195 protein-coding genes, 5 tRNA genes, 4 rRNA genes and 6 pseudogenes (2 of these 210 only partly in view) are annotated in these 227,121 nt (G+C 63.5%); 103 read left to right on the top strand and 107 right to left on the bottom strand.

The genetic code is table 11. From position 1 onward, the window contains the following. Both E6B08_RS01920 and E6B08_RS01915 read left to right on the top strand, forming a co-directional pair. Positions 1 to 360, top strand: partial view of a thioesterase family protein gene (locus E6B08_RS01920; protein WP_136912535.1) — the 3' portion only. Its footprint begins 117 nt before the window's first position; 360 of the gene's 477 nt are visible here — the last part of the coding sequence; the start codon falls outside the window, past its left edge; it ends in the stop codon at positions 358 to 360. 254 nt (positions 361 to 614) lie between these two features. Further along, positions 615 to 872, top strand: coding sequence for a hypothetical protein (locus E6B08_RS01915; RefSeq protein WP_136912534.1), 258 nt, complete (start codon positions 615 to 617; stop codon positions 870 to 872). Positions 873 to 972: 100 nt separating this feature from the next. On the opposite strand, the gene E6B08_RS01910 is transcribed toward E6B08_RS01915, so the two are convergent. Then, the gene (locus tag E6B08_RS01910) at positions 973 to 2,079 is read right to left on the bottom strand and encodes a GlxA family transcriptional regulator (RefSeq protein WP_136912533.1); all 1,107 of its coding nucleotides are present in this window, start codon (positions 2,077 to 2,079) and stop codon (positions 973 to 975) included. Positions 2,080 to 2,593: 514 nt separating this feature from the next. Continuing rightward, entirely contained in the window at positions 2,594 to 3,970 is a 1,377-nt protein-coding gene (locus E6B08_RS01905) for an L-serine ammonia-lyase (protein ID WP_136912532.1), read from the bottom strand. A 443-nt stretch (positions 3,971 to 4,413) separates the two neighbouring features. Between E6B08_RS01905 and E6B08_RS01900 the strand changes: the two genes are divergently transcribed. The 3 genes from E6B08_RS01900 to choV all read left to right on the top strand — a co-directional run bounded on the left by E6B08_RS01900 (position 4,414) and on the right by choV (position 7,466). Continuing rightward, positions 4,414 to 5,361: a choline ABC transporter substrate-binding protein gene (locus tag E6B08_RS01900; protein WP_136912531.1), complete on the top strand. Its 948-nt coding sequence runs from the start codon at positions 4,414 to 4,416 to the stop codon at positions 5,359 to 5,361. An 81-nt stretch (positions 5,362 to 5,442) separates the two neighbouring features. Then, on the top strand, positions 5,443 to 6,291 hold the full coding sequence (gene choW / locus E6B08_RS01895; protein ID WP_192938672.1) for a choline ABC transporter permease subunit: 849 nt from the start codon (positions 5,443 to 5,445) through the stop codon (positions 6,289 to 6,291). Next, on the top strand, positions 6,288 to 7,466 hold the full coding sequence (gene choV / locus E6B08_RS01890; protein ID WP_136912529.1) for a choline ABC transporter ATP-binding protein: 1,179 nt from the start codon (positions 6,288 to 6,290) through the stop codon (positions 7,464 to 7,466). The genes choW and choV overlap by 4 nt, the downstream gene beginning before the upstream one ends. A 139-nt stretch (positions 7,467 to 7,605) precedes the next feature. Here the strand turns inward: choV and hisF are convergent, their stop codons facing one another. From hisF to E6B08_RS01860, 6 genes are all read right to left on the bottom strand, one after another. Next, positions 7,606 to 8,376, bottom strand: a complete 771-nt coding sequence (gene hisF, locus E6B08_RS01885) for an imidazole glycerol phosphate synthase subunit HisF (protein WP_011536177.1) — start codon at positions 8,374 to 8,376, stop codon at positions 7,606 to 7,608. 10 nt (positions 8,377 to 8,386) lie between these two features. Then, positions 8,387 to 9,124 (bottom strand): 1-(5-phosphoribosyl)-5-[(5-phosphoribosylamino)methylideneamino]imidazole-4-carboxamide isomerase, encoded by a 738-nt coding sequence (gene hisA / locus E6B08_RS01880; RefSeq protein ID WP_023382794.1) that lies wholly within the window; start codon positions 9,122 to 9,124, stop codon positions 8,387 to 8,389. Between the two features lie 27 nt (positions 9,125 to 9,151). Next, positions 9,152 to 9,412, bottom strand: coding sequence for a DUF2164 domain-containing protein (locus E6B08_RS01875; protein WP_054903416.1), 261 nt, complete (start codon positions 9,410 to 9,412; stop codon positions 9,152 to 9,154). Then, on the bottom strand, positions 9,413 to 10,051 hold the full coding sequence (gene hisH / locus E6B08_RS01870) for an imidazole glycerol phosphate synthase subunit HisH (protein ID WP_136912528.1): 639 nt from the start codon (positions 10,049 to 10,051) through the stop codon (positions 9,413 to 9,415). After that, positions 10,052 to 10,645: an imidazoleglycerol-phosphate dehydratase HisB gene (gene hisB / locus E6B08_RS01865; protein ID WP_133327498.1), complete on the bottom strand. Its 594-nt coding sequence runs from the start codon at positions 10,643 to 10,645 to the stop codon at positions 10,052 to 10,054. Positions 10,646 to 10,908: 263 nt separating this feature from the next. Next, entirely contained in the window at positions 10,909 to 12,570 is a 1,662-nt protein-coding gene (locus E6B08_RS01860; RefSeq protein ID WP_136912527.1) for an OFA family MFS transporter, read from the bottom strand. A 449-nt stretch (positions 12,571 to 13,019) separates the two neighbouring features. Between E6B08_RS01860 and E6B08_RS01855 the strand changes: the two genes are divergently transcribed. The 4 genes from E6B08_RS01855 to E6B08_RS01840 all read left to right on the top strand — a co-directional run bounded on the left by E6B08_RS01855 (position 13,020) and on the right by E6B08_RS01840 (position 16,750). Continuing rightward, positions 13,020 to 15,251, top strand: a complete 2,232-nt coding sequence (locus E6B08_RS01855; RefSeq protein ID WP_136912526.1) for an AsmA family protein — start codon at positions 13,020 to 13,022, stop codon at positions 15,249 to 15,251. Next, a complete protein-coding gene (gene mutY / locus E6B08_RS01850) occupies positions 15,248 to 16,315 on the top strand; it encodes an A/G-specific adenine glycosylase (protein ID WP_136912525.1) in 1,068 nt (355 codons plus the stop codon). Before E6B08_RS01855 ends, mutY begins: the two co-directional genes overlap by 4 nt. Further along, on the top strand, positions 16,312 to 16,584 hold the full coding sequence (locus tag E6B08_RS01845; protein WP_133327505.1) for an oxidative damage protection protein: 273 nt from the start codon (positions 16,312 to 16,314) through the stop codon (positions 16,582 to 16,584). The genes mutY and E6B08_RS01845 overlap by 4 nt, the downstream gene beginning before the upstream one ends. A 90-nt stretch (positions 16,585 to 16,674) precedes the next feature. Beyond that, positions 16,675 to 16,750: transfer RNA gene (locus E6B08_RS01840), tRNA-Phe, on the top strand. Between the two features lie 112 nt (positions 16,751 to 16,862). On the opposite strand, the gene E6B08_RS01835 is transcribed toward E6B08_RS01840, so the two are convergent. Together E6B08_RS01835 and E6B08_RS01830 are read right to left on the bottom strand one after the other, a co-directional pair. Next, positions 16,863 to 17,168, bottom strand: a complete 306-nt coding sequence (locus tag E6B08_RS01835) for an addiction module antidote protein (RefSeq protein ID WP_136912524.1) — start codon at positions 17,166 to 17,168, stop codon at positions 16,863 to 16,865. Positions 17,169 to 17,177: 9 nt separating this feature from the next. After that, on the bottom strand, positions 17,178 to 17,468 hold the full coding sequence (locus E6B08_RS01830) for a type II toxin-antitoxin system RelE/ParE family toxin (RefSeq protein ID WP_136912523.1): 291 nt from the start codon (positions 17,466 to 17,468) through the stop codon (positions 17,178 to 17,180). A gap of 174 nt (positions 17,469 to 17,642) precedes the next feature. Here E6B08_RS01830 and E6B08_RS01825 point away from each other — a divergent pair, with 174 nt between their 5' ends. Continuing rightward, positions 17,643 to 18,086 (top strand): hypothetical protein, encoded by a 444-nt coding sequence (locus E6B08_RS01825; RefSeq protein WP_136912522.1) that lies wholly within the window; start codon positions 17,643 to 17,645, stop codon positions 18,084 to 18,086. Positions 18,087 to 18,285: 199 nt separating this feature from the next. Here the strand turns inward: E6B08_RS01825 and gabP are convergent, their stop codons facing one another. Beyond that, entirely contained in the window at positions 18,286 to 19,671 is a 1,386-nt protein-coding gene (gene gabP, locus E6B08_RS01820) for a GABA permease (RefSeq protein ID WP_136917314.1), read from the bottom strand. Between the two features lie 618 nt (positions 19,672 to 20,289). Between gabP and E6B08_RS01810 the strand changes: the two genes are divergently transcribed. The 5 genes from E6B08_RS01810 (at position 20,290) to E6B08_RS01790 (ending at position 24,615) form a co-directional block, all read left to right on the top strand. Then, on the top strand, positions 20,290 to 21,063 hold the full coding sequence (locus E6B08_RS01810; protein ID WP_136912521.1) for an ABC transporter ATP-binding protein: 774 nt from the start codon (positions 20,290 to 20,292) through the stop codon (positions 21,061 to 21,063). 11 nt (positions 21,064 to 21,074) lie between these two features. Continuing rightward, positions 21,075 to 21,830: an ABC transporter substrate-binding protein gene (locus E6B08_RS01805; RefSeq protein WP_136912520.1), complete on the top strand. Its 756-nt coding sequence runs from the start codon at positions 21,075 to 21,077 to the stop codon at positions 21,828 to 21,830. Between the two features lie 54 nt (positions 21,831 to 21,884). After that, a complete protein-coding gene (locus tag E6B08_RS01800; RefSeq protein WP_136912519.1) occupies positions 21,885 to 22,580 on the top strand; it encodes an ABC transporter permease in 696 nt (231 codons plus the stop codon). After that, positions 22,577 to 23,266 carry an ABC transporter permease gene (locus E6B08_RS01795; protein WP_136912518.1) on the top strand — a complete coding sequence of 230 codons (690 nt, stop codon included), beginning with the start codon at positions 22,577 to 22,579 and terminating at the stop codon, positions 23,264 to 23,266. Before E6B08_RS01800 ends, E6B08_RS01795 begins: the two co-directional genes overlap by 4 nt. Before the next feature lie 143 nt (positions 23,267 to 23,409). Next, entirely contained in the window at positions 23,410 to 24,615 is a 1,206-nt protein-coding gene (locus E6B08_RS01790; protein ID WP_136912517.1) for a methyltransferase, read from the top strand. A 306-nt stretch (positions 24,616 to 24,921) separates the two neighbouring features. Here E6B08_RS01790 and E6B08_RS01785 read toward each other — a convergent pair whose 3' ends face one another. Further along, positions 24,922 to 25,194, bottom strand: coding sequence for a DUF3077 domain-containing protein (locus E6B08_RS01785; protein ID WP_136912516.1), 273 nt, complete (start codon positions 25,192 to 25,194; stop codon positions 24,922 to 24,924). Further along, a complete protein-coding gene (locus E6B08_RS01780; RefSeq protein WP_136912515.1) occupies positions 25,187 to 25,468 on the bottom strand; it encodes a hypothetical protein in 282 nt (93 codons plus the stop codon). The genes E6B08_RS01785 and E6B08_RS01780 overlap by 8 nt, the downstream gene beginning before the upstream one ends. Positions 25,469 to 25,996: 528 nt before the next feature. Between E6B08_RS01780 and E6B08_RS01775 the strand changes: the two genes are divergently transcribed. The 3 genes from E6B08_RS01775 (at position 25,997) to E6B08_RS01765 (ending at position 27,025) form a co-directional block, all read left to right on the top strand. Further along, positions 25,997 to 26,245 (top strand): hypothetical protein, encoded by a 249-nt coding sequence (locus E6B08_RS01775; RefSeq protein ID WP_136912514.1) that lies wholly within the window; start codon positions 25,997 to 25,999, stop codon positions 26,243 to 26,245. 98 nt (positions 26,246 to 26,343) lie between these two features. Then, a tRNA-Thr gene (locus E6B08_RS01770) sits at positions 26,344 to 26,419 on the top strand. A gap of 282 nt (positions 26,420 to 26,701) precedes the next feature. Beyond that, positions 26,702 to 27,025 (top strand): helix-turn-helix domain-containing protein, encoded by a 324-nt coding sequence (locus tag E6B08_RS01765; protein WP_136912513.1) that lies wholly within the window; start codon positions 26,702 to 26,704, stop codon positions 27,023 to 27,025. Here E6B08_RS01765 and E6B08_RS01760 read toward each other — a convergent pair. Next, the gene (locus E6B08_RS01760) at positions 27,022 to 27,372 is read right to left on the bottom strand and encodes a type II toxin-antitoxin system RelE/ParE family toxin (protein WP_136912512.1); all 351 of its coding nucleotides are present in this window, start codon (positions 27,370 to 27,372) and stop codon (positions 27,022 to 27,024) included. The genes E6B08_RS01765 and E6B08_RS01760 overlap by 4 nt on opposite strands. Before the next feature lie 211 nt (positions 27,373 to 27,583). Between E6B08_RS01760 and E6B08_RS01755 the strand changes: the two are divergent. The 3 genes and pseudogenes from E6B08_RS01755 to E6B08_RS01740 form a co-directional block, all read left to right on the top strand. Then, a pseudogene (locus E6B08_RS01755) lies at positions 27,584 to 27,847 on the top strand (integrase); the annotation flags it as partial. A 930-nt stretch (positions 27,848 to 28,777) separates the two neighbouring features. Beyond that, entirely contained in the window at positions 28,778 to 29,758 is a 981-nt protein-coding gene (locus E6B08_RS01745; RefSeq protein ID WP_136912511.1) for an integrase domain-containing protein, read from the top strand. Continuing rightward, a complete protein-coding gene (locus tag E6B08_RS01740) occupies positions 29,755 to 30,030 on the top strand; it encodes a hypothetical protein (RefSeq protein ID WP_136912510.1) in 276 nt (91 codons plus the stop codon). Before E6B08_RS01745 ends, E6B08_RS01740 begins: the two co-directional genes overlap by 4 nt. 910 nt (positions 30,031 to 30,940) lie before the next feature. On the opposite strand, the gene E6B08_RS01730 is transcribed toward E6B08_RS01740, so the two are convergent. The 3 genes from E6B08_RS01730 to E6B08_RS01720 are packed head-to-tail and all read right to left on the bottom strand — an operon-like array spanning position 30,941 to position 33,225. Then, positions 30,941 to 31,696 (bottom strand): hypothetical protein, encoded by a 756-nt coding sequence (locus tag E6B08_RS01730; RefSeq protein ID WP_238349278.1) that lies wholly within the window; start codon positions 31,694 to 31,696, stop codon positions 30,941 to 30,943. A gap of 11 nt (positions 31,697 to 31,707) precedes the next feature. Further along, on the bottom strand, positions 31,708 to 32,388 hold the full coding sequence (locus E6B08_RS01725) for a Cro/Cl family transcriptional regulator (protein ID WP_136912509.1): 681 nt from the start codon (positions 32,386 to 32,388) through the stop codon (positions 31,708 to 31,710). 3 nt (positions 32,389 to 32,391) lie between these two features. Continuing rightward, entirely contained in the window at positions 32,392 to 33,225 is an 834-nt protein-coding gene (locus E6B08_RS01720) for a TIGR04255 family protein (protein WP_136912508.1), read from the bottom strand. Between the two features lie 954 nt (positions 33,226 to 34,179). On the opposite strand from E6B08_RS01720, the gene E6B08_RS01715 reads away from it, so the two are divergent. Beyond that, positions 34,180 to 34,392 (top strand): hypothetical protein, encoded by a 213-nt coding sequence (locus E6B08_RS01715; protein WP_136912507.1) that lies wholly within the window; start codon positions 34,180 to 34,182, stop codon positions 34,390 to 34,392. Between the two features lie 42 nt (positions 34,393 to 34,434). Here the strand turns inward: E6B08_RS01715 and E6B08_RS01710 are convergent. Further along, positions 34,435 to 34,732: pseudogene (locus tag E6B08_RS01710) on the bottom strand (GTP 3',8-cyclase MoaA); the annotation flags it as partial. Positions 34,733 to 34,876: 144 nt separating this feature from the next. On the opposite strand from E6B08_RS01710, the gene E6B08_RS01705 reads away from it, so the two are divergent. From E6B08_RS01705 to E6B08_RS01695, 3 genes are all read left to right on the top strand, one after another. After that, positions 34,877 to 35,083, top strand: coding sequence for a DUF3079 domain-containing protein (locus tag E6B08_RS01705; RefSeq protein ID WP_136912506.1), 207 nt, complete (start codon positions 34,877 to 34,879; stop codon positions 35,081 to 35,083). A 105-nt stretch (positions 35,084 to 35,188) separates the two neighbouring features. Continuing rightward, entirely contained in the window at positions 35,189 to 35,770 is a 582-nt protein-coding gene (locus tag E6B08_RS01700; RefSeq protein WP_136912505.1) for a DUF6036 family nucleotidyltransferase, read from the top strand. Further along, positions 35,745 to 36,383 carry a hypothetical protein gene (locus tag E6B08_RS01695; RefSeq protein WP_238349277.1) on the top strand — a complete coding sequence of 213 codons (639 nt, stop codon included), beginning with the start codon at positions 35,745 to 35,747 and terminating at the stop codon, positions 36,381 to 36,383. Before E6B08_RS01700 ends, E6B08_RS01695 begins: the two co-directional genes overlap by 26 nt. Positions 36,384 to 36,431: 48 nt before the next feature. Here the strand turns inward: E6B08_RS01695 and E6B08_RS01690 are convergent, their stop codons facing one another. Beyond that, a complete protein-coding gene (locus E6B08_RS01690) occupies positions 36,432 to 38,729 on the bottom strand; it encodes a TonB-dependent siderophore receptor (protein ID WP_136912504.1) in 2,298 nt (765 codons plus the stop codon). Between the two features lie 140 nt (positions 38,730 to 38,869). On the opposite strand from E6B08_RS01690, the gene E6B08_RS01685 reads away from it, so the two are divergent. The 3 genes from E6B08_RS01685 (at position 38,870) to E6B08_RS01675 (ending at position 42,762) form a co-directional block, all read left to right on the top strand. Further along, on the top strand, positions 38,870 to 39,589 hold the full coding sequence (locus E6B08_RS01685; protein WP_136912503.1) for a response regulator: 720 nt from the start codon (positions 38,870 to 38,872) through the stop codon (positions 39,587 to 39,589). Position 39,590: 1 nt separating this feature from the next. Next, on the top strand, positions 39,591 to 40,958 hold the full coding sequence (locus E6B08_RS01680) for an ATP-binding protein (protein ID WP_136912502.1): 1,368 nt from the start codon (positions 39,591 to 39,593) through the stop codon (positions 40,956 to 40,958). A 139-nt stretch (positions 40,959 to 41,097) separates the two neighbouring features. Beyond that, a complete protein-coding gene (locus E6B08_RS01675) occupies positions 41,098 to 42,762 on the top strand; it encodes an FMN-binding glutamate synthase family protein (RefSeq protein WP_136912501.1) in 1,665 nt (554 codons plus the stop codon). Positions 42,763 to 43,001: 239 nt separating this feature from the next. Here E6B08_RS01675 and E6B08_RS01670 read toward each other — a convergent pair whose 3' ends face one another. From E6B08_RS01670 to E6B08_RS01655, 3 genes are all read right to left on the bottom strand, one after another. Next, the gene (locus tag E6B08_RS01670) at positions 43,002 to 44,291 is read right to left on the bottom strand and encodes an OprD family porin (RefSeq protein ID WP_136912500.1); all 1,290 of its coding nucleotides are present in this window, start codon (positions 44,289 to 44,291) and stop codon (positions 43,002 to 43,004) included. Between the two features lie 758 nt (positions 44,292 to 45,049). Further along, the gene (gene aguA / locus E6B08_RS01660) at positions 45,050 to 46,156 is read right to left on the bottom strand and encodes an agmatine deiminase (RefSeq protein ID WP_136912498.1); all 1,107 of its coding nucleotides are present in this window, start codon (positions 46,154 to 46,156) and stop codon (positions 45,050 to 45,052) included. A 215-nt stretch (positions 46,157 to 46,371) separates the two neighbouring features. After that, entirely contained in the window at positions 46,372 to 49,272 is a 2,901-nt protein-coding gene (locus E6B08_RS01655; RefSeq protein ID WP_136912497.1) for an aminotransferase, read from the bottom strand. A 175-nt stretch (positions 49,273 to 49,447) separates the two neighbouring features. Here E6B08_RS01655 and rfbB point away from each other — a divergent pair, with 175 nt between their 5' ends. Genes rfbB through E6B08_RS01620 form a run of 7 tightly spaced genes read left to right on the top strand, consistent with a single transcriptional unit; the run spans position 49,448 to position 56,513 of the window. Next, positions 49,448 to 50,530, top strand: coding sequence for a dTDP-glucose 4,6-dehydratase (gene rfbB / locus E6B08_RS01650; RefSeq protein ID WP_136912496.1), 1,083 nt, complete (start codon positions 49,448 to 49,450; stop codon positions 50,528 to 50,530). After that, positions 50,527 to 51,402 carry a glucose-1-phosphate thymidylyltransferase RfbA gene (gene rfbA, locus E6B08_RS01645; protein WP_136912495.1) on the top strand — a complete coding sequence of 292 codons (876 nt, stop codon included), beginning with the start codon at positions 50,527 to 50,529 and terminating at the stop codon, positions 51,400 to 51,402. Before rfbB ends, rfbA begins: the two co-directional genes overlap by 4 nt. Beyond that, positions 51,399 to 51,944 (top strand): dTDP-4-dehydrorhamnose 3,5-epimerase, encoded by a 546-nt coding sequence (gene rfbC, locus E6B08_RS01640; protein WP_136912494.1) that lies wholly within the window; start codon positions 51,399 to 51,401, stop codon positions 51,942 to 51,944. The genes rfbA and rfbC overlap by 4 nt, the downstream gene beginning before the upstream one ends. Beyond that, positions 51,941 to 52,801 (top strand): dTDP-4-dehydrorhamnose reductase, encoded by an 861-nt coding sequence (gene rfbD / locus E6B08_RS01635; RefSeq protein ID WP_136912493.1) that lies wholly within the window; start codon positions 51,941 to 51,943, stop codon positions 52,799 to 52,801. The genes rfbC and rfbD overlap by 4 nt, the downstream gene beginning before the upstream one ends. Positions 52,802 to 52,840: 39 nt before the next feature. Next, positions 52,841 to 54,655: a sensor histidine kinase gene (locus E6B08_RS01630; RefSeq protein ID WP_136912492.1), complete on the top strand. Its 1,815-nt coding sequence runs from the start codon at positions 52,841 to 52,843 to the stop codon at positions 54,653 to 54,655. Continuing rightward, the gene (locus E6B08_RS01625; protein ID WP_136912491.1) at positions 54,652 to 56,061 is read left to right on the top strand and encodes a sigma-54-dependent transcriptional regulator; all 1,410 of its coding nucleotides are present in this window, start codon (positions 54,652 to 54,654) and stop codon (positions 56,059 to 56,061) included. The genes E6B08_RS01630 and E6B08_RS01625 overlap by 4 nt, the downstream gene beginning before the upstream one ends. After that, complete coding sequence (locus E6B08_RS01620; protein WP_136912490.1) at positions 56,058 to 56,513, top strand: YiiD C-terminal domain-containing protein; 456 nt, start codon at positions 56,058 to 56,060, stop codon at positions 56,511 to 56,513. The genes E6B08_RS01625 and E6B08_RS01620 overlap by 4 nt, the downstream gene beginning before the upstream one ends. A gap of 40 nt (positions 56,514 to 56,553) precedes the next feature. Here E6B08_RS01620 and cysQ read toward each other — a convergent pair whose 3' ends face one another. Further along, complete coding sequence (gene cysQ, locus E6B08_RS01615; protein WP_136912489.1) at positions 56,554 to 57,429, bottom strand: 3'(2'),5'-bisphosphate nucleotidase CysQ; 876 nt, start codon at positions 57,427 to 57,429, stop codon at positions 56,554 to 56,556. Then, positions 57,426 to 57,992: an ADP compounds hydrolase NudE gene (gene nudE, locus E6B08_RS01610; RefSeq protein WP_016394173.1), complete on the bottom strand. Its 567-nt coding sequence runs from the start codon at positions 57,990 to 57,992 to the stop codon at positions 57,426 to 57,428. Before nudE ends, cysQ begins: the two co-directional genes overlap by 4 nt. A gap of 64 nt (positions 57,993 to 58,056) precedes the next feature. Here nudE and yrfG point away from each other — a divergent pair, with 64 nt between their 5' ends. Continuing rightward, a complete protein-coding gene (gene yrfG, locus E6B08_RS01605) occupies positions 58,057 to 58,719 on the top strand; it encodes a GMP/IMP nucleotidase (RefSeq protein WP_136912488.1) in 663 nt (220 codons plus the stop codon). A 107-nt stretch (positions 58,720 to 58,826) separates the two neighbouring features. Here yrfG and lysM read toward each other — a convergent pair whose 3' ends face one another. Next, positions 58,827 to 59,279, bottom strand: coding sequence for a peptidoglycan-binding protein LysM (gene lysM, locus E6B08_RS01600; protein ID WP_136912487.1), 453 nt, complete (start codon positions 59,277 to 59,279; stop codon positions 58,827 to 58,829). A gap of 174 nt (positions 59,280 to 59,453) precedes the next feature. Here lysM and fdhD point away from each other — a divergent pair, with 174 nt between their 5' ends. From fdhD to E6B08_RS01585, 3 genes are all read left to right on the top strand, one after another. Then, complete coding sequence (gene fdhD / locus E6B08_RS01595; RefSeq protein ID WP_136912486.1) at positions 59,454 to 60,293, top strand: formate dehydrogenase accessory sulfurtransferase FdhD; 840 nt, start codon at positions 59,454 to 59,456, stop codon at positions 60,291 to 60,293. Beyond that, positions 60,290 to 62,635, top strand: coding sequence for an FdhF/YdeP family oxidoreductase (locus E6B08_RS01590; RefSeq protein ID WP_136912485.1), 2,346 nt, complete (start codon positions 60,290 to 60,292; stop codon positions 62,633 to 62,635). Before fdhD ends, E6B08_RS01590 begins: the two co-directional genes overlap by 4 nt. Before the next feature lie 224 nt (positions 62,636 to 62,859). Then, positions 62,860 to 63,342, top strand: a complete 483-nt coding sequence (locus tag E6B08_RS01585) for a glycine zipper domain-containing protein (RefSeq protein WP_136912484.1) — start codon at positions 62,860 to 62,862, stop codon at positions 63,340 to 63,342. Positions 63,343 to 63,399: 57 nt separating this feature from the next. On the opposite strand, the gene E6B08_RS01580 is transcribed toward E6B08_RS01585, so the two are convergent. Next, a complete protein-coding gene (locus tag E6B08_RS01580) occupies positions 63,400 to 63,840 on the bottom strand; it encodes an acyl-CoA thioesterase (RefSeq protein ID WP_136912483.1) in 441 nt (146 codons plus the stop codon). Positions 63,841 to 63,941: 101 nt separating this feature from the next. On the opposite strand from E6B08_RS01580, the gene E6B08_RS01575 reads away from it, so the two are divergent. Both E6B08_RS01575 and E6B08_RS01570 read left to right on the top strand, forming a co-directional pair. After that, a complete protein-coding gene (locus E6B08_RS01575) occupies positions 63,942 to 64,406 on the top strand; it encodes a hypothetical protein (RefSeq protein ID WP_238349276.1) in 465 nt (154 codons plus the stop codon). Beyond that, a complete protein-coding gene (locus tag E6B08_RS01570) occupies positions 64,406 to 64,678 on the top strand; it encodes a type II toxin-antitoxin system RelE/ParE family toxin (RefSeq protein WP_136912482.1) in 273 nt (90 codons plus the stop codon). The genes E6B08_RS01575 and E6B08_RS01570 overlap by 1 nt, the downstream gene beginning before the upstream one ends. A gap of 58 nt (positions 64,679 to 64,736) precedes the next feature. Here the strand turns inward: E6B08_RS01570 and E6B08_RS01565 are convergent, their stop codons facing one another. Both E6B08_RS01565 and hslO read right to left on the bottom strand, forming a co-directional pair. Then, positions 64,737 to 66,278, bottom strand: a complete 1,542-nt coding sequence (locus E6B08_RS01565; protein WP_136912481.1) for a phosphoenolpyruvate carboxykinase — start codon at positions 66,276 to 66,278, stop codon at positions 64,737 to 64,739. A gap of 179 nt (positions 66,279 to 66,457) precedes the next feature. Further along, positions 66,458 to 67,357, bottom strand: coding sequence for an Hsp33 family molecular chaperone HslO (gene hslO, locus E6B08_RS01560; RefSeq protein WP_136912480.1), 900 nt, complete (start codon positions 67,355 to 67,357; stop codon positions 66,458 to 66,460). Positions 67,358 to 67,476: 119 nt separating this feature from the next. On the opposite strand from hslO, the gene E6B08_RS01555 reads away from it, so the two are divergent. Further along, positions 67,477 to 68,271 carry a phosphatase PAP2 family protein gene (locus tag E6B08_RS01555; protein ID WP_136912479.1) on the top strand — a complete coding sequence of 265 codons (795 nt, stop codon included), beginning with the start codon at positions 67,477 to 67,479 and terminating at the stop codon, positions 68,269 to 68,271. 92 nt (positions 68,272 to 68,363) lie between these two features. Here E6B08_RS01555 and E6B08_RS01550 read toward each other — a convergent pair whose 3' ends face one another. Further along, entirely contained in the window at positions 68,364 to 68,765 is a 402-nt protein-coding gene (locus E6B08_RS01550) for an RNA-binding S4 domain-containing protein (protein WP_136912478.1), read from the bottom strand. A 132-nt stretch (positions 68,766 to 68,897) separates the two neighbouring features. Here E6B08_RS01550 and E6B08_RS01545 point away from each other — a divergent pair, with 132 nt between their 5' ends. Next, the gene (locus E6B08_RS01545; RefSeq protein WP_416194385.1) at positions 68,898 to 69,356 is read left to right on the top strand and encodes an ATP-dependent zinc protease; all 459 of its coding nucleotides are present in this window, start codon (positions 68,898 to 68,900) and stop codon (positions 69,354 to 69,356) included. Next, positions 69,353 to 70,257 (top strand): annotated as a pseudogene (rimK, locus tag E6B08_RS01540) (30S ribosomal protein S6--L-glutamate ligase). Before E6B08_RS01545 ends, rimK begins: the two are co-directional and overlap by 4 nt. Before the next feature lie 39 nt (positions 70,258 to 70,296). Here rimK and E6B08_RS01535 read toward each other — a convergent pair. Continuing rightward, positions 70,297 to 71,609: pseudogene (locus E6B08_RS01535) on the bottom strand (ATP-binding protein). A gap of 16 nt (positions 71,610 to 71,625) precedes the next feature. Then, positions 71,626 to 72,366, bottom strand: coding sequence for a two-component system response regulator OmpR (gene ompR, locus E6B08_RS01530; protein ID WP_136912476.1), 741 nt, complete (start codon positions 72,364 to 72,366; stop codon positions 71,626 to 71,628). A gap of 226 nt (positions 72,367 to 72,592) precedes the next feature. On the opposite strand from ompR, the gene E6B08_RS01525 reads away from it, so the two are divergent. The 5 genes from E6B08_RS01525 to E6B08_RS01505 all read left to right on the top strand — a co-directional run bounded on the left by E6B08_RS01525 (position 72,593) and on the right by E6B08_RS01505 (position 83,222). After that, entirely contained in the window at positions 72,593 to 74,917 is a 2,325-nt protein-coding gene (locus tag E6B08_RS01525; RefSeq protein WP_136912475.1) for a Tex family protein, read from the top strand. Then, positions 74,917 to 75,300 carry a PaaI family thioesterase gene (locus tag E6B08_RS01520; RefSeq protein WP_136917311.1) on the top strand — a complete coding sequence of 128 codons (384 nt, stop codon included), beginning with the start codon at positions 74,917 to 74,919 and terminating at the stop codon, positions 75,298 to 75,300. The genes E6B08_RS01525 and E6B08_RS01520 overlap by 1 nt, the downstream gene beginning before the upstream one ends. A gap of 139 nt (positions 75,301 to 75,439) precedes the next feature. After that, positions 75,440 to 77,032: a glutamate--cysteine ligase gene (gshA, locus tag E6B08_RS01515; protein WP_136912474.1), complete on the top strand. Its 1,593-nt coding sequence runs from the start codon at positions 75,440 to 75,442 to the stop codon at positions 77,030 to 77,032. Next, positions 77,032 to 77,667: a TetR/AcrR family transcriptional regulator gene (locus E6B08_RS01510; RefSeq protein ID WP_136912473.1), complete on the top strand. Its 636-nt coding sequence runs from the start codon at positions 77,032 to 77,034 to the stop codon at positions 77,665 to 77,667. Before gshA ends, E6B08_RS01510 begins: the two co-directional genes overlap by 1 nt. Before the next feature lie 86 nt (positions 77,668 to 77,753). Next, the gene (locus tag E6B08_RS01505; RefSeq protein ID WP_136912472.1) at positions 77,754 to 83,222 is read left to right on the top strand and encodes a dermonecrotic toxin domain-containing protein; all 5,469 of its coding nucleotides are present in this window, start codon (positions 77,754 to 77,756) and stop codon (positions 83,220 to 83,222) included. 39 nt (positions 83,223 to 83,261) lie between these two features. Here the strand turns inward: E6B08_RS01505 and E6B08_RS01500 are convergent, their stop codons facing one another. The 8 genes from E6B08_RS01500 to E6B08_RS01465 all read right to left on the bottom strand — a co-directional run bounded on the left by E6B08_RS01500 (position 83,262) and on the right by E6B08_RS01465 (position 90,330). Next, the gene (locus E6B08_RS01500) at positions 83,262 to 83,477 is read right to left on the bottom strand and encodes a TOBE domain-containing protein (protein WP_003255829.1); all 216 of its coding nucleotides are present in this window, start codon (positions 83,475 to 83,477) and stop codon (positions 83,262 to 83,264) included. A 47-nt stretch (positions 83,478 to 83,524) separates the two neighbouring features. Continuing rightward, on the bottom strand, positions 83,525 to 84,337 hold the full coding sequence (gene ssuB / locus E6B08_RS01495) for an aliphatic sulfonates ABC transporter ATP-binding protein (protein WP_136912471.1): 813 nt from the start codon (positions 84,335 to 84,337) through the stop codon (positions 83,525 to 83,527). Further along, positions 84,334 to 85,131, bottom strand: a complete 798-nt coding sequence (ssuC, locus tag E6B08_RS01490; RefSeq protein ID WP_136912470.1) for an aliphatic sulfonate ABC transporter permease SsuC — start codon at positions 85,129 to 85,131, stop codon at positions 84,334 to 84,336. Before ssuC ends, ssuB begins: the two co-directional genes overlap by 4 nt. An 11-nt stretch (positions 85,132 to 85,142) precedes the next feature. Continuing rightward, entirely contained in the window at positions 85,143 to 86,291 is a 1,149-nt protein-coding gene (ssuD, locus tag E6B08_RS01485; protein ID WP_136912469.1) for an FMNH2-dependent alkanesulfonate monooxygenase, read from the bottom strand. 61 nt (positions 86,292 to 86,352) lie between these two features. Further along, positions 86,353 to 87,318, bottom strand: coding sequence for a sulfonate ABC transporter substrate-binding protein (locus E6B08_RS01480; RefSeq protein ID WP_136912468.1), 966 nt, complete (start codon positions 87,316 to 87,318; stop codon positions 86,353 to 86,355). Between the two features lie 94 nt (positions 87,319 to 87,412). After that, the gene (gene ssuE, locus E6B08_RS01475; protein ID WP_136912467.1) at positions 87,413 to 88,006 is read right to left on the bottom strand and encodes an NADPH-dependent FMN reductase; all 594 of its coding nucleotides are present in this window, start codon (positions 88,004 to 88,006) and stop codon (positions 87,413 to 87,415) included. Between the two features lie 189 nt (positions 88,007 to 88,195). Then, positions 88,196 to 88,834 carry a peroxiredoxin gene (locus tag E6B08_RS01470; protein ID WP_136912466.1) on the bottom strand — a complete coding sequence of 213 codons (639 nt, stop codon included), beginning with the start codon at positions 88,832 to 88,834 and terminating at the stop codon, positions 88,196 to 88,198. Between the two features lie 164 nt (positions 88,835 to 88,998). After that, entirely contained in the window at positions 88,999 to 90,330 is a 1,332-nt protein-coding gene (locus tag E6B08_RS01465; protein WP_136912465.1) for an OprD family outer membrane porin, read from the bottom strand. Positions 90,331 to 90,830: 500 nt separating this feature from the next. Here E6B08_RS01465 and tauA point away from each other — a divergent pair, with 500 nt between their 5' ends. The 4 genes from tauA (at position 90,831) to tauD (ending at position 94,354) form a co-directional block, all read left to right on the top strand. Continuing rightward, positions 90,831 to 91,802 carry a taurine ABC transporter substrate-binding protein gene (tauA, locus tag E6B08_RS01460; protein ID WP_136912464.1) on the top strand — a complete coding sequence of 324 codons (972 nt, stop codon included), beginning with the start codon at positions 90,831 to 90,833 and terminating at the stop codon, positions 91,800 to 91,802. A 24-nt stretch (positions 91,803 to 91,826) separates the two neighbouring features. Further along, the gene (tauB, locus tag E6B08_RS01455; RefSeq protein ID WP_136912463.1) at positions 91,827 to 92,621 is read left to right on the top strand and encodes a taurine ABC transporter ATP-binding subunit; all 795 of its coding nucleotides are present in this window, start codon (positions 91,827 to 91,829) and stop codon (positions 92,619 to 92,621) included. After that, positions 92,618 to 93,457: a taurine ABC transporter permease TauC gene (gene tauC, locus E6B08_RS01450; RefSeq protein ID WP_136912462.1), complete on the top strand. Its 840-nt coding sequence runs from the start codon at positions 92,618 to 92,620 to the stop codon at positions 93,455 to 93,457. The genes tauB and tauC overlap by 4 nt, the downstream gene beginning before the upstream one ends. A gap of 63 nt (positions 93,458 to 93,520) precedes the next feature. Then, complete coding sequence (tauD, locus tag E6B08_RS01445; protein ID WP_136912461.1) at positions 93,521 to 94,354, top strand: taurine dioxygenase; 834 nt, start codon at positions 93,521 to 93,523, stop codon at positions 94,352 to 94,354. Between the two features lie 125 nt (positions 94,355 to 94,479). Here tauD and betT read toward each other — a convergent pair whose 3' ends face one another. Together betT and epsC are read right to left on the bottom strand one after the other, a co-directional pair. Beyond that, positions 94,480 to 96,441 (bottom strand): choline transporter BetT, encoded by a 1,962-nt coding sequence (gene betT, locus E6B08_RS01440; RefSeq protein WP_192938671.1) that lies wholly within the window; start codon positions 96,439 to 96,441, stop codon positions 94,480 to 94,482. Between the two features lie 342 nt (positions 96,442 to 96,783). Beyond that, positions 96,784 to 97,716: a serine O-acetyltransferase EpsC gene (gene epsC, locus E6B08_RS01435; RefSeq protein ID WP_136912459.1), complete on the bottom strand. Its 933-nt coding sequence runs from the start codon at positions 97,714 to 97,716 to the stop codon at positions 96,784 to 96,786. A 120-nt stretch (positions 97,717 to 97,836) separates the two neighbouring features. On the opposite strand from epsC, the gene tcyJ reads away from it, so the two are divergent. The 3 genes from tcyJ to tcyN are packed head-to-tail and all read left to right on the top strand — an operon-like array spanning position 97,837 to position 100,057. Further along, complete coding sequence (tcyJ, locus tag E6B08_RS01430; RefSeq protein WP_136912458.1) at positions 97,837 to 98,631, top strand: cystine ABC transporter substrate-binding protein; 795 nt, start codon at positions 97,837 to 97,839, stop codon at positions 98,629 to 98,631. Next, the gene (gene tcyL, locus E6B08_RS01425) at positions 98,628 to 99,296 is read left to right on the top strand and encodes a cystine ABC transporter permease (protein ID WP_136912457.1); all 669 of its coding nucleotides are present in this window, start codon (positions 98,628 to 98,630) and stop codon (positions 99,294 to 99,296) included. The genes tcyJ and tcyL overlap by 4 nt, the downstream gene beginning before the upstream one ends. A 2-nt stretch (positions 99,297 to 99,298) precedes the next feature. Beyond that, on the top strand, positions 99,299 to 100,057 hold the full coding sequence (gene tcyN, locus E6B08_RS01420; RefSeq protein ID WP_136912456.1) for an L-cystine ABC transporter ATP-binding protein TcyN: 759 nt from the start codon (positions 99,299 to 99,301) through the stop codon (positions 100,055 to 100,057). Positions 100,058 to 100,151: 94 nt separating this feature from the next. On the opposite strand, the gene E6B08_RS01415 is transcribed toward tcyN, so the two are convergent. After that, positions 100,152 to 101,105: an IS110 family transposase gene (locus tag E6B08_RS01415; RefSeq protein ID WP_136912455.1), complete on the bottom strand. Its 954-nt coding sequence runs from the start codon at positions 101,103 to 101,105 to the stop codon at positions 100,152 to 100,154. Positions 101,106 to 101,558: 453 nt separating this feature from the next. On the opposite strand from E6B08_RS01415, the gene E6B08_RS01405 reads away from it, so the two are divergent. The 6 genes from E6B08_RS01405 to E6B08_RS01380 all read left to right on the top strand — a co-directional run bounded on the left by E6B08_RS01405 (position 101,559) and on the right by E6B08_RS01380 (position 108,058). Beyond that, positions 101,559 to 102,800, top strand: a complete 1,242-nt coding sequence (locus E6B08_RS01405) for an SfnB family sulfur acquisition oxidoreductase (protein ID WP_136912453.1) — start codon at positions 101,559 to 101,561, stop codon at positions 102,798 to 102,800. A gap of 150 nt (positions 102,801 to 102,950) precedes the next feature. Continuing rightward, positions 102,951 to 104,132, top strand: coding sequence for an SfnB family sulfur acquisition oxidoreductase (locus E6B08_RS01400; RefSeq protein ID WP_136912452.1), 1,182 nt, complete (start codon positions 102,951 to 102,953; stop codon positions 104,130 to 104,132). Continuing rightward, positions 104,132 to 105,520, top strand: a complete 1,389-nt coding sequence (locus tag E6B08_RS01395) for an LLM class flavin-dependent oxidoreductase (RefSeq protein WP_136912451.1) — start codon at positions 104,132 to 104,134, stop codon at positions 105,518 to 105,520. The genes E6B08_RS01400 and E6B08_RS01395 overlap by 1 nt, the downstream gene beginning before the upstream one ends. Next, entirely contained in the window at positions 105,513 to 106,313 is an 801-nt protein-coding gene (locus tag E6B08_RS01390) for a MetQ/NlpA family ABC transporter substrate-binding protein (protein ID WP_136912450.1), read from the top strand. The genes E6B08_RS01395 and E6B08_RS01390 overlap by 8 nt, the downstream gene beginning before the upstream one ends. A 1-nt stretch (position 106,314) precedes the next feature. Then, positions 106,315 to 107,424 carry a methionine ABC transporter ATP-binding protein gene (locus E6B08_RS01385; protein WP_136912449.1) on the top strand — a complete coding sequence of 370 codons (1,110 nt, stop codon included), beginning with the start codon at positions 106,315 to 106,317 and terminating at the stop codon, positions 107,422 to 107,424. After that, positions 107,414 to 108,058, top strand: coding sequence for a methionine ABC transporter permease (locus E6B08_RS01380; RefSeq protein ID WP_136912448.1), 645 nt, complete (start codon positions 107,414 to 107,416; stop codon positions 108,056 to 108,058). Before E6B08_RS01385 ends, E6B08_RS01380 begins: the two co-directional genes overlap by 11 nt. Positions 108,059 to 108,123: 65 nt before the next feature. Here the strand turns inward: E6B08_RS01380 and dibA are convergent. Continuing rightward, positions 108,124 to 110,018: pseudogene (gene dibA, locus E6B08_RS01375) on the bottom strand (phosphodiesterase DibA). 146 nt (positions 110,019 to 110,164) lie between these two features. On the opposite strand from dibA, the gene desA reads away from it, so the two are divergent. Beyond that, the gene (gene desA, locus E6B08_RS01370) at positions 110,165 to 111,349 is read left to right on the top strand and encodes a delta-9 fatty acid desaturase DesA (RefSeq protein WP_136912447.1); all 1,185 of its coding nucleotides are present in this window, start codon (positions 110,165 to 110,167) and stop codon (positions 111,347 to 111,349) included. 100 nt (positions 111,350 to 111,449) lie between these two features. Next, complete coding sequence (locus tag E6B08_RS01365; protein WP_136912446.1) at positions 111,450 to 112,475, top strand: sensor domain-containing diguanylate cyclase; 1,026 nt, start codon at positions 111,450 to 111,452, stop codon at positions 112,473 to 112,475. Positions 112,476 to 112,659: 184 nt separating this feature from the next. Here the strand turns inward: E6B08_RS01365 and E6B08_RS01360 are convergent, their stop codons facing one another. The 5 genes from E6B08_RS01360 to E6B08_RS01340 form a co-directional block, all read right to left on the bottom strand. Beyond that, on the bottom strand, positions 112,660 to 113,868 hold the full coding sequence (locus E6B08_RS01360) for a response regulator (protein ID WP_136912445.1): 1,209 nt from the start codon (positions 113,866 to 113,868) through the stop codon (positions 112,660 to 112,662). Between the two features lie 137 nt (positions 113,869 to 114,005). Next, positions 114,006 to 115,283, bottom strand: a complete 1,278-nt coding sequence (gene gabT / locus E6B08_RS01355) for a 4-aminobutyrate--2-oxoglutarate transaminase (RefSeq protein WP_136912444.1) — start codon at positions 115,281 to 115,283, stop codon at positions 114,006 to 114,008. 182 nt (positions 115,284 to 115,465) lie between these two features. Continuing rightward, positions 115,466 to 116,908, bottom strand: coding sequence for an NADP-dependent succinate-semialdehyde dehydrogenase (gene gabD / locus E6B08_RS01350; protein ID WP_136912443.1), 1,443 nt, complete (start codon positions 116,906 to 116,908; stop codon positions 115,466 to 115,468). 239 nt (positions 116,909 to 117,147) lie between these two features. Then, positions 117,148 to 118,824 (bottom strand): aryl-sulfate sulfotransferase, encoded by a 1,677-nt coding sequence (locus E6B08_RS01345; protein ID WP_136912442.1) that lies wholly within the window; start codon positions 118,822 to 118,824, stop codon positions 117,148 to 117,150. A gap of 17 nt (positions 118,825 to 118,841) precedes the next feature. Then, a complete protein-coding gene (locus E6B08_RS01340; protein ID WP_136912441.1) occupies positions 118,842 to 121,178 on the bottom strand; it encodes a TonB-dependent receptor in 2,337 nt (778 codons plus the stop codon). 192 nt (positions 121,179 to 121,370) lie between these two features. Between E6B08_RS01340 and E6B08_RS01335 the strand changes: the two genes are divergently transcribed. Continuing rightward, positions 121,371 to 122,285 (top strand): LysR family transcriptional regulator, encoded by a 915-nt coding sequence (locus tag E6B08_RS01335; protein WP_136912440.1) that lies wholly within the window; start codon positions 121,371 to 121,373, stop codon positions 122,283 to 122,285. A gap of 34 nt (positions 122,286 to 122,319) precedes the next feature. Here the strand turns inward: E6B08_RS01335 and E6B08_RS01330 are convergent, their stop codons facing one another. Together E6B08_RS01330 and E6B08_RS01325 are read right to left on the bottom strand one after the other, a co-directional pair. Beyond that, entirely contained in the window at positions 122,320 to 123,225 is a 906-nt protein-coding gene (locus E6B08_RS01330; protein ID WP_136912439.1) for a TauD/TfdA dioxygenase family protein, read from the bottom strand. Between the two features lie 34 nt (positions 123,226 to 123,259). Then, entirely contained in the window at positions 123,260 to 124,306 is a 1,047-nt protein-coding gene (locus E6B08_RS01325; RefSeq protein ID WP_136912438.1) for an ABC transporter substrate-binding protein, read from the bottom strand. Between the two features lie 296 nt (positions 124,307 to 124,602). On the opposite strand from E6B08_RS01325, the gene E6B08_RS01320 reads away from it, so the two are divergent. Together E6B08_RS01320 and E6B08_RS01315 are read left to right on the top strand one after the other, a co-directional pair. Next, positions 124,603 to 126,210, top strand: coding sequence for an ABC transporter permease (locus E6B08_RS01320; protein WP_136912437.1), 1,608 nt, complete (start codon positions 124,603 to 124,605; stop codon positions 126,208 to 126,210). Beyond that, on the top strand, positions 126,207 to 127,070 hold the full coding sequence (locus E6B08_RS01315) for an ABC transporter ATP-binding protein (RefSeq protein ID WP_136912436.1): 864 nt from the start codon (positions 126,207 to 126,209) through the stop codon (positions 127,068 to 127,070). Before E6B08_RS01320 ends, E6B08_RS01315 begins: the two co-directional genes overlap by 4 nt. Positions 127,071 to 127,096: 26 nt before the next feature. Here E6B08_RS01315 and E6B08_RS01310 read toward each other — a convergent pair whose 3' ends face one another. The 8 genes from E6B08_RS01310 to E6B08_RS01275 form a co-directional block, all read right to left on the bottom strand. Next, on the bottom strand, positions 127,097 to 127,372 hold the full coding sequence (locus E6B08_RS01310) for a DUF971 domain-containing protein (protein WP_136912435.1): 276 nt from the start codon (positions 127,370 to 127,372) through the stop codon (positions 127,097 to 127,099). After that, the gene (locus tag E6B08_RS01305; protein WP_136912434.1) at positions 127,372 to 128,337 is read right to left on the bottom strand and encodes a HEAT repeat domain-containing protein; all 966 of its coding nucleotides are present in this window, start codon (positions 128,335 to 128,337) and stop codon (positions 127,372 to 127,374) included. The genes E6B08_RS01310 and E6B08_RS01305 overlap by 1 nt, the downstream gene beginning before the upstream one ends. Continuing rightward, entirely contained in the window at positions 128,334 to 129,191 is an 858-nt protein-coding gene (locus tag E6B08_RS01300; protein ID WP_136912433.1) for an ABC transporter ATP-binding protein, read from the bottom strand. Before E6B08_RS01300 ends, E6B08_RS01305 begins: the two co-directional genes overlap by 4 nt. Then, the gene (locus E6B08_RS01295; RefSeq protein ID WP_136912432.1) at positions 129,191 to 129,973 is read right to left on the bottom strand and encodes an ABC transporter permease; all 783 of its coding nucleotides are present in this window, start codon (positions 129,971 to 129,973) and stop codon (positions 129,191 to 129,193) included. The genes E6B08_RS01300 and E6B08_RS01295 overlap by 1 nt, the downstream gene beginning before the upstream one ends. 15 nt (positions 129,974 to 129,988) lie before the next feature. Further along, entirely contained in the window at positions 129,989 to 131,395 is a 1,407-nt protein-coding gene (locus E6B08_RS01290; protein ID WP_136912431.1) for an ABC transporter substrate-binding protein, read from the bottom strand. A 120-nt stretch (positions 131,396 to 131,515) separates the two neighbouring features. Beyond that, entirely contained in the window at positions 131,516 to 131,761 is a 246-nt protein-coding gene (locus tag E6B08_RS01285) for a 4Fe-4S dicluster domain-containing protein (RefSeq protein WP_008096634.1), read from the bottom strand. 63 nt (positions 131,762 to 131,824) lie between these two features. Continuing rightward, a complete protein-coding gene (locus E6B08_RS01280) occupies positions 131,825 to 133,549 on the bottom strand; it encodes a fumarate reductase/succinate dehydrogenase flavoprotein subunit (RefSeq protein WP_136912430.1) in 1,725 nt (574 codons plus the stop codon). Continuing rightward, positions 133,546 to 134,295 carry a GntR family transcriptional regulator gene (locus tag E6B08_RS01275; protein WP_136912429.1) on the bottom strand — a complete coding sequence of 250 codons (750 nt, stop codon included), beginning with the start codon at positions 134,293 to 134,295 and terminating at the stop codon, positions 133,546 to 133,548. Before E6B08_RS01275 ends, E6B08_RS01280 begins: the two co-directional genes overlap by 4 nt. A gap of 197 nt (positions 134,296 to 134,492) precedes the next feature. Here E6B08_RS01275 and E6B08_RS01270 point away from each other — a divergent pair. After that, positions 134,493 to 134,569: transfer RNA gene (locus E6B08_RS01270), tRNA-Arg, on the top strand. Between the two features lie 400 nt (positions 134,570 to 134,969). Then, positions 134,970 to 135,407 (top strand): CBS domain-containing protein, encoded by a 438-nt coding sequence (locus E6B08_RS30765; RefSeq protein ID WP_192938608.1) that lies wholly within the window; start codon positions 134,970 to 134,972, stop codon positions 135,405 to 135,407. A 19-nt stretch (positions 135,408 to 135,426) separates the two neighbouring features. On the opposite strand, the gene E6B08_RS01260 is transcribed toward E6B08_RS30765, so the two are convergent. The 3 genes from E6B08_RS01260 to E6B08_RS01250 all read right to left on the bottom strand — a co-directional run bounded on the left by E6B08_RS01260 (position 135,427) and on the right by E6B08_RS01250 (position 136,893). Next, positions 135,427 to 136,065: an NADH:ubiquinone oxidoreductase subunit N gene (locus tag E6B08_RS01260; protein ID WP_136912427.1), complete on the bottom strand. Its 639-nt coding sequence runs from the start codon at positions 136,063 to 136,065 to the stop codon at positions 135,427 to 135,429. Positions 136,066 to 136,131: 66 nt separating this feature from the next. Then, on the bottom strand, positions 136,132 to 136,374 hold the full coding sequence (locus E6B08_RS01255) for a DUF2789 domain-containing protein (RefSeq protein ID WP_136912426.1): 243 nt from the start codon (positions 136,372 to 136,374) through the stop codon (positions 136,132 to 136,134). A 60-nt stretch (positions 136,375 to 136,434) separates the two neighbouring features. After that, the gene (locus E6B08_RS01250) at positions 136,435 to 136,893 is read right to left on the bottom strand and encodes an aminoacyl-tRNA deacylase (RefSeq protein WP_136912425.1); all 459 of its coding nucleotides are present in this window, start codon (positions 136,891 to 136,893) and stop codon (positions 136,435 to 136,437) included. 131 nt (positions 136,894 to 137,024) lie between these two features. Here E6B08_RS01250 and E6B08_RS01245 point away from each other — a divergent pair, with 131 nt between their 5' ends. Both E6B08_RS01245 and E6B08_RS01240 read left to right on the top strand, forming a co-directional pair. Further along, positions 137,025 to 138,350 (top strand): NfeD family protein, encoded by a 1,326-nt coding sequence (locus E6B08_RS01245; RefSeq protein WP_136917310.1) that lies wholly within the window; start codon positions 137,025 to 137,027, stop codon positions 138,348 to 138,350. Between the two features lie 2 nt (positions 138,351 to 138,352). Then, entirely contained in the window at positions 138,353 to 139,105 is a 753-nt protein-coding gene (locus E6B08_RS01240; protein WP_136912424.1) for a slipin family protein, read from the top strand. 30 nt (positions 139,106 to 139,135) lie between these two features. Here E6B08_RS01240 and E6B08_RS01235 read toward each other — a convergent pair whose 3' ends face one another. Then, positions 139,136 to 139,768: a LysE family transporter gene (locus tag E6B08_RS01235; RefSeq protein WP_136912423.1), complete on the bottom strand. Its 633-nt coding sequence runs from the start codon at positions 139,766 to 139,768 to the stop codon at positions 139,136 to 139,138. A 219-nt stretch (positions 139,769 to 139,987) separates the two neighbouring features. Then, a complete protein-coding gene (locus tag E6B08_RS01230; protein ID WP_136912422.1) occupies positions 139,988 to 141,898 on the bottom strand; it encodes an ATP-binding cassette domain-containing protein in 1,911 nt (636 codons plus the stop codon). A 50-nt stretch (positions 141,899 to 141,948) separates the two neighbouring features. Between E6B08_RS01230 and E6B08_RS01225 the strand changes: the two genes are divergently transcribed. Next, complete coding sequence (locus E6B08_RS01225; protein ID WP_136917309.1) at positions 141,949 to 142,431, top strand: TIGR02444 family protein; 483 nt, start codon at positions 141,949 to 141,951, stop codon at positions 142,429 to 142,431. Here E6B08_RS01225 and E6B08_RS01220 read toward each other — a convergent pair. Then, complete coding sequence (locus tag E6B08_RS01220; protein WP_136912421.1) at positions 142,407 to 143,606, bottom strand: AlgP family protein; 1,200 nt, start codon at positions 143,604 to 143,606, stop codon at positions 142,407 to 142,409. The genes E6B08_RS01225 and E6B08_RS01220 overlap by 25 nt on opposite strands. 213 nt (positions 143,607 to 143,819) lie before the next feature. Between E6B08_RS01220 and E6B08_RS01215 the strand changes: the two genes are divergently transcribed. Continuing rightward, positions 143,820 to 144,485 carry an FKBP-type peptidyl-prolyl cis-trans isomerase gene (locus E6B08_RS01215; RefSeq protein ID WP_136912420.1) on the top strand — a complete coding sequence of 222 codons (666 nt, stop codon included), beginning with the start codon at positions 143,820 to 143,822 and terminating at the stop codon, positions 144,483 to 144,485. Here the strand turns inward: E6B08_RS01215 and rsd are convergent. From rsd to E6B08_RS01180, 7 genes are all read right to left on the bottom strand, one after another. Next, on the bottom strand, positions 144,482 to 144,964 hold the full coding sequence (gene rsd / locus E6B08_RS01210) for a sigma D regulator (RefSeq protein ID WP_136912419.1): 483 nt from the start codon (positions 144,962 to 144,964) through the stop codon (positions 144,482 to 144,484). The genes E6B08_RS01215 and rsd overlap by 4 nt on opposite strands. 230 nt (positions 144,965 to 145,194) lie before the next feature. Then, positions 145,195 to 145,695 carry a disulfide bond formation protein B gene (locus E6B08_RS01205; protein WP_136912418.1) on the bottom strand — a complete coding sequence of 167 codons (501 nt, stop codon included), beginning with the start codon at positions 145,693 to 145,695 and terminating at the stop codon, positions 145,195 to 145,197. A 220-nt stretch (positions 145,696 to 145,915) separates the two neighbouring features. Then, positions 145,916 to 147,154, bottom strand: a complete 1,239-nt coding sequence (locus E6B08_RS01200; RefSeq protein ID WP_136912417.1) for a heme biosynthesis protein HemY — start codon at positions 147,152 to 147,154, stop codon at positions 145,916 to 145,918. Beyond that, positions 147,151 to 148,251 carry a uroporphyrinogen-III C-methyltransferase gene (locus tag E6B08_RS01195; protein ID WP_136912416.1) on the bottom strand — a complete coding sequence of 367 codons (1,101 nt, stop codon included), beginning with the start codon at positions 148,249 to 148,251 and terminating at the stop codon, positions 147,151 to 147,153. The genes E6B08_RS01200 and E6B08_RS01195 overlap by 4 nt, the downstream gene beginning before the upstream one ends. A 45-nt stretch (positions 148,252 to 148,296) precedes the next feature. Further along, complete coding sequence (locus E6B08_RS01190) at positions 148,297 to 149,064, bottom strand: uroporphyrinogen-III synthase (protein ID WP_136912415.1); 768 nt, start codon at positions 149,062 to 149,064, stop codon at positions 148,297 to 148,299. Further along, the gene (gene hemC, locus E6B08_RS01185; protein ID WP_136912414.1) at positions 149,061 to 150,002 is read right to left on the bottom strand and encodes a hydroxymethylbilane synthase; all 942 of its coding nucleotides are present in this window, start codon (positions 150,000 to 150,002) and stop codon (positions 149,061 to 149,063) included. Before hemC ends, E6B08_RS01190 begins: the two co-directional genes overlap by 4 nt. A 136-nt stretch (positions 150,003 to 150,138) precedes the next feature. Beyond that, positions 150,139 to 150,882 (bottom strand): LytR/AlgR family response regulator transcription factor, encoded by a 744-nt coding sequence (locus tag E6B08_RS01180; protein WP_136912413.1) that lies wholly within the window; start codon positions 150,880 to 150,882, stop codon positions 150,139 to 150,141. A gap of 308 nt (positions 150,883 to 151,190) precedes the next feature. On the opposite strand from E6B08_RS01180, the gene argH reads away from it, so the two are divergent. Continuing rightward, positions 151,191 to 152,585 (top strand): argininosuccinate lyase, encoded by a 1,395-nt coding sequence (gene argH / locus E6B08_RS01175; protein WP_136912412.1) that lies wholly within the window; start codon positions 151,191 to 151,193, stop codon positions 152,583 to 152,585. 175 nt (positions 152,586 to 152,760) lie between these two features. Continuing rightward, a pseudogene (locus tag E6B08_RS01170) lies at positions 152,761 to 153,217 on the top strand (REP-associated tyrosine transposase). 61 nt (positions 153,218 to 153,278) lie between these two features. Here E6B08_RS01170 and E6B08_RS01165 read toward each other — a convergent pair. The 6 genes from E6B08_RS01165 to E6B08_RS01140 all read right to left on the bottom strand — a co-directional run bounded on the left by E6B08_RS01165 (position 153,279) and on the right by E6B08_RS01140 (position 159,241). After that, complete coding sequence (locus E6B08_RS01165) at positions 153,279 to 154,697, bottom strand: efflux transporter outer membrane subunit (protein WP_136912411.1); 1,419 nt, start codon at positions 154,695 to 154,697, stop codon at positions 153,279 to 153,281. After that, positions 154,694 to 155,569 carry an HlyD family secretion protein gene (locus tag E6B08_RS01160; RefSeq protein WP_136912410.1) on the bottom strand — a complete coding sequence of 292 codons (876 nt, stop codon included), beginning with the start codon at positions 155,567 to 155,569 and terminating at the stop codon, positions 154,694 to 154,696. The genes E6B08_RS01165 and E6B08_RS01160 overlap by 4 nt, the downstream gene beginning before the upstream one ends. Beyond that, positions 155,566 to 155,778: a DUF1656 domain-containing protein gene (locus E6B08_RS01155; protein WP_136912409.1), complete on the bottom strand. Its 213-nt coding sequence runs from the start codon at positions 155,776 to 155,778 to the stop codon at positions 155,566 to 155,568. The genes E6B08_RS01160 and E6B08_RS01155 overlap by 4 nt, the downstream gene beginning before the upstream one ends. Further along, positions 155,775 to 157,862, bottom strand: a complete 2,088-nt coding sequence (locus tag E6B08_RS01150) for an FUSC family protein (RefSeq protein WP_136912408.1) — start codon at positions 157,860 to 157,862, stop codon at positions 155,775 to 155,777. The genes E6B08_RS01155 and E6B08_RS01150 overlap by 4 nt, the downstream gene beginning before the upstream one ends. Next, a complete protein-coding gene (locus E6B08_RS01145; RefSeq protein WP_136912407.1) occupies positions 157,859 to 158,311 on the bottom strand; it encodes a MarR family winged helix-turn-helix transcriptional regulator in 453 nt (150 codons plus the stop codon). Before E6B08_RS01145 ends, E6B08_RS01150 begins: the two co-directional genes overlap by 4 nt. A 135-nt stretch (positions 158,312 to 158,446) precedes the next feature. Further along, positions 158,447 to 159,241: a tetratricopeptide repeat protein gene (locus E6B08_RS01140; RefSeq protein ID WP_136912406.1), complete on the bottom strand. Its 795-nt coding sequence runs from the start codon at positions 159,239 to 159,241 to the stop codon at positions 158,447 to 158,449. A gap of 206 nt (positions 159,242 to 159,447) precedes the next feature. Here E6B08_RS01140 and E6B08_RS01135 point away from each other — a divergent pair, with 206 nt between their 5' ends. Continuing rightward, positions 159,448 to 160,005, top strand: a complete 558-nt coding sequence (locus E6B08_RS01135; protein ID WP_136912405.1) for a WYL domain-containing protein — start codon at positions 159,448 to 159,450, stop codon at positions 160,003 to 160,005. A 120-nt stretch (positions 160,006 to 160,125) separates the two neighbouring features. Here E6B08_RS01135 and E6B08_RS01130 read toward each other — a convergent pair whose 3' ends face one another. The 13 genes from E6B08_RS01130 to bcsP form a co-directional block, all read right to left on the bottom strand. After that, positions 160,126 to 160,989: an ABC transporter permease gene (locus E6B08_RS01130; protein ID WP_136912404.1), complete on the bottom strand. Its 864-nt coding sequence runs from the start codon at positions 160,987 to 160,989 to the stop codon at positions 160,126 to 160,128. 13 nt (positions 160,990 to 161,002) lie between these two features. Then, entirely contained in the window at positions 161,003 to 161,866 is an 864-nt protein-coding gene (locus E6B08_RS01125) for an ABC transporter ATP-binding protein (RefSeq protein ID WP_136912403.1), read from the bottom strand. A gap of 6 nt (positions 161,867 to 161,872) precedes the next feature. Then, positions 161,873 to 162,892: an ABC transporter substrate-binding protein gene (locus E6B08_RS01120; RefSeq protein ID WP_136912402.1), complete on the bottom strand. Its 1,020-nt coding sequence runs from the start codon at positions 162,890 to 162,892 to the stop codon at positions 161,873 to 161,875. Positions 162,893 to 162,910: 18 nt separating this feature from the next. After that, positions 162,911 to 163,810 (bottom strand): TauD/TfdA dioxygenase family protein, encoded by a 900-nt coding sequence (locus tag E6B08_RS01115; protein WP_136912401.1) that lies wholly within the window; start codon positions 163,808 to 163,810, stop codon positions 162,911 to 162,913. 195 nt (positions 163,811 to 164,005) lie between these two features. Beyond that, positions 164,006 to 165,142, bottom strand: coding sequence for an alginate O-acetyltransferase AlgX-related protein (locus E6B08_RS01110; RefSeq protein ID WP_136912400.1), 1,137 nt, complete (start codon positions 165,140 to 165,142; stop codon positions 164,006 to 164,008). A 9-nt stretch (positions 165,143 to 165,151) separates the two neighbouring features. Next, positions 165,152 to 166,567 carry an MBOAT family O-acyltransferase gene (locus E6B08_RS01105; RefSeq protein WP_136912399.1) on the bottom strand — a complete coding sequence of 472 codons (1,416 nt, stop codon included), beginning with the start codon at positions 166,565 to 166,567 and terminating at the stop codon, positions 165,152 to 165,154. A 37-nt stretch (positions 166,568 to 166,604) separates the two neighbouring features. After that, positions 166,605 to 167,261, bottom strand: coding sequence for an alginate O-acetyltransferase AlgF (locus tag E6B08_RS01100; protein ID WP_192938670.1), 657 nt, complete (start codon positions 167,259 to 167,261; stop codon positions 166,605 to 166,607). Next, positions 167,261 to 167,920 (bottom strand): SGNH/GDSL hydrolase family protein, encoded by a 660-nt coding sequence (locus E6B08_RS01095; RefSeq protein ID WP_136912397.1) that lies wholly within the window; start codon positions 167,918 to 167,920, stop codon positions 167,261 to 167,263. Before E6B08_RS01095 ends, E6B08_RS01100 begins: the two co-directional genes overlap by 1 nt. A gap of 20 nt (positions 167,921 to 167,940) precedes the next feature. Then, complete coding sequence (locus E6B08_RS01090; protein ID WP_136912396.1) at positions 167,941 to 171,741, bottom strand: cellulose biosynthesis protein BcsC; 3,801 nt, start codon at positions 171,739 to 171,741, stop codon at positions 167,941 to 167,943. Then, positions 171,720 to 172,907 (bottom strand): cellulose synthase complex periplasmic endoglucanase BcsZ, encoded by a 1,188-nt coding sequence (bcsZ, locus tag E6B08_RS01085; protein WP_136912395.1) that lies wholly within the window; start codon positions 172,905 to 172,907, stop codon positions 171,720 to 171,722. The genes E6B08_RS01090 and bcsZ overlap by 22 nt, the downstream gene beginning before the upstream one ends. Before the next feature lie 2 nt (positions 172,908 to 172,909). Next, positions 172,910 to 175,171, bottom strand: coding sequence for a cellulose biosynthesis cyclic di-GMP-binding regulatory protein BcsB (gene bcsB / locus E6B08_RS01080; protein ID WP_136912394.1), 2,262 nt, complete (start codon positions 175,169 to 175,171; stop codon positions 172,910 to 172,912). After that, positions 175,168 to 177,336, bottom strand: a complete 2,169-nt coding sequence (bcsA, locus tag E6B08_RS01075; RefSeq protein ID WP_136912393.1) for a UDP-forming cellulose synthase catalytic subunit — start codon at positions 177,334 to 177,336, stop codon at positions 175,168 to 175,170. Before bcsA ends, bcsB begins: the two co-directional genes overlap by 4 nt. After that, positions 177,333 to 178,502: a cellulose biosynthesis protein BcsP gene (gene bcsP / locus E6B08_RS01070; RefSeq protein WP_202877485.1), complete on the bottom strand. Its 1,170-nt coding sequence runs from the start codon at positions 178,500 to 178,502 to the stop codon at positions 177,333 to 177,335. The genes bcsA and bcsP overlap by 4 nt, the downstream gene beginning before the upstream one ends. Positions 178,503 to 178,848: 346 nt before the next feature. Between bcsP and E6B08_RS01065 the strand changes: the two genes are divergently transcribed. After that, a complete protein-coding gene (locus E6B08_RS01065) occupies positions 178,849 to 179,190 on the top strand; it encodes a tryptophan synthase subunit beta (protein ID WP_136912392.1) in 342 nt (113 codons plus the stop codon). 44 nt (positions 179,191 to 179,234) lie between these two features. Here the strand turns inward: E6B08_RS01065 and lapD are convergent, their stop codons facing one another. After that, positions 179,235 to 181,187 carry a cyclic di-GMP receptor LapD gene (gene lapD / locus E6B08_RS01060; protein ID WP_136912391.1) on the bottom strand — a complete coding sequence of 651 codons (1,953 nt, stop codon included), beginning with the start codon at positions 181,185 to 181,187 and terminating at the stop codon, positions 179,235 to 179,237. A gap of 10 nt (positions 181,188 to 181,197) precedes the next feature. Beyond that, positions 181,198 to 181,917, bottom strand: coding sequence for a cysteine protease LapG (lapG, locus tag E6B08_RS01055; RefSeq protein WP_416194384.1), 720 nt, complete (start codon positions 181,915 to 181,917; stop codon positions 181,198 to 181,200). Positions 181,918 to 182,179: 262 nt separating this feature from the next. Here lapG and E6B08_RS01050 point away from each other — a divergent pair, with 262 nt between their 5' ends. From E6B08_RS01050 to E6B08_RS01030, 5 genes are all read left to right on the top strand, one after another. Continuing rightward, the gene (locus tag E6B08_RS01050; RefSeq protein ID WP_136912390.1) at positions 182,180 to 182,875 is read left to right on the top strand and encodes a GntR family transcriptional regulator; all 696 of its coding nucleotides are present in this window, start codon (positions 182,180 to 182,182) and stop codon (positions 182,873 to 182,875) included. Positions 182,876 to 182,965: 90 nt separating this feature from the next. Beyond that, positions 182,966 to 183,469 (top strand): sigma-70 family RNA polymerase sigma factor, encoded by a 504-nt coding sequence (locus tag E6B08_RS01045; protein WP_136912389.1) that lies wholly within the window; start codon positions 182,966 to 182,968, stop codon positions 183,467 to 183,469. Between the two features lie 4 nt (positions 183,470 to 183,473). Next, complete coding sequence (locus tag E6B08_RS01040; protein ID WP_136912388.1) at positions 183,474 to 184,439, top strand: FecR domain-containing protein; 966 nt, start codon at positions 183,474 to 183,476, stop codon at positions 184,437 to 184,439. 172 nt (positions 184,440 to 184,611) lie between these two features. Then, positions 184,612 to 187,026, top strand: a complete 2,415-nt coding sequence (locus E6B08_RS01035; RefSeq protein ID WP_136917306.1) for a TonB-dependent siderophore receptor — start codon at positions 184,612 to 184,614, stop codon at positions 187,024 to 187,026. An 83-nt stretch (positions 187,027 to 187,109) separates the two neighbouring features. After that, on the top strand, positions 187,110 to 188,294 hold the full coding sequence (locus E6B08_RS01030; protein ID WP_136912387.1) for a PepSY-associated TM helix domain-containing protein: 1,185 nt from the start codon (positions 187,110 to 187,112) through the stop codon (positions 188,292 to 188,294). Positions 188,295 to 188,347: 53 nt separating this feature from the next. Here E6B08_RS01030 and rrf (E6B08_RS01025) read toward each other — a convergent pair. From rrf (E6B08_RS01025) to E6B08_RS00990, 8 genes are all read right to left on the bottom strand, one after another. After that, a 5S ribosomal RNA gene (rrf, locus tag E6B08_RS01025) occupies positions 188,348 to 188,463 on the bottom strand. A gap of 108 nt (positions 188,464 to 188,571) precedes the next feature. Continuing rightward, positions 188,572 to 188,687, bottom strand: a 5S ribosomal RNA gene (gene rrf, locus E6B08_RS01020). A gap of 147 nt (positions 188,688 to 188,834) precedes the next feature. Continuing rightward, positions 188,835 to 191,727 (bottom strand): 23S ribosomal RNA (locus E6B08_RS01015). A gap of 247 nt (positions 191,728 to 191,974) precedes the next feature. Further along, positions 191,975 to 192,050 (bottom strand) — tRNA-Ala (locus E6B08_RS01010). Positions 192,051 to 192,073: 23 nt separating this feature from the next. Beyond that, a tRNA-Ile gene (locus E6B08_RS01005) sits at positions 192,074 to 192,150 on the bottom strand. 86 nt (positions 192,151 to 192,236) lie between these two features. Further along, a 16S ribosomal RNA gene (locus E6B08_RS01000) occupies positions 192,237 to 193,773 on the bottom strand. Together the 16S, 23S and 5S rRNA genes with 2 tRNA genes alongside form the textbook arrangement of a ribosomal RNA operon. A gap of 904 nt (positions 193,774 to 194,677) precedes the next feature. Next, a complete protein-coding gene (locus E6B08_RS00995) occupies positions 194,678 to 195,898 on the bottom strand; it encodes a CaiB/BaiF CoA transferase family protein (RefSeq protein WP_136912386.1) in 1,221 nt (406 codons plus the stop codon). 14 nt (positions 195,899 to 195,912) lie between these two features. Continuing rightward, on the bottom strand, positions 195,913 to 197,094 hold the full coding sequence (locus E6B08_RS00990; RefSeq protein WP_136912385.1) for an acyl-CoA dehydrogenase: 1,182 nt from the start codon (positions 197,092 to 197,094) through the stop codon (positions 195,913 to 195,915). A gap of 160 nt (positions 197,095 to 197,254) precedes the next feature. Between E6B08_RS00990 and E6B08_RS00985 the strand changes: the two genes are divergently transcribed. From E6B08_RS00985 to E6B08_RS00940, 10 genes are all read left to right on the top strand, one after another. Further along, on the top strand, positions 197,255 to 198,172 hold the full coding sequence (locus E6B08_RS00985; RefSeq protein ID WP_136912384.1) for a LysR family transcriptional regulator: 918 nt from the start codon (positions 197,255 to 197,257) through the stop codon (positions 198,170 to 198,172). A gap of 420 nt (positions 198,173 to 198,592) precedes the next feature. After that, a complete protein-coding gene (locus E6B08_RS00980; RefSeq protein WP_136912383.1) occupies positions 198,593 to 199,714 on the top strand; it encodes a Re/Si-specific NAD(P)(+) transhydrogenase subunit alpha in 1,122 nt (373 codons plus the stop codon). Positions 199,715 to 199,725: 11 nt separating this feature from the next. After that, positions 199,726 to 200,040, top strand: coding sequence for an NAD(P) transhydrogenase subunit alpha (locus tag E6B08_RS00975; RefSeq protein WP_008097413.1), 315 nt, complete (start codon positions 199,726 to 199,728; stop codon positions 200,038 to 200,040). Positions 200,041 to 200,042: 2 nt separating this feature from the next. After that, positions 200,043 to 201,479 (top strand): NAD(P)(+) transhydrogenase (Re/Si-specific) subunit beta, encoded by a 1,437-nt coding sequence (locus tag E6B08_RS00970; protein ID WP_136912382.1) that lies wholly within the window; start codon positions 200,043 to 200,045, stop codon positions 201,477 to 201,479. Positions 201,480 to 201,662: 183 nt separating this feature from the next. Further along, positions 201,663 to 203,156 (top strand): acetyl-CoA hydrolase/transferase family protein, encoded by a 1,494-nt coding sequence (locus E6B08_RS00965; RefSeq protein WP_136912381.1) that lies wholly within the window; start codon positions 201,663 to 201,665, stop codon positions 203,154 to 203,156. 346 nt (positions 203,157 to 203,502) lie between these two features. Beyond that, positions 203,503 to 203,718, top strand: coding sequence for a DUF1127 domain-containing protein (locus E6B08_RS00960; RefSeq protein ID WP_136912380.1), 216 nt, complete (start codon positions 203,503 to 203,505; stop codon positions 203,716 to 203,718). 301 nt (positions 203,719 to 204,019) lie between these two features. After that, a complete protein-coding gene (locus E6B08_RS00955; protein ID WP_136912379.1) occupies positions 204,020 to 204,337 on the top strand; it encodes a DUF2388 domain-containing protein in 318 nt (105 codons plus the stop codon). Between the two features lie 84 nt (positions 204,338 to 204,421). Beyond that, entirely contained in the window at positions 204,422 to 204,715 is a 294-nt protein-coding gene (locus tag E6B08_RS00950) for a DUF2388 domain-containing protein (RefSeq protein WP_136912378.1), read from the top strand. A 37-nt stretch (positions 204,716 to 204,752) separates the two neighbouring features. Beyond that, positions 204,753 to 205,073 carry a DUF2388 domain-containing protein gene (locus E6B08_RS00945; protein ID WP_136912377.1) on the top strand — a complete coding sequence of 107 codons (321 nt, stop codon included), beginning with the start codon at positions 204,753 to 204,755 and terminating at the stop codon, positions 205,071 to 205,073. Next, positions 205,070 to 207,028 (top strand): DUF4105 domain-containing protein, encoded by a 1,959-nt coding sequence (locus tag E6B08_RS00940; RefSeq protein ID WP_136912376.1) that lies wholly within the window; start codon positions 205,070 to 205,072, stop codon positions 207,026 to 207,028. The genes E6B08_RS00945 and E6B08_RS00940 overlap by 4 nt, the downstream gene beginning before the upstream one ends. Positions 207,029 to 207,088: 60 nt before the next feature. On the opposite strand, the gene E6B08_RS00935 is transcribed toward E6B08_RS00940, so the two are convergent. Next, complete coding sequence (locus tag E6B08_RS00935) at positions 207,089 to 207,490, bottom strand: GFA family protein (protein ID WP_136912375.1); 402 nt, start codon at positions 207,488 to 207,490, stop codon at positions 207,089 to 207,091. Between the two features lie 266 nt (positions 207,491 to 207,756). On the opposite strand from E6B08_RS00935, the gene E6B08_RS00930 reads away from it, so the two are divergent. The 9 genes from E6B08_RS00930 (at position 207,757) to E6B08_RS00890 (ending at position 217,933) form a co-directional block, all read left to right on the top strand. Next, on the top strand, positions 207,757 to 209,064 hold the full coding sequence (locus E6B08_RS00930) for a CitMHS family transporter (protein ID WP_136912374.1): 1,308 nt from the start codon (positions 207,757 to 207,759) through the stop codon (positions 209,062 to 209,064). A 72-nt stretch (positions 209,065 to 209,136) separates the two neighbouring features. Beyond that, positions 209,137 to 209,907 carry a TerC family protein gene (locus tag E6B08_RS00925; RefSeq protein WP_136912373.1) on the top strand — a complete coding sequence of 257 codons (771 nt, stop codon included), beginning with the start codon at positions 209,137 to 209,139 and terminating at the stop codon, positions 209,905 to 209,907. Positions 209,908 to 210,068: 161 nt separating this feature from the next. After that, entirely contained in the window at positions 210,069 to 211,727 is a 1,659-nt protein-coding gene (locus E6B08_RS00920; RefSeq protein WP_136912372.1) for a Na/Pi cotransporter family protein, read from the top strand. Between the two features lie 30 nt (positions 211,728 to 211,757). Then, on the top strand, positions 211,758 to 213,164 hold the full coding sequence (locus E6B08_RS00915) for a M16 family metallopeptidase (RefSeq protein ID WP_136912371.1): 1,407 nt from the start codon (positions 211,758 to 211,760) through the stop codon (positions 213,162 to 213,164). Positions 213,165 to 213,317: 153 nt separating this feature from the next. Further along, complete coding sequence (locus E6B08_RS00910; RefSeq protein WP_136912370.1) at positions 213,318 to 214,340, top strand: DUF5924 family protein; 1,023 nt, start codon at positions 213,318 to 213,320, stop codon at positions 214,338 to 214,340. A gap of 103 nt (positions 214,341 to 214,443) precedes the next feature. Beyond that, the gene (locus E6B08_RS00905; protein ID WP_136912369.1) at positions 214,444 to 215,577 is read left to right on the top strand and encodes an ABC transporter permease; all 1,134 of its coding nucleotides are present in this window, start codon (positions 214,444 to 214,446) and stop codon (positions 215,575 to 215,577) included. Continuing rightward, a complete protein-coding gene (locus E6B08_RS00900; RefSeq protein ID WP_136912368.1) occupies positions 215,574 to 216,365 on the top strand; it encodes an ABC transporter ATP-binding protein in 792 nt (263 codons plus the stop codon). The genes E6B08_RS00905 and E6B08_RS00900 overlap by 4 nt, the downstream gene beginning before the upstream one ends. A 3-nt stretch (positions 216,366 to 216,368) precedes the next feature. Then, positions 216,369 to 217,307 carry an MlaD family protein gene (locus E6B08_RS00895; RefSeq protein WP_136912367.1) on the top strand — a complete coding sequence of 313 codons (939 nt, stop codon included), beginning with the start codon at positions 216,369 to 216,371 and terminating at the stop codon, positions 217,305 to 217,307. Continuing rightward, positions 217,304 to 217,933, top strand: coding sequence for an ABC-type transport auxiliary lipoprotein family protein (locus E6B08_RS00890; RefSeq protein WP_136912366.1), 630 nt, complete (start codon positions 217,304 to 217,306; stop codon positions 217,931 to 217,933). Before E6B08_RS00895 ends, E6B08_RS00890 begins: the two co-directional genes overlap by 4 nt. On the opposite strand, the gene E6B08_RS00885 is transcribed toward E6B08_RS00890, so the two are convergent. The 6 genes from E6B08_RS00885 to E6B08_RS00825 all read right to left on the bottom strand — a co-directional run bounded on the left by E6B08_RS00885 (position 217,915) and on the right by E6B08_RS00825 (position 224,650). Beyond that, positions 217,915 to 219,144, bottom strand: coding sequence for a nucleoside recognition domain-containing protein (locus E6B08_RS00885; protein WP_136912365.1), 1,230 nt, complete (start codon positions 219,142 to 219,144; stop codon positions 217,915 to 217,917). The two genes, E6B08_RS00890 and E6B08_RS00885, sit on opposite strands and share 19 nt — an antisense overlap. A 1,452-nt stretch (positions 219,145 to 220,596) precedes the next feature. Next, entirely contained in the window at positions 220,597 to 221,925 is a 1,329-nt protein-coding gene (gene gltP, locus E6B08_RS00845) for a glutamate/aspartate:proton symporter GltP (RefSeq protein WP_136912359.1), read from the bottom strand. Between the two features lie 739 nt (positions 221,926 to 222,664). Then, positions 222,665 to 223,132: an inhibitor of vertebrate lysozyme family protein gene (locus E6B08_RS00840; protein WP_136912358.1), complete on the bottom strand. Its 468-nt coding sequence runs from the start codon at positions 223,130 to 223,132 to the stop codon at positions 222,665 to 222,667. 2 nt (positions 223,133 to 223,134) lie between these two features. Further along, entirely contained in the window at positions 223,135 to 223,296 is a 162-nt protein-coding gene (locus E6B08_RS00835) for a DUF1328 domain-containing protein (protein ID WP_003252966.1), read from the bottom strand. A gap of 60 nt (positions 223,297 to 223,356) precedes the next feature. Beyond that, positions 223,357 to 223,659: a hypothetical protein gene (locus E6B08_RS00830; protein ID WP_136912357.1), complete on the bottom strand. Its 303-nt coding sequence runs from the start codon at positions 223,657 to 223,659 to the stop codon at positions 223,357 to 223,359. Positions 223,660 to 223,834: 175 nt separating this feature from the next. Beyond that, complete coding sequence (locus tag E6B08_RS00825; protein ID WP_136912356.1) at positions 223,835 to 224,650, bottom strand: BON domain-containing protein; 816 nt, start codon at positions 224,648 to 224,650, stop codon at positions 223,835 to 223,837. 211 nt (positions 224,651 to 224,861) lie between these two features. Here E6B08_RS00825 and algB point away from each other — a divergent pair, with 211 nt between their 5' ends. Both algB and E6B08_RS00815 read left to right on the top strand, forming a co-directional pair. Beyond that, positions 224,862 to 226,208 (top strand): sigma-54-dependent response regulator transcription factor AlgB, encoded by a 1,347-nt coding sequence (gene algB / locus E6B08_RS00820; RefSeq protein ID WP_136912355.1) that lies wholly within the window; start codon positions 224,862 to 224,864, stop codon positions 226,206 to 226,208. A gap of 8 nt (positions 226,209 to 226,216) precedes the next feature. Further along, positions 226,217 to 227,121, top strand: partial view of a KinB sensor domain-containing domain gene (locus E6B08_RS00815; protein ID WP_136912354.1) — the 5' portion only. The gene runs 862 nt beyond the window's last position; only the first 905 of its 1,767 coding nucleotides appear in the window; it begins with the start codon at positions 226,217 to 226,219; its stop codon lies beyond the right edge, outside the window.

Genomic DNA, 227,121 nt, shown 5'->3' with positions numbered 1-227,121 from the left:
GAGCGCATCGGCCTGGATGCCGACAGCCGAGGGCAAAGCGGCCACTCGCTGTTCACCCTGGAGGCGCACATCAATTACCTGCATGAGGTGAAGTTGGGTACCGAAGTGTGGGTACAGACGCAGATCATCGGCTTCGACCGCAAGCGCCTGCACCTGTACCACAGCCTGCACCGGTCAGGGTTCGACGAGGCGCTGTCGGCCAGTGAGCAGATGTTGCTGCATGTGGATCTGGCGGGGCCACGGTCGACCCCGTTTGGCGAGCACAGCATCGCGCTACTCCAGGGTTTGCTGGATGAACAGCAGGGCTTGCCGGAGCCTGCGTTGGTTGGCCGGGTGATGGGACTGGAGGCAAAAAAATAGCCCCGGAAAGCCGTGAGCATCCGGGGCCAAGAGCGAGCAACATCCACTGTGCACGAGCGAGGGTGACCAAACCCTCCGTTGCGGTAGATGGCTTGAGTGTGCGTACTTCCGGCACGGTCGATTTAGCCCGGAACGACCTGTTCTTAGTCAAAGCAGCCATTGCGACATTCTGTCCTTGCCGGCCTCTCGCCCGCGTCACAGAATCGGTCGACAATCACAGCAGCACTCTCTTAGCGATAAAAGGGACAACAGCCATGATGCATGCGGATTTGATTGACCAGGACGATCTGTTGGGCCACCTGCGGGCGCGGGGGTTCGAGATTCCTGCAGGGGCCAGCGCCGAGCAGGCCTGCGAGGCGGTGGTGCGGGGGCTGACCGAGCCCAATGCACGGGCGCTCAAGGGGATGGTCGAGCAGATGTACACCGGGAGCGCGACGATCTTGCCGGCAGTGCGCCAGGCGATAGAAAAGCAGCTGTTGCCGGCGTTGGCGCAGTTCAACCAGCGCGCCTGAGAGGTGTGTCTGAACGGGCCTCTTCGCGGGTAAACCCGCTCCTACAGGACAGCGGTCATCCTGTAGGAGCGGGCTTGCCCGCGAAGAGGCCCGCGTCGTTCTAAAGCCTTACACTGGCAAACGTCGATTCGTTTCGCGCCTGGCTCAGGGCAGCCATCGGCCCACTGTGCGGCGACAGGGTCATGGCCTGTGGAATCGGCATCATCGCCACCTGCTGCGCGGTATTGGACCCCACACGTTCATCACGCGGCGGAATGCCGAAGTACTCGCGGTAGCACTTGGAGAAGTGCGGCGTGGAGACGAAGCCGCAGACCGACGCCACTTCGATGATCGACATCGGCGTCTGCTTGAGCAACTGCCGCGCGCGGATCAGGCGCAGCTTCAGGTAGTAACGCGATGGCGAGCAATGCAGGTATTTCTGGAACAGCCGCTCGAGCTGCCGGCGCGACACCGACACGTACACCGCCAGCTCGTCGAGGTCGATCGGCTCTTCGAGGTTGGCTTCCATCAGCGCGACGATTTCCTGCAGCTTCGGCTGGTTGGTGCCGAGCATGTGCTTGAGCGGCACGCGCTGGTGATCCTGTTCGTTGCGGATGCGCTCGTAGACGAACATCTCGGAGATCGCCGCCGACAACTCGCGGCCATGATCGCGGCTGATCAGGTGTAGCATCATGTCCAGCGGCGCGGTGCCGCCGGAGCTTGTGAAGCGGTTGCGGTCGAGGGTGAACAGGCGGGTGCTCATGTTGACCCGTGGGAAGGCCTCCTGCATGGCTGCCAGGCATTCCCAGTGCACGCTGCAATCGAAGCCATCGAGCAGGCCGGCACAGGCCAATGCCCAACTGCCGGTGCAGACTGCGCCAAGCCTGCGCGACTGACGGGCCTGGGCCTGCAACCAGGTGACGTGCTCGCGGGTGACGCTGCGCTGGATACCGACGCCGCCACAGACGATCACGGTGTCGATGGGCGGCGCGTTGTGCATCGCCGCGTCAGGGGTGATCTGCAGGCCGTCGCTGGCCCACACCTGGCCGCCATCGGCGGTCAGCGTGTGCCAGCGGTACAGCTCGCGACCGGACAGCTGGTTGGCCATGCGCAGCGGCTCGACGGCCGATGCCAGGGAAATCAGGGTGAAGTTGTCCAATAGAAGAAACCCGATGGACTGGGGTGCTGTGCGGTTCTGGGTTGGATTCCCGGAGGTGTACGACGTCATCGCGATTTCTCCTCACACAAATGCTGGGGTGTGCCTCAGGCGAGCACTGATTCTTGTTATGGCCCCGGATTGATGTACCGGAGCTTGGTGGCCAATCTCAACGCAAACGCCGTGCCTGAAATTGAACGGCTATCCAAAAAAACCTGAAAACGACGCCTGCATCAGGCAAATCAGGTACTTCGCTGAGCGTTGGTCAATCTTCGCAAACCTGCGTGCTAGCGCGTTGCGGGTAACGGCTGAGCAATTTGGTGACACGCGCAGTGTAGGTTGCCCAGAAACGACACTCTTGAGTGTCACCGACAATGCCCATGCTGATTACGACAGCCGACGATTGGTCGGGATGAGTGGTGCACCAGAAGGGGGCGCTGAATGGGGCGCAGGTGCACTGGGAGATCGACGGTGGCCTCTTCGCGGGTAAACCCGCTCCTACAGATACCCCGCAACTCTCGAAGATTGCGCAGTCCCTGTAGGAGCGGGTTTACCCGCGAAGAGGCCAGTGAAGCCAACTAATGATTCAACACTCGATGGCGCTGACCGCCAGGCCACCGCGCGAGGTCTCTTTGTACTTGTCGTGCATGTCGGCACCGGTGTCGCGCATGGTACGGATCACCTGGTCGAGGGAGATGAAGTGTTCGCCATCGCCACGCAAGGCCATCTGGACGGCGTTGATGGCTTTCACCGCAGCGATGGCGTTGCGCTCGATGCACGGCACCTGGACCAAGCCGCCGACCGGGTCGCAGGTGAGCCCGAGGTTATGTTCCAGGGCGATCTCGGCGGCGTTCTCCACCTGCGGCGGCGTGGCGCCCAACACTTCGGCGAGGCCCGCCGCAGCCATGGCGCAGGCCGAACCGACCTCGCCCTGGCAACCGACCTCGGCGCCGGAGATCGAGGCGTTCTTCTTGCACAGGATGCCCACTGCGGCGGCACCGAGGAAGAAGTCGACCACGCTGGACTCGTCCACCGCATCGCTGAAGCGCATGTAGTAGTGCAGCACCGCCGGGATGATGCCGGCCGCGCCATTGGTGGGCGCGGTGACCATGCGCCCGCCAGCGGCATTTTCTTCGTTGACCGCCAGGGCGAACAGGTTGACCCACTCCATCGCGCTCATGGTCGAGCCGATGACGTTGGGCTTGCCGATCTCCTGCAGGCTGCGGTGCAGCTTGGCAGCGCGGCGGCGCACGTTGAGCCCGCCGGGCAGCGTGCCTTCGTACTTGAGGCCGTTGGCGACGCACTCCTGCATGGCGTCCCAGAGCTTGTAGAGACCTGCGCGGATCTCTTCTTCGCTGCGCCAGACCTTCTCGTTGGCCATCATCAATTGCGACACGCTGAGGTCGTTTTGCTTGCACAGGCGCAGTAACTCGGCAGCGCTGTCGAAGTCGTACGGCAGCACCGTCTGATCGGCGTCCAACACCCCGCTGGCGGCCTGCGCCGCGTCGACCACGAAGCCGCCACCGACCGAGTAGTAGGTGTCGCGGTGCAGCTCGCCCTGCTCGCCCTCGGCGACCAGGGTCATGGCATTGGGGTGATACGGCAGGTTCTCGTCCAGCAGCAGCATGTCGCGGGCCCAGACGAACTCGATGGGCAAGCGGTTATCCAGCAGCAGGGTGTCGGTTTCACGCAGGTCGGCGATACGCGGGACGATCTGCGTGGGGTCGATGGCGTCGGGCCATTCGCCCATCAGGCCCATGATAGTGGCGTTGTCGGTCCCGTGACCGACGCCGGTGGCCGACAGCGAGCCATACAGGCGCACCTCGATCCGCTTGACCCGTTCCAGCTCGCCGCGCTCGCGCAGCCCCTGGACGAACATCGCCCCGGCCCGCATGGGCCCCACGGTGTGCGAGCTGGAAGGCCCCACACCGATCTTGAACAGGTCGAACACGCTGATGGCCATTGTCGAATCACCTCTTGCTGGGCTTGTCTCTGCGCGCCATGCGCAGGGCGGGGCAACTGCTAGGCTGATAGCTGCGAGCCGCCAGGAATGCACGCATCATCGGGCTTTTGCCTACCCCCTCGCCGTCTGCAACCGACGTACTTTTGTCCAGCTGCGCCGCGGCCTTCGCGGCCACCCGGGCGCCGCTTTCCAGCGGCCGGGTGACGCAAAAACGCGGCTGCAGGGGTGGAAAAACCCATAAACGACATTGCCCGTACTGGATGCGACCCGTTGCGTACTGGTTACGACCCCACCAGTAGGCGATTGCCCGGCGCTGGAGGATTATCGAAAGCGACTCGTAAAGCACGGCCACGCAACCTGCCCTCTGCAGGCCTGGTCGACCGGACCCTGAGAACGCCCGGCGACCCATGCGAACCCGAAGAAAAAATCACAGGAGTCCATCCATGAAAGGTTCACCCTCGCTGTTGCTGGTTGCGTTGCTTAGCGCTCCGCTGCTGGCCCAGGCCGCCGAACCCGAGCAGTGCCAGACGGTACGCTTCTCCGATGTCGGCTGGACCGACATCACCGTCACCACGGCCACTACCAGCGTCGTGCTCGAAGCCCTGGGCTACAAGACCCACACCACGATGATCTCGGTGCCGGTGACCTACAAGTCGCTGGCCACCGGCAAGGACCTGGACGTGTTTCTCGGCAACTGGATGCCGACCATGGAGAACGACATCAAGCAATACCGCGACGCCGGCACCGTAGAAACCGTGCGCGCCAACCTGGAGAACGCCAAGTACACCCTGGCCGTGCCCCAGGCGCTGTATGACAAGGGGCTGAAGGATTTCAGCGACATTCCCAAGTTCAAGAAGGAACTGGACGGCAAGATCTACGGCATCGAGCCCGGCAACGATGGCAACCGCACCATCCAGAGCATGATCGACAAGAACGCCTTCGGCCTGAAGGACGCCGGGTTCAAGATCGTCCAGTCCAGCGAGGCCGGCATGCTGTCCCAGGTCGACCGCGCGCAGAAACGGGGCGAGGCGATCGTGTTCCTGGGCTGGGAGCCACACCCGATGAACACCCGCTTCAAGATGCAGTACCTCACCGGCGGGGACGAGTTCTTCGGGCCGGACTTCGGCAAGGCCACCGTGCTCACCAATACCCGCAAGGGCTACGTGGAGGAATGCAGCAACGTCGGCCAACTGCTGAAGAACCTGTCGTTCGAGCTCAAGGATGAAAGCACCATGATGGGCTATGTCCTGGACGACAAGATGAAGCCCGACGCCGCCGCCAAGAAGTGGCTCAAGGACAACCCCGGCAAGCTCGATACCTGGCTCGCTGGCGTTACCACCGTGGACGGCAAACCCGGCCTTGAGGCGGCCAAGGCCAAGCTCGCGCAATAACGCAGTACGCAATAGCGCTACCTCGGGGCGGGACCGTGCCCGCCCCGGACTGATTTCAATCTTTGCAGGTGGAAGCTCGCTATCATGCTCATCGATCAAAAAATACCCCTGGGCCAGTACATCGCGTCGTTCGTCGAATGGCTGACCCAGAACGGCGCCGATTATTTCGACGCCATTGCGCAAGGCCTGGAGTTCATGATCCATGGCGTCACCAGTGCCCTGACCTGGTTCAATCCCTACGTCCTCGTCGCCCTGTTCGCCGCCCTGGCGCACCTCATTCAGCGCAAGTGGGCGCTGACCGTGTTCGTCGCCCTGTCCTTCCTCCTGATCCTCAACCTGGGTTACTGGCAGGAAACCATGGAAACCCTGGCGCAAGTCACCTTCGCCACGGTGGTCTGCGTGGCCATCGGCGTGCCGCTGGGCATCGTCGCCGCGCACAAGCCGATGTTCTATACCGCCATGCGTCCGGTGCTCGACCTGATGCAGACGGTGCCGACCTTCGTCTACCTGATCCCGACCCTGACCCTGTTCGGCCTGGGCGTGGTACCCGGGCTGATCTCCACGGTGGTGTTCGCCATCGCCGCGCCCATCCGCCTCACTTACCTGGGCATCTGCGACGTGCCGCAGGAGCTGCTCGACGCCGGCAAGGCCTTCGGCTGCTCGCGGCGCCAGCTGCTGACCCGCATCGAACTGCCGCACGCGATGCCGAGCATCGCCGCTGGCGTCACCCAGTGCATCATGCTGTCGCTGTCGATGGTGGTGATCGCCGCCCTGGTAGGTGCCGACGGCCTGGGCAAACCTGTGGTCAACGCACTGAACACCGCCGATATCTCCCTGGGCTTCGAAGCAGGCCTGGCGATCGTACTGCTGGCAATCATGCTCGACCGTATCTGCAAGCAACCGGAGCTGCCGGTAAGGGGTGAAGCATGAGCATCATTCGATTCGAAGACGTCGACGTCATCTTCTCCAACAAGCCGCGCGAGGCCCTGGCGCTGCTCGACAAGGGCCAGACCCGCGAGCAGATCCTCAAGCAGACCGGCCTGGTGGTCGGCGTCGAAAAGGCCAATTTGGATATCAACAAGGGCGAGATCTGCGTGCTGATGGGCCTGTCGGGCTCGGGCAAGTCGAGCCTGCTGCGCTGCATCAACGGCCTCAACACCGTGAGCCGCGGCAAGCTGTTCGTCGAGCACGAAGGCAAGCACATCGACATCGCCCACTGCACTCCAGCCGAGTTGAAGATGATGCGCACCAAGCGCATCGCCATGGTGTTCCAGAAATTTGCCCTGATGCCCTGGCTGACGGTGCGCGAGAACATCAGCTTTGGCCTGGAAATGCAGGGTCGCCCGGAGAAGGAACGGCGCAAGCTGGTCGACGAGAAGCTCGAGCTGGTCGGCCTGACCCAGTGGCGCAACAAGAAGCCGGACGAGCTCTCCGGCGGCATGCAGCAACGCGTGGGCCTGGCCCGGGCGCTGGCGATGGACGCCGACATCCTGCTGATGGACGAGCCGTTCTCGGCGCTCGATCCGCTGATTCGCCAGGGCCTGCAGGACGAGTTGCTGGAGCTGCAGCGCAAGCTGAGCAAGACCATCGTGTTCGTCAGCCACGACCTGGACGAAGCCCTGAAACTGGGCAGCCGCATCGCCATCATGAAGGACGGGCGGATCATCCAGTACAGCAAGCCCGAAGAAATCGTCCTCAACCCGGCCGATGAATACGTGCGCACCTTCGTTGCCCACACCAACCCGCTGAACGTGCTGTGCGGGCGCAGCCTGATGCGCAGCCTGGACAACTGCAAGCGGGTCAATGGCTCGGTGTGCCTGGATCCGGGTGGCGATTCGTGGCTGGACCTGGGTGAAGGCAATTCGATCAAGCGCGCACGCCAGGGGCAGAATGGCCTGGACATGCAGAACTGGGCGCCAGGGCAGGCGGTGGAGGGGCTGGGGCGCAAGCCGACGCTGGTGCATGCCGACATCGGCATGCGCGAGGCGCTGCAGATTCGTTACCAGACCGGCAACAAGCTGGTGCTGCAGGAGGATGACAAGGTGGTGGGGATTCTCGGGGATACCGAGCTTTATCACGCGTTGCTTGGCAAGAATCACGGGTGAGGCCGTTGGGGCCGCTTTGCGGCCCTTCGCGGCACAAGGCCGCTCCTACAGGGCTTGCGCAATATGCCAGCGCTGCGCTGTACCTGTGTAGGAGCGGCCTTGTGCCGCGATGGGCTGCAAAGCAGCCCCAATCAATGCTTCAGCGAACGACGATCCCGCGCGAAGCCATGTAGGCCTTGGCCTCAGGCACCGTGTACTCGCCGAAGTGGAAGATACTGGCCGCCAGCACCGCGCTGGCATGCCCTTCCAGGATGCCATCGGCCAGGTGCTGCAGGTTGCCCACCCCACCCGAAGCGATCACCGGAATCCCCAGCGCGTCGCTGATGGCGCGGGTGACGCCCAGGTCGAAGCCATTCTTCATGCCGTCCTGGTCCATGCTGGTCAGCAGGATCTCGCCCGCACCCAGGCCTTCCATCTTCTTCGCCCACTCCACGGCATCCAGACCGGTCGGCTTGCGCCCGCCATGGGTGAAGATCTCCCAGCGCGGCGCCTCACCCGGGCCCGATACCTTCTTGGCATCGATCGCCACGACGATGCACTGCGAACCGAAACGGTCCGCGGCCTCGCCGACGAACTCGGGGTTGAACACCGCTGCGGTGTTGATCGACACCTTGTCGGCACCGGCATTGAGCAGGTTGCGGATGTCCTGCACGGTACGCACGCCACCGCCCACCGTCAGCGGGATGAACACCTGGCTGGCCATGCGCTCGACCGTATGCAGGGTGGTGTCGCGGCCATCGACGCTGGCGGTGATGTCGAGGAAGGTGATTTCGTCGGCACCCTGCTCGTTGTAGCGACGGGCGATTTCCACCGGGTCACCGGCGTCACGGATGTTCTCGAACTTGACGCCCTTGACCACCCGGCCGTTGTCCACGTCCAGGCAAGGGATGATGCGCTTGGCCAGTGCCATGGTTCAGTCCTCAGCCTTGGTAGTTGTCGCAGAAGGCCTGGGCCTCGGCGACGTCGAGGGTGCCTTCGTAGATGGCACGGCCGGTGATGGCGCCGATGATGCCAGGGGCCTTGGCATCCAGCAGGGCCTTGATGTCACCCAGGTTGTGGATGCCGCCCGAGGCGATCACCGGGATCGACGTGGCTTCGGCCAGCGCCTTGGTGAAGGGCACGTTGCAACCCTGCATCATGCCGTCCTTGGCGATGTCGGTGTAGACGATCGCCGAGACGCCATCGGCCTCGAAACGCTTGGCCAGGTCAATGACTTGCACCGAACTGACCTCGGCCCAGCCGTCGGTGGCGACGAAGCCGTCCTTGGCGTCCAGGCCGACGATGACCTTGCCCGGGAAGGCCTTGCACGCTTCGGCGACGAACTCCGGTTGCTTGACCGCCTTGGTGCCGATGATCACGTAGCTGACGCCAGCCTTGACGTAGTGTTCGATGGTTTCCAACGAGCGGATACCACCGCCGATCTGGATCGGCAGGTTCGGGTAGCGCTTGGCGATGGCGGTGACCACCTCACCGTTGACTGGCTGGCCTTCGAAGGCGCCGTTGAGGTCGACCAGGTGCAGGCGGCGGCAGCCACCCTCGACCCACTTGGCGGCCATACTCACCGGGTCGTCGGAAAACACCGTGGAGTCTTCCATGCGGCCCTGGCGCAGGCGCACGCAGGCACCGTCCTTCAGATCGATAGCGGGGATAATCAGCATCTTGGGAACCTGTCTGTTCTTAGGGTTTCAGGGCTTTTCGAGCGCCCACAGATCGCTTTCGATGCTCTCGAACCGCTCCTTGAGGTGCAGCTGAACATCGGCAATCGCCCTGTTGTAGTAATGGGGTGCAATTTCTTTGCTGAACAACTCGAGGACCTCGGCCACCTCGAACGACCCGAGCTGCAGCTCGAAGCGGTCTTCGAGGAAGCGCTTCAAGGTGTCGAGCGCCTCGCGCTCCTGCTCGGGGGCAAGGGTGATGATCGGGGCCTTGGTCTTCGACCTGCTCATTTACCAGCGCCCGTCCCAGGCGACGAAGTTCTGCAGCAGCTGCAGGCCATGGGTATGGCTCTTCTCCGGGTGGAACTGCACGGCAAAGCGCGAACCGTCGGCCAGCGCGGCGGCGAAGTCGACGCCATAGTGGCCACGACCGACCACTTGGCCAGGCTTGCCGGCATTGATGTAGTAGCTGTGTACGAAATAGAAGCGCGCGCGGTCGGGAATGTCGTGCCACAGCGGGTGGTCGATGGTCTGGCTGACTTCGTTCCAGCCCATGTGCGGCACCTTCAGGTGCTCGCCGTCTTCTTCCAGACCCTTGCCGAAGAAGCGCACCTGGCCGGGGAACAGGCCGATGCAGTCGACGCCGTCGTTTTCCTCGCTGTGTTCGAGCAGCGCTTGCATGCCGACGCAGATGCCGAGGAAGGGGCGGTCCTGGCTGACTTCGCGGACCAGGCTGTCGAAGCCCAGGCGGCGGATCTCGGCCATGCAGTCGCGAATCGCGCCGACGCCTGGGAACACCACGCGGTCGGCCTCGCGGATCACCGCGGCGTCGCTGGTGACCAGCACCTTGCCGGCGCCGACGTGTTCGAGCGCCTTGGACACCGAGTGCAGGTTACCCATGCCATAGTCGATTACGGCTACCGTCTGCATTTACAGGCACCCTTTGGTCGACGGCATCTGGCCGGCCATGCGCTCGTCGAGGGTCACGGCCATGCGCAGTGCGCGGCCGAAGGCCTTGAACACGGTTTCGATCTGGTGGTGGGTGTTGTGACCACGCAGGTTGTCGATGTGCAAGGTCACCAGGGCGTGGTTGACGAAGCCCTGGAAGAACTCCTGGAACAGGTCGACATCGAAACCGCCGACGCTGGCGCGGGTGTACGGCACATGCATCTGCAGGCCCGGACGGCCGGAGAAGTCGATGACCACGCGCGACAGCGCTTCGTCCAGCGGCACGTAGGCGTGGCCGTAGCGGAAGATGCCTTTCTTGTCGCCGATGGCCTGGGCGAATGCCTGGCCGAGGGTGATACCGACGTCTTCGACGGTATGGTGATCGTCGATATGCAGGTCGCCCTTGCACTCGATATCCAGGTCGATCAGCCCGTGGCGAGCGATCTGGTCAAGCATGTGTTCAAGGAACGGCACGCCGATATCGAATCGGGCCTTGCCACTGCCATCGAGGTTGATCGAGCACTTGACCTGGGTTTCCAGGGTATTGCGCTCGACGGAAGCCTTACGTTCGACCATCACCAGCTCCGCAAAATCATTGGGCGAAAAGGGCTCCATTATAGGCCCAGAACGCTCAAGCTTGAAACGCGGATGACATATGGCAAGGGAATGAATTGCGGGGGTGCAGCGCGATACAGGTCTATACAACCGGGTATCGGGGGCTGCTTTGCAGCCCATCGCGGCGCAAGGCCGCTCCTACAATGGATCGCGCGGTCTGTGTAGGAGCGACCTTGCGCCGCGATGGGGCGCAACGCGCCCCCATTGGCCACAAAAGGCCTACATCAATGGAACAACACAGCCGTTTTCTGCAGGGTAATCCACACCCCCCAGGCCAGCGGAATCACCACCACGGCCCAGGCGACCAGCACCAGCGGCAGGCTACCCGGCGCGGCATGCCACTCCAGCGAACGCGCGCCATCGGCGCCCTTGTCGTGGCTCAGGGCACGCTCGGCAGCAAGCTCGGCATCGCTCATGAAGTGCTTGTCGGCCACCGGACGGATCAGCAGGTTGCAGACGAAGCCCAGCACCAGCAGCCCCGAGAGGATGTACAGGGTCATGTCATAGGCCGCTGCACGCTCCACGCCTGCCGCCAGTTGGTACTCGCGCAGGTAGGTGATCAGCACCGGGCCAAGCACGCCGGCAGCCGCCCAGGCGGTCAGCAGGCGACCATGGATGGCACCGACCATCTGCGTGCCGAACAGGTCGGCCAGGTACGCAGGCACGGTGGAGAAACCACCGCCATACATCGACAGGATGATGCAGAACGCTGCCACGAACACCGCGACGTTGCCCAGGTGACCCATGTTCGGGATCAGGCCGTAGAGGCACACGCCCAGGGCGAAGAAGGCGAAGTAGGTGTTCTTGCGGCCAATGTAGTCGGAGAACGAGGCCCAGAAGAACCGCCCACCGATGTTGAACAGGCTCAAAAGGCCAGTGAAACCAGCGGCGATCGCGGCGATCTGCGCCAGTTGCGCGGCGTCCAGCTCGCTGAAGCTCAGCTCGTTGCCCAGCAGCTTGCCGCCGAACACTTCCTGCAGCAGCGGCGAAGCCATGCCGAGGATGCCGATACCGGCCGAAACGTTCAGGCACAGCACCAGCCAGACCAGCGCGAACTGCGGGGTTTTCCAGGCGACGCTGACGTGCACGTGGCGGTCGGTGACCATGCCGTTGCCGGCTTTTTTCGCCGGCGCGGTCCAGCCTTCGGGCTTCCAGCCGGTCGGCGGGATGCGGTAGGCCAGGGCGCCAGCGGTCATGAACACGAAGTAGATCGCGGCCATCACCACGAAGCTCTGCCATACGCCGACTTCATGCTCGTTGCCGAAGTGGCCCATCAATGCAGTGGCCAGCGGTGCGCCGACCATCGCGCCGCCACCGAAACCCATGATCGCCATGCCGGTGGCCATGCCGCGCTTGTCCGGGAACCACTTGATCAGGGTCGACACCGGCGAGATGTAGCCCAGGCCCAGGCCGATGCCACCGATCACGCCAGAGCCCAGCCACATCAGCCAGAGTTGATGGGTTTTCACGCCGATCGCCGAGATCAGCATGCCGCCGCACCAGCACAGCGCCGAGACCAGGCCGGCCTTGCGCGGACCGGCGTGCTCCAGCCAACCGCCCAGCACGGCAGCCGAGCAACCGAGGAAGACGAAGAACAGGGTGTAGATCCAGCTCAGCATCGAGATCGGCCAGTCGCACTCGGCGCTGAACAGGCGGGCGATGAAGCCCATGTCGGCGGAACAGGCGACCGGCGCGGTGATGCCGATGGCTTGCGACAGCGGCAACCAGAACACCGAGAAGCCATAGGCCATGCCGATGCACAGGTGAATGGCCAGGGCCGCCGGCGGCACCAGCCAGCGGTTGAAGCCCGGGCGGGCGATGATGCGCTCCTTCGACAGGAAGCCCGGCGCGCTGGCCCGGCCTTCTATCGTGATAGTACTGCTCATGGATTTGATCCTTTTGTAGGTAGACAGTGCTGGCGGATTGAGTCCCGGGCTCTTGTCGTTGCACGCAGGCAAGCTGGCCTTATCCTTGGGTGACGAGCCGCGACAATGCGTCGCGGCCGCTCCGAAAGCGGCGCAAGGGTACCAGTTCCCCGGCTGCATGAAAGCAATCTGATATCGTTATTTTTTGCGCGGCTGAAACGGTATTGCCCTGCAGTTTGTCTGCGCCGGCCCTTTCGCGGGTAAACCCGCTCCTACAAGAGCGGCGCAGTACCTGTAGGAGCGGGCTTGCCCGCGAAAGGGCCGGCGCAGACCAACCCTGAACCGAATCACCAAAACCCGATCCATTCGTATGAAATGCCCTGTATCTCTTGTCGAATACTCAGGGCCCACACCTGCGGCGCTATACTCTGCCGCTCGAAATTCTTAAAACGGACTACAAGGACTCGCCCATGAAAGCGTTCGGCAAAATCCTGGGGCTGGGCCTACTCGGGCTGTTGCTGATCATCGTGGCGCTGGGCTTCGCCCTGACCCACCTGTTCGATCCCAACGACTACAAAGACGAAATCCGCCAACTCGCCCGCGACAAGGCCCACGTCGAGCTGACCCTCAACGGCGACATCGGCTGGAGCCTGTTCCCCTGGTTGGGCCTGGAGCTGCACGAAGCCAGCATCGCCACGCTGACCAACCCCAAGGTGCCGTTCGCCGATCTGCAGATGCTCGGCCTGTCGGTCCGCGTGCTGCCGCTGCTGCGCCGCGAAGTGCAGATGAGCGATGTACGCGTCGAAGGCTTGAACCTGACCCTGGCCCGCGACGAGCACGGCCATGGCAACTGGGAAGACATCGGCAAGCCGCTGCCAGCCGACACCGCCGCCACGCCGGGCGCTCCAGCACCGACGCCGGGCGAGCAGCCGGCACCGACCCCGGAAAGCAACAGCGAGCGTTCGGTGAAGCTCGACATCGACAGCCTCACGGTCAACAACGCCCGCGTGCAGTACACCGACGAGCAGACCGGCAAGCGCTACAGCGCCGAAAGCATCCAGCTGAGCACCGGCCCCGTGCACGAAGGCTCGAACATCTCGCTCAAGGCCAGCGCGTTCCTCAGTGCCAACCAGCCGAACGTCAAGGCCCGCACGGAGCTTGCCGGCGAGTTGCGCTTCGACCGCAAGCTCAAGCGCTACAACTTCGAAGACATGCGCCTGTCGGGTGAAACCTCGGGCGAGCCGCTGGCCGGCAAGACCCTGAGCTTCTCCGCCCAAGGCCAACTGCTGGTCGACTTGGCTGCCAACGTGGCTTCGTGGACCGGCCTGAAGGTCTCGGCCAACCAGTTGCGCGCCCTGGGCGAGCTGAACCTGCGCGACCTGGACAAGACCCCGCAGCTGAGCGGCGGCCTGTCCATTGCGCAATTCGACCTGCGCACCTTCCTCGACGGCATCGGCCAACCGCTGCCGGCCACCACCGACCCGGCCGTCTTCGCCAAGCTGGAACTGGTCAGCCGCCTGCAAGGCTCGCCCAACAGCCTGGCGCTGGAAGACCTGGCCGTGAAACTCGACGACAGCAGCTTCAGCGGCCGCGTCGCCATCGAAGATTTCGCCAAACAGGCCCTGCGCGTGCAGCTCAAGGGCGACAACTTCAACGCCGACCGCTACCTGCCAGCCAAGAGCGAGGAAGCCAAGGGCGCCACCGCCGCCCGCCAGGCCGAGGTCGAGCAACAACAGGCCAGTGCCGGGGCCGCCACCACACCGCTGCCCAACGCACCGACCCAGGTCGCCTGGAGCAATGACAAGCTGCTGCCGGTGGACCGCCTGCGCGCCCTCGACCTGCAGGCCGACCTGGCGTTCGGCGCGCTGACCCTGGACCAACTGCCGATCACCGATGCCCAACTGCAGGTCACAGGCCTTGGCGGCCTGGTCACCCTGCAAACCCTGCGTGGCGGCCTCTACGACGGCAGCTTCGAAGCCAAGGGCACGGTCGACGTGCGCCCGGCTGTGCCACAGCTCGGCATCAACACCAAGATCAACCGGGTGCCGGTGGAGCACTTCATCAAGCCGCATGGCAAGGACCAGACCCCACCGGTCAAAGGCCTGCTCACCCTGAGCAGCGACCTCACCGCCAGCGGAAACAGCCAGAAGGCACTGGTCGACACCCTCAATGGCAGCGCACACTTCACCATTGCCGACGGCGTGCTGGTCAATGCCAACCTCGAGCAGCAGCTGTGCCAGGCCATCGCCACGCTCAACCGCAAGACCCTGAGCAGCGAACCACGCGGCAAGGACACGCCGTTCCAGGAACTGCGCGGCAGCCTGACGGTACGCAACGGCGTGGCCAGCAACCCGGACCTCAAGGCCCGTATCCCCGGCCTGACCGTCAACGGCCATGGCGACCTCGACCTGCGCGTGCTGGGCATGGACTACAACGTCGGCGTGGTGGTCGAGGGCGACCAGCGCGCCATGCCCGACCCGGCCTGTCAGGTCAACGAACGCTACGTCGGTGTCGAAGTGCCGCTGCGCTGCCGCGGCCCGCTGGAACTGGGCGCCAAGGCGTGTCGCCTGGACCAGGACGGCCTGGGCAAGGTTGCCGCCAAGCTGGCCGGCAACCGCCTGAAAGACAAGATCGATGAAAAACTCGGAGATAAAGTGAGCCCAGAATTGAAAGACGCGCTCAAGGGGCTGTTCAAGCGATGAGCCCCGAGCAGTTCTCCAGCGCCGTGCTGGAATGGTACGACCAGCACGGCCGACACGACCTGCCCTGGCAACAGGGCATCACCCCCTACCGAGTGTGGGTGTCGGAAATCATGCTGCAGCAGACCCAGGTCAGCACCGTGCTCAACTACTTCGACCGCTTCATGCAGGCCCTGCCGACCGTGCAGGCGCTGGCCGAGGCGCCGGAGGACGAAGTCCTGCACCTGTGGACCGGGCTTGGCTACTACACCCGCGCACGCAACCTGCAGAAGGCGGCGAAGATCGTCGTCGAGCGGCACGGCGGCGAATTCCCGCGCAGCGTCGAGCAGCTCACCGAGCTGCCTGGCATCGGCCGCTCCACGGCTGGCGCCATCGCCAGCATCAGCATGGGCATCCGCGCACCGATCCTCGACGGCAACGTCAAACGCGTGCTGGCCCGCTACACCGCCCAGGCCGGTTACCCCGGCGAGCCGAAGGTGGCCAATCAGTTGTGGGCCACCGCCGAGCGCTTCACGCCGCATTCGCGAGCCAACCACTACACCCAGGCGATGATGGACATGGGCGCCACGCTGTGTACCCGCAGCAAGCCCAGTTGCCTGATTTGCCCGCTGCAACGCGGCTGCGAGGCGCACCTGCACGGCGAGGAAACCCGCTACCCCGAGCCCAAGCCGCGCAAGGTCTTGCCCCAGCGCCGCACGCTGATGCCGCTGATGGCCAACCACGAAGGCGCCATCCTGCTTTATCGCCGGCCATCAACCGGCCTGTGGGGCGGGTTGTGGAGCCTGCCCGAGCTGGACGATCTCGAACAGCTCGACGACCTCGCCTACCAGCACGGCCTGCGCCTGGCCGAAAGCCGCGCGCTGGACGGCCTGACCCACACCTTCAGCCATTTCCAGCTGGCCATCGAGCCCTGGCTGGTGCGCGTCGACCCGGTCGGCGAGCACGTGGCCGAGGCCGACTGGCTCTGGTATAACCTCGCCACCCCGCCGCGCCTGGGCCTCGCCGCCCCGGTGAAGAAGCTGTTGAAACGCGCGGCCGACGAACTGATTGCAGGAGAAGCCCGATGACCCGCACCGTGATGTGCCGCAAGTACAACGAAGAACTACCCGGTCTGGATCGCCCGCCCTACCCCGGCGCCAAGGGCCAGGACATCTTCGAGCACATCTCGCAGAAGGCCTGGGCCGACTGGCAGAAGCACCAGACCATGCTGATCAACGAGAAGCGCCTGAACATGATGAACGCCGAGGACCGCAAATTCCTCCAGGCCGAGATGGACAAGTTCTTCGCCGGCGAGGAGTACGCCCAGGCCGAAGGCTACGTTCCCCCCTCCGAATGACCCCACGGATCGTAAGCGACGGAATTAATTTAAAATTTTTTCAAAAAGTCGTTGACGGGTCCTCAGGAAATCTATTTAATTCACCCCGTCGCCCAGATAGCTCAGTCGGTAGAGCAGAGGATTGAAAATCCTCGTGTCGGCGGTTCGACTCCGTCTCTGGGCACCACCTTCAGCTTCTGGTGGTTGCAAAGTTACCCGAAGCGACACAAGAAACCCGCCTAGTGCGGGTTTTTTGTTGCCTGCGATTTTTTGCTTTTTCCCTCTTCCACCGCTTTCGATTAGCCCACTGCTCGACGCGGCAGCACCTCAGCGTGCAGCCTCACGCCCAACGCCGCCATTACCTTCATGATGGTCGCCAGGCTCGGATTACCCTCCGCTGACAACGCCTTGTACAACCCCTCGCGAGTCAACCCAGTGTCACGCGCCAACTGAGCCATACCTCGTGCGCGTGCGATATCGCCCAATGCAGCAGCGAGCAATGCCGGGTCGTTCTCTTCAAGACAGGCCTCCAGGTAAAACGCCATGTCTTCCCCGGTTTTCAAGTAATCTGCAGCATCCCACTTGGTGAGCTTCGTATTTGTCATGGCAGCCTCCTATAGATCACGTGCCAACTTGAGTGCGGATTTAATGTCTCTGGCCTGGCTGGACTTGTCGCCACCTGCCAACAGAATGATCACCTCCTGGCCTCGCTGAACGAAGTACACCCGATAACCTGGACCATGATCGACCCTCAGCTCGGACACGCCTTCACCAACGGGCTTGCAGTCTCCCATCACCCCAAGCTCAATCCGACGCAGGCGCACATTAATGCGGGCTTGTGCTCGCGCATCCTTGAGTCCTGCGAACCACTTTTTGTACGTGTCGGTCTGTAATAGTGTGCGCATGAATGGAGTGTGAACCACAGTTCACATTACAACAATTCGCATCTGTTTCAAACCATTTGAGCAACCGCGGCGCACCCCTCCCGAGGCACTTGTTGCCGAGCGCCAACGCTTGGGTTTCTCCCGCAACTACGCTTCAATACGCCCACTTTTTCGCCACCCCCAAGGATCCACCCCATGGCCTCCAATACCAAGCAACAGAAACGCGCCAAACGTGCCGCCAGCAAGGCCAAGCAGAATCGCATGGTGCGCAGCGGCCAGGCGGTCAAGGCCAGTGCTGGCGACAGCGCCAGCGTCGAGCAGGTCTATAACAAGGCCATGGAGTCGGGCAGCTACGACGCGCTGTTCAAGAAGATGAAGGAAGCCCAGGAGAACGGCCTGGTGGCGATGATCTCGGTGTTCCTGGTCGACCCACTGCTGACCCTGGTACTCAAGGGGCACAAGGAAGAACACGCCACCGACTACATCGTGCTGGTCTTCACCGCCTACCGCAAATGGCTCGATGGCGCCGACGAGGACACCACCATGGCCTGGCTGGAGAGCGACGAGTTCCAGGACGCCTACGTGGCGGCCTCGGAGGTCGTGGCCAAGCAGCAGCAACAGCAGAAGCAGTTTGGCTGATACCCTGCGATAAGGCCTGGGGCTGCTCTGCAGCCCTTTCGCGACACAAGGCCGCTCCCACAGGGGCTGGCTCACCACAATCCTGTGGGAGCGGCCTTGCGTCGCGAAAGGGCCGCAGAGCGGCCCCAGCATTCGCCCAGACAAACAAAAAGGCCGCGCCCTGCACAGGACGCGGCCTTTTCATCGTCTGCAGCGCGGATCAGTTATCCAGCGCCACCCGCCCGGCAGCTTCACGCTTGCGGTGCACCAGCAAGCCCGCCGCCACCACGCCAATGCTCAGCAGCGCGGTCGCGATGATCTCGGCCCGGTGATCCTCACGCAGCGCCATCACCACCAGCACCGCCACGATGAAGGCAATGGTCGCCCAGGTCAGCCCAGGGAACAGCCACATCTTGAAGGCGATCTTCTCGCCACGGGCTTCACGCTGGCTGCGCATGCGCAGTTGCGACACGGCAATCACCAGGTACACCAGCAGCGCGATGGCGCCGGAGCTGGCCAGCAGGAACTCGAACACCTGCGCCGGTGCCACGTAGTTGGCGAACACGCAGAGGAACGCCGCCGCAGTCGACAACAGCACGGCCACATGCGGGGTCGCCGCCTTGGTGGTGCGCTGGGCGATGGCGGGAGCGTCGCCACGCTTGCTCAGCGAGAACAGCATGCGCGACGAGGTGTACAGCGCCGAGTTCAGGCAGCTGGTCACGGCGACCAACACCACGATATCCACGATCAGCTTGGCATTCGGCACGCCGATGCGGCTCAGCACGGTCTGGTAGGAACCGGTTTCGGCCAGCGCCGGATCGTTCCACGGCACCAGGGCCACGACCAGGAAAATCGACACCAGGTAGAACAGGCAGATACGCCAGATCACCGAGTTGGTGGCGCGGCTGATTTGCTTGCCCGGGTCTTTCGATTCGGCGGCAGCGATGGTGACGATCTCGGTCCCCATGAACGAGAACATGGTGGTCAACATGGCGGCCAGCACGGCGCCCAGGCCATTGGGCATGAAGCCCTGGGTATCGAACAGGTGGCTGACACCACTGACCTGGCTGCCCGGCGCCAGACCGAACATGGCCACGCAACCCACCACGATGAAGCCGATGATCGCCAGCACCTTGAGCAGGGCGAACCAGAACTCGAATTCACCGTAGTTCTTCACGCTGCACAGGTTGGTCAGGGTCAGCGCCAGGGTGATCAGCAGCGAGAAGGCCCAGAGGTCCACCGCAGGGAACCAGGCGTGCAGGATGGCCGCGGCGGCATTGGCCTCCAGCGGAATCACCAACACCCAGAACCACCAGTACAGCCAACCGATGGTGAAACCGGCCCAGCGGCCAATAGCGCGGTCGGCGTAGGTGGAGAAGGAACCGGTATCCGGCGAGGCGATGGCCATTTCGCCGAGCATGCGCATCACCAATACCACCAGCGTACCGGCAGCGGCGTAGGCCAGCAGCACGGCGGGGCCGGCGGCAGCGATGGCGTGGCCGGAGCCGACGAACAGACCGGCGCCGATGACGCCAGCAATGGACAGCATGGTGACATGCCGTTGTTTGAGCCCCTGAGCGAGGTCGTTGGAATTGTTACCGCTCATAAAACTACCTTTGTAAGGAGTGGACCACTCCGACTGCTATACGAAGCGCGCCTTGGGTTAATTTAGGCGTCACTGCAATCGGCGGTTTCCTGCTGGCAATAAGCGAGCCAGGTGCTGAATTGTTTCGTCAGATGACTATCGCGAGCCAACAACGACGCGGCTTGCAGGGCATTCGGCCAACCCTTGACCGAATGGTCGTCAAATAACCCTGCCAGGTTCGGATTACTGAAATACCCACTTACAAACGCACCAAAGGTGCCCCTCGGTAACACCTTTGCACCAACGCAATGCAAAAAGGTGCAACCCACAGGCGCAACCGGCTTTTGTGTCTTTGACGCAAGCGAAGCGGCCGCCAGACCTGCGAATGGTCTAAAACCGCTTCCAACAGCGGGTCAAAGGTGGCACCATCGCGCCTTTTTTCATCAAGGCTATGGCGCTGGGCCGGACCTTGGCGGACATCTGCGCGACGTTGCGCTGCGTTGATGCGACAAACTGCCCCGGCATTGCCCCAAGCCCCCTGCAACCCAGTTGGCCGCCATATTGCCGCTATGCTAGCTTGGCGCTCGCCAGGAAGGCCGCCAACAGCTGGGAACGCACCCGTACACATGAGGACCGCACATGGCCCAGGCCACGCCCGCGCTGGAAATCCGCAACCTGCACAAACGCTACGGCGAGCAGGAGATTCTCAAGGGCATTTCGCTGACTGCGCGCGACGGCGACGTGATCTCCATCCTGGGGTCGTCCGGCTCCGGCAAGTCCACCTTGCTGCGCTGCATCAACCTGCTGGAAAACCCGCACCAGGGTGAAATCCTCGTGGCTGGCGAAGCCCTCAAGCTCAAGGCCGCCAAGAACGGCGACCTGGTGGCTGCGGACAACCGCCAGATCAACCGCCTGCGCAGCGAGATCGGCTTCGTCTTCCAGAATTTCAACCTGTGGCCGCACATGTCGATCCTCGACAACATCATCGAGGCGCCACGCCGCGTGCTCGGCCAGAGCAAGGCCGAGGCCGTCGAAGCTGCCGAAGCGCTGCTGAACAAGGTCGGCATCTTCGACAAGCGCCACAGCTACCCCGCCCAGCTTTCCGGTGGCCAGCAACAGCGAGCCGCCATCGCCCGCACCCTGGCCATGAAACCCAAGGTCATCCTGTTCGACGAGCCCACTTCGGCGCTCGACCCGGAAATGGTCCAGGAAGTGCTTAACGTCATCCGCGCACTGGCCGAAGAAGGCCGAACCATGCTGCTGGTGACCCACGAAATGAACTTTGCCCGCCAGGTGTCCAGCGAAGTGGTCTTCCTGCACCAGGGCCTGGTCGAAGAGCAAGGATCGCCGCAGCAGGTGTTCGAGAACCCGACCTCGGCGCGTTGCAAGCAATTCATGTCCAGCCACCGCTAACGGAGCAACACATGCAGACCTACAAGAAATTCCTCCTGGCCGCTGCCGCCACGCTGGTGTTTTCGGCCAACGCCCTGGCCGCGGAAAAACTGCGCATGGGTATCGAGGCGGCCTACCCGCCGTTCAACAACAAGGATGCCAGCGGTAACGTGGTCGGCTTCGACAAGGACATCGGCGACGCCCTGTGCGCCAAGATGAAGGTCGAGTGCTCGGTCGTCACCTCCGACTGGGACGGCATCATCCCGGCCCTGAACGCCAAGAAGTTCGACTTCCTGGTGTCGTCGCTGTCGATCACCGACGAGCGCAAGCAGGCGGTTGATTTCACCGATCCGTACTACTCCAACAAGCTGCAGTTCATCGCGCCGAAGAACGTCGACTTCAAGACCGACGCGTCCTACCTCAAAGGCAAGACCATCGGCACCCAGCGCGCGACACTGGCCGGCACCTGGCTGGAAGACACCTACGGTGACGACATCACCATCAAGCTGTACGACACTCAGGAAAACGCATATCTCGACCTGACCTCGGGCCGCGTAGACGCCATCCTGGCTGATAAGTACGTGCAGTTCGACTGGCTCAATACCGACGCCGGCAAACCCTACGAGTTCAAGGGTGAGCCTGTGGTCGAGAGCGACAAGATCGGCATCGCCGTGCGCAAGGGTGACACCAAGCTGCGCGACGACCTGAACAAGGCCCTGGCCGAAATCAAGGCCGACGGCACGTACAAGAAGATCAACGACAAGTACTTCCCGTTCAGCATCGAATGATCCGCCCCGACCGGCGCGCCCTGGTGGCGCGCCTGTCCCTAGAATGACCTGCCCATGAATATCGACCTGCACGGATTCGGTCCGGCCATGATGGCCGGCACCTTGATGACCGTAAAACTGGCGCTCTGCGCCCTGCTGCTGGGGCTGGTCCTGGGCCTGCTCGGCGCCTTGGCCAAGACCTCGTCGGTCAAGCCCTTGCAGTGGCTTGGCGGCTTCTACTCGACCCTGGTTCGCGGCGTGCCCGAACTGCTCTGGGTCCTGCTCATCTACTTCGGCACCGTCGGGCTGATGAACAGCCTCGGCGAAGCCCTGAACCTGCCCGGCCTCGAGCTCAGCGCTTTCTCCGCTGGCGTCATCGCCCTGGGCCTGTGCTTCGGCGCCTATGCCACTGAAGTGTTCCGCGGCGCGATCCTGGCGATCCCCAAGGGGCACCGTGAAGCCGGCCTGGCCCTGGGCCTGTCCAAAGGGCGCATCCTCTCGCGGATCATCCTGCCGCAGATGTGGCGCATCGCCCTGCCGGGCCTTGGCAACCTGTTCATGATCCTGATGAAGGACACCGCGCTGGTGTCGGTGATCGGCCTGGAAGAAATCATGCGCCACGCGCAGATCGGCGTGACCGTGACCAAGGAGCCGTTCACCTTCTACATGGTCGCGGCCTGTATCTACCTGAGCCTGACCGTCATCGCCATGACCGGCATGCACTTCATGGAAAAACGCGCCGCTCGCGGCTTTGCGAGGGCCGAACAATGAATTGGGAAGTCATCATCAAGTGGCTGCCACGCCTGGCCCAGGGTGCGACCCTGACCCTGGAGCTGGTGGCCATCGCGGTGATCGCCGGGCTGATCCTGGCCATCCCGCTGGGCATCGCCCGCTCGTCCCGCCACTGGTACGTGCGCGCCTTGCCGTTCAGCTATATTTTCTTCTTCCGTGGCACGCCACTGCTGGTGCAACTGTTCCTGGTCTACTACGGCCTGGCCCAGTTCGACGCGGTGCGCACCAGTAGCCTGTGGCCGTACCTGCGCGATCCGTTCTGGTGCACGGTGCTGACCATGACCCTGCACACGGCGGCCTACATCGCCGAGATCCTGCGGGGCGCGCTGCAGTCGATCCCCAAGGGCGAGATCGAGGCGGCGCGAGCCCTGGGTATGTCGCGGGGCAAGACGCTGTGGTACATCATGCTGCCACGTGCGTCGCGGATCGGCCTGCCGGCCTACAGCAACGAAGTGATCCTGATGCTCAAGGCCAGCGCCCTGGCCAGTACCGTGACCCTGCTGGAACTGACCGGCATGGCCCGCACGATCATTGCCCGGACCTACCTGCCGGTGGAGATCTTCTTCGCTGCCGGGTTGTTCTACCTGCTGATCTCGTTCGTGCTGGTGCAAGGCTTCAAGTTGCTGGAGCGCTGGCTGCGCGTTGACGCAAGCCAGGGCCGCTAGCCCCTGAGGCTGCTTGCAGCCTTTTGCGGGACAAGCCCGCTCCCACAGGTTTTCCGCTGCATGTGCAGCCGGTAAGGATTCTGTGGGAGCGGGCTTGTCCCGCGAAAGGGCCCTCGAAAACATCCCACATCTGTAAAACCACCATGCCCTCCATCCTCCACAGCCACCACCTACACGCTCGCTTCCAGGCCCTCGACCAATTCCTGACCGAGCACCAACCGCTGTGGAAACCCAGGCCCTTCACCGCCCTGCGCCTGGACTGGGAAACCACCCACCCCGAACTGGCAGAACACCTGCGCCAGTGTTCCCTGGCCGATGCCGAAGCCGACCTCGCCCCGCAAAACCTGCCCGCGCCCTTCCCGCAACTGGCGGCCCGGGCCCTGCAACTCTCAGCGGTGGGCGAGCTGCCCGACATCGGCCTACCCCCTGCCGGACACCGCCTCGACGTCAACGTGCCTGGCCGCAAATGGCAACAGATCGAGGCCTTCAGCCGGCGCCTGGGCTTTCGCCAGCAGACCCGGCACTGGCTCGACTGGTGTTCGGGCAAGGGCCACCTCGGCCGCCGCCTGCTGCAGCCCGGCCAGCAGCTGACCTGCCTGGAATATGACCTGACGCTAGTGGAAGCCGGCCAGGCCCTGAGCGACCACCATCACCTGCCCGCCACGCACGTTCACCAGGACGTGATGGCTCCCGGCAGCGCCGAGCACCTGGACGCGGACAAGAGCGTGGTGGCCCTGCATGCCTGCGGCGAACTCCACGTACAGCTGCTGCGCCTGGCCAGCCAGCGCGGTTGCCGCCACGTCGCCGTGGCGCCTTGCTGCTACAACCGCATCCTGGGCGAGCACTACCAGCCGTTATCCACAGCCGCGCAGTGCTCGTCCTTGGCCCTGAACCTGACCGACCTCGGCCTGCCCCTGAGCGAGGCCGTCACCGCGAGCGCCCGCATCCGCCGCCAGCGCGACTGCTCGATGGCCAGGCGCCTGGGCTTCGACCTGCTGCAACGCGAGCAGCGTCGGTGCGACGAGTATTTGTCCACACCTTCGTTGCCAGTCGCCTGGCTGGACAAGCCGTTCGAACAGTACTGCCGCGAGCTGGCCGCGCTACGCCAGGTCGACCTGCAGGGCAACCCGGACTGGGCAGCGTTGGAGGCTGCCGGCTGGCAGCGCCTGGCCGAGGTACGCAACCTCGAACGCGTGCGCAACCTGTTCCGGCGCCCGCTGGAGCTCTGGCTGGTGCTCGACCGCGCCCTGTTTCTCGAGGAACAGGGCTATCGCATCAACCTGGGTACGTTCTGCGACTACCCACTCACACCGCGTAACCTGTTGCTACTGGCCGAACGGGACGCTTAGCCACAGCACAACCTGTGGATAACTCTGTGCACAAGCTTTTGATGACTGGTTGGATCCAAGCGCTATTTAAAGGGTTTGGCTTATTCCGAGGTGTCACGCAAGGCCAATGAAAACAGGCGTTTGCGCAAAGACCGGTGGTTATGTCAACTGGCATGCCTTGCGCGCAACGGGCTGATGCCTCTTGTGCATAAACCTTTGATGTGCTTGTTGACGCACCGCTGATATTCGCGTTTTCACGGCTTTGTAGGGTGTTTTTCGAGCTGTTCTGTACCTATCGCCGGGTGGCCGACGATAGGTCACCGTCGCTCAACGCGATCTGTTCTTGGCGATCTCGATATCGTCCATCACGGCCTTGGCCATGTTCGCGAGGTAGTCCGCTGCTCCCAGCAGCTTGTGGTCGTCTTCCATATCGCCCTCACGGAGCAGGTGTTTGACGTATCCGAGCAGCACCGAGACTTGTTCGTAGGCATCGTCGATCGGGATGCCGGGTTGTACCCGCAGCAGGTCGACTGGCGACGCACCTACGCGCAGAAAGGTTTCGACGCCGGCGGTTAGCGTGGGTTTGCTTGCATCACTCATGACCTCCCTCCCCCTCACGTTCCTGGCTGAGCAGCAGGAATGCATGTTCGGCGAGCAGATGGGCCGAGTTGGCAGCTTGTGCGATGTCGACCAGCAGGTGGTGCTTTTCTCCTTTGGGATGGAGATCGCGATAAGCGTGGAGGCTTGCCATTATGCCGCGGGTGAGGACTTCGACATTGGCGATGGCGTCGAGCGGGGTGATGTAGTTATGGGCGAAGAGGTAGGGGGTTTTTGGAAGGGGGAATGGTGGGTCGGGTACGATTTTCTTTTTCATGGCAATCTTCCGGATTCGAGCCTCAGAAGCCGCCACACCGACCTTTCTCACGGATTGGGGTGGCAGCGGTGCGCGAGGTGAGAAACCGAGCGAATCCAGAAACTCTCGGCCAGACATAGTCTGCCCGCGCACAGCCGCCATGAAGGATGCTGACGTTGGATTCGTGTTCAGGTTCTCACACCCGGCCGCCCTGCTAGGCGGCTCGAAAACGTTATCCCTGGGCCACTTCCCCGCCAACAGCGATACCTCGCCAGCGGCCGTAGGATACGTCCGATTCACCCCAATCTCGAAGCATCCAGTTTCAGATTCAGATATCCCCTACACCCGATAGTCCAGCCGCGATCCCCTGTGGGAGCGGGCTTGCCCGCGAACACGGGCGAAGCCCGTGCCATCCCCCGCCAAACCCGCCCCCAACGGTGTATCATCCCCACCCCAAATCACTAAAAAGCGAAGTCGCGCGCTGCCCGCCAGCCCCGCGACCGTCTGGCGTTGCGCCAGACCGACAATGGACTAACGGACCTAGACATCGTGCCCCAAGCCAAAGCCCTTGCCCTGTTGACCTTCACCCTGGCCCTGACCGCCTGCGCCAGCAGCACCCCAGCCCCCCACAGCAACAGCCTCGACTGGAACACCCCTGGCATGCAGCTGGGCGGCGACAACGGCCTACCGATGCGCCACGAAAGCCCCTGCCGCAAGCGTGGCTGCGACAACGACAAGCTGTTCTTCAACCCAGGCAAGACCGAGCCAAACGTCAATACGATCCACCGCGGCTGGTAGGAAAAATCTCCTTTTAGGCCGGTGACTTAGGTCGTTTGCACACAATCACAAGGAAGTGGTTTACAGCCGGCCCCTGATCGCTATAATGACGCCCCATTGCCGGTATAGCTCAGATGGTAGAGCAACTGACTTGTAATCAGTAGGTCCCGGGTTCGATTCCTGGTGCCGGCACCATACGCAGTATCAAAAAAGGCTCACCGAAAGGTGGGCCTTTTTTGTTTGCGTCGCAAACCCTCATCCCCCAGGGTCGTGCCGAAAAAAATACCTAGCTGCCGACGCGATCGGTGTAGGAGCTGGCTTGCCTGCGATGGGCCGCGCAGCGGCCCCGGCAATCTCAAATATCCCGCATTCTATGACCTACAAGACACGCCCCCACACACAAACGCTTTGACTTGCCAATCGAGCCCAGTTACGATTTTTATCGTAAATTTTAGATATCTCTTCTGAGGCAAGCCAATGGCGCTTCAATTTCACGAAAGCCCCTTCCACGCCACCCACGATGCAGAGACGGCCAGCAAAATGGCGTTGAAGATGGACCTGTCCATTTTCATCACGGACTGCATCAAAAAAATGGGCCTCAAGCAGCATGATGCTGCAGCCAGGCTGAACGTGGCCCAATCGCGCATCTCCGAGCTGGCCAATGGCAAGATCGAGAAATTTACGCTGGACGCCATGATGGACATGCTCGACAAGCTCGGCTTTCGCACGAGCCTGGTCCTGCCCTCGAACGATGCCGGCTCCCCTCCCCAGATCGTTATCTCTCAAGCGCCTGGCAGCTAGACCCTATACCCCATCTTGCGAAGCTCGTGCTTGAACTCCTTCATGCGCTCTTCAGCAACCTGCATCGCGTGCCGGTCGGACCTGTTGGTCGTCTTCACGAACGAATGCAGCACAACGACCATATCCGCAAACTTGGCCACGTAGACGCATCGGAATGCAGGGCTGCCGTTGATGATGAGTTCTATCGCACCCGCGCCGACCGACTCCGACAGCGACTTGATCGGCCGATCAGGGTCCTGGCCATACTGGATACGACGCAGGTCCTTGCCGAAGTCGTCCTGAACATCCAGTGGCAGGTCCTTGTACTCACGCTCCGCGGCTGCACTCACAAACGCAAACTTTCTCAACGTTCTACCCACAAAGGAAATACGGGAACAGGGAACGGCGGGATGCCGAAGAGTGGGGAATTTATCGCAGTTGCTTGCAGACAACAGTGATAGAGCTATTTCGGGATGTAGCGTGATGTATCCAGTTTTTACCCGTGCGTTACAGGAGCTGATCTGCTTGTTGCCAACATACCTCGTCCTCCCATAGCTACTGTATGCATGTGGTGCTGACCGAGCCATTGCGTGCAGTGCGCTGGTCGAGTCCGGGCTGTGGTCGGAGACGGCTATCGAGCGACAGATGAGCCACAAGGAACGCAACAACGTACGGGCCGCTTATACCCACAAGGCCGAGTTCCTCGAAGAGCGCCGGATGATCATGACCTGGTGGAGCCGGTTTCTAGATGCAAACCGCGAGGACCATGTGACGCCGCACGAGTTTGCCAAGCAGACGGGCGAGAACGTCACGCGCCTTCGCAGTGCCAAGAGGACCGAGTAACCCGCCGCACCACCACCTCAAACTTGCTGTGAAGTTACCCACAGCACCGCATGAAGCTCCTCCGCGCGGGCCCTTTCAAACGGGGCTGCAAAGCCGCCCCGTTTGAAAGGGCCCTACCTAAGAAAAAAACCGCTGGCACAGCTCACGTCTGTGGAAAACCACTGATGTCCACTGGGGGACAGTTTTATCCACAGGTGCTAAATCCCTAAAATCGCTTTGCTTGACGAACATTGTCCACAGGCGTAGACCGGGAGTTGCAAACGCTGTCGATGACAGCAACCCAGGTGACCCGAACCTTAAAGGTCACGCCGCTCCCGCGGTGGTTCTCCCCAAGGGCGATTCGCATCCGGCAGCTCGCCCGGTCACTACCCATGTGATGGATGCTCTTACACATAAAGCGCTCGTGCGCCAGATGCTCCGTACCTCGCTGCCCTGCAGCAACCTATCCGCTTGGCCGAATACTGCGCCAACCTGTGCCCGTCTCTTTTCCTGAAAAGAGACGGGCACTTCTACCACTGCTGCAGCCTTGATCGCACAAGGCTTTGCAGCATTCCCCCTCGTGACAATCGCCGTGACAAACGCCGATGTCACTAGCAACAGCGATGTAGATGATGATGCCGCAGACCAAGGAATGGACTGCACCTGACTGACAGTCAGGCATGCCCCAGTCATCGCTTTGCTGCTTGCACCAGGCTCAGGATCTTCAGGCACTGGTCTCGTCAGCCAATGCTGCCTCCACCCGCCCACCGGTAACGGTGCTCAGGAGGCCAGATCATGAGATGCCCTTGCTCTTGGTCGTAGAGAGCCGCCAGTCCCGCGTTAGAGGACATCCCCACAGGCCGCAGGGGCCTTGATCCCTGATAACACTCAACATTCTTGGCGGGATGACGTGGGGCGAGGATCGGAGACCAGGCGATGAGGTGATTCGACATGGCATTGGTGGGTAGACGCGATGGCCGTAATTTCGGCTACGGCAGGCAACTGAGCTATGCAGGGCCGCAGGCGTTGAAAGACATGTTCGGCGGCGGCCACTACGGCACGGTGAAGGCACACTGTGATCGGTGGCAGGCATTCGTCAGATGGTGCCGCTCCGAACAAGGACCCGGTATCAATGATGCGCGGCAGATTGATCGGAAGGTATTGGCGGACTATGCGGCGTACCTGCGCGACCTGGTTAGGCGCGGTGACCTCGCGGTCAGCACCGCGCAAAATCGGCTATCCAGCGTTAACAGGACCATGGCGGCGCTGCGCGGTGATCAGTGTGTGAAATTGCCCAGTCCGAGCAAGGCGTTGGGGATGCAGCGCAGCGGGATTCGCCTCTCGGTACCGCAGGGCCAAGACCGCGAACAGGTTAAGCAGATCGTCGATGCGCTTTGTCGCGATCATCAGCAACGGGCCGCAGCGACTGTTCTGTTGGCGCGAGCCACCGGCATGCGCCTGCGTGAGTCCATCTTGGCTGACCTGCCACGGCTAAGCCGCGAGGCTAACGACCTAGGTAGGATCAACATCCAGGATGGCACCAAAGGCGGCCGCGCCGGCGCCTCAGCGCCACGATGGATTGCGGTGAACCACCATATTCAAGACGCACTTGGGTTTGCACGGCAGGTGTCGCCTACGAGTAGCCACAACCTGATTGCGCCAGACGAAAGCTATCTAAATGTTCTGCAGCAAATCATCCGCCCAGCGCGGGACGTCCTGCATGCATACAAGCTCAAAGGCTTCCATGAGCTACGAGCGGCGTACGCATGTGAACGCTATGAGCAAATCACCCAACACCCGGCGCCTATCAACGGCGGCCAATGTTGCCAGGCAGATAGGAACCTAGATCGTGAGGCCCGAAGGCAAATCAGCTATGAGTTGGGGCATGGTCGGATCGATGTGGTCGCGGCCTACATTGGAGGGCGGAGATGAGCAGGCCATTCGATATGGAGTTGTTCTTGGCTGCCGTGCTGACCGGATCGCACTCGACGCGGCAACGCCATTTACGGCAAGCAAAGACTATCCAAGCTGAGATTGCAAAACGCTGGCAGCGAGAAACGCCTTGGGCTTGGCAGCGAAAGCATTTGGTTTGGTTTCTTGAACATTGCCTCGATGAAAGCAATGAGGCGACACGTTACTACTACCTGCTTACTGTCCGGCTGCTCGCTCGGCGCTTAGAGGCACCTTGGGCTTTCACTATCTGAAAGGGATCTGGTAGCAATAGCCTCCAGCGACAGCAACCGATTCAAAGCTACCCATGGGGAGCCTTCAACATTTTGCGAGCGCCCTCGATAGCACCCTCAGCGGTGTGATGCCTAGCGCAAATGAACGTTGCTTATCATGCAGCGGCGATGTCGGCCGTTACAGAGCCTGGGCTAAACCTGGAACTTTCTCTGAAGCACACGATAAAGATGCTCTGACACCAGAACGGCCAGCTGCAAGAATGAAATGCACAAAGAAGCCCGGCAAGCTCATGCTTACCGGGCTTTTGCTACATCAGTGAGGCTGGGATGGTACGTCATCATCCTCAAGGTCAAGCGTACCTTGCTCACCGACTCCTTCAGGTGGCTTAGCCTTCCGAACTTCATCTACCTCAAAGCAGAACGCGGTTTTACCAACCTCGTGTGCGAAAAGGCGCTTGCCATTGCGGAGGGTAATGAAGGGTCTGCAAATCATGGTCATACGGGATCTCCTAATGAGAGAACCCGGAGATACCTGCGGCACTGCAAATGCCGCTAGTCAAGCAGGTGTTGTAAAGAGATAAAGATGTACGTAGAATCTCTCTCCGAGTGTGGAAACCTGACCTCCGGGTTTGATTTCTAATTGTGCTTTGGAGTTCTGCAAAAACATCCATTGCACGGTTCAAAGGGCCTGCCAATGCTGCAAACATTGGTGGGCTTTTTGTCGACAGAAATAACTATCGGCAATTATAAGTATCTCGTCATATCATTCTGGTGTCAACCTCTCCCCCCTAGTTTTTTCTTTGTTTTTCAGGCTCTTGCCCGAAAAATCGAGTAGCTGTGGCTCAATCGTCAAGAATTGGCTGTTCCGGGTCGCTTCTCAGGCTCACATAGTCAGCCTGCCAGCGTGTCAGATTGAGCGATTGACTGTATGTCAGCGCTTCATCTGAGATCCAATCCACTTCCATGTCTTGCCTTCCCCTGTTCTGCACCGGCTCTCGAAAAGCTCCTCGATAGCTTTCACTGCGGCTTGAGCTGCCTCTTCAGCAATCTCAGGGTCTTCATCAGTCTTGTAGAGAACCAAGATCGAGAGCTCGTAGAGATCATCTGATCCATCTCTAGCCCTCTCCATTCCTTGATCGACGTCGAAGAATACGGCCGGGATGTGGTTGCCGGTGTCTTTGAAGAGTTTGGCGAGGCGCTCAGCTACCTTGGTGTCTCTCAGGCGGCGATCAAATTCGTCTGGGAATGAAGAACGGCGATACCTTGCAGCCAGCCAGCGCTGGAAGATGCTTCGCTCCTGTCCGCTCATCAAAAAGGTGCGAGCCGGCTCATAGGAAATAAAGGCTTTGGAGGGATCCTGGTGTTCCTTGGGGATCCGAACCCGTTTGCTCGCATCGAACTCACAGAGGAGGCGCTGATCTGTTCCAGTCAGCTCCAGATGCAGCCGCCTAGCGGTTTTACAGTGCGTGTAATTGCCATCCAGCTTCTCAGCCAGGATTGTTCCTAGGATCAATTCGACTTCCGGCTCGCCTGCAGCCACCTGTGCAAGGTCACAATCGTGTGTTGCAACAACAGCGATGACTTTTTGCTGGCCATCCCCGTCGATGATGATGCCGAGCTGGGCGAGCGTCTCGCTATCGACAATGTATCCTTGTCGCCACGGGGTAGATCGACTCCAGCTCACCATCAACAGCTACCTCATACTCTGTCTTTCAAATGCGGCGATCCGACCGACGCGAGGTCTACGGCAGCCCGATTTCGGTTCTTCAGTCTCGACTCCATGACTGCGCGCTGTGCGCCTTCCTTTTCAGCCATGGCAATGAGTTTTCCTGCTGCCTCTACACCCGACATGCCGCCGGCAACGGCTTCAAGTAGAGACGTACCACCTGGAAGCTTCCGCTTGGCATTCACTTGTCCTGCGAGCGGGTGGGCCACGATACGGTCGGCAGCCGCAGCCAGCTCGTAGAGCAGAGCTTGGTTACCCTCTGAGATGTGCTCACCGGCTTGCCAGTTGTAGATAGCCTGCCTCGAAACTCCGAAGATCGATGCCAATTCAGTCACCGCTGGCTTCAAAGTGGTGCGCACATAAGACAACGCTTCTGCAGCTGTCCTCGGAGCAACTGCGGAATCAAGCTTGGCGATACCTTGAACTGATGCTCTGTATTCCCTGCTTTCACGGCTCTCACGAGGCTGAGGTTGTGGTGCCAAGGTGCCAATGCACAGAGCGAAGGCAACGGTCAGTCCATATCCCCAAGCTAGCGCAGTACTGCCTGTGGAGCTCTTGGCTTTCTCGCGCTCAGCTTCGAGATGCCGACTCGCGGCATTGAAGGATCGGTCTGCCAGACCCGAGCTTGGGGATGGTGCATACATCGTGTTCATAGGTTAACTCCATGCTGTCCGTGCGTGGTCCGTCACGGTCGCGTTAAAGAACAACTTAACGAGGTCGTGAAGGTGTTGGAACCTATCTCTAATTTCAGCCGAATCGTATTTTCGGCGCTCGGAAAAACTGGCGTCGACGTCGACGGTTGCATGCTGTCCATTGAGCTCACTGAAGCGCTGACCAATCTTGAGCGGGGCGGGCAACAGATCTGGCGGGAAGCGGAGCTCGCTGTTTTGGACAATCACCCGCGACACCACCTGTCCAATGTTAGGAATGGTGGCCGACGACTCGGCAAACGAATGGTTATACGTCAGTGGCTGTCCTTCGAACTGGTATACCTGTCCTAGGTCGAGTGAGGCAGGAGTGCCCCAAACCTCACGAGCAAGATACTGCTGCAAGGTTTCCCCTTCTGCAGGTACAACCGCATCAAGGTATCTCAGGCCTAAACGCTCAAAATAAGCTAGGCCATCGACCGCTTCCTCCAAGATCTTCAGGCCTCGTTCCAGCTCGGCATAGAATTCCGGGAAGGTCTCGTATTCGGTGCAGCGGAACGAAAGCGCACTAGGTTCCAGCAGGAAGCCTTGGGTGCCTTCGAGATTGGAGAACGTATAGCTCTCGATCTGCTGAGCGCCAGGCTTGAAAGGTTGCGTGTCATCGCCACCGGTAACTGCGCCAAAAGAGAACTGCATCTGCTGAGCGCTGCTGAAGTCCGGATAACCGGCCTTTCGCATGCGCTCCTGGATCGCCGGAAGGTAGGACTTCAGCGACAGCAGGGGGTTGTGACGCACCTGGCCGATGGTGAAGTAGACCGGGGCGTTTGCGTATTTCGTTCCCATCTCGATTACTCAGCTTGACACTTTGATTGACAGTTTACAGCTAGGTTTACACGCTAGCAAACGCTGGGTTGGGTTGTATCTGGATTGAACCTACCCCGAGCTAGGCTCACAGCAACTGATTCGGCCGGCAAACCACAGCTGACCTGGGTCTAGGATGAGACTACCGTTCGTCGCCTCATGAGCCTCGCGCGAGAACCTGACCCCGGAGTTGGCTGGAGGACCACATGCACCAAGATATGTTGAGAGCTGTAGAGATACCCCACCCGAAATGAAAATCGGCTAACCGGTCTAGAGAGGACTGCCCACCGGCGTTCGTTCTCAGCATTCTATAAGCCGGGGCGGGTGGATCGCGCAGCGTGGACCGAGTAGAACTCCTCCAGCCCCCCTGAACTGAGAGCGACTCCCATATCTGATACCACCGCTCAGCCTTGAATGGATTTGCGGCTGGGATGGATGAGTACAAGCTTTAATCAAGAATTAGGCTGGCAAGCCCTTCCCCAAGGATACTTTTAGAGATAGAGGCCTACATTTACATGAAAAAATATATTTTAAATCATTGAGTTACGATATTTTTCGACTCCTGGTGCCGCACCATACGCAGTATCAAAGAAGGCTCACCGAAAGGTGGGCCTTTTTTGTTTGCGTCGCAAAACCCTCATCACCCAGGGTCGTGCCGAAACAAATACCTTGCTGCCGACGCGATCGGTGTAGGAGCTGGCTTGCCTGCGATGGGCCGCGCAGCGGCCCCAATCCCGACGATGTAGAGCTTGAGCGAACACGAGGCGCACCTTCTTCACCGCCACGCTCGGCTGCACACCGCCCCTCCCGACCGTTTACCCGACAACCCCCTGAACACGATGAGCGGTCAGTCTCGCGCCCCACCGGGCCGGCATAATGGCATCGCCTTTTTCCAGCGATCCGCCTCTTCATTCCGCCACTGCGAGCCTTTCTGCAATGCAAACCGAAACACGGTACTCGATCATCCTCGAACACAACGCCGAGGTGCTGCTTGAGAACGCCTCCATGGCGCAAGTGGAAGCCTTCTGGGATGCCAACGACACCCGCTACTTTGGCTTGCGCATGGAAGACCAGGACAGCACGGATGTACGGGTGCTGGTTTCGGATGAAATGGCGAAGGAAGACGAGCCAGAGCTGTTCGCCCGGTAACCTCTAATCGCCATCTCCAACTGGCTGGAAAGAAGCCCGGTTCTAGCCACCACTGGCATTCATCAATGCGCAGCACCTGCACCTCATCGCTGCCCAAGAAATGCCGTGCTGGCTTGCGTAGCAGGGCATCGAGCACCGGGGCGTCTTCACCCGAATAACGGCGCAGCAGCCCACGCAAGTCCAGCGAGTGCTCGTGGCCCAGGCACAGCAGCAGGCGCCCTTCGGCGGTCGTGCGCACGCGGCTGCAGGTGTCGCAAAAATGCTGGCTGATCGGCGAGATGAAACCGATGCGCGTGTCGGGATGGCCGCTGACGCGCACGTAGCGGGCCGGCCCGCCGTTCTAGTCGGCGCGGCCCACATCGCCGAGCGGCACTCCTCGAAGGAGGTATCACCTGGGTAGTTCCAGCGAACGTTGATTTCGATCAAGGCTGGCAGGGGTGCCGGACATAGGCTTAAGCCACGAGGCAACTGCTGGAGGCGTACCATGGCCAAGAAATTCCCAAGCAAACCAAGTCACCCCGAGCGTATCTGCTGGGGCTGCAACTTGTATTGCCCGGCCAAGGCACTGGCTTGCGGCAACGGGGCGGAGCGGACGATGCATCCGCTGGAGTTGTTTGGGGAGGATTGGGAAAGTTTCGAGAGCCGGTTGGAAGCAACTTCAGACAGAAAGCACGCCCACGAGAAACGCTAGGTGCAGGCCTCTTGGAAAGGCATATTACAAGGCAATGTTTCATCGAAACAGTTTCGCGACCTTGCTTGGATAGACTGAGTGCTATCAAGCCCAAGGAGCTGCCTGATGCTGCATCTCGACACCCCCCTGGCCCTAGCAGTACGCACCCTTTTCGACCGTGCCCTGCCGTTGCTGAAAAGCCGTCCTCCAGGGACCGTGAAAATCTATGTGTTTGGAGGATGTGCCTTGCACATACTGACAAACGCCCGGGGCAGCGCTGATGTTGATGCGGAAGTGAAAGCCAGCGAGAAACTGCTCAGAGACGAGATCCGGGCGGTTTACACCGCGCCTGAAGATTACGAACAGAACGGTCTTGATCTGTCCGTTGTGTTCAACCAACAGTTCAACAATTCACTATGCCCCTTGCATGAGGATTATGAGGACCGGGCTATCCCCCTTGCGGATCATCAAGCCTCTCCAATGCAGGTTTTCATTGCTCACCCAATCGATCTCGCCATCTCCAAACTTGGAAGATTCACCCAACGCGATCAGGAAGACATCCATCTACTCATCGGCGCAGGCAATCTTGACCTTGCTGAATTTGATAGCCTTGCGAGAGAAGCAATTGACTACTACCCCTGTGACAAAGGCACCGTAACCAGTTGCCTGAGGTTGGTTCTCGATGAAGCACGAGAAAAAAAAAGCTGACAAGCCCGCCCACCGTCTGGCTGCGGATGTAAATCAAGCACCAGGCAAAGAGGAATTGGGTGCTCAATTCGACGCCCGGCTGACCAAGCTATGGGCGCTCGTATCGCCTGACGCCTGTGTTTATGACGAACACGTGCGCCAAGCGCTCGACTATCTGGTCGTGCAGGCAACCAAAATGCCCTTGGGAAAAGTGGACAAGACAGTTGCCGAAACCTTTGCGCTGTTGTTCTGGTACAGAAACGAGGACATGCGCGAATCGTTGGAACATCGCCTGAGTTCCCCCGGTGTCGCGCCGGTCAGAAAACGCAGATTGATGTACCTGGTCGATCGACTTCGCCGATTCCCCTGCATGAGGCCAGAGCAAGCTGAGCAAATGAAAATGCTGGTTACAAAATGGCAAGATTTGACCCGCAACTTGAATGACAGGCTGGTTCAGCGCGCCAAGGCACTTAATGAATACGATAAAGTTGCAGTGACCTGGGGCGTCGCTGAACCCGTAGGCCATGTGATGGGAATGGTGCTCGAATTGCAGACCCGTCATTTTGCAGACGCCCATCACCTCCCCAGTGGATATCCCGAGCTTTCGACGCAGCGTGACGTCGGCCACCGCTGATGATCCAGCCATCGATACAAAGGCCCGCAAAGCGAGCCTTTGTAGCATTCAGAACGCCGTGCTCACGGTCAGCGACATGTTCCTCGGATCGCCATAGATCGCCCCCGCATAGAACCCGTACTGGGTGTAGTAGTGCTTGTCGAACAGGTTGTCGACATTCAGGCTCACCGCCGTGTCGTCCGTCAGCTGGTACTTGGCCATGGCGTTCCAGATCGCGTAGCCCGACCAGTTCACGTCCGTAGCCCCCGCACTCACCCCATTGACCGGTTGCCCAGCAGGGCTGGAAATCGCGCGGATATTGCTCTGCGCCTTGACGCCCGCCCCCAGGGTCAGGCGATCGAGCGGGCCGGACAGGCGGTAGGTGGTCGAGGCCTTGAACAGGTGCGACGGGTCGCTGCGGCCGTCGCTGTCCACGCGGCGGAAGTGCAGGTAGGTGTAGCCGGCGTAGACGTTCCAGTTCGGGGTCAGCGCACCGGCGATCTCCAGGTCGATACCATCGGTTTCCTGACCGGTGCCGGCCTTGTAGGCATCGCCACCGGTCGGGGTGGTCAGGCCGTCGTCGAGTACCGCCTTGTTCTCCTGCTTGGTGCGGAAGTACGCCGCCGATGCATTCAGCCGCCCGTCCAGCCACGCCCCCTTGATACCGGTTTCGTAGCTTTGGCCACGGATCGGCTCGACCTTGGTACCGCTGGCGGTCTCGGCGGTTTGCGGATTGAAGATGTCGGTGTAGCTGGCGTACAGCGAGTAGGTGTCGTTGAGGTCATACACCGCGCCCAGGTACGGGGTGACGATGCCGCTGTTCTGCTGGTTGCTGCGCACGCCACTGACGTTGCGGGTGGTCGCGGAGTAATCAGTGGTGCGCATGCCGACGATCACCGAGAACGGGTCGGTGATGCTCAGGCGGGTGGCGGCATACATGCCTTGCAGGCGCGTGGTGGTCTTGCTGTGGCGGCCGGTGCGCGAGGCGAGGATGTCGTAGTCGCTGTCCACGCCGTTGTGCCAGTTGGTCAACGGGAAGCCGTTGTTGGCGCGGAACTGACAACCTACCGACGGCGCGCTGACGCTGTCGGCGCTGACCATGGTGCAGCTGTACTCCGGCGACCAGGCCACGGTACGGCTGTCGTTGTAGCCGACCATCGCCTGGTGGGTGCGGCCGAACAGCTGGAACGGGCCAGAGAGGTCGATCTGCGCGGACTGCTGGGTGGTGTCGGTGGAGCTGTGCAAGCCGTTGAGCACTGCGCCGCTGCCATCCTGATCCCAGTAGCCGCCGTAGCTGCCACGGCCCGCCGAGTTGACCTTGGCCAGGCCACGATGGTTGAGGACTTCGGCAGTGCTTTGCGCGGCCTTGAGGTCGAGGGTCCAGTCGTTGTCGAAGCGATGCTCCAGCGAGCCGAAGGCGGTGCGCGTGGTGTATTCGCCAAAGCTCCAACTCGGCACCAGGTTGGTGCTGCGCGGCAGGTCGGTCTTGCTGCCATCGCGGTACCAGATGGGGATGTTGGCGCCCCAGCCGCCACCGACCACCTTGTTGTATTCGTACTGGTAGCCGGCACCCAGCGTGGTGGCATCGTCCAGGTCGAACTCGAAGTTGGCCAGGGCCGCGCGCGAACGCTCGGACTGGTTGTCGCGGAACGAGTTGGCGTCCTGCTGGGTCATCACGAAGCGTGAGCGCAGGCGGCCATCCTCGGACAGCGGCAGGTTGAGATCGGCGCCCAGACGGCGTTTGTCCCAGCTGCCGTAGGTGGCATAGGCGCTGCCACCGAAGGTTCTGGTCGGGGCCTTGCGGATCAGGTTGACGGTGGCCGATGGGTCGCCGGTGCCCCCGAGCAGGCCGTTGGCGCCACGCACGATGTCGATGCGCTCGTACAGGTCCATGTTCAGCGCATTGCCGCCACCGCTGAAGTCGGAACCGCCCTGGAACTGCAGGCCGTCGACCTTCCAGTTGCTGATCGAATAGCCACGGGCGCGGAAGTCGGTGCGCCCGCCCACTTCCGACTTGCTGCTGCTCACGCCGGGGGTGGTATCGAGCGCCTGCTCGATGGTGCGCACGTCGCGGTCGTCCATCTGCTGGCGGGTGATGGTGGTGATCGACTGCGGGGTCTGCCGAGGCGTCAGCGTGAGGCCGGTGGAACTGCGGCTGTTCTCGACCGTGTAGCCGAGCTGGCCGGCATCGTCTGCGGGCAGCAAGGCGCTGTCCTCGATCTGTGTGGCGTCGAGTTCCAGCGGTTGGCCATCTGCAGCCATGGCGCCAGCGCTCAGGGTCAGTGCGATGCACAAGGCAAGTGGGTTGAGACGGCTGGCGCCGCAGGTGTGGAGCTGAGCGTGGTGAAGGATGCTTTGAGGTTTCATTTGGGAAGACTTCGTATTCGCAGATGATTTTTTGTTACGATTCTAGGGATTGGCCCCTTGGGCTCCATGCCCGGCTTGTACGGGGATGTAACTGAACGTAATGAGCGCCGCCGGCCCTCCCCGAACAGGTGTTTTTCCCCATGAGCACTACCCTGCTGGTCGTCGACGATGACGACGAGATTCGCGAACTTCTCTGCGATTACCTGACCGATGCCGGCTACGCCGTGCTGGCAGCGGCCGATGGCGATGGCATGCGTGAGCAACTGGCGCGGCACAAGGTCGACCTGGTGGTGCTCGACCTCATGCTGCCCGGCGAGGATGGCCTCAGCCTGTGCCGGCACTTGCAGGCGATGCCTGGGCTGGCGGTGATCATGCTGTCGGCCAAGGGCAGCACCTTCGACCGCATCATCGGCCTTGAGGTGGGCGCCGACGATTACCTGGCCAAACCCTTCGAGCCACGCGAGTTGATTGCCCGGATCAAGGCCGTGCTGCGACGTCCGCAACGCCTGGAGGCGGCCTCGCCAGAAGCTGCGGGGCAGGCGCTGGAGTTCGCCGGTTTTCGCCTCGACCCGGTCAAGCGTCTGCTGACCTGCCCGGATGCCACGGTCCACACCCTGCCCCGCTCCGATTTTCGCGTGTTGCACGAGTTGCTCGAAGCCAATGAACGCGTGGTGTCCCGCGACCTGCTGACGCGCAGCGCCTTTGGCCGCGATCACCTCCCCGACGACCGCTCGGTGGACATGTGCATCAGCCGCCTGCGCCAGCACCTGCGCCGCGCCCCGGCAGCCAGCGCGCAGATCCTCACCATCCGCAACGAAGGCTACCTGCTGACCCTCGGCCAGGCCGAGGCGCACGCCTGAAATGCGCTTGCTGCGGCGGTTGTGGCCGCGCACGCTGTTCGGCCAGTTGCTGCTGATCATGGTCAGCGGCACCCTGGTCATCCAGCTGATGTCGAGCAGCATCTGGTTCGATGTGCGTTTCGCCCAGGTGCTGGAGGCTCCGGTGCGGCTGATCGCGGCGCGCAGTGCGCCGTTGATCGCCAAGGCCGATTGCCACGCCGGCAGCCTGCAGATTCCAGCGCACTATCGGCTGCGCTGCGCCGAGGCCCTGCCGGCGGTCGAGCACGACGAGCGGCGCGGGCGGCGCCGGGTCGAACTGCTGCTGCGCCAAGCGCTCGACTACGAGTTGGGGCATGAGCAACCCGTGCGCCTGCTGAACGTGCAACTGACCGATGAGCTAGGACAGCCAATCGTCTGGCGGAGCCTGTTCGGCCTGCGCACCGCCCAGGCCCATATCGCGTTCGCCGTGCCCCTGGCCGATGGTCACTGGCTGACCATCGACGGTCAGGAGCTGCAAGGCTGGAGCGGCGAATCGGCCTGGGTGCTGATCAGCGATTACCTGTTGCGGGTGTACGCGCTGCGCATCGTCGCGGTGCTACTGGTCTGCCTGGTGGCGGTACGCCTGTGCCTGCGCCCGCTACGGCGCCTGGCCGATGCCGCACGCGGCCTGGGCAGCAACCTCGAACAACCGCCGCTGGCCCTGGATGGCCCACAGGAAGTTCGCCAGGCAGCCATGGCCTTCAACGCCATGCAGCAACGCCTGATCGCCATGGTCAACGACAAGGCCTACTTCCTCGCCGCGGTATCCCACGATCTGCGCACGCCGCTGACACGCATGCGCCTGCGACTGGAGCGCCTGCAGGACGACGAGCAGCGCGAACGGCTGCGACAGAACATCACGCAGATGGACGACATGATCGGCCAGGTGCTGGACTACCTGCGCGCCGGCGAGCAGCAGAACCTGCAACAGGTCAACCTCGATCGCCTGGTGGCGCGGCTGTGCGCCGACCTGGCCGGCGTCGACGAGCCGCTGCCGATCCATGGCCAGGTCGGCAGCCTGCAGGCCGACGCCCTGTTGCTGCAACGCTGCCTGCAGAACCTGCTGGTCAATGCCTTGCGCTATGCCAGGGAGGTCTCGGTCAGCCTGGAAAAGACCGCCACGGCGGTGCTGATCCATGTCGATGATCGCGGCCCCGGCATTGCGCCGGCGATGTTGGCGACCATTACCGACCCGTTCGTGCGCGGCGAAGGTTCGCGCAACCAGACCTCCGGCGGCTATGGGCTGGGGCTGAGCATCGCCCTGCGCATCGCTACCAGCCATGGCGGTGAACTGGTACTGCTGAACCGCGAAGGCGGTGGGTTGCGCGCCAGCGTGCTGTTGCCCTTGTAGGGGCTCGCTTGCCAGCGATGGGGCCACCGCACACACGCCCTCCCCCCTGAACAGGTAACAGTCTTTTACCGTTTGCCCGGGTTTTCCGCTCGTCGCCTTTGCCTATCCTAGGCCCGGTCATACAGACCGTGATGAACCTATGAAGCATTCCCTACCCAGCCGCTACGCCTGCCTGGCCACCTGCCTGATCTTCACCTTCGCCAGCCTGCCGCTGCTACCCCTGCACCCCTGGCTCTGGCCATTCACCCTGGCCACCGCCCTGCTCAGCCTGGTCGGCCTCAATGACCTGCGCCAAAGCCACCATGCGGTACGCCGCAACTACCCGATCCTGGGCAATATCCGCTACTTGATCGAGACCATTCGCCCGGAAATCCGCCAGTACCTGATCGAAGGCGACGATGAAAAGCTGCCGTTCTCCCGCTCGCAACGCTCGCTGGTGTATGCCCGGGCCAAGAACGAAAGCGCCGAGAAGGCCTTCGGCACGCTCAACGATGCCTACAAGCCCGGGTTCGAATTCATCAGCCACTCGATGCTGCCGGCACCCACCCCCGACCCCGCCTCGTTTCGCATCACCATTGGCGGGCCGCAGTGCCGCCACCCTTACTCGGCGTCGATCTTCAACATCTCGGCGATGAGCTTCGGCGCCCTCAGCGCCAATGCCATCGCCGCGCTGAACCAGGGCGCACGCCTGGGCCGCTTCGCCCACGACACCGGCGAAGGCAGCATCAGCCCCTACCACCGCGAGCATGGCGGCGACCTGATCTGGGAGATCGGCAGCGGCTACTTCGGCTGCCGTGACGATGATGGCGGCTTCGACCCGCAGCGCTTTGCCGAACAAGCCCAGGCGGCTCAGGTGAAGATGATCGAGATCAAGCTCAGCCAGGGCGCCAAGCCCGGTCACGGCGGCATCTTGCCGGCGCACAAGGTCAGCCCGGAAATCGCCGCCACCCGCGGGGTGCGGGTAGGCGAGGACTGTATCTCGCCGGCCGCGCACAGTGCCTTCCGTACACCCGTCGAGCTGCTCAAATTCGTCGCCAGGCTGCGCGAACTGTCCGGCGGCAAGCCCGTGGGGTTCAAGTTCTGCCTGGGTCACCCGTGGGAGTTCATGGGCATCGCCAAGGCCATGCTGGCCACCGGCATCACCCCGGACTTCATCGTCGTCGATGGCAAGGAAGGCGGCACCGGCGCCGCACCCCGCGAGTTCAGCGACAACATGGGCGTGCCGATGCGCGAAGGCCTGATGTTCGTGCACAACACCCTGGTCGGCCTGAACCTGCGCCAGCACATTCGCATCGGTGCGGCGGGCAAGCTGGTCAGTGCCTTCGACATCGCCAGCGCGCTGGCCATCGGTGCCGACTGGGTCAACTCGGCGCGCGGCTTCATGTTCGCCATCGGCTGCATCCAATCGCAGAGCTGCCATACCAACAAATGCCCGACCGGCGTGGCGACGCAAGACCCACTGCGCCAGCGGGCGCTGGTGGTACCGGACAAGGCCGAGCGCGTGGCGAGCTTCCACCGCAACACTTTGCATGCCCTGGCCGAGATGCTCGCGGCTGCCGGCCTGGAGCATCCGTCGGAGCTCAAGCCCAAGCACCTGGCGCGGCGCATCAGCAGCAGCGAGATCCGCCAGTTCTGCGACCTGCACCAGTTCCTCAAGCCGGGTGAACTGCTCAGCGGCTCGATCGAAAGCGAGTTCTATGCACGGATGTGGCGGATGGCGCGCAGCGACAGCTTCGCTCCGGAAACCGGTGAGGTGGCGCAGGCGGTGGCCGTGATACGCCGGAAAGAAACAGCCCCGGCATAGGCCGTAATGCTGTTCACTTAAGCTCTGCATCGCCGGCATTGGGGCCGCCTTGCGGCCCATCCGACCGGTCCGGCGCTCCGGCAAGGCCGCTCCCACATTGTCCGTGTTTGCCCTGTAGATGGGGGCTTTCACGGTCATTGTGGGAGCGGCCTTGTGTCGCGATGGGCTGCGCAGCAGCCCCGGCATTCTTAAGTAAACAGCCCCGGCATAGGCCGGGGCTGTTGCAGACGCCGATTCGATCAGAAAAAGCTGATCGGGTATTCGACGAACACGCGAACTTCGTTACCGTCGTCGAAGTAGCCGTTCTGGCGAACGCTCTCCGAGGTACGCAGCCACGAGCCACGCAGTTTGACCGACAGGTCCTTGGCCGGGCCGTCTTGAACCACGTATTGCAGCTGGTTGAAGATCTCGCGCTCGGTACCTTCGCCGAAGCCGTGGGTGTTGATGTTGTCACCCCGCACGTAGGCGATCTTGTAGCTCAGGCCCGGTACGCCGTAGGCGCCGAAGTCCAGGCGGTAGGCGATCTGCCAGGAGCGCTCGTCCTCGGCGTTGAAGTCGGACCAGTAGGAGTTGGCCAGGTAGATGGTCGAACCACCGTCACCCACGCCGCCGCGGTCCTGGTACCAGCCGTACTGGTAGCCGGTACTGCCGGTGCTGCGCTGGTGGGCGATGGTCACCGAGTGCGGGCCGAAGGCGTAGGTGGCCGCCAGGCTCCAGATGGTGTTGTCGTCGCCGGTCAGGTCGGCACGGTCGACGTACTTCTTGTCGATGTCCGACTTGTAGCCGTTGAAGTCCAGGGTCAGGGACTGGTCTGCCGAGATCGGGTAGACGTAGTTCAGGCCCAGGTAGTGCTTCTTCATGACGTCCTGGACATCGGACGTGTACAGGGAAGCGGTGAAGTTATCGGTGAACTTGTAGCTACCGCCGAAGACGTCGATCGACTTCAGGTGGCCGCTGTCACGACCTTCGGCGCTCTTGCGCGCTTGCTGGGTGAAGTGACCGGCGTTCACCACCAGGCCTTCGATCTCCTTGGAGGTGATGAAGGTACCGGTGTAGCTCTCAGGCAGCAGGCGGCTGTCGTCGTACTGCAGCACTGGCAGCTCGGGCATCATGTCGCCGTACTTGAGCACCGTGTTGGAAACACGGAACTTGATGGCGGCGCCGCCACGGGCCAGGTTGTGCGGGGAGTTGGCCGGATCGGTATCGCTGGCCTTGAAGAAGTCGATGCCGGCAGCGCCGTTACGGCCCTTGCCACCATCCAGACGCAGTGCATACAGGCCGAAGGCGTCGACGCCCACGCCGACGGTGCCCTGGGTGAAGCCGGACTCGAACTTGCCGATGAAGGCCTGGCCCCACTCGCTCTGGTCGTTGGTGCCGTGCTTCTTGTCGCGGTTCATGTACGCGTTGCGCAGCAACAGGTTGGCATGGCTGTCTTCGATGAAGCCCTTGCTTTCGGCCTGGTCGTTGGCCTGTGCCTGGGTCGCGGCGATCATCGCCAGAGCGACCAGGCTGATCCTGGTTTTCAACATTTTTTTTCCTTATTTCGTAATCAAAAACGCGCTGCAAAATGACGCCGGGAACCAACGCCCCTTTCGTAGGCTTCGACGCTATGCGGATCCGAACTGAAAAGCCCGCTGGAACGTGCGCAGCGGGCCTTGAACAGCAGCATGGCCAAGTGTTGGCCAGCAGGCGTTGGCCGAATCCTAGCCGCGTGTGATTACAAATGTCAAAAACTCGTGAAATGCAGGTTGATATAACCAAATTTTCGCTTTAGGTCGGTGCATTTTGTCGCATGTTTCCGACAGGCCCAGAGCATTTTGTCCTACAACAGGGCAGGCCCTGGAAAAGCCTTGAGCCACAAACGAAAACGCCACCGCTTGGGCGGTGGCGTTTGTGCGTCGGCAGCGGCTGGAATCAGCGCCAGACTGCCTGCAGGGCCTCGAGCTCAGCATCGCTGAGCAGACCTTGCGGGTAACGCCCGTCAAGCAGACGTCGGGGGTCGGTCGTCCTGACCCGTTTGCATCCATGGTGCTTCAACCACTGCGTCAAGATTTTGAGCGATTGAGGATTCATTGCCGATGGGGGCAAAACCGACTCACTTGCGGCGTTCATCTCTACACGTACTCCCTGGGCCGTGAGCGGCTAACTTACGTCGTCATTGTTACAGTACGGGGTGCCGTATCTGCTTGAAAAAACAATACAAAACGTATGCCATCCTGGTATACCAGATGTCGCCCAAACAAAAAGGCCCGTCCATGGACGGGCCTTTTTCGCGGCAGGGAGGCCGTCAGCGCTTGGCCGGTGCCGGCTGCTGCTGGGTCAGGCAGTGAATGTTGCCACCCCCGAGCAGCAGCTCACGACCGGGGATCATCACCACTTCATGGTTAGGGAAGATCCTCGCCAGAATCGCTCTGGCTTCGGCGTCCGCCGGGTCATCGAAGCTCGGCGCGATGATGCCGCCATTGACGATCAGGAAGTTGACGTAGGAGCCGGCCAGACGCACCGATGGGTCGCGTTCCTGGCTGCCTTGCACCTGGTCGACGCCCGCGCACTCCTCTTCGGTGGCGTACAAGGGGCCTGGAATCGGCATCTTGTGCACCACGAACTCACGGCCCTTGGCATCGCGGGTGTTTTTCAACACCTCGTAGGCTGCGTGGCAGCGCGCGTAGTTGGGGTCGTTGGAATCATCGGTCCAGGCCAGTAACACTTCGCCTGGCGCTACGTAACAGCAGAAGTTGTCGACGTGGCCGTCGGTCTCGTCGTTGTACAGGCCGTCGGGCAGCCAGACGATGGTGTCGACGGCCAGATGGTCACGCAGGATGGCTTCGATCTGCTCGCGATCGAGGTGCGGGTTGCGGTTGCGGTTGAGCAGGCATTCCTCGGTGGTGATCAGCGTGCCCTCGCCGTCGACGTGGATCGAGCCGCCTTCGAGCACGAAGCCCTCGGTGTGGTAGCGCTGGCAGCGTTCCATTTCCAGCACCTTGGCAGCCAGTTCCTCGTCACGGTTCCACGGCGCATACAGCCCGCCGTCGAAACCACCCCAGGCGTTGAATGCCCAGTCCACGCCGCGTACCTCGCCGTGGTCGTTGATGACGAAGGTCGGGCCGGTATCGCGTACCCAGGCGTCGTCGTTGCTGATCTCGACCACACGGATATTGGGCAGGTCGAGTTGGCGACGGGCGTTTTCGTATTGGCCTGCGGACACCGCCACGGTCACCGGCTCGAAGCGGGCGATGGCCTTGGCCAGGGTCAGGTGCGCCGCTTGGGCCGGCTTGCCACCCAGGCGCCAGTTGTCCGAACGCTCAGGCCAGACCATCCAGACCTGGCTCTGCGGTGCCCACTCGGCGGGCATGTGGAAGCCATCGGCACGGGGCGTGGAATTGAGGGTTTTCATCGATAAACCTCTGCGAAGGCCCGGTGTCGATCCGCACCAGGTCGTTGGTCGATTGGATAGCAGCGCAGTGCGTCAGTTCTGCCGGCGCGACAAGCGCCTCAGGATAAGCCCTTTATATCCGATATATATCGATATTTGAAGCAAATTGATTGATTATTTATCTATAAAAATAGCCGCATATACCGATAACAATCGGCATATGCGGCGATAGAAGGTTAGAGACCTTCTGACAGGACGCGGTCTACGCTGTCGACGAAATGATCCACGCTAGTGCGGGTGGTGCACATCGGCGGCTTGATCTTGAGGATGTTCAGGTAGTCGCCAGTCGGCTGCATGAAGATGCCCAGGTCGCGTAGGCGGTTGCACAGCAATTGGGTTTCCTGCGTGGCCGGCTCCAGGGTCTGGCGGTCGCGCACCAGTTCCAGGCCCAGGTAGAACCCCGAGCCGTGGGCTGCACCGGCAAGCGGATGTTTATCGACCAAGGCCTGCAGGCGAGCCTTGAAGTAGGCCCCGGTTTCCCGCGTGTTCTGCCACAGCCCCTCCTCCTGCATGACATCCAGCACGGCGATGCCGATCCGGCAGCTCACCGGGCTGCCGCCAGCCGACGAGAAGAAGTAACCCTCGGCCTCCAGCGCCTCGGCGATCTCGCGGCGAGTGATCACCGCACCCAGCGGCTGGCCGTTACCCATGCCCTTGGCCATGGTGATGATATCGGGCACCACGCCTTGTTCCTCGAAGCCCCAGAAGTACTCGCCGAGGCGGCCGTAGCCCACCTGAACCTCATCGGCGATGCACACGCCACCCCGTGCTCGCACCTGGGCGTAGGCCTCACGCAGGTAACCGGCGGGCAGCGAGATGCCACCGGCGTTGCCGTATACCGGCTCGCAGATCATCCCTGCCAGCTGGCGGCCTCGGGCGTCGAGGTCGGCGAGCTTGGCCTCGACATCGCGCAGGTACTCGGCGGCGCTGTCGGCACCGCGGTAGCGACCACGGAAGGTATTGGGTGCCTCTACCGGATGCACCCAGTCCGGCCTCGTCTCCAGGGCCTGCGGGTTGTCGGCGATCGACGTGGAGATGGCGTCGGTGGCCACCGACCAGCCGTGGTAGGCCTCCAGCACGCTGAGCAGGTCACGCCCGCCGCTGAAGGCCCAGGCCAGGCGAATGGCCAGGTCGTTGGCCTCGGTGCCACTGTTGACCAGGAACACCCGGTCGAAGCCGGGCGGTGCCAGGGCCAGCAGGCGCTCGGAGAACTCGGCGATGGCCGCGTAGTGGAAGCGCGAATTGGTGTTGAGCAGCGACCACTGCCGCGCCGATTCGGCGGCCATGCGCGGGTGACCATGGCCGAGTACCGCGACGTTGTTGAGCATGTCGAGGTACGAGCGGCCCTGCATGTCGATCAGGTAGTTGCGCCAACCGCGCTCGATGTGCGGCGGCTGGGCGTAGTAGTGCTTCTGCGAGCGAGCGAAGCTGGCATCGCGGCGCGCCAGCAATTGCGCCGGGTCTTGCAGTGGCTCGGCGTCGCAATCGAAGCCCAGCAATGCGGCTGGCGATGGACACAGGGCCAGCCAAGCGGCGGCATGCGACGGCTTGGCGAAGGAAGGTGGCTGCACCTGCGGCGCTCCGCACAGCTGCACGCCGAGAATGGCCGAGGCGCTGCCCAATGACTGGCCCCGGGTAATCGCCGCGCCGTCTTCCGGAGCCTGCTCCAGGCCGCTCAGCCACAGGCTCCAGCCGGCGCTGCGCAGGCAACCACGGCCTTCGCCGGTACGCTGCCAGGTGCCGTCCTGTGGCGCTTGCAGCGCCGTGCCGGGTTGCACGTGCAACTCCACGCCCAAAGCGCAGGTGGCCGGTTCGTCCGGGCGGTCGACATGGGTTTGCGAGAGGCGGTATTGGCCATGCAGGGTGCACGCCGGCGCGGGCTGCGCCAGCAGCAGGTGCCGGTCGAACCCGGGTTGCTCCCAGTTGCCAGCCTCGTAGTGTGGGCTGAGCACACCCAGGTCGAGCCGCGCCACGGGCTGGCCGGCCAACGCTGGGAGCAAGGGCAGGCAATCGAGCAAGGCAGGAGATTCGGCGGTGAACCCGGCAACCTGCAGGATGGCCGCTTCCATCAACGCGCAAGGCACTGCCGTGGCGGTGTCGAATATTTCCCATTCATGGGCGATGTTGTCGAGGATGTACTGGTTGCCAGGCTCCACCGCCAGTTGCTGCTCGCTGCTCAGTACCAGCACTGCGGCGCGGTTCAGCACCAGCGGCCACAAGGCACGCAGCTCGGCCTCGGTGAGCGGGTTGCAGGCGTGATAGGCGGCCACGGCAGGCAGGATGCGCAGCGGATCGCCCTCGGCGTGGTGCAGCAGCGCCGCGCAGGTCACCGATAGGTCGGCGACGCGCCAGGTGCGCAGCAGGTCGCCGAAATCGATCACCCCCTGCAGTTGCCACTGGCGTTCGCTATCGCGGGCCCACACGGCGTTGTCATCGGTGATGTCCAGGTGCACGGCCTGGCTAGGCAGTTGCGCGGCCAGCGGCGCCAGGCGCTCGGCTGCGATCTGCGTCGCCTGCAAGACGCGGCTGCGCTTGGTCGCGTCCTGCAAACCTGGAAGCAGGTGGGCGATCAGCGCCTGGGCATGTTGCGGGTCCCACTGCAGCGTACGCACCAGGCCTGGATGATCGAAGCCTGCCAGGGCCTTGTCGACCCGGGCGCACAGCTCGCCGAGTTCGGCCATCAGCCGTGACGGCATGTGCGTGAGGCGGGTCAGCGACTGGCCGTCGATGTAGTCGAGCAGCCGCGCACGCAGGGCCTGGCCGTCCACCTCCACGGCCAGCAGCGCCTGGCCGTCGCGTGCACTGCGCACCGCCGGCACCGGCAGGCCCTGGGCACGCAGGTAGGCCAGTGCGGCGTGCTGCGCCTCGAGTTCGACCTGGGCATAGCTTGCGTGGCAGACCTTGAGCACGAACCGACCCTGGTCGCTGTCGAGCTTGAAGTTGAGGTCCTGCTGGCTGCCCAGTGACTGCAAGCTACCCGCCAGATCGTAATGCGCCCGCAGCAGGGCATGCGCCTGGGCCTCGCTGAGCGAAGGACTGGGCTGGCTGGAACGCTGGATCAGGGTGTGGAGCGGCATGAACGGGGGACCTCGGTCTTTTTTCCGCATATATCGCCATTAGCGAGGCCAATAAACAAGTGGAGGTTTGCAACCAGGCGTCGGACACACGGTGCAGCAATAACTTGCCTAGGGGATCCGCAGCCGACAAGCTAGGCTGGTTAAGCACAAACCTCTTGGCCAAAGGCAATTGCACATGCGCATCCTCGTTACCGGGGGAGCCGGCTTCATCGGTTCGGCCCTGATTCGTCATCTGATCGAGCACACCGAGCATGAGGTGCTCAACCTCGACAAACTGACCTACGCGGGCAACCTCGAATCACTGCAGCGCATTGCGGGCAACAGTCGCTACGAATTCGTAAAGGCGGATATATCCGATCAGAGCACCGTCGCAGCGTTGCTGGAGCGCTTCCAGCCAGATGCGATCATGCATTTGGCGGCCGAGTCGCATGTCGACCGTTCAATCGATGGCCCGGCAGCGTTCATCCAGACCAACATCGTCGGTACCTACGCCCTGCTCGAAGCCACTCGCGCCTGGTGGAATCGTCAGCCTGCGGACAAGCGCCAGGCCTTTCGCTTCCACCATATCTCCACCGACGAGGTGTATGGCGACCTGCACGGCGTCGACGACCTGTTCACCGAGACCACCCCCTACGCGCCGAGCTCGCCGTATTCGGCCAGCAAGGCGGCATCCGACCATCTGGTCCGTGCCTGGCACCGCACCTACGACCTACCGGTGCTACTGACCAACTGCTCGAACAACTACGGCCCGTTCCAGTTCCCGGAAAAGCTCATCCCGCTGATCATCCTCAACGCCCTGGCGGGCAAGCCCCTGCCCGTTTACGGCAACGGCCTGCAAGTGCGCGATTGGCTGTTCGTCGAAGACCACGCCCAGGCCCTACTAAGCGTGGTCACCAAGGGCAAGGTTGGCGAGACGTACAATATCGGGGGCCACAACGAACAGCAGAACATCGATGTAGTCCGCAGCATCTGCACGCTGCTCGAGGAGCTGGCACCCGTGCGCCCAGCCGGTGTGGCAAACTATGCCGACCTGATCACCTTCGTCCAGGACCGCCCCGGCCACGACCTACGCTACGCCATCGATGCGAGCAAGATCGAACGCGAACTGGGCTGGACGCCTGAAGAAACCTTCGAGACCGGCCTGCGCAAGACCGTGCAGTGGTACCTCGAAAACCTCGAATGGTGCAGGCATGTCCAGGATGGCCGCTACCAAGGGGCCCCCTTGGCCAACTCCGACTTAAACGATCTGATCGCATGACCAAAGGCATCGTCCTGGCGGGCGGCTCCGGCACCCGTCTTCACCCCATCACTCTCGGTGTTTCCAAGCAACTGCTGCCGATCTACGACAAACCGATGATCTATTACCCGATCTCGGTGCTGATGCTGGCCGGTATCCGTGACATCTTGCTCATCTCTACCCCTCGAGACCTGCCCCAGTACCGCCAGTTGTTCGGTGACGGTAATCAATTCGGCCTCAACGTCAGCTACGCCGAACAACCCTCTCCAGACGGCTTGGCCCAGGCCTTCCTGATCGGAGAAACATTCATCGGTAACGACTCGGTATGCCTGATCCTTGGTGACAACATTTTCCATGGCCAAGGTTTCAGCGAGCAGCTTTTGCGGGCTGTGCGCCAACCTTCCGGAGCCACCATCTTCGGTTACTGGATCAAGGACCCCGAGCGCTTCGGCGTGGTGGAGTTCGACGACCAGGGCACTGCCCTGTCGATCGAGGAAAAACCGCTCGAGCCGAAGTCCAGCTACGCCGTCACCGGCCTGTACTTCTACGACAACGACGTGGTCCAGATCGCCAAGGGCATCAAGCCGTCGCCACGCGGCGAGCTGGAGATCACCGACGTCAACAATGCCTACCTGCAGCGCGGCGACCTGCGCGTCGAGCGCTTCGGCCGTGGCTTCGCCTGGCTCGACACCGGCACCCACGACAGCCTGCTGGAAGCGTCGCAGTACGTGCAGACCATCGAGCACCGCCAGGGCCTTAAAGTGGCCTGCCTGGAAGAAATCGCCTTCCAGAAGGGCTGGATCAGCCGCGAACAGCTGCTGGCCAAGGCCGAAGACCTGAAGAAGACCGGTTACGGTCAGTACCTCCACACCCTGGCGAAAGAGCACGCATGAACACCATCAAGACCGCCATTGCCGATGTCGTGATCATCGAACCCAAGGTGTTCGGCGACAGCCGCGGCTTCTTCTTCGAAAGCTTCAACGCCCGCGCCTTCGCCGAACAGACCGGCGTCGACGTGGAATTCGTCCAGGACAACCACTCGCGCTCGCAGAAAGGCGTGCTGCGCGGCCTGCACTACCAACTGCAAAACGCCCAGGGCAAGCTGGTGCGCGTGGTCCAGGGCGAAGTGCTGGACGTCGCCGTGGACATCCGCAAGAGCTCGCCGACCTTCGGCCAGTGGGTCGCCGTACGCCTGTCCGCCGACAACCACCGGCAACTTTGGGTGCCGGCAGGTTTCGCCCACGGTTTCGTGGTGCTGAGCGAGTCGGCCGAATTCCTGTACAAGACCACCGACTACTACAACCCGGCTGCCGAACGCTGCATCCGTTGGGATGACCCGACCCTGGCAATCGACTGGGAGCTGGCCGAGCAACCGCAGCTGTCGGCCAAGGACCAGGCCGGCGTGTTGTTCAAGGACGCGGAGCTGTTCCCATGAAGATCCTCGTGTGTGGCCGCAACGGCCAGGTCGCCCAGGCCCTGCAAGCGGAACTGGCCAGCCTCGGTGAGCTGCACGTGCTCGGTCGCGACCAACTCGACCTGGCCCAGCCGCAGGTCCTGCGTGAGCCGCTGCGGGCACTGGCTCCGGACCTGATCATCAACGCTGCCGCGCACACGGCGGTGGACCAGGCCGAGAGCGAGCCGGAGCTTGCCTTCGCGATCAACGCCCAAAGCCCCCAAGTACTGGCCGAGGAAGCCGCCCGCCTGGGCGTGCCGCTGATCCACTACTCCACCGACTATGTGTTCGACGGCGACAAGCCAGCCCCGTACACCGAGGACGACGCACCGAATCCGTTGGGGGTATATGGCCGCAGCAAGCTGGCCGGTGAACAGGCCATCGCTGCCGTGGGTGGCGAGCACCTGATCCTGCGCACCAGCTGGGTCTATTCGCTGCATGGCCGTAACTTCCTGCTGACCATGCAGCGCCTGCTGCAGGAGAAGCCCGAGTTGCGTGTGGTCAGCGACCAGATCGGCGCACCGACCTGGGCCAGCACCATCGCAGCCAGCACCCGTGCCCTGATCGAGCGCTGGCAGGGCGGCCAGGCCGGCGCCTGGGGTACCTACCACCTCACCGCCCAAGGCGAAACATCGTGGTTCGGCTTCGCCCAGGCCATCGGCGAGCAACTCAAGGCCCGCGGCCTGCCGTGCGCCGAGCTGCTGCCGATCCCGTCCAGCGAGTACCCGACGCCTGCGCGCCGGCCGTTCAACTCCCGACTGGACTGCTCTCGCCTGGCGCGTGAGTGGGCTGTCAGCCAACCTCACTGGCAGCAGGCGCTGATCGACTGCCTGAAGTAGCGCATAATTGCGCCAGACCCTTCTGGCGCATTCCACCCGATGATTGCAAAGCCCACGCCTCCCCGTCGCCCACGCTGGCGCAGCCTTGCCCTCCTGGCCCTGTGCCTGGCCCCAGTGCTCTGGCCGGTGCACCATCTGGCCGAGCGCTATTACCAGGATCAGCTGGCCTCGCAGAACCGCCAGACCCTCGACCTGTACGTCGCCAACCTGCTCGGCACCCTGCACCGCTACGAGACCCTGCCGCAGATTCTCGGCGACCTGCCGGCGCTGCGGGGCGTGCTGGCCGACCCGTTCCGCCTCGAGGCGGTGACCAACGCCAACCGCCTGCTCAAGGACATCGCCCACCAGACCGGCGCCGAGGTGATGTACCTGATGGACGTCAGCGGCAACACCCTGGCCGCCTCCAACTGGGACAAGCACGACAGTTTCGTCGGGCGCAACTTCGCCTTCCGCCCCTATTTCAACGAGGCCATGGCCGGGCACCTGGGCCGCTTCTTCGGCCAAGGCACCACCTCGGCCAAGCGCGGCTATTTCTTCGCCGCTGCGGTCCGCGATCGTGAGCGGGTGATCGGCGTGCTGGTGGTCAAGGTCGATCTCGACCACACCGAAACCCTCTGGGGTCGCACACCAGAGCAACTGCTGCTGACCGACAACAACGGCGTGGTCGTGCTCACCTCGCGGCCCGAGTGGCGTTTCCGTGCCACCCGCCCACTGACCGAGGCCGAGCGCCAGGCGATCATTGCCATCCAGCCCTACCCGACCCAGGCGCCGCAACCGCTGCAGCTCAACCCTGACGCCTGGATCTCGCAGAGCCGCGACATCAAGGAAACCGGCTGGCAGGTGAGCATCCTGGCACCGCGCATGTTGGTCGACCGCTCGGTACAGACGGTGATGGCCATCGGCGGTGCCACGCTGCTGGTGCTGATGCTGCTGGCCGGCCTGCTGATGCAGCGGCGTCGCCACTACATCGATCGCATCGATTTCGAAGCCAAGGGCCGCCAGGAGCTGGAAAAACGCGTGGCCGCGCGCACCGCCGATCTCGAAGGGCTCAATACACGCCTGAAAAGCGCCGTGCTCGAACGCGAGAGCGCCCAGCAGGATCTGGTGCGCGCCCAGGACGAACTGGTCCAGGCCGGCAAGCTGTCGGTGCTGGGCACCATGTCGGCGAGCATCAGCCACGAACTCAACCAGCCCCTGGCGGCAATCCGCAGCTATGCGGAAAACGCCGAGATCCTGCTCGACCACCAACGCACCGAGGACGTGCGCGGCAACCTCAAGCTGATCGGCGAGCTGACCGGACGCATGGCCTCGATCATCGCCCATCTGCGCGCCTTCGCCCGTCGCGATCGCCATGCGCCGGAGAGCGTGGCGCTGCAACCGGCACTGGACGACGCCCTGGCCCTGCTCGCCAAGCGCCGGCGCGCGATGGCCGTCGAGCTGATCCGCGACCTGCCCGAAGCGACCCTGTGGGTGCAGGCCGGCGAGACCCGCCTGCGCCAGGTGCTGGGCAACCTGCTGGCCAACGCCCTCGACGCCCTGACCGAAAAGGCCAACCCGCGCAGGCTCTGGCTGAGTGCCGAAAAACGCGAAGACGACGTCTACCTGTACATCCGTGACAATGGCCCCGGCTTCAGCCGCCAGGCCCTGGAGCACGCCAAGGAGCCGTTCTTCACCACCAAGACCCGCACCCAGGGCCTGGGCCTGGGGCTGGCCATCTGCGAGAGCCTGATGCTGGCCTTGGGCGGCGAACTGCTGATGGGCAACCACCCGGAAGGCGGCGCCTTGCTCACCCTGCGCCTGCGCGTGGCCAAGCCCGGTGCCAACCTGCAATCTTCGGAGGATACGTCGGCATGACGACCGAGCCACTGATCGACAGTCACGCCCAGGTGATCCTGGTCGACGACGATCCCCACCTGCGCCAGGCCCTGAGCCAGACCCTGGACCTGGCCGGGCTCAAGGTGCTCGCCCTGGCAGACGCCCAGGGCCTGGCCGAACGCATCGAGCCGGACTGGCCCGGCGTGGTGGTCAGCGATATCCGCATGCCGGGCATCGATGGCTTGCAGCTGCTCGAGCAACTGCACGGTCGCGACAGCGAACTGCCGGTGCTACTGATTACCGGCCATGGCGACGTGCCCCTGGCGGTGCAGGCGATGCGCGCCGGAGCCTACGATTTTCTGGAAAAACCCTTTGCCAGTGATGCCCTGCTCGACAGCGTGCGCCGTGCCCTGGCCCTGCGCCGCCTGGTGCTGGACAACCGCAGCCTGCGCCTGGCCCTGAGCGATCGCCAGCAACTGGCCACGCGCCTGGTCGGCCACTCGCCGGCCATGCAGCGCCTGCGCGAGCAGATCGGCGCCCTGGCCGGGACCCGCGCCGACGTGCTGATCCTTGGCGAGACCGGTGCTGGCAAGGAAGTGGTGGCGCGCGCACTGCACGACCTGTCCAGCCGCCGCGACGGCCCCTTCGTCGCCATCAACGCCGGCGCCCTGGCCGAATCGGTGGTCGAGAGCGAGCTGTTCGGGCATGAGCCCGGCGCCTTCACGGGCGCGCAGAAGCGCCGCATCGGCAAGTTCGAATTCGCCAACGGCGGTACGCTTTTCCTCGACGAGATCGAGAGCATGAGCCTGGACGTACAGGTGAAGCTGCTGCGCCTGCTGCAAGAGCGCGTGGTCGAGCGCCTGGGCGGCAACCAGTTGATCCCACTGGACATCCGCATCATCGCCGCGACCAAGGAAGACCTGCGCCAGTCTGCCGACCAGGGACGCTTTCGCGCCGACCTCTATTACCGCCTCAACGTGGCGCCGCTGCGCATTCCAGCGCTGCGCGAGCGCGGCGATGACATCCTGGTGCTGTTCCAGCACTTCGCCGATGCCGCCAGCGAGCGCCACGGCCTGACGCCTCACAGCCTGCAGCCGGGCCACCGTGCCATGCTGCTGCGTCACGAATGGCCAGGCAACGTCCGCGAGCTGCAGAACGCCGCGGAACGTTTCGCCCTGGGCCTGGAACTGGCACTCGACGGCCAGGTACCACCGCCGCCGGCCACTGCCACCACGGTCGTGGTCGGCAACCTCAGCGAACAGGTCGAGCAGTTCGAGCGCTCGCTGATCGCCGCCGAACTGGGTCGGCCACATGGCTCCATGCGCAGCCTGGCCGAAGCCCTGGGTATTCCGCGCAAGACACTGCACGACAAGCTGCGCAAGCATGGCCTCCACTTCGAGGGCGGCAGCAGCGGGCACGACGACCAGGAGGACAACCGCCCATGAGCACCGACGCCCAGTACCTGCAAACGGTCCTGCACAGCGACATTCCCCTGACCCGCGAGATGGGCTTGGAAGTTATCGATTGGCAAGGTCACTGCCTGCGCCTGCAGCTACCGCTGGCAGCCAACGTCAACCACAAGAGCACCATGTTCGGTGGCAGCCTGTACTGCGCTGCCGTGCTGGTGGGTTGGGGCTGGTTGCACCTGCGCCTGCGCGAGCAGGGCATCGACGACGGCCATATCGTCATCCAGGAAGGCCTGATCAACTACCCACTGCCGGTGACCGGCACTGCGGTGGCGCGCTGCGCGGCGCCGGACGAAAAGACCTGGGAGCGCTTCCTGACGATGTACCAGCGCCGCGGTCGGGCACGCCTGACGCTGCTGACCACGGTGAGCAACGCCGGCAGCGATGAGCCCGCCGTGACCTTCAGCGGGCAGTACGTCTTGCACCGCTGATAGGCTGACTTCACTGGCCCTGTCGCCGGCAAGCCGGCTCCTACAGGCTGGGCGTATCCGGTAGGAGCCGGCTCGCCGGCGATGAGGCCTGACCTGCAATGTGCTGCTCGATGAACGCCTGGCGCCAGGCGGCCGCAGCAGGCATTGCCAGGAAGAAGGGATTGAGCAGCGATTCGCGCGCCGGATAGCGAAACGGCTGGCCATCCACTTCGATCACTTCGCCGCCAGCCCCCTCCAATACACCTTGCGCCGCAGCCGTGTCCCACTGCGAGGTCGGTGCCAGACGCGGATAGCAGTCGGCACTGCCTTCGGCCAGCAGGCAGAACTTCAACGAGCTGCCGATATTGGCCAACTCCAGCTCCCCCACCACAGCCCCCAGCCCGGCCAGCAAGGCCTCCTGTTCGGGGCTGGAGTGACGGCGGCTGGCTACCACGGTGAAGCGGCCATCGGCCGGCGGGGTGTCGCGCACCTGGATCGCCACGGCCTGACCATCGGCCTCGGCGCGCCAGGCGCCCAGGCCGCGTCCACCGAAGTAAGCGCGCCCGTTGGTTGGCATGGTCACCACGCCGAACACCACCTCACCGTTCTCGATCAGCGCGATATTGACGGTGAATTCCTCGCTGCCGGCGATGAATTCCTTGGTCCCGTCCAAGGGATCGACCAGCCACCAGCGCTGCCAGCCCTGACGTTCGGCCAGGGGGATATTGCAATCTTCCTCGGACAGTACCGGGATCTGCGGCGCCAGCGCCTGCAAACCGTCGACAATGACCTGATGCGCGGCCAGGTCGGCAGCGGTCACCGGGGAGTCGTCGGCCTTGCTCTGCACGGCAACGTCGGCGCGCCAGTAAGGCAGGATCGCATGGCCGGCCAAAAGGGCGAGCTTGACCACTTCATGCATCAGTCGCTGGTCGCTCATGCCTCGAACAACCCCCGCTGAATCAGCAGGTCACGGGCCAGGTACAACGCCGCCAGGGCACGCCCTTCGGTGAACTGCGGGTGCATGGCCAGGGCCGAAAGCTCGCGCAGGTTGACCTTGTCGACGCGCATCGGCTCCGGCTCGTCGCCCTCCAGGCGCTCTTCGTACAGATCGCTGGCCAGTACCACCTGGATTTTCTGGCTCATGTAGCCCGGCGACAGCGACAGTTCGGTCAGGTGCTCCAGCTGGCGTGCGCCAAAGCCGGCTTCTTCCTTGAGCTCACGGTCGGCCGCCGCCAGCACGTCCTCTCCCGGCTCGATCAGGCCCTTGGGCAGCGACAGCTCGTATTCGTCGGTTCCGCCGCAGTACTCTTCCACCAGCACCGCGTGCTCGGCGTCGAGCATGGCCACGATCATCACCGCGCCATAGCCATTGCCGCGGCCGACCAGCCGTTCGTAGGTGCGCTCGTTGCCATTGCTGAAGCGCAATTGCACGGCCTCGACGCGGAACAGGCGGCTGCTGGCGACGATTTCGCGACTGAGGACGGTGGGTTTCTGGCGCATGGGGCGGCTCCTTGGCGTGAACGGGTTACTATACCGTGGCTTGCCGACTGATCGAGAGTTTCCCATGCCTGTTCTTCCCTGGTCCGCCATCGATACCGTCCTGCTGGACATGGACGGCACCCTGCTCGACCTGCACTACGACAACCGCTTCTGGCTCGACCACCTGCCACAACGCTACGCCGAGCTGCATGGGGTGAGCCGGGCGCTGGCGGAAATGGAGCTGCAGCCGCTGTTCGAGCGCAACGCCGGCACCCTCAACTGGTACTGCCTGGACTTCTGGAGCCGCGAGCTGAAGCTGCCGATCCGCGAACTCAAGCGCGAGATCGCCGACCTGATCGCCCTGCGCCCGGATGCCGACACCTTCCTTGCGGCGATCCGCCAGGCTGGCAAGCGCGTGGTGCTGATCACCAATGCCCACCGCGATTCGCTGTCGCTGAAACTGGAGCGGGTGGAGCTGGCGCCTTACTTCGAGCGGCTGATCAGCTCGCACGATTATGGTTATCCGAAGGAAAGTCCGCAGTTCTGGGATGCGTTGCAGGCCGATATCGGCTTCGAGCCGCAGCGCAGTCTGTTCATCGACGATACCCTCGCGATCTTGCGCAGTGCCCGCCGATTCGGCATAGGACACCTGCTAGCGGTGCGCCAGCCCGATAGCCAGGCACAGCCTCGCGATACCGAGGAGTTCGCGGCGGTGGAGGATTACCGGGAGTTACTGGTTGGCCTGTGAGGGCCTCTTCGCGGGCAAGCCCGCTCCCACAGGATCTCCACAGGTCCGAACATTGTGGGTTACTTGTGGGCGGGCTTGCCCGCGAAAGGGCCGTTACAGCCTGATGATCATTCCTTGGGCGGAATACGCAGTACCTGCCCCACATAGATCTTGTCCGCGCTTTTCAGCAAGGGCTTGTTAGCCTCGAAGATCTTGTTGTACTGGTTGGCGTTGCCATAAACGCGCAGCGAAATTGCACTCAGCGTTTCACCCTTCTGCACCGTTACGAACTGGGCCTGGGTAACGACCGTCGCTCCCGCCACGGTCAGACCATCAGCATCGACCTTGGCCACGCCTTCGATATTGCCCGCCGCCAGGATGATCTTCTCCTTTTCCTCCTGGCTAGCCACTTCACCCTTGAGCACGACCTTGTCGCCGTCTACAGTGGCACTGATGTTCGGGTTGCCCAAACCGACGTTTTTCACGTGTTCCTTGATCTGCGTCTCGGCATTGGCATTACCGGGGGTCAGCAGGTCGACTACCTTCTCACCTACGTTCTTCACGAAATCGATCAGACTCATAACGTTCTCCTTGTCGACGAAACCTCGAACCCTGAAGTCTAGGCCACGATTGCCGACCCTGCCCAAATGCGACCAATCGACGCGGTCTATCAAGGCATAGACCCTAGCGATTAGACGTCACCGGCACACAAGCCTAGGCTTGTGCTATCAGATAGCCGCCGGTAATCCACGCCGATGCATAGCAAACCTCCGGTCTGCGCGGCGTCATCGTCCTTGACCATGCCCGCCGCCAGCAATACCTACGACTACGTCCAGCTCGACGACAGCGCGCAGGCCAGCACGCCGCTGGCCGAAGAAGTCGCCCTGGCGATCGTCTACAACGGCCTGAACCAGGCGGTGATGCTGGTCAGCCCCACCGACCTCGAGGACTTCGCGGTCGGCTTCAGCGTGGGCAGTGGCATCGTCGAAGGCACCGCAGAAATCTACGACCTCAAGCTCTCCGGCAGCGGCTCGGCGATGTACGCCGACCTGGAAATCTCCAGCCGCGCATTCTGGAACCTGAAGAATCAGCGCCGGCAATTGGCCGGCACCAGCGGCTGTGGCCTGTGCGGGGTCGAGGCCCTGGAGCAGGCGCTGCCGGAACTGGCCGTGCTGCCGGGCGCCCCGTTGCCTCCAGCGCACTGGCTGGCTGGTCTGCGCCAGCGCATCGACGCTTTCCAGCCTCTCGGCCAACACTGCGGCGCGGTGCATGCGGCGCTGTTCATGAACGATCAGGGCGAACTGCTGCTGGGCCGTGAAGACATCGGCCGGCACAACGCCCTGGACAAGCTGATTGGCGCGCTGCTGCGCCAAGGCATCGACGCCACGGGCGGCCTGGCCATCGTCACCAGCCGCTGCAGCCTGGAGCTGATCCAGAAAGTCCTGCGCGCCGGCATCCAGACCCTGGTCAGCCTGTCGGCGCCCACGGGCCTGGCCCTGCAATGGGCACGCAAGCACAACCTAAACCTCATCCATCTGCCCAAACACAGCGCACCGCGGGTCTACAGCCCTGCGGCGGAGTCTCAACAGCCGTGACCTCGTACCAGCACCTCCCAGACAACGCCCCCGCCTCTTCCCCACGCTACAAGCCCTACGATGGCCCCGCCGGTGGCTGGGGAGCCTTGCGCAGCGTGGCCAAAGCCTGGGTCGGCAGCGACAACGCGCTGAAGAACATCCGCGCCCTGCTCAAGACCAACCAGAACGGCGGTTTCGACTGCCCTGGCTGCGCCTGGGGCGACTCGCCCGAAAGCGGCATGGTCAAGTTTTGCGAGAACGGCGCCAAGGCGGTCAACTGGGAAGCCACCAAGCGCCGTGTCGATGCCGGCTTCTTCGCTCGCTACAGCGTCAGCGCGCTGCTGGCGCAGAGCGACTACTGGCTCGAATACCAGGGTCGGCTGACCGAGCCGATGGTCTATGACCCGCAAAGCGATCGCTACCAGCCCATTGAATGGGACGCCGCCTTCGCCCTGATCGCCCGCCACCTGAACGGCCTGACCACACCGGACCAGGCCGAGTTCTACACCTCGGGCCGCGCCAGCAACGAAGCGGCGTACCTGTACCAGCTGTTCGTGCGCGCCTACGGCACCAACAATTTCCCCGACTGCTCGAACATGTGCCACGAGGCCAGCGGCGTGGCCCTGGGGCAGAGCGTCGGCGTCGGCAAGGGCACCGTGACCTTCGACGACTTCGAGCATGCCGATGCGATCTTCGTCTGGGGCCAGAACCCCGGCACCAATCACCCGCGCATGCTCGACCCGTTGCGCGACGCAGTGAACCGCGGCGCCCAGGTGGTGTGCATCAACCCGCTAAAGGAACGCGGCCTGGAACGCTTCCAGCACCCGCAGAACCCGCTGGAAATGCTCACAAACAGCGACCGCCCGACCAATACCGCATTCTTCCGCCCGGCCCTGGGTGGCGACATGGCGATGCTGCGCGGCATGGCCAAGTTCCTCCTGCAGTGGGAGCGCGAGGCCCAGGCCAAGGGCGAGCCCGCCGTGTTCGACCACGTGTTCATCGCCGAGCATGGCCATGGCGTCGACGAATACCTGGCCGTGGTCGACAGCACCTCCTGGGAGCACATCCAGGCCCAGTCGGGCCTGGAGCTGGCCGACATCGAACTGGCCGCGCGCATGTACTGCCGTGGCAAACGCGTGATCATGTGCTGGGCGATGGGCATCACCCAGCACCGCCATTCGGTGCCGACCATCCAGGAGATCGTCAACCTGCAGATGCTGCGCGGCAACGTCGGCGTGCCCGGCGCCGGCCTGTGCCCGGTGCGCGGCCACAGCAACGTGCAGGGCGACCGCACCATGGGCATCAACGAACGCCCACCGGTCGCGCTGCTCGACGCCATCGAACGACGCTTCAATTTCCCGGTGCCGCGCCATAACGGCCACAACACCGTCGAAGCCATCCACGCCATGCTCGACGGCCGGGCCAAGGTGTTCATCGGCCTGGGCGGCAACTTCGCCCAGGCGACCCCGGATACCGAGCGCACCGCCCAGGCATTGCGCAACTGCGAGCTGACCGTGCACATCAGCACCAAGCTCAACCGCAGCCACCTGGTCCACGGCAAGCAGGCACTGATCCTGCCATGCCTGGGGCGCACCGACATCGACCTGCAGGCCGACGGCCCGCAGGCGGTCACCGTGGAAGACTCGTTCAGCATGGTTCACGCCTCCAACGGCCAACTGAAACCCCTGTCCACCCAGATGCGCTCCGAGCCTGCGGTGATCGCCGGCATCGCGGCCGCCACGCTGGGCAAGAAACCGGTGGACTGGCATTGGTTGGTGGCCGACTACGACCGCATCCGCGACCTGATCGGCGACACCATCGCCGGTTTTGCCGGCTTCAACGAGCGCCTGCGCCATCCGGGCGGCTTCTACCTGGGCAACAGCGCGGGCAGCCGTGAATGGAAAACCAGCACCGGTCGCGCCAACTTCAAGGCCAACCTGCTGCCGGACACCCTGCTCGATGAACGAGTGCGCGCCAGCGGCCAGGTGCCGGACCTGATCATGCAGTCGATGCGCTCGCACGATCAGTACAACACCACCATCTACGGCCTGGACGACCGTTATCGTGGCGTACGCGGCCAGCGTGACGTACTGTTCGTCAATGAAGCCGACATCGTGCGACTGGGCTTCCAGCCGGGGCAGAAGGTGGACATCGTCTCGCTGTGGGGCGATGCGCACGTGCGCCGGGTACGTGGCTTCACCCTGCTGGCGTTCGATATTCCTGCCGGGCAGGCGGCGGCGTACTATCCGGAGGTGAACCCGTTGATTCCGCTGGAGAGCATTGGCGACGGCAGCCATACGCCGACGTCGAAGTTCGTCGCCATCAAGCTTGAGCGAGCCCAGGACAACGGACGCATCCTCTAAAAGCCGCCTCGGCGGCCAGAGGTGCCAGAAACGAAAAAAGCCCTGTTCCGTAACGGTTCAGGGCTTTGTCATAAATACCTCAGACAAGCAAAAATCAGGAAAGTTTCACCCGAAAAACAATAACTTAGATAATTGTGTACAACTCGTGCTACTCGTCGGATTTGCGTTGCCAGGCGCCCTCAAGAGCCTCACATTCGCCTCGTCATCCCTATGAGGCTCTCTTGATGAAGAAGTACTCCTCGATTCTGTTGTTGTCTTTCAGCTTGCTCAGCGGCGTTGCCATGGCAGGCGGCAATACCGAGGCTGGCATTGGCGGCGCATTGGGTGGGGTACTCGGCTCCGTGGTGGGCAACTCCATCGGTGGTAGCACCGGCGGCGCCATTGGTGCGGGTCTCGGCGGTGCAGCCGGCGGTGCCCTGGGTGCCGACAAACGCCAGCGTGGCGAGGCCGCCATCGGTGGCGCACTGGGCGCCGCAGGCGGCAACGTGGTCGGTCGTTCGGTCGGCGGTACCACCGGCAGCTACATCGGTGCAGCTGCAGGCGGCGGTGCCGGTGGCGCCCTGGGTAACTACCTGGGCAACAAGGCCGACGACGACGACCGTCATGATGGGCGCCGCTACCGTCGCGGCTATGACGACGATCGCCGCCACTGGGACCGTGGCCACCATTACGGCCACCGCAAGCACAAGCGCCACTGGCGCGACTGATACCTGGGGCACAGCCTAGGTAGCCAGAAGAGCCCCGCCCTTACCGGCGGGGCTTTTTCATGCCTGCCGGTCGAGCGCCAGGCCGGCCAGGATGGCCTGCAGCGTCTCTGGCAAGGCCAACGGACGGCCACTGTAGCGCTCGACGAACACCTGTACCACCGTGCCCGCCGCGCAGGCCTCCGGCTCTCCCGGACGGAACAGCGCCAGGCGGTATTCCACCGTGCTGCCCACCAGCCGCGTGACACCCAGCCCCACCTCAAGCACGTCCGGGAAGCCGGGCAGTGCATAGAAGTCCGCCGCGGAACTGACCACGAACGCCGCCAGCTCGCCTTCGCGCAGGTCCAGTTCGGCCTGCTCGACCAGGAAGGCCTGGATCGCGGTTTCGAAGAAACCGTGGACGGTGGCGCCGGCGATATGGCCGTTGAGGTCGTTGTCCTGGGGGCGGGTGAGGATCGGGTGGAAGTGAGAGAAGGAGGTGCGGCCTGGGGATTCGTTCATGACAGGTCCAGTGTGACTGCATTAGGGAGACGCTTCCCACAGCAATATAGGAAGCCTATAGTCGGCAATCATTTATAGATTGCATAGCATGGTGGACCCCGATGAACGCGAGAAATACACCAGTGCCTACTCATCAGCTCGATCATGCCCACCTCAGCCAAATGGTGGCATCCGGCAGCATCAATGCGACTCACATTGTAAGTCAGCCCGGCGGCTGGTCCATCCAAGTGGACGTCAACCAATTGGAGCATGTTCTCATCGCCCAACGAAGCGGCAACGTCCGATTGTTCAAGAAGTTCGAGACCCTGGTCAGCTATCTGCTGGGTCTAGGTATCGACCACTTTCAGGTTGACGCTTCTACGTTTGACCCGAAGCAGTTGGCTACCTACCAGCGGCCAGACCGTGCCCAAGCGCTCAAACGCGCCCATCAAGCAGCCGCCTACGAAGCTTGGTTTCACCAACAGGTGGAGGTAAGCCTGAACGACAATGCTGCCGTCATCGATGACGAAGACGCCGAGCGGATGTTTGCAGATCACCACGCCAAACTCAAAGCCAAACGCTGCTGATGCGCCTGGTTTGGCGAGACATGGCGCTCAAGGACCGTTTGCGCATCATGGAGCGCGTTGCAGCAGACAATCCTGAAGCCGCCATTTTGCTAGATGAAAGCTTCAGAGACAAAGCCAGGCGCGCCGCTCAAACACCTCGGCTGTACAAACTAGGACGATATCCGAGTACACGAGAAATCGTCGGGAGGCCGAACTACGTGATGGTGTATCGCATTTTGGACGAGCGCGTTGAAATTATCCGCATACTGCATGCACGTCAGCAATGGCCTTGATACTAGAAACCAAAAAGCCGCCCCGAGGGGCGGCTTTCTCATTCCAACCAGCGACAGCTTACAGCTGAGGACCGGCAGCCTTGATGGCCTCGGACACGTCGAACTTCTTGAAGTTCTCGGTGAACAGCTTGGCCAGGCCCAGGGCAGCAGCGTCGTAGGCAGCTTTGTCAGCCCAGGTGTTGCGCGGGTTGAGCAGCTCGGTGTCGACGCCTGGAACGGCCTTCGGCACGTCCAGGTTGATGATGTCCAGGTGCTCGGTTTCGGCGCCGACCAGAGCACCGCTCTGAATGGCAGCGATCACGCCACGGGTGGTCGGGATGCTGAAGCGCTTGCCGACACCGTAGCCACCGCCGGTCCAGCCGGTGTTGACCAGGTAGACCTTGGAGCCGAACGCGTTGATGCGCTTGATCAGCAGCTCGGCGTATTCACCCGCCGGGCGCGGGAAAAACGGCGCGCCGAAGCAGGTGGAGAAGGTCGATTTGATGCCGCCGCCCGAACCCATCTCGGTCGAACCGACCAGCGCGGTGTAGCCGGACAGGAAGTGATAGGCAGCCTGTTCGTTGTTCAGGATCGATACCGGAGGCAGAACACCGGTCAGGTCGCAGGTCAGGAAGATCACTGCGTTCGGCTCGCCGCCCAGGTTGGCCTCGGCACGCTTGGCCACGTGCTCCAGCGGGTAGGCGGCGCGGCTGTTCTGGGTCAGGCTGACATCGGCGTAGTCGGCGTGCTTGTTGGCATCGAGAACCACGTTCTCCAGCACTGCGCCATGCTTGATGGCTTTCCAGATGACCGGCTCGTTCTTCTCGGACAGGTCGATGCACTTGGCGTAGCAGCCACCTTCCATGTTGAAGACGACGCCTTCGCCCCAGCCGTGCTCGTCGTCACCGATCAGGTAACGGCTCTCGTCGGCCGACAGGGTGGTCTTGCCGGTGCCGGACAGGCCGAAGAACAGGGTCACGTCGCCCTCTTCACCGATGTTCGCCGCGCAGTGCATCGGCAGTACGTCGGCGGCCGGCAGCAGGAAGTTTTGCACCGAGAACATGGCTTTCTTCATTTCGCCGGCGTAGCGCATGCCCGCAATCAGCACTTTCTTGGCCGCGAAGTTGATGATCACGCAGCCATCGGAGTTGGTGCCGTCACGCTCAGGCTCGCAGACGAAGTTGGCGACGTTGAGGATCTGCCACTGGTCGCGGCCAGCCGGGTTGAACTGCTCCGGATTGATGAACAGGCAACGACCGAACAGGTTCTGCCAGGCAGTCTGGGTGGTCATCTTCACCGGCAGGTAGTGTTCGGCTGCCGCCCCTACGTGAACGTAGGAAACGAAGTGATCCTGGGCGTTGTTGAATGCCTCGACGCGGTCCCACAGCGCATCGAACTTGTCGGCCGGGAACTTGCGGTTGATCGGGCCCCAGGCGATGGCGTCCTGGGTGGAAGGTTCTTCTACGATGAAACGGTCGGCCGGCGAACGGCCGGTACGGTGGCCGGTCTCGACTACCAGTGCGCCAGTATCGGCCAGCACGCCTTCACCGCGTTGCAGCGCTTCTTTTACCAGTTCATCGACGCTCAGGTCGGTGTACACGGTGTTGTTGGCTTGCGTCATGAGATACCCCATCCGGCCCGAGGCCGAGTGCTCCAAACGTTTTGTAGTTGTCTCGAAAAAACTACTACAGCGAAAAAAGTGGCCGGATTATGCCAGAAACGCCCAAAAAAAGTAGGCCCCTCCTGTCAGAACCGCTCTTTTGCGCAATTCGACAGGAGATTCCCCTGAACTTAAACGTTTCAGTGACGAGTGTCTGACGCCAGGTCAGTGCCGCCTCCGGCAAACAGTTGCGCGACGTCGCTGGCATCGAAGAAGTAGCGTTCGTTGCAGAACTGGCAGTCAATTTCCACTTTTCCGCCGCATTCTTCCACCAGCTGCTTGGCGTCGTGCTCGCCAAGACTGACCAGCGCATTGCCGGATCGTTCGCGAGAGCAACTGCATTTGAAGCGCAGCGGGTGGATATCGAACAGGCGCACGGCATCCTCGTGGTACAGGCGATGCAGCAGCGTTTCGTTGTCCAGGCTCCACTCCTCGGGCTTGAGGGTGCTGGCCAGGGCCACCACGTGCTGCCAGCTTTCCTCACGCTCTTCATCGTCCGGTTGGCGGTCGCGCGGAAGCTGCTGGAGCAACAGGCCGCGGGCCTTGCCGGTGGAAGTGTCGAGCCAGAAGCGGGTGTTGAGCTGCTGCGACTGAACGAAATAGTTGGTGAAGCACTCCGACAAATTGGCGCCGTCGAGGTCCACGGTACCCTGGTAGCGCTGGCCCTTGACCGGGTCGATGGTCAGGGTCAGGTGGCCATCGGGCATCAGTTGCGCCAGGGTCGCGTCGGCCGGGATCTGGTCCGCTTCGTAGCGGGCCATGCCGCGGATGTCGCGCTCACCCGAGCACTCGACCATCAGCAGTGGAATCGGCCCTGGCGAGCGCGCCTGCAGAATCAGCAGCCCGTCGAACTTGAGCGCGCCCACCAGCAGTGCAGTGGCGGCCATCAGCTCGCCGAGCAGGGTCTGCACGGGCGCGGGGTACTGGTGACGCGCCAGCACCGCGGCGTAGCTGTCCTCGAGCTCCACCCACTCGCCGCGCACATCGCGGTCGTCGAAGATGAAACGTTGGGTGAAATCGGTATCTGGCAAGTCGCTCATAGGTTTTGGCTATCTGAAAATGATGACAAAATGGTTACACGGGATGTCGCGAATCTGCACAAGCCCATGACAGAGCGCTCACGAGGCGCTCCGATTACTGTTTGCAATAGAGGCATTTTATGGACAATCGACCCCTGTTCCAAGCAAGGTGGTCTTGGGGGCCCCTGGTAGCCTGTACCCTGCTACCCATCGCTCTACTGTGTTTCTGGTTATGGCCGTTTGGCCAGATCCTCTGCCTGACTTTCGACGAGTGGCTGTTCCACAGCCTCAATGCACCCCTGGCAGACAACACCACCTGGCGCTACATCTGGACCGTTGGCAGCCTGCGGCCCTTCGATATCGTAGTCGGCCTGATCCTGCTGGCCGTGCTGATCCGCGGCAACTTCGTGTTCAAGGCACCGCAGGTACGCGAAGCCTTTTTCGGTTTTCTCGTCACGCTGATCCTATTAGTGGTGATTCGCGCACTGTTTTCCAAGTGGGTGGATGCAATGGGTTGGCAACATGACAGCCCGTCGATGGTGTTCGACAACGTCGTGCACCTGAGCGACTACTACCCGAAGCTGGAAAAGGCCTGGGAGCTCAAGGACCGCTCCAGCAACAGTTTCCCCGGCGACCACGCCTCGGTGCTGTTGATCTGGGCGCTGTTCATGAGCCTGTTCAGCCGTCGCCTGGTGCAGTACCTGGTGATCTGGGGCCTGGCCTTCCTGTTCATGATGCCGCGCCTGGTGGCCGGTGCCCACTGGGGCCAGGACGACTACATCGGTGGCCTGCTGATGGCAGTGCTGGCGCTGGGCTGGAGCTGTCATACGCCGCTGGCGGCCAAGGGCAGCGCCCTGCTGCTGCGCTGGACGGCGCCGCTGTTCAGGCTGATGGGCAAGTTGCCATTGGTCGGGCGCCTGGCAGTGATGCGCTAGCAAACCGAGCCGCTTTGCGGCTCATCGTCGGCAAGCCAGCGCCTACAGGGCCAATTCGATAGCTGTAGGAACCGGCTTGCCGGCGATGAGCACTACTCGAAACTGCCATGCAACTGGTGAATCTGCCGGCGTTGCTTCTTGTTCGGTCGACCGTCACTGGTCACCCCCAGCGCTCCAGCCTTGCGCAACTCGGCCGCCTGCTCGCGACGGCGCACGCTTTCTTCGGTCTCCTCATACAACGTCTGCGCCTCTGGCGCCCCGCGCCGCACCACCGACAACGCCTTGACCACCACCGTGCGCTCGTCGAAGCCGGTGCGCAGGACGAATTCGTCGCCCACCCGGGGCTCCTTGCCTGGCTTGCAACGCTCACCGCGGCAATGCACCTTGCCACTTTCGATGGCCGCCTTGGCTAGCGCACGCGTCTTGTAGAAGCGTGCCGCCCATAGCCATTTATCCAGGCGAACCTTGTCGTCATCCTCTTGCTTGCCTGCCATCTTCTACCTCGAATTCTGTCTTTCATCGAACTGTACTACCGTAAGCTTCGGATGCAAAAAATCGCCGCCGTGCTTACAGTTCACCACCTCATTCGCAGGGTGCGCTTCGTGAAGACATTTGACCATCTGACTATGATCGGCCTGCGCGAGTGGGTCGCGCTACCCGACCTGGGCGTCGCCGGCCTGCGAGCCAAGATCGATACCGGCGCCAGCACCTCCAGCCTGCACGCCACCGAGGTGGAACCCTTCGAGCGCGATGGCCAGCGCTGGGTGCGCTTTACCGCGCACCTGGGCTCTGTGGTGCAACTGCGCCATCGCCGCTGCGAGGCACCACTGGTCGCCATGAAAACCATCAAGAGCTCCAACGGCCAAGCCCAGACTCGCTATGTGATCCGCACATCGCTGGCCCTGGGCGATGAAGTGTGGCAGGTCGAGTTCACCCTCGCCTGCCGCAAGAACATGCGTTACCGCCTGCTACTCGGCTCCAAGGCGCTCGTCCAGGCGCAATTGGTAGTCAACCCTGGGCTCAAGTACGTTCAAGACAAACCGGCCTACCCGGCCACTCTCTCTCCTGTAACAGGTGCTGCATGAAGATCGCTGTGCTGTCGCGCAATCCGCGTCTGTATTCCACCCGCCGCCTGGTCGAAGCCGGTACCCAGCGTGGCCACGAAATGGTAGTGATCGATACCCTGCGGGCCTACATGAACATCGCCAGCCACAAGCCGCAGATCCATTATCGCGGCAAGCCGCTGGAAGGCTTCGATGCGGTGATCCCGCGCATCGGCGCTTCGGTGACCTTCTATGGCTGTGCGGTGCTGCGCCAGTTCGAGATGATGGGGGTCTACCCGCTCAACGAGTCGGTGGCCATCGCCCGCTCGCGAGACAAGCTGCGCTCGCTGCAACTGCTGTCGCGGCGCGGTATCGGCTTGCCGATCACAGGTTTCGCCCACTCGCCCGACGACATCCCCGACCTGATCCAGATGGTCAATGGTGCCCCGCTGGTGATCAAGGTGCTCGAGGGTACCCAAGGCATCGGCGTGGTGCTCTGCGAAACCACCAAGGCCGCCGAATCGGTGATCGAAGCGTTCATGGGCCTGAAGCAGAACATCATGGTCCAGGAGTACATCAAGGAAGCCGGCGGCGCCGACATCCGCTGCTTCGTGGTCGGCGACAAGGTCATCGCCTCGATGAAGCGCCAGGCCAAGCCCGGGGAGTTCCGCTCCAACCTGCACCGTGGCGGCGTGGCGAGCCTGATCAAGATCACCCCGAGGAGCGCATGACCGCCATTCGTGCCGCCAAGGTCATGGGCCTGAGCGTGGCTGGGGTCGATATCCTGCGTTCGAACCATGGGCCGCTGGTGATGGAGGTGAATTCGTCACCGGGGCTCGAAGGTATCGAAGTGACCACCGGCAAGAACGTCGCCGGAATGATCATCGAGCACCTGGAAAAGAACGGCGGGCCCAACCAGACCCGGACCAAGGGCAAAGGCTGAATCAGACCTGGGCGGGCCTGCGAAAGGCCCGCACGGATTTCAAACGGCGTTACGCGGCAGCAACAACCCCAACGGCAGCCTGACCCGCGCCTCGATCCCACCGCCGGACCGATTACGCAACTCCACATTACCGCCATGCTGCGCGGCAATCCGCTTGACGATGGCCAGGCCCAGCCCGGTGCCCTTGCCGCCCCGCGCCCGGTCACCACGAATGAACGGGTTGAAGATGGATTCCAGCTCCGACTCGTCGATCCCCGCGCCACGGTCCAGCACGCTGAGCACCACGTAGGGGGCGCTCTCGTCACCCGAGACATAGGCAGCCACCTCGACGCCCTTGCCAGCATGGTGCAGGGCGTTGCCGATCAGGTTGCCAAGCATGCGCTTGAGCGACACCCGGCGCAGCGGGAACGGCGGGATCGGCTCCAGGCACAGGCGCACGCGCTCGTCCGGCTGGTTGTAGGGCGCCACCACCTCGCGCACCAGGTCGGCGAGATCGACCTCCTCCACCGGTTCGTCACGGCCATCGCGAATGAAAGCCAGGAACTGGTCGAGAATCGCGTCCATGTCCTCGATGTCACGCACCATGTCATCGCTGAGTTCGCTGTCGTCGCCCATCAGCGACAGCGAAAGGCGCAGGCGGGTCAAGGGCGTGCGCAGGTCGTGGGAAACCCCAGCCAGCATCAGCTCGCGTTCGCGCCCTGCCTGCTCGACGTCCTCGGCCATCTGGTTGAAGGCCCGGTACACCTCGGTCATCTCGCTCGGGGTATCGCTGATCGGCAGTCGCACGCTGCGTCCCTGCCCCAACTGGCGGGCGGCGAACACCAGGCGCTTGAGGGGCTGGTTGAGCTGGCGCACGAAAATCCAGGCAGAAGCGGTGGACAGCAGGCCGATGGCCAGGAACCAGCCCAACACGTTCCAGATCTTCTGCCCGCGCAGCGGGTGGGGTAAAGCGGCACTTTCAGCCAGCCCGGGCCCAGGCTGGGAGCATTCACCCACAAGGCGGGCGGTGCGTGTATGCGCAGGCGTACCTCGGTGTCCTCACCCAGCTCGGCCTGCATCTGCCGCTGGTAGATCTCGCTATAGGGCCAATGCTGCTCGCCTTCCGGCACGCCGGAGCCGGTTACGCGGATCAGGCCCGCGGCTTCGGCGATCTTGTCGCGGTTTTCTTCATCTGCCGCCCAATAGGCGCGCAGGGTCAGCGCCACGCCGTGGCTGTACTGGCGGTCGACCAGCACGTCCTCGTTCATCAGCAGGTAGACCAGGGTCAGAGCCTTGGAGAACAGGACGACGATCAGCACCAGCCACAGCGTGCGCGCGAAGAAGCTCTGCGGGAACCACAGCGGCGTTTTCATCGATGGCGAGACATGATCATTTACCGGCGTTTCCGTCCGGTACGAACACGTAGCCCACGCCCCATACGGTCTGGATGTAGCGCGGCTTGGACGGGTCCGGTTCGATCATGCGGCGCAGGCGCGAGATCTGCACGTCGATGGAGCGCTCCAAAGCGTCCCACTCACGACCGCGGGCCAGGTTCATCAGTTTGTCGCGGGTCAGCGGCTCACGGGCGTGCATGACCAGGGCCTTGAGCACGGCGAATTCACCGGTGGTGAGCATGTTCACCTCGGCGCCACGCTTGAGCTCGCGGGTAGCCAGCGACAGCTCGTAGTCGCCGAAAGTGACCGTTTCTTCCTCGCTGCCCGGGGCACCCGGCACGCTTGGCGCCTGGCGGCGCAGCACGGCCTTGACGCGGGCCATCAGCTCGTCGGGGTTGAACGGCTTGCCCAGGTAGTCGTCGGCGCCCAGCTCGAGGCCCTTGATGCGGCTCAGCTCGTCGCCCTTGGCGGTAAGCATGATGATCGGGATCTGGTTGTTCGCTTGGCGCAGGCGCCTGCACGCCGTCAGGCCATCTTCGCCGGGGAGCATGAGGTCGAGCACCACCAGGTTGAAGACCTCACGCTGCAATAGGCGATCCATCTGTTCGGTATTGGGCACCGCACGGGCGCGGTAGCCCTTGCTGGTGAAGAAACGCTCCAGCAGGCTGCTCAGCCCTGGATCGTCATCGACGATGAGAATCTTTTCGCCTTCAGCGTTGTTTGCGGTGCCGGTCATGAATAACTCCTCTGATATCGCCGCACATTATGGCGTAGCCATTGCCGTGCGTGCCGTGTGCATTGTTAGCAGATTTTTCCCGAGGCGCCAGTTCCCGGCCTCGGCAACTGGCCTGGCGCCATCACCGCAACCCGGCCTCGATGGGTATAATGCGCCGCTTTCATCCAGCGCCGTCGGGCCCCATGCCCCCTCGCGGCCCCGTATTCACAATTGTCAGGTGGTTTACATGGACAGCATCAACAGCCGTATCGCCGAAGAACTGGGCGTGCGTCCACAACAGGTCGAGGCGGCCGTGGGCCTGTTGGACGAAGGCTCGACCGTGCCCTTCATTGCCCGGTACCGCAAGGAAGTGACCGGCAGCCTGGACGACACCCAACTGCGCCACCTGGAAGAGCGCCTGCGCTACCTGCGCGAACTCGACGAACGTCGTGCCAGCATCCTCTCGAGCATCGAGGAGCAAGGCAAACTGACCCCGGAACTGGCCCGCGAGATCAAGCTGGCCGACACCAAGACCCGCCTCGAAGACCTCTACCTGCCGTACAAGCAAAAACGCCGCACCAAGGGCCAGATCGCCCTGGAAGCCGGCCTTGGCGAGCTGGCCGACAGCCTGTTCGACGACCCCAACCTCACCCCGGAAACCGAAGCCGCACGCTTCGTCGACGCTGAAAAAGGCTTTGCCGACGTCAAGGCAGTGCTCGAGGGCGCCAAGTACATCCTCATGGAGCGCTTTGCCGAAGACGCCGCCCTGCTCGACAAGCTGCGCAACTTCCTCAAGCAGGAAGCGGTGCTCAGCGCCCGCGTGGTGGCTGGCAAGGAGGAAGAAGGCGCCAAGTTCCGCGACTACTTCGCCCATGACGAATTGCTGCGCAGCGCACCGTCGCACCGCGCCCTGGCGATCTTCCGTGGCCGTAACGAAGGCGTGCTGAGCGCCTCGCTGAAGGTCGGCGAGGAGCTGCCCGGCACCCTGCACCCGTGCGAACTGATGATCGGCAACCACGTCGGCATCGAGAACCGCAACCGTCCGGCCGACAAGTGGCTCGGCGAAGTGGTGCGCTGGACCTGGAAAGTGAAGCTCTACACCCACCTGGAAACCGACCTGTTCGGCGAGCTGCGCGACAACGCCGAAGGCGAGGCCATCAACGTCTTCGCCCACAACCTGCACGACCTGCTGCTGGCCGCTCCGGCAGGCCCACGCGCCACCCTGGGCTTCGACCCAGGCCTGCGCACCGGCTGCAAGATCGCCGTGGTCGACGCCACCGGCAAGCTGCTGGACCACACCACGGTCTACCCGCACGCGCCGAAGAACGACTGGGACCGGACCCTTTCGATCATGGCCGCGCTGTGCGCCAAGCACTCGGTGGAGCTGATTGCCATCGGCAACGGCACTGCCAGCCGCGAGAGCGACAAACTGGTGGCGGAGCTGGTTAAAAAGTACCCGGCACTGAAGATCACCAAGATCATGGTTTCCGAAGCCGGTGCGTCGGTGTATTCGGCCTCGGAACTGGCCGCCCGCGAGTTCCCCGACCTGGACGTGTCGATTCGTGGCGCCGTGTCGATCGCCCGTCGCCTGCAGGATCCACTGGCCGAATTGGTGAAGATCGACCCGAAATCGATTGGTGTCGGCCAGTACCAGCACGATGTCTCCCAGGTGAAACTGGCGCGTGGCCTGGACGCCGTGGTCGAGGACTGCGTGAACGCCGTCGGCGTAGACGTCAACACCGCCTCGGTGGCGCTGCTGACGCGCATCTCCGGCCTCAACGCGACCCTGGCCCAGAACATCGTCGCCCACCGCGACGCCAACGGCCCGTTCGCCACCCGTGCGGCGCTGAAAAAGGTCAGCCGCCTGGGCGAGAAAACCTTCGAACAGGCCGCAGGCTTCCTACGCGTGATGAACGGCGACAACCCGCTCGACGCCTCCGCCGTGCACCCCGAGGCCTACCCGCTGGTGCAGCGCATCGCCGCCGACACTGACCGAGACATCCGCTCGCTGATCGGCGACAGCGGTTTCCTCAAGCGCCTCGACCCGAAGAAATTCACCGACGAAACCTTCGGCCTGCCCACCGTCACCGACATTCTCCAGGAGCTGGACAAACCCGGGCGCGACCCACGCCCCGAGTTCAAGACCGCCACCTTCCAGGACGGCGTCGAAGACCTCAAGGACCTGGAGCCGGGCATGATCCTCGAAGGCGTGGTGACGAACGTCACCAACTTCGGTGCCTTCGTCGACATCGGCGTGCACCAGGACGGCCTGGTGCACATCTCGGCGCTGTCGGAGAAGTTCATCAAGGACCCACGTGAAGCGGTCAAGGCCGGTGACGTGGTCAAGGTCAAGGTCATGGAGGTGGACATCCCGCGCAAGCGCGTCGGGCTGTCCATGCGCATGAGCGACACCCCGGGCGAGAAGGTCGACGGTAACCGCGGCGGCGGCCGTGGCAATGGCGGCAACCGCCAGCAGCAGGCCCCGCGCCCACGCGAAACCACCACGGCAGCCCCGGCCAACAACGCCATGGCCGCCCTGTTCGCCAACGCCAAGCAACTGAAGAAGAAATGATGGAAATTCCCAAGGAGTTAGTCCACAGCGCCTACAGCCAGCTTCTCGGCTGCCGCGTGCAACGCCTGGATACCGGCGTTGCCGAGGTCGCCCTGGCTCTGGAGCCGCAGTTGCGCAACCGTGGCCAGAAGCTGCACGGTGGGGCGATCTTCAGCCTGGTGGACATCACCATGGGCCTGGCCTGCTCGGCCAGCCATGGTTTCGACCAGCAAAGCGTCACCGTCGAATGCAAGATCAACTACATGCGTGCCATCAGCGACGGTGAAGTACTGTGCACCGCCCGCGTGCTGCACGCCGGGCGACGTACGCTGGTAGTCGACGCCGACGTAGTCCAAGGCGACAAACTGGTGGCGAAAGCGCAAGGAACCTTTGCAGTTCTATAGCCCACCAAGCGGTATCTGCGGTATTTTTCGGCAGTGCGCTGGCACTGCCGGAACCGCGTAAACCAGGCGACAACGCCAGTTCCTTTCTACCTACCCTTGTAGACCGTTATTTCTACCCCCATATTGGGGCGACTGACGCGTGAAGGAATACATCTTGAGCGACCTCCTCAACCGCCGCCTGAGCCTGCTCGGCGCCAATCTTCCCCTGCTCAAGCAGTGCCTGCACGGTATTGAGCGCGAATGCCTGCGCGTGACCGACGAAGGTCGCCTGGCCCAGACCCCTCATCCAGAGGCATTGGGTTCGGCGCTGACCAACGAGCTGATCACCACCGACTATTCCGAGTCGTTGCTGGAGTTCATCACCCCGGCCCTGCCCGACCCCGCCCAGGTGCTCGAAAGCCTCGAGCAGACCCACCGCTTCGTCTATAGCAAGCTGGGTGACGAATACCTGTGGAGCCCGTCGATGCCCTGCGTGCTGCCGGCCGAGGAGGATATCCCGATCGCCGAGTACGGCACCTCGAACATCGGCAAGCTCAAGCACGTGTACCGCAAGGGCCTGGCCCTGCGCTACGGCCGCACCATGCAATGCATCGCCGGCATCCATTACAACTTCTCGCTGCCCGAAACGCTGTGGCCGCTGCTGCGCACCGCCGAAGGCAGCGACGAAAGCGATCGCGATTTCCAGTCCTCGGCCTATATCGCGCTGATCCGCAACTTCCGCCGCTACAGCTGGCTGCTGATGTACCTGTTCGGCGCCTCGCCGGCCCTGGACAAAGGCTTCCTGCGGGGCCACGCGCACCAGCTCGAAGAGCTCGATCCCGAGACCCTGTTCCTGCCCTATGCCACCAGCCTGCGCATGAGCGACCTGGGCTACCAGAGCAATGCCCAGGCCGGCCTCACGCCCTGCTACAACAACCTGGCCAGCTATACCGACAGCCTGCGTCGGGCCGTGGGCACGCCGTACCCGCCCTACGTCGAGATCGGCACCCATGTCGATGGCGAGTGGGTGCAGCTCAACACCAACATCCTGCAGATCGAGAACGAGTACTACTCGAACATCCGCCCCAAACGCGTCACCTACACCGGTGAACGGCCGATCCAGGCACTGACGTCCCGCGGCGTGCAGTATGTCGAAGTGCGTTGCCTGGACATCAACCCGTTCCTGGCGGTGGGTATCGACCTGCCCCAGGCGCGCTTCCTCGACGCCTTCCTGCTGTTCTGCGCGCTGGAGGAAAGCCCGCAACTGAGCAACGACGAGTGCGGCCAATGCACCGACAACTTCCTGACCGTGGTCAAGGAGGGTCGTCGCCCTGGCCTGGAACTGCACCGCGACGGCCAGCCGGTCGGCCTCAAGCAGTGGGCCAGCGAGCTGATCGCCAGTATCCGCCCGCTGGCCGAGCTGCTCGACCAGGCCCATGGAGGCGACGCGCACGCCAAGGCCCTCGATGGCGAGCAGGCCAAGGTCGACGACGCCTCGCTGACGCCGTCCGCCCAGGTCCTGGCGCGCATGACCGAACATGACGAAAGCTTCGCCAAGTTCTCCCTGCGCCAAAGCCGCATTCATGCCCAGACGTTCCGCGAGAAGCCACTGAGCCAGGATCGCCAACAGGCCTTCGAGACCCTGGCCCGCGACTCGCTCGCCGAGCAGTCGCGCCTGGAGCAACAGGAGGTCGGCGACTTCGACCTGTTCGTCGGCGCCTACCAAGCCAGCATCCTGGCCATCAGCAACTGATGAACCGCGCCGCCACCCCGCGCAGGCCCCGTGCCAGCAGCCAGGCCAGGATCGACGCGATCCTGGCGGCGGCACGCGAGCTGTTGGCCGAGCAAGGCGTGGCGGCGCTGTCCATCTACAGTGTCGCCGAACGGGCGCAGATCCCGCCGTCATCGGTCTATCACTTCTTCGCCAGCGTTCCGGCTCTGCTCGAAGCGCTGACCGCCGATGTACATCGGGCATTTCGCGAAGCGCTGAGCGCTCCGATCGACAGCAGTGCCTTCACGACCTGGCATGAACTGTCTAGGTTGATCGAGCGACGCATGCTGGAGATCTACAACGACGATGCCGCCGCACGCCAGCTGATCCTCGCCCAGCATGGCCTGAGCGAAGTGGTGCAAGCCGACCGCCAGCACGACATGGAGCTTGGCGATCTGATGTACAAGCTGTTCGACCAGCATTTCCGCTTGCCGCACATGCCCGACGATGTGGATGTGTTCGCCCTGGCGATGGAACTGAGCGACCGCGTCTACGCCCGCTCGATGCAGTTGTTCGAACAGATCACGCCACGCATGGCAGAAGAAGGCATGCGCGTGTTCGAAGCCTACCTGGCGCTGTATCTGCCACCCTTCCTGCCCCAGCGCAGCAATGGCTGAGTAGATAGATCTACCACCCCGCATGACCCCACGACCATTTCAATGAGGGCACTCGCGCACGCGCGCCTTCAAAGAGATGATCGTTCATGTCCACCCCCACCATTGCCCTCGCCCCCCTGCCACTCCTCGATGCGGATACAACCGACGGCCACCTGGCCGGAAAGGGCAATCTGCTGGTTGTCGCCCGGCAAACCCAAACCCGGAGCGCCGCGCATCTGCGGACCTTGCTGAGCCAGGCGCCAAGCTTGCGGCAAACCTTACTCACGACCCTGCGCGACCACTTGCAGGTCGATCCATCCAGCTGCGGCCTGCAGCATGATCAAAGCCAGGTGACCCTGCTGACCTTCGCCGCCCGCCTGCTGGTCAGCCCGGTGTCTGCCAACGCTTTTGCCGAGTGGTCCGGCTGGGGCTTCAGCGAGACCCACGCCAACTGGAGCGTCGCACAATGGACCCAGTACCTGACCCCGATCGTGGCTGCGGCCAGGCTGCGCGCGCCCCTGGACTACTGGCAAGGACGCATGCCAGGCACGGCCATCTCCAGGCAACGCCACGCGAGCGACCTGCTGCGTGAACACTTCGACAGCAGCCTGGACATCGCCTACGGTGTCGCCACGCTGCAAACCGATGGTTGGCGGCAAGGCAAACAAACCGTTCTGCCCTGTGCACACCTGGCATGGCGGCAGCCTGACAACCGAGTGCTTGTCAGCACCTCGGCACTGCTGATCGGCCCTCCCCCCGAACGTTCGCGCTGGCTGCTCTACCAGCCGGCGGCCAGGCATCCGGTACTGGAATTCGCCAACCTCGACAGCCTGCGCGACTGGAGCTTCCAGAATCGCTCCAGCCTCTGGTCGGACCCAAAGTCATCGGTTGCCCAAGGCACTCGCGATGACGTGGTGATCACCCCCTTCGATGGCGATGGCTTCGCTGCGCTGGTGGCGCACATCCTTAGCCGAAACGACGCCATGACCGACCATCATCTGCTCAAGGCCAGCCAGCAAGGCGATACCGACCCGCTGGACTGGACCGACTTGCAAGCCTGGGAAGCCCAGCGCAGTGCGGCCGTGAGCGCATCGCTGGATGCCACCCACGAAGTTGCCATCGATGGCGTGATCGCAGCCGATGCTGAACTGGCGCAACAGGAGGTGCACTTCGCGTGCCTGGAACAGCACCTGCCGATCAGCTGGCGAAACCAGCAGGTCGAGTATCAGGAAATGCTCCTCGAGCAGCACCTGAACGGCGACCAGGAACCGACCTCGGACACACTCACGCAACTGCGCGAGCAGCAGGCAGCGCTGGAACAGCTGCAGGATTCCCAGGAGCTGTACTTGCTCGAATTGCCTGACGAGGTCTCCAGCACCGATTGGCAGGCGATCACCGGAGAGCACACAAGGGAAGCACAGATTACCGATGGGCTATGCCAGGCCCTGCTCAAGGAAGCTCGCCTGCGCCACCTGTTAGGCGAGCTGTCCGACGCCCATCTGCAGTGGATCGAACGACTCGTCGACCGGCCTGAACCGAGCCTGCAGCGCCCTGTTCAGGCATGCTCGCTGGAGTTGGTCGCGGGGGATCACACCTGGCAACTTTGCGGCTACATGACCCTGCACGCCATCCCCGATCAGGACGATGAGGATCCGGATCGCTCGGTTCTGTTGTACAGGCCAGGTCAGCGTGGCGGCCTGATGGCATTCGATGACGCGTCGGCGCTCGACGCCCGTCTGTTGGCCACGCTACAAGGTGCATGGCCGGATGCACTGCTCGAATCCGCCTCGCCACACGACGCTGCGCAGTTGTTCGACATACTGGCCAGCGCCTCACAGGTGACGTTCAAGCGCGTGCCTATCGACACCCACTTCATGCTGCACTGCGTACGCTCAATCGTCACCGCACTGCCTGCGCCAGCCAGCCGGCAACAGGCCCGGCAACGCTTGTGCATAGCTGAAAACCGCGCCCGTGCGCTAGCGGTTGCACGCTTTGCGGAAAAGAACCGCACCGAGCACCTGCAGACACGAATGATGTCGTTGCAGCACCTTGAAGCCGAACAGATCACCGAACTGGCGGGCTTGATCCAAACACTCGAAGGTGCGCTACAGGCATCGGGCGATTTGCTCAAACTGAGTTTGCCGGATCGCAAGGCGTATGCCCGGCTGAAATTGCTCAATCACCTGCGCAGTGCGTTCAACCTCGAGCAAGTGCCACGGATCAGCCTCGACATCGCCGACAGCGTCACCTTGCAGAAGACCGTGACCGGGCAATCGGCAGCAGGCGGGGCCGGCTCACGCGATGTGCCGGTGTTCAGCAAGGAACGTAGTGAAGTCGACCTGGAGACTTTCATCTTGTGGGCACTGGACAGTGACCGCAGCCTGCGCCTGAACGATGCCACCATCAAGGTCGAGCCCGCCAACAGCGTACTGCAAGAGGCAGTCACCACCGATTACATCGCCAACCTCATCGAACAACTCGACGTAGCCGGAAACTACGAAAAACGCATCACAGCAACCTACCTGGGGTTCGCCCACGAATCCGCGTGGCAGGCTCAGTGGCGCCAGGAGACCCTCCGCCGGCCTTACGCCTGCCGCTTGCAGCTGCTCGCACAGATCAAGCCGAGCAACCTCGATGCCGACGGCCAACGCCTACTGGAAACCTTCTGCCGAGAGCAGCTCGATCCCGATGCGCGCAGAACCATTGCCCACCATGCCGTGGAGCTCAGGCCCGGCGTAGCTGCAGACGGTTCAAGCGACAGGATCGGCCTGTCCGGCGTTCACATCATCCAAGGCCCGACCGGTCCCTCGCTGTTGTATCTGCCCGAAGCGCCCAGCGGCCAGGTCATCGGCCAATACGCCAACGCCAGCGAAGCCTGCCTGGCCCTGCAAAACATGGCATTGGACGACGCCATGGCCCGCTACCTGGCCAGCCAGGCCCAGGAGGGCAATCCACAGCACCATCTCGGCTACATCAAGACAGCGCTGCAGAAGGGCTTCCATGGCTTTATCGAGATAGGCGTGGCGCGCCCGGAATCCCTACCGACCTACGAGACTCGCCTGGACATGGGGCAGCGTATCCGCGCCCACCGCGCCTCTTCGCGCAGCCAGGCCGACTTGAGCCTGGTGACGCCCGACAACTTCGATCGCTACTTCTTCCTGATGCTCAGGCTGGCGCTGGGCATTACACCTGGCGTGGGGACGGCCTTGGCGCTCTACGACGGTTGGAATGCGGCGACTACTGCGGTCAAGGCCTTCGGCAGTGGCAACACGGAAGAGGGGCTCCAACAGTTGACCAGCGTACTGCAGTCATTGACCGATGCCGTCCTCACACTCGCACCGCTGGCCAGCACCGCGAATGCACCGGCCCTGAGTGCCCGTCAATTGACTCAGCACCGCCAGCGGCTGGACCCGCTTCGCAGCGTGGGCAGTATCCGAAAATCGCCACCCAGCCCATTCGCCGGGTACGAGGTCGAGCTCCCTACCGGCCCGATGCTACGCACCAAGCACCGGCAAGGCGCGCAGGTGTTCGAGCACTTGGACAGCCAACAGCACTACATCACCCGCAATGACGCATGGTATGCGGTGAACTGGGACACCACCTACTCGACCTGGAGGCTCAAGCCCCAGGGCACCCGCACCTATCCCCAGCCCGTGCGTTTGAGCGAACACGGTCGATGGGAAACCCCTGGCAGGTTGAGCGGCCTTCTGGTCGATGACGGCCTGGCGGGCGGTGGTGGGGTATTGACCAGGCTGTACGAGCACGGCGTGGCCTATTGGCGCACGACGCTCGGCCGACAGCCTCGCCCACTGACCGGCATGAGGCTCGCCCATGACATAAACGACGAGCTCAAACGCATCCGCAGCCGCATGGCTGCAAAGGAGTTGGCGTACACAACGGCTAAACGACAGGTTGCTGACCTGGACCAAATGAACGACAGGCAACGAGCAGCAATCGCCAAGGCGCGTCAGGAGCTGAACGAAGAGCTCAATCGCAGTCTGGAGTTCAACACGCTCAGCCTTGCGCGCCTGCGCGAACAACGCTCAACCCTGCTCCCCACGAGATACACCGACTTCACGACGCAGTGCGATATCAACATCAACGAGCTGCACTTACTCGACATGAAGCTGGTCTCCGAGCGTTTCATCATGGCTACGGACCAGGTAACACGCGCCGGGGAAGCGATCCGAGCCCTGCATGGGCAACTAGTGGCCGCCGAGTTGGTGCAGCGCCTGACCGCCGCATCACTACGGGCGAATATTGAAATGGTCGATGCCCTCCAGGAGGTGGAACGTATCTCCATTCGTCACCACACCAGGCTCGGCCAACTACAAGGCGCGATTCGGACTCAGTACACCGAGGGCGTCGCACAGACCAACCTGACCCTCGACGTGACCAACGCACGCCTGGTACGGGCATCGATCCTGTCAACGACTCTGTTCACCTCGCATGCAACCCAACATGCGCAGATGGGAACATTCATGGGGCACTTCCTCGAGCAGGGCAGGACGCTGCGCAGCATGCTATACAGCCAGATCCAACTGCCCTCGGCCGGGCTCAGCGGGGCCCAGAGGCGCCGCTTCTTGCTCAATGCACGGGATCGCTATCGGGTCTTCCTGAGCCACCTCACGGCTTGGGAGGACACCTTCCATGAACTGCTATCTCCGACCGAAACCCGAGCCTTCCGTCGATTGATGCATCAGTTGATCAGCCAGATCGACGACACCCTCAACAACGTTCCCGCACCCCGGCAACGTAACCCGGCTAGTGGCAACCTGAACCGACCACGGTTGTTCGAAACAGTCGAGGGGCCACTGATCGGCACCGAGGTCTTTGAAGGTGGGCAGCCCCGCATGCGCATCAACGAGCCCCATTCCAATCGAGCACATTCCATCTATGCCAGGAACGCCGCCGGCCAATGGCAGCTAACCGGTCAGCAACACGCAGCGCCGACTCAAACGATCGCTGAGCTTGTCGACACGGCCACTGCCCGATTGAATGACCTCGCCAGGCAGCAGGCCAGGTTGCGCCAATACCAGACACCGCAAACCTTGCCAGTTGACCTCGAAGACATTGCACAGGGCCATGCACAGCAGTTGCGATTCATCGCCGCTAGTATCCGTCAGCGGGCAGGCGATGGCATCACCGCCCAGCACACTGCGTTGATCAGCAGGCTGGACACGGCCGCCGAGCAGATGGGGACGTTGGGCCGCCAGCTACGCATTGCCCAGACCAAGGCAACCAGCAAGCCTACCGTCGGCTACCTGGAATATCTGGTTGAACAGGGAGAGGTGGAAGTTGCGTGGTCGCGCACCTTGAAACCAAAGGTGGACCGCAGGAACAAACCGATCGAGTATCTGGAGGAGTACCGCATCGATGATGCAGCGACCCAGCAACCGCTGTGGTATGCCCATTTCCATTTCAGAACGAAGCCGGCACAGGGTTTCAACCGACTCGAAGCAGGTCACCTGAAGTTGCCCAGCGAGCGTGACCTGGGGGCTGGCGCTTGGCGCGGCGCCTTGAACGAAAGGCAGGCCACGAGGCTATTCGGCAACTTGCGCCCGGCCAGCCGTTGACCCATCGCCTGGGCTGCCCTGCAGCCCAGGCCTCGCCACTTACAGCTTGGCGATGGACACTTCGGTCGATTTCACGAAGGCAATCACTTCGCTGCCAACCTGCAGCTCGAGCTCACGCACCGAACGCGTGGTGATCACCGAGGTGACGATACCCGATGCGGTTTGCACGTCGATTTCCGACAGTACCGGGCCTTCGAGGATTTCTTTCACAGTGCCTTTGAACTGGTTGCGGACGTTGATCGCTTTGATGGTCATGGTTTGATTCCTTCTCTATGGCTTCTGGGGTCTATGGCTTCTGGGGTTCAATGCGCCCAACGCAGTTGCGTGGGCAAAGGGGCTACAGGGTCCGGCTCGGGCGGCGTGCCCGGTACCGACAACACACGGTTGAGTACTTCGCTTTCCAGCGCCGCCAGGCGGTGCGAGCCACGCGCCCTCGGCCTTGCCAGGTCGACCGTCAGGTCCAGGCCGACTTCGCCGTCCTCGATGAGGATGACGCGATCAGCCACGGCCACGGCCTCGTTGACGTCATGGGTGACCAACAGCACGGTGAAGCCATGCTGGCGCCACAGCCGTTCGATCAACTGCTGCATTTCGATCCGGGTCAGCGCATCCAGCGCACCCAGCGGTTCGTCCAGCAGCAGCAGACGCGGCTGATGGATCAGTGCCCGGGCCAGGGCCACACGTTGTTTCTGCCCCCCCGACAACGCTGCCGGCCACTCATTGGCACGGTCCGCCAGGCCTACCGCTTCCAGCGCTTCCAGCGCACGTGGGCGCCAATCACCGGAAAGCCCCAGGCCCACGTTGTCGATGACTTTCTTCCAGGGCAGCAGGCGTGCGTCCTGGAACATCAGCCGGGTTTCTTCACGCGCATCGGCCAACGGCGCGGCGCCCGCCAACAGCTCACCGGCGCTGGGTTGATCGAGGCCGGCCAGCAAGCGCAGCAAGGTGCTCTTGCCGCAACCGCTGCGGCCGACGATGGCAACGAACTGGCCGGCCGGAATGTGCAGGTCGATACCACGCAGTACTTCACGCTGGCCGAAGGTCTTGCGCAGGCCCTTGGAGGCCAGCGGGATGCCGCGCAGCAAGCGCGGCGGTTGTTCCTTGAGCACGGTCATGCGCCCTCCTTCTTGGCCACTTGGTAGGCCGGGTGCCAGCGCAGCCATACACGCTCCAGGCCACGGGCGGCGAGGTCGGCGAGCTTGCCGAGCACCGCGTACAGGACGATCGCCAGCACCACCACGTCGGTCTGCAGGAACTCACGGGCATTCATCGCCAGGTAGCCGATGCCGGCATTGGCCGAAATGGTCTCGGCGACGATCAGCGTCAACCACATGAAGCCCAGGGCAAAGCGCACACCGACCAGGATCGAAGGCAGGGCGCCCGGCAGGATCACCTGGCGGAACAGGCCGAAGCCGGACAGGCCATAGCTGCGGGCCATTTCCACCAGCGCCGGGTCGACGTTGCGAATGCCGTGGTAGGTGTTGAGGTAGATCGGGAACAGGGTGCCCAACGCGACCAGGAAGATCTTTGCCGACTCATCGATGCCGAACCACAGGATCACCAGCGGGATCAGCGCCAGGTGCGGCACGTTGCGGATCATCTGCACCGAGCTGTCGAGCAGGCGTTCGCCCCAGTTCGACAGGCCGGTGATGAAGCCCAGCACCAGGCCGATGCTGCCGCCGATGACGAAGCCCAGGCCGGCACGCCAGCCGCTGATCGCCAGGTGGGTCCAGATCTCGCCACTGCGCACCAATTCGACGCCGGCGCTGACCACAGCGCTCGGGGCCGGCAGGATCCGCGTGGACAGCCAACCGGCGCTCACCGCTAGCTGCCAGGCCGCCAGCAGCAGCACCGGCAGCGCCCAGGGCGCCAGGCGCTGGCTCAGGTTGGTAGAGGTTGCACGACTCATGACCTCGGCCCTCAGCTTTGCGCGACGGACTTGGGCAGGATGTCGTTAGCCACCATCTCGCCGAACGGGCTGACATAACCACCGGACTTGGGCTGCTCGGGGCGCTGCACGTCCAGGTGCGGGAACAGCAGTTCGGCCACGCGATACGACTCTTCCAGGTGTGGGTAACCGGAGAAGATGAAGGTATCGATACCCAGGTCGGCATATTCCTTGACCCGCGCGGCCACGGTCGGGCCGTCACCGACCAGGGCGGTACCGGCGCCACCGCGCACCAGGCCGACGCCGGCCCAGAGGTTGGGGCTGACTTCCAGCTTGTCGCGATTGCCATTGTGCAGGGCAGCCATGCGCTGCTGGCCGACCGAGTCGAAGCGTGCCAGCGAAGCCTGCGCGCGGGCGATGGTGTCGTCGTCCAGGTGCGAGATCAGCTTGTCGGCGGCGGCCCAGGCCTCTTCGTTGGTTTCCCGCACGATCACGTGCAGTCGAATGCCGAAGCGTACTTCGCGGCCTTGGGCGGCGGCCTTCTCACGCACGGCGGCGATCTTCTCGGCCACGGCGCTCGGTGGCTCGCCCCAGGTCAGGTACAGCTCGACCTGCTCGGCGGCCAGATCCTGCGCGGCATCGGAGGAGCCGCCGAAGTACAGCGGCGGACGCGGTTGCTGAATCGGCGGATAGAGCAGCTTGGCGCCCTTCACCTGGATGTGCTTGCCGTCGTAGTCGACCACTTCGCCTTCGAGCACCTTGCGCCAGATGCGGGTGAACTCGACCGAGGCTTCGTAGCGCTCCTCGTGGTTCAGGTGCAGGCCGTCGCCGGCCAGCTCGTCCGGGTCACCGCCGGTCACCAGGTTGAACAGGGCACGGCCATTGGACAGGCGATCGAGGGTGGCCGCCTGGCGTGCCGCCACGGTCGGCGAAATGATGCCAGGGCGCAGCGCGACCAGGAACTTCAGGCGCTGGGTCACCGGAATCAGCGATGCCGCCACCAGCCAGGAGTCCTCGCAGGAGCGCCCGGTGGGGATCAACACGCCGCCGAAACCGAGGCGGTCGGCGGCCTGGGCGATCTGCGCCAGGTAGCCGTGGTCGACCGCGCGAGCGCCATCGGAGGTGCCCAGGTACTTGCCGTCACCGTGGGTTGGGAGGAACCAGAAAATGTTCAAGCTCATTGGAGTTGTCTCCTTCTAGGGTGGCTCATGCCGGGGCGGCGCCCCGGCGCTGGCGGATCGATCAAGGCGCGCTGGCGACCTTGGCGGGTGGAGTCCAGATCACATCCTTGATGCTCAGCGGCTTGGGAATCAGCTTGAGCGCCTGGAAGGTGTCGGCGATCTTCTGTTGCGCGGCGACTACCGCCGGTGTCAGCGGCGCGGCGCCGTAGCCCTGGCGTTTGACCGAGGTCAGGGTGATGTCGGTCGGCAGGCCGAGCAGCGGCGCGACCTGGTCGGTGACCTGTTGCGGGTTGGCCTGCGACCATTCGCCGACTGCGCGCACTTCGTCGATCAGCGCACTGATCACCGCAGGGTGCTTGGTCGCGTAGTCGCGGGTGGCCAGGTAGAACTGGTGGTTGTCGACCAGGTCCTTGCCATCACGCAGGGTGCGGGCTTGCAACTGCTGTTCGGCTGCGGCCTGGTACGGGTCCCAGATCACCCAGGCATCGACGCTGCCACGCTCGAAGGCGGCGCGGGCATCGGCCGGAGGCAGGTACACCGGCTGGATATCGCTGTACTTCAGGCCGGCGTCCTCGAGGGCGCGGACCAGCAGGTAATGAACGTTGGAGCCCTTGTTGAGGGCGACCTTCTTGCCCTTGAGCTCTTTTACCGACTGGATCGGCGAGCCCTTGGGCACGAGGATGGCTTCGCTGTGCGGCGCAGGTGGCTCATAGGCCACGTACAGCAGATCGGCGCCGGCTGCCTGGGCGAACACCGGTGGTGTCTCGCCGGTGACGCCGAAGTCGATCGAGCCGACGTTGAGCCCTTCGAGCAGCTGCGGGCCGCCGGGGAACTCGGTCCATTGCACCTGGATGCCCTGTTCAGCCAGGCGCTTTTCCAGCGAGCCCTTGGCCTTGAGCAGCACCAGGGTGCCGTATTTCTGATAACCGATACGCAGGCTCTCGGCCTGGGCTTGGGTAATGGCGCCGAAGGACACAGCCGCCGCAAACAGGGCGACCAGACCACGACGCAAGAAGACTGTGCGCATAGCGCTCTCCTGTGCGAATAGGGTTCGGGTTGCACCTGCTTGCCTCGTTGACGGGCGAGTAAGGTGGATAACGCGATGAAGCGGTTGTGCCGGGTCAGATGCTCCAGCGAGCACTGATCAGGCGTTCATTGAGCAAGCCGGGGGCCACGGGCCTCGGCCTGCGGGCCAGGGCGATGTGGAAGGTCTCCAGCGAGTCCTGCAGGCGCTCTTCCAGAGCGGGTGCCAGCCTGGCAGGCCCTGCGCCTTCTCCGTAGGCGATCTGGCTGTCGTCGGCGAAGATCCCTTGCAGGGTCTCCTGCGCCTTGAGTGCCGACAGCACGGGTTTCAACGCGTAATCCACCGCCAGCATGTGGGCGATGCTGCCGCCGGTGGCGATCGGCAATACGATCTTGTGTACCAGGGCGCGTTCGGGCAGCAGGTCGAGCAGGGTTTTCAGGGCACCGGCGAACGATGCCTTGTACACCGGGGTTGCGACCACCAGGCCATCGGCCTGCGCCACCAGCTGCTGGAAGTGCTGCACCTGCGGGCTGTCGAAGCGCGCGTGGAGCAGGTCCTCTGCCGGAAAGTCGCGCACCTGGAAGGTCACCACCTCGACCCCACGGTCCTGCAGCCACTGGCGCGAACGCTCGAGCAGCACGCCGGAGCGTGATCGGGTACTGGGGCTACCACCGATTGAGACGACCAGCATTGCAGCGCTTCCTTGTGTTGGGTTGAGGTGACATTACCAGCCCTTTTATATATCTAGAAATCATATTTTTTCATTTGTTTATTCCATTTGCACCTATATGAAAGACCCCGATTGCAGGCATAAAAAAAGGGCCGTCGAAACGGCCCCGAAATCCCTGCTATGGCTAAGAGCGATGCAACGAACAAATACTTAACGATTCGGCTGCGGGGTCAGGCGCAGATAGGGTTTGACCGCACGATACCCCTTGGGGAAGCGCTGCTTGATCTCGTCCTCGTCCTTCAGCGAAGGCACGATCACCACGTCGTCGCCGTCCTGCCAGTTGCCTGGCGTGGCGACCTTGTAGTTGTCGGTCAGCTGCAGCGAGTCGATCACCCGCAGGATCTCGTTGAAGTTGCGCCCGGTACTGGCCGGATAGGTGATGGTCAGGCGCACCTTCTTGTTCGGGTCGATGACGAACAGCGAACGCACGGTCAGCGTGTCGTTGGCGTTGGGGTGGATCAGGTCGTACAGGTCGGAGACCTTGCGATCGGCGTCGGCGATGATCGGGAAGTTGACCACGGTGTTCTGGGTCTCGTTGATGTCATCGATCCACCTGTGGTGCGAGTCGACCGGGTCCACCGACAGGGCGATGGCCTTGACGCCGCGCTGGGCGAAGTCGTCCTTGAGCTTGGCGGTCAGGCCCAGCTCGGTGGTGCACACCGGGGTGAAGTCGGCCGGGTGGGAAAACAGCACGCCCCAGCTGTTGCCGAGCCATTCGTGGAAACGGATCTTGCCTTCGCTGGATTCCTGCTCGAAGTCGGGGGCGATGTCGCCGAGTTTGAGACTCATGGTGTACGGCTCCTGTGCTGTGTTCTGGCGTTGTGGGTTCAATGTGCCTGCATTCGAATAAAAACAAAAAGAATAAATAATGATTTATTTATAACTATTAGGCATACGAAATTACAGGCACAAAAAAGCCTCGCACTAGGCGAGGCTCTTCTTGCAGCTACGACTTACAGGAAGTTGTAAGTGTAGTTGACGATGAAGCGAGTCTGGTCCTTGTCGACCGGAGCCTCACCTTCGCCGCGGTAGATACCGTGACGCAGGCTGGCGCCCAGACCTTTCAGGGTGCCTTCCTGGATCACGTAGTCGATACGGGCGTCGCGTTCCCACTCGTGGTAGGTACCGCTGCCGGAAGCGTTACGAATGTCGGTACCACGCAGGTAAGCGACCGACGCCTTCAGGCCAGGTACGCCAACACGGGCGAAGTCGTAGCTGTACTGACCGAAGGTGGTGTTGGTACCAGCACGAGCGAACTGGTTGATCATGCTATCGGTGAACAGGTAGAAGCTTGCACCGCCAGCGCCTTCCAGGTTGCCGTTGCCATCGGTGACGTTACCTTGGTTCAGCCAGACAAAACCACCGTCATCGCTGACCTGTTGATGGCCGAGCATCAACGCATGGCCACCCAGGGTATAGGTGAACATGGCAGACCAGGTCTTGTTGTCGATCTCGCCAGAGTTCTTGGCGTAGCCACCGTTGTTGTTGAAGAAGTACTCGCCGCCATCGCCGTTCTTGCCATCGCTGCTGCTATCGAAGTAGCGCAGGTCGGTCTTGAACGAGGAGTCGTCGGAAATCTTGTAAACGTGAGTCGCACCCAGGAAGTGCTGTTTGTAGAAGTCTTTCAGGTTCGAGTAGTAGTACTGCAGGGTCAGGTCTGGAGTGAGCTTGTAGTCCAGGCCGCCGTAGTAGAACTTGTTGCTGTCGACAGCGGAACCTGCAACGGACAGACCAGTACGGTTGCTCGAAGCACGGCCCATGGCGTGGGTCAGTTGACCGGCGTTAATGGTCAGGTTGTCGATTTCCTTCGAGGTGATGGTGCCACCTTCGAAGGTCTGCGGCAGCAGACGGCCATCGTTGGAGACCAGGATCGGCAGGTTCGGCGCCAGGGCGCTACCGAAGTGGGCCTCGGTCTTCGAGAAGCGAGCCTTGGCGTTACCACCGATGCGTGCCCAGTTGTGCACTGCGGAGCCATCGGAGTCGCTTGGGAAGAAGGTGTTGTTGGCGTCTGGACGGCTACCACGGCCACCATCCAGGTGAATGCCCCACAGCGCCTGAACGTCGACACCGAAACCAACGGTGCCCTCGGTGAAGCCGGACAGGTAGTCGAGCTTGAAGCCCTGACCGCTTTCTTCCTGGTCGGTGCCACCGTCACGGTTGTCATCGTTGAAGTACATGGTACGCGAGCTGACGGACAGCTTGCTGTCCTCGATGAAACCAGCAGCGCCTGCTTGTTGGGCGAGAACCCCCAGTGCCACGGCGAGAGCCAGGCTGGACTTGTACATGTTTTGCTCCTCTACGTTCTAATTCTTGTGCGTCTCAGGCGGCGGGGTCTTCTGCCCCACTCACCGTGGATGGGCGATTTAGCCTTAAAAGGTCACCGTCTAGTCAATACATTTCTAAACGTTTCACGACTTTGGTCTAAGAAGCCCCCTGCGCTACAGGATAATGACAATCCTATAAATCCAAAATGACTGTTTTATGAATTTCTAAGACTTTTGCGGAATAAGGTAGGAACCTTTACTGCAAAAAATTGTATCGACGTAAGGCATCATACCTTTAGGTTATTTGCAAACGTTTGCCAATGCGCTAGGCGAAATCCTCCTCGTCAAAGGGGTTCAAGGCTAGCAGCCGATCGCGTTTTCACCAGTTTCCCCGCCCCTCGAGCTCTACGGCGCGCTAAGGCAATTGCCAGCTAAGCTAATTCTAAAAAGTTATTTATTTCATATTTCTTAGATCATTTAGTCTCTCCGTCATCCATTACCCGCCTGACGAGAGGTTCTCCATGATCCTGCACGCCCCGCTGCGCCTGTTCGCTGCCCTGACCCTCGCCAGCACCAGCTGGTTGGCCCAGGCCGCCGACCTGACCGTTGCCTACCAGACCACCGTCGACCCAGCCAAGGTGGCCCAGGTGGACGGCGACTATGAAAAGGCCAGCAAGGCCAGCATCGACTGGCGCAAATTCGATAATGGCGCCGACGTGATCACCGCCGTGGCCAGTGGCGACGTGCAGATCGGCTACCTCGGCTCCAGCCCGCTGGCCGCCGCCGCCACCCGAAAACTGCCGGTCGAGACCTTCCTCATCGCCACGCAGATCGGCGCTGGCGAGGCGCTGGTCGCCCGTGACAACATCAAGACCCCGCAAGACCTGATCGGCAAGAAAGTCGCCGTGCCGTTCGTTTCGACCGGCCACTACAGCCTGCTGGCCGCGCTGAAGAGCTGGAACATCGACCCGTCCAAGGTGCAGATCCTCAACCTCGCGCCACCGGCGATCATCGCCGCCTGGAAGCGCGGCGACATCGACGCGACCTACGTCTGGGACCCGGCCCTGGGCGTGGCCAAGGAAAACGGCAAGGTGCTGATCACCTCCGGCGAGCTGGCCGAAAAAGGCGCACCGACCTTCGACGCCTGGATCGTGCGCAAGGACTTCGCTGCCAAGCATCCGGACGTGGTCAAGGCCTTCGCCAAGGTCACCCTGGACGCCTATGCCGACTACCGCAACGACCCCAAGGCCTGGCTGGCCAACCCGGACAACGTCGCCAAGCTGGCCAAGCTCTCCGGTGCCAAGCCCACCGACATCCCGGTGCTGCTGCAAGGCAACGTCTACCCGCTGGCGGCCGACCAGGCCAGTGCGCTGGGCGCACCGACCACCCAGGCCCTCACCGACACCGCGACCTTCCTCAAGCAGCAAGGCAAGGTCGAGGCGGTGCTGCCGGACTACTCGCCCTACGTCAGCGCCAAGTACCTGCCCAACTAAGATCGCAATCGACCGGAGCCTGCCATGGCCTTGCTTGAACTGGAGCGCATCAGCGCACAGTACCCCGGCGCCGACGCCCCGGTGCTGGCCGACATCGACCTGAGCCTGGGGCCACGCCAGCTGCTGGTGGCCCTTGGGCCATCCGGCAGCGGCAAGACCTCGCTGCTCAACCTCATCGCAGGCTTCGTCGCCCCCAGCGCCGGGCGCATCACCCTCGACGGCGTGCCGGTGCAAGGCCCCGGCGCCGAACGCGGCGTGGTGTTCCAGGACGATGCGCTGCTGCCCTGGCAGAACGTGCTGGGCAATGTCGCCTTCGGTCTGGAACTTGCCGGCGTGCCGCGCGCCCAGCGCGAAGCCAAGGCCCGCGAGATGCTGGCCCTGGTCGACCTGCAAGGCTTCGGCGAACGGCGCATCTGGCAATTGTCCGGCGGGCAGAAACAGCGCGTAGGCCTGGCCCGTGCCCTGGCTGCCGACCCACGGGTATTGTTGATGGACGAGCCGTTCGGCGCCCTCGACGCCTTTACTCGCGAACAGATGCAGGAATTGCTGCTGCAGGTCTGGCAGCGCACCGCCAAGCCGGTGTTCCTGATCACCCACGACATCGAGGAAGCGGTATTCCTCGCCAGCGAACTGGTGTTGCTGGCGCCCAACCCCGGCCGCGTGGTCGAGCGCCTGCAACTGGACTTCGGCCAGCGCTACGCCGCTGGCGAATCGGCGCGGGCGATCAAGTCCGATCCACGCTTCATCGAAACCCGCGAGCATGTGTTGGCGCGGGTGTTCTCGCAACGCCAGGCCAGCCGCCAACAGGAGCCCGTATGAGCAGCCTCGACCTGCCTGTCGCCGGCAAGCGCGACACCCACACCCCGCCCGGTGCGAAACCGCGCCGGCCGTTGCCGACCCGCTGGATCAGCGCCCTGACCCTGGCCACCCTGCTGCTCGCCTGGTGGCTGGTGACCGCCGCCGGCTGGATCGAGCCGCTGTTCCTGCCCTCGCCCGGCGATATCCTGGCCAGGGCCTGGACCCTGCTCACCCAGGGCTACATGGACGCCAGCCTGTGGCAACACCTGGGCGCCAGCCTCGGTCGCATCGGCCTGGCCCTGGTCGCCGCCACGCTCACCGCCATCCCGGTGGGCATCGCCATCGGCTACAACCGCGTGGCCCGCGGCATCCTCGACCCCCTGATCGAGTTCTACCGGCCGATCCCGCCGCTGGCCTACCTGCCTCTGATCGTCATCTGGTGCGGCATCGGTGAGCTGTCCAAGGTGCTGCTGATCTACCTGGCGATCTTCGCCCCCATCGCCATCGCCACCGCCACCGGCGTGCGCAACGTCGACCCCGCCAAGCTGCGCGCCGCGCAATCGCTGGGCGCGACTCGAGCGCAACTGGTGCGCCACGTGATCCTGCCCAGTGCCCTGCCCGACATCCTCACCGGCATTCGCATCGGCCTTGGCGTCGGCTGGTCGACCCTGGTGGCCGCCGAGCTGATCGCCGCCACCAGCGGCCTGGGCTTCATGGTGCAGTCGGCGGCGCAGTTCCTGGTCACCGACGTGGTGGTGCTGGGCATCCTGCTGATCGCCCTGATCGCCTTCGCTCTGGAGATGGGCCTGCGCGCCCTGCAACGCAAGCTGGTGCCGTGGCACGGCCAGAGCCACTGACTGACGACAACATCCGCACTGACCACGCCGGCATCCCGGCGCAGCACAACGATCGAGACCGACATGAGCCTGACCATCACCCCTCTCAGCCCGGCGCTCGGCGCCCAGATCAGCGGCGTCGACATCAGCCGCGAGCTCAGCGCCGAGCAGCGCGACGCCATCGAGCAAGCCCTGCTCGAACACCAGGTGCTGTTCTTCCGCGACCAGCCGATCACGCCCGAGCAACAGGCGCGCTTCGCCGCGCGCTTTGGCGACCTGCACATCCATCCGATCTACCCCAACGTGCCGGAAACGCCGCAGGTGCTGATCCTCGACACCGCCGTGACCGACGTGCGCGACAATGCTGTCTGGCATACCGACGTGACCTTCCTGCCGACCCCCGCGCTGGGCGCGGTGCTCAGCGCCAAGCAGCTGCCAGCCTACGGCGGCGATACCCTGTGGGCCAGTGGCATCGCGGCGTTCGAGGCCTTGTCGGCGCCCCTGCGCGAGATGCTCGATGGGCTCACCGCCACCCACGACTTCACCAAGTCGTTCCCGCTGGAGCGTTTCGGCACCACGCCAGATGACCTGGCGCGCTGGGAAGCGACCCGACGCAACAACCCGCCGCTGTCGCACCCGGTGGTACGCACGCATCCGGTGAGTGGGCGCAAGGCGTTGTTCGTCAACGAAGGGTTCACCACGCGCATCAACGAGTTGAGCGATTGGGAAAGCGAGGCGCTACTGAAGCTGCTGTTCGCCCATGCCACTCGGCCGGAGTTCAGCATTCGCTGGCGTTGGCAGGAGAACGACGTGGCGTTCTGGGACAACCGCGTGACCCAGCATTTCGCGGTGGATGATTACCGGCCGAATCGGCGGGTGATGCATCGGGCGACCATCCTGGGGGATGCGCCTTTCTAGGGGGTCTGCGCCGGCCCCTTCGCGGGGCAAGCCCGCTCCCACAAGGACTACACCGTCTGCAATGATGGTGGTGATCCTGTGGGAGCTGGCTTGCCCGCGAAGAGGCCGGCACAGACATTTCCCGATCAGCGAACCAGATGCAGGAACTGCATGTGCCGCTCGTACTGATCAAGGATGTCGTTGATGATCTGCTCCTTGCTGTAGCCCACCAGATCATAGTTCTGGCTGCCCTCGGCAAGGTGCACCTCGGCCCGGTAATAGCGGCGGTTCTTCAAGTCCTGGGTACCCAGCCCACCGAGGGCGAACGACGGCGTGAAGTAACCACGCATCTGCACTTGGTAGATGAACGGCTGCTCCTCGCCATGGCCGATCTTCAAGCTGACGTTGTCATGGCTCGGATCGTCCTGGGTGATCAGCACCAGGCCCTTCTGCGCGAACACTTCGGTCACATCGGCGATCGCCGGGCGCACCACGTCGTCCATGAAGCGGTACACCTCGTCGCGCGACGGGAAGTGCACCGCCTGGCTCAAGCGCTGGCGCCAGCCACCGCGGCCACGGCGTGACTGGGCGAACGGTGCCAACGAGTGCATCTGCGCGATCTGTCGCTGGCTTTCCAGGTAGAAGGCCTTGTGCAGCCCCCACATCATGCACAGCAGGATCAGCGAGAACGGCAACGAGGTCAGCACCACCGCCGACTTCAGCGAATCGATGCTGCCGGCGAACAATAGCCCGCTGGTGACCAGCGCGGTCATCGCACCCCAGAAGATCCGCAACCAGTTCGGGCCGTCCTCGTCCGGGTCGCCGCCCTTGGCCGACAAGGTCGCGAGCACCACGGTGCCGGAGTCGGCCGAGGTCACGAAGAACACGAAGCTGATGAACACCGTCACAGCGATCACCACCTTGCTCCAGGGGTAGGTCTCGAGCAGCAGGTACAGGCTCATCGACGGGTTATCCAGCGCCGACTGGCCGAGCGCGGTCATGCCGTGGTTGATCACCTGGTCCAGGGCGCTGTTGCCGAAAATCGACATCCACGCCAGGGTGAAGCCCAGCGGGATCAACAGCACGCCGAAGACGAATTCGCGGATGGTCCGCCCGCGCGAGATCCGCGCGATGAACAGACCCACGAACGGCGCCCAGGCAATCCACCAGGCCCAGTAGAACACTGTCCAGCCGCCCAGCCAGTCGCTTTTGTCGCCATAGGCATAGACATCGAAGCTCTTGCTCGGCAAGGCCCCCAGGTAGTCGCCGAGATTCTGGATGAGGGTGTTGAGCAGGTGTTGGGTGGGGCCGGCGAACAGCACGAACAGCAGCAGCGCGCAGGCCAGGAACAGGTTGATGTCGCTCATCACCCGCACGCCCTTCTCCACCCCGGCGACCGCCACGGCCACTGCCGCGCCCATCATCAGGGTGATCAGGATCACCTGCACCCACTGGCTGTGGCTGATGCCGAACAGGTAGTCGAGCCCGGCGTTGAGATGCAACACGCCAAAGCCCATGTCGGCGCCCAGGCCGAACACCGTGGCGATGATGCCGAAGCCGTCCACCGCATAACCGATTGGCCCGTTGATGCGCTTGCCGATCAGCGGGTACAGCGCCGAGCGCAGCGCCAGCGGCAGGTTGTGGCGGTAGGCGAAGTAGGCCAGGGCCATGCCGACGAAGGCGAACACGCCCCAGCCGTGCAGGCCCCAGTGCAGGAACAGGATCTGCATCGCCTGGCGCCCGGCCTCGGCGGTACCGGCCTCGCCCTGGGGCGGCTGCAGCATGTGGGTAAGGGGTTCGGAGACGCAGAAGAAGAACAGGGTGATGCTGATGCCCGCGGCGAACAGCATGCCGGCCCAGGACAGGTAGCTGAACTCGGGCTCGTCGTGGTCGGCACCGAGCTTGATCTTGCCGTAGCCGGACAAGGCGGTGACCACCACGAAGACCAGGTACAGGCTCATGGCGAGCATGTAGTACCAGCCGACCGTGTTGGCCGCCCAGTTCTGCGCCGCCAGCAGCCACTCGCCAGCAGCCTCCGGCAGCGCAATGACTACCAGGCCGAAGATGAGGATGAAGCTTGCCGCGAAGTAGAACACGGGGGGGTTCATGCGGATCTTGCCAGGGGCAAGGTTGGAAATCGGTGCACTCATCGGACGCGCACCTCGTCACGGGACGTGAGGTTCGGATTGAACGGGTTCAGCAAAGGAATCCTCCTGTTGAACACCGGCAGCGGACCAGCGTTTTTCGTTGAACAAGCGTTCAAGTTAAACATGGATCGGCTTTCAAAGCGAACCGGGTAGCTGATCGGTAGGGGTCTGTACCGGCCCTTTCGCGGGCAAGTCGGGGCGCCGAACCGCCGCTCCTACAGGGGCAGCACAATTTCAGATGCCGTGTTGTACCTGTAGGAGCGGGCTTGCCCGCGAAAGGGCCGGTACAGACAGCCCCTCACCTCAATTCTTGTCCTGGCAATCCAGCTGCAAATTGGCCTGGGTGATGTTGCTGTCGGCCGGCACGCTGCGGGTCAGCCACACGTTGCCGCCGATGGTCGAGCCCTTGCCGATGGTGATGCGCCCGAGGATGGTCGCCCCGGCGTAGATCACCACGTCGTCCTCGACGATGGGGTGGCGCGCCAGGCCCTTGTGCAGGTTGCCCGACTCGTCACTGGGGAAGCGCTTGGCGCCCAGGGTCACCGCCTGGTAGATACGCACCCGTTCGCCGATGATCGCGGTTTCGCCGATCACCACGCCAGTGCCGTGGTCGATGAAGAAGCTCGGGCCGATCTGTGCGCCCGGATGGATGTCGATGCCGGTGGCCGAGTGCGCCAGCTCCGAACTGATACGCGCCAGCAGCGGCAAGCCGGCCTGGTACAGATGGTGGGCCAGGCGATGGTGGATCACCGCCAGGATGCCGGGGTAGCACAGCAGCACTTCATCCACGCTACGCGCCGCCGGGTCGCCGTGGTAGGCAGCGAGCACATCGGTGTCGAGCAACACGCGCAGCTCGGGCAAGGCTGCCGCGAAGCCCTGGATCAGGCGCAGGGCCTGGGCGTCGACTTCAGCGAGGTCCGCCTTGCTCTGCCGCGCGGCATAGCGCAGCTCCAGGCGGGCCTGGGCCAGCAGCGCAGTGAGTGCAGCGTCGAGGGTATGCCCGACATAGAAGTCCTCGCTCTCCTCGCGCAGATCGACCGGGCCCAGGCGCATCGGGAACAAGGCCCCGCACAGCTGCTCGAGGATATGCCGCATCGCCTCGCGCGAGGGCAGTTCCCGGCCCCCCTGCTCGCCACTGCTACGGCCATTGCGGGTACGCCACTGCTCACGGGCACCACGCATGCCGCTGACGATGCTGTGCAACTGCCAATGCCCGGATGAAGGTTGTTCGCTCACGGTGTTCTCCTGCCAACTCGGCTAATCTCACTGTCCTTATCGTCATGCATAAGCCGCCATGACGCCACCCCCATCCTGGCCTACCCTCAAGGTTACTTTATGACCAACCCGGGGCCTGCCATGTCGAAATTCGTCAAACCGCTTCTCACCGCCAGCCTGGCCGTCGTGCTCGGTAGCGGCCTGTTCAGCCAGGGGTTCGCTGGCGAGCAACTCAAGACCATCCAGGAAAAAGGCGTGATCAACGTAGGCCTCGAGGGCACCTACCCGCCCTTCAGCTTCCAGGACGAAAACGGCAAGCTGACCGGCTTCGAGGTCGAGTTATCGGAACTGCTGGCCAAGGAGCTGGGGGTCAAGGCCAAGATCCAGCCGACCAAATGGGACGGCATCCTCGCAGCGCTCGAGTCCAAGCGACTGGACGTGGTGGTCAACCAGGTGACCATCTCCGAGGAACGCAAGAAAAAGTACGACTTCTCCGAGCCCTACACCGTTTCCGGCATCCAGGCGCTGATCCTGAAGAAAAAGGCCGAAAAACTGAACATCAAGGGCGCCCAGGACCTGGCCGGCAAGAAGGTCGGCGTCGGCCTGGGCACCAACTACGAGCAGTGGGTGACACAGGACGTGCCCAAGGCCGTCGTGCGCACCTACGAGGATGACCCGAGCAAGTTCGCCGACCTGCGCAATGGCCGCATCGATGCCATCCTGATCGACCGCCTGGCCGCACTGGAATACGCGCAGAAAGCCAAGGACACCGAGCTTGCCGGGGATGCCTTCTCGCGCCTGGAAAGCGGCGTGGCGCTGCGCAAGGGCGAACCGGAACTGCTGGCCGCGATCAACCAGGCACTGGACAAGCTCAAGGCCGACGGCACCCTGGCCAAGCTCTCGGAAAAGTACTTCGGTGCCGATGTGACTAAATGATCGCCGAGAGCCTGCAACTCGTCGCCGACTCGACGCCCTTCCTGCTCAAGGGCGCCGGGTATACCGTGCTGCTCAGCGTCGGCGGCATGTTCTTCGGCCTGCTGCTGGGCTTCGCCCTGGCACTGATGCGCTTGTCCAAGACCGCGCTGCTGGACTGGCCGGCACGTGTCTACGTGTCGTTCTTTCGCGGCACGCCGTTGCTGGTCCAGCTGTTCGTGATCTACTTCGGCATGCCGCAGATCGGCATCGAGCTCGACCCGATCCCGGCATCGCTGATCGGCCTGTCGCTGAACATGGCCGCGTACATCTGCGAGATCCTGCGGGCGGCGATTTCATCGATCGATCGCGGCCAGTGGGAAGCTGCGGCCAGCATCGGCATGACCCGTGCTCAGGCAATGCGCCGGGAGATCCTGCCGCAAGCCATGCGCACGGCCCTGCCGCCGCTGGGCAACAGTTTCATCTCGCTGGTCAAGGACACCGCGCTGGCGGCGACCATCCAGGTCCCCGAGCTGTTCCGCCAGGCCCAGCTGATTACCGCGCGCACCTTCGAGGTGTTCACCATGTACCTGGCGGTGGCGGTGATCTACTGGATTCTCTGCAGCATCCTCGCGCACTTCCAGAACCGCATGGAAGCGCGGGTCAATCAGCACGACCAGGAGCACTGACGATGATCGTGGTAGAAGGCCTGACCAAGCGTTTCAACGGCCAGACCGTGCTCGACCGCATCGGCCTGACCGTCGAGGCCGGCGAAGTGATCGCCATCATCGGCCCCAGCGGCTCGGGCAAGACCACCTTCCTGCGTTGCCTCAACCTGCTGGAAACTCCCGATGCCGGGCACATCCAGATCGGCGACATCAGCATCGACGCCAATCGCCCGCTGGGTAGCCAGCAAGCGGCGATTCGCCGTTTGCGCCAGCAGGCCGGGTTCGTGTTCCAGAACTTCAACCTGTTCCCTCACCGCACCGCCCTGGACAACGTCATCGAAGGACCGGTGATTGTGAAGAAGACGCCCCGTGCGCAGGCGCTGGCGCTGGGTCGGCGGCTGCTGGCCAAGGTCGGCCTGGCGGGCAAGGAGGATGCCTACCCCCGGCGCCTGTCCGGCGGCCAGCAGCAGCGGGTGGCGATCGCCCGGGCGCTGGCCATGGAACCGGAAGTGATCCTGTTCGACGAACCCACCTCGGCGCTGGACCCCGAGCTGGTCGGCGAGGTGCTGGAGACCATTCGCGGGTTGGCCGAGGAGAAGCGCACGATGATCATCGTCACCCACGAGATGAGCTTCGCCCGCGACGTGGCCAACCGGGTGATCTTTTTCGACAAGGGCGTGATCGTCGAACAGGGCGAGGCCAAGGCGTTGTTCGCCGCGCCCAGGGAAGAACGCACCCGGCAGTTTCTGCGCAAGTTCCTCGGGACCGCTGCGTCCGAGTAGGTCCTCACGGGCCTCTTCGCGGGACAAGCCCGCTCCCACAGATTCAGTGCTGATTTCGGATGTGGCGCGATACCTGTGGGAGATTCTATGGTTTTCAGCAAACCAATTTCCCGCCTTTTGTGACGTATTCGTCCTGATTTTTCATCAGGGCGAATGCTACCTGCGCAAGCTTTCTTGCCAGGATTACTAAAGCTTGGGTTGTGGCTTTACCTGTGCTCCGATGCTGTTCGTAAAACCCTCTCCAGGCAGCCGATCTGCTGGCAGCCATCGCAGCGTTATGCAATAAGCGACGAATTTCTGAACAACCTCGCTTGGTGAGGCGGCGGCGTCCATTCTTTTGTCCGGAATCACTCACTCGCAGATCCATTCCCAAGAATGCAATGTACGAGTCACTGCTTTTGAATTCGCCCCTCATAAAAGCCATCACCAACGCGGTGGCGGTGAGAAAACCAATACCCTCTACCGCCTGGCAGCGAGCGACTTGCTCGTGCAGCCCAGCCTCTCGGAGTACTTCTTTAATCTTCTTTTGGATCAATTGATCCAGTCGATCTATCGACTTTAAGAAGGTCTCGAAGGCGGTTTTCAAAAGGCTTTCATTCGCCCAGCTTTGAGTCATAGCCGTGCGAGCAGTCACCAATCTGGCTCTGCGCCGAAGGAGACTCTGAAGCTTGCTGTAGACAGCAGGAGGCGGGCTCCAAGGGCGGAGGTCCTCACCTTCGTTTTTCAGAAAACGGGACAGCAACCGAGCATCAGACGGATCGGTTTTTACCCGCCCACCGACACTTTTTCTGTAGTTGCTGAGTTGAAAGCCATCGATGACATAAACCTCAAAACCCAGGTGATGGGCCAGCTCGACCAAGTCCAGGTGATAGACATTGGTTGCTTCAACTGCGATAGCAGTATTGAGAGGCTGCTGCTTCAGCCACCTTTTGATTTCGAGTTTGGAATTTTTCAGCCTGATGATCTCATCACGATCATCGTGATGGATAACCAGTTCTACTTTCGCGACATCCACCCCCATGATCAACTTGCTTACCTGCATTGCCATGGGCGGCTCCTCACGTTATGGTTTTTCGGCTTGAAGGGGTTTCACCCAGAGGCGCTGGCTTGCTTCTATCGTCGCTTGCAAACGATGCATTCTTTATCGGCGCTTTGGTGGAAGGGGTGGGGCGATGTCTCCCACGGTCTGTACTGCTGCGAACAGTCAGAATCGGGTATTTAGTCCCACCACCCCTTCAAGTCTAACCATACAAGCGGGCTTGTCCCGCGAAGAGGCCGGCCCAGACACAAACAATCTCCCCTTCTATCAATATTCCAAAGAGTTAGTTCATAAACCTTTAATAAGCATTTAGGGTATATGAACCGGACCACCGGACCCGCACACGTCCGTCGCGATCAGCTGCAGCGACGCATTCATTTTCGTGAGGTCAGGTATGGTCAGGATCACAATCACCCCAGTGCGTAACGCCAGGGCATTGAGTGCAGCCAAGGAGCGGTACTGATGTCCAGCCAGGCACACCCGCTTTCCCACAGCGACGTCGACAGCTCGCCCCTGCTGCTGCCAGCCAAGGTGCTGCGCAGCGATGCCGAAGCCCTGCAAGCCGCTCGCGAACTGGCCGACGTGGCCCGCGAGCAGGCCGCCCGGCGCGACCAGCAACGCAAACTGCCTTGGGCCGAGATCGAACAGTTCACCCGCAGCGGCCTGGGCAGCATCACCGTGCCCAAGGCCCATGGCGGACCCGACGTCAGTTTCGCCACCGTTGCCGAAGTATTTCGCATCATCAGCGCCGCAGACCCTGCGCTGGGGCAGATTCCGCAAAACCAGTTCGGCATGCTGCAACTGCTGCGCGTGACCGCCACCGAGGCCCAGCAGGCGCTGATCTTCCGTAGCGTGCTCGACGGCTGGAGGATCGGCAATGCCGGCCCCGAGCGTGGCACCAAGGACACCTTGACCCTCAAGGCGCGGATCACTCGTCACGGCGACGGCTATCGCATCAGCGGCGAGAAGTTCTATTCCACCGGTGCCCTGTTCGCCCATTGGGTGGCGGTCAAGGCGCTGGACGATGAAGGCCGCCAGCGCCTGGCCTTCGTGCGCCGTGGCAGCCCTGGGCTGCGCATCGTCGACGACTGGTCCGGCTTCGGCCAGCGCACCACCGCCAGCGGCACCGTGCTGCTCGACCAGGTGCCGGTGGATGCCGAACTGGTCATCGACAACTGGCGCCAGCGCGACCTGCCGAACATCCAGGGCGCCTCGTCGCAGTTGGTGCAAGCGGCCATCGACGCCGGCATCGCCGAAGCGGCGATCGACGACGCCATCGCCTTTGTCCGCCAGTATTCGCGGCCATGGATCGAGGCCAAGGTCGAGAAGGCCAGCGAGGATCTGTACGTGATTGCCGAGATCGGTCGCCTGAAGCTCGAGCTGCACGCCGCCCAGGCGTTGCTGGCCAAGGCCGCGCGAGTGCTCGACGAGGTCAACGCCGGGCCTATCGATGCTGCAGCCGCGGCGCGGGCATCGATTGCCGTGGCCGAGGCCAAGGTGCTCACCACCGAGATCGCCCTGCAGGCCAGCGAGAAGCTGTTCGAGCTGGCCGGCAGTCGCGCGACGCTGGCCGAGTACAACCTCGACCGGCATTGGCGCAATGCCCGCGTGCACACGCTGCATGACCCAGTGCGCTGGAAGTATCACGCGGTGGGCGCCTATCACCTCAACGGCACGCTGCCCGCGCGGCATTCCTGGATCTGACTTAAAAGCCTCGGGGCTGCTGCGCAGCCCATTCGCGGGGCAAGCCCGCTCCCACAAGTACGCGTTGCTCTGAGCATCAGCGCAGATTCTGTGGGAGCGGGCTTGTCCCGCGAATGGGCCGCACAGCGGCCCCAAGGCCCGGAGAACACCATGACGACATCAGTAATCAGCAGCGATGCCCAGGCACTGGCCATCGCTGAGCAAATCGCCCAGCAACTGCGCCGCGACAGCGCCCTGCGCGACCGCGAACGTCGCCTGCCACACGCGGAACTGGAGCTGTTCAGCCGCTCTGGCCTTTGGGGCATCAGCGTGCCCAAGGCATTCGGCGGCGCCGGGGTCTCCAATGTCACCCTGGCCCAGGTAGTCGCCCGCATCGCCCAGGCGGACGCCTCTCTCGGACAGATCCCGCAGAACCACTTCTACGCCCTTGAGGTGCTGCGCGTGAACGGCAGCCCCGAGCAACAACGACGCATCTACCAGGAAGTCCTGGCCGGTCAACGCCTGGGCAATGCCCTCGCCGAACTCGGCACCAAGACCGCCCACGACCGCACCACCCGCCTGACCCGCGACGGTGACGGCTATCGCATCGATGGCCGCAAGTTCTACGCCACCGGCGCCCTGTACGCCCAGCGCATCCCCACCTCGGTCATCGACGAGCAGGGCGTGCAGCACCTCGCCTTCGTCCCGGCTGACAGCCCGGGTCTGCAGGTGATCGACGATTGGAGCGGCTTCGGCCAGCGCACCACTGGCAGCGGTTCGGTGCTGTTCGACAATGTGCAGGTCAGCGCCGAGGACGTGGTGCCGTTCCAGAGCGCCTTCGAACGCCCGACGCCGGTCGGCCCGCTCGCGCAGATTCTCCACGCCGCGATCGACACCGGCATCGCCCGCGCCGCCTATGAAGATGCCCTGCACTTCGTGCGCACCCGCAGCCGGCCCTGGGTCGACTCCGGCGTCGACAAGGCCAGCGACGATCCGCTGACGCTGAAGAGTTTCGGCCAACTGGCGATCCGTCTGCATGCCAGCGAAGCCCTGCTCGAACGGGCCGGCCAGTACCTGGACCTGGCCCAGCAGGACAGCACCGAGAGCAGCGTCGCCGCCGCCTCCATCGCCGTCGCCGAGGCCCGCGCCATCAGCACCGAGATCGCCCTCGCCGCCGGCACCACGCTGTTCGAGCTGGCCGGCAGCCAGGCTACCCTGGCCGAGCACAACCTCGACCGCCACTGGCGCAACGCCCGCGTGCACACCCTGCACGACCCGGTGCGCTGGAAGTACCACGCCATCGGCAACTACTACCTCAACGACGAAAACCCTCCGCGCCGGGGGACCATCTGATGGCCAGGGAAATCCTGCTCAACGCCTTCAACATGAACTGCATCGGGCACATCAACCACGGCTTGTGGACCCACCCACGAGACACCTCGACGCAGTACAAGACCCTGGGCTACTGGACCGACCTGGCGAAGCTGCTCGAGCGCGGCTTGTTCGATGGCCTGTTCATCGCCGACATCGTGGGCACCTACGACGTCTATGGCCAGTCGCTGGACGTGACCCTCAAGGAGTCGATCCAGCTGCCGGTCAACGACCCACTGCTGCTGGTCTCGGCCATGGCCGCGGTCACCCGCAACCTGGGCTTCGGCCTGACCGCCAACCTCACCTACGAGGCGCCCTACCTGTTCGCCCGACGCCTTTCCACCCTAGACCACCTGACCGGCGGCCGGGTTGGCTGGAACATCGTCACCGGCTACCTGGACAGCGCAGCCCGGGCCATGGGCCTGGACCAACAGCCCGAGCACGACCGCCGCTACGACCAGGCCGACGAGTACCTGCAGGTGCTGTACAAGCTGCTCGAAGGCAGTTGGGCCACTGATGCGGTGGTCGCCGACCGCGAGCGACGCGTGTATGCCGAACCGGACAAGGTGCGCAAGGTCCGCCACCAGGGCGAGTTCTACAAGGTCGAGGGCTACCACCTGTGCGAACCCTCGCCGCAACGTACCCCGGTGCTGTTCCAGGCCGGCAGTTCGCCGCGCGGCCTGGCCTTCGCCGGCAACCATGCCGAGTGCGTGTTCATCAGCGGCCAGAACAAGGCCGCCACCCGCGCCCAGGTCGACAAGGTGCGCGCCGCCGCCAAGGCCGCAGGCCGCGACCCGCAGGCGATCAAGGTGTTCATGGGCATCACCGTGATCGTCGCGCCAACCGAGCAGGCCGCCCAGGCCAAGCACGCCGAGTACCTGCGCCATGCCAGCCCTGAAGCCGGCGTCGCGCACTTTGCCGCCTCCACCGGGATCGACTTCGCCGCCTACGCGCTGGACGAGCCGATCGGCGCCAGCACCGGCAATGCCATCCAGTCGGCCACGCGCCAGCTGCAGGACAACGCCTGGACCCGCCGCCGCCTGCTGGAGCAGCACGCACTCGGCGGACGCTACGTGACCGTGGTCGGCTCGCCCGAGCAGGTCGCCGACGAGCTGATCGCCTGGATCGACGAAACCGGCCTGGACGGCTTCAACCTGACCCGGACCGTCACCCCGGAAAGCTTCGAGGATTTCATCGACCTGGTGATCCCGCAGCTGCAGCAACGCGGCCGCTACAAGACCGCCTACGCCGAAGGCACGCTGCGCGAAAAACTGTTCGCCAGCGACCAGGCACACCTGCCCGCCGACCACCCAGGCTCGGCCTATCGCCACACCACCCCTGCCCCGACTGGAGCCCTGCACCATGCTTGACAAACTGTTCCGGCCCGTCGCGGCCATCGCCCTGGGCCTCGGCTTGAGCGCCACTGCGCTGGCCGCCGAGCCATTGAAGATCGGCACCACATCGGCCTTTGCCATCCCCCTGGAAGCGGCAGTCGAGGAAGCCCACAAGCAGGGCCTGGAGGTCAAGCTGATCGAGTTCAGCGACTGGATCGCACCCAATGTCAGCCTCAACAGCGGCGACATCGACGTGAACTACTTCCAGCACATTCCCTTCCTGGAAAACGCCAAGGCCGCCGCAGGCTTCGACCTGGTGCCCTACGCCCCAGGCATCATCAACAACGTCGGTCTCTACTCCAAGCGCTACAAAAGCTTCGCCGAGCTGCCCGAAGGTGCCAGCGTGGCCATCGCCAACGACCCGATCAACAGCGGCCGTGGCCTGCAACTGCTGGCCAAAGCCGGGCTGATCACGCTCAAGCCGGGCGTGGGCTACAAGGCTACCGAAGACGACATCGTCGCCAACCCGAAGAAGATCAAGATCCTCCAGGTCGAGGCCGTGCAGTTGGTGCGTGCCTACGACGATGCCGACCTGGTGCAGGGCTACCCGGCCTACATCCGCCTGGCCAAGACCTTCGATCCGGCCTCGGCGCTGCTGTTCGACGGGTTGGAGAACAAGGAATACGTGATCCAGTTCGTCATCCGCCCACAAAGCAAGGACGACCCGCGCCTGGCCAAGTTCGTCGACATCTACCAGCACTCGCCGGTGGTGCGCGAAGCGCTGAACAAAGCCCATGGCAACCTCTACCAAGCCGGTTGGGAAGGCTGACATGGGCCAGGCCAACGCCTACCAGGCGTATCCCCCGCATACCGCACCGGCCCCAGGCCGCGAACAGGCCCTGCGCCCGGAGGTGAACCAGGCCCACGTGCGCTTCATCGGCCTTGGCAAGACCTACCCGGGCCAGACGCAGCCGGCCTTGCAGGGCATCGACCTGAACATCCGCCGCGGCGAGATCTTCGGCATCATCGGTCGCAGCGGCGCTGGCAAGTCGTCGCTGCTGCGTACCATCAACCGCCTGGAGCAACCGAGCCAGGGCCGGGTGCTGATCGACCAGATCGACATCGCGCCGTTCGACGAGGATCGCCTCGTCGCCCTGCGCCGACGCATCGGCATGATCTTCCAGCACTTCAACCTGATGTCGGCCAAGACCGTGTGGCAGAACGTCGAACTGCCACTCAAGGTCGCCGGCATCGCCAAGCCCGAGCGCCAGCGCAAGGTGCGTGAGCTGCTGGAGCTGGTCGGGCTGCAGGAAAAGCACCATGTCTATCCGGCGCAACTGTCGGGTGGGCAGAAGCAGCGGGTCGGCATCGCCCGCGCCCTGGTGCACGACCCCGAGATCCTGCTGTGCGACGAGGCGACCTCGGCGCTGGATCCGGAGACCACCGCGTCGATCCTCGAACTGCTGCGCGACATCAACCAGCGACTCGGCCTGACCATCGTGCTGATCACCCACGAGATGGCGGTGATCCGCGATATCTGCCACCGGGTGGTGGTGCTCGAACGTGGCGAGGTGGTCGAGCAGGGGGAGGTCTGGCGGGTGTTCGGTGCGCCGCGCCACGAGGTCACCCGGACCCTGCTCGCACCGTTGCAGGCCAAGCTGCCCGCAGCCTTGCAGGCAAGCTTGCGGGCCAGCCCGGTAGGCCGTGACAGTGCCGTGGTCCTCAGGCTCAGCGTGCTCGGCGAGCCGGCGCTGTCCGACCTGTTCCAGGATCTCGGCGGGCGTGTGCGCCTGCTGCAGGGCGGCGTCGAAACCATCGGCGCGCAGGCCTTGGGCCAGTTGATCCTGGCAGTGCAGGGCTCGCCGCACGATACCCATCAATTGCTCGAACGTGCCCGCCGCTGGGCCGAGGACGTGGAGGTGCTGGGCCATGTGGTTTGATCGTTTGCTCGAAGGCTTGCTCGACACCTTGCTGATGGTTGGCGTGTCGTCATTGATCGCGTTGCTGGTCGGGGTGCCGATGGCGGTGCTGCTGGTCACCAGCGACAAGGGCGGGATCTTCCAGGCGCCGATGCTGAACCGGGTGCTGGGCGCCTTCGTCAACCTGTTCCGCTCGATCCCGTTCCTGATCCTGATGGTCGCGCTGATCCCCTTCACCCGCCTGGTGGTCGGCACCACCTATGGCGTGTGGGCGGCCGTGGTGCCGCTGACCATCGCCGCCACGCCGTTTTTCGCACGCATCGCCGAGGTGAGCCTGCGCGAAGTCGACCACGGCCTGGTGGAAGCCGCGCAAGCCATGGGTTGCAGACGCTGGCACATCGTCTGGCATGTGCTGCTGCCTGAGGCGCTGCCGGGGATCGTCGGTGGTTTCACCATTACCCTGGTGACCCTGATCAACTCGTCGGCCATGGCCGGGGCGATCGGTGCGGGCGGGTTGGGCGATATCGCCTACCGCTATGGATACCAGCGCTTCGACAGCCAGATCATGCTGACCGTGATCGCCATGCTGGTGGCGTTGGTGGCGTTGATTCAGCTGGGGGGCGATCGGTTGGCGAAGGGGTTGAACAAGCGGTAATCGCATGGCATCCAATCGCCGGTAAACCGGCTCCGGCAGGAGCCGGCTTGCCGGCGATGAGGCCCTCACCCCCAGCGCAACTCCCCAGCCGGCACCGGCCGCCCAAACCAGTACCCCTGCCCCAGCTGGCAATGCTGCTCCAGCAGGAACCTAGCCTGCTCGGCCTGCTCGACCCCTTCGGCATGCACCTGCATGCCCATGCTCCGGGCCAGGGCGATGATCACCCGGACGATGGCGATGTCATCGTCATCGTGCGGCAGGCCGGCGACGAAGCCCTGGTCGATCTTCAGCTTCTGCACCGGCAGACGCTTGAGCCGCAACAATGACGAATACCCCGTGCCAAAGTCATCGATCGCCAGGCTCAGGCCCAGCTCGCGCAAGCGGTGCAGTTGCTCCAACGCCACCTCCGGCTCCTCCATCACCGCACTTTCGGTCACCTCCAGCTCCAGCAGCGCAGGATCCAGACCGGTGTCGTGCAGCACGTCGTCGACCTGCTGATAGAGCTCACGCTGACCGAACAAGCGGCTGGAAATGTTCACCGCGACGAACGCGAGTCGACGCCCCTGCCGCTGCCACTCGACCATCTGCGCGCATGCCTGGCGCAGTACCCAGGCGTCGATATCGGCGATCAACCCGGTGCGCTCGGCTATCGGAATGAACTCGCTCGGCGGCACCAGCCCACGCTGCGGATGCTGCCAGCGCACCAGCGCCTCGACCCCGACCATGTTCGCCTGCAGCAGGTCATGCACCGGCTGGAAGAACACCCGCAATTCCCCTTGGGCCAGGGCCCGGCGCAACTCGCCAGCGGTCTCCACCCGCTGCTGGGCGTGGGCGGTCAGTTCCTCGGTGTACAGCGCATAGCAGGCCCGGCCGTTGCCCTTGGCCTTGAACAGCGCGGCATCGGCATTGCGCAGCAACTGCTCGGCGCTCAAGGCATCGGCCGGGAACAGGCTGATACCGACGCTGGCGCTGATGAACAAGCGGTGGCCCTCGAACTCGAACGGCTCGCGCATGCGCTCGATGATGGCCTGGGCCAGCTTGCCCGCCTCACCGGCCTGCTGGCAGTTTTCGGCCAGCACTGCGAACTCGTCACCGCCCAGGCGCGCCAGGGTCACGCCGGTGCCGAGCAGTTCACGCAGACGCTCGCCCACCAGTCGCAACAACTGGTCGCCGATGGTGTGGCCGAGGCCGTCGTTGATGCTCTGGAAGTGGTCCAGGTCGAGCAGCAGCAAGGCGCAGCCGCGCTTGTTGGCCTGGGCTGCGGCCAACGCCTGCTCGGCACGGTCGCTGAACAGCAGGCGGTTGGGCAATCCTGTGAGGGGTCGTGGTGGGCCAGGTAGGCCAGCTCGCGCTCGGAATGCTTGATCGCACTGATGTCGCTGAACACCGCCACGTAGTGGCTCAGTTCGCCGGCATCGTCACGGATGGCGCAGATGGTCTGCCACTGCGGGTAGATCTCGCCGCTCTTGCGGCGGTTCCAGATCTCCCCGCTCCATTCGCCCTTCTGGGCCAGGGCGGCGTAGATCTTCTGATAGAAATCGGCGCCGTGGCGTCCCGACTTGAACTTGTTCGGCCGCTGGCCGAGCACTTCGTCCTGCTGGTAGCCGGTGATGCGCATGAACGCCCGGTTGACGTGCACGATCAGGCCCTGGCGATCGGTCACCAGTACGCCTTCGAGGGTGCTGTCGAACACCGCTGCGGCCATGCGCAGGCGCTCGCGATCCTCGCTGCGCAGGCGCGCACCGATGCCGATGAAATTGAGCAACCGAGCCCGCGACACGAAAATCAGCAGGGCACTGACCAGCACCCAGACCACCACGTTGATCTGCCGGCCCACGGTCAACGCCAGCGGATCGTCGGCCATGCTGCGCAATACCATTTCGGCCAGCACCAGCCAGAGTATCGAGAGCACCACGTAGAGCGCGGCCATGCGCAAGGCGTCGCGAACGGAAACAGACATGTCGGAAAGTAAAGCCCATGAGAACGGTCGGGGCATTATAAAGGCTGAAACATGCCGTGACTTCCTATCTGAACGGCTGACTGGTTTTATTTCCTCACCCAGGGATAATCAGACCTTTCCCTGTTTTCCCGAGGGTTTTGACACCTATGTGGTACAACGGCCTGCTCGACTTGTCGGCCTGGCAACTGGTCGCCGTCACCCTGCTGATGACCCATGTGACCATCGTCAGCGTCACCATCTACCTGCACCGCTACTCGGCGCATCGCGCCCTGGAGCTCAACGGTGCGCTCAAGCATTTCTTCCGTTTCTGGCTGTGGCTGACCACGGCGCAGAACACCCGTGAATGGACCGCGGTGCACCGCAAGCACCACGCCAAATGCGAAACCCCGGACGACCCGCACAGCCCCGTGCACAAGGGCTTGAGCACGGTGCTGCGCAAGGGCGCCGAGCTTTACCGCGAAGAGGCGCGCAACCCCGAGACCCTGCGCATCTATGGCAAGAACTGCCCCGACGACTGGGTCGAGCGCAACGTCTACTCGCGCTACAAGCTCGGGGGCATCGCCCTGATGGCGGTCATCGACCTGGCGCTGTTCGGCACCATCGGCATCACCATCTGGGCGGTCCAGATGATGTGGATTCCGTTCTGGGCCGCCGGTGTGGTCAACGGCCTGGGCCACGCCATTGGCTACCGCAACTTCGAATGCCGTGACGCTGCCACCAACCTGGTGCCCTGGGGCATCGTCATCGGCGGCGAAGAACTGCACAACAACCACCATACCTACCCCAACTCGGCCAAGCTGTCGGTCAAGCGCTGGGAGTTCGACATGGGTTGGGCGTGGATCCGCCTGCTGTGCCTGCTGCGCCTGGCCAAGGTGCAGCGGGTGGCGCCGATCGCCCACCGCGTCGAAGGCAAGGCCAGCCTGGACATGGACACCGCCATGGCGATCCTCAACAACCGCTTCCAGATCATGGCCCAGTACCGCAAGCTGGTGATCGCGCCACTGGTGAGCCAGGAGCTGGGCCAGGCGGATGCCTCGGTACGCCATCGCCTGCGCCGCGCCAAGCGCCTGCTGTCCCGCGAAACCAGCCTGCTGGAAGACCGCCACCACCTGCGCATCGAAGGCATGCTCGCGCACAGCCAGGCACTGAAGACCATCTACGAGAAGCGCCTGGCGCTGCAGCAGATCTGGGCCCGCACCAGTGCCAACGGCCACGACATGCTGGCGGCCATGAAAGACTGGGTACACGAGGCCGAAGCCAGCGGTATCCAGGCCTTGCGCGACTTCGCTGCCCAGCTCAAGACCTACTCCCTGCGCCCCACCGGCGCCTGACCGCCGCCGATCGGCACGCCCCCTGGCCGGGGTGTGCCGCGCGGAACTTCCCGGCTGTTCTTTCACTCGAATTCGGCATATTGCCCGCGTGGCGGGCCGGATGCTGGCCGCACGCTCCCCTGTCGAGATTCGCTCCGTGCACATGGCCAACGACACCGATTTCCCCTCTCCCGGCAACCCCGCACCCGAAGCCGCCCAGACCCTCCTGGCCCTGCTCCATGCCGAGGGCGAAGTCGCCCGCCTGAGCGAGCGCGAGCAGCTCTACAGCGCGCTACTGGACAGCGTCAACGCGGTGCTTTGGGCGTTCGACTGGGAAACCCGCCAGGTGCTGTATGTCAGCCCTGCCTACGAGCGCATCTTCGGCAAGCCAGTCAGCCTGGTGCTGGCCGACTACAACGAGTGGCGCGACAGCATCTACCCCGACGACCTCGAATTCGCCGAGCGCAGCCTCGCCCAGGTCCTGCACAAAGGCGCCGTGGAGGACCGCGAGTATCGGATCCTCAACGCCAGCGGCCAGGTGCGCTGGCTCAGCGACAAGTGCTACATCAACCAACAGCAGGGCGAGCGGGTCATCATCGTCGGCATTGCCGAGGACATCACCGAGAAGAAGCAGCTCGAAGGCGAGTTGCAGCGCCTGGCCACCACCGACGTACTGACCCAGAGCAGCAATCGCCGGCACTTCTTCGAATGCGCCCGCCAGGCCTTCGAGGAGGCGCGCGACAACGGCACCCCGCTGGCCTTCCTGTTGCTGGACATCGACGACTTCAAACGCATCAACGACAGTTTCGGCCACCAGGAAGGCGACCAGGTGTTGCAGCGCATCGCCGACAGCGGCAAGGCCACCCTACGCCGTGGCGACCTGTTCGGGCGTGTCGGTGGCGAGGAGTTCGCGGCGGTGTTCCCCGGTTGCACGGCGCAGGTTGCCGAGCAGATCGCCCAGAGGCTGCAGCGCGAGATCCAACGCCTGAGCTTCAGCCATGGCGAGCATACCTACGGGGTGACGGTGAGCCAGGGGCTCACCGGGCTGACCGAGCAGGACGAAACCCTCGATACCCTGTTCGCCCGGGCCGATGCGGCGATGTACCGGGCCAAGCGCCAGGGCAAGAACCAGATCGTCAGGGCATAGCCCGCCTGCGCTGCAAGGTTGCTGTGGGAGCGGCCTTGTGTCGCGATTGGGGCGCGCAGCGGCCCCAGGATTCAAGAGGCGCCATATCCATTGCAGGGGCCGCTGCGCGCCCCAATCGCGACACAAGGCCGCTCCCACAGGGTCCGCTGCCACAGAGTCCGCCCCCACAAGGTCAGCGTCGTCATCACTCCACCTTGCGCAGACGGCTCAACTCCGGCAGCCCCAGCTTGAGCAGCCGCGCAGTCTTGCCATCGGCAAGCTTTTCCAGGCCTTGATTGGCCGGCAAGCGTGCCAGTTGCCCCGCCAGGTTCATGGCCAGGATCTCCCGCGAATACACCCCGCCGCCCAACTGGTAGATCGCCGCGATCAACTCACGCAGGCTCAATGGCAAGCGCCAGCGGGTACGCAGCGCCGAGCCGAAGGCCGCGCCAAAGTCGCCCAGCGAGCGCTGCACCTGCGTTTCGTCCAGCTCGCCGCCGGCCAGGCGCCACTCCTGCAGGCAACGCAGCACTGCCAGGTCGCCCAGGCAATGCAACAGGCCGGCGCAGTAGCACCATTCGGCATCGAGCTCGAGCAGCCGGGCCAGGCTGCGGGCATATTCAGCGGTGTGCAGCGACTGGTTCCAGTAGCGCGCGGCAGGCTCGGCCAGCAGCGGGTCGCTCAGCCGTGCGCTGCGCTTGAGCGTAAGGCCGAGGATGAGGTTCATGCTCTGGGTACTGCCCAGCTTGTTCAGCGCCTGCATCAAGGTCTGCACTGGCGCCTCGCGATGCAGCGAGGCACTGTTGGCGGCCGCGATCAGCACGCCGGTGATCTGCGGATCGTTGCGCACTTCCTGTTCGAGCAGGTTCAGGTTCAGGCCCTGGGGGTTCAGGGCGCGCTTGATCGCCACCTGCACATCGGCGAACAGTGGCCCGCCATCGGCGGTGGCGCGACGCTGTTCCAGGTATTTGGGCAGCGAGGCACCCGGCTGCAATGGCGGTATCGGGCAGGCCACTTGCTCGCCCTCGGCCACCAGCAGCACCTCCAGCCTACGGCGCAGCTTGTCCAGATCCAGGGGCTTGCCCAGATATTCGGTGGGGTGCAACGGCAAGGTTTCCCTGACGCTGGCGGCATCGATCCGGTTGCTCAGCAGAATGAACGGCAGCCCCGGCTTCTCACTCTTGGCACGCACCCGGCGCAGCAGGTCCAGGCCGTCGCCACCCGGCAGCTCGCGGGCAGCGATGATCAGGTCGGGCTTGCTCGCCAGCGCGCTCAAGGCCTGGGCGCCATCGGCACAGACCTGCAAGCGGGCATCGCAACGCACGCTGAGCAGGGTTTCGCGCAGCATGTCGCGTACCCACGGATCGCCTTCGGCAATCAGTACGCAAGGGGGAATGGGGTCTGCAGCGCTCATGGCCAACTCCTGAGTAATCCTGACATGCACATCCGTCGCAGCTTCCAAGGCAAATCCTCCCACAACCATAGCGTCAAGCCGGTTTCGTGGGCACAAAAAAAACCCGCCGAGGCGGGTTTTCTCTGAAGCGTGTCACATCAAGCGAGTTCAGCGAAGCACTCTTCGATGATGGCCAGGCCTTTGTCCAGCAGGGCATCTTCGGCGGTCAGCGGCACCAGGATGCGCAGGACGTTGCCGTAGGTACCGCAGGACAGCAGGATCAGCCCCTTGTCGCGCGCCTTGGCCACGACCTGGCCAACGGCAGCGGCGTTCGGGGTGTGGGTGCCTTTTTCGAAGACTTCCACGGCGATCATCGAACCCAGGCCACGGACGTCGCCGATGATTGGGTACTTCTTCTGGATTTCACGCAGGCCGGTGGTCAGGCGCTCGCCGACGGCCTTGCTGCGGTCCAGCAGTTTCTCTTCTTCGAACACTTCGATCACGGCCAGGGCCGCGGCGCAAGCGATCGGCGAACCGGCGTAGGTGCCGCCCAGGCCGCCTGGCGCGATGGCGTCCATGTACTCGGCCTTGCCGCACACACCGGCCAGCGGGAAGCCGCCAGCGATGGACTTGGCGAAGGTGGTCAGGTCAGGCGCGACGCCCATCTGTTCCATGGCGAAGAAGGTACCGGTACGGCCAGCGCCAGTCTGTACTTCGTCGGCGATCAGCAGGATGCCGTGCTGGTCGCACAGGGCGCGCAGGCGCTGCATCAGCTCTTTCGGCGCTGGCAGGAAGCCGCCTTCGCCTTGTACCGGCTCGAGGATGATCGCGGCGATGTCACGCGGCTCGGCGTCGTTCTTGAAGATGCGCTCGACCGAGGCGATGGCGTCGTCGACGCTGACACCGTGCAGCTCGCTCGGGAACTGGGCGCGGAAGATACCGCCTGGCATCAGGCCCATGCCTGCGGAGTACGGTACGACCTTGCCGGTCAGGCCCAGGGTCATCATGGTACGGCCGTGGTAGCCGCCGGTAAAGGCGATCACGCCGGCGCGGCCGGTGGCGGCACGGGCGATCTTCACGGCGTTTTCAACGGCTTCGGAGCCGGTGGTGACCAGCAGGGTCTTCTTGTCGAAGTTGCCTGGGACCAGCTTGTTGATCTTCTCGCACAGCTCGACGTAAGGCTCGTAGGCCAGCACCTGGAAGCAGGTGTGGCTGACCTTGGTCAGCTGCTCTTGCACGGCCGCGACCACTTTCGGGTGCAGGTGGCCGGTGTTCAGTACAGCGATGCCGCCAGCGAAGTCGATCAGTTCGCGGCCTTCAACGTCGATCACGGTCGAGTTCTTCGCGGTGTCGACGAAGATCGGGTGAATCTGGCCAACGCCACGTGGGACGGCGGCGACACGACGTTGCATCAAGGATTCGTTGGTCTTGCTCATAATGCCCTCATTCGCGCCGATTCGAGCGGCGCTTTTATTCGGGGGTGGCTGGGTGAGCCGTTGATCAGTATTCGTTGATCGACTGTCTCGGGCGCCCGGCCACCAGGTACTGCGATGTAAAAAAGGCCAGCGAGACGTCGCTCTCGCGCCCCGCTGGCAGAGGTAAAGCCTTTACCCTGCGATCAGACGCTGATGCACAGGTATTTGATTTCGAGGTAGTCCTCGATACCGTACTTGGAGCCTTCACGGCCAAGGCCCGAGGCCTTGATGCCGCCGAACGGCGCGACTTCGTTGGAGATCAGGCCGGTGTTGATACCGACCATGCCGTACTCCAGGGCCTCGGCGACACGGAACACACGGCTCATGTCACGGGCATAGAAGTACGAGGCCAGGCCGAACTCGGTGTCGTTGGACATGGCGATGACTTCAGCCTCGTCCTTGAAGCGGAACAGCGGCGCCAGTGGGCCGAAGGTCTCTTCCTTGGCGACTGCAGCAGTCTTCGGTACGTCGACCAGGATGGTCGGCTCGAAGAAGTTGCCTTCGATGATCTTGCCACCGGCCAGCACCTTGGCGCCTTTGCCAACGGCGTCTTCGATGTGTTCCTGAACCTTGGCGACAGCCTTGCCGTCGATCAGCGGGCCAGTGGTGGTGCCGTCTTCCAGGCCGTTGCCGATCTTCAGCTTGGCGACCGCGGCAGCCAGCTTCTGGGCGAACGCGTCGTAGACGCCGTCCTGCACGTAGATACGGTTGGCGCAGACGCAGGTCTGGCCGTTGTTACGGTACTTGGAGATGATCGCGCCCTCGACCGCCTTGTCCAGGTCGGCGTCGTCGAACACGATGAACGGGGCGTTGCCACCCAGCTCCAGGGAAACCTTCTTGATGTCCTTGGCGCATTCTTCCATCAGCTGGCGACCGATTTCGGTCGAGCCGGTGAAGGACAGTTTGCGAACCAGGGAGTTGCCGGTCAGCTCGCCGCCGACTTCGCCAGCGCTGCCGGTGACGACGCTCAGGACGCCAGCCGGGATGCCGGCGCGGGTAGCCAGCTCTACCAGGGCCAGGGCCGAGTACGGGGTCTGCGAGGCAGGCTTGAGCACCATGGTGCAGCCAGCGGCCAGGGCCGGGCCGGCTTTACGGGTGATCATGGCGGCCGGGAAGTTCCACGGGGTGATGGCCGCGGTAACGCCGATCGGCTGCTTGATGACGATCAGGCGCTTGTCTGGCTGGTGACCCGGGATGGTGTCGCCATAGACGCGCTTGGCTTCTTCTGCGAACCACTCGATGAACGAGGCGGCGTAGGCGATTTCGCCCTTGGCTTCGGCCAGTGGCTTGCCTTGCTCGGTGGTCATCAGGCGAGCGAGGTCGTCCTGGTTCTCGATCATCAGTTCGAACCAGCGACGCAGCTTGGTCGAACGCTCCTTGGCGGTCAGTGCACGCCAGGCCGGCAGGGCCTTGTCGGCGGCTTCGATGGCGCGGCGGGTTTCCGCGGTGCCCATCTTTGGCACGGTACCGATGACTTCACCGGTGGCCGGGTTGGTCACCTTGATGGTCTGGCCGCTGTCCGCATCCAGCCACTCACCGTTGATGAAGGCTTGCTGGCGGAACAACTGAGCGTCTTTGAGCTGCATGTCGGCTTCCCGAATTGTTGATTGTAGAAAAAGCGTTTGAAATCTCAAACGAATGCTAAGCGGCTGCTGGGGGGTTGGACAATAGGCTGTTCGAAAAAAAGAACGAATGGTTGAACGGCCAGGGGCAGAATTCATGATCTGCAGAGCAGCAACGGCCGCGAAAGCGGCCGCTACAGGTTAGACGATCGAGCTGAAGGAAATGTGATGGGAGGACCGACGGCCCTCCCGAAAGGTATGAATCAGAACGCCTTGGCCAGGTCGATCACCAAGGCCCGGTAGCCAACGCTGCCCGGCTGGCGGCTGTGCACCTTGAGTTCCACCAGCACCTCCTGGCTGCCCCGCCGCACTTCGTTGAGCACCGTGGTGGTGAGCTTCTCCGGCGTGAGGAAATTCACCGAAGCCGAATAGATGAACTGGGTATCGGTGTCCGGTCGATAGGCCACCACCGAAGTCACCGGGCTGTACCATTCGTCGCCGCGTTCCTTGCCGTATTCCCACACCTGCTCGACCGTGCCCTTGGCCTCGTCGATCTTGTACTCCACCGCCCGGCTGTAGTTGCCGCTGAGCTTGGTCGGCGCGAAGTCGCGCCCCCAGCCATTGTCGAACACGGTCAGCGTGCCCTTGCCGGTCAGCCAGGCGGTGTGCTGGGTCCACGACCAGTCGAAGCCCTCGCTGGCAACCGGGGTGAGCACCTTGTCGCGCAGGTGCTGCGGCCACCCCTGTGGCGAGGCGAGGATCCACTTCACACGCTTGTCGCGACCAATCTTCACCACACCCTGGTGGCGTGCTGAAACGATGATGCTGTCGTCATCGGCGTCGTAGTCGATGGCATTGACGTGGGCCCAGTTGCGCCCGGTGCCGACACCGGGGATATCGCCGAACGGCAGCTCGCCTTCGGCCAGTTCGTTGGCCAGCCGGTCGTCTTGCTTGACCACGCCCTCCGGCAACTGGATCGCCGCCTTGCCCAGGGTACCCAGCAGATCGCCGCGGTAGGGGTCGAGGATCTGGTTCAGGTCCCAGAAGTCGAGCACGTCGCCCGCCTCGTCGACCTCGATGATATGGTCGCGCACCGAACGCACGCGCTTGCCGTCGGGGCGGCGGTAGTCGCTGGTGCCGACCCGCAGCAGGTACGTGCCGTTGGCCGTCTCGCGGATTTCATGGGAAAAGTCGGCGAACTTGTCCGGCAGGCTGCGCTGCCAGATGCGCCGGCCCAGCAGGTCGTACTTCGAGTAGGTCTGTCCCTGGCCCCAGATCAGCTTGCCATCGCGGGTCTGCTGGAAGCCCATGGTGCCGCCGATGCCGTCGCGGCGGTTGGAATCGTGGATCTGCTCGATGTCCAGGTACCAGCGCACGTCGCCATTGCTGTCGGCGATCCAGTTGTTGCCGACCTGGTCCCACTCGGCCGCGCCGCCCAGGCCGTTCCATTTGAAGGCACGGGCGCCGGGGATCTCGGCCAGCAGGTGGTTGAACAGGTAGAGGCGGTTCTCGAAGCCCGGTGCGACCTTGACCGGTTCGACTTCGGGCAAGGCTGCGGTCTGCTTGGCGACCACCGGCAGGCGCACGGCCGGCGCGTAGATCTGGTAGCGCTGGCGGATGCGCTCGCCATCGAGCTTGTAGGTGACCTCGACCTGGTTGACGTGGTCCGGATACAGCCCGAACACCGGGATGCCGCCGTAGGTCCACAGCGAACGGTCCGACACCTCGTAGGCGATGTCGACACCTCGTTCGCCACGTCCCAGGACGCGCACGTGGGCACCGCTCAGGCTGCGCCCACCGTCGCGAATGATCGCTGTCAGCGGGGCCAGGCGGTACGGATTGACCACCACGTCGCCGAGCAGCGCATCGTCGCGGTCAGGCACCTTGGCGGTCAGGCAGGCGCCTTCGGGCAGTGCAGGGGATTGGGTCTTGGCATTCATGGCAAAGCTCCTTGTGCTCAGAAGTCGTAACGGGCGGTAGCGCCCACGGTGCGCGGGGTGCCAAGCACACCGGCATAGCCGCCGTTGGCGGAATTCCACAGGCTGGTGAAATAGGTCTTGTCGCCGGCGTTCTTCACCCATAGCGACAGGTCGAGCAGGCCGTCGCCTTGATCCAGCCGCACGCCGGCGGACAGGTTGACCAGCGCATAGCTGGGGATCTGGCCGTAGTCGGAATCGTCGATGGTGCCCACCGCCTTGGAGCGGAACGCGTAGCTGGCGGTGACGTAGGGCTCGATGCGCTCGGCCAGTTGCCATTTGTATTGGGCATTGAGGTTGGCGATGTACTTGGAGGCGCCGACCACCTGGTGCCCGGACAGATCGCAGGTTGCAGTGGCGTTGGCCAGGCTCACTTCCGGCGGGCATGGGGCGTCGTCGTACTCGGTGTAGCGCACGTCGTTCCACGAGCCGTTGAAGTTCACCGTCAGGCCGCGCACCGGCAATGCCGTGGCCTCGAACTCCAGGCCACGTGAACGCACACGGCCAGCGTTGGCCAGGTACTGCACGCGGTTGACCTGGTCGTAGACGTTGGCCTGGTAACCATGCACCTCGGCCCAGAACAGGTTGGCGTTGAGCTGCAGGCGATCGTCGAACAGGGTGCTCTTGAGGCCGACCTCGGCATTGTTGACCCGCTCGGTACCCACCAGCAGCGAGTCGGTGCCCAGCCGCGGCGCGGCGCCGACGGTGAGGTTGATGCCGCCGGACTTCTCGCCATGGGTCAGGGTGGCGTAGCCGAGCAATTGTTCGTTGAAGCGGTAGCTCAGGCCTAGCAGGCCGGAAGGGCTGAAGCTGTACTGGTTGAGGTCGCCGGAATCGTAGGCACCGACGCGCCCCTGGCGTGCCGCGGCTGCCGCGCCGGTCACCGTATCGCCGCCGACCGGCGCATCGCGCGTCACCGAGGCATTCTTCTCTTCATAGGTGCCACGGATACCGGCAGTGAAGTCCAGGCGATCGGTGACATGCCAGGTGCCCTGGGCGAACAGCGCGTAGCTGTCGGTGTCGATGTGGCCATCACCCAGGGTAGTGACGTTGTTCAGGGCGCCTGTAGGCGTCTGGTTCCAGATGTCCGCCTGTGGGCCGTAGTAGGTGAACGAGGTGTTATCCAGATCCTGCTTGAAGTAGTACGCGCCGAGCACGTAATCGAAGGCCCCACCGGTCGGCGATGCCAGGCGGATTTCCTGTGAGTACTGTTTGTCGCGTACCGACACGCCGGCGTTGTAGAACACCGGCACGTTCAGGCCGTCGTCGTTGCGCGGGGTGAAATCCCACCAGCGATAGGCAGTGATGGAGGTGAGGGTGAAGTCGTTGGGCAGGGTCCAGTTGGCCTCCACCGAGGTGCCACCCTGGAACACCGTCACCTGTTGGTCGGAATCGAAATTGACCTTGCGGTCCTTGCCCGACACCAGCGTGGCGCCGGCCTGGGCCGCCAGGCTTTCGTAGCGATTGACGCCATTGATGGTCGGGCCGGTGCTGTACAGGCTGAGGATGCCGTTGTTGGAGTCTTCCTCGTTGTACTCACCGATCCAGCGCAGGTTGAAGGTGTCGCTGGGCTGGAACAGCAGCTGGGCACGAAATCCCTGGCGCTTGCCGCCGTTGAGGTCGTCGCCGTTGTACAGGTTCTTGACGTAGCCATCGTCCTCGGTGCGGTAGGCGCTGATGCGCCCGGCCAGGGTGTCGCTGATCGGACCGGAGAAGCTGCCCTGGGTCTGCAGGTAGCCGTCCTCGCCGATCGATTGCTGGAGGCTGCCCTCGCGGTGGAAGGTCGGCTTGCGCGAGGTGATGTTGAGCACGCCAGCCGTGGTGTTCTTGCCGAACAGCGTGCCTTGCGGACCGCGCAGCACCTCCAGTTGCTCGACGTCGAGCAGGTCGAACACCGCCATGCCGGGGCGCCCGAGGTAGACATTGTCCAGGTAGATGCCGACGCTGCCTTCCAGGCCGTCGCTGGCCGGGTTGTTGCCCAGGCCACGGATCGAGATGCTCGATTGGCGAGCATGCACATAGGCGACGTTGGTGCTGGGTACCAGCTGTTGCAGATCCTGCACGCGGTAGATGCGCTGGGTCTCCAGGGTTTCGCTGTCGAGTACGCTGATTGGCGTGGGCACGCTTTGCGCGGTCTCCTCGCGACGCCGGGCATTGACCGTGACGGTACCGAGCTTGGCCTCCTGCTCTGCAGTCGGGGTGACGCTGGCAGGCTCTTCGGCATAGCTGCCATTGGCAGCCGCCAGCAACACGCCGGCGGCCAGGGGGTGCAAGGCAAGACGCGACGCGCGCGCTGGCCAACGGGAAACTCCGGACATGCAAATGCTCCTTGAGGCATGGGCCCTGGCGAGCATTTCCGTTGGCGGAACCGAGTCGCGATCAGATGGGCTTATATTCTTTTAAAATATATAAATATTTGTTTTTCATATTTCGTGGAATAAGTAACAGCCTTTATAAGTGGGCAGGCGTTTCCCATCAATTGCATTCGACCGAAAGTTTTCATGTAGAAAATGCATATCGACCTCCGCCAGCTTCGTCACTTCATCGCCCTCGTCGAGCACCGCAGTTTCGTCGCGGCCGCGTCGGCGGTGAACCTCTCGCAATCGGCGTTCAGCCGCAGCATCCAGACGCTCGAGCACAACGTCGGCTGCCGCCTGGTCGACCGCGCCAGCAAGGATCTGGCACCGACCCGCCAGGGGTTACTGGTGTTGGAGCATTCCCGGCGCCTGGTGCACGGGGCGCACAACCTGGTGAACGAAATCCACCAGTTCAATGGCGCTACCACCGGCGTAGTGCGTTTCGGCTCGGGCCCGGCTCCCGCCGGCGGCCTGGTGCCTCGGGCGGTGGCGCGCTTCGTCGCCGAATACCCGGCCGCACGCACCTGCTTCCAGGTGGACAACTGGCAGGCGCTGAACCGCAAGCTGGTGGCCGAGGAGATCGAGTTCTTCGTCGCCGACACACGTCAGTTCGAGTCCGATCCGGACTACCGCGTGCACAAGCTGGCACCGCAGCGCTGGCACTTCTGCTGCCGCGCCGGGCACCCGCTGGCCGAGCGCAAGCAGGTGCAGGCCCATGAGCTGTTCGACTACCCCCTGGCGACCACCTTCCGGCCACCGAACATCCGCAAGATCATCAGCGACCTCAGTGGCCGCCAGGACTTCCTGCCGACGGTGGAGTGCGAGCATGGCTACGCGCTGCTGAACGTGGTGATGCAGTCCGACACCATCGGCATCGCCTGCAACGCCAACCTGCGGCCTTATCAGGGCGAGCGTGGCCTGGTGGCGCTGGAGCTGGCCGACCTGACGGTCGAGCAGGAAGAGGCTTTCTACACCCGTTATGGGGTGGTGAGCCGGGTGGGCTATGGCTTGTCGCCGTTGGCGCAGGGCCTGGTCAGGCAGTTGATTGCCTGTGATGCCGAGGTGTAGCGGGCGAAAGGGCCGCAAAGCGGCCCCGGCAATATCAGCCTTTGCGGGTAGTCCGGCTCAGTTGCCCATCCACCCCCACCGGCACTTCACCGGCCAGTGTCACCCGACGCACCAGCCGTGGCTGGGTGCCGTAGTCGTCCACCGCGTAGTGCTGCGTAGCGCGGTTATCCCAGATCGCCACGTCTCCCGCCTGCCAGCGCCAGCGCACGGTATTTTCCAAGCGCGTGACATGGCCCTGGAGCACCGCGAACAGGTGCTGTGAATCGGCCAGCGAATAGCCCTTGATGCGTTTCACGAAATGCCCCAGCTGCAGCGCCCGCTCGCCACTGATTGGGTGTACCCGCACCACCGGGTGCTCGGTTTCGTACACCGTCGAGGTGAACACCTTGCGGTAGCGCTCCAGCTTGGCGGGGTCGACATCGGGTTTGAGCGACGCGTAGTCGTATTCGTTGCTGTGCACCGCCCAGAGCTTGTCGGCAAGCTCGCGCAGCGGCTCGGGCAGTTCCTGGTAAGCCGTGACCGTATTGGCCCAGACCGTGTCGCCACCCGAAGCCGGTGCGACCACACTGCGCAGGATCGAAGCCTTGGGGTAGGCATCGACGAAGGTCACGTCGGTATGCCACGAATTGGCCCGCTGGCCTTCGGCGCCATCGAGTTGCAACAGGTAGCTGGTGCCTTCGACCACCGGCACGGTGGGGTGCGCGACCGGCTCGCCAAGGCGCTTGGCAAAGGCTTCCTGGCCCTGGTCGTCGAGGTGATGCTGGCCACGGAAGAAGATCACCTTGTGCGTCACCAGCGCCGCCTGGATCGCGTCGATGGTGGCGCTGTCGAGGTCGGCGGACAGGTTCACACCGCGGATCTCGGCGCCGATGCGGCCGGCAACGGGCTGGATGTCGAGTTCGAGGATCTGTGGCGCGCGGGCCTGGGCGGCATTGCTCATGGTCGTGGTCCTTACGGTTGTTGTCGAGGAGGGTTCAGCGGGCGGCCTGGGTGGCCTGTTCCTGCTTCAGGGCAGCATCGAGAAAGCGCGGCTCGACCCAGTCGGCTACCTGGAAACCACGGCGGATCAAGCGCTCCTTGGCCGCCAGGTCGACGCCCTGCTGCAGTTGGGCGATGAAATCGGCGTCCAGCCGTGGGTCGAAGTAGTGGGCCAGGTCTTCCTTGGCCAGATCGTCGTCGAGGATGTTGCGCGGCCAGTTGGCATTGCTTGCCACCAGGTCGATGAAGGCCTGGCGGTTGTGCTCGTCGCGCACCCAGTCGCTCGCCCGCTGCTGGGCGTTGACCAGGCGCTGGACCAGGTCGGGGTGTTGGCGAATGAACTCGCCGGTGCCCAGCAACACCGCCTGGGTACTGCCGGCACCTTCGAGGTCGCGGGAATTTACCGGCAGTTCGACCAGACCGCGCTCACGCAGCGACAGCAAGTTGGAAAGCCCCCAGGTGGCGTCGATCTGCTTGGCGGCCAGGGCCGCGTTGGCAGCGTTGAAGTCGAGGTTGATCACCTTAAGGTCGCGCTCGGACAGCCCCTGGCTGGCCAGGGCGCTGGCGAACGACAGCTGGTTGGCTGTACCGCGGAACACGGCCACGCGCTTGCCCTTGAGGTCTTGCAGGGTCTTGATGCCGGAGCCAGGCACCACGCCAAGGTAGCTCTTCACCCCACGCACCCCGGCTGAAAGTACACGCGTGTCCAACCCATTGGCCTTGCCGACGATGGCCGCCAGGTCACCGAGGTAGGCGAAATCGGCTTGTCCGTTGGCCAACGCCTCGTTGACTACGGGCCCCGCGCCTTTGAAGAAGTGCCAGTCGATGCGAATGCCGTCCTTGGCGAATTCCTTCTCCAGCAGCTGCTGGTCGCGCAGCACATCGACCACCCCACCGGCGCTGTGCTTGCTGCCAGCACTCAGGTCGGGCACGGCGATGCGGATGCTTTGTGGCTTGTTCCCCTCGGCGGCATTGGCGGCCAGGGTGAAGGCAGTGAGCAGACCCACGGCAGTCAGCAGATGGCGTATGGGTGTTGTTTTCATGGCACGGCTCCTTGGCAGGCTGCAACCGGCGAAGGCCGGCGTGTAGGCCAGAAGCTAGGCAAATCGGGTTAGAACCTCAAAAGATCAAAACTTCATTTTTTAGTAACTGAAAGACATAAACCAATACCCATGCGGCTCTGCGCCGAGGTTGCGAAAAACGCATGGAAAATATGAGGAAAACGCAACGCATGGGGGCTTCCGTATGCACAAGGCGCATGCTCTTATCTCTTGAAATATGATTCGTTGATTTTTTAATTCCATAAACGAATAACCTTGAAACGCTTCGGGAGAGGCCGATGAATGGAGTTCTCAGCCGCCGCCGCAGGTGGCCTTGGTGGCCGCTGCGCGGCCCTTTCGCGACACCGGGCCGCTCCCATGCCGGTATCGCCAGCCAACCGGTTCTCCCTTGGCTGGTGCCGGTGGCGGTTGCATTGCTGTGGGCAGTCGCCAGCCGACAGCACTGGATGAGCGAGCAGATCCTGCCCTCGCCGGCGCTGGTCTGGCAGAGCGCGCTGGAGTTCGGCTCGGGCGAGCTCTGGGAACATCTGTGGATAAGCCTGCAACGGCTCTGCTGGGGGTTGCTCGCCGGGGTGGCCAGCGGCTTGCTGCTGGGCACCTGGCTGGGGTCTTCGCGACGCGCCCAGACCCTGGTGCTGCCGACCTTCGTGGCGCTGGCGCAGATTCCCACCCTCGCCTGGATCCCACTGTTCATGCTGTTCTTCGGCATCGGCGAAATGCTCAAGCTGGTCGTGCTGGTCAAGGCCGTCGTGGTGCCGGTGACCCTGCACACCCTGGTCGGCGTGCGCGATGCCCAGCCCAAGCTGCGCGAGGCCGCCGCCGTGCTGCGCCTGCCGCGCCACCTGGTGTTCCTGCGCCTGCTGCTTCCGGCGGCGCTGCCCGCCTTCCTCACGGGCACCCGGTTGGCCCTGGCGACCGGCTGGACGTCGTTGCTGGCGGTGGAGCTGCTGGCCTCCAGCGAAGGCATCGGCTACCTGATGGTCTGGGGACGGCAGCTGTTCATGCTCGATCTGGTGCTGCTGTGCATCCTGGTGATCGGTGTGGTTGGCGCGGTGATGGAACGAGCCTTCACCCGCCTGGAAAAACGCCTGCTGCACTGGCCGCAGCCGGCCACTGGCGAGCAACAGCGTGGCGCCATCCCCCGGGGTTGGCAGAGCCTGCTGCTGCCGGTGGCGCTGCTGGCGCTGTGGCAGGCCAGCAATAGCTTCGGCTGGGTCGACAGCAACATTCTCACCGCCCCCTTGGACGTGCTGCGCAGCCTCCTCGACGGGCTGCGCGACGGCACGCTGGCGCAAGCGCTACTGTTGAGCCTGCAACGCGCCCTGGGCGGCTTGGCGCTCGGCGCCGGCGCGGGGTTGTTGATCGGCCTGGGGCTCGGCCTCTCGGCGATTGCCGAACGACTGCTCGGCCCAAGCCTGTCAGCCCTGCGCCAGGTGGCGTTGTTCGCCTGGGTGCCGTTGCTGACCGCATGGTTCGGCCTGGGCGAAGGCGCCAAGCTGGTGTTCGTCGGCCTGGCGGCGTTCTTCCCGATGCTCATCGCCACCCAGCGCGGCATCGCCAGCCTGTCGCCACAGCTTGGCGAGGCGGCGCGCACGTTGCGCCTGAACCTCTGGCAACGCCTGCGCCTGCTGGTCCTGCCCGGCGCCGCACCCGCGATCTTCGCCGGCCTGCGCCTTGCGCTGATCTACGCCTGGCTAGGCACCATCGGCGCCGAATACTTCATGCCCTCGGACGGCGGCATCGCCAGCCTGATGCTGGGGGCACAACAGCTGTTTCGAATGGACCAGGTGATGGCCGCCATGGTCTTGATCGGCCTGGTCGGCGCCTTGCTCGGCGCGCTGGGCCAACGCCTCGAATTGCGCGCCACGCGCTGGAGAACCGCATGAACGCTTTCAATACTTCGCACCTGCACGCGGCCAACCAGCCCGACGCCACGCCGCCTCGGGTGAGCTTCGAGGGCGTCGGCAAGGTATTCGCCGTCGATGGCCAGCCTTTCGAGGCCATCCGTGATTTCAGCCTGTCGATCAACGAAGGGGAGTTCATCGCCATCGTCGGTGCATCGGGTTGCGGCAAGTCCACGCTACTGCGCCTGCTGGTGGGGCTGGACACCGACTACAGCGGTAGCATCCGTATCGATGGCCAGCCGGTCAGCGGCATAGGCGGTGAGCGTGGCATCGTGTTCCAGGAGCATCGACTGTTCCCATGGTTGACGGTGGAGCAGAACATTGCCCTGGGCTTGGTCAACGAGCGCCTGACCCAGGGCGAGCGCGCCCGCCGCATCCATGAATTCGTGTTGCTGGTAGGCCTGACCGGCTTCGAGTCAGCTTATCCACATCAGCTTTCCGGCGGCATGGCCCAGCGCGTGGCGATTGCCCGTGGGCTGGTGGCCAGCCCGCGCATCCTGCTGCTCGACGAGCCATTCGGCGCACTGGATGCATTGACCCGCCAGCAACTCCAGGACGAGCTGCTGGCCATTCGCGAACGCGCCGGCATCACCACCCTGCTGGTCACCCACGATGCCGAGGAAGCCACCTACCTGGCCGACCGGGTGGTGGTGTTGGAGCCGCGTCCTGGCCGGATCAAGTCGGTGGTGGAAATCGACCTGCCCCACCCGCGCTTGCGTACCGGCGTGGCCCTGCATGGTTTGCGGGAGAAGGTGCTGCATCAGATTACCGGCGAGAGCGGCTACCTGCAGCCGTCTGTTCGGCGCGTGGAGGGTCTGAGGCCGGAGTTGATCGCTCTGTGAAGGACGACACATGAGTCGATCCCAGGTCACGCCAGGGTGCGCAAGTAGCTCCAGGGATAGATGCCGCGCTCGTGTCCATCACTGAAAAGCAACTGCACGCCATAACCTTGCGGCTCGATCCGTTCGATGCGCACGTCTGCGTCCACCATCCCGATCCCCCCCAGCAAGCGCGTCGACCGGCACCGTGAACAAGGGCAAGCACCCCGCAGCCGTGCATGGCTGATGACGGTTTCGCCGTCGCGCCACTGCACGGCCAAGAGCCCGAGTTCCTTTTGGTTGCGGATCGCGCTCGGAGCCTCCATCAGGCAGCCCCACGCAATTGCGCCAGGGCGATGCGCACCGCCTTGCGCACTTCCGGGTCACTGTCGGCCTCGGCCGCCTGTAGCGACGGTAACGCCCGCGCCAGGCCCAGTTCACCGAGCGCCAGCGCGGCTTCCTTGCGCAAGTTGGCAATACCGTGCCCCAGCAACTGCGCAAGCGCATCCAGGCCTTCCCCATAACGCAGCCGCCCGAGCGAACGCGCCGCCCTCAGGCGCACCTGCCAGAAGCCATCAGCCAGGGCGGCGACCAATGCCGGGCCGGCCTGGCCCTGACCCACTTTGCCAAGGGTGGTGGCAGCCTCTTCGCGCACCTGCCAAGCCGGATCGTTCAGCGCCGCGATCAACGCCGGCAACACCGAACCATCCCGGGCCAGGCCCAGCGCACCGATGGCGGCGCGGCGCACGTCGGTGTCGGCTTCGTCTCGGGCCAGCTCGGCCAACGCCGGCAAGGCCGCCACATGCTTGAGCCAGCCAAGGATACCGACCGCTTCGCGGCGTACCACCGAGTCCTCATCGGCCAGCGCCAGCAACGCCGGTTGCGCGGCTTCTTCCAGGCGCAGCTCGCGCAAGGCACGCAGCGCACTGGCACGCACGAAGGCATCGGCATGGTTGGCCCAAGGCAGAATCAGCAGGCCGGCATCGCTGCTTTTGAGCTCGCTCAGGCTCTGCGCTGCAGCCAGGCGCACGGCTTCGGCGCTATCGGCCAGGGCCGCGCACAAAGCCTGCACCACCTCTGGCTCTTCCCAGGCTTCGAGCAGGCGCGCCGCCTCGGCGCGCACTTCATCGTCAGCATCGACCAGCAAGGCGTCGGTCAGCCACGGCAGGGCATCCGGGTCTCCCAGATCGGCCAATGCGATCAGGGCAATGCGACGCACAGCGGCGTCATCGGCCTGGATACGCGGCAGCAGGTCGAGGATGTCGGGGTTGTCGGTGATTCTTTCAGTCATAGCGCAATCCGTAACGGCGGGTGGTCGGTGTCCGGCAGGCCAAGCGGGGTCAGACGCGGCAACTCGCGGCCCTCCTCATGGCGCAGCAAGGCCAGGCAGTGGCGTTTGAGGTGGGTGAACGCCGGGCTGGTCAGCAAGCTGGCACGGCGCGGGCGGGCAAAATCCAAACGCAGGTCCTCGATGAAGCGGCCTGGCCGCGGGCTCATCACCAGGATGCGGTCGGCCAGGAACAGCGCTTCATCGATGTCATGGGTGACGAACACCACGGTGGTGCGAATGCGGGTCCAGATATCCAGCAACAGCTCTTGCATGCGCGACCGGGTCTGGGCATCCAGGGCACCGAACGGCTCATCCATCAGCAGCAGGCGCGGGCGGTTGATCAACACCCGGGCAATCTCGGCACGTTGCTGCATGCCGCCGGACAACTGGCTGGGCCAGCGCCCAGCGAAATCGGCCAGCCCCACCAGTTGCAACATCTCCTGCGCCTGGCGGCGGCGTTCGGCCTTGCCCAGTCCCTGCATCTTCAAGCCAAAGGCCACGTTGTCGAGTACGCTGCGCCATGGCAGCAAGGTGTGGTGCTGGAAGACCATGCCGCGCTGGGGGGATGGCCCATCGATCGCCTGGCCATCGACGTTCAGGTGGCCGCCACTGGGCACCAGGTGGCCTGCCAGGGCGCCGAGCAAGGTCGACTTGCCACACCCCGACGGCCCGAGAATGCACACGAACTCGCCCGGTGCCACGCTGAAGTCCAGGCGCTGCACGGCCTCGAAGGCCTCGCTGCCCTGCCCCAGACGGATCGACACGCCCCGCGCCTCGATGCGCCCCGGCTCCAGGCCCTGTTGATAACTGCTCATCAGGTGCTCCTCCGGGTGCGGTACCAGGGTGTCGCCAACGCACCAAGGCGTTTGACCAAGGTGCTGCTGCCCATGCCCAGCAGACCGATCAGCAGCATGCCGACGATGATGTCCGGGTAGTTCTGCAAGGTGTACGACTCCCAGGTGTAGTAGCCAATGCCGAACTGGCCGGCGATCATCTCGGCGGTCACCAGGCAGAACCAGGAGGTACCCATGCCGATGGCAAGGCCGGTGACGATGCTCGGCAGCGCCCCGGGCAGAACCACCTCACGCAGGATGGCCCAGCGCCCTGCTCCCAGGCTGCGCGCCGAGGCCACCAGCCGCGGATCGACCGCTTCCACGCCGTGGATGGTATTGAGCAGGATCGGGAACAATGCACCGGTGAAGGTGATGAAGACCATCGACAGCTCCGACGACGGGAACATCAGGATCGCCAGGGGAATCCAGGCCACAGCCGGAATCGGCCGCAGCACTTCCAGGGGTGGCAACAGCGTGTCCTCGGCCCATTTCCAGCGACCGATCGACAAGCCGAGCCCGATCCCCAACAACGCAGCCACGCCATACCCGGCGAACACCCGCGCCAGGCTACTGCCCAGGTGCGCCAGCAAGGTATTGGAGGTCAGCAGTTGCCAACCGGCATCGAACACCGCACGCGGCGTAGGCACGTAGGTGAAGGTGAACAGGCCCAGGTCGAGCCTGGCGCTGGCAGCCACCTGCCAGAACACCAGGCAGGCCACCAACGACGCCAGTCGCAACGGCCAACGCTTGAGGTCGCGGGTCATGACGGTGCCTCCCGGTCAGCGCTGGGCTACCAGCTTCTGGTTGGCACTGACGAAGTCCAACGCTTCGCCACCATGGGCATTGGCATACTGCTCGGCCTGATCCTTGAGCAGAAATGCCGCCAGCTCGCCGTTGGCGCTGCGCACGAACCAGGCCTGGTTGGCCAGCAGCTTGATGCCGGTGTCGGCGGCCTGGGCATAGATCGCTCGGATGTCCTTGCCCTCTTGCTCGAGCTGGGCCAAGGCGGTGAGCGCAGCTTGCGGCGAAGCATAGTGACGGACCTTGTCCTCGCCACGCACCCAGATCTGCGCCAGGTGGCTGAAGTCGGTGATCGGTTTGCCGGTCAGTGCATCGTTCGCCTGCAGCGGCAGCGGCTCGTAGTTCTTCAGCGCCTTGTCGTAATCCAGGCCGGCCTGCTTGAAGGCCGCACGAATGTACTGGTCGTCGATGAACTGCGCGGTGTCCAGGCCTCGGTCGGTCTTCTTCAGCAGCTTGAGCGTGTCGATCGAGGTAGCTACTGCCTGGCGGTACTCGGGTTTCCAGGTCAGGTCGCGGGTCTGCAGGCCGAGCGGGCCATGGAACAGATAATTGACCTCGGCTTCGATGCCGGTGACCTTTTCGATCAGCTCGCTGTACTTTTCAGGCTCTGCAGCGATCAGCCGGTCGGCCTCGATGCTCGCGCGCAGGTAGGCGGTGACCACCTCGGGGTAGCGCTTGGCGTAGTCGGCGTCGACCAGCGCGCCATGCATCGTCGGTGCGTTGGCCTGCGAGCCGTCGTAGATCTTGCGGGCAAAGCCGCGGTTGGGGAACAGCTCGGCGAACGGCACGAAGTCGGCATGCGCCTCGATGCGGTTGCTGCGTAGCGCCGAGCCGGCAATCTCCGGAGCCTGGGCGATGATGCGGACATCCTTTTGCGGGTCCCAGCCCTGGGCTGCCACGGCACGTAGCAGCATGCCGTGGGCGGTGGAGGCGAACGGCACGGAAATGGTCTTGCCCTTGAGCTCGGCCAGCGACTGCACGCGCGAGTTGGCCGGCACCACGATGCCATTGCCACTGCCGCGTACGCTGCCCGACAGCACGCTGATGAACAGGCTGCGCTTGCCGGCATCGAGGTGCGCCACGCCATTGAACGAGCCGGGGAAATCGGCCATTGCGCCGAAGTCCAGCTTGCCGGCGACCATTTCATTGGTCAGCGGTGCGCCGCTGGTAAAGTTCTTCCATTCGATCTGGTACTGGGCATCCTTGTACTTGCCATCGTGTGGCAGGTACTTCTCCAGCAATCCCAGCTCACGGATCAGCAGGCCGCCGGTGGCGCAGTTGATGGTGGTGTCCTGGGTGCCGATGGCCACACGGATGGTTTCGGCGCTGGCGTTCAGGCCAGTCAATGCCAGCGCGAGGCCGGCCACGGTTGCTACAAGGCGCATGGGTGTTTCCCCTCGAATCGTTTCGAATAATGGTGTCGTCTCCGCCACCAGGCTCGGGTGGTGGGAAACGAGGGGCAGCGTTGCAAGGGCGTCCGGTGGTTCGCCGGATGGCGGGGGAGATCAGCGCAGCAGGTAAGGGATGTCGACCTTCACCGCGCCGGTGGGGCAGTCCTTCTCACAGGGCATGCAGTACCAGCATTCGTCGAAGGCCATGTAGGCCTTCTGCGTGGCTGGGTTGATGGCCAGCAGGTCCATGGGGCAGACCTCGACGCACACGGTGCAGCCTTTTTCGGCGATGCACTTGTCTTCGTCGATGGTTACCGGGGCACTGCTGCGGAAGAAAATTTCTTGCGGCTGGTAGGCCATTTCACGGTGTCCTTGGGGCCTTTGGCCCTCGTTCTGGTGTTTCGCTGAAGCGGGCAACTGCGCTCAGGCGGCGTCGGCCTTCACCCGCAGGCGGTCGTAGGCGGTCTGCTCGTCAGCATCGAGCGGGATCAGGTAGGGCTCGACCGCTTTCTTGAAGCTGGTCATCTCGCCGTCCTCACCCTTTTTCAGGTGGCAATGGCAGAACCAGTCGCCGTCGTTGCGCTCGGGGAAATCTACCCGGTGGTGGTACAGGCCCCAGCGGCTCTCTTCGCGAAACAGCGATGCACGTGCCGCCATCTCCGCGCAATCGCGGATCACCGCGACTTCCATGGCGCGCATCAACTCGTGCGGGTTGTTGGCTTTCATCTGCGCCAGGTCGCGCTCGATCTCGGCAAAGCGGGCCAAGCCGATTTCCATCTTCTTGGTCACCTTGGGTGGCTGCAGGTAGTCGTTGACCATGCGCCGCAACTTGTACTCCACCTGCGAAGGTGGCAGCCCATGCTCACGCCGCAACGGCGCGAATACCCGCTCGCGTTCCCGTGCGACCTGCGTCGCATCGACTTCGGCAAAGTCACGCCCAGCCACGTACTGCGCGGCATTGACCCCGGCGAACCAGCCATAGGTGAAAGCGCCGAGCATGTAGTTGTGCGGCACCGCGGCCATGTCGCCCGCAGCGTACAGGCCCTTGACGCTGGTCTCGGCCTTTTCGTTGACCCACACCCCCGATGCCGAATGCCCGGAGCAGAAGCCGATCTCGCTGATGTGCATCTCGACCATGTGCTGACGATAATCGGTGCCGCGGCCGGCATGAAACTGGCCCCGGCTGGGGCGCTCATTGCTGTGCAGGATTTCCTCGATGTTCTGGATGGTCTCTTCGGCCAGGTGATCGAGCTTGAGGAACACCGGGCCGTTGCCGCCTTCGAGTTCCTGGTGGAACTCCCACAGCATCTGCCCGCTCCAGTAATCGCACTCGATGAAGCGCTCGCCCTTGCTGTTGGCGGTATACCCCCCAAGCGGGCCGGTGACGTAGGCGCAGGCCGGACCGTTGTAGTCCTTGATCAGCGGATTGATCTGGAAGCATTCGAGGTTGGCCAGCTCGGCCCCGGCGTGATACGCCATGGCATAGCCGTCGCCGGCATTGGTTGGGTTCTCGTAGGTGCCCATCAGGTAGCCGGACGATGGCAGGCCCAGGCGTCCGGCTGCGCCGCAGGCAAGAATCACCGCCTTGGCGCGGATCACCCGGAACTCGCCGCTGCGGCAATCGAAACCCAGCACACCGGCAGCGGCGCCCTGCTCGTCAAGCAACACCCGGGTGCAAACCATGCGGTTGCTGATCTGCACCCGGGCTCGCTTGAGCTGGCGGTACAGCACCTTCTTGATATCGTGACCCTCGGGCATCGGCAGCACGTAGGCGCCCATGTGATGCACCTTCTTCACCGCGTAGTCGCCGGTCTCGTCCTTCTCGAACTTCACGCCCCAGCGATCGAGCTGCTCGATGGTCTCGAAGCTATGAGTTGCATAGGCATGCACCGCCGCCTGGTTGACGATGCCGTCATTGGCCACGGTGATTTCCTTGGTGTACTGCTCGGGGGTGGCGTGACCAGGGATGATCGCGTTGTTCAGGCCGTCCATGCCCATACTGATGGCACCGCTGCGCTTGACGTTGGCCTTGTCCAGCAGCAGTACGCTCAATGATTTGTCGTGCTCCTTGGCCTTGATGGCCGCCATGGGGCCGGCGGTGCCACCGCCGATGACGATGATGTCGTAGTCCTGGGTCTCGATGCTCATGCCTTGGCCCCCTTCTGGCGGTCGATGCGCAGGCGATACTGGAAGGCATCCCCACGGTAATAGAGGTGTTCGAAGTCCAGCGGCGTGCCATCGGCGGCATGGGTGAGGCGTTCGATGCGCATGATCGGCGAGCCTTCCTCCACTTCCAGCGCCTGGGTCAGGTCGCTGTCGGCCAGCACGGCGTCAATGGCAAGGTCGGCATGGCCGAGGGGAATGCCGCAATCGTTCTCCAGCAACAGGAAAATATCGCGGGTGACCAGGTCGGCCTTTTCCAGTTTTTCACCGACAGTCCTGGGCAACCAGGTGATTTCGAGCGACACCGGCTCGCGATTGATCAAGCGCACCCGACGAATCTCCGTCACCTGCGTGCCCTCCTCGACCTGCAGGCGCGCCGCGACCAGGGCATTGGCCGGCACGTGCCGAAAGCTGCGCAGACGGTTGAGCACTTCATAACCCATCTGCGTCATCGACTCGGCCAGGCCCTGCAAGGTGCTGACGTTCTGGAAGGCCTTGGGCTTGGCGACGAAGGTGCCTTTGCCATGGATCTTGAAGATCAGGCCTTCCTTCTGCAGGTCGCCCAATGCCTGGCGCACCGTGATGCGGCTGACCTCGAACGCCTTGCCCAGCTCGCTCTCCGAGGGCATGCGGCTGTGCGGAGGGTAGGTGCCATCGAGAATCCGCTCGCGCAGCAGCTCCTTGAGCTGGGTGTAGAGCGGTACGGGGGAAAGGGGGAGCAGTTCGGCCATGGTTTTCTTCGCTGTTGGCTGACTTGTTATAACAAGTTGTGACCAGATGATAGCGAGCATAACTGCCGCTTTAGAAATACTGTTATGGAATATAAATAGACGAGGTTCGCCCTGCTGGAGCTGGTTACGGAGGAAAAACATCCATAGATCAAGGCGATGGACGCAACCGAATCAGATGGGTATCATGCCTGCGCGTTGCACTCGTAGCTCAGCTGGATAGAGTACTGCCCTCCGAAGGCAGGGGTCGTGGGTTCGAATCCCGCCGAGTGCGCCATCTTCATCGCAAAGCCCGCCTCGTGCGGGCTTTGTCGTTTTTGCGGATCATCCGGCAGAAGATGGCAAAAGCGAGCGGCCTGGAGCACGCCACTGTTTCGCCATCGACGAAAGCTGTTCACTTAAGCTCTACATCGTCGGCATTGGGGCCGCTTTGCGGCCCTTTCGCGACACAAGGCCGCTCCCACATTGTCCGTGCTTGCCCTGTCGATAGGGGCTTTCACGGTCATTGTGGGAGCGGCCTTGTGTCGCGAAAGGGCTGCGCAGCAGCCCCGGCATTCTCAAGTGAAATGACGTTTTTCAATCGCCTCCATGCCGTTTCCTGCATTGCCGTGCAAGGCGCCGTGCCGGATGCTTTATTTACTCCGACAGGTCGTACTTTTCACCCCGCAGAGGCCCTTATGAAGAACGTCGAACAATTACTCAAGACCAAGTCCCAGCATCAGACCGTATACACCATCGGCCCTGACGACTCGGTGCTGGAGGCCCTCAAGCTGCTGGCGGAAAAGAACATCGGGGCCCTGCCCGTGGTCGAGGACGGCCAGGTGGTGGGCATCGTCAGTGAGCGCGACTACGCACGCAAGCTGGTGCTCAAGGGGCGCTCCTCGGCTGCAACGCCGGTGCGGGAGATCATGAGCGCACCGGTGGTCACGGTCGAGCCACGCAAGAAACTGGACGACTGCATGCAATTGATGACCGACCGCCACCTGCGTCACCTGCCGGTGGTGGACGGCGGCAAGCTGCTCGGCCTGCTGTCGATCGGTGACCTGGTCAAGGAAACCATCGCCGAACAGGCTGGCCTGATCCAGCAGCTGGAGCAGTACATTCGCGGCGAATGAGCACGTCTCAGTCCCTGCTTCAGTGGTAGGCACGCTCCAGTTCGTCGAGCTGATGATCGAAGCTGCGCAGGCGTGCCGACCAGGTGTACACCAGCACTTCCAGGTCCCGGTTGAGCACTGCGGTATTGCCCCGGCCAGTGCTCGAGGGTTCGCACAAGTCCAGCTGGTAGCGTTCGCGAGCCATCGCCGTGGCCACGCTGGAGAGGTCCCGGGCGTTGGCCAGCCAGTGGTGGTGGTGGTCGTGCACCTCGCGGTCAAGCGCCCGACACTGGCGCTTGAGTGCATCCAGGCTCTGCTCCAGCGGCGTACCCTTGAGCTCGCCCATGACCTCCTCGAACGTGCGCCCGGAATGCCAGTAGCTGCCCCAGAAATAGCGGTCGAACACCGTCTCGACCCGGCGCAGGGCTACTTTGGTGTTCCAGATGGTCAGCAACGTTCGGCCCTGGATCACTTCGCGCTTGTTCAGGTGCCACTGCTGCCAGGCGATCCACGTCAACGCCACCAACGTCACGGCGGCGGTAACCGCTGCCGCGGCGTAGAGAAACTGCACCGCCTGGTTCATCTGGTGCGTATGGCGGATGCCGTAGAAGTAACCGGCCGTCAGTGTGCCCAGGATCGTCACGGAGCACCAGAAACCTGGTGCGTAGGGATCTTTCATCGCGATATCCCCTTATTGTTTTCCTGAGCATAGCAACGGCCAAATTACTCACAGGTGCCGCTCGGCTTATTTTTTCTGCGGGTGCAGCGCCTCGTTGAGTTGATCGATCATCGGGATCCAGTCGGCGTCCTGGGCGTAGCTTTCCTTGAGGAAGGCACGCTGGGAGTCATTCCAGAACGGCGCGTCGACCAGCTTGATACCGTCATCGAGCGGTGAGTGGGTGGTGATGAAACGCTCGATGTCCGTCGGGTCGTCCGACAGGCCGAGCTGCTTGAAGATTTCCGAAAAAGGATGGATCGGTGCGTCCATGGTGCCTCCTAGGCGCCTGGGCGGTTGTCCACGACACCGCCCGGCATGGGTTGAAGAACATCAGCACAATTCGCGCACTTCGGCGCGTGGTACCAGTTTCAGGTATTGCTCCATACTCATATGGATCAGGTGATCGTGATCGCCTGCCTCCAGGTAGACATCGCCCTGACGGGTAAGACTCGAATCGAGCAGCATGTTTATCTGATAGGCATCGCCCAGCGCGGGCACCGCGCCGCGCTCGCAATCGCCGAACAGGGTCGGCAGGCCGCTTTCACGGGTCAGTTGCCAGGCGCCGGTCATGCGCACCTTGCTCATGTCCAGGTGCCGGTTGGCCGGCAGCACGGCCATGATGTAGTTGCCATGGCGGTCGTCGAGCATCACCGACTTGGCGACCCGCTCGGCGGGCACGCCCGCAGTACGCGCCGACTCAAGGCTGGTCGCTGAATGTGGATGGGGAACGATGTCGTAATCGCAGTTGGCCTGGTCCAGGCGCTGCTGCAGGGTCTTGGCCATACGCATGATGCACCTCCGGATGATCCCCCCAATCTTCAATTTTAGGCCGTGCCCAGGCAGGCATGGCTAAACTTTGTTCAGGGACCTCGATGAGGTGACGACAGGTGTACAGGCGCTGTCGCTGCTGGTTGCTGTTGATGCTACTGGCCCTGGCTCCGGCCAGCCAGGCCGCGCCGGGCAGCGTCTGGGTGCTCGACATCAGCGATGCCATCGGCCCGGCCAGCGCCGATTACCTGGTACGAACCCTTACCCAAGCACAGGACCAGGGTGCGCAACTGGTGGTACTGCGCCTCGATACCCCCGGCGGGCTGGACAGCGCCATGCGCCAGATGATCAAGGCGATCCTCGCAAGCACGGTGCCAGTGGCGAGCTTCGTCGCCCCCAGCGGCGCCCGGGCTGCCAGTGCCGGCACCTACATCCTGTACGCCAGCCACGTCGCAGCCATGGCCCCGGGGACTAACCTCGGCGCCGCCACACCCGTGCAAATCGGCGGCCCCGCCGGCACGTGCCCAGCACCGGCCCCCGATAACAAGGCCAAGCCGGACGGTGATGAAGCCACCCTGGCGCGCAAGCAGGTCAACGATGCAGCGGCCTACATCCGAGGCCTGGCCCAGCTACGAGGGCGCAATGCCGACTGGGCCGAGCAGGCGGTGCGCGAAGCGGTCAGCCTGCCGGCCAGCGAAGCGCTGCGCCTGAAGGTGATCGACCAGCTCGCCGACGACGTGCCCGCCTTGCTCCGCCAGCTCGACGGCAAGACCCTGGTCGCCGCGGGCCAGCCGCGCTTGCTGCAAACCCGGGACGCCAGCCTGGTCGAACACCTGCCCGACTGGCGCACCCGGCTGCTGGCGGTGATCACCAACCCCAGCGTGGCGCTGATCCTGATCATGATCGGGGTGTATGGCCTGTTGTTCGAATTCATGAACCCAGGTTCGGCCCTGGGCGGCGTAGTTGGTGGCATCTGCCTGCTGCTGGGGCTGTATGCCTTGCAACTGCTACCGGTGAGCTTCGCCGGCATGGCGCTGATCCTGCTGGGCATCGCTTTCATGATCGCCGAGGCCTTCCTGCCCAGCTTCGGCGCGGTCGGCTTCGGAGGCATCGTCGCTTTCGTCGTTGGCGCGCTGATCCTGATCGACACCGATGCCCCGGGCTTCGGCATCCCGCTGGGGCTGATCGCCACGTTGGCGGTGCTCTCGGCGCTGCTGATCGGTGGCGTGCTGGGCATGGCCATCAAGGCGCGGCGACGCGTGCCGGTCAGCGGCGATGCAGGCCTGGTCGGCAGCCTGGCGATCGTCACCCAGGTGATGGAGGACGACCCGCGCAACGGTGCGGTGCAAGCCCAGGGGGAACACTGGCAGGCCCGCTGCGCGACACCGTTGCAGATCGGCCAGCAGGTGCGGATCACGGCCCGCCAGGGCCTCATGCTGCAAGTGAGCGCCGCCGCACCTGCGGCGCAAGGAGAATGACGATGTTCATGCAAGTGGGTTTCGCCGCCGTGCTGATCGTGCTGGCCATGCTGTTGCTGTCGGCCTTTCGCATCCTGCGCGAGTACGAACGCGGCGTGGTGTTTCAGCTGGGACGCTTCTGGCAGGTCAAGGGGCCGGGGCTGATCCTGCTGATCCCGGTGGTCCAGCAGATGGTCCGGGTCGACCTGCGTACCGTGGTGCTGGACGTGCCGCCGCAGGATGTGATCACCCGCGACAACGTGTCGGTCAAGGTCAACGCCGTGGTGTACTTTCGCGTGCTCGATCCACAGAAGGCGATCATCCAGGTCGAGGATTTTCTCGTCGCCACCAGCCAACTGGCCCAGACCACGCTGCGTGCAGTACTGGGCAAGCACGAACTGGACGAGCTGCTGGCCGAGCGCGAGCAGCTCAATTCGGATATTCGCCTGGTACTGGATGCGCAGACCGATGCCTGGGGCATCAAGGTCGCCAACGTCGAGATCAAGCACGTCGACCTCAACGAATCGATGGTCCGCGCCATCGCCCGGCAAGCCGAGGCCGAACGCGAACGGCGGGCCAAGGTCATCCACGCCGAAGGGGAAGTGCAGGCATCGGAGAAGCTGATGCAGGCCGCGCAGATGCTCGGCAAGGAGCCGGGTGCGATGCAGCTGCGCTACATGCAGACGCTGGGCGCGATTGCCGGGGACAAGAGCTCGACCATCGTCTTTCCGTTGCCGGTGGATCTGCTCAAGGGGCTGGCGGACAAACCCAAATGAAGCGGGGGCGCCTGGCGCCCCCCGAGCCGATCAGATCGGCGCGCGACGCAGGGTCGCGAGGAAGGTGGCGGCACCGATGAACAGGCCGGCGAACGTGCGGTTCAGGCGCTTCTGTTGCTTCGGCGTGCGCAGCACCCGCAGTACCCGCGCGGCCAGCCCGGTGTAGCCGGCCATCACCAGCATGTCGACCGCCACCATGGTGATGGTGATCGCCACGTACTGCGCCAGCAGCGGCGCATGCGGGTTGATGAACTGCGGCAGCACCGCGAGCATGAACACCAGCGCCTTGGGGTTGCTGACGTTGACCAAAAAGCCACGGAACACCAGGCTCAGCGGCTTACCAATCGGCCGCACGCCGGACTCGTCGCTCATGTCCATCGGCAAGGCCCGCCATTGCTTGTAGGCCAGGTACACGAGGTAGGCGACGCCGAACCACTTGATCACATGGAAGGCCGTGGCGGATGCGGCGAGCACCGCGCCGACACCGGCGGCGATGATGGCGATCTGCACGATCAGGCCCAACTGCAGGCCCAGGGCATTCCAGTAGCCACGCCAGAAACCGTACTGCAGCCCGCTGGACATCGAGGCAATGGCCCCAGCACCCGGCGACAGGCTGATGATCCAGCACGCGGCAAAGAAGCCCAACCACACTTCCATCGACATCACACACCTCACTTCGCTCGAACAAATGTTGCAAAACATTAAGCTAAGCGGTTGGTGAAAAAATGACCAGCGAATTTTGCGGGATTTCTGTTGCCTGTACAGGCCTCTTCGCGGGACAAGCCCGCTCCCACAGGTACACCATGGTTTTCAAACACTATGGGGTTACCTGTGGGAGCGGGCTTGTCCCGCGAAGAGGCCGGCACTGACCACAGCAATGGATCAGGACAGCGCTTCGAGCTCCGCCTGCATGCTCTCCAGGGTTTCCAGCGCTTCCATCCAGGCCTCCTCCAGCTCGGCCTCGCGCTGCTTGAGCTTGGTCTGCCGCGCCAGAAGATCACGCAACTCATCCTTGCGCGCCGCGTCGTAGACACCGCTGTCGCCCAGCGCGGCCTCGACCTCGGCCAGTTGCCCATGCAGCTGGTTGAGCTCGGTCTCGAGCTTGTCGGCGGCCTTCTTGTGCGGCGCCAACTGCTGGCGCAAGGCCGCTGCAGCCTGGCGCTGGGCCTTCTTGTCGGTCTTGTCCGGATTGGCCGGCGCGCTGCTGGTCGGTGCGCTGCGCTGGCGGTACTCGACCAACCAACGGCTATAGTCGTCGAGGTCGCCGTCGAAGGTATCGACCTTGCCATCGGCCACCAGCAGGAAGTCGTCGGTGGTGCTCTTGAGCAAGTGACGATCGTGGGAAACCACCACCACAGCACCGGCGAATTCTTGCAGGGCCATGGTCAGCGCCAAGCGCATCTCCAGGTCCAGGTGGTTGGTCGGTTCGTCGAGCAGCAACAGGTTGGGCCGCTCCCAGGCAATCAGCGCCAGGGCCAGGCGGGCCTTCTCGCCACCGGAGAAATTCAACACCGGCTCGTCGACGCGGTCGCCATGGAAATCGAAGCCGCCGAGGAAGTCGCGCAGGGTCTGCTCGCGCTCGCTGGGGGCGATGCGCTGCAGGTGCAGCAACGGGCTGGCCTTGTCGTCGAGCGAGTCGAGCTGATGCTGGGCGAAGTAGCCCACCGCCAGGTTCTCACCGCGCACCAGGCGCCCGGAGAGCGGCTCGAGTTCGCCGGCGAGGTTCTTGATCAGCGTCGACTTGCCCGCACCGTTGGGGCCCAGCAGGCCAATCCGGGCACCCGGCGTCAGCTGCAGCTTGACCTTCTCGAGGATGGCCTTGTCGCCATAACCCAGGTGCCCTTCGGACAGATCGAGCAGCGGACTGGAAATTTTCTGCGACTCGCGGAAGACGAAGTCGAACGGCGAATCGACATGCGCCGCCGACAACTCTTCCATGCGTTCCAGGGCCTTAATCCGGCTTTGCGCCTGGCGGGCCTTGGTGGCCTGGGCCTTGAAGCGGGCGATGTACTTTTCCATGTGCGCACGTTGCGCCTGCTGCTTCTCGTAGGCCTGCTGCTGCTGCGCCAGGCGCTCGGCCCGGGTGCGCTCGAAGGCGCTGTAGCCGCCCTTGTACAGGTTGAGCTTGCGTTGTTCGACATGCAGCACATGATCGACCACGGCATCGAGGAAGTCGCGGTCGTGGGAGATCAGCAACAGCGTACCGGGGTAACCCTTGAGCCAGTCTTCCAGCCACAGGATGGCGTCGAGGTCCAAGTGGTTGGTGGGCTCGTCGAGCAGCAGCAGGTCGGACGGGCACATCAGCGCCTGGGCCAGGTTCAGGCGCATCCGCCAGCCGCCGGAGAAGTCGCCGACGCGGCGATCCATCTGCTCGTTGGTGAAGCCCAGGCCTGCCAGCAACTTGCGCGCGCGGGCGTCGGCGGTATAGCCGTCGGCGCTTTCCAGCTCACTGTGCAGACGGGCCAGGGCCGTACCGTCGTGGGCCGCCTCGGCCACCGCCAGCTCGGCCTGGACCTTGCGCAGGCGCGCGTCGCCATCGAGCACGTAGTCCACGGCCAGGCGGTCGAGGGTATCGACCTCCTGGCGCATGTGCGCGATGCGCCAGTCGCCGGGCAACTGGCAATCGCCGGCATCGGGCGTCAGTTCGCCACGCAGGAGGGCGAACAGGCTGGATTTTCCGGCACCGTTGGCGCCGATCAGGCCGGCCTTGTGACCGGCGTGCAGGGTCATCTCGGCGCCTTCTAGCAAGCGCTGCGGACCACGCTGTAAAGTGAGGTTGGATAGTCTGATCATGATGGTCGCGGAGTCTACCAGCTTCCTCGGCCCGTAGCGTGAGTGGAATGATGCACACCGACCTGTGGAATCACGCCCTGGCCCTGTATGCCCGGCCCGGCGTGCAAAGCACCTGCCTGACCCTGCAAGACCTGGGCGGCGACGTTTGCCTGTTGCTTTGCGCAACCTGGCTGCAAGCCCGCGGGGTGGCCGTCAGCCCAGCGCGGATCCAGGCCTTGCGTGAGATTGCCGAGCCCTGGCAACGCCAGGTGGTCGGCCCGCTGCGCGAGCTGCGTCAGCACTGGCGCGCACCCGCCCAGGACGATGCCGCCCTGGCGACGCTACGCACGCAGGTGAAGGCGTTGGAACTGGAGGCGGAAAGGACACTGCTGGCGCGGCTGCAAGCCTGCGCGCAACAATGGCCCACGGGCCCGAGTGGGCCCAGGGACGACTGGCTGGAAGGGCTGGCGCCCGATCAGGCCCTGGGCCACGACGCGCTGTTGCAATTGCGCGTCGCGGCCAGGAGGCTTCAGGAGGCCGAAGACGGCGACTGAGCCGGGGTGCTGGCAGCTGCCGCCGATGGCGAGGCCGGGGTGGCCGGGGTGGCCGAGTTGGTCACCGGGGCGCTGGCTACCGGAGCGGCGGCTGGCTTGGTCTCGGCGGGCTTGCTGGCCACCGGCTTGGCGGCTGCAGGTTTTGCAGCTGGCTTGGCGGTGGTCGCCTTGGCGGCAGCAGGCTTGGCGGCTGGCTTGGCTGGGGCCTTGGCAGCAGCAGCTTTAGCCGCGGCTGGCTTGGCCGGCGCCTTGGCGGCAGCAGCTTTAGCGGCGGCTGGCTTGGCCGAGGCCTTGGCAGCAGCAGGCTTGGCAGCGGCTGGCTTGGCCGGCGCCTTGGCGGCAGCAGTTTTAGCGGCGGCGGGCTTGGCCGGGGCCTTGGCAACAGCAGGCTTGGCGGCGGCTGGCTTGGCTGGAGCCTTGGCGGCAGCGGCCCGTGCTGGAGCTTTGGCGGCAGCCGGTTTGGCGGCAGCGGCGCGGGTCGCAGGCTTGGCAGCGGTGGCCTTGGCTGGAGCCTTGGCAGCGGCAGGCTTGGCTGCAGCAGCGCGAGCCGGCGCTTTGCTGGCAGCGGTTTTCGCTGCAGGCTTAGCGGCTGCCTTGGTGGCGGCGGGTTTGGCGGCGGCCTTGGCTGGCGCTTTGGCGGCAGCGGGCTTGGCGGCGGCGCGGGCTGGCGCCTTGGTTGCAGCCGGTTTGGCAGCAGCGGCTTTGGCCGGCGCCTTGGCCGCAGCCGGCTTGGCGACGGCACGGGCCGGTGCCTTGGCCGCAGCGGGTTTGGCAGCGCGCTGATCGAGCGCCTTGGAGGCAGCCTCGCGCACCTTGCCAACGCCCTGGGCCAGTTTCAGGCTTTCCTGGGCATCACGCTTGAGTTGCTGGATATAGCCGCGAGTCTGAGTTTGACGATCCTTCAGGGAACCGAGCAATTCCTCCAGTTCACCGACGGCTTTCTGCGCTTTGCCCTGTGCCTTGGCTTTGCCTGCCTTGGCCGCGTCCTGCAACTTCAGGCGACCGGTGTGTAGTTTTTCCTGAGCTTTGCCACGCTGCTTTTCCAACTTGGCCAGCAGTTTCTCCGCGTCCGCCAGTGCTTGAGAGCAGGCATCTTCCAAGTGTTCGAGCAAGCTGCCCGAAAGTTGCTGGAGCAGGTGTAACGGCGTACTTACTGGCTTCTTTTTGGCCGACATGGTTTACCTCCTGGCTGACGAGATTGCGGCTCATACTATGCTTCTGCTGCTACCGCCGCTAGGGCATGTTGACAGTATTGTTTGCGCCGCGTTGCATGCCTGGGCAAAGTTGTTATCTTGCAGCTCCGAGCAAGTGTAGTTGCTTAACAAATCATTGCCGATATTTAGCGCCATCACTCTATTGCCTGCTTCCGTCAATTGCCTGGAGTTGTCATGCCCCGTTCTCTGGTTCTCGGCCTGTGCCTGGTGGCGCCGTTCGCCATGGCCAATCCTGACGCCGCCCCTGCCAACGACCACGACCTGGCCTACAGCCTGGGCGCAAGCCTGGGGGAACGCCTGCGCCAGGACGTGCCCGGCCTGCAACTGGACGCACTGGTAGAGGGACTGCGCCAGGCCTATCAGGGCCAGCCTCTGAAGCTCGACAACGCGCGCATGCAAGCCATCTTGCAGGCGCAACAAGCCCAAGCCGAGAGCTCCGCTGGGCAGCAAGACAGTGTGAAATTGCAAGCGGCCGAGACACGCTTCATGGCCACCGAACGGGCGCGCGCCGGCATACACGAGTTGCCCGAAGGCGTGCTCTACAGTGAAGTGGCCGGCGGTACCGGCGCGCAGCCAAAGGCAGGCGGCAAGGTGCAGGTACGCTATGTGGGCAAGTTGCCGGACGGCTCGGTCTTCGACCAGAGCCTGCAACCGCAGTGGTTCAGCCTGGACTCGGTGATAGAAGGTTGGCAAGTGGCACTGCCACGTATGAAAACCGGCGCCAAGTGGCGCCTGGTCATTCCTTCGGCCCAGGCCTACGGTGCGCAGGGAGCGGGCGACCTGATCGCGCCCTATACGCCGCTGGTGTTCGAGATCGAGCTGCTGTCGGTGGCCGATTAACCCAGGGCACCAGCCGCTACAGCCCCTTCTTCCTTGTGGGCGTTGTGCAGTACTTCGATGAGGCAGTCTTCCAACTCGAAGCGCTCATGCAACAGGGCACCCAACTTGCCGAGCTTCTCGGCGAAGCGCTCAGTGTCCGTGCATTCACCCTTTTCGCAATGGTCGTTGAAAGCCAGGGCAATCTGGGTGCTGTCGTTGATACGCGGGTTGATCTCTTCGGCCAGTTTCAGCGCCTTTTGATCCCCGAATGCCTTGGCTTCGGTGACCAATTGCTCACTGACCTCGAAGTGCCAGGCCGAGACATAGTCGACCAACACCGCACAAAAATCACGGTTCTTGTCCTTGTCGGCAAAGGCCGGCTTGGCGTCGCGCAAGGCGCGAAAGGCCTGGACCAGCTCCTCTCGCTCCTCAAGCCAACGGTCGATCAGCTTGTGAACCCCACCCCAGCGTTCCTGGGCGTTCTGGCAACTATCGAGCATGGCGATCTCATCCCTTCTGGGTTGATGCCGTTGCACCTCGTAGCACAATCGTGCAGCACAAAGGTGACATCAGCAGGACGGCATCGAGCAGTTGTAAAGTCGGTATACGTGCTGCGAGATTATTCCCGCGCGTGCTGGCCTTCAAGGTACGCAGCGGACAAAGTTCATACAAGCGTTTAATAGCTTTTCCTTTCACCACTGGTCGCGCAATGCCTTGGCGTTGCTACAGGTCAAACATTGGCCAGGCCACGCAAACGAAGGGCGAGCAGGTAGGTCAGCGGCATCGACGCCAACAGCACAAACGCCATCAGGCTCCACTCCGGAAGTGTAAGGTCGATGAAGCTCCAGGTCAGCGAGCCACAATCCGAACCATTCCACAACAAGCTCCAGGCGACCTCATGCCAGGGCTGCTCGAATACGCCAGGCAACGGCTCGGGACAGGCAATGCCGACCACGCCCTGCAGCCACACATGGCGTGCCGCGAGCGCCCCACCTCCCAGCGCACAGGCCAACGCGGCCACCATGTAGCGCCGGATGCCCGCCAACTGGGGGCCATGCAATACGGCAACGAAACAGACCAACGCGTAACCCCCCAGCAATACCCGCTGGCTGAAGCAGAGGGGGCATGGCATCAGGCCCAAGGCGCCTTCGAGGTAAAAAGACGCAACGAGTATCGCCAGGGAGGCGAGGCTGGCTGGAAGGAAACGGGTGCGCAAACGGGCCGGCAACATGGGTGGAGAAGGTCCGGGGGTGGAAGGCTGGCCTGAGACGGTAGTGGAAAGGCGCGCTTTGTTTCAAGGCGCTACGGGAAAGGGAAGTCGCTTCGATGCGAGGGAAAATTCCGACCGCAACGTAAGATGCGCATTAGAAGCTGCCTTGCAAGACTAACCCCGCTCGCTAGATAAGTTACTCACCCAGCAGCCCGCGCCTGGACGCGGGCTGCTGGGTAGCTCAAGCTCGCACGCTTTCCGGAAGCGGCAAGGCCAACAAACGCTCATCGAGCAGGCCGAGCCCTTCCTGGAACAGCTGGTTGCTGCGCTCGGTCTCGCCGAGGCCAGCCAGCAGGCGCGCAAGCTCGGCACAGGCTTCGGGGTTGCGCTCCATGCTCAGGCTGCTTTCGAGGTAGTCGCGGGCCTTGCCCCACAAGCGGTTCTGCAAGCTCAAGCGCCCCAGGGTGAGGAGCAGGCTAGGATCCTGCGGATGCGCCTTGAGCCAGCCTTCGGCGGTCTGCAACTGACGCGCCGGATCATCCCCCCGCACCAGCCCATATAGGCGCGCCAGGTGGCTTTCGTACTCGCGCTTGAGCGCCGTGCGCAATACCTGCTCGGCCTCGCCCTGGGCGCCCACCTGGCGCAGTTGCTCGGCGTAGGCCAGGACCAGTTGCGGCTCTTGGCGCTGGGCTGTGCTCAATTGCTGCCAGGCTCGCTCCAGTGCTTGCCGCGCGGTCTGCGCGTCCTCGCCACGGGTGGCTGCCAGGCTCAGGTTCTGGCCCCACGCACGCTGTTCCAGCGCTGCCAGTTCCTTGGCCGGAAGCACCTTGTGCTTGCGCAGGTCGGGCAGCAGGCGAATCAGCGCCGACCAGTCGCCACGCTCCAGATACAGGCGCTGCAGCAGGCGCAGCACCTGGCCGTTGTGCGGGTGGCGCTCCTGCATCGCCAGCAGGGTTTCCAGGGCGCCGTCGGACTCGCCGCGGTCCATCTGCAACTGCGCATGGGTCAGGGCGATGGCCAGTTCGGCTTGGGGTTGGCGTTCCAGTGCACGCTCGAGGAGGTTGTCGCTGTCCTCGCTACGCCCTTGTTCGTTGGCCGCCCGGGCAGCACCGAGGTAGTAGAGCAGTGGCTGGCGCTCTGCTTCGGCGGCGCGGTGCAGATGACGCTGGGCACTGGCCCAGCGACCCTCGGCGAGGTCCAACTGACCTTGCTCGATGGCCAGGCGCACACGCCGGCTGCGGTTGCGCCGCGACCATGGGTTGACCACGCCGCTGGAGGTCAGCACCAGGCCGACCAGATAGCGCACGAGCCACAGCACGACCACGATCGCCACCAGCGCCGCCAGTGCCGCCCACAGCCCCGACTGATAGCGGAAGCCGCCGTAGGCGATCATCACGTAGCCACTGTGCTTGGCCACCGCGATGCCCAGCGCTGCGGCGATCACGATCGCCAGCACCGCCAACAGGTAGACACGCTTCATGGTTTGGCCCCCTCGCCTTCGACCGGCAGGTGGCGACGCTGGATATAGGCCTGCACAGCGGCCAGGCTGTCGCTCAGGTCAGGGGTGACCACCGATACCGGCTGCTCGGCCAGTGCGTTGAGGCTTTCGAGCATGGCCTGGCTTTGCGGGTTGTCGGCGTTGAAGTTGGCCAGCAGCACACTGCGGGCGTCGTCCAGGGCCTGGGTGTAGACCTTGGCCTCGCCATTGAGCGCCGCCCACTGGGCCTGCTCGATGGTCAGGCTCAGGGCCAGGCGCAGCTGGTTGAGCGACTGCCCGGCCAACAGCGGGCGAACGTTGTCATCGGCGTTGAAATCGATCTGGAAGTACTTGGAGATTTCCGCCCACCATTGCGACCAGCGACTGGCGCCGTCACCGTCGGAGGTCAGCGCGCCCATGGCATCGGCGTTGCTGTCGAACTCCGGCGACTGGGCGCTGAGCTGCTGCACCAGCTCGCGCTGGGCGGCCAGTTTGAGGAACAGCCCGGTACGGTCCGGTTGCTGGGTGCTGTTGAGCGTGGCCAGGCTGCGGGCCAGTGCCTCGCGGGCGGCAAAGGCGCCCGGGTCGCTCTGCTCGCGGAGGATTTCGTCGGCACCTTCGACCAGGGCCTTGGCGCTGGTGATGTCCTGGAGCGCCGAAAGGCGCAGGGTGGCCAAGCGCAGCAGATGCTCGGCCTCGGCCAGGCGCCACTCCTTGCGGCTCTCGCCCAATACCGTCTCTAGGCGCTGGCTGAGGCGTTGCTGGTCGCCCTGCAGCTGGGCAACCAGGCGGCGACGGTCTTCCAGTTCGCTGGCCGCTGGCAGGCTGGCCAACTGCTCGCTGATCTGTTGTTCACGCTGCTGCAAGCTCGCGGCGCGCTGGCTCAACGATTCCAGGTGCTGGCCCTGGCTCAGTTCGCTGCCTTGCAGTTGCCGCACCTGCCAAACGCCCCAGCCGCCAACCGCGACGCCGGCCGCGCCGACCAGCAGGGCCAGCAAGGCCAGGCCGCTACCGGCACGTTTGGCGGGCGCGGCGGTATCGGATTGCGTCGGCTCCTGGGCCGACGGCTGTTCATTATTGGGCAAGACAGTTTCGCTCACGTATCCATCCTTTGCATGGGAGGCGCATCGCCCTAGCTTAGCGCCTTAGGAGGCAGGTGCAGCGCTGCGCTGCACGGCTGCCAGCAAGGCCGCGGCGCTGGCGCCACGGCAATCCACAACCTGTTGGGCCCCGGCGGCCCTGGCCTGCTCGGCGACCCGTGGGCTCGGCACGAACAGCGTCAGGCGCGCCACGCGCGGCCAGTCGCCCCCGGCCATCTGACGCAAATGTTCAAGACCCTGCCCACTGCTGACCACCAGGCCGTTGAGGTGTTCCGCTTCGATGCGCTGCATCAGCGTACCGGCCGGGTATTGCGGCAGGCGGCGGCGATACAGTTCCAGATAATCGACACTAGCACCTTGCTCTCCAAGACGCTCTGCCAGCAGTTCGCGACCTCCGACGCCGCGCACGATCAGCACCCGCGCCCCGGGTGTGGCGACAGCCTGGCGCAGGGTGGGGTTGGCAAGCAAGGCCTCGCTGTCATCGCCCTGGGCCGGGAAGGTCACCTCCAGGCCGGCGGCCTGGAGCACGCCGGCGGTGGCCTCGCCGACACTGAACCAGCCCGTGCGCGGCGGCTGCACACAAGCTTCGGCAAGCCGCTCGAGCAACAGCCTGGCTGCCGGCTTGCTGACCACGATGATCGCCTGGCAGCCCGCCAGCGCAGCCAGCAAGCCGCGCCTGGGCGCGTCCAGTGGCTCCGGCTCGATGGCCAGCAAGGGCAGGCTGACACTGGCCACGCCCTGCGCCGCAAGGTACTGCGCCAGTGCCGCGCAGTCCTCTTCGGGCCGGGTCAGCAACAGGCGCCAGGGGCTCACGTGTGCCCGGCCTCGCCATAGACTTCCTTGAGGATGGCCTCGGCGCCCTGACCCAGCAGGTCCTGCGCCACCTGCACGCCGAGGGCCTCGGCAGCGCTGCGCGGGGCGCGGGCATCGGCGACCAGCAAGGTACCGCCACTCGGCTGGCCGACCAGGCCGCGCAGCCACAGCTGATCCCCTTCGAGCACGGCATAACAGGCGATAGGCACCTGGCAGCCGCCATTGAGGCGTTTGTTCAGGGCGCGCTCGGCAACCACCCGGTCGGCGGTGTCGAGGTGGTGCAGCGGCGCCAGCAGTGCATGGATCTCGTGGTCGGCGCTGCGGCACTCGATACCCACCGCCCCCTGGCCCCCTGCCGGAAGGCTGTCGTCGACACTGATGGAGGCAGTGATGCGCTGTTCGAAGCCGAGGCGAATCAGGCCGGCCGCAGCGAGGATGATGGCGTCGTATTCACCGGCATCGAGCTTGGCCAGGCGGGTATTGACGTTACCCCGCAGAAAGCGGATTTCCAGGTCTGGCCGCCGCGCCAGCAACTGTGCCTGGCGGCGCAGGCTGGAGGTGCCGACCACGCTACCGGCAGGCAGCGCATCGAGGCTGGAGAAATGATTGGAAACAAAAGCGTCGCGCGGGTCTTCACGCTCGCAGATGCAGTACAGCCCAAGGCCCTCGGGGAAATCCATGGGCACGTCCTTCATCGAGTGCACGGCGATGTCGGCTTCGTTGTCGAGCAGCGCGGTTTCCAGCTCCTTGACGAACAGGCCCTTGCCGCCAATCTTGGCCAGCGGGGCATCGAGCAGCTTGTCGCCGCGGCTGACCATCGGCACCAGGGTAACGCGCAGGCCAGGATGGGCTTGCTCGAGGCGGGCTTTGACGTATTCGGCCTGCCACAGGGCCAAGGCACTTTTACGGGTGGCAATGCGGATTTCGCGAGTGGACATGGAACGCCCCGATGCAGAGAAATGCCGCCGATGATAACAGCTCCGTCGGCATCGCTAGCAGATGTGGGTCATGATCCCGTTGCTGCCAGCACCGGCTCCACCCGCGCAACGTGTCGCGGATGGGGCCGGTGCGCGCTCAAAGCGTCTGCATCATCTTGCGCACGCCCGCCACGTGCCGGCGGCTCACGGTCAAGGCATCGCCATCCAGGCCCTTGAGGTACAGCTGGAAGTGCCCGAGCGGCGTGCGCTGCAAGCGCTCGATGCGTTCGCGTGCCACCAGGGCGTTGCGGTGGATGCGCACGAAACGCTCGCCGAACTCGTCTTCCAGGGCCTTGAGTGGCTCGTCGAGCAGCACCTCGCCGGTCTCGTGCCGCAAGGTGACGTACTTGTGGTCGGCAATGAAATAGATGACCTGGGGCAAGGGGATCAGCTCGATACCCTTGCGGGTTCGCGCGCTGATATGGCTACGCGGGCCACCGCCTTCATTGGCGGGCCGAGTGAGCGCGGCCAACTGGGCACGGTTGGGTTTTTCTGCCTTGCGCAGGGCATCGCGCAGGGCCTGGGCTTGGATCGGTTTGGTCACGTGGCTGAGGGTGCTGTCCCTGAAGGCCTCGACGCCATATTCATCGTCGCCGGTGCAGAACACCACCGCCGGTGGCGCTTCGCGCTCGCACAGGCGTGCGGCGACCTGCAGGCCGTCCAGGCCCGGCATGCCGATGTCGAGCAAGACGACATCGGGCTTGAGGCTTTCGATCAGGGCCAAGGCCTCCTCGCCGTTGGTGGCGCTGGGCTCCAGCACGGTGTACCCCTCCAGCTCGGTCAACAGCCGGCTCAGGCGTTCGCGGGCCAGGGGTTCATCATCAACGATCAGGACATTCATAGTTGCTCTGGATTCCTGAGTGAGTCTCGCACAGGGTAAGCGTAGACAGATGCAGGTCGAGCGACACTGCGGTCACGCTCTAGACCGGTGCGAAGGCCAAAGATTCACTGCGCCGGCAGAATCGCTGCCAGGCCTCTGTCCAACTGTAGACGGTCCGTGGAACACTGCCGTTCAATCGATAAATATCCCTGGCGCCCCACTGCCCAGGATTTTCCGGCCGTTTCTCACGACCAGCGCCCTGCGGCTGGGCCTTCAACCCTGCTATCATCGGCGGCACTTTTTCGTTCACGCCTTCAACGAGTGAATCCATGAGCACCGACAAGACCAATCAGTCCTGGGGCGGCCGCTTCAGTGAACCCGTCGACGCATTCGTCGCCCGCTTCACCGCCTCGGTCGACTTCGACAAGCGCCTGTACCGCCACGACATCATGGGTTCGATCGCCCACGCCACCATGCTGGCGCAGGTCGGCGTCCTCAGCGATGCCGAGCGCGACACCATCATCGATGGCCTGAAGACCATTCAGGGCGAAATCGAGGCCGGCACCTTCGAGTGGCGCGTCGACCTCGAGGACGTGCACATGAACATCGAGGCACGCCTGACCGACCGCATCGGCATCACCGGCAAGAAGCTGCATACCGGCCGTAGCCGCAACGACCAGGTCGCCACCGACATCCGCCTGTGGCTGCGCGACGAGATCGACCTGATCCTCGCCGAGATCACCCGCCTGCAGGAAGGCCTGCTGGAGCAGGCCGAGCGCGAAGCCGCGACCATCATGCCGGGCTTCACCCACCTGCAAACCGCCCAGCCTGTCACCTTCGGCCATCACTTGCTGGCCTGGTTCGAAATGCTCAGCCGCGACTACGAGCGCCTGGTCGACTGCCGCAAGCGCACCAACCGCATGCCCCTGGGCAGCGCCGCGCTGGCCGGCACCACCTACCCGATCGACCGTGAGCTGACTTGCCAGCTGCTGGGCTTCGAAGCCGTCGGCGGCAACTCGCTGGACAGCGTCTCGGACCGCGATTTCGCCATCGAATTCTGCGCGGCGGCGAGCGTGGCGATGATGCACCTGTCGCGCTTCTCCGAAGAGCTGGTGCTGTGGACCAGCGCCCAGTTCCAGTTCATCGACCTGCCCGATCGCTTCTGCACCGGCAGCTCGATCATGCCGCAGAAGAAGAACCCGGACGTGCCGGAACTGGTACGCGGCAAGAGCGGCCGTGTCTTCGGCGCCCTGACCGGCCTGCTGACCCTGATGAAAGGCCAACCGCTGGCCTACAACAAGGACAACCAGGAAGACAAGGAGCCGCTGTTCGACGCCGCCGACACCCTGCGCGACTCGCTGCGCGCCTTCGCCGACATGATCCCGGCCATCAAGCCGCGTCATGCGATCATGCGCGAAGCGGCCCTGCGCGGCTTCTCCACCGCCACCGACCTCGCCGACTACCTGGTGCGTCGTGGCCTGCCGTTCCGTGACTGCCACGAAATCGTCGGCCATGCCGTGAAGTACGGCGTCGACACCGGCAAGGACCTGGCCGAGATGAGCCTCGAGGAACTGCGCCAGTTCAGCGACCAGATCGACCAGGACGTGTTCGCCGTGCTGACCCTGGAAGGCTCGGTGAACGCCCGTGATCACATCGGCGGTACCGCACCCAAGCAGGTGCTGACTGCGGTGGTGCGTGGCAAGGCGTTGCTGGCTTCGCGCTGAACCTCCTGCGAGGGCTATGCCCTCGATCGCCGGCAAGCCGGCTCCTACTGTAGGAGCCGGCTTGCCGGCGATGGGGTCGCCACAGTTCCCCTGAAATACCCCGTATCCAATACCTACCCTCATGGCGGTCCCGATGCGATTAACCTGACGAGCAATTCATCAGGAGCCAGGGTACATGGACCGTCCCCATGCAGGTCAGCTCAGACTCGGCAGATTCTCGGAAAACCAGCCGCCTTTACCTGCTCACCAGCACCACCCTGCACCGGGCCCCGATCCTCGCCGATTTTCACTCGGCCCGCCTACTGGTCGCCCAGTTCCGCCAAGCCGAGCAGGAAGCCGCAGCCAGGTCGCTGGCATGGGTAATCATGCCGGATCATTTCCACTGGTTGATCGAACTGGGGCCCGTGCAGCCACATGCCTTGATGCGGCGGGTGAAATCGCGCAGCACCCTAGCCATCAACACCCATCAGTGCCGGCACGGACGACTCTGGCAGAAAGGCTTCCATGACCGGGCACTACGCCGGGAGGAGGATGTGCAGGCGGTGGCGAGGTATGTCGTCATGAACCCGAAACGGGCGGGGCTGGTTGGACGGATTGGCGATTATCCACACTGGGATGCGATCTGGTTTTGATTGCGGCTTTAGCGGCCCTATCGCCGGCAAGCCGGCTCCTACAGGGGAATGCGACCGGGCATCAACGCCCGGCCGCATCCTTCCAACCACCGCCCAACGCCAGGAACACCCCAATCTGCCCCATCGCCACCTGACTGTTCGCTGCCGCCAGCTGCGCACGCATGTCGGTGTACGCACGGGTTGCCTGCAGATCGGCCAGGAACGACTCCCGCCCGGCCTGGAAGTACTGGTGGGTCTGCTCCGCTGCCTGCTTGGCCGACTCCTCGGCTTCTGCAAGGGCATCGCGGCGATCGAGCAGCGCGCTGTACTGCGCGAGTCGGGTCTGGGTCTCGCGGATGGCATTGAGCACCACCCCGTCGAAATTCGCCAGGGCCGCCTGGGTCGAGGCTTCGGCCATGCGGATGCGCGCGCGGGTACCGTTGGTGGGGATGGTCCAGCTGATCTGTGGGCCGATGCCCCAGCGGTTGGTCGCCGGGTCGCCGAGGTTTTCGAGGATACCAATGGTGCCCACCTGGGCGCCGATGCTGATATCCGGGTACAACGCGCCGGTGGCTACGCCGATATTCGCCGTGGCCGCCGCCAGCTGGCGTTCGGCCTGGCGCACGTCCGGGCGACGCTTGAGCAGGGCGGCACCGTCGCCGACCGGCACCCGCTGCGCCAGGTGCGGCAGCTCGGCGCAATCGGCGGTGCCCGCCGGCAGTTGATCGACCGGCTTGGCCAACAACGCGGCCAAGGTGTACAGCCCCGTTTCGCGCTCGGCCTTGAAGCGTGGCAGCTCGGCGCGCAACGACTTGAACTGGGTCTGCGAGCGCGTGACCTGGGTCTCGTCACCGCGGCCGGCGTCGCGCAGGCGCTGGGTCAGTTGCACGCTCTGTTGCTGCAGGTCGAGCGACTCGCGGGCGATGTGGTATTCCTCGTTGGCCGAGCAGACCTGGGTGTAGGCCTTGACCACATCGGCCACCAGGGTGATGCGCGCCGTGTCGGCAGCGGCCTGCACGGCATCGGCGTTGGCCTTGGCGGCCTCGGTGCCGCGCTTGAACGTGCCCCACAGGTCGAACTGGTACGAGGCGCTGATGATGGCCTCACCGATGTTGGCCACTGGCACCTTCTCGGTCAGCAGAAACGCCTCGCCGGATTCCTGCAGACGCTGGGCGCCGGCCTTGATGCCACCATTGAAACCACCCTGCGACTCGGCCACCTCGACCTGGGCACGCGCCTTGGCGATGTTGGCCGCCGCCACGCGCAATTCGGTATTGGCGCTCAGGGCCTGGCGCACCAGTTCATTGAGGCGTTGATCCTGATACAGCTGCCACCAATCCTCCGGGACCGGCGCCGACACCACACTGTCTGCATCCTGGCGCAGCGGGCCATTGAGGTCGCTGCGTTGCACCGCCGCATCCTTGGGCACTTCATAGTCGGGGCCGACCATCATGCACGCCCCCAACGACAGGCATATACCGGCCAGGATCAGCTGTTTCATGGACGCTGGCCCTCGATGATCGAGACTGTGGCGGTACGCCCGGCGATCATGCGGAAGTCCTGTGGCACTTCGTCGAAGGCGATGCGCACCGGGATACGCTGGGCCAGGCGCACCCAGCTGAACGCCGGGTTGACGTTGGGCAACAGGTTGGCGCCGCTGACCCGGTCGCGGTCCTCGATGCCCGCGGCAAAGCTTTGCACGTGGCCGCGCAGGCGGGTGTTGTCGCCCATCACGCGGATGTCCACGGCATCGCCGATATGAATGCCGCCCAGCTTGGTTTCCTCGAAGTAACCGTCGACGTGGTACGAGGCACTGTCGACCACCGACAGCACTGGCCGGCCAGCGGTGACGAACTCGTGGTTACGCGGCGCGCGGTCGTTCAGGTAACCGTCCACCGGACTGCGGATCACCGAGCGATCGAGGTTGAGCTGGGCCGCATCGACCGCCACCTGCGCCTCGTTGGCCGCCGAGCGGGCACGGGCCTCGCGCGACTGGCTCTCTTCGAGCTGCTCGGCTGCCACCAAGTTACCCAGCTTGCGGTTACGCAGCGCTTCGCGCGAAGCCTGGGCCAGGGTTTCCTGGCGCTCGGCGAGGGTCGCCTTGGCCTGGCGCAAGGCCAGGGTGAAGCGATCCTGGTCGATGGTGAACAGCACGTCGCCGCGCTTGACCACCTGGTTGTCGCGCACCTCGACCTTCTGGATCAGGCCGGAGACGTCCGGGGCGATCTGGATCACGTCGGCACGGATGTGGCCGTCGCGGGTCCAGGGGGCGAACAGGTAGTAAACCACCATCTGCCACACGAGCACGGCGGCGAAGCTCACTACCAGCAAGGTCAGGACCACGCGGCCCAAGGTCAACAAAGGTTTTTTCATGGCAGCATCAGGTTTCGGCAAAAGTGGTCGACCGCGCCCAGCATCACGGCGTAGAGGGCAACGTTGAACAACGCCCGGTGCCAGACCAGGCGGTAGAAGTGCAGGCGCACCAGCACGGCGTGCACGCCCAGGAACAGCAGGTAGGTGAACACCATCATCACCAGCAGCGTGGGCAGGAACACCCCGCTGATATCCAGATCACCAATCACAGTGGCGCTCCATCGATGCCGTGGGGCAGTTGCGGTTGTTCGCTTGGCTCGAGCATCACCTCGACCCCCGGCAGCAAGGCCAGGCGCAGGCCGCTCAGGGCATGCAGCAGGTGCAGGCGGGCATCGCCACGCTCATGCCCCTGGTCCAGGGCCAGGCCCTGGCGCGCCCGCTCCATGCTGCGCAGCAGTTCGGCCGGCGCGTGCAAGCGCTGGTTGGCGCGCAGACAGGCCGCGTAATGGCTGCCGACCTCGGCGATGACCGTTTGCAGCCGCTCGCGGGCCTGCACGCCGACGCGCGGCATGTACGCCTGCAGGTCGAGCAGGTTCAGGCCCACGCGCAGGTCGCGCAGGGCCACGCCACTGTCCTGGCCGGTCTGCGACAGGCGCGGCAGGTGCTGCATCAGCCGGTCGAGCATCTGCACGCCGAGCTGGCGGTGCTCGGCAAGGTTGGCCGGGTAAGTGATCTCGACGATGTCGCGCCAGGCGAAACGGGTCATGCGCTTGGCCGCCAGTTCCACACCGAAGGGGCGCAGCAGCAGGGTCCAGATGAAGGCGAACAGCAAGCCCACGGGACCTGCCAGGTTGGCGTTGATGAAGGTCAGGAAATCGGCGTCGTAGGCGCCCTGAATGCTGATGAAGGTGGCCGTGTTGACGATGGTCAGCAAGGTGCCGAGATAGAAGCGCGGCTGCACGGTCAGGGTGCCGACGCAAATGAACGGCACGGCGAAGGCCAGCACCAGCATGGGGAAATCATGCAGGTTGGGCAGTACCAGGAACAGGTAGACGCTGGAGAAGATCACCGACATCAGCGTCCAGAAGAAGAAGCGGTAGATCTGTGGCGCCGGGTCGTCCATCGCAGCGAAGAAGCTGCAGGCCACGGCGGCGAGAATCACCGCGCTGCCGCCGTCGTTCCAGCCGAGAAGGATCCACAGGCCGCTGGCGACGATGATCGCGGTGACCGTGGAGAACACCGAATAGAGCATCAGGCCGCGGTCGAAGAACGGCGTCAACCGACCCAGCCGCCAGTGCCGGTAGGCAGCGCGCCACGGCGTGGCGTCGTCCAGGCGCAGGGCATGCTGCAGGGCGCAGCAGTCCTGCCACAAATCGACCCATTCGCAGAGGCGGTAGAGGGCATTGGACAACAGCAGCTCGGCGCGCTGGTCGAGGGCTGCAGCGCTGGGCTGCAGGCGGTCGATCTGCTCGTGCAAGGCGGTCCAGCGCGCCAGCGAGGCATCCTTGGCGGTGCCTTCGAGCCACTGTCGCGCAGCTTCCAGTACCGGTTGCAACTGGGCGAACTGAGCCGGCGCGCGGCCCTTGAGCGCCACCAGCGCGTCATCCAGGGCATCGATCACCGGCAGCAGGTGGATCATCCGCCCGCGCAGCTCGCGGGCGTTCTTCACGGTGTGCGGGCCGGCGCCTTCATGGCCGAGCTGACCGATCATCATTTCCAGGGTGTTGAAGGTGGCGACCATCGAGGCGCGCATGCTGCCTACCTTGTCGGTGGCGAGGTCGCGGGCCAGGTAGGCGTCGCTGTAGCGGATCGCTTCGCTGAACCAGTTGCCGGTCGAGCCGACCACCACCGGGGCCAACCGGCGCGGCCAGAAGATCGCGCCGACCACGGCAGCGCAGACGATGCCCAGGCAGATTTCCTGGGCCCGCGAGGTGGCCACATCGAACACCGCCGTAGGGTTGTCGACCACCGCCAGGGCGATCATCGGCAGGGTGTAGCCGGCCAGCATCAGCACGTAGTTGTTGGCCGTGCGCAGGTTCAGCGAGAGAAACAGCAAGGTGCCGGTCCAGAGGGCAATGGCCACCGACAGCAACAGCGGCGACTGCACCAGCGGCGGCACCAGGAAGATCGCCCCACCGGCGCCCAGCAGCGTGCCCAGGGCGCGGTACAGGGCCTTGGAGCTGGTTGGACCGACGAACGGACTGGAGACGATGTACACCGTGGCCATTGCCCAGTACGGGCGTGGCAGCTGCATGAGCAAGGCGATGTACAGGGCGATCATCGACGCGGCGAATGTGCGTACCCCGTAGAACCAGTCACGGGCAGGCGGGACCGAGCTGAAGAAACCCTTCATTGCGCCCCACCGGTGTTGCCCAGGCCTGCGGCCTCGAAGGCGCGGAGCACGCGCAGCGCGGCTTGCAGGTCCGCTTCGCTGATGCCCTGCAGCACTTCATGGCGCACGCGCACCAGCTCGGCCTCGATGGCTTCGGCCAGGACACGACCTTCGGCGGTAAGGCTCAGGGCCTTGGCGCGGCGGTCCAGCGGGTCTTCGCTGCGGCACACCAGGCCAGCCTTGCACAGCTGGTCGAGCAGGCGCACCAGCGACGGGCTTTCCAGCCCCGCGGCCTGGGCCACGGCGACCTGGTGCACACCATCGCCCAGGCGCACGATCATCAACAGCGGCGCGGCGCAGGCCTCGGAGATACCGTAGCTGGTCAGCGCCGCGTGGCAGATGCGTCGCCAGTGCCGGCCGGCAACGACCATGCCGCTGCTGACCTGGAGGCGCAGGGAATCAAGGGACATTTGGAGAACCAAGGATATTCATAGTTTGCTAACTATCAATATACGCCTGGCCCTCCCCCTGTCGTCAACAGCGGGCGACGGGTTGCCTGGATGAATTGTTGTTCATCTTGCCGGTGGGGGCTGTCTGGGCCGGCCTCAAGGCTGCACCTGGTCCTCCAGTTTCATCGCCAGCGCCAGCGAGCTGCCCAACTGCACTGCCCGGTCCCGCCACCCCAGGTACCGCACCCCATCGCGGCTGCTGAAATGCACGGCCAGTTCTTCCGCCGCCTGCATCACCCCGGTGGCGGCCGCCAGCTCCAACCAGTACAGGGCCGCCTTGGTATCCGCCGGTACATACAGCCCATGCAACAACCGATAGCCGACCTCGAACCGGCACCGCGCATCGCCGAGCTCGGCCCCGCGCAAGAACCATTCGTAAGCTCGAAGAGGGTCCACCTGCCAGGGCAGTTCGGCGTCGCAGACTTCTTCCTCGTAAAGGTCGCCCAACGCCGCTGCGGCCGCCGCCATGCCAAGCCCGAACGCCTGTCGGTAGCACTCGGCCGCCTGCTCGTAGGAGGGCGCGATGCCCTTGCCGAAATACATCTGCTGGCCCAGGTTGAACCAGGCCGCGGCATCGCCCTGCAGCGCAGCCATGCGCAACAGGTGCCGGGCCAGCACGGTATCGGCCCGCCAGTACTTGCCGTTGAGCCAGATCCAGCCCAGGTCGTTCAACGCACTGACGCTGCCGGCCAGTGCCTGGCGCCGCAGGTCGGCATACACCACTTGCAGGTCGGGCGCTTCGTCCAGGCGGCTGATCAGCAGCGCCCGCTGGCTGGGTACGCCAACGCCGGCGAACTGTCGCTGGCGCCTACCAGCGGGCAGTGGAGCCGCCACGATCCGCTCGGGCAACAGCCGGGCGAGCAAGGGGTGGATATTGCTGACAGCTGACATGTTCATCCTCATTGAACGGCCCACGCCCTCGAGCGCGGTGGCTGAGGCGTGATTCTGCGCGACGCCACGACAAAACCTGTCGCGAACGAACCGGCATGAGGCAACCAATTGCACATTCGTTGATCAGAGCAAGTTGTGGCCAATTGCCATGATCCCTGACAATTGCCGCAAACCGTTGCAGCAAGCCTAGACAAGGACGTTATCTTTTGCCGTTTGCCACCACCCGCGCCACCCTCAGCCGACAATGGGCGCTGCTGCGCCAACTGCCAAGCCGCCCCCCTGGCATCACCAGTGCCGAACTGGTGTGGCGCCTGCGAGATGTGGGTTTCAGCGTGAGCAAACGTACCGTCGAGCGTGACCTCAACGAGCTGTCGCTGATCTTCCCACTGGAGCGCAACGACAAGAGCATTCCGTTCGGCTGGCATTGGTCGGCCACTGCCGCGGGTGACCTGCGCGGCAATTTCGACCTGCAGGGTTATTTGCGGGCCGGCGGGCTGCAAAGTGCAGCGGAGCATGGCATCGCCTTGCAGGCGTGGGTCAGCGATCGGCTCGCCCGGCAGTTGCGCGAGGCGCCGTTGAGTGCGGACATGCAGTTGACCGCCCTGGAGCGCGGGCATCGACTGTCGGCCACGGTGGATGCTGAATGGCCGTTGCGCTGGTGGGCCTTGAGCCAGGGTGACGAGGTGGTGGTGGAGTTGCCGGAGGCGGTGCGTGAGGACCTCGCGCGGACGCTGGAGAATGCGGTGGCGCAGTACAGGAATTAGCTGGCTGTACCGGCCCTTTCGCGGGACGAGCCCGCTCCCACAGGCACACCACAGTTTTTCGGATCTGTGGTGTACCTGTGGGAGCGGGCTCGTCCCGCGAAAGGGCCGGTACAGACAAACCTACCGCTGCATCCCCCACCGTCGTACGGTCAACCGCTCCAGGGTATTGAACACCAACCCTTCGACCAGCAACCCGATGAGGATCACCACCGCCAGCCCGGCAAACACCTTGTCGGTATACAGCTCGTTACGGTTCTGGAAGATGTACCACCCCAGCCCGCCCTTGCCGCTGCTGGCGCCAAATACCAGCTCGGCGGCGATCAGCGTACGCCAGGCAAAGGCCCAGCCGATCTTCAGCCCCGACAGGATCGATGGCAGCGCCGCCGGCACGAGAATGTGCAGCACCAGCCGCAGCCCCTTCAGGCCATAGTTGCGCCCAGCCATGCGCAAGGTCTCGGAAACCCCGAGAAAGCCTGCGTAGGTGTTGAGCGCCAGCGCCCACAGCACCGAATGCACCAGCACGAAGATCAGGCTATTGTCGCCCAACCCGAACCACAGCAGCGCCAGCGGCAACAGGGCAATGGCCGGTAACGGGTTGAACATCGAGGTCAGAGTCCCCAGCAGATCGCGCCCCAACTGGGTCGACACCGCCAGGCTGGTAAGGCCGAACGCCAGGACGATGCCCAGCACGTAACCCTTGAGCAGAATCACCAGCGACACGCCGACCTTGGCCGGCAACTCGCCACTGATCAGGCCGTCCCAGAGCGCAGCGGCGGTCTGCAGGAAACTTGGCAGCAGCAGGTCGTTGCCCTGGTAGCGGGCAGCGCCCTCCCACAGCGCGGCGATCACCAGCAAGATCACCGCCTTGCGCAGCCAACCGTGTTGCCAGAGGCGTTGGGCCAGTGGCAGTTGGCGTTCCACAGGCACAGAGAGCAAGGGCTCCAGCTGCACCTCGTATTCCTGGCGTACAGGTGTAGTGGTCATGGTGAAGCTCCTGTCAGTAGGCGATGCGGATGTCGTTGAAACCAAGTTCCGCGGCCTCGACCGGCGCCTCGGCCTCGTCGAACAGCAAGCGGTGGATGCGCCGCGCACTGGCCTGGAACTCGGTGCCGCCAAGGCTGCCCAGGTCGTACTGGTGGCTGTGCACCTCGGCCCGAACCCGCCCCGGGTGGGGCGACAGCAGCAGAATGCGATTGCCCACCACCAACGCCTCCTCGATGGAATGGGTGACGAACAACAGGGTGAAACGCACCTCTTCCCACAACAGCAGCAACTCTTCCTGCATCTTGCGCCGGGTCAGCGCGTCGAGCGCGGCGAACGGCTCGTCCATCAGCAGGATCTTCGGCTGGGTGGCCAGGGCCCGGGCAATCGAAACCCGGGCCTTCATGCCGCCCGACAGGGTATGCGGATACGCATCGGCGAAATTGGCCAGGCCGACCTTGTCCAGGTAGTGCAGGGCCCGCTCCTCGGCTTCGGCCCGCTTGAGCTGGCCGGACACCAGCAGCGGGAACATGACGTTCTGCTTCACCGTCTTCCACGGCGGCAATTGATCGAACTCCTGGAACACCACGATGCGATCAGGCCCAGGCCCGCGCACCGGCTCGCCCTGCAGCAGGATCTGCCCTTCCTGGGGCTCGATGAAGCCGGCCACGGCCTTGAGCAGCGTGGACTTGCCGCAGCCGGACGGGCCCAGCAAGACGAAACGATCAGCGCGGTCGATTTCGAAGCTGACCTGGTGGGTGGCCCGCACCACGCGTTGCGAAGTGCGGTATTCGAGGCTCAGGTTGTCCACCTTGAGCAGCGCGGGTGTAGCGACACGGCTCAGGTTGCTGGCCGTGTGGCCTGGCAATGGGGCGGTCATGGTCGGTCAGCTCCCTTGCAGCGGGCGTTCATCCTGGAAGAAATAATCCTTCCACGACGCCGGCTTGTTCTTGATCGCCCCGACCCGGTACAAGAAGTCGGCGAGCTTGTAGGTGTTCTTCGGCGTGACGGTGAATTCGTACTGCGGGTTGTCGATCAGCTTGATCAGCGCGTCGCGGTCGATCTTGGCCTTGGTCACGCGGATGTAGGTGTCCGCTGCAGCAGCCTTGTCCTTCTGGGCAAAGTCCGCCGCTTCAGCCAACGCGTCGACGAAGGCCTTGTAGGTCTTGGGATTGTCGTGACGGAATTTCTCGGTGGCGAACAGCAGCGTCGGCGAGTTGGGGCCGAGCAGGTCGTAGCTGTTGAGCACCACGTGCACGTCCTTGTTGGCCAGTACCTGGTCCTGGAACGGTGGGTTGGAGAAATGCCCGTTCAGCTCGGTGCCACCGGCCAGCAAGGCCGCGGTGGCATCCGGATGCGGTACGGCCAGGGTGTACTTGTCGAGGCGGTTGTATTCCTTGTCGCCCCACTGCTGGGCAGCGGCGTACTGGAGGAAGCGCGACTGCACCGAGACCCCCACCGCCGGCACGGCGATGCGGTCCTTCTCGGATATATCGGCGATGGTCTTCACGTTCGGGTTACTGCTGACCAGGTAGTAAGGGAAGTTGCCCAGCGAGGCCACGGCCTTGACGTTCTGCCGGCCCTTGGTGCGGTCCCAGACGGTCAACAGCGGGCCGACACCGGCCCCGGCGATGTCCACCGAGCCGGACAGCAGCGCGTCGTTGATCGCCGAGCCACCGGACAACTGGGCCCAGTCGACCTCGATGTCGATGCCCTGCTCCTTGCCGTGTTTCTCGATCAGGTGCTGGTCACGCACCACGTTGAGCAGCAGGTAGACGATGCCGAACTGCTCGGCGATGCGGATCTTGCCTTCGGCCTGGGCCACGGCAGGGGCTGCCAGGCTGCCGACGACCAGGCTCGCGCCCAGGCCGATGCTTGCCGCCAGGCGGCTGATGGATTTACGCATGGTTCGGTTCCTCAGTCGTCAGAACGGGGCATCGCCCTGGATGGTGGTGCGGTACAACTTGCGCCGCAGGTGGGCGGGGCAGCCGGTGGCCAGGTGGATCAACGAACGGTTGTCCCAGAACACCAGGTCATGGGGCTGCCACTGGTGACGGTAGATGTTCTGCTCGAGCACGCTCAGGGCGTACAGCTGCTGCAGCACATCACGGCTTTCGTCGTCGGGCAGGCCAACGATGCGGGTAGTGAAGCCTTCGCTGACGAACAATGCCTTGCGACCGTTTTCCGGGTGGGTGCGTACCACCGGGTGAATGACTTCCTGGACCTGGGCAAGCTGCTCGGCGGTGAGGGTCGGGCGCCAGTTGCCTTCGAACTTGGTCTCGGCGTAACGGGCGGTGTAGGAGTGGGCAGCACTGCGGTTCTCGACCACCTTGCGCAGGGCCTCGGGCACGGCGTCCCAGGCTTTGTGCATGTCGGCGAACAGTGTGTCGCCGCCTTCGCTGGGCAGCTCCTGGGCATGCAGCATCGAGCCCAGGCTCGGCAGTTCCTTGTACGACAGGTCGGAATGCCAGAACTTGCCGGCATCGCCCAGGCCGATGTTCTGACCGTTCTCGATGATGTTGGATACGATCAGGATTTCCGGATGACCGGTGAGCAGGAACTGCTTGAGCACGTGGATCTGCAACTCGCCGAAACGGCGGCTGAAAGCGATCTGCTGTTCGGGGGTGATGCGCTGGTCACGAAAGACCAGCACATGGTGATCGAGGTGGGCGCGATGGATACGGCTGAAATCCTCGGCGTTGACCGGTTTGGCCAGGTCCAGGCCGATGATCTCGGCGCCTACGGCACCGGAGAATGGACGGATTTCAAATACTTGCGGCTGGGCGCTGTCGATGGACGACAAGGCGTTCGAGGCGGCGGACATGGTTCACTCCCACGCAGTGCGCGACATTCAATTGGGCGCGCAACGATTAGAAACGCACGGGGATTTCCCGTGTGGGTTCAAGTCGTGCGGCGCGCCGATTGGTCGGCGGGTACGCAGTGGGAGCGACTATAAATGCATAAGAAGAATAATTTAAATACCGTTAACGAATAACGATATGAACGACGTCAAGCCCGCTTAGGGTAACGTCAGGTCATCGCTGAATGGCTTCTGTAGGTCGCGCTCGTTGATCTCCCAGATCAGCAACTGCGCAGGGGTCAGCTTGAAGGCCTCGCTACTGAAATAGTCCTTCGCCGCGCCACTGAATTCGCCCCCATCCTTGGCGAAGTTACCCACGCTAGCACCTATGCCCTGCTCGAGAAACGGCACGAAGTTGCTGTTGCGCGAGAACGAGGTGCCGATCAGCGCGATGTTCGGCAATTGGCTGTCACCGAACAGGTCATCCTCGCTGCCCGCCGTGGCGCTGGCCTGAACCTCGAAGCGCGATGCCGCCACGGTTTCGCCGGCAGGCTGCAAGCGCTCGGGCAACCAGTCGAGCCCCGCCAGGCGCACCAGGTCGCCTGGGCGACGCGCTGCCGGCAGCAGCGTGCGTACCGAGGTCTGCCCAGGCGTCGGGGTGATCCCGCTTGCCAGCACGGCGGCGGCCAGTTGTTGCGCGGCGGCTTGCGCGCCCTGCTCGCTCCAGTGCGTGTCGGTGCGCAGGAAGGCCGCGCTACCCACTGCCTGCAAGGCCGCAGTGGGGTCGACGGTGGCGATGCCCGCTTGCTGCAAGCGTGCCCTCCATTGCTGCAGGCGGCCTTGCAACGCGGGCGCACGGGCCACGCTGCACAGCTGCTCGGCGGCAATCCGGCTCTTGTCCGGCACCAGCAGCACCAGCAGGCGAATGTTGCGGGCCGCCAACCAGTCGCGCACGGCCACCACCTTGATCGCCCGTGCCTCGGCGTTGGCCTGGGCATGCGGATGAACACGGGTTTCGTCGGCCAGGAACAGCCAACCGGGGCAGCCGCTGCGCACACGTGGGCCGGTGTCGCCCACGGTCAGCCAGCTGAAGCCGCGCTCCAGGTCGGCGGCGCGTTGCGCCAGCGACACGTGCGACAGCTCATGGGCGATGTGATGGGTGATTTCGCCATCGCGCACACCCTGCCAGCTCAGGTGCTCCGGCCAAAGGCTGACCTTGCCGATGAAAATCGCCCACAGGCAGGCAACCAGCCCCGCCAGCATGAAGGCGAACATGCACAGGCCCGCCAACGGGCTGAGCCGGATCATCATCGGGCTGGGTGGCACCGGCGCCAGGGAAGGATCTTTCTTCGACATGGGCGCCCCTTAGAACTGGAAGTAGAGAAACGGCACGGTTTCACGACTGGCGATCAGCGCGAACGACAGGGCGAAGCCCAGCACCGGCCACACCGCGCCCAGCACCCGCATTACCCGGTGTTCGCCAAGGCGCTGCTCGGCCCGCTGTTGCCACAGCGGCAGCAACAGGCACAGCACGCCCAGGCCCGCAGCCAGGCCATGCACCGGGCGCAGGGTGGCGGCCAGGGCATCGCCCAAGGCGAAGCCGTGCAGGCCGAACTGGCCAGCGTACAAACTCAGCGCGGTGGCGAAGTCGGGGGCGCGGAACAGGGTCCAGGCCAGGCACACGAACAGCAGCGTCACACTGTGCGCCAGCCACGCTGGCAAGTCAGGCAGGCCGGCGCGGGTCCAGGCGCGGTCGATGCACAGGGCGATGCCATGGGCGCAGCCCCAGAGCAGGTAGTTCCAGCTGTCGCCACCGTGCCACAGGCCGCCGATGGCCATGATCAGGAACAGGTTGCGGTAGGTCTTCCACACCCCGTGGCGGTTGCCGCCCAAGCCGATGTACAGGTAGTCGCGCAGCCAGCTGGACAGCGAGATGTGCCAGCGCCGCCAGAAGTCCTGGATGTTGCGCGCCCAGTACGGATGGTTGAAGTTTTCCGGGAAATGGAAGCCGAGCATCAGGCCCAGCCCGATGGCCATGGCGCTGTAGCCGGCGAAGTCGAAGAACAACTGCAGCGAGTAGGCCAGGCAGCCGATCCAGGCATCGACGAACGACGGATACTCCTGGGTGAACGCCACGCCGACCAACGGCGACAGGCTGTCGGCCACCAGCACCTTCATGCTCATGCCGATCATGAAGCGGCGCGCACCGAGGGCGAAGTTCAGCGGGTTGAAATAACGCTGGCGCAGCTCCTGGCGAACCCAGTCATAGCGAATGATCGGCCCGGCGATGGAGTGGCCGAACATGGCCAGGTAGGTGGCGAAGTTGGCGAAGTTGCGCTCCACCGGCACTACCTTGCGGTGCACATCGACCAGGTAGGAAATGACCTGCAGGACGATGAACGAAAGCCCCGCCGGCAACGCCACCTTCTGCCACTCGAACGGCATCGCGCCATGGGCGCTGAGCAGTTCGTTGAAGCTGGCGGCGACGATGTTGGCGTATTTGTACCAGCACAGCACCAAGGTGTTGACGACGATCAGCCCGGCCAGCAACTGCTTGCGCCGCGACGTCGTCTCGCCGGTGCCGGCCACCAGCAACCCGCCCAGCCAGCCGCCGATCGTCAGCACGATGTGCAGCAGCAGGAAGGCCGGGCTCAGCCAGCCATAGAAGAACCAGCTGCCGAGCAACAGCACCAGGTTTCGCCCCGAGGGCCGCGCCAATGCATAGACCAGCATGAACGCAGGAAGAAACAGCAGCAGAAACTCGAGCGAGGCGAAGACCATGGTTGTCCGTCAGTAGGCGTGTGGCGGTTGGCGAGGCTCAGTTGGCCAGCGTGTCTTGCGCCTGGTACAGGCGCGGCCCTTGGGCACCGGGCGCGAGCAACACGGTGTAGCGCTGGCCGGCGGCCAGTTGCCCGAGGTCCAGCGCCTCGCCACGTGGGGCGCCAGCGCACGTCAGTTGCACCGCCAGCTTGAGCGGGTTGATCGAGCGGCGCTGGGCACTGCCATCGGCCACGTCGTTGAAGATGGCGACGTTGCCGGCGGCAGAGCGCAGGCCAGGCTGGGCGCAACTGGCATCGAGGCTGTAGAACGCCAGCGAGGCCTTCAGGGCATTGAAGTCGTCCGGCTGCTCACGCACGGTGACCAGGCGCAGGGCCTTGCTATCGGGCACACCGACCACGGTGGCGAACTCGCCCGGTTCGACGCTGACGTCGAGCCCTTGTTGCTGGCCGGCCAGCGCCAGGGTGCCCTTGATCGGCTTGCCGGCAGGCACGGTGAGGAAGTTCGAGGCCGCGCCCGGCGCCAGGTTCAGCCCGGCACCATTGGCCGCGCTGAGGTGCAGCTCGGCGCTGCCGGCGTTGAAGAAGCGCAGGAAGGCCGCGTCCTCGCTGGGACCGGTCGGGTACAACGGGATCTCGGCAGCGTGGGCGGCGCCCAGGGTCAGCAGTGCGGCCAGGCCGCCAGCGATACGACGCATCATTCGTTCCCCTTGAGGCTGCCGGCCGGGAGCTTGTCGATGGCATCGACGATCGCGCCAGCCCAGGACTTGTAACCGGCCACGGTGAAATGCTGGCCGTCGGTGGTGATCCATTGGCCCGGCTTGGACAGGGTCAGCGAATCGACATAGCTGCACGGCGCCACGTTGGCGGCGAGGAACTGCGACATCAGCTGGGTGCGCTGGTCGTTCTTCTTGTACATGCCGCCGACCTTGCCCCAGGCTGGGCCGACCCACACGCACTTGGTACCGGTCTCGCTGATGGCCTTGGTCAGGCTGGTGACGCTTTGCCAAGCCCACGCCTTGGGGAAGGCGGGCTTGTCGTAGCTGGCCATGGTGTCGCCGATCACCAGCACCACGACGTCGGGCTTGTGCTGGGCGATCAGTTCCTTGATCGGCGTGGTGGTGGCTTCGCGGCCCTTGATCTGCAGCTTGCCGTTGTCCTGTTGCACGGCACCGCAGTCGACCTTCTTGGTCACCAGCCAGTCCGCCGCGCTGGCGCCACAGGCGCCGATGGAATAGGCGTGGCCACCCTTGGCCACCACGGCGGCGTTCAGGGGCTCGGTCAGGTGGTTGGCCAGGCTCATGTGGCTTTCACCCAGCACCAGCAGGGACAGGCCGGCAATCGCGGAAGCAGGCATGGTGTTCTCCTAGAATCGGTTCAATTGGAATAGGGGGAACGGTAGGGGCTGACCGGCAGGGCCATTGGCCGGTACTGGTCCTCGAACATGTAGCGCACGTACATGCCACCGTTGAATTCGCGGTAGTCCTGGGCGTTGTTCAGGCCCATGTGACCACCGAGGAAGAAGTTGCGCCCCAGCTGGTACTCGGCAGCGGCGGCGAGGTTGTAGCCGACGCCGGTCTTGCTGTCGCTGGAGTATTCCTGTTGCGTGCCCTTGATCGTCGGGTAGTAGTCCACGGCGTCCTGGTGGAAGGACTGCACGCCGACCGAGCCCTTGACCGATACGGTCAGGCGTTCGAAGCGCCGCGAGTAGCTGACCGGCACGCCGAGGGCGAAGAAGCTCTGCGGGCTGAAGTAACCGCCGTGGCCATAGGTGTAGTAACCCTGGTTGTCTTCGTAACCCATGGCCATCAGGCTCAGGCCGGCGGTGAGCTGGGTGTCCTCGCTGTTCTGCAGGTACCAGTACATGCCGCTGCCCAGCTCGGCACGGGTGTTGTCCTCGACGTTATGGCCCTTGAGGCTGTGCATCGAGCCATACACGTAGGCGCCGAACTGGCGGTCGTCATAGCTCAGTTCCAGGCGACCGCCATTGGCCGTGACGCCACCCCATTTCACGCCACTGCGCTTGTCCTTGCTGCCGGCGAACGAGGTGACGCTGTCAGTGACCGCGCGCCGCGAGGCCGTGGCCTTCCAGTGCAGGTCCGGGTTGCCTGCCACCGGCCGCTCGATGGACGCGCCGCCGACCAGGGTGCTGTAGAGGAAGCCCTGCGGTGTGGTGCCGATATCGGCCTTGACCCCGCTGGGCTGGTTTTCGAAGGCCACGGCCACGCCTACACCGGAGGCTTTCTGCGAACCGACCTTAGTGGTTCCAAGGCCGAAGCGGGTGGCCGCCTCGCTATTCGGGCTGCCCGCATTGAGCGCGACCGGAGTCACGCGCAGCGCCACGCGACTGTCACCAACCGGCGCGCTGGCCTCGAACGGCGTCTGCACGTTGCTCATGCGGCCCAGGCCCGACTCGCTGTCGTTGCCGCTGACTTCCAGACCCTGGACCACGTAGGCGCTGCGCTCCTGCTGGATATCGCTCAGGGTCCGAGCGGCCTGGCTCATGCCGGCACGCGGGTCAGGCTTATCGGCCTGCGCCGTGGTCAGGAAGGGATTGCTGGCGTCGCTGGCTGGCGGCAGGCGGGTCGGTTGCGCTGCAGCCAGAGTCGGCGCCAGCAACGCGTCCACCGATTGACCGGCACGCGGCTGGTCGGCCCTGGCGAACGGGTTACTCGGCACACCGACAGGCGTGGCCGCCGCATAGCTGCTGCTGTCCTGTTGACGCTTCTCTTGGTTGACCACCTTGCCGAGCAGCGCAGCCGCTTCGCTGGTACGGCCCTGGAAGCGGTAGATACGCGCCGCCACGATCAATACTTCCGGATCGTCAGGCGCTACTTTGAGCGCCTGCTCCAGGGCCTGGCTGGCGTAGCCGTCCTCACGCAGCTGCGCCGCGACATCGGCGGCGCCAATCAGCAGCCGGGCATCGTCGGGGTTGCGCTGTACCAGTGGCTGGTACAGTTCGAAGGCCTTGTGAGTGTCGCCATTGGCGGCGTACATGCGCGCCAGCGCAGCGCCGGCCAAGGGGTCTTGCGGGCGTTGTGCCAGGGCCGGCGACAGGGTGTCGTAGGCCGCTGCCAGGTCGCCCTGCTCGCGCAACTGATCGGCCTTGCGCACGCGGTAGAGGAACAGCAGATCGTCATACTGGCGGCGTTGCTCAGGGGTCAGCGATTGGCCCTGCAGATCGCGCAGGATACCCGCGACCTCAGGCTCCTGGCCGGCCTGCAAAAGCACGCCGGCATAACGCAGCAGCAGCCCGGTATCGGCTTGCGGGCTGGCAGCCATTACGCCCCGTAGCAGGCCCAGGGCGCGCTGCGGGTCCTTGGCGTCGGCGTAGGCCGAGGCCAGTTGCGCCTGGCGCTCCGGCACACCACGGGCGAGCGGATCGAGGCGCGACAGGAATACCCGGGCCTCCTGGTAGCTGCCACGTTTGTTGAGGCGCTCGACCTCTTGCAGGCGCTGGCGGAACTCGACGTCATCCAGCAACTGGGCGACCTCTTCGCTGCGCGCTTCGGCCGGAATGCTCGACAGCTGCTCGCGGGCCTTGCTCCACTCGCCTTGCTGCATCGAGAACAGCGCCGAGGTGTAGAGCACGTCGGGGTCGTTGGGTTGCGCGCGCAGCATGCCGGCCATCAGGCTGCGGGCTTCGTCGCCGGCGCCCATGCCCTGGTACAGGCGTGCCAGGCCGTAACGGGCCCAGGCATTGTTCGGGTCATTGCGCAGGGCCTCTTCGAGCGCGGCCCGCTGGCTGGCCGTGTCACCCCGCTGTTCGGCCAGTTGCGCCTGTTGCAATGCCAGGTCGGCACGCATGCGGCCCAAACCGCCCAACTTGTCCTGCTCGTCGCTGGGCAGTTGCTGTACTTCGCGCAGGGCCTGGTCCTGCTTGCCCTGCTGGACCAGCACGCCGATCAGGCCGCGACGCGCATTGGCATCGCTCGGTCGTTGCGCCAGCACCTGGCGATAGAGCGGTTCGGCCGCTGCCGGATTGCCGTTGGCAGCCTGCACGTCGGCCAGCGCCAGCGCGGCTTCCGAGGCCTGCGGGCGCATGCGCCGGGCCTGTTCCAGTTGTACTTGGGCGTCGCCCATGCGGCCTTGCGCCTGGCTTTGCCGGGCCTGCTGCAGCAACGACCAGTAGCGCACCTCGTCGAGTGCCTTCTGCCACGAGCGGCCGCCGGCCTTCACGGCCCGGCCAAGCAGCACCTCGGCGTCCTCGAAACGGTTTTGCTGCTGGCGCAGCACGCCCAGCCCACCGAGGGCATCGGCGTCGTTCGGCGCGGCTTTCAGACGGGCGGAAAATTCACGCTCGGCGCCTGCCTGGTCGCCTTGCTCGAGGGCCTTCAGGCCGCGCTGCACCTGCGGATCGCGCTGCCAGCCGGCGCTCCCTGCCGCGCCACCGGCACGGCCCTTGGCGAGCAGGGCGCGGATCTCTTCATCGTCGGGGTGGCTGGCCAGGAAGCTTTCGAACAACGGCCGCTGGCGGGTGCTCGGAGCGCCCAGCCAGGTCAGCGCCAGACGCCAGGTCTCGTCGGCATCGCCACCGATGTCCTCGCGCTTGGCCAGGCGCTCCAGGGCGCGGATGCCTTCCTCGCGGGTGTCCTCGCGGCGCACCAGGTGCTTGGCGAAGAACAGCGTCACGTAAGGGTCGTCCGGCTGCTCCTGGCGCAGGCGCTCGAAGCCTTGGCGCGCCTCGGGCCAGTGGCCGTCGAGGAACCCCAGATTGTTGTAGAACTCACGGCCGACGCGGCCTTGGGCCGGCTGGTTGCCGAGTGCCTTGCGGTAAAGCTCGTCGGCTTGCCCGCGCTGGTCGTTATCCACCGCCAGGCGCGCCTGCTCCAGCAGCTTGGCGTTGGCCGGGTCGGCCAGGCGGATATCCTGGGCCAGCTGGCGTGCCTGACGCGGCTGCGGGCTCAAGGCACGCAGGCGGGCCAGGTATTCATTGGCCTTGGCCAACTGCTTGTCGCCAACGGCGATCAGCCCCAGGCCGTACAGCGCATCGGGCTGCTGCGCGTCGAGCAGGAGCAGCTTGTTCCACACTTCGGCGGCGCGCTTGGGCTTGTCCTGGCCCTGCCAGAACAGGCCTTGGTCAACCAGCAGATGCTTGGGGTCGCTGTTCTCGGCCAGGGCGGCGCCGTGGATCAGGACGGCCAGCAGACCCAGCGTCAGGGGGCTTTTGCGGAACATTCGGACTCCCAGAAGGGCTTCAATTGGCCGTTGGCAGCGAAGCGGTAGCGATGTTCGCCCCAGCCAAGGCCGAACAGGCTGAGCATGTAGTCGTAATAAGCCGAGGGCAGCTTGGGATCGCGCGTGCCTTGCAGGGCCGCCTCCAGCGCCTGGCGGGCACGGCGCTCCTGCAGGTCGGCGAGCCACGGTTGGTTATTGGCCTGGAAGTACGGCACCAGGGCGGCGGAAAAGCCGAACGGGCCGCTGCCTTCGCCATGGCCGCTGGCAAGCGCGACCTTTTCCGGCGGCACGCCGCTGGCAGCGGTCAACCGGGCCATGCCCTGCAAGGCTGCCAGCACCGGCGCGGCCAGTGGGTCGGCCGGGTCGGTCATGCCGGCCCACAGGTAGACGCGGATAGCGTCGTAGCTGCCAAGGTCGCCGGAGGTGGCATCGCGCACGAACAAGCCAGCCTTGGCGGAGGTTGCACGGTAGCCGACCCAGTCGGCGGCCAGCCCCTGGCCACCGCCGTCGCGCAGCAGCTTGGCACTGCTCTGCAGCACGCCTTTCCACGGCCCTTGGGTGTCGAAGGCTGCCACCCGGCGCAACAGCGGCAGCGGCACGTAGCTCGGGTTCAGGCGCCACAGGTGATCGGCCTGGGCGAAACCTACCGGCCCTGGCAGCAGGGTCGGGCCAAGGCCAGGCAACTCGGCCACCTCCTGCGCCTTGACCTGACCCAACAGGGCTTGGGCGTCGGCACGGTAAGCCGGCACCTGCCACAGGCGGTCGGCTTCAATCAGCGCGTAGGCGAACCACAGATCGGCGTCGGAGGCCGAATTGCGGTCCTGGATCTGCCAGTTGCCATCACTGCCCTGCCCCCACAACCAGCCCGGCAGCATCGCGCCGGGCTGGTCGCCGGCGAGGTTCTCGCGGCTCCAGCGCCAGATCTGCTCGAAGCGCGCACGGTCATTGGCCACCAGGGCGAAGAACAAGGCGTAGGCCTGCCCTTCGGAGGTGCTGTGGTTGGCCTTGAGGCTGGACTCCAGCACCCGGCCGTCGGCCTGCACCCAACGTTCGGCGAAGGCCGTCCACATCGGCCAGGCCGCCTTGCAGGCAGGCTCGGCCGCCTGGGCGGACAACCCGGTGCACAGCACCAGGGCGATCAGGGCACGTGATAGCAGGCTGGCCATGCTCAGTCCTTCAACCGGTTGCGAGCCCGGGCACGCAGGCTCAGGTACAGCAACACGCTGGCCAGCGCCACGCCCACGGCGGTCAGCACCAGGGTGCCGCCCAGGTGGCGCGACAGCCACCACTGCAGGTAGCGGAAGGTGCCGAGGTCGCCGACGTAGTACTGCTCGTCGGCCACCAGCGAATTGACGCGGGTGCCGTTGACCACCGCCAGGCTACCCTGGATGGCGTTGTCTTCGTCCTGGGCCGCGCCCATCGCGGCCGTTACCTCGCCCAGCCCCTGGGGACTGCCACCGGCGAGGATCACCACGCTGCGGCCACTGTCCAGAGGCGATTCGAAACCGGTCAGGTAGTTGTCCACGGCGCCGCTGCCAAGGGCCACGCTGCCGTTCGAGCGACGCTCGTCGATGCGGTCGTCGCCGCTGACCCAGTCGCGTACGCGATAGGCCAGGTCCGACAGCTGGAAGTGCGATTGCCCGCCGAGGCTGGCAGGCAGGTGCTCGGCCCAGCGCTGCAGCAGCGGCTGGTTGCCACCCGAGGCGAACACCAGCAGATCCTTGCCTCGCAGCACGGCGTCGTCGCCGGCCTGCACCACGCTGACCGCAGTGGCCGGCAGGCCGGTGGAGTCGCCGAAGTGGCCGAGCACATCGAGCACTGCCGACACCTCGGCAGTGCCATAGCCATCGGGCATGACCACCGCTGTCTCGGACAGGTCGGCCATGCGCGTGAACGGGAAGCCGCTGTCGCGGAACACGCCGAGGTTGGGCAGCGCGATGAAGTGGCGGTAGCCGCTCAGGTCGAGCGTCGAGGTGGGCTCGATGGTGCCACGCATGTTGTCGATGATGATGTCGCGGCATTCACCCTGCTTGATGTAGTCGTACATGAAGCGCAGTTGCAGCGACGATTGCAGCGGGAAGCTGGCCAGCGGCACGGTCAGGTGGGCGTCGCGCAGTAGGGTTTCATCCTGTTTCAGGCGCGACATCAGGGTCTGGTCGTCTTTGAGGAGTTCTTGCGACGGCAGCGGCAGCGACTTGATGAACTTGCCGCTGATGCTGACCAGCAGCGACGAGTTGCTCGACACCGGTTGCGGGGTGTAGCGGTACTTGAGGTGCAGCGGCACCCCGGCTTCACGCCAGGTGAACAGATCCGGCGGCAGGCGCATCGGCAGGTTGATGGTGCCTGGGTCGTAGCCGGCGACACTCAGGCGCTTGGCTTCGGTCAGCTCACCGAGCTGCACCGGGCGGTCGCTGGGCAGCCAATTGGGCGCATCGTAAGGCTTGCGCGGATGCAGTTGGCTGACACCCTCGACACTCGCCTGCTCGCCCTTCATCACGCCGCTGCCACCGACCAGCGCAGCAGCGGCCTGCTTGAGCTGCCCGGCGTCGTGGCCACTGATCAGCAGCAGTTTGCCATTGCCATCGTTGGGGTTGGTGAGCACACGTACGCTGGGCTTGGCCGCAGCCTCCCCCTGCACGCCCGCCACGGTCTGGCCTTCGGTCAGCAAGACCACGGCGTTGCCTTGGGCCGGCAATTCGCTGAGCAGTACCGGGAAGTGCGCGCCGCGGTAGCTGGCCTGGGCACCGAACCAGGAAGCCACCGCGCCAGCGGCCTCCAGCTGGGTGGTGCTCGGCGTTTCGGCGAACACGAACGGCAGCTCCAGGCGCTGGGCATCGCGGCGGTCGAAGAACGGCGCAGGCAGCAGGGCCAGGTCGTTTGGCAGTGCCAGCGGGGCGAGTTGCAGTTGCAGTTCGCTGCCGTTGCTGACCTTGGCCCAGAGGCTCGAGTGCTGCGGGTCCTCGCACTGCATCGTGTAGTGACCGATGAGCTGCAAGGTCAGGCGGTTGAAGTCGGTGATCAGGTGCGGCGGGATCTCCACCACCTGCTTCTGCGGGCTGCCGGCGGTTTCCTTGGGCAACGGAATGCTCGCCGCGACTTGGTCGTTGACCAGCACGTTGAGCTGCGACATGTCGGGGAGCAGCGCCGGCGAATAGCTGTATTCGAGGTTCAGCCGCGCGCCGGTCACCACCCGGTCGGCGCGCACGTCGAAGTTGACGCTGTCACTGCCTTCAATGCCGCGCAGGTTCAAGGTGTACCCTGCGCCCAGCTGCTTGAGCGTGGCGTTCTGGCCGGGCACGGCCGCCTCGACGACGGGCTCGACCGCACCCTGCTCGTCGGCACTGACCGGGCCAGCCGCGAGGAACAGCAGAGAGAGCGGCAGCACGAATGCGAGCCGGCCTGTTGGCTTGCCGATGACAGAGAAGCTCATGGATTCCTCGGAGGATGATCGCCGGACGGGAGGGATGAAGGACGAACACGGGATACGGCCGCATCGAGCGTGGCGCGCGCCAGCTGGGCGATCCCGCGCACACCGATGCGCGACACCTCGCGCAGTGCCGACAGCGGTGTATCGGCGGCCTGGCCCCAGGCATTGGCCCAGGTATCGGCACGCGAGAAGGTCAGCCGGGTCAGGTCGTACTGCTGCTGCAGGTTGAGCTCATGGAAGGTCAGGCCCAGCGTCGCGCCGCGGCTGAACACCACCTGGGCGGGGAGCACGCATTCCTGTTCGTCGAGGAACAGCGACACCTGCACCTGCTCGCCACGGGCCACCGAGACGCCATCGGGCAGGGTCAGGCCCACGCCGCGCTGGGAGAAGTCGTTGGTGGTGCAGGCCACGGTCTTGCCATTGGCCAGGCCGATGGTCGCCGGCAGGGTCGCGAAGACCCGCGGTTCGGCGCGGATCTGCCGGGTTTCACTGGCCACGGCGACGGCGGCGGCACTGATGATGATGTTGTACAGCGTCCAGCCCAGGTTGATCAGCAAGGTGGTCGCGCTGGCGTCCGGGTCGAAGGCCAGCTTGTACACGCCGATCGCCGCGCCCAGCAGGTTCAGGGTCAGCACCGCGATGTAGGGCCGCGCCAGCTTCCAGTCGAAGTAGCCTTCCTCGATCATGCCGCCCTTGGCGGTCACGTTGAAGCCACCGGCCTTGGGGTTGATCATCGCCAGCAACACCGGACGCATGATGTACCAGGCCAGCACGGTCTCGTAGACCTCGTTCCAGAACGAATGGCGGAAGCGGCCCTGGATGGTCGAGTTGGTCACGCTGGCGATGAGGATGTGCGGTAGCGCGTAGGCCAGGATCAGCAGGGCTGGCGCCTGGAACACCTGGGCCTCGAACATCAGGTAGGCCAGCGGCGCGGTGAGGAACACCAGCCTTGGCAGGCCATAGAAGAAGTGCAGCATGGCGTTGAGGTAGCACAGGCGCTGGCCCAGGTTCAGGCCCTTGCCCAGCAACGGGTTGTCGGTGCGGAAGATCTGCGCCATGCCCCGCGCCCAGCGAATACGCTGGCCGATATGCCCGGACAGGCTCTCGGTGGCCAGGCCCGCAGCCTGTGGCAGTGGCAGGTAGGCGGTGTTGTAGCCACGGCGGTTGAGCTTGAGCGCGGTGTGGGCGTCCTCGGTGACGGTCTCGACGGCGATGCCGCCGATCTCCTCCAGGGGCTTGCGGCGGATCACCGCGCACGAACCACAGAAGAAGGTGGCGTTCCACAGGTCGTTGCCGTCCTGGATCAGGCCATAGAACAGCTCGCCCTCGTTGGGCACGCTGCGGAAGGTCTCGAGGTTCTTCTCGAACGGGTCGGGCGAGAAGAAATAGTGCGGGGTCTGCACCAGCGCCAGCTTCGCGTCCTTGAGGAACCAGCCCATGCACACCTGCAGGAAGGAGCGGGTCGGCACATGGTCGGCGTCGAACATGGCGATGTATTCGCCGTGGGTGTGACGCAGCGCGTTGTTGAGGTTGCCGGCCTTGGCGTGGGTATTGTCGCCCCGGGTGATGTAGCCGATGCCGGTGCTTTCGCAGAACTGGCGGAACTCGTCGCGGCGCCCGTCATCGAGCACGTAGACGTTGAAGCGGTCGCGCGGCCAGTCGATGGCCATGGCGGCCAGGGCGGTGCGGCGGATGATTTCCAGCGGCTCGTTGTAGGTCGGGATGAACACGTCGACGCTCGGCCATGACGTGCTGTTGGGGGGCAGCGGATGAGGCTTGCGCTGCAGCGGCCAGGCGGTTTGCACGTAGCCGAGCAACAGCACCAGCAGGGCATAGAGCTCGGCGGCGACCAGGCCGTAACCGAAGAACATGTCCAGCGGGCTCTCGAAGCCCAGCGAGGAGGTCAGCCGCCAGTACAGATAGCGCAGCGAGGCGATGACCGACATCACGGTCATGGCCAGCACCGCCAGGCGGCTGCCGCGTCGGCGCAACAACAGCGTGCCTCCCAGGCAGGCGGCGCAGAACAGCATCTGCTCCTCGAGCTCGAACGGCACGGTGACCACGACCACCAGCATGGCCACGGCTACCAGCCCGAACAGCAGGTCCCAGGCTTTGTGCGCACGCCAGCCATCACCTGCCTTTGGCAGGTTTGCCTTGGCCCGGTTCATTGCGCGGCTGCAGTAGCGGCGGTGGCGACTGCCAGGCGCCCGATCAGCGCTTGCGCGCAGTCGAGAACGTCGTGACAGCCCCGCCCGTTGGGGTCGTAACCCAGCACGTTGCGGTTATAGGCGAGCGCTTCGCTGATCGACTGGTCGCGGTGGACGATGCCCACCAAACGTTTGCCAAGCAGGCCACGCAAAATCTGCGTGATGTCCTTGTTCAGCTGGCGCGAGTAGTCGACCTGGTTGATGACATAGGAGGCGCCAGCAAAGTCGTCGCGGCCCTGGGTATAGGCGGCAATCAACTTGTCGATCTGAGGCAGCGAAGTGTAGGACGCCGGATCGGCAAGGCTGACGACCATGGCCAGGTTGGCCACCGACAAGGCCTGGCGCAGGTAGACCGACGGCCCAGGTGGCGTGTCGATGACCACGATGGCGCCCTCGGCGATCTCCATCTCGGCCAGGTGCCGGGCCAGCCACAGCGGGTCGTGCTGCAAGCCGTGCTCGAAGTCCGGGCGCTGGAGCTCGTCGATCATGCCATGGGCGACCACCAGCACACCGTCCTCGCTGACACGCCCCATCGCCTGCCACGGCTGGCCGGCGTGCACGATACCGGCATCCTCCATGACATCGGCCTGCGCATCGGCGCTCTGGAAGTGATGATGCAGGGCATTCTGCGGGTCGAGGTCGACGGCGACCACCTGGCGGCCACTACGGCGCAGTGCGCTGGCGAGGTTGGCGGCCATGGTGGTCTTGCCGACTCCACCCTTCGAGGACACCACCGCGATGATGCGAAGGTGCGCAAGATCGGGACGCGCCTGGACCGCCACCGGTGCGCTGACAGCTGGGGCAGCCGGCTCCTCGGCCAGTTTGGCCAAGAGGTTGCGCAGGCCCGCCGGGGACCAGTCGGATGCCTCGGGCTCAGCCTGAGACAGGTGTTTCGACATCGTCTGCGCCGCAGGCACAGGGACTTCGGCCACATGGTGCGCAGCGTTCGGCACGCTGGCGAATGCATTCACCGCAGGCACGGCTGGCGCTTGAGAGCCAGAGGCGGACAGCAACGGCCAGCGCACGGAAGAACCGCGCCCGCTGTCGTCACGTGCGAACTCCTGATACTGCTCGGGTTGACCGCCAAACTGCTTGAACAAACTACGAATATCGTTCGAGGCACTCATCTGATACTGCGCACTTAATGGTTAGTTAAAGTTCAGGCGTTCACGTGACACATTTATGTCAAAAAACCATCGTTTTTCGGTATGCCAAACGCGATATGTCAATTTTACAACGCCTACGCTGAGCGATGTCAAGGTGCCATTGCTCAGAGTTGATCGACGGCATGCGACAAAACGTCACAGGCATTCGTCCGCACTCATCCGCCGATCAGACGCTCGCAGGTCGTGTCGGTGGTCACATTCTTCGGGGGACAACAGAAAAGAACATTGAGCAGGATCAGCCGCAGGCGCACCACGGCAAGTTTGCCTAAGCTGCGCACACGGGCTCATTGTAACGAGGATGGACAGCATGTTTTACGTGCAACGCGACGAGCGGGGGCTGCTGTTGCGAGTCGAGGCCGCCCCCTATGAAGGCTTCACCGACATCCTCGCGGCCGACCATGCCGAGGTCCAGGCCTGGTTCGCCGCGGACGCCGTCGAAAGCAGCCTGAAACAACTCAAGCAAAGCGACCTGGACATGATCCGCGTGCTTGAGGACCTGATCGAGGTGCTGACCACCAAGGGGGTGATCAGCATCACCGACCTGCCTCCGGGGGCGCAGGCCAAGTTGCTCAGCAGGTCCACGGCGCGCAAGGCGCTGGGTGGGCTGAACAACCTGATTGCGGATGAGGAGGACGACCGTTTGATCTGAGTGTGGCGTTGGCTGTACCGGCCCAATCGCCGGCAAGCCGGCTCCTACACCTCGGTCCAGGGCGCGGGCTCGCCCACCAAGCGACCCTGCAGGCCTTGTACACCCATCTCCCGCAATACCTGCAGTTCGCCCTCGGTCTCGACCCGCTCGGCAATCAACGGCAGGTCGATGCTGTGCGCGGCGCGCTGGATGGCTTCGATGAACAGGCGCTTGTGTGTCTCATGATCGATATTGCGCACATAGCTGCCATCGATCTTCAGGTAGGCCAGACCCAGGTGCGCCAGGTTGCCGATCATGCTGAAGCGCCCGCCAAAGCGCTGCAGCGCGAGGCTGAAGCCCAGCCCACGCAAGTGCCGGGTGAGCTGCTCCAGCGCCGTCTGTTCGGGCAACTGCTCTTCACCGAGCTCCAGTGTCAGGCGCGGCCCCAGCGCGGGGTGCTGGCCCAACAACTCGAATACCTGCTGCAGCACCTTGGCATCGGCAACGGTCGCCGCGGACAGGTTGAGCGCCAGCGCCTCTTCGTGGGAGCGCATGTGCGCCAGCACCTTCTCCAATACCAGCAGGTCTAGCCGCGGCATCCAGCCGAAGCGCTCCAGCCAAGGCAGGAAACGCCCGGCCGCCAGCGCTTCGCCGCGTTCATCGTGCAGCCTGGAGATCACCTTGTAGTGCAGCACCCGCGTTGGGTCGTCGCTGGCCACCACCGGCTGGAAAAACAGCTCGAAGCGGCCTTGGCTCAGCGCCTGGTCGAGCCGCTGGTGCCAGGCGTGACGGCTGTCGACCACATCAGCCACGGCCCGCTGCTCCAGGCATCCCCAGGTCGGCCGCCCCTGGCTCTCGGCCCGCGAGACGGCCTCGTCGGCCAGTTGCAACAACGCTTGCGGCGAGTCGCCTGGCACGTACGGCGCCAGGCCGATGCAGGCGACCGGGTCGACATCGCTGGCGTCGGTCTGGTGCAGGCTGTGAAGGCCCGCCTCCAGCGCCTGGGCCAGGTGCGTGGCCTCCTCGAACACCAGGCCTGGCGCCAGCACCACGAACTCGCCGCCACGGCTGCGGGCGATCAGGTCACTGGAGTGCGCAAACCCGGCACAGGCCTGGCGCAGCTGCTGGGCCACTGCCTGCAACAACTGGTCGGCGCGCTGGCCACCCAGGCGCGCGTTGATACCGGCCAGGTCGCGCACGCGCAACACCAGCAGGTAACCGGGCCGCACCTCCTCCTGGGGGCTCAGCCTGGCATTGAGCTGCATCTCGAAATAGCGCCGGTTGGCAAGGCCGGTGAGGCTGTCCTGATACGACTCGGCGCGCAGCTTTTCACTGCGCTCGGCCTGCTCGCTGAACAGCTGCTTGAGCTTCTCGACCATCTGGTTCATCGCCTGCACCACCCTTCGCAGCTCGGGCGTGCGCGGCAGTTTCGACTGGCTGAGGAACTCCCGGCGGGCAATCGCCTGGGACTGCTCGACCATGTAGTCCAGTGGGCGCAGCTGGCGACGCAACAGCAACGCGCCCAGGGCAGCGCTGAGCGCCCCGCACAACACCAGCCAGCCCAGGCTGCCCAAGGCGCTCTGCCACAGCTTGCCGAGGGCGAACATCGGGTGGCTGACCACTTCCACCCGTGCGGCCTGCTGCCATCCTCGGCTGACGATGGCATCGCCAGCCGCCGGCGCCAGGCCGATCAAGCGAATGAACCAGGCCGGCACCCCGCCGCTGTCCGGTTCGGCATGGCGCTCCACCAGCACCGCGTTGGAGGCCACGTCGATGACCTTGATGCTGGAGTAGTAGCCGCTGTCGAAGATCGAGCTGACCATCAGCTCGACCATCGCTGGGTCGTCGATGTTGGGCGTGAGCGACAGCGCCAGGGCAGTGGCCGCGTCCTGGGCATGGGAGCGCAACTGGTTGACGTACTGGCTGCGCGAGCTTTCCAGGCTGACCATGAAGCTGCCACTGAACGCGACCACCAGGAACAGACAAATAGCCAGCAGCAATTGCTTGAACAGTGACATCGGCGCTCCTTCAGTACACGGGTTCGCCATCGAACCCTTCGGCCTGCATTTTTTTCAGCAAATCCTGCCAGCGCGACAACCGCTTGGTGTCGCCCACCTTCTTGTTGCCGCCGGCATTGCTCAGCCACATGCCCTCGCCATTGAAGGCATACACCGGCAGCAGGTCGTTGCGCTGGCTGGCGGGCTTGATCGCGTTCATCAGGCTGTCGAGCACCAGCGGCTCGGCCTGGGGGCTGGCGTAATAGGTCAGGACCATGTGCGCGCGGTTCTGGCTCAGCGCCTTGACGTAGGTGATGCGCAGCTTTTCGCTGGGGATGCCCATGCGTCGCAGGCTGAAATACTTGGCGATAGCATAGTCCTCGCAATCGCCGGCGCCCTTGAGCAGCGACTGGATCGGGGTGGCCCAGTAGTCCACCTCGTGCCACAGGTCGATGTCTTCCACATAGCCCAGCTGCTGGTTGAAGAACTGGTTGACCTCCTGCAGGCGCTGCGTCTCGCTGCCCTGGCTCTGGGTGGCCAGCAGGCGCTGCCAGGCATCGATGCGCTGCTTGCCCTGGCCAAGCGGGCCGTAGAGGGCCTGGGCGCGCTGGCTGATCTGGGCGAAGTCCCAGTCCGCGCGCAGGCCGAGCACGACCATCGCGCTCAGCAGCATGGCCAGGGTCAGGCGCAGTGTCAGGGGTGGCGCCGTAGGTTTGAGGGCTCGGATCGCCGCCACTGACGACACCTGCATGGGCTGTTGCGAGACGCCGATGGTGCACTCGGACATGGCGAAATGCCAATAGCGCCGCAAGGGGCTATCGCCAATGGTCGGCTCGTCGAAACTTTCCACGGCTGGCACGGTTTGGCGTCTTCCTTTGCACATAGACTTGATACACGATAGCCGCGTTTTCACAAGGCTCGGCCCCGCTTCGGATGGCGACGGTTTGACAGGCGCGTGCCTGTAGCTAGGTTGATTGGATCCAATTACTGTTTTCGTCGAGGCGCATTCCCGCGTGTCTGCAAAAATCAAACTGAGCAGCGTGTTCGGTAGCGAACAGGTACCCGCCCACCAGGCCCGCGGGGTGATCGAAGAGCGCCTGCGCAGCGCTATTCTCGATGGCCGGCTTGCACCGGGCACCGCCATACGCCAGCAGGAGCTGGCCACCCTGTTCGGCGTCAGCCGCATGCCCGTGCGCGAGGCGCTGCGCCAGCTCGAGGCGCAGGGGTTGCTGCAGGTCGAGATGCACAAAGGCGCCGTGGTCGCGCCGTTGATCGGTGAAGATGCGGTCGACACCTACGCCCTGCGGGTACTGCTCGAATCCGAGGCGCTGCGCCAGTCGGTGCCGCGCCTCGAACCCCATGACATCGACCAGGCCAGGGACTACATCCGGCAGCTGGAAAACCAGACCGAGCATGCCGAGCTCGGCCGCCTCAACCGCCTGTTCCACATGACCCTGTACAGCAAGGCCAGTAACCAGAAGCTGCTGCGCCTGATCGAGCACGAACTCAACGAGGAGGAGCGCTTCCTGCGCTTTCACCTGTCGTCCATGGGCCTGGGCACGCTGACCCAGGACGATCACCTGGCGCTGCTGGATGCCGCCAGTCAGCAACAGGTGGAGGCAGCGGTGGGCATTCTGGAGGCGCACCTGAACAAGGGCGCACAGGCCATCCGCGCCTATCTGGACCGCCAGGCGGCGAAACAGCGGTAGGTATGGGAGCAGCGGCGGCAAATTCCGGTTGCAAACTCACGGGCCACTGGCAAACAATGAGAGTCATTATCATTAATAACACTGCCCGCCATGCCTTCCAACGACTCGGTGCACACGCTCTACAGCAATCATCATGGCTGGCTGCATGGCTGGCTGCGTAGCAAGCTGGGCAATGCCGCCGATGCCGCGGACCTGGCGCAGGACACCTTCGTGCGCCTGCTGCAGCGTCGCGAAACGCTGGAGCTAAGCGCCCCGCGAGCCTTTCTGCGGACCGTGGCGCGTGGCCTGGTCATCGACCACTGGCGACGTGAAGAGCTGCACCGGGCCTACCTCGAAGCGCTGGCCCACTTGCCCGAAGCCCAGGCGCCCTCTGCCGAAACCCGCGAACTGCTGATGGAGCTACTCGAGCGCATCGCACGCCTGCTCGATGGCCTCAAGCCCAAGGTCCGCCGCGCCTTTCTCCTGGCCCAGTGCGAAGGCCTGAGCCATAAGCAGATCGCCGAGCACATGGGCATCTCCCTGCGCTCGGTGGAGCGCCATGTCGCCGATGCGCTCTACCACTGCTACCAGTTGCGCTATGAAGACGAACGCTGAGCCCATGAGCACCGCAGCACCCTCGGCAAAGGCGGTTAGACAGGCCATCCACTGGATGCTCAGGTTGCGCGAAAGCGGCAACAATCCAGGCCTTGCGCAACAGTGCGATCAATGGCGCGGGGCTCAAGCAGAACATGAACTGGCCTGGCAGCGGGTCATGCGCCTGCACCAGGACCTCGACCTGCGTGCCGTGCCCGGTGCCAGCGTGGCCTTGCAGACACTGGAGACCACCCAGCGGCGCCTGCATAGACGCCAGGCACTGAAGCTGCTGGGCGGCATCGCGATGGTGGGCACGGCCGGCTGGCTGGCCCGCGATCTCGAGCCGGTCAGTGCCTGGACCTCGGACTATGCCACCGCCACCGGCGAGCGGCGCAGCTTCACCCTGCCCGACGGCTCGCTGCTGCAATTGAACACGCGCAGCGCGGTGGACCTGGCGTTCGACCGCGAGCAACGCCTGGTACGGCTCAAGCAGGGCGAACTGATGTTGACCTGTAGCAACCAGGCCAACCCAGGGCGGCCACTGCTGGTGCAAACCCGCGAAGCCTTGCTCGAGGGTTTCGAGGGCCGCTTCAACGTTCGCCAGGACGACGATTGCACCCGCGTCAATTTCAGCCAGGGACGCGTCGCGGTGCATCGCCCCGGCGGCCAGTTGCAATGGCTGACCACCGCCCAGGATTGGCGCATCGACGCACAGGGCGTGCAACGCGTGGACCAGGTCGACATGGATGCCATGGCCTGGAGCGAAGGGTTGATCGTCACTCGTGATATGCGCCTGGTCGATTTCCTTGCCCAGGTCAGCCGCTATCGCCATGGCTATCTGGCCTGTGCCGACGATGTCGCCGGCCTGCGCCTGTCAGGGGTGTTTCGCCTCGAAGACCCCGATAGCCTGCTGCAACTGCTGCCGCAGACGCTGCCAGTGCGGCTGCGTCAACGCACGCGCTGGTGGGTTCGGGTGGAACGGCTGGCCTGACCTCGGCACGGCCAGCTGACTTTTTTTGGCGGGTTTTGCCCGGATGTCCGGCTAGGACAGTAAGCGACGCCTTCTGCCCTCAATCACCACGGACCCTTTCATGCCCATTGCCCCACACGCAGCCTTGCCACCCGTCGAGAATGATTTTCGACCTGTCCTCAATTCAGCCCGCCTGGGCAAAGCGGTACGCGCCGCCCTGTTCGGCACTGCGCTGGGCCTGGCCAGCCCCCCCTCGCTGCTGCAGGCGGCCGAGCTGGCCCAGGCCAACCAGGCCTACACCATCGCGCCAGGCCAGCTGAACGAGGTGCTCAACCAGTTCGCCCGGCAGGCCGGCATCACCCTGTCGAGCACGCCGCAGCTTACCGGTCAGTTGCAGTCCAGCGGCCTGCAGGGGCAATACTCGCCCGAACAGGGTCTACATACGCTGCTGCAAGGCACCGGCCTCGAGGCGGTCAGCCAGGACGGTCGCAGCTACGTGATCCAGGCCCAGCCCGACAGCGCCGCGCTGTCACTGCCCAGCACCGACGTACGCGGATTCAGCCTCGGCAATGCACTGGGCAGCATGGAGGGCTACAACGCGACCCACAGCCAGGTGGCGACCAAGACCAGCACAGCGCTGGTGGAAACTTCACAGTCGGTATCGGTGGTCACCCGCCAGCAAATGGACGACCAGGGTTCGCAGACGGTCGCCCAGGCCATGCGCTACACCCCTGGGGTTCTGACCAACCCGTACGGCGCCACTCATCGCTACGACTATGTGGCCATGCGCGGCTTCAACGATAGTTCGGTCGACAACATCTACCTCGATGGCCTGAAGTCCATGGGCGACAACGGCACCTACAGCACCATGCAGGTGGACCCGTACTTCCTCGAACGCATCGATGTGCTCAAGGGACCCTCCTCGGTGCTCTACGGGCGCAGTTCGCCGGGCGGACTGGTGGCGCTCACCAGCAAGAAACCGCTGTTCACCCCTTATCATCAGGTGCAGGCCAGCGTCGGCACCCAGGGCCAGCGTGGCATGGGCTTCGACTTCAGCGGCCCGGTAGACGAAGACAAGCGCATCGCCTACCGGCTGACTGGCTTGGCGGATGCTTCCGACACCCAGTTCGACCACACCAAGGAAGAACGCTACGCCATCGCCCCTGCTGTCAGCATCGACTTCACCGAAGACACCTCGCTCACCCTGCAGGCGTACCTGCAACACGACCCGAACGGCGGCTACCACGGCGGCAATCCGGCCGCCGGCATGCTGCACCAGCGCAATGGCCTGCGGCTGTCGGACCACTTCTTCGAGGGCGAACCGGGGATCGACAACTACGAGCGCACCCAACAGTCGTTCAGCTATCAGTTCGAGCACCGCTTCAATGATGTGTTCACCGCGCGGCAGAACTTCCGTTACCAGGATTCCGACGTGTCCATGGACCAGGTCTACTCAGCGGGCTGGGCGGATGCCGACAGCAACATTCTCAACCGCGCCTACACCGGGGGTGACGAGCGCCTGCATTCCTACATCATCGACAACATGTTGCAGGCTGAATTCTTCACAGGCCCGGCCAAGCACACCTTGCTGCTGGGTGCCGATTACCAGCGCCGCAAGGCTGACGTAGCGTGGCGCTACGGTACCGTCGACCCCTTGGATGCCGGCAACCCTCAGTACGGTAATGGCAACCTCCAGGTACTGGGCGAAAACCGCTACCAGCGCCGCCTGCAGCAAACCGGTGTGTACCTGCAGGACCTGGTCGAGCTGGACCAGTGGCGCTTCTCGTTGGGCCTGCGCCAGGACTGGGTAAAAGTTTCCGAAGAAAACCGCGACAGCAACACCAAGGTCAGCGATGACCGCTCCAACTTCACCACCCGGGCAGGTGTGCTCTACCTGTTCGAGAACGGCTTGGCGCCGTACGTCAGCTACTCCGAGTCGTTCAACCCCAACACGGTCTCCGACCAGAACGGCCGCCCCCTGGCGCCGACCGAGGGCACGCAGTGGGAAGCGGGCATCAAGTACCAGCCGCCGGGCACCGACAATCTGTTCACCGCTTCGGTGTTCCGCATCGAGCAGGAGAACCTCGCCTCCAAGCAGCCGGACGAAAACTTCTACCGGCCTGTAGGCGAAGTGCGCTCCCAGGGCCTGGAACTGGAAGCCCATGTGCAGGTGACCGATAACCTGAAACTGCTGGGTGGCTACACCTTTACCGACATCGAGTATTCCAAGTCGATGCCCAGCCTGGTATCGGCGGGGGTGGACAACAAAGGCAACTCGCCAACCCAGGCGCCCAAGCAGATGTTCTCGCTGTGGGCCGACTACAACTTCCGCCAGGGCCCGCTCGATGGGCTGCGCCTGGGTGGCGGCATGCGCTACGTGGGCTACAGCTGGGTGGATGCGGAAAACAGCATGAAGGTGCCCTCCTATACCCTGTTCGATGCTTCGGTCGGCTACGACCTGGGCAAGGTCGGGCTCAAGGGCGTGGATGTACGCTTGAACGCCAACAACCTCACCAACGAAACCTACATCGCCTCCTGCGCGAGCCTGAACTATTGCTACATGGGCGAAGAGCGCAATGTCAGCGCCACGGTCAGCTATCAGTTCTGACCCTTCTGCCGAACAGCACCGAGCCAGCGCCTGAACCCAGGTGCTGGCTTTTTCGTTTCTGGCGTTTCCTGGAGTTTTGCAAGATGCGTCGACTGTATGTATTGCTGCACCGTTACCTGGGGCTACTGACTGCGGTGTTCCTTGCCCTGGCGGGACTCACCGGGAGCCTGCTGGCCTTTCATCATGAACTGGACGAATGGCTCAACCCGCAATTCTACGAAGCCCCGGCCAAAGGCACTCTCCAGCAGCCGGGCCTGCTTGTGGACAAGTTGCAGGACGAACACCCTCGCCTGCAAGTCTGGTACATGGAATATCCCCAGGAGGCAGGGCATGCGGCGCTGCTGGCCATGGTGCCACGCAACGACCCTGTGACCGGCTCGCCCTACGCCGAGAAGAACACGGTGTTCTACCTGGACCCGGTCAGCGGCAACACCCTCGGGCAACGCTATTGGGGCGACTGCTGTTTCTCGCGGGAGAACTTCATGCCGTTCATCCTCGAGTTGCACTACAGCCTGACACTGCCGGGCAACTGGGGGCTGCTGTTGATGGGGAGCGTCGCGGTCCTCTGGGTGATCGACTGCTTCATCGCCCTGCTGCTCACCCTCCCCCGCGGGCGCCCGTTCTGGCGCAAGTGGTCCACGGCGTGGAAGATCAAGGGCGGCCACAGTTATCGGTTGAACATGGATATCCACAGGGCTGGCGGATTATGGCTTTGGCTGCTGCTGCTACCGATCGCCATCAGCAGCGTGGCGATGAACCTGCCGGCTCAGGTGTTCAAGCCAGCCGTGTCGTTGTTCTCACCAGTGGCACCCAGCGTGTACGAGGCCCGTGGCGCGATGCCGAAGGAGCAACTAGGGGTTACCCAGCTCAACTACCAGCAAGCCTACCAGCGGGCTCAGGAAGAAGGCGCGAGGCGGGGGCTGACTGCCCCGATCGGAGAGCTCTGTTACAGCTTCGAATACAACTTCTATGGCGCAGGCTTCGGCCAACATGATACCGACGCCCATGGTAAATCGTGGTTGTTCTTCCATGGCAGCGATGGTCGCCTGCTCGGCGCTGAGATTGCCGGGCAAGGCACGCTGGGTGAGCAATTCTATCGGCTGCAGCTGCCGATCCATGGGGGGCGGATCATCGGCATGACCGGGCAGATCCTGATAGCGGTGCTGGGCGTGCTGATCGCCGTGCTGTCATTTACCGGTGTGTATATCTGGTGGCGCAAGCTACAGGCGCGGCGCCTGGGCAAGGCACGCAAGCTTGCCATCCAGTAGCCGGAAAAGACAAAGCCCCTGTCTGCATCGCAGACAGGGGCTTTGGGATTGAATCTTGACGATGACCTACTCTCACATGGGGAAACCCCACACTACCATCGGCGATGCATCGTTTCACTGCTGAGTTCGGGATGGGATCAGGTGGTTCCAATGCTCTATGGTCGTCAAGAAATTCTGTGTGCCGGCCCGTCCTGGGGACGTACCAGCGAATCTCTATACTCTTACCTAAAGACAAAACCCCTACCTGCTCGCGCAGATAGGGGTTTTGCGAAATGAATCTTGACGATGACCTACTCTCACATGGGGAAACCCCACACTACCATCGGCGATGCATCGTTTCACTGCTGAGTTCGGGATGGGATCAGGTGGTTCCAATGCTCTATGGTCGTCAAGAAATTCTGTTGCCAGAACGTCCAGATGGACAGCCCAGCGAATTCGGATATGTGAATTTGTGCTGCTTTTAATTTGTGAGCCGAATTTTCGGTTACTTCGTCTTCACCACCACAATTTGGCTCAGCGCGCAAATTGCTTGGGTGTTATATGGTCAAGCCTCACGGGCAATTAGTATTGGTTAGCTCAACGCCTCACAGCGCTTACACACCCAACCTATCAACGTCGTAGTCTTCGACGGCCCTTTAGGGGATTCAAGATCCCAGTGAGATCTCATCTTGAGGCAAGTTTCCCGCTTAGATGCTTTCAGCGGTTATCTCTTCCGAACATAGCTACCCGGCAATGCCACTGGCGTGACAACCGGAACACCAGAGGTTCGTCCACTCCGGTCCTCTCGTACTAGGAGCAGCCCCTCTCAAATCTCAAACGTCCACGGCAGATAGGGACCGAACTGTCTCACGACGTTCTAAACCCAGCTCGCGTACCACTTTAAATGGCGAACAGCCATACCCTTGGGACCGGCTTCAGCCCCAGGATGTGATGAGCCGACATCGAGGTGCCAAACACCGCCGTCGATATGAACTCTTGGGCGGTATCAGCCTGTTATCCCCGGAGTACCTTTTATCCGTTGAGCGATGGCCCTTCCATACAGAACCACCGGATCACTAAGACCTACTTTCGTACCTGCTCGACGTGTTTGTCTCGCAGTCAAGCGCGCTTTTGCCTTTATACTCTACGACCGATTTCCGACCGGTCTGAGCGCACCTTCGTACTCCTCCGTTACTCTTTGGGAGGAGACCGCCCCAGTCAAACTACCCACCATACACTGTCCTCGATCCGGATAACGGACCTGAGTTAGAACCTCAAAGTTGCCAGGGTGGTATTTCAAGGATGGCTCCATGAGAACTGGCGTCCCCACTTCAAAGCCTCCCACCTATCCTACACAAGCAAATTCAAAGTCCAGTGCAAAGCTATAGTAAAGGTTCACGGGGTCTTTCCGTCTAGCCGCGGATACACTGCATCTTCACAGCGATTTCAATTTCACTGAGTCTCGGGTGGAGACAGCGCCGCCATCGTTACGCCATTCGTGCAGGTCGGAACTTACCCGACAAGGAATTTCGCTACCTTAGGACCGTTATAGTTACGGCCGCCGTTTACCGGGGCTTCGATCAAGAGCTTCGCTTGCGCTAACCCCATCAATTAACCTTCCGGCACCGGGCAGGCGTCACACCCTATACGTCCACTTTCGTGTTTGCAGAGTGCTGTGTTTTTAATAAACAGTCGCAGCGGCCTGGTATCTTCGACCGGCGTGGGCTTACGCAGCAAGTGCTTCACCCTCACCGGCGCACCTTCTCCCGAAGTTACGGTGCCATTTTGCCTAGTTCCTTCACCCGAGTTCTCTCAAGCGCCTTGGTATTCTCTACCTAACCACCTGTGTCGGTTTGGGGTACGGTTCCCAGTTATCTGAAGCTTAGGAGCTTTTCTTGGAAGCATGGCATCAACCACTTCGTCGCCTAAAGGCAACTCGTCATCAGCTCTCGGCCTTGAGATCCCGGATTTGCCTAAGATCTCAGCCTACCACCTTAAACTTGGACAACCAACGCCAAGCTGGCCTAGCCTTCTCCGTCCCTCCATCGCAATAACTGGAAGTACAGGAATATTAACCTGTTTTCCATCGACTACGCTTTTCAGCCTCGCCTTAGGGACCGACTAACCCTGCGTCGATTAACGTTGCGCAGGAAACCTTGGTCTTTCGGCGTGGGAGTTTTTCACTCCCATTGTCGTTACTCATGTCAGCATTCGCACTTCTGATACCTCCAGCAAGCTTCTCAACTCACCTTCACAGGCTTACAGAACGCTCCTCTACCGCATCATCATACGATGATACCCGTAGCTTCGGTGCATGGTTTGAGCCCCGTTACATCTTCCGCGCAGGCCGACTCGACTAGTGAGCTATTACGCTTTCTTTAAAGGATGGCTGCTTCTAAGCCAACCTCCTAGCTGTCTAAGCCTTCCCACATCGTTTCCCACTTAACCATGACTTTGGGACCTTAGCTGACGGTCTGGGTTGTTTCCCTTTTCACGACGGACGTTAGCACCCGCCGTGTGTCTCCCATGCTCGGCACTTGTAGGTATTCGGAGTTTGCATCGGTTTGGTAAGTCGGGATGACCCCCTAGCCGAAACAGTGCTCTACCCCCTACAGTGATACATGAGGCGCTACCTAAATAGCTTTCGAGGAGAACCAGCTATCTCCGAGCTTGATTAGCCTTTCACTCCGATCCACAGGTCATCCGCTAACTTTTCAACGGTAGTCGGTTCGGTCCTCCAGTCAGTGTTACCTAACCTTCAACCTGCCCATGGATAGATCGCCCGGTTTCGGGTCTATACCCAGCGACTAAACGCCCTATTAAGACTCGCTTTCGCTACGCCTCCCCTATTCGGTTAAGCTCGCCACTGAATATAAGTCGCTGACCCATTATACAAAAGGTACGCAGTCACCTAACAAAGTAGGCTCCCACTGCTTGTACGCATACGGTTTCAGGTTCTATTTCACTCCCCTCTCCGGGGTTCTTTTCGCCTTTCCCTCACGGTACTGGTTCACTATCGGTCAGTCAGTAGTATTTAGCCTTGGAGGATGGTCCCCCCATATTCAGACAAAGTTTCTCGTGCTCCGTCCTACTCGATTTCATTGACAAGAGATTTTCGTGTACGGGGCTATCACCCACTATGGCCGCACTTTCCAGAGCGTTCCACTAATCTCAAATCAACTTAAGGGCTGGTCCCCGTTCGCTCGCCACTACTAAGGGAATCTCGGTTGATTTCTTTTCCTCAGGGTACTTAGATGTTTCAGTTCCCCTGGTTCGCCTCTTGCACCTATGTATTCAGTACAAGATACTCAGCTTGTGCTGAGTGGGTTCCCCCATTCAGAGATCTCTGGATCACAGTCTGTTTGCCGACTCCCCAAAGCTTATCGCAGGCTACCACGTCTTTCATCGCCTCTGACTGCCAAGGCATCCACCGTATGCGCTTCTTCACTTGACCATATAACCCCAAGCAATCTGGTTATACTGTGAAGACGACATTCGCCGAAAATTCGTACGTTGCGCTTTCGCGCAGAACTCACAAATTTTACCTTAGCCTGATCCACCAGCAGTGAAACTGATGTTCAGTCTATATCTATCACATATCCGAATTTTTAAAGAACGATCTGACAAAAGCCAGAAATCAACATTCATTCACGAATGTTCATTTCTAAGTTCTGATCAAGTACTACGCGTTACAGCAAACGTGGTGGAGCCAAGCGGGATCGAACCGCTGACCTCCTGCGTGCAAGGCAGGCGCTCTCCCAGCTGAGCTATGGCCCCGTATTCTAGGCTGCACCATGTAATGGTAGGTCTGGGCAGATTTGAACTGCCGACCTCACCCTTATCAGGGGTGCGCTCTAACCAACTGAGCTACAGACCTATAACAGGGTCGCGTTACAGCATCGTCTTTATACAAAGAATCAAGCAATTCGTGTGGGAGCTCATCAGCAGGCTGATGTCGTCGATTAAGGAGGTGATCCAGCCGCAGGTTCCCCTACGGCTACCTTGTTACGACTTCACCCCAGTCATGAATCACACCGTGGTAACCGTCCTCCCGAAGGTTAGACTAGCTACTTCTGGTGCAACCCACTCCCATGGTGTGACGGGCGGTGTGTACAAGGCCCGGGAACGTATTCACCGCGACATTCTGATTCGCGATTACTAGCGATTCCGACTTCACGCAGTCGAGTTGCAGACTGCGATCCGGACTACGATCGGTTTTGTGAGATTAGCTCCACCTCGCGGCTTGGCAACCCTCTGTACCGACCATTGTAGCACGTGTGTAGCCCAGGCCGTAAGGGCCATGATGACTTGACGTCATCCCCACCTTCCTCCGGTTTGTCACCGGCAGTCTCCTTAGAGTGCCCACCATAACGTGCTGGTAACTAAGGACAAGGGTTGCGCTCGTTACGGGACTTAACCCAACATCTCACGACACGAGCTGACGACAGCCATGCAGCACCTGTGTCAGAGTTCCCGAAGGCACCAATCCATCTCTGGAAAGTTCTCTGCATGTCAAGGCCTGGTAAGGTTCTTCGCGTTGCTTCGAATTAAACCACATGCTCCACCGCTTGTGCGGGCCCCCGTCAATTCATTTGAGTTTTAACCTTGCGGCCGTACTCCCCAGGCGGTCAACTTAATGCGTTAGCTGCGCCACTAAAATCTCAAGGATTCCAACGGCTAGTTGACATCGTTTACGGCGTGGACTACCAGGGTATCTAATCCTGTTTGCTCCCCACGCTTTCGCACCTCAGTGTCAGTATCAGTCCAGGTGGTCGCCTTCGCCACTGGTGTTCCTTCCTATATCTACGCATTTCACCGCTACACAGGAAATTCCACCACCCTCTACCGTACTCTAGCTTGCCAGTTTTGGATGCAGTTCCCAGGTTGAGCCCGGGGCTTTCACATCCAACTTAACAAACCACCTACGCGCGCTTTACGCCCAGTAATTCCGATTAACGCTTGCACCCTCTGTATTACCGCGGCTGCTGGCACAGAGTTAGCCGGTGCTTATTCTGTCGGTAACGTCAAAACAGCAAGGTATTAGCTTACTGCCCTTCCTCCCAACTTAAAGTGCTTTACAATCCGAAGACCTTCTTCACACACGCGGCATGGCTGGATCAGGCTTTCGCCCATTGTCCAATATTCCCCACTGCTGCCTCCCGTAGGAGTCTGGACCGTGTCTCAGTTCCAGTGTGACTGATCATCCTCTCAGACCAGTTACGGATCGTCGCCTTGGTGAGCCATTACCTCACCAACTAGCTAATCCGACCTAGGCTCATCTGATAGCGCAAGGCCCGAAGGTCCCCTGCTTTCTCCCGTAGGACGTATGCGGTATTAGCGTTCCTTTCGAAACGTTGTCCCCCACTACCAGGCAGATTCCTAGGCATTACTCACCCGTCCGCCGCTGAATCAAGGAGCAAGCTCCCGTCATCCGCTCGACTTGCATGTGTTAGGCCTGCCGCCAGCGTTCAATCTGAGCCATGATCAAACTCTTCAGTTCAATACTGCTTGGGTTTTTAAGAAACCCTAAACTTGGCTCAGCAATCTCAAATGACTATGTGATTTCTCGCATGGTCACTTGTGATGCTGATAATCTTTTTGACTATCAGTCCGTACTCACAAGCACCCACACGAATTGCTTGATTCAATTTGTTAAAGAGCGTTTGGCTAAGAGCGTTTCGTCTCAACCGAGGCGCGCATTCTACGCTTTCCTCATTTCGTGTCAAGCGTTTATTTTGAAGTTTTTCCCGAGAAACTCGTTTAGCTTCAAACACTTGACTCGCTGCGATCTCTCGTAGCGGGAGGCGAATAATACAGCGTTTAAAACCGCTGTCAACTGCCTTTTTCACCGCTGCCGATCAGTTGATCGAAGCCCTTTCAGCATCTACCGAACTATCTAACTCGTTGAATCTCAAGGAGTTTTTCGTTCCGTTGTCGCTGGAAGTGGTGCGCATTATAAGGAGATTCGAAACGGCGTCAACCGCTAATTTGAAGAAAATCAGATAATTAAGGGAAAAGGACCGCGTTGAGGCCACCAGGGGCCCGCCACAACACCTTCAGCGCCCATGAGATCGAGCGCCGCCCGCGCGGCGCATCGCGACGCAAGGCCGCTCCCACATCTGTTTCGGGCCAATTATGTCTGGTAGGGCATGGTTGCCAGCCTGGTGGGCCCGGGGCGATATTTGTGTTGGCGCCGGGCGCACCACGATATTCCGTGGTGCCACCAAAGGCGAGCAACCATGGCCTGACAGACATAGGCACGTTGCAATAAATGTAGGAGCGGCCTTGTGCCGCGATGCGCCGCGCGGGCGGCGCTCGATTTGTGCGGCGCTGCAACGGTAATGGCGAACACATTCCAGCGGCACCCAAAGGCAACGGCAAACACATCCGAACAGCACCGCCCCTCACAACACCCCTGCACCACGCAGCCGCTGCACCGCTTCTGCATCCAACCCCAGCACCTCGGTCAACACCACCTCGGTATGCTCCCCCAGCAAGGGAGGCGCCTGGCGATATTCCACCGGCGTCTCGGAAAGCCGAATCGGGCTGGCCACTTGCGGCACGCTACCGGCCAACGCGTGCGGCATGCTTACCGCCAACCCCCGGGCCAACACCTGCGGATCCTGGAACATCTGCGCCAGGTCGTTGATCGGCCCGCAGGGGACACCCGCCGCTTCCAGTTGGTGGACCCACTCTGCCGTGGTCTTGAATACCGTAGCCTGGCGAATCAAGGGGATCAGCTCGGCGCGATTGGCCACCCGCTGCTTATTACTGGCAAACCGCGGATCGTCCGCCCACTGGGGCTGACCCGCAACCTCCGCGAACTTGCGGAACTGCCCATCGTTGCCCACGGTAAGGATGAAATCGCCATCGGCTGTAGGGAAGTCCTGATAAGGCACGATGTTCGGGTGCGCGTTGCCAAGCCGCCTCGGCGGATTACCCGTGGTCAGGTAGTTCATTGCCTGGTTGGCCAGGCAGGCCACCTGCACATCCAGTAGCGCCATATCTATATGCTGGCCGATCCCTGCCTGGTCGCGGTGGGCGAGGGCAGCCAGGATTGCCACGGTCGAATACAACCCGGTCAGTATGTCGGTCAGTGCCACGCCAACCTTCACGGGCCCGGCAGCTTCCTCCCCATCGGGACGCCCGGTCAGGCTCATCAGCCCGCCCAGCCCCTGAATCATGAAGTCGTAGCCAGCACGCTTGGCATATGGCCCGGTCTGACCGAAGCCGGTGACCGAACAATATATAAGCTGCGGATTCACAGCCTTCAGGCTCGGGTAGTCCAGACCATAGGCCGCCAACCCGCCCACCTTGAAGTTCTCGATGACGATGTCCGACTTCGCCGCCAGTTCGCGCACCAGGCGCTGGCCTTCCGCTTGCGTGAAGTCGATGGTCACCGAACGCTTGTTGCGATTGGCCGACAGGTAATAAGCCGCCTCACTGGTGTTCTCACCCTCGGCATCCTTGAGGAAAGGCGGCCCCCAGGCACGCGTATCGTCTCCACTGCCTGGACGCTCGACCTTGATCACATCGGCCCCCAGGTCCGCCAGGATCTGGCCGGACCAGGGGCCGGCCAGCACGCGCGAAAGATCCAGCACCCGCAGATGGGAAAGCGCGCCCATGGGCTGGCTCCTTATCAATAGAAGGCCTGGATGCCGGTTTGCGCACGCCCGAGGATCAGCGCATGCACGTCATGGGTGCCTTCATAAGTGTTGACCACCTCCAGGTTGACCAAGTGACGGGCCACGCCGAACTCGTCGGAAATCCCGTTGCCGCCCAGCATGTCACGGGCAAGGCGGGCGATATCCAAGGCCTTGCCACAGGAATTGCGCTTCATGATGGAGGTGATTTCAACCGCCGCGGTGCCTTCGTCCTTCATGCGACCAAGGCGCAGGCAGCCTTGCAGGGCCAGGGTGATCTCGGTCTGCATGTCGGCGAGTTTCTTCTGGATCAGCTGGTTTGCCGCCAATGGGCGACCGAACTGCTGGCGGTCCAGGGTGTACTGGCGTGCGGTGTGCCAGCAGGCCTCGGCGGCACCCAGGGCACCCCAGGCAATGCCATAACGAGCGGAGTTCAGGCAGGTGAACGGGCCGCGCAGACCCCGCACATCGGGGAAGATGTTCTCTTCCGGCACGAACACGTTGTCCATCACGATCTCGCCGGTGATCGAGGCACGCAGCCCGACCTTGCCATGGATAGCCGGCGCGCTCAGGCCCTGCCAACCTTTTTCCAGCACGAAGCCGCGGATATCCCCGGCATCGTCCTTGGCCCAGACCACGAATACGTCGGCGATCGGGCTGTTGGTAATCCACATCTTGCTGCCGGTCAGGCGGTAGCCACCCTCGACCTGGCGCGCGCGGGTGATCATCGAGCCCGGATCAGAGCCATGGTTGGGCTCGGTCAGACCGAAGCAGCCGATCCATTCGCCGGACGCCAGCTTCGGCAGGTACTTCTGTTTCTGCGCTTCGGTGCCGAACTCGTTGATCGGCACCATGACCAGCGACGACTGCACGCTCATCATCGAGCGGTAACCCGAGTCGATACGCTCGACCTCCCGCGCGATCAAGCCATAGCACACGTAGTTCAGGCCGCTGCCGCCATACTGCTCGGGAATGGTCGCGCCCAGCAGGCCGACTTCACCCATCTCGCGGAAGATCGCAGGGTCGGTCTGCTCGTGACGGAATGCCTCCAGTACACGAGGAGCCAGCTTGTCCTGGGCGAACTGGTAAGCGCTGTCACGCACCATGCGCTCTTCTTCAGTGAGCTGTTGATCCAGCAGCAGCGGGTCGATCCAGTTGAAGCTTGCTTTACCAGCCATGAGCGATGTCCTCGGAGTAGGGGAGCAATTCTTGTTCATTGATCCTAGGCCCGATCCATTGCCTGGACAAACGACGATTGCGCACGGATTAGTGATACTTTCTCACTTCGAAATACGAAAAAACCCCTTATTCAAATAATGACAAGTGAGGTTGACGTACATGCGCCGCAAGATTCCCAGCACCACCGCCCTGGTCTGCTTCGAGGCCGCGGCGCGCCACGAGAGCTTTACCAAGGCGGCACACGAACTGGCCTTGACCCAAGGCGCCGTCTGTCGGCAGATCGGCAGCCTGGAGAGCTTCCTCAACGTCGACCTGTTCCGCCGCTCGCGCCGAGGCGTGAAGCTGACCGAGGCCGGACTGTCTTATAGTCGCCAGGTAGCTGCCCAGTTGGATGCGGTGGAGCGGGACACGCTCTCGGTGATGCGCCAGCAGGGCGCCAACGTGATCGAACTGGCCGTGGTGCCGACCTTCGGCACCCAATGGCTGCTACCCCGGCTCAAGGACTTCCAGAAGCGTCATCCGGAAGTCACGGTCAACCTGACCAACCGCACCCGACCATTCCTGTTCGCCGATACCACGTTCGACGCTGCCATCTACTTTGGCGACGCGGATTGGTCTGGCACCCAGTCCCGGCGCTTGATGGGCGAGAACCCACTGCCGGTGTGCAGCCCGGCGTTGTTGAACGGGGAGGGCATGCTCGATGCCCGGCGCATCGCCGGCATGCCGCTGTTGCAGCAAACCACTCGTCCCTATGCGTGGCGCCAGTGGTTCAACAGCCTGGGCATGAGCATCGAGGGCGACATGACAGGCCCGCGCTATGAACTATTCTCCATGCTCGCCCAGGCCGCCATGCATGAGATGGGCATCGCGCTGATCCCACCCTTTCTGATCCAGCGTGAACTGGAGGAGGGCCGGCTGGTGGTCGCTCACAGGCACGTGCTGATCAGCGACAAGGCCTACTATCTGATGATTCCGGAGCGCAAAGTCGAGTCGGCCTCACTGCGTGCGTTCCGCGACTGGCTGGTCGATCAGGCCAGGCAATACCTGGCCTCAAGCGATCGTGAAGGCGGCACCTGACTTTTGTAGTCAATTATTTTAAACACCTACAGATATAAGATTTTGTCGCATATCAGCAAACTGTTCAGGTGCATCAAAAACACTGCAAAAGGCCACTAACCACGCGGCTTACAGGCAATTTAGCGACACCCGCGAGCCTATCTGCGAAACTACTACAAAAAACTTCGAAAAATCTCTTAATCTCCCAATGGCCCATGTTTGATGGGCTACAGGCCTCTCATTGCGACATACGGTCACAGGGTGACTTGTAGTTTTGACTTCGTTTCGCTCCATAAGCTGTTGAAGGCCTCCGGGTTCGTCTGCAAAATGCTCGGCCCGCCCAGGATATGGCGGGCCCGGCGCTCAATCGCCGCACCCATGCACCATCCGAAGTGCGCGGGTTTCTATAAAGACAAAAAGGTCACCGCAGGAGACAAAGTCGTGCACATTGGTGTTCCTCTCGAGACGCAGACGGGTGAGACAAGGGTTGCCGCAACCCCCGAAACCATCAAGAAACTGGTTGGCCAGGGCCATCAGGTCACCGTCCAACGGGGGGCAGGGCTAAACGCCAGCATTCCGGACAGTGCCTATGAAGCCGTGGGGGCCACCCTTGGCAACGCAGCCGACGCCTACGGCGCGCAACTGGTGCTGAAGGTGGTCGCGCCCAACGACCAGGAACTGGCCCAGATCAACAGTGGCAGCGTGCTGATCGGCATGCTCAACCCGTTCAACAGCGACCTCATCGTCAAAATGGCCGAGCGCGGCATCACCGCTTTCGCTCTGGAGGCCGCGCCGCGTACTTCGCGGGCACAGAGCCTCGACGTGCTGTCGTCCCAGGCCAACATCGCCGGCTACAAGGCCGTGTTGCTCGCCGCCCATCACTACCCGCGCTTCATGCCCATGCTGATGACCGCCGCCGGCACCGTGAAGGCTGCCCGCGTGCTGATCCTCGGCGCCGGCGTGGCCGGCCTGCAGGCCATCGCCACGGCCAAGCGCCTGGGCGCGGTGATCGAGGCCTCCGATGTGCGCCCGGCGGTGAAGGAGCAGATCGAGTCGCTCGGCGCCAAGTTCATCGACGTGCCCTACGAGACCGATGAAGAACGCGAATGCGCCGAAGGTGTCGGCGGCTATGCCCGGCCGATGCCGGCCAGCTGGATGCAGCGCCAGGCCCAGGCCGTGCACGAGCGCGCCAAGCAGGCCGACATCGTCATCACCACGGCCCTGATCCCCGGCCGCAAGGCACCGACCCTGCTCAGCGCCGAGACCGTCGCGCAGATGAAGCCCGGCTCGGTGGTCATCGACCTGGCCGCGGCACAAGGCGGCAACTGCCCGCTGACCGTCGCCGACCAGGTGGTGCAGGAGAACGGCGTGACCATCGTCGGCCCGACCAACCTGCCGGCCCAGGTCGGCGCCGATGCCTCGGCGCTGTATGCCCGCAACCTGCTGGACTTCATGAAGCTGCTGTTCGACAAGGACGGCGCGCTGGCGATCAACCTCGAAGACGACATCGTCGCGGCCTGCCTCATGTGCCGTGATGGTCAAGTCGTCCGCAACAACGGCTAAGGAGCACGACAATGGAAGACATGCTGATTTCCCACGGCATCTACAACCTGATCATCTTCGTGCTGGCCATCTACGTCGGCTACCACGTGGTCTGGAACGTCACCCCGGCCCTGCACACGCCGCTGATGGCGGTGACCAACGCCATCTCGGCGATCGTCATCGTCGGCGCCATGCTCGCCGCTGCGCTGACCGTGACCCCAGCCGGCAAGGTCATGGGCACCCTGGCCGTAGCCTTGGCCGCGGTCAACGTGTTCGGTGGCTTCCTGGTCACCCGCCGCATGCTTGAGATGTTCAAGAAGAAAACCAAGAACGAGGCGCAGAAGTAAGCATGAGCATGAATCTGGTAACGCTTCTCTACCTCGTCGCTTCGGTGTGCTTCATCCAGGCGCTCAAGGGCCTGTCGCACCCGACCACTTCACGGCGCGGCAACCTGTTCGGCATGATCGGCATGGGGATCGCGATCCTCACCACCGTCGGCCTCATCTATAAGCTTGGCTCCGAGCTTGCAACGGCCGGCATCGGCTACGTCATCGTCGGCCTGCTGGTCGGCGGCAGCGCCGGTTCGATCATGGCCAAGCGCGTCGAGATGACCAAGATGCCCGAGCTGGTCGCCTTCATGCACAGCATGATCGGCCTGGCGGCGGTGTTCATCGCCATCGCCGCGGTGCTCGAGCCGCAGTCGATGGGCATCGTCGCCGCCATCAGCGACCCGATCCCCACCGGCAACCGCCTGGAGCTATTCCTCGGTGCGGCCATTGGTGCCATCACCTTCTCCGGCTCCGTGATCGCCTTCGGCAAGCTGTCGGGCAAGTACAAGTTCCGCCTGTTCCAGGGCGCACCGGTACAGTTCGCCGGCCAGCACAAGCTGAACCTGATCCTAGGCCTGGCCACCATCGCCCTCGGCCTGCTGTTCACCTTCACCGGCCACTACAGCGCCTTCACCCTGATGCTGGCCCTGGCCTTCGTCATGGGCGTGCTGATCATCATCCCGATCGGCGGCGCCGACATGCCGGTGGTGGTGTCGATGCTCAACAGCTACTCGGGCTGGGCGGCCGCCGGGATCGGCTTCTCGCTGAACAACTCGATGCTGATCATCGCCGGCTCCCTGGTGGGCTCGAGCGGTGCGATCCTGTCGTACATCATGTGCAAGGCGATGAACCGCTCGTTCTTCAACGTCATCCTCGGCGGCTTCGGCGGCGACACCGACACCGGCGCCGCGCAAGGTTCGAAGGAGCAGCGCCCGGTGAAGTCCGGCTCGGCCGACGACGCCACCTTCCTGCTGAGCAACGCCGACAGCGTGATCATCGTCCCCGGCTACGGCCTGGCGGTGGCCCGCGCCCAGCACGCGCTCAAGGAACTGACCGAGAAGCTGACCCACAACGGCGTGACCGTGAAGTACGCGATCCACCCGGTGGCGGGCCGCATGCCCGGGCACATGAACGTGCTGCTGGCCGAGGCCGAGGTGCCGTACGACCAGGTGTTCGAGATGGAAGACATCAACGCCGAGTTCGGCCAGGCCGACGTGGTGCTGGTGCTGGGCGCCAACGACGTGGTCAACCCGGCGGCGAAGAACGACCCCAAGTCGCCGATCGCCGGCATGCCGATCCTCGAGGCGTTCAAGGCCAAGACCATCATCGTCAACAAGCGCTCGATGGCCAGTGGCTATGCCGGCCTGGACAACGAGTTGTTCTACCTGGACAAGACCATGATGGTGTTCGGCGATGCGAAGAAGGTGATCGAGGACATGGTCAAGGCCGTGGAGTGATCCTGACGTAACAAACCTCGCGCTATAAAGGAAGCCCCGCTCAGAATCGATCGGGGCTTTCTTTTTTGCTTCAGATCAAAGGCTTTTGTTATAGGCCTTTCCTACGACCATAGTCGTGGGACGGCGACGGGTTAAATCTCTAGACTGCGCTGCAGTAGCTTCAGTAGCCCGAGATAACAATCCATGTACCGTGATCGTATCCGCTTGTCCTCCCTGCACAGCAAGGTAATGAGTGCGGCTGACGCCGCTGGCTTGATCGAGGACGGCATGACCGTCGGCATGAGCGGTTTCACCCGTGCCGGTGAAGCCAAGGCCGTGCCGCATGCGCTGGCCGAACGCGCCAAGCAGTCGCCACTGAAAATCAGCCTGATGACCGGCGCCAGCCTGGGCAACGACCTGGACAAGCAATTGACCGAGGCCGGCGTACTGGCGCGCCGCATGCCGTTCCAGGTGGACAGCACCCTGCGCAAGGCCATCAACGACGGCAAGGTGATGTTCATCGACCAGCACCTGTCGGAAACCGTCGAGCAGCTGCGCAACAAGCAGCTCAAGCTGCCGGACATCGCGGTCATCGAAGCCGTGGCCATCACCGAGCAAGGCCACATCGTGCCGACCACCTCCGTGGGCAACTCGGCCAGCTTCGCCATTTTCGCCAAGCAGGTGATCGTCGAGATCAACCTGTCGCACAACGCCAACCTCGAAGGCCTGCACGACATCTACATCCCGACCTACCGTCCGACCCGCACCCCGATCCCACTGGTTAAGGTCGACGATCGCATTGGCAGCACCGCCATCCCGATCGATCCGGCCAAGATCGTCGGCATCGTCATCAGCGAGCAACCGGATTCGCCGTCCACCGTGCTGCCACCGGACGACGAGACCCAAGGCATCGCCGATCACCTGATCAACTTCCTCAAGGGTGAAGTGGCTGCCGGGCGCATGACCAACGAACTCGGCCCACTGCAGGCCGGCATCGGCAGCATCGCCAACGCGGTGATGTGTGGCCTGATCGAGTCGCCGTTCGAAAACCTGACCATGTACTCCGAAGTCCTGCAGGATTCGACCTTCGATCTGATCGACGCCGGTAAGCTGCGCTTTGCCTCGGGCAGCTCGATCACGCTGTCGACCCGTCGCAACGCAGACGTGTTCGGCAACCTCGAGCGCTACAAGGACAAGCTGGTACTGCGCCCGCAGGAAATCTCCAACCATCCTGAAGTGGTGCGTCGCCTGGGTATCATCGGCATCAACACCGCGCTGGAGTTCGACATCTACGGTAACGTCAACTCCACCCACGTCTGTGGCACGCGGATGATGAATGGTATCGGCGGCTCCGGCGACTTCGCCCGTAACGCCCACCTGGCGGTGTTCGTGACCAAGTCGATCGCCAAGGGCGGCGCGATTTCCAGCGTGGTGCCGATGGTCAGCCACGTCGACCACACCGAGCACGACGTCGACATCCTCGTCACCGAGCAGGGTCTGGCCGACCTGCGTGGCCTGGCTCCGCGCGAGCGGGCCCGGGCGATCATCGACAACTGCGTGCACCCGGACTACCGCGCTGCGCTCAACGACTACTTCGAGCGAGCCTGCCAACGTGGCGGCCACACCCCGCACATCCTGCGCGAGGCGCTGAGCTGGCACGAAAACCTGGAAGAAACCGGACGCATGATCGCCGTCTGACCCGATGCCGGACCGGAACAGCTGCAACGGCTGTTCCGGCCCCTGACACCCGTACAATTTCTTTCATCTCCCCCGCAGCTCTGCCTAGAAATATTAAAACTGTACTACTGTACTGCTATAAAGCCCGCCACCTACCTCCCGCATCCCCTACAAAAAGCAAAAACGCACCAATCAAGTGCGGACCGGTACAGTTACGCCAGTTTCGAGTGCAACAGTTGCCTAAAACAGTTAACTGGGCCATCGCAATACTGTTGAACTGTATCTACTGTTATGGACAGGGGAGGAGGATCATGGGCACCAGTTAAATCACTACCTAGTCCCGCCATAAGCGGAAGGATGAAACATCATGGAACGTACCCTCAGTTCCGATCTGGTCTTCGAAAGCAACGCCCAGCAATCCAACGCTTCGCTGCCGCTGCGCGCCTTCTCCACCCTGCTGCTCTGGCAGCGTCGCATGGCCAGCCGCCGTCAACTGGCTCGCCTGGACGCCCGCCTGCTGGCCGACGCCGGTATCAGCGAGTCGCAGCGTTACGAAGAGCTGAGCAAGCCGTTCTGGCGCTAAGCCACGGTTCGCCGGCTCCGGCCGGCACCGCGAATTCCAAGAACCCGTTGCGGGCAACCGCAACGGGTTTTTTTATGCCAAGAGTGCGTAATAGAGCGCTCGCACCGCGGATAGGTACAGTTCACGAATACTTGAAACCAAACATAACAGTTAGGTTTTAGCTTGCTCATTAACATCTGGAAATACCAGCCCGTGATACGCTTGGCTTAACAGTCTGGTAGAAACCAGTTGTGTGAAAGTAACGTGACGAGCAGTGCGAGCGTCCGATAAGCAGATCGACCTATTCCAGGAGTCCATGACCATGTCCCGTAAACACCTGATTGGCGCAGCTTTCCTGCTCGGCCTCGCCGGCACTGCCAATGCCAGCAGCTTCGTCGTCACCACCGACGCCGTGGTACGTGCCGTTGCTGCCTCCACCGACGCCACCTCCGACATGACTTCGTCGTTCCGAGACGACAAGATCGTCCAGGCAGCCCGTGACGACGCCGCCAGCTTCGTCGGCAGCCAGGGCGACATCCGCGGTGCCAAGCTGGAAAGCGCGTTCATGCACATCCGCTCGAGCATGCCGGCCCTGCAGGCCAGCGACGCGCAATTGGCCCAAGCCATTCTCGCGCTCTGATTCACCGCCCGATAACCTGAGCGCTGGCCTCGGCCAGCGCTTGCGGGCTAGTCTTCACCCCTCGTACCCGTCTTAAGAAAGCCCATGCGTTATCTGTTGCCGTTGCTGTTCTGCGTCGTTGCCATGGGCAGTGCCCAGGCCATGGACACCACCACGCAAGGCCTGGTCATCACAGGCTACGTCACCAGCCAGGTCACCACCGCACCGTTCGACCGCAAGCTGGTCAGGCAGGCCCGCGACGATGCCGCGGCCTTTGTCGCCAGCGACGGCCTGATCCGCGGTGCACGGCTGGAAGCGGCGCTCGATGCGCTGCGCCACGGCGGTGCTCATCATTCGGTCGGCGACCTTGAACTGGCCGAAGCAATTCTCGTCCAATGAATACACCTGACTCCCTGTTATGTTCCGGAGATGCTCCATGCGTAAACCGCTGATCGCCGCTACCCTCGGCATGCTGCTGCTGGCCGACCTGGCCCAGGCACAAACCCTGGTGGCCACCAGCAACATCATCGTGCGCGCCTTTGGCCGCTCGATCGACTTCACTTCTGACACCACCACCTCCATCCGCGACTCCAAGGTTGTGCGTGAAGCGCATGACGACGCCGCCAGTTTCGTCGCCAGCCAAGGCGACATTCGTGGCGCGCAACTCGAGGCGGCCTTCACCACCCTGCGCGAGCGTGTGCCTGAAGCACGCAGCGCCAGCGATCAGGTACTGGCCGAAGCCATCCTCGCACTGTGAAGCGCATGCGTGCCTGGTTGCTCGGCTGCGCCGTGACGCTGCTGGGCACGCCCGCCCTGGCCGACCTGCAGCTCGACCTGCAGACATCCGGCCTCGATTCACGACAGGTTCAGGCCACCCAGGCATTGTTGGATGAAGCCCTTGGCAAACTCCCGCCAACCTTCAAACAGCGCCTGGACCGGCGTATCCAGGTCAGCTGGGATACCCACATGCCGGCCGATGCCTATGGCCAGGCGTCGTTGGTCTCGACCCTGGCGCTCAACCGTCGCCTGCTCCCCGGTCTGGTGGACGGCAGCGCGGCACGTGAGCGCACCGACCGGCCCCATGGCACGGTCCGCGAAGAACTGCTCGCCACCGTATTGCACGAACTGACGCATATCTACGACCGCGCCCGGCTCTGGCCGCAAGCGGAGCGGGCGCTGCTCGCCCGCTGCAAGCGCCAGCAAGGCACGTTGGGCAAGGTCGGCCAGACCGGGGAATGTCGCGGCCAGGCCGAACGGCGTTTCACCCTCAGCGACGATCCGCGCCTGCTCGACCTCGCCGGCTGGCCGCAGTATGTCGGCCGACGCGGCGAACGCGAGCAACGCAATGGTCAGTTCCTGCGCAGCCCGGACAGCTACGAGCTGAGCAGCCCCAAGGAATTCGTGGCGGTCAACATGGAGTACTTCCTCCTCGACCCCAGCTACGGCTGCCGCCGACCGGCACTGAACCAGTACCTGCGCGATCACTTCGACTGGGCGCCGCAACAGCAAACCTGTGCCAAGGGCCTGCCGTTTCTCAATGCCGGCAGTGACTTTGCCCGCCAGCCACTCGGCGAAATCGACCCCGAGCGGGTCTATGAAGTGGACTACCTGCTGGCCGAGGCCAACCAGAACCTGGTGAGCCGCTGGGGCCACAGCATGTTGCGCCTGGTGATCTGCAAACCAGGCCGCCCACGCGGCCCCGACTGCCGGCTGGATCTCGACCAGCACCTGGTGCTGTCGTACCGGGCGTTCGTCAACGACGTGCAGTTGTCGAGCTGGGATGGCCTGGTCGGCGCGTACCCGTCCCGGCTGTTCGTCTTGCCGTTGGCGCAAGTGATCGACGAATACACCAAGACCGAGCTGCGCAGCCTGGCCTCGGTGCCGCTCAAGCTCACCCGCGATGAGCTGGAGAACCTGGTGCGTCAGGCCGCCGAGATGCACTGGAGCTACGACGGCAACTACTGGTTCCTGTCCAACAACTGCGCGGTGGAAGAGTTGAAGTTGCTGCGCAGCGGCACTGGCAACCCGCGCCTGAACGACCTCGACAGCATCATGCCCAATGGCCTGCTGGCGGTGCTCAAGGGCAGGGGACTGGCCGACACCAGCGTGCTCGACGACCCCCGCGAGGCGCTGCGCCTGGGTTATCGCTTCGACTCCTATCGCGACCGTTACCAGGCGATGTTCGAGGTCCTGAAAAAGCAGTTGCCGATCAAGCAGGAAAAGGTCGAGGACTGGCTAGGCCTGGATGCCGAGCAACGCCGTGGCTGGTTCGCCCAGGCCGACCTGCGCACCAGTGCCGCCTTGCTGCTGCTGGAACAGGCCGCCTTGCGCCAGCAACTGCTGCTGGCCCAGGACGAGGTGAAACAGCGCTACCTGAACGCCACCGCATTGAAAGATGGCAGTGTGGGCAAGGCCGACGAGACGCTCCGGCAGATGCTCGCCAACAGCGGCTTCCTCAGCCGCCCGGCGGAACTTCTCGACAGCAAAGGCTATGGCCTGCCGCAGCCCGAGGAGCGCAAGCACCTGGAGCAGATCAGCACCGAGCGCCAGGCGCAGTTGCTGCGCTTGAGCACCGACCTGGACAAAGAGGTGAGGGCGCTGTTGAGCCCGACACGGGCCAAGGAAATTGCGGCGGTCGAGGCCAATGTGAAGCAGATTGGCGATCACCTGCGGGCCTTGCACAAGGCGGCTGGGGGCTTGCAGCTGCCTTAGGGTCGGCAGCGGCCCGATCGCCGGCAAGCCGGCGCCTACCTGGGGCCGGGGCGCTGATGCCTAGATCGACTCTTGCTCTTGCTCCGGCAGATCTTCGTCCAGGTGCAGCCAGGGCAAGCGACTGCCGGTCCAGATATGCCGCTTGGCCCGCACCCGCTCGGGGTGGTCCAGGGTGGCCACGGTCACATCGATGCTCTGCGGGCTGTGCTCGGTCACCAGCGCCACATGGGCCCCGCAGTTGCCACAGAAGTACCGCTTGCAGCTGGCCGGTGCCACATAGCAGCGGGGCGTGCCCGCCAGCCAGGTGAAGCGCTCGTTGGGCAGCGTCAGCCACGTCACCACCAGGCCACCGCTGACCCGCCGACAGATCGAGCAATGACAATGGGCAATGTCGTGCAGCTCGCCCTGCAACCGATAACGCAGCGCGCCGCAATGGCAGCCACCCTCACTCACGTCCCTCATCACTTACCTCCCGTCACCTCGCATCTGCCGAAAGCTGGCTGAAAGCTTGCCCCCCTAGGATAGCGCCACCACCGGCACAAGACCGGTCAGCCAGGGCACCCGGATTTTTCCGTGCCCGGCCCAATCAACAACAACAATGGTGATTCTGATGTCTTTGCACGCCCGCCTCTACGCAGTCCCCCTCCGCTTGCTCCACGCGCAGCGCCCAACGCGCTGATCCGCCCGAACAGTCCTTTCTTTCGTCGCGCCCCGCCTGGAGTATCGCCATGCTGACCTTCCTCGGCTTCGCCATGGTCATCACCTTCATGTACCTGATCATGACCAAGCGCCTGTCGGCCTTGATCGCCCTGATCCTGGTACCGATCCTGTTCGCCCTGTTCGGTGGTTTTTCCGCCAAGATCGGCCCCATGATGCTCGAAGGCATCAGCAAGCTCGCGCCCACCGGCGTGATGCTGATGTTCGCCATCCTCTATTTCGCCCTGATGATCGACTCCGGCCTGTTCGACCCGGCCGTGCGCAAGATCCTCAAGCTGGTCAAGGGCGACCCGCTGAAGGTCTCGGTCGGCACCGCCGTGCTGGCCCTGGTGGTATCGCTCGACGGCGACGGCGCCACCACCTACATGATCTGCTGCGCAGCCATGCTGCCGCTGTACAGCCGCCTGGGCATGAGCCCTCGGATCATGGCCGGGTTGATCATCCTCGCCGGCGGGGTGATGAACATGACCCCCTGGGGCGGCCCCACCGCACGCGCCGCCAGCGCCCTGCACGTGGACCCTTCGGACATCTTCGTGCCGATGATCCCGGCCATGGTCTTTGGCGTGCTGAGCATCCTTGCCATCGCCTATTTCTACGGCAAGCGTGAACGCGCCCGGCTGGGCGAGCTGCACCTGCCCACCGATGACATCGACCACAGTGAAATCAGCGTCTCGCAGTTCCCCGAAGCGCGCCGGCCGAAGCTGATCTGGTTCAACGGTGCCTTGACCGCGGCATTGATGGTGGCGCTGATCGCCGGCGTGTTGCCGCTGCCGGTGCTGTTCATGATCGCCTTCAGCATCGCCATGATCGTCAACTACCCCTGCCTGCAGCAGCAGAAGGACCGCATCGCCGCCCATGCCGGCAGCGTGCTGGCGGTCACCGGTCTGATCTTCGCGGCGGGTATCTTCACCGGCATTCTCTCCGGCACCGGCATGGTCGAGGCCATGTCCAAGAGCCTGCTGGCAGTGATTCCCGATGCCCTGGGCCCGTACCTGGCAGTGATCACTGCAGTGGTGAGCATGCCGTTCACCTTCTTCATGTCCAACGACGCCTTCTACTACGGCGTGTTGCCGGTGCTGTCGGAAGCCGCCGCGCACTACGGCATCAGCCCGGTGGAAATGGCCCGCGCATCCATCGTCGGGCAGCCGGTGCACCTGCTCAGCCCGCTGGTACCCTCGACCTACCTGCTGGTGGCCCTGGCCGGCATCGAATTCGGCGATCATCAGCGCTTCACCCTCAAGTGGGCAGTGCTGGTGTGCATGTGCATAATGCTCGCCGCGCTGCTGATGGGCATTTTCCCGCTGTTCAGTAGTCTTTAATTAACACCCATCGCCCCACCGCGATGCGCCGAGGCGTCGGTGCATCGCCTTCTATCGTTCGAAGGAATACACATGGAATGGCTGACCAGCCCGGAAATCTGGGTTGCCTTTTTTACCCTGACCGCCCTTGAGATCGTGCTCGGCATCGACAACATCATCATGATCTCGATCCTGGTCAGCCGCATGCCCAAGGCCATGCAGCCGCGTACGCGGATCTTCGGCCTGGCCCTGGCCATGGTCACGCGGATCATGCTGCTGCTGTCGATCACCTGGGTCATGCGCCTGACCACCGACCTGTTCGAAGTGTTCGGTGAGGGTATCTCCGGCCGCGACCTGATCCTGTTCTTCGGTGGTCTGTTCCTGCTGTGGAAAAGCTCCCAGGAGATCTACCACGGCCTGGAAGGCGAAGAGGAGCAAGACGAAGCGCCGAAAGGGGCGGGTGGCAAGTTCTTCTACACCATTATCCAGATCGCCATCATCGACATCGTGTTCTCCCTCGACTCGGTGATCACTGCGGTGGGCATGGTTTCCCACGTGCCGGTGATGATCGCCGCGATCGTCGTCGCGGTGCTGGTGATGATGGCCTGTGCCGGTGCCATCAGCGACTTCATCGACAAACACCCATCTTTGAAGATGCTCGCGCTTTCGTTCCTGATCGTCGTCGGTACCGTGCTGATCGCCGAAGCTTTCGACGTGCACGTGCCCAAGGGCTACGTCTACTTCGCCATGGCGTTCTCGCTGGCGGTGGAAGCGATCAACATCCGCATGCGCACCGCCATGGCGCGCAAGAAGGGCAAGGAACACGACCCTGTGAAACTCCGCAAGGACATGCCAGGTCAATAACCCAGGCGGAAACGATCGAGGGCCCTGCGGGGCCCTTTTTCGTGAGAAGCTGGCAACAGCCGTGCAAAACGGCTAAAGCTTCGAGTGAGCACCACAACACATCAAAGCGCTCACGCTCTACTCATTGGCCCCATGGGCCGTCGACAACAGGGGGCGTCGCCATGCTGACCCTGCTCAACCTGCTCTCCGCAGTAGCCTTGCTGGTGTGGGGAACGCACATCGTGCGGACCGGCATCCTGCGGGTGTTCGGCTCCAACCTGCGCCGCGTGCTCAGCGAAAACATGGACCGCCGGCCGCTGGCCTTCGTCGCCGGCATCGTCGTCACGGCCCTGGTGCAGAGCAGCAACGCCACGGCCATGCTGGTCACTTCGTTCGTCGGCCAAGGCCTGATGGCCATGACTCCCGCCCTGGCGATCATGCTCGGTGCCGACGTGGGTACCGCACTGATGGCCCGGGTGCTGACCTTCGACCTGTCCTGGCTGTCGCCGCTGCTGGTCTTTCTCGGGGTCATCTTCTTCCTCTCGCGCAAGCAGACCCGGGCCGGCCAGCTGGGCCGCGTGGGCATTGGCCTGGGCCTGATCATCCTGGCCCTGGAACTGATCGTCCAGGCCGCCACGCCGATCACCCACGCCCAGGGCGTGAAGGTGCTGTTCGCCTCGCTGACCGGCGACATCCTGCTCGACGCCCTGGTCGGCGCGCTGTTTGCCATGATCTCCTACTCCAGCCTGGCGGCGGTGCTGCTCACCGCCACGCTGGCCGGAGCGGAGGTCATCAGCCTGCCGGTGGCCATTGGCCTGGTGGTCGGCGCCAACATCGGCAGCGGCCTGCTGGCCTTCATCACCACCAGCATGCAGAACGCCGCAGGCCGCCGGGTGGCCCTGGGCAGCCTGCTGTACAAACTGATCGGCCTGGTGCTGATCATCCCCGCGCTGCACCCGCTGGTGGGCTGGATGGACTCGCTCAATTTCAGCCCGCAGGAACTGGTGATCGGCTTCCACCTGCTCTACAACACGCTGCGCTGCCTGATCATGCTGCCCACCACCACCCCCATGGGCCGCCTGTGCAACTTCCTGCTGCCCGATCGCGACAACGGCAATGGCCAGGTGCGCCCGCGCCACCTCGATGTTTCGGCGCTGTCCACGCCCAGCCTGGCCCTGGCCAACGCCGCACGGGAAACCCTGCGCCTGGGCGACATCGTCGACAGCCTGCTGGAGTCCATGCTTGGCGCCCTGCGCGGCACCCAGACCGCCTTGCCGCAACAGGTGCGTGCCCTGGGCGAGGACGCCGAGGCACTGTACAGCGCGATCAAGCTTTACCTGGCGCAAATGCCCCGCGACGACCTCAGCGACCAGGACAACCGCCGCTGGGCCGAAATCATCGAGCTGGCGATCAACCTCAAGCTGGCCTGCGACCTGATCGAACGCATGCTGCGCAAGGTGCAACAGCAGAAAACCAGCCAGCGCCGGGAGTTTTCCCAGGTCGGGCTGGAGGAGCTCACCGGCCTGCAGGAGCAATTGCTGGCCAACCTGCGCCTGGGCCTGTCGGTATTCCTCAGCGCCGACCCACACAGTGCCCACCTGCTGCTACGGGAGAAGCGCCGTTTTCGCGCCCAGGAACGGCGCCTGGCCCACGCCCATGTCAGCCGTTTGCAACGCAAGGTAGTGCAAAGTATCGAGACCAGTTCGCTACACTTGGAGCTGATCGCGGACATGAAGCGGTTGAACTCTTTGTTCTGCAGCAGTGCCTATGTGGTACTGGGCGGCTCGGATACCGGCGGGCTGATGCTCGACAGTACGCCAGACGAAGCCCGCCAGCCCTGATCTCGCCAATGCGGAGACCCACGCTCGCCCATGCGTTGCCTGATGTTCCTTTGCCTGCTGATCTGCAGCCTGCCCTCAATGGCCCTCGACCGCTCACGGGTCGAAGGCTACCTGTTGCCCAACGGTCTGCAGGTGATCCTCAAGTCCGGCTACGAACGCGACCACGTCGCCATCCGCCTGGTGGTGGGCGTTGGCCTGGACGACTTCGACTGCGAGCAGAAGGAGCTGCCGCACCTGCTCGAACACCTGCTGTTCAGCGGTATCGACGAGACCGGCGAGGGTGGCCTGGAAGAGCGCCTGCAGGCCTTGGGCGGGGAGTGGAACGCCTACACCAGCAGCGCCGACACCACCTTCGTCATCGAGGCGCCGGCGCGCAACCAGCGCAAGGTGCTCGACCTGCTGCTGGCGGTGATCCGCGACACACACATCGACGCCAAGGCCCTGGCCACCGCCAAGCGCATCATCGAACGCGAGGACGGCGGCCATTACGGCCACCTGCAACGCTGGCTCGACCGCCAGGACATCGGCCACCCGGCCAGCGATCAGTTGGCCACCGAACTGGGCCTGAAATGCCCGGAGCGCTCCAATGTCGACGACATGACCCTGGAGCAGGTGCAGACCCTGCGCGACCGCTGGTATGCCGCCAACAACATGACCCTGATCATCGTCGGCGGCCTCGACCGCCTGCTGCCGGCCTACCTGGAGCGCACCTATGGCGAGCTGCCGGCCACCGAGCCGGAAGAGCGGCGTACCCTCGAAAGCATCAGCCAGCAGGCCGAACAGCGCCGCGACCTGACCCGCGGCTGGCTGGGCGACAGCGCCAAGTTGCACTGGCTGTTCGTCGAGCCGGTGCTGGACAACGACCACCAGCCGACCCTCGACCTGCTGTCGCGTTATCTGGAATGGGCCCTCTACGATCAGCTGCGGCTGCGCAACGGGCTGTCGTACGGGCCGTCGGCGCAGCGCGAGAGCTTCGGCGACAGCGGCATGCTCAGCCTCAATGCCGACCTCGAGCGCGACGATGTCGACCAGGCCATCGACGTGATGCAGCAACTGTTCGATCACTTGCGCAAGCAAGGGCTGGATACGGACACCTTCGCCCGCATCAAGGATGCCGCCGTCGCCAAGGAAAGCTGGAGCACCCAGGGCAACAGCGCATTGGCCGACTACTACTGGGGGGCACTGAACGACTACGACAACGGTCGCTTCACCGACCCGGCGCGTCAGTTGCGCCAGGTCAGCCTGGAGCAGGCCAACGACGCGTTGAAGGAAATGCTCAAGGACCAGGGCTACCTGCGCATCGAGAAACCGTTGCTGGGGTATGACGAGCTGTACGGGCTGGTGGCGCTGCTGCTCGGGGTGATCGTCGCGGCGGGCCTGCTACGCTGGCGTCGAGGTACGCCGCAGCGGCCGAGTGGTGCTACTCGGAAGCGGTGAATCAGCGGTATCCTTTTGCCAGTACCGGCCTCTTCGCGGGCAAGCCCGCTCCTACATGAATCCCACAGGTATCGAATGTCTTGGGGTGTCTGTAGGAGCGGGATTGCCCGCGAAGAGGCCGGCACAGCCACCCATGAACCTGTCGTAGACCCAATGCCCCCAATACCCCACTTCGTCATCCGCATCATCGAATTGCTCAAACGCTACCCCGGCGTCATCGCGCTCGGAGGTTTTCTCTCCGGTATCGGCAGTTTCATCCTGGTCGACCGCCAGGCCGGCCTGGCCAGCTGGGTCGCCGTGCTGATGCTGGTCAGCTGGGTCTGGCTGATGTTCGAGAACACCCTCACCGGCCTGTTCGCCCGTACCTTCAAGCGCGAGATCCCGCAGCCGCTGCTGCGCTACGCGACGCAGATGATCCACCAGGAAAGCTTGTTCTTCGTCCTGCCGTTCTTCTTCATCACCACGACCTGGAACAGCGGCCAACTGGTGTTCACCGGCCTGCTCGGTGCCGCCGGGCTGATCTCGATCATCGACCCGCTGTACTACAAATGGCTGGCCCCGCGGCGCTGGCTGTTCATGGCGCTGCATACCCTGACGCTGTTCGCCGCGCTGCTGACTGCGCTGCCGATCATCCTGCACCTGACCACCGCGCAAAGCTTCAAGCTGGCCCTCATCGCGGCCATGGCCCTGTCGTTCCCAAGCCTTGCCAGCAGCTTCCCGGTGAACACCTGGCGCCGCGGCGTGGCCCTGGTGCTGGTGACCCTGGCCGTCGGTGGCGGCGGCTGGCTGCTGCGCTCCTGGGTTCCACCGGCAACGCTGTGGATGACCGAGGTAGCGGTCAGCACCGAGGTGCTCAACCGCCAGCCGGGCGACTCGCTGCATGAAATCGCCGCCAGCCGCATCCGCAGCAGCGGGTTGTACGCCTACACCGCGATCAACGCGCCTCGGGGCCTGAACGAACGCATCTATCACGTGTGGCAGAAGGACGGCAAGGAAGTCGACCGCATCGCCCTGGACATCCATGGCGGGCGCAAGGAAGGCTACCGGGCCTGGACGCACAAGCAGAACTTCCCACCCAATCCGGTAGGCAAATGGCAGGTGCGGGTGCTCACCGAGGATGGGCAGGTGATCGGCGTGCTGCGCTTCAAGGTCGTCGACGACGCGCCGGCAGGCTGATCGGCAGGTACCGCAAACGCTTGCAGACAGCACATTTTCAACAAACCACGGCAGCCTGGCTGGGCTATGATCAGCCTCTATCTACCCGCGCCCAGTCAGATGCATGGAGCCTATGACCACGCCAAGCGCAACACTGGACACCAGCCGTCAGCCGGCCTGCCTGCGCATCGCCGGTGACTGGACCCTGGCACACTACGCCGACCTGCGCCGCGACAGCGAGCGACTGCGCACCCAGTGCGCCGCCGATGCCGTGGCCGACCTCAGCCAACTGGGGCGCCTGGACACCGCCGGCGCCTCGCTGCTGGCCGAGTTACTCGGCGCCGAACGCCTGTCGCATTGCACCGGCCAGCTTCCCGAGGCCAGCCGCGCACTGCTCAAGACCGTGTACTGCTCGGTCCAGGACTACTGCATCCCGATCAAGGCCCCGGAACGCAACGTGTTCATGGTGCTGCTCGAGCGCATCGGCTGCGCGGTGGCCACCCTGTGGGACGACACCCGGCAATTGCTCGGCTTCATCGGCCTGATCCTCGAAACCATCCTGCGCCGGCTGCTGCAACCCCATCGCTGGCGGGTCACGCCGGTGGTCGCCCACCTCGAGCAGACCGGCCTGGATGCCGCGCCCATCGTCGCCTTGCTGACCTTCCTGGTCGGTGCGGTGGTGGCCTTCCTCGGTGCCACGGTCCTGGCCGCCTTCGGCGCCACCATTTTCACCGTCGACCTGGTAGCGTTTTCCTTCCTGCGCGAATTCGGCGTGCTATTGACCGCCATCCTGCTCGCAGGGCGCACCGCCAGCGCCTTCACCGCGCAGATCGGCTCGATGAAAGCCAACGAGGAAATCGACGCCATCCGCACCCTTGGCCTGAACCCCATCGAACTGCTGGTAGTGCCGCGGGTGCTGGCCCTGCTGATCGCGCTGCCGCTGCTGACGTTCGTCGCCATGGTCTGCGGCATCGTCGGCGGCGCCGTGGTCTGCGCCCTGTCGCTAGGCATCACGCCGGCCATGTTCCTGTCGCTGCTGCAAAGCGACATCGGCGTGCAGCACTTCCTGGTGGGCCTGGCCAAGGCGCCGTTCTTCGCCTTCCTGATCGCCGCCATCGGCTGCCTGGAGGGCTTCAAGGTCAGCGGCAGCGCCGAATCGGTCGGCGCCCACACCACCTCCAGCGTGGTCCAGTCGATCTTCGTGGTGATCGTGCTCGACGCCGTGGCTGCACTGTTCTGCATGGAGATGGGCTGGTGAGCGAACGCGAAGCAGTGATCGAGGCCCGCGGTATCTGCAACCGCTTCGGCAGCCAGAGCGTGCACGAAAACCTCGACCTGGACCTGTACCGGGGCGAGATTCTTGCCGTGGTCGGCGGCTCCGGCAGCGGCAAGTCAGTGCTGCTGCGCAGCATCATCGGCCTGCGCCGGCCCAACGAAGGCACCATCAAGGTGTTCGGCGAAAACCTCGCGCAACTGGGTGAGCACCAGCGTTCGCTGGTGGAGCGACGCTTCGGTGTGCTGTTCCAGAAGGGCGCGCTGTTCTCTTCTCTGACCGTGACCGAGAACGTCGCCTTGCCACTGATCGAACATGCCGGCCTGTCCCGAGCCGATGCCGAGCACCTGGCCGGGGTCAAGCTGGCCCTGGCCGGGCTGCCGCTGTCGGCCGCCGACAAATACCCCGCGTCGCTGTCCGGCGGCATGATCAAGCGCGCCGCACTGGCCCGTGCCCTCGCTTTGGACCCGGACATCCTGTTCCTCGACGAGCCCACCGCTGGCCTCGACCCGATCGGCGCGGCAGCCTTCGACCAACTGATCCTCACCCTACGCGATGCCCTGGGGCTGAGCGTGTTCCTGATCACCCACGACCTGGACACGCTGTACACCATCACCGACCGGGTCGCGGTGCTGTCGCAGAAGCGCGTGCTGGTGGCCGGCCCCCTGGCCGAGGTCGAGCAGACCGACGATCCCTGGATCCACGAATACTTTCACGGCCCCCGCGGGCGTGCGGCCGCACAGGCCGCCAGCGGTACACGGCAGGAGCGCTGAACCATGGAAACCCGAGCTCATCACGTCCTCATCGGCCTGGTCACCGTCCTGGTGGTCGTCGGCGCCATGCTATTCGGCCTGTGGCTGACCAAGTCCAGCGTCGACGACGCCTTCAAGGACTACGAGGTGGTCTTCAACGAGGCGGTCTCGGGCCTGTCCCGTGGCAGCCCGGTGCAATATAACGGCATCAAGGTCGGCGACGTCACCAGCCTGCGCCTGGACCCCAAAGACCCGCGCCGTGTGCTGGCACGGGTGCGCCTGAGCGGTGACACGCCGGTCAAGGAAGATACCCAGGCCAAGCTGACCCTGGCCGGGGTGACCGGCAACTCCTTCATCCAGCTCAGCGGCGGCACCCCGCAAAGCCCCGAACTGGTTGGCCAGGGCAACAAGCTGCCGGTGATCGTCGCTTCGCCATCGCCGATCTCGCGGCTGCTCAACGACAGCAGCGACCTGGTCACCAACATCAACCTGCTGCTGCACAATGCCAACCAGATGTTCTCGGAAAACAACATCGACCGCTTGAGCAACACCCTGGCCAACCTCGAGCAGACCACCGGCGCCTTCGCCAGCCAGAAGGGCGGCATCAGCCAAGCCATCGAGCAGCTTTCGCAAGTGGGCAAGCAGGCCAATGCCACCCTGGCCGAAACCCAGGCACTGATGCGCAACGCCAACAACTTGCTCGGCAGCTCGGGCAAGCAGGCCATCGGCAGCGCCGAACAGGCCATGCAATCGCTGGCGCAAAGCACCGAAACCATCAACAGCCTGCTCAAGGACAACAGCCAGGCCATCGGCGATGGCGCCCAAGGGCTGAACCAGCTGACCCCGGCCATCCGCGAACTGCGCGAAACCCTCAATTCGCTGAAGGGCATCTCGCGCCGCCTGGAGGCAGACCCGAGCGGCTACCTGCTGGGCCGTGACAACAACAAGGAGTTCCAGCCATGAAAGCGACGCTGCGCCTGCTGGCCTTGGTGGCCGCCTCGAGCCTGGCCGCCGCCTGCTCGATCCTGCCGCAGAGCGAGCCTGTGGATATCTACCGCCTGCCGGTCAACCAGGCCGGGCAGAACGCCACCCCGCTCAGCTGGTCGCTGCGCCTGAACAAGCCGCTGGCCAGCGAGGTACTGGCCGGGCCGCGCATCGCCGTGATTCCCCAGGGCGACGTGATCAGCAGCTACAAGGGGGCGCGCTGGAGCGACCCGGCGCCATTGCTGGTGCGTAACCGTCTGCTCGATGGCTTCCAGCGCGACGGTCGGGTACAGCGCCTGAGCGCCGACGACAGCAACCTGCAGGCCGACTACGAGCTGGCCGGCGAGCTGCAGGCGTTCCAGAGCGAGTACCGCCCAGGCGGCGCGGTTGAAGTCCTGATCCGCTACGACGCGCGGCTGGTCCAGGGGCGTAGCCAGCGCATCCTCGCCAGCAAACGCTTCGAGGTACGCCAGCCGCTGGCCGGCACCGAGGTTTCAGCGGTAGTCACCGGCTTCGGCGCGGCCAGCGACCAGCTGGCCCGGCAAGTGGTGCAATGGACCGTGGCCCAGGCTAGCCTCGACCAGGCTCAGGCGAAGAACCAGTAGCAGACGAAGATCGCCGCGATCACGCCGGAAAGCTCCGCCAGCAGGGCGCAGCCCACAGCGTGACGCACGCGCTGGATGCCGACCGCGCCGAAGTACACCGCCAGCACATAGAAGGTGGTTTCGGTACTGCCCTGGATGGTCGCCGCCACCAGGGCCGGGAAGCTGTCCACGCCGTGGGCCTGCATGGTCTCGATCAACATGGCCCGCGCGGCGCTGCCCGAGAAGGGCTTGACCAGCGCGGTAGGCAGCCCGTCGACGAAACGGCTGTCCAGGCCCATCCAGCCCACCGCATGGCGAATACCATCCAGGGCCAGTTCCAACGCCCCCGAGGCGCGCAGCACACCCACCGCCACCAGCATCGCCACGAGGTAGGGCAACAGGCTCTTGGCCACGTCGAAGCCTTCCTTGGCGCCTTCGACGAAGGCCTCGTACACCTTGACCCGCTTCAACGCACCGATGATCAGGAACAACACGATCACGCCAAATAGCGTGAGGTTGCCAAGGATCGACGACAGGCTAGCCAAGGCGGCCGCCGACAAGGTGCCGAGAAACGCCATGAAGCCGCCCAGCAGCAACGCACCGGGCACCAGATAGGCGAGCACCACCGGATCCCACAGGCGCAGGCGTTGCATCACCGCCACCGACAGCAGGCCGACCAGGGTCGAGACACTGGTCGCCAGCAGGATCGGCAAGAACACCAGGGTGGGGTCGGTCGCGCCTTGTTGCGCGCGGTACATGAAGATGGTGACGGGCAGCAGGGTCAACGACGAGGCGTTGAGCACCAGGAACAAGATCTGCGCGTTGCTCGCCGTGGTGCTGCTGGGGTTGAGCTCCTGCAGCGCACGCATGGCCTTGAGACCGATCGGCGTGGCGGCGTTGTCCAGGCCCAGACCGTTGGCGGCGAAGTTCATGGTGATCAGGCCCAGGGCAGGGTGGCCAGGCGGCACCTCGGGCATCAGGCGGGCGAACAGCGGGCCCAGGACCTTGGCCAGCCATTCCACGATCCCAGCCTTTTCGGCGATCTTGAGAAAGCCCAGCCACAGCGTCAGGGTGCCGAACAGCAGGACCATCACTTCGACCGACAGCTTGGCCATGGCGAAGATGCTTTCGACCATGCTGGCAAAGATGCCGGCATTACCGCCAATCAGCCACTGGGCCAGGGCGGAAACCGCCGCCACCAGGAAAAAGCCGAGCCAAAGGCCGTTGAGCATCCGTGTGTACCCCCTGAGAAATGCCCGGAATCATAACGTATCGGGATGCAGGTCTGGAGATTGATGGCGCACCTTGGGCCCCTGTAGGAGCGGGCTTGCCCGCGAAGCAGACGCCGCGGTGAATGGCACCGGCTTCGCCGGTGTTCGCGGGCAAGCCCGCTCCCACAGGTACGGCGCCGGCCCTGACAGCTGTGAAGATCCTGTAGGAGCGGGCTTGCCCGCGAAGCAGACGCCGCGGTGTGTGGCACCGGCTTCGCCGGTGTTCGCGGGCAAGCCCGCTCCCACAGGTACGGCGCCGGCCCTGACAGCTGTGAAGATCCTGTAGGAGCGGGCTTGCCCGCGAAGCAGACGCCGCGGTGAATGGCACCGGTTTCGCCGGTGTTCGCGGGCAAGCCCGCTCCCACAGGTACGGCGCAGGCCCTGACAGCTGTGAAGATCCTGTAGGAGCGGGCTTGCCCGCGAAGCAGACGCCGCGGTGTGTGGCACCGGCTTCGCCGGTGTTCGCGGGCAAGCCCGCTCCCACAGGTACGGCGCCGGCCCTGACAGCTGTGAAGATCCTGTAGGAGCGGGCTTGCCCGCGAAGCAGACGCCGCGGTGTGTGGCACCGGCTTCGCCGGTGTTCGCGGGCAAGCCCGCTCCCACAGGCACGGCGCCGGCCCTGACAGCTGTGAAGATCCTGTAGGAGCGGGCTTGCCCGCGAAGCAGACGCCGCGGTGTGTGGCACCGGCTTCGCCGGTGTTCGCGGGCAAGCCCGCTCCCACAGGTACGGCGCCGGCCCTGACAGCTGTGAAGATCCTGTAGGAGCGGGCTTGCCCGCGAAGCAGACGCCGCGGTGTGTGGCACCGGCTTCGCCGGTGTTCGCGGGCAAGCCCGCTCCCACAGGTACGGCGCAGGCCCTGACAGCTGTGAAGATCCTGTAGGAGCGGGCTTGCCCGCGAAGCAGACGCCGCGGTGTGTGGCACCGGCTTCGCCGGTGCTCGCGGGCAAGCCCGCTCCCACAGGTACGGCGCCGGCCCTGACAGCTGTGAAGATCCTGTAGGAGCGGGCTTGCCCGCGAAGCAGACGCCGCGGTGTGTGGCACCGGCTTCGCCGGTGTTCGCGGGCAAGCCCGCTCCCACAGGTACGACGCCGGCCCTGACAGCTGTGAAGATCCTGTAGGAGCGGGCTTGCCCGCGAAGCAGACGCCGCGGTGTGTGGCACCGGCTTCGCCGGTGTTCGCGGGCAAGCCCGCTCCCACAGGTACGGCGCAGGCCCTGACAGCTGTGAAGATCCTGTAGGAGCGGGCTTGCCCGCGAAGCAGACGCCGCGGTGTGTGGCACCGGCTTCGCCGGTGTTCGCGGGCAAGCCCGCTCCCACAAGGTTCACACAGGCCTCGAAAAGAGGTCTGCGTGCTGCCGCGCAGACGACAAAAAGCCCCGAAAGGTCGGGGCTCTTTGCTCAATCACATTGCCTTCAGCGCTTGGCAGGCTCGCCCACTAGCGCCGCTTGCTGCTTGTCGGCCATCAGCGAAGCGTAGTACTGCTCGCCCTTGGCTGCGTCGTACATGCCTTCCCAGCGCGCCACCACCAGCGCCGCCAGGGCGTTGCCGATGACGTTCAGAGCGGTACGCGCCATGTCCATGATGCGGTCGACACCGGCGATGAAGGCCAGGCCTTCCAGGGGAATACCAACGCTGCCCAGGGTGGCCAGCAGGACCACGAACGACACGCCCGGCACACCGGCGATGCCCTTGGAGGTGACCATCAGTGTCAGCACCAACAGCAGCTGCTGGCTCCAGGACAGGTCGATGCCGTACAGCTGGGCGATGAAGATCGCCGCGATACTCTGGTACAGAGTCGAACCGTCGAGGTTGAACGAGTAGCCGGTCGGCACCACGAACGAGCAGATCGACTTCGGCGCACCGTACTTCTCCATCTTCTCGATCACCCGTGGCAGCACAGTCTCGGAGCTCGAGGTGGAGTAGGCGAGGATCAGCTCGTCCTTCATGATGCGCATGATCTTGATCACCGAGAAGCCGAACAGGCGCGCTATCAGGCCCAGCACCATGAAGGCGAAGAAGGCGATGGCGAAATACACCAGCAGCACCAGCTTGGCCAGCGGCAGCAGCGAGCTGAAACCGAAGTTGGCGACGGTCACGGCAATCAGGGCGAACACACCGATCGGGGCGTAGTTCATGATCATGTGGGTGACCTTGAACATGGTCTCCGATACGCCCTGGAAGGTGCGCACCAGCGGCTCGCGCAGGTCGGCCTGCAAGCTCGACAGGCCCAGGCCGAACATCACCGAGAAGAAGATGATCGGCAACATCTCGCCACGCATCAGCGCCGCGAAGATATTCGAAGGAATCAGGTTGAGCAGGGTCTCGATGAACGCATGCTCATGCTGCACCTCGGCCGCAGTGGCCTGGTACTTGGAGATGTCGACGGTACCCAGGGTGCTCATGTCGATGCCTGCGCCCGGGTGGAACAGGTTGGCCAATACCAGGCCGACGACGATGGCGATGGTGGTCACCACCTCGAAGTAGAGGATGGTCTTCAGGCCAATGCTGCCCAGTTTCTTCGCATCGCCTACCCCGGCGATACCCACGATCAGCGATGTAATCACGATCGGGACGACGATCATCTTGATCAGGCGAATGAAGATGTCGCCGGCGGGCTGCAGCACGTTACCGATCCACCAGGCCTTCTCTGCGCTGAAGTGGTTCAGGAGCGCGCCGACCGCAACGCCCAGGACAAGACCGATGACGATCTGCCAGGCGAGGCTCAGTTTTGCCTTCTTCATGTCTTTACCCTTTGTTCTAGTGATCATGGGCACCGACCGGAAAGGCGCGTAACAGAGCCGTTGGCAACGTCACGAGCAGCACAGCTGCTTCCGTCCGGGACCCCATGTAAGGACACCGCAAGCGAGCGAACAGGCGCTCGGGCCAGCGAAAAAGGCGGCAACTATTGCGATGGCAAAGGGCGAAATCTAATGCCGGAAACGCATACCCCATACCGTTTATGCATAGGCTGACAAGATGTCGCAGGCGGCTCGTAAGTCATTGATTTATAACGTTCGGAAATCCGAACATGACCAAAGCGCCATATTTAGGCCGTTTTGGCTGCATGCAAATGAGCGTAAAAATGCCGTGTTCGACAATCCGAACGGCTCTATCGGCGTTGAGCAGCGCCAGAGGCGATGGGAAAAAAAATGGATGGATGGTCGAGACAAAATGTGTCTCGAAGGCAAATCCACGTATGTGGATGAGGTGATGGCGCCTCGGAAGCCAGGTCGCGCTCAAGTGCCCCACTGGCACGACCCGACCTGAAGCTTCCGATTCTGCCCGCCTGACCCGGCCCAAAGCTGGAGGTACTCCCTGTACCCCTAGGCCACTCCGATCCTGCAACAATCAGAACAGCCCGGCCCCCTGGTCATGTGTCGCCCTCCTCGGGACGGCGCAACATAGAAGCGAGAACGATAGAAAGGTTCCGCTTCCATTACGTGACAATGCGCGACCGTTGGTCATTACCCGATCAAAGGATCAGTACCACTTGGGATCGCGCTTGAGTTGCTCCTGCAACATCTTCTTCATGCCGTCGTCAGGCTCTCCCAGCCAGCGGTACTGCGCATGGCGGGTGGGCGACTTGTCGCTCGGCAGGCCCTCGGGAACTTCCACGAGCATCCCGTAGGCATCTTCCTTGTCCCAGCTGAACGCCACGATCAGCCGCTTGTAGGTGCAGTTGTCGGCGGTTTCGCACAGAGGCCCGACCAGGTATTGGTCGCCGTCCTCGGTCACCGCTGACATCTGCTGCTGGGCGCTACCGGTCAGGTTGATCACCCAGTCCGGCAAGCGCTCTTCCTCTTTAATCGCGTCTTGCCAGGCTTCCCGGTATTCCGGGTCCGAGCCAAGCACCTGGTCAGCCCGCAACTGGCCGTCATTGGCCGCCATCACCACTGCACTGCCGCCCAACAGGGCGGCAGCCAGGGCGGCACGGAGCTTGATACCCATCGTCAACCTCGACCACGACCGAAGAAGAACGACGCCACGAACAGGACCAAGAAGACGATGAACAGGATCTTCGCGATACCCGTGGCAGCGCCGGCGATACCACCGAAGCCCAGCACGGCAGCGACAATGGCGATGATGAGGAATGTGATAGCCCAGCTCAGCATGGTGGTTCTCCTTCTTTTCCTTGATGAAATCGGTACGACCCGAAGACTTCGACCTGGCCGTCAAAACACCCAACGGTCTTGGGGAACGACGTTTTCGACGGTAGCCGGCGCAGCGCCTTTCTGGCCGTCACCACTGACCTGGGCCAGCGGTTCGGCGGCGCGGACCAGCGTGGTGGCCCGCGACGACTGGAGTTTCGACAGCAGGGCGGTTTGCGCCGCAACCTGATCGGCCAGTCGCGCGGTCTGCCAGCTGTGATAGAACAGGCCAGCGGCCAGGGTCAGCAGAAGAGCCATTCCGATCACCAGTAACTGGCGCAGAGGCAGTACGGCGGTGGGTGAGCGGTCGATGGTTGGGCGGTTCATGCCGGCTTCTCCTGCGGTCGTTGTTGTACAAACCTGAAGAGGTAGTTGCAGCCTGCATGCCAGACTTGGCTATTCCATAAAATCCTTATATATCAATCAGTTAGGTTGATTGCGAATCAGGGGGCGGGACGTATCCTGCACGATGCCCCCTCTGCCGTCGTGCGAATTGCACGACTTACCCTTCTACCTTGGTCGCCACCTTGAGCAGATCGGCATCCACACCGCGCACGCCAATGATCTGCCGCGCGATCTCCACCGCGATGGTTTTCTGCTCGCTGCTGACCACCTCGCCAGACAACCGCACCATGCCCTCTTCGCTGGCAACCTTGATGTTCAGGCCATCGAGGTTACGGCTGAAGCGATAGCTGCTCTGGATCTTGTCGACCACCCAGTTGTCGCTGGGCTGTGGCCCCGTGGGCGCATCGACCGGCTTTTCGCGGGCTTGGGCCATGGCCGCACTGTCGAGGCTGACCAGGTTGTTGACCAGGTAGACGCCGTCGGTGGTACGCGACAGTACCCCCGCCAATTCCTTGGCCTCGGTGCTGTCGACCTTGCCGCGCAGGGTGACCACGCCCTCGCTGCTCTGTACCTCGATGGCGGCCTTTTCGGTGACGCGGCTCCACAGCAAGCGCGCACGAATCACCGCAGCCAGGGTCGCGTCCTCCAGCCGCTGGGCGTAGGCCCGTGCTTCCAGCGGGCGCTCGACCAGTTGCGGGTTGACCTTGAGCTGGTTGTCGACGCGCTCGATGCCATGGGTGGCCAACGCGACGTGCTCGGCCAGCTGGCGTTCGACCTGGTTTTCCACTTCTCCGGCCAGCCGGGCCTGCTGGCCGTCGACATCGACCTCGATGCGGAAGGGGTTGAGCATGCGATTGAGCGAGAGCGCAGTTTGCAACGCGCCTTCGAGGCGGGCGTCCTGCACGGGGTCGGCGAACGCGAAAACAGGCAGGCAACTGACTAGAAAGACGGCCGCTCGAGTAGGAAAAGTCATAGCTACATCTCCTTTCGTAGGCAAAAACAAAAAATAGTCGCAACCAATGTGCCAGCCGAGACCTCTAACCAAATCATCGAGAATTCGGGGGCCGCAGGTGGCCGTTTGGCCATTGGCTAGCATGCAAAGGACATAATCCCTCAGAATGGACCATGCAACTTGCCCGATTTTCCCCACACTAATTGAAGATCTATCCGAAGGAGCGCAGCAAATGGAAGCAACACAGGACAAGCAAGGCCGCATTCTGCTGGTGGATGACGAGTCGGCGATCCTGCGTACGTTCCGTTATTGCCTGGAAGACGAGGGCTACAGCGTGGCCACCGCCAACAGCGCTGCCCAGGCCGATTCGCTGCTGCAACGCCAGGTGTTCGACCTGTGCTTCCTCGACTTGCGACTGGGCGAGGACAACGGCCTCGACGTACTTGCCCAGATGCGTATCCAGGCGCCGTGGATGCGTGTGGTGATCGTCACCGCCCACTCGGCCATCGACACCGCCGTCGATGCCATCCAGGCCGGCGCCGCCGATTACCTGGTCAAGCCTTGCAGCCCCGACCAGTTGCGCCTGGCCACGGCCAAGCAACTGGAGGTGCGCCAGCTCTCGGCACGGCTGGAAGCCCTCGAAGGTGAGGTGCGCAAGCCCAAGGACGGCCTGGACTCGCACAGCCCGGCGATGATGGCGGTACTGGAAACCGCGCGCCAGGTAGCCACCACCGACGCCAACATCCTCATCCTTGGCGAGTCGGGCACCGGCAAGGGCGAGCTGGCCCGGGCCATCCACGGCTGGAGCAAGCGTGCGCGCAAGGCCTGCGTGACCATCAACTGCCCCTCGCTCAATGCCGAGCTGATGGAGAGCGAGCTGTTCGGTCATACCCGCGGCGCCTTCACCGGCGCCAGCGAAAGCACCCTGGGCCGGGTCAACCAGGCCGACGGCGGCACGCTGTTCCTCGACGAAATCGGCGATTTCCCCCTGACCTTGCAGCCCAAACTGCTGCGCTTCATCCAGGACAAGGAGTACGAGCGGGTGGGCGACCCGGTCACGCGCCGCGCCGACGTGCGCATCCTCGCCGCGACCAACCTCAACCTGGAAGAGATGGTGCGCGAGAGCCGCTTTCGCGAAGACCTGCTGTATCGCCTCAACGTCATCACCCTGCACCTGCCGCCACTGCGAGAGCGCAGCGAGGACATCCTGACCCTGGCCGACCGATTCCTGGCGCGCTTCGTCAAGGAATACTCGCGCCCGGCGCGCGGGTTCAGCGACGAGGCCCGCAGCGCGCTGCTCAACTACCGCTGGCCGGGCAACATCCGCGAGCTGCGCAACGTCATCGAGCGCGCCAGCATCATCTGCCCGCAGGAGCGCGTGGAAATCAGCCACCTGGGCATGGGCGAGCAGCCGACCGGCAACGCCCCGCGCGTGGGCGCGGCGCTGAGCCTGGACGAACTGGAACGCGCCCACATCGGCGCGGTGCTGGCCGCCAGCGATACCCTCGACCAGGCGGCCAAGACACTGGGGATCGACGCCTCGACCCTGTACCGCAAACGCAAGCAATACAACCTATGAAATTGTCGATGAGGCTGCGCACGCGGCTGTTCCTGAGCATCTCGGCGCTGGTCACGGTCGCCTTGCTGGGGCTGCTGATCGGCCTGGTCAGCGTGCTGCAGATGGCCACGGCGCAGCAGCAACTGGTGCGTAACACCACCCATACCCTGGAAATAGGCCTGAAACTGCGGCAGAACCTCGGCGAGCAACTGACCCTGATGCTCGACGAGGAAACCTCGCCACAGAGCCTGCAGGCCCTGCAGGATAATTTCCAGGCCCTGCTCAACGAAGGCCTGGAGCAAGGTGGCGAGCGCAGCGGCTTCAGCAAGGCCGGCAGCCACTACCAGGCGTTCCTGCAGGCCTACCGGGAAAGCCCCGCTCCAGCCCGCAGCATGGGCTCGGGCCAGCCGCTGGGCGCCGCCTTCAACCAGCTGCGCACCGACCTGGTCGACGCGCACCGCCAGGCGCTCGAGCAGATCACCCAGAGCGAGGCGCGCAGCCGTGACCGGGCCTTGCTGATCAGTGGCCTGATCGGCCTCATGGGCCTGGCGGTGGTCGTCCTCGGCTTCATCACCGCGCACAACATCGCCCGCCGTTTCGGCCAACCGATCGAGGCCCTGGCCAAGGCGGCCGACCAGGTCGGCCAGGGCAATTTCGACGTGACCCTGCCGCTGACCCAGGCCAGCGAACTCAACCAGCTGACGCGCCGCTTCGGGCTCATGGCCGATGCGCTGCGCAAGCACCAGGCCACCAACGTCGATGAGCTGCTGGCCGGTCAGCAGCGCTTGCAGGCGGTGCTCGACAGCATCGACGACGGGCTGCTGATCATCGACCGCCAGGGCCGCCTGGAGCACCTCAACCCGGTGGCCCAGCGCCAGCTCGGCTGGAACGGCAGTCGCGTGGGCAGCGCCTTGGTCGACGCCCTGCAACGCCC

Origin of the sequence: Pseudomonas putida (assembly GCF_005080685.1) — a bacterium.
Classification (GTDB): domain Bacteria; phylum Pseudomonadota; class Gammaproteobacteria; order Pseudomonadales; family Pseudomonadaceae; genus Aquipseudomonas; species Aquipseudomonas putida_V.
This window is presented reverse-complemented; position numbering and strand designations above follow the sequence as displayed.

What these genes read in the sequence shown, in the direction of transcription:
- E6B08_RS01915 (WP_136912534.1), top strand. Translation starts at nt 615, where the DNA reads ATGATGCATGCGGATTTGATTGACCAGGACGATCTGTTGGGCCACCTG.
- E6B08_RS01910 (WP_136912533.1), bottom strand. Translation starts at nt 2,079, where the DNA reads ATGACGTCGTACACCTCCGGGAATCCAACCCAGAACCGCACAGCACCC.
- E6B08_RS01905 (WP_136912532.1), bottom strand. Translation starts at nt 3,970, where the DNA reads ATGGCCATCAGCGTGTTCGACCTGTTCAAGATCGGTGTGGGGCCTTCC.
- E6B08_RS01900 (WP_136912531.1), top strand. Translation starts at nt 4,414, where the DNA reads ATGAAAGGTTCACCCTCGCTGTTGCTGGTTGCGTTGCTTAGCGCTCCG.
- choV (WP_136912529.1), top strand. Translation starts at nt 6,288, where the DNA reads ATGAGCATCATTCGATTCGAAGACGTCGACGTCATCTTCTCCAACAAG.
- hisF (WP_011536177.1), bottom strand. Translation starts at nt 8,376, where the DNA reads ATGGCACTGGCCAAGCGCATCATCCCTTGCCTGGACGTGGACAACGGC.
- hisA (WP_023382794.1), bottom strand. Translation starts at nt 9,124, where the DNA reads ATGCTGATTATCCCCGCTATCGATCTGAAGGACGGTGCCTGCGTGCGC.
- E6B08_RS01875 (WP_054903416.1), bottom strand. Translation starts at nt 9,412, where the DNA reads ATGAGCAGGTCGAAGACCAAGGCCCCGATCATCACCCTTGCCCCCGAG.
- hisH (WP_136912528.1), bottom strand. Translation starts at nt 10,051, where the DNA reads ATGCAGACGGTAGCCGTAATCGACTATGGCATGGGTAACCTGCACTCG.
- hisB (WP_133327498.1), bottom strand. Translation starts at nt 10,645, where the DNA reads ATGGTCGAACGTAAGGCTTCCGTCGAGCGCAATACCCTGGAAACCCAG.
- E6B08_RS01860 (WP_136912527.1), bottom strand. Translation starts at nt 12,570, where the DNA reads ATGAGCAGTACTATCACGATAGAAGGCCGGGCCAGCGCGCCGGGCTTC.
- E6B08_RS01855 (WP_136912526.1), top strand. Translation starts at nt 13,020, where the DNA reads ATGAAAGCGTTCGGCAAAATCCTGGGGCTGGGCCTACTCGGGCTGTTG.
- mutY (WP_136912525.1), top strand. Translation starts at nt 15,248, where the DNA reads ATGAGCCCCGAGCAGTTCTCCAGCGCCGTGCTGGAATGGTACGACCAG.
- E6B08_RS01845 (WP_133327505.1), top strand. Translation starts at nt 16,312, where the DNA reads ATGACCCGCACCGTGATGTGCCGCAAGTACAACGAAGAACTACCCGGT.
- E6B08_RS01835 (WP_136912524.1), bottom strand. Translation starts at nt 17,168, where the DNA reads ATGACAAATACGAAGCTCACCAAGTGGGATGCTGCAGATTACTTGAAA.
- E6B08_RS01830 (WP_136912523.1), bottom strand. Translation starts at nt 17,468, where the DNA reads ATGCGCACACTATTACAGACCGACACGTACAAAAAGTGGTTCGCAGGA.
- E6B08_RS01825 (WP_136912522.1), top strand. Translation starts at nt 17,643, where the DNA reads ATGGCCTCCAATACCAAGCAACAGAAACGCGCCAAACGTGCCGCCAGC.
- gabP (WP_136917314.1), bottom strand. Translation starts at nt 19,671, where the DNA reads ATGAGCGGTAACAATTCCAACGACCTCGCTCAGGGGCTCAAACAACGG.
- E6B08_RS01810 (WP_136912521.1), top strand. Translation starts at nt 20,290, where the DNA reads ATGGCCCAGGCCACGCCCGCGCTGGAAATCCGCAACCTGCACAAACGC.
- E6B08_RS01805 (WP_136912520.1), top strand. Translation starts at nt 21,075, where the DNA reads ATGCAGACCTACAAGAAATTCCTCCTGGCCGCTGCCGCCACGCTGGTG.
- E6B08_RS01800 (WP_136912519.1), top strand. Translation starts at nt 21,885, where the DNA reads ATGAATATCGACCTGCACGGATTCGGTCCGGCCATGATGGCCGGCACC.
- E6B08_RS01795 (WP_136912518.1), top strand. Translation starts at nt 22,577, where the DNA reads ATGAATTGGGAAGTCATCATCAAGTGGCTGCCACGCCTGGCCCAGGGT.
- E6B08_RS01790 (WP_136912517.1), top strand. Translation starts at nt 23,410, where the DNA reads ATGCCCTCCATCCTCCACAGCCACCACCTACACGCTCGCTTCCAGGCC.
- E6B08_RS01785 (WP_136912516.1), bottom strand. Translation starts at nt 25,194, where the DNA reads ATGAGTGATGCAAGCAAACCCACGCTAACCGCCGGCGTCGAAACCTTT.
- E6B08_RS01780 (WP_136912515.1), bottom strand. Translation starts at nt 25,468, where the DNA reads ATGAAAAAGAAAATCGTACCCGACCCACCATTCCCCCTTCCAAAAACC.
- E6B08_RS01765 (WP_136912513.1), top strand. Translation starts at nt 26,702, where the DNA reads ATGGCGCTTCAATTTCACGAAAGCCCCTTCCACGCCACCCACGATGCA.
- E6B08_RS01745 (WP_136912511.1), top strand. Translation starts at nt 28,778, where the DNA reads ATGGCATTGGTGGGTAGACGCGATGGCCGTAATTTCGGCTACGGCAGG.
- E6B08_RS01740 (WP_136912510.1), top strand. Translation starts at nt 29,755, where the DNA reads ATGAGCAGGCCATTCGATATGGAGTTGTTCTTGGCTGCCGTGCTGACC.
- E6B08_RS01730 (WP_238349278.1), bottom strand. Translation starts at nt 31,696, where the DNA reads ATGGTGAGCTGGAGTCGATCTACCCCGTGGCGACAAGGATACATTGTC.
- E6B08_RS01725 (WP_136912509.1), bottom strand. Translation starts at nt 32,388, where the DNA reads ATGAACACGATGTATGCACCATCCCCAAGCTCGGGTCTGGCAGACCGA.
- E6B08_RS01720 (WP_136912508.1), bottom strand. Translation starts at nt 33,225, where the DNA reads ATGGGAACGAAATACGCAAACGCCCCGGTCTACTTCACCATCGGCCAG.
- E6B08_RS01715 (WP_136912507.1), top strand. Translation starts at nt 34,180, where the DNA reads ATGCAAACCGAAACACGGTACTCGATCATCCTCGAACACAACGCCGAG.
- E6B08_RS01705 (WP_136912506.1), top strand. Translation starts at nt 34,877, where the DNA reads ATGGCCAAGAAATTCCCAAGCAAACCAAGTCACCCCGAGCGTATCTGC.
- E6B08_RS01700 (WP_136912505.1), top strand. Translation starts at nt 35,189, where the DNA reads ATGCTGCATCTCGACACCCCCCTGGCCCTAGCAGTACGCACCCTTTTC.
- E6B08_RS01695 (WP_238349277.1), top strand. Translation starts at nt 35,745, where the DNA reads ATGAAGCACGAGAAAAAAAAAGCTGACAAGCCCGCCCACCGTCTGGCT.
- E6B08_RS01690 (WP_136912504.1), bottom strand. Translation starts at nt 38,729, where the DNA reads ATGAAACCTCAAAGCATCCTTCACCACGCTCAGCTCCACACCTGCGGC.
- E6B08_RS01685 (WP_136912503.1), top strand. Translation starts at nt 38,870, where the DNA reads ATGAGCACTACCCTGCTGGTCGTCGACGATGACGACGAGATTCGCGAA.
- E6B08_RS01680 (WP_136912502.1), top strand. Translation starts at nt 39,591, where the DNA reads ATGCGCTTGCTGCGGCGGTTGTGGCCGCGCACGCTGTTCGGCCAGTTG.
- E6B08_RS01675 (WP_136912501.1), top strand. Translation starts at nt 41,098, where the DNA reads ATGAAGCATTCCCTACCCAGCCGCTACGCCTGCCTGGCCACCTGCCTG.
- E6B08_RS01670 (WP_136912500.1), bottom strand. Translation starts at nt 44,291, where the DNA reads ATGTTGAAAACCAGGATCAGCCTGGTCGCTCTGGCGATGATCGCCGCG.
- aguA (WP_136912498.1), bottom strand. Translation starts at nt 46,156, where the DNA reads ATGAAAACCCTCAATTCCACGCCCCGTGCCGATGGCTTCCACATGCCC.
- E6B08_RS01655 (WP_136912497.1), bottom strand. Translation starts at nt 49,272, where the DNA reads ATGCCGCTCCACACCCTGATCCAGCGTTCCAGCCAGCCCAGTCCTTCG.
- rfbB (WP_136912496.1), top strand. Translation starts at nt 49,448, where the DNA reads ATGCGCATCCTCGTTACCGGGGGAGCCGGCTTCATCGGTTCGGCCCTG.
- rfbA (WP_136912495.1), top strand. Translation starts at nt 50,527, where the DNA reads ATGACCAAAGGCATCGTCCTGGCGGGCGGCTCCGGCACCCGTCTTCAC.
- rfbC (WP_136912494.1), top strand. Translation starts at nt 51,399, where the DNA reads ATGAACACCATCAAGACCGCCATTGCCGATGTCGTGATCATCGAACCC.
- rfbD (WP_136912493.1), top strand. Translation starts at nt 51,941, where the DNA reads ATGAAGATCCTCGTGTGTGGCCGCAACGGCCAGGTCGCCCAGGCCCTG.
- E6B08_RS01630 (WP_136912492.1), top strand. Translation starts at nt 52,841, where the DNA reads ATGATTGCAAAGCCCACGCCTCCCCGTCGCCCACGCTGGCGCAGCCTT.
- E6B08_RS01625 (WP_136912491.1), top strand. Translation starts at nt 54,652, where the DNA reads ATGACGACCGAGCCACTGATCGACAGTCACGCCCAGGTGATCCTGGTC.
- E6B08_RS01620 (WP_136912490.1), top strand. Translation starts at nt 56,058, where the DNA reads ATGAGCACCGACGCCCAGTACCTGCAAACGGTCCTGCACAGCGACATT.
- cysQ (WP_136912489.1), bottom strand. Translation starts at nt 57,429, where the DNA reads ATGAGCGACCAGCGACTGATGCATGAAGTGGTCAAGCTCGCCCTTTTG.
- nudE (WP_016394173.1), bottom strand. Translation starts at nt 57,992, where the DNA reads ATGCGCCAGAAACCCACCGTCCTCAGTCGCGAAATCGTCGCCAGCAGC.
- yrfG (WP_136912488.1), top strand. Translation starts at nt 58,057, where the DNA reads ATGCCTGTTCTTCCCTGGTCCGCCATCGATACCGTCCTGCTGGACATG.
- lysM (WP_136912487.1), bottom strand. Translation starts at nt 59,279, where the DNA reads ATGAGTCTGATCGATTTCGTGAAGAACGTAGGTGAGAAGGTAGTCGAC.
- fdhD (WP_136912486.1), top strand. Translation starts at nt 59,454, where the DNA reads ATGCATAGCAAACCTCCGGTCTGCGCGGCGTCATCGTCCTTGACCATG.
- E6B08_RS01585 (WP_136912484.1), top strand. Translation starts at nt 62,860, where the DNA reads ATGAAGAAGTACTCCTCGATTCTGTTGTTGTCTTTCAGCTTGCTCAGC.
- E6B08_RS01580 (WP_136912483.1), bottom strand. Translation starts at nt 63,840, where the DNA reads ATGAACGAATCCCCAGGCCGCACCTCCTTCTCTCACTTCCACCCGATC.
- E6B08_RS01575 (WP_238349276.1), top strand. Translation starts at nt 63,942, where the DNA reads ATGAACGCGAGAAATACACCAGTGCCTACTCATCAGCTCGATCATGCC.
- E6B08_RS01570 (WP_136912482.1), top strand. Translation starts at nt 64,406, where the DNA reads ATGCGCCTGGTTTGGCGAGACATGGCGCTCAAGGACCGTTTGCGCATC.
- E6B08_RS01565 (WP_136912481.1), bottom strand. Translation starts at nt 66,278, where the DNA reads ATGACGCAAGCCAACAACACCGTGTACACCGACCTGAGCGTCGATGAA.
- hslO (WP_136912480.1), bottom strand. Translation starts at nt 67,357, where the DNA reads ATGAGCGACTTGCCAGATACCGATTTCACCCAACGTTTCATCTTCGAC.
- E6B08_RS01555 (WP_136912479.1), top strand. Translation starts at nt 67,477, where the DNA reads ATGGACAATCGACCCCTGTTCCAAGCAAGGTGGTCTTGGGGGCCCCTG.
- E6B08_RS01550 (WP_136912478.1), bottom strand. Translation starts at nt 68,765, where the DNA reads ATGGCAGGCAAGCAAGAGGATGACGACAAGGTTCGCCTGGATAAATGG.
- E6B08_RS01545 (WP_416194385.1), top strand. Translation starts at nt 68,898, where the DNA reads ATGATCGGCCTGCGCGAGTGGGTCGCGCTACCCGACCTGGGCGTCGCC.
- ompR (WP_136912476.1), bottom strand. Translation starts at nt 72,366, where the DNA reads ATGACCGGCACCGCAAACAACGCTGAAGGCGAAAAGATTCTCATCGTC.
- E6B08_RS01525 (WP_136912475.1), top strand. Translation starts at nt 72,593, where the DNA reads ATGGACAGCATCAACAGCCGTATCGCCGAAGAACTGGGCGTGCGTCCA.
- E6B08_RS01520 (WP_136917311.1), top strand. Translation starts at nt 74,917, where the DNA reads ATGGAAATTCCCAAGGAGTTAGTCCACAGCGCCTACAGCCAGCTTCTC.
- E6B08_RS01510 (WP_136912473.1), top strand. Translation starts at nt 77,032, where the DNA reads ATGAACCGCGCCGCCACCCCGCGCAGGCCCCGTGCCAGCAGCCAGGCC.
- E6B08_RS01505 (WP_136912472.1), top strand. Translation starts at nt 77,754, where the DNA reads ATGTCCACCCCCACCATTGCCCTCGCCCCCCTGCCACTCCTCGATGCG.
- E6B08_RS01500 (WP_003255829.1), bottom strand. Translation starts at nt 83,477, where the DNA reads ATGACCATCAAAGCGATCAACGTCCGCAACCAGTTCAAAGGCACTGTG.
- ssuB (WP_136912471.1), bottom strand. Translation starts at nt 84,337, where the DNA reads ATGACCGTGCTCAAGGAACAACCGCCGCGCTTGCTGCGCGGCATCCCG.
- ssuC (WP_136912470.1), bottom strand. Translation starts at nt 85,131, where the DNA reads ATGAGTCGTGCAACCTCTACCAACCTGAGCCAGCGCCTGGCGCCCTGG.
- ssuD (WP_136912469.1), bottom strand. Translation starts at nt 86,291, where the DNA reads ATGAGCTTGAACATTTTCTGGTTCCTCCCAACCCACGGTGACGGCAAG.
- E6B08_RS01480 (WP_136912468.1), bottom strand. Translation starts at nt 87,318, where the DNA reads ATGCGCACAGTCTTCTTGCGTCGTGGTCTGGTCGCCCTGTTTGCGGCG.
- ssuE (WP_136912467.1), bottom strand. Translation starts at nt 88,006, where the DNA reads ATGCTGGTCGTCTCAATCGGTGGTAGCCCCAGTACCCGATCACGCTCC.
- E6B08_RS01470 (WP_136912466.1), bottom strand. Translation starts at nt 88,834, where the DNA reads ATGAGTCTCAAACTCGGCGACATCGCCCCCGACTTCGAGCAGGAATCC.
- E6B08_RS01465 (WP_136912465.1), bottom strand. Translation starts at nt 90,330, where the DNA reads ATGTACAAGTCCAGCCTGGCTCTCGCCGTGGCACTGGGGGTTCTCGCC.
- tauA (WP_136912464.1), top strand. Translation starts at nt 90,831, where the DNA reads ATGATCCTGCACGCCCCGCTGCGCCTGTTCGCTGCCCTGACCCTCGCC.
- tauB (WP_136912463.1), top strand. Translation starts at nt 91,827, where the DNA reads ATGGCCTTGCTTGAACTGGAGCGCATCAGCGCACAGTACCCCGGCGCC.
- tauC (WP_136912462.1), top strand. Translation starts at nt 92,618, where the DNA reads ATGAGCAGCCTCGACCTGCCTGTCGCCGGCAAGCGCGACACCCACACC.
- tauD (WP_136912461.1), top strand. Translation starts at nt 93,521, where the DNA reads ATGAGCCTGACCATCACCCCTCTCAGCCCGGCGCTCGGCGCCCAGATC.
- betT (WP_192938671.1), bottom strand. Translation starts at nt 96,441, where the DNA reads ATGAACCCCCCCGTGTTCTACTTCGCGGCAAGCTTCATCCTCATCTTC.
- tcyJ (WP_136912458.1), top strand. Translation starts at nt 97,837, where the DNA reads ATGTCGAAATTCGTCAAACCGCTTCTCACCGCCAGCCTGGCCGTCGTG.
- tcyL (WP_136912457.1), top strand. Translation starts at nt 98,628, where the DNA reads ATGATCGCCGAGAGCCTGCAACTCGTCGCCGACTCGACGCCCTTCCTG.
- tcyN (WP_136912456.1), top strand. Translation starts at nt 99,299, where the DNA reads ATGATCGTGGTAGAAGGCCTGACCAAGCGTTTCAACGGCCAGACCGTG.
- E6B08_RS01415 (WP_136912455.1), bottom strand. Translation starts at nt 101,105, where the DNA reads ATGGCAATGCAGGTAAGCAAGTTGATCATGGGGGTGGATGTCGCGAAA.
- E6B08_RS01405 (WP_136912453.1), top strand. Translation starts at nt 101,559, where the DNA reads ATGTCCAGCCAGGCACACCCGCTTTCCCACAGCGACGTCGACAGCTCG.
- E6B08_RS01400 (WP_136912452.1), top strand. Translation starts at nt 102,951, where the DNA reads ATGACGACATCAGTAATCAGCAGCGATGCCCAGGCACTGGCCATCGCT.
- E6B08_RS01395 (WP_136912451.1), top strand. Translation starts at nt 104,132, where the DNA reads ATGGCCAGGGAAATCCTGCTCAACGCCTTCAACATGAACTGCATCGGG.
- E6B08_RS01390 (WP_136912450.1), top strand. Translation starts at nt 105,513, where the DNA reads ATGCTTGACAAACTGTTCCGGCCCGTCGCGGCCATCGCCCTGGGCCTC.
- E6B08_RS01385 (WP_136912449.1), top strand. Translation starts at nt 106,315, where the DNA reads ATGGGCCAGGCCAACGCCTACCAGGCGTATCCCCCGCATACCGCACCG.
- E6B08_RS01380 (WP_136912448.1), top strand. Translation starts at nt 107,414, where the DNA reads ATGTGGTTTGATCGTTTGCTCGAAGGCTTGCTCGACACCTTGCTGATG.
- desA (WP_136912447.1), top strand. Translation starts at nt 110,165, where the DNA reads ATGTGGTACAACGGCCTGCTCGACTTGTCGGCCTGGCAACTGGTCGCC.
- E6B08_RS01365 (WP_136912446.1), top strand. Translation starts at nt 111,450, where the DNA reads ATGCTGGCCGCACGCTCCCCTGTCGAGATTCGCTCCGTGCACATGGCC.
- E6B08_RS01360 (WP_136912445.1), bottom strand. Translation starts at nt 113,868, where the DNA reads ATGAGCGCTGCAGACCCCATTCCCCCTTGCGTACTGATTGCCGAAGGC.
- gabT (WP_136912444.1), bottom strand. Translation starts at nt 115,283, where the DNA reads ATGAGCAAGACCAACGAATCCTTGATGCAACGTCGTGTCGCCGCCGTC.
- gabD (WP_136912443.1), bottom strand. Translation starts at nt 116,908, where the DNA reads ATGCAGCTCAAAGACGCTCAGTTGTTCCGCCAGCAAGCCTTCATCAAC.
- E6B08_RS01345 (WP_136912442.1), bottom strand. Translation starts at nt 118,824, where the DNA reads ATGAATGCCAAGACCCAATCCCCTGCACTGCCCGAAGGCGCCTGCCTG.
- E6B08_RS01340 (WP_136912441.1), bottom strand. Translation starts at nt 121,178, where the DNA reads ATGTCCGGAGTTTCCCGTTGGCCAGCGCGCGCGTCGCGTCTTGCCTTG.
- E6B08_RS01335 (WP_136912440.1), top strand. Translation starts at nt 121,371, where the DNA reads ATGCATATCGACCTCCGCCAGCTTCGTCACTTCATCGCCCTCGTCGAG.
- E6B08_RS01330 (WP_136912439.1), bottom strand. Translation starts at nt 123,225, where the DNA reads ATGAGCAATGCCGCCCAGGCCCGCGCGCCACAGATCCTCGAACTCGAC.
- E6B08_RS01325 (WP_136912438.1), bottom strand. Translation starts at nt 124,306, where the DNA reads ATGAAAACAACACCCATACGCCATCTGCTGACTGCCGTGGGTCTGCTC.
- E6B08_RS01320 (WP_136912437.1), top strand. Translation starts at nt 124,603, where the DNA reads ATGAATGGAGTTCTCAGCCGCCGCCGCAGGTGGCCTTGGTGGCCGCTG.
- E6B08_RS01315 (WP_136912436.1), top strand. Translation starts at nt 126,207, where the DNA reads ATGAACGCTTTCAATACTTCGCACCTGCACGCGGCCAACCAGCCCGAC.
- E6B08_RS01310 (WP_136912435.1), bottom strand. Translation starts at nt 127,372, where the DNA reads ATGGAGGCTCCGAGCGCGATCCGCAACCAAAAGGAACTCGGGCTCTTG.
- E6B08_RS01305 (WP_136912434.1), bottom strand. Translation starts at nt 128,337, where the DNA reads ATGACTGAAAGAATCACCGACAACCCCGACATCCTCGACCTGCTGCCG.
- E6B08_RS01300 (WP_136912433.1), bottom strand. Translation starts at nt 129,191, where the DNA reads ATGAGCAGTTATCAACAGGGCCTGGAGCCGGGGCGCATCGAGGCGCGG.
- E6B08_RS01295 (WP_136912432.1), bottom strand. Translation starts at nt 129,973, where the DNA reads ATGACCCGCGACCTCAAGCGTTGGCCGTTGCGACTGGCGTCGTTGGTG.
- E6B08_RS01290 (WP_136912431.1), bottom strand. Translation starts at nt 131,395, where the DNA reads ATGCGCCTTGTAGCAACCGTGGCCGGCCTCGCGCTGGCATTGACTGGC.
- E6B08_RS01285 (WP_008096634.1), bottom strand. Translation starts at nt 131,761, where the DNA reads ATGGCCTACCAGCCGCAAGAAATTTTCTTCCGCAGCAGTGCCCCGGTA.
- E6B08_RS01280 (WP_136912430.1), bottom strand. Translation starts at nt 133,549, where the DNA reads ATGAGCATCGAGACCCAGGACTACGACATCATCGTCATCGGCGGTGGC.
- E6B08_RS01275 (WP_136912429.1), bottom strand. Translation starts at nt 134,295, where the DNA reads ATGGCCGAACTGCTCCCCCTTTCCCCCGTACCGCTCTACACCCAGCTC.
- E6B08_RS30765 (WP_192938608.1), top strand. Translation starts at nt 134,970, where the DNA reads ATGAAGAACGTCGAACAATTACTCAAGACCAAGTCCCAGCATCAGACC.
- E6B08_RS01260 (WP_136912427.1), bottom strand. Translation starts at nt 136,065, where the DNA reads ATGAAAGATCCCTACGCACCAGGTTTCTGGTGCTCCGTGACGATCCTG.
- E6B08_RS01255 (WP_136912426.1), bottom strand. Translation starts at nt 136,374, where the DNA reads ATGGACGCACCGATCCATCCTTTTTCGGAAATCTTCAAGCAGCTCGGC.
- E6B08_RS01250 (WP_136912425.1), bottom strand. Translation starts at nt 136,893, where the DNA reads ATGCGTATGGCCAAGACCCTGCAGCAGCGCCTGGACCAGGCCAACTGC.
- E6B08_RS01245 (WP_136917310.1), top strand. Translation starts at nt 137,025, where the DNA reads ATGCTACTGGCCCTGGCTCCGGCCAGCCAGGCCGCGCCGGGCAGCGTC.
- E6B08_RS01240 (WP_136912424.1), top strand. Translation starts at nt 138,353, where the DNA reads ATGTTCATGCAAGTGGGTTTCGCCGCCGTGCTGATCGTGCTGGCCATG.
- E6B08_RS01235 (WP_136912423.1), bottom strand. Translation starts at nt 139,768, where the DNA reads ATGTCGATGGAAGTGTGGTTGGGCTTCTTTGCCGCGTGCTGGATCATC.
- E6B08_RS01230 (WP_136912422.1), bottom strand. Translation starts at nt 141,898, where the DNA reads ATGATCAGACTATCCAACCTCACTTTACAGCGTGGTCCGCAGCGCTTG.
- E6B08_RS01225 (WP_136917309.1), top strand. Translation starts at nt 141,949, where the DNA reads ATGCACACCGACCTGTGGAATCACGCCCTGGCCCTGTATGCCCGGCCC.
- E6B08_RS01220 (WP_136912421.1), bottom strand. Translation starts at nt 143,606, where the DNA reads ATGTCGGCCAAAAAGAAGCCAGTAAGTACGCCGTTACACCTGCTCCAG.
- E6B08_RS01215 (WP_136912420.1), top strand. Translation starts at nt 143,820, where the DNA reads ATGCCCCGTTCTCTGGTTCTCGGCCTGTGCCTGGTGGCGCCGTTCGCC.
- rsd (WP_136912419.1), bottom strand. Translation starts at nt 144,964, where the DNA reads ATGCTCGATAGTTGCCAGAACGCCCAGGAACGCTGGGGTGGGGTTCAC.
- E6B08_RS01205 (WP_136912418.1), bottom strand. Translation starts at nt 145,695, where the DNA reads ATGTTGCCGGCCCGTTTGCGCACCCGTTTCCTTCCAGCCAGCCTCGCC.
- E6B08_RS01200 (WP_136912417.1), bottom strand. Translation starts at nt 147,154, where the DNA reads ATGAAGCGTGTCTACCTGTTGGCGGTGCTGGCGATCGTGATCGCCGCA.
- hemC (WP_136912414.1), bottom strand. Translation starts at nt 150,002, where the DNA reads ATGTCCACTCGCGAAATCCGCATTGCCACCCGTAAAAGTGCCTTGGCC.
- E6B08_RS01180 (WP_136912413.1), bottom strand. Translation starts at nt 150,882, where the DNA reads ATGAATGTCCTGATCGTTGATGATGAACCCCTGGCCCGCGAACGCCTG.
- argH (WP_136912412.1), top strand. Translation starts at nt 151,191, where the DNA reads ATGAGCACCGACAAGACCAATCAGTCCTGGGGCGGCCGCTTCAGTGAA.
- E6B08_RS01165 (WP_136912411.1), bottom strand. Translation starts at nt 154,697, where the DNA reads ATGAAACAGCTGATCCTGGCCGGTATATGCCTGTCGTTGGGGGCGTGC.
- E6B08_RS01160 (WP_136912410.1), bottom strand. Translation starts at nt 155,569, where the DNA reads ATGAAAAAACCTTTGTTGACCTTGGGCCGCGTGGTCCTGACCTTGCTG.
- E6B08_RS01150 (WP_136912408.1), bottom strand. Translation starts at nt 157,862, where the DNA reads ATGAAGGGTTTCTTCAGCTCGGTCCCGCCTGCCCGTGACTGGTTCTAC.
- E6B08_RS01145 (WP_136912407.1), bottom strand. Translation starts at nt 158,311, where the DNA reads ATGTCCCTTGATTCCCTGCGCCTCCAGGTCAGCAGCGGCATGGTCGTT.
- E6B08_RS01140 (WP_136912406.1), bottom strand. Translation starts at nt 159,241, where the DNA reads ATGTCAGCTGTCAGCAATATCCACCCCTTGCTCGCCCGGCTGTTGCCC.
- E6B08_RS01130 (WP_136912404.1), bottom strand. Translation starts at nt 160,989, where the DNA reads ATGACCACTACACCTGTACGCCAGGAATACGAGGTGCAGCTGGAGCCC.
- E6B08_RS01125 (WP_136912403.1), bottom strand. Translation starts at nt 161,866, where the DNA reads ATGACCGCCCCATTGCCAGGCCACACGGCCAGCAACCTGAGCCGTGTC.
- E6B08_RS01120 (WP_136912402.1), bottom strand. Translation starts at nt 162,892, where the DNA reads ATGCGTAAATCCATCAGCCGCCTGGCGGCAAGCATCGGCCTGGGCGCG.
- E6B08_RS01115 (WP_136912401.1), bottom strand. Translation starts at nt 163,810, where the DNA reads ATGTCCGCCGCCTCGAACGCCTTGTCGTCCATCGACAGCGCCCAGCCG.
- E6B08_RS01110 (WP_136912400.1), bottom strand. Translation starts at nt 165,142, where the DNA reads ATGTCGAAGAAAGATCCTTCCCTGGCGCCGGTGCCACCCAGCCCGATG.
- E6B08_RS01105 (WP_136912399.1), bottom strand. Translation starts at nt 166,567, where the DNA reads ATGGTCTTCGCCTCGCTCGAGTTTCTGCTGCTGTTTCTTCCTGCGTTC.
- E6B08_RS01100 (WP_192938670.1), bottom strand. Translation starts at nt 167,261, where the DNA reads ATGCGTCGTATCGCTGGCGGCCTGGCCGCACTGCTGACCCTGGGCGCC.
- E6B08_RS01095 (WP_136912397.1), bottom strand. Translation starts at nt 167,920, where the DNA reads ATGCCTGCTTCCGCGATTGCCGGCCTGTCCCTGCTGGTGCTGGGTGAA.
- E6B08_RS01090 (WP_136912396.1), bottom strand. Translation starts at nt 171,741, where the DNA reads ATGTTCCGCAAAAGCCCCCTGACGCTGGGTCTGCTGGCCGTCCTGATC.
- bcsZ (WP_136912395.1), bottom strand. Translation starts at nt 172,907, where the DNA reads ATGGCCAGCCTGCTATCACGTGCCCTGATCGCCCTGGTGCTGTGCACC.
- bcsB (WP_136912394.1), bottom strand. Translation starts at nt 175,171, where the DNA reads ATGAGCTTCTCTGTCATCGGCAAGCCAACAGGCCGGCTCGCATTCGTG.
- bcsA (WP_136912393.1), bottom strand. Translation starts at nt 177,336, where the DNA reads ATGAACCGGGCCAAGGCAAACCTGCCAAAGGCAGGTGATGGCTGGCGT.
- bcsP (WP_202877485.1), bottom strand. Translation starts at nt 178,502, where the DNA reads ATGAGTGCCTCGAACGATATTCGTAGTTTGTTCAAGCAGTTTGGCGGT.
- E6B08_RS01065 (WP_136912392.1), top strand. Translation starts at nt 178,849, where the DNA reads ATGTTTTACGTGCAACGCGACGAGCGGGGGCTGCTGTTGCGAGTCGAG.
- lapD (WP_136912391.1), bottom strand. Translation starts at nt 181,187, where the DNA reads ATGTCACTGTTCAAGCAATTGCTGCTGGCTATTTGTCTGTTCCTGGTG.
- lapG (WP_416194384.1), bottom strand. Translation starts at nt 181,917, where the DNA reads ATGCAGGTGTCGTCAGTGGCGGCGATCCGAGCCCTCAAACCTACGGCG.
- E6B08_RS01045 (WP_136912389.1), top strand. Translation starts at nt 182,966, where the DNA reads ATGCCTTCCAACGACTCGGTGCACACGCTCTACAGCAATCATCATGGC.
- E6B08_RS01040 (WP_136912388.1), top strand. Translation starts at nt 183,474, where the DNA reads ATGAGCACCGCAGCACCCTCGGCAAAGGCGGTTAGACAGGCCATCCAC.
- E6B08_RS01030 (WP_136912387.1), top strand. Translation starts at nt 187,110, where the DNA reads ATGCGTCGACTGTATGTATTGCTGCACCGTTACCTGGGGCTACTGACT.
- E6B08_RS00995 (WP_136912386.1), bottom strand. Translation starts at nt 195,898, where the DNA reads ATGGGCGCGCTTTCCCATCTGCGGGTGCTGGATCTTTCGCGCGTGCTG.
- E6B08_RS00990 (WP_136912385.1), bottom strand. Translation starts at nt 197,094, where the DNA reads ATGGCTGGTAAAGCAAGCTTCAACTGGATCGACCCGCTGCTGCTGGAT.
- E6B08_RS00985 (WP_136912384.1), top strand. Translation starts at nt 197,255, where the DNA reads ATGCGCCGCAAGATTCCCAGCACCACCGCCCTGGTCTGCTTCGAGGCC.
- E6B08_RS00975 (WP_008097413.1), top strand. Translation starts at nt 199,726, where the DNA reads ATGGAAGACATGCTGATTTCCCACGGCATCTACAACCTGATCATCTTC.
- E6B08_RS00970 (WP_136912382.1), top strand. Translation starts at nt 200,043, where the DNA reads ATGAGCATGAATCTGGTAACGCTTCTCTACCTCGTCGCTTCGGTGTGC.
- E6B08_RS00965 (WP_136912381.1), top strand. Translation starts at nt 201,663, where the DNA reads ATGTACCGTGATCGTATCCGCTTGTCCTCCCTGCACAGCAAGGTAATG.
- E6B08_RS00960 (WP_136912380.1), top strand. Translation starts at nt 203,503, where the DNA reads ATGGAACGTACCCTCAGTTCCGATCTGGTCTTCGAAAGCAACGCCCAG.
- E6B08_RS00955 (WP_136912379.1), top strand. Translation starts at nt 204,020, where the DNA reads ATGTCCCGTAAACACCTGATTGGCGCAGCTTTCCTGCTCGGCCTCGCC.
- E6B08_RS00950 (WP_136912378.1), top strand. Translation starts at nt 204,422, where the DNA reads ATGCGTTATCTGTTGCCGTTGCTGTTCTGCGTCGTTGCCATGGGCAGT.
- E6B08_RS00945 (WP_136912377.1), top strand. Translation starts at nt 204,753, where the DNA reads ATGCGTAAACCGCTGATCGCCGCTACCCTCGGCATGCTGCTGCTGGCC.
- E6B08_RS00935 (WP_136912375.1), bottom strand. Translation starts at nt 207,490, where the DNA reads ATGAGGGACGTGAGTGAGGGTGGCTGCCATTGCGGCGCGCTGCGTTAT.
- E6B08_RS00930 (WP_136912374.1), top strand. Translation starts at nt 207,757, where the DNA reads ATGCTGACCTTCCTCGGCTTCGCCATGGTCATCACCTTCATGTACCTG.
- E6B08_RS00925 (WP_136912373.1), top strand. Translation starts at nt 209,137, where the DNA reads ATGGAATGGCTGACCAGCCCGGAAATCTGGGTTGCCTTTTTTACCCTG.
- E6B08_RS00920 (WP_136912372.1), top strand. Translation starts at nt 210,069, where the DNA reads ATGCTGACCCTGCTCAACCTGCTCTCCGCAGTAGCCTTGCTGGTGTGG.
- E6B08_RS00915 (WP_136912371.1), top strand. Translation starts at nt 211,758, where the DNA reads ATGCGTTGCCTGATGTTCCTTTGCCTGCTGATCTGCAGCCTGCCCTCA.
- E6B08_RS00910 (WP_136912370.1), top strand. Translation starts at nt 213,318, where the DNA reads ATGCCCCCAATACCCCACTTCGTCATCCGCATCATCGAATTGCTCAAA.
- E6B08_RS00905 (WP_136912369.1), top strand. Translation starts at nt 214,444, where the DNA reads ATGGAGCCTATGACCACGCCAAGCGCAACACTGGACACCAGCCGTCAG.
- E6B08_RS00895 (WP_136912367.1), top strand. Translation starts at nt 216,369, where the DNA reads ATGGAAACCCGAGCTCATCACGTCCTCATCGGCCTGGTCACCGTCCTG.
- E6B08_RS00890 (WP_136912366.1), top strand. Translation starts at nt 217,304, where the DNA reads ATGAAAGCGACGCTGCGCCTGCTGGCCTTGGTGGCCGCCTCGAGCCTG.
- E6B08_RS00885 (WP_136912365.1), bottom strand. Translation starts at nt 219,144, where the DNA reads ATGCTCAACGGCCTTTGGCTCGGCTTTTTCCTGGTGGCGGCGGTTTCC.
- gltP (WP_136912359.1), bottom strand. Translation starts at nt 221,925, where the DNA reads ATGAAGAAGGCAAAACTGAGCCTCGCCTGGCAGATCGTCATCGGTCTT.
- E6B08_RS00840 (WP_136912358.1), bottom strand. Translation starts at nt 223,132, where the DNA reads ATGGGTATCAAGCTCCGTGCCGCCCTGGCTGCCGCCCTGTTGGGCGGC.
- E6B08_RS00835 (WP_003252966.1), bottom strand. Translation starts at nt 223,296, where the DNA reads ATGCTGAGCTGGGCTATCACATTCCTCATCATCGCCATTGTCGCTGCC.
- E6B08_RS00830 (WP_136912357.1), bottom strand. Translation starts at nt 223,659, where the DNA reads ATGAACCGCCCAACCATCGACCGCTCACCCACCGCCGTACTGCCTCTG.
- E6B08_RS00825 (WP_136912356.1), bottom strand. Translation starts at nt 224,650, where the DNA reads ATGACTTTTCCTACTCGAGCGGCCGTCTTTCTAGTCAGTTGCCTGCCT.
- algB (WP_136912355.1), top strand. Translation starts at nt 224,862, where the DNA reads ATGGAAGCAACACAGGACAAGCAAGGCCGCATTCTGCTGGTGGATGAC.